We start from the raw sequence: 230,686 nt of genomic DNA on the forward strand, positions 1-230,686 counted from the left end.
TTTTGTCCAAAGTAGTAAGAATTCACCCAGCTTCGGATTCCCGGATTGCACTACTTTAGATTTTGAGGGTGTTTGCTTAGCAGTCTCTAGAAAGGGCCATATTTTTAGCCATCTCAACAGCAGCCAGCATAGAACCGGTATCTAGTAAATTTTTTCCTGCCAACTCTAGAGCCGTGCCATGATCAACGGAAGTTCTTATTATAGGTAATCCTAAGGTGACATTAACTGCTTCATTAAAACCGGCATATTTAAGAACGGGTAAACCTTGATCATGATACATCGCCACAAACGCATCGCAGTCTTTTAAATGTTCTTTAATAAACATTGTATCTGCAGGCATAGGGCCTTGTATATTAATACCTTGTTCTTTTAATTGGGTTAATGCTGGAGTGATTATGTCGATTTCCTCTCGCCCTAAATAACCTGACTCTCCCGCATGGGGATTTAAACCGGCGACTTTAATGCAAGGATTAGTAATCTGGAAATCTCTAATTAAAGAGTGATGCAACTTAGTAATTACATCAATAATTAATTCCACATTAAGTGCATCAGGTACTTCTCGTAACGGTAGATGTGTGGTGGCTAAAGCGACTTTCATCTGAGTACATGCAAGCATCATCACTACCGTATCAACCTGAAAGTATTGGGCAAAAAACTCGGTGTGCCCCGTGAAGGCAAATCCTGCGCTATTAATAATGGCCTTATGTACTGGCGCTGTAACTATTCCAGAAAACAGCCCATGGCCACATAATTCTGCACCACGCCTTAGTAATTCCAGTACATATGCTGCATTTTCGGGATTAAGTTGGCCGCTGACTACAGGAGCAGGGCAAGAAATGGGTAAAATAGTTAGATGCCCAGGTCTTGGCGTAACGATTTGACCAGCTTGGTATTCATTAAAGTGAACCTCACAAGCTAACTCTTTAGCTCGAGAGGCAAGCACTTGGGGATCACCCAAAATGACTAGAGGAAAATCATAACCAGCAAGGGCCAAACATAAATCGGGCCCAACTCCTGCTGGTTCGCCGCTGCTAATTAGCAGTGGCTTCATGCTAGATCCTTTTCAATAATATTGATGTAGGCATCAGAACGAATATGTTGTTGCCAATTGTGTACTGCTTCTGCAAATTTACGTTGGTGTAAAAACTGGCGTACCTGTTGTTTCTTAAAGGCAACCGAATCATCTTGTTGCTTGCGGCCTAAAACTTCAATTATATGCCAGCCAAATTGAGATTTTACTGGCTTACTTATTTGATTTAAAGCTAACTTGTTCATTGCTTTTTCAAACTCAGGTACTGTTTCCCCTGGGCTAATCCATCCTAAATCACCACCTTTTACAGCACTTCCGGTATCTAGAGAATAACGTTTTGCCATAGTCGCAAAATCTTTCCCTGCGATTAATTGTTGGTAAATATTATTGACTTGTTTCTTAGCATCTTCAGGCAACATGCTGGCATCAGTTTTTAACAAAATGTGGCGTGCATGAGTTAAAGTCACAATATGTTGCTGCTTCGCCGCAGCTCCTCCCACACTAACTAACTTAATAAGTTGTAAACCATTACCTGCACGTAATGGCCCCACAACTTGGCCAACTTTCATGTTAATTACTTCTTTCGCAAAAAGCTCTGGGAGTTCTCCAAGATGGCGTTCACCTAAATCACTTCCTTCTAAAGCTAAGCTACTTAAGGAACTGTCAAAAGGAAGACGGCTAAAATCAGCCCCTTTTCTGATGCTTGCTAATAACCGCTCAGCAGTTTTTTGCGCTTTTTGCACTTCAGCTGCTGTGGGCGTATCATTTAATGGAATGACTAAATTTTGTACATGATAAGTAAGGTTGGTGCGATCAACGGGAAGATCGCCTTCAGTTTTTAAAAATTGTTCGACCTGCTCATTTGTAATACGGACATCACGACCGACTGCTTTTTGTTGTAAATTAGACAAAACCATTTCTTTACGAATGCTCTCGCGGTATTCGTTCCATCCCATACCTTGACGGGTTATTTCTGCACGTAATTGTGCTGTTGTTGCATGATTTGCTGTAGCAATTCGCTCAATCGCCTGGTTTAACTCAGTATCATCAACAGTAATGCCATTTTGTTTTGCCATTTGCATTTGCAAATCGACATCAATTAAATGTTGTAATACTTGTTTGCGTAGTACGTTATCTGGAGGAAGTTGCATTCTTTGTGCAAGCAGCTGTTTTTTAGTTAAAGACACTTGCTTATCTAACTCACTGGAAGTGATCACTCCATTATTTACTACAGCAACGACCTTATCTAAGAATTGCTTTGCTTGAGTTGTACTTACTGCTGCAAACAGCATACAAACAAGCGCTATTTTTTTACACATACAAAATCCTTCCTTATTTAACCTTTTTCGAGCAGTTTGTGTGCGTTCCTTGCAGCAGCTCGAAAATATTAAAATTATCGTCACACTAAGTTATTTTTAATCAAAATACAAGCAGTCCTGCTTAATTTTTTACCATTACCGATGAAACGGATCATTATAGCCTGGAATATAAGTATTTATGATCCTACTTGGATCACTTGTAGCTACTGATCCTAAGCCTTTTAATAGTATTTGCAAGTATACATTGTTGTTATACTGCGGTTGGTATGAGGCATTTAAATTTTTAAATGTCCTTCCACCTAAGATACGAACAGCCCAACAACAGTTATCATACTGCATGCCCAATAAAGACATCATGCTGTAATCTTTACTAATATTATGGCTATATGCGCCAATAGTGCTCCACTTTGCATTTAAAGGCAAAGAAAAGGCAACTAAAGCCTGATGCAATGCATTATCGCTTTTCGCATTATTCCGTACCGAAGTCACATCACCATTAACTAAGTAGGTATAACCAAAGTTAAGAATGGCATTGGGAGCAGGTTGATAACGCAGATTTAAATCTCCGTTATTCGTGGCTGAAGTAGCAGGATCCCATACATAATCTCCAGTGATGCTCCAAACTGGATTCAAATGATAGACTGCTCGGGAAGCAATTGGCGAGAAATTTGCAAAAGGAGATAACTGACCTATCTCTAAGGGGTTGCCAAAACATGGACCAGTCAAGCTACGACATAATTGCACTTTTCGGCGAGTAAAATACTTGATTTGTCCAATAGAGAAATTAGCACGCTCAAATCCCGTTTCCTCAGATAACCAGCGCGTAGTTACCGCATAAGTTAATTGATTGGCATCACCTATGCGGTCAAAGCCTGAAAAGCGATTGGTTCTAAACAACTGATCCACATTAAAGATCATATTGGCTGTATCATATATAGGAATGGCGCTTTGATCTTGGTAAGGAACATATAAATAATACAAGCTAGGTTCTAATGTTTGAGTATAGCCGTTGCCAAACCAATTAAAATTACGTTCAAAAAATAAACCACCACGTACATCATAACGAGGTATAAAGCGGTTGTAATCTGTATGTTTAGGTCCCCAATTATTACTTACTTCATAATAGTTTTCTACAAATTCCACAGATGGTGTAATGTATCCCCACGCTTTGCGCTGCGGTAAGATAAGAGCCGGATTAAAATGCAATCGAGGACCGCGAGGTACGCCGATTTGAGCTCCCTCCCACTTGGTTCCGGGCCAGAAAAATTGATCATATTGCCCCAAGATATTTAAATTTGCATGCGCTGGTAGGTCATAATAAAAGCCACGGGCTGCGATTTGCGGTAAACGCTCATATTGGTCAGTGATAGGAGTTTCATTTACTGGATGCAAAGTTTGATAACTTTGTGCCATCCCACGAAAGATCCAATTCTCAGTGGTATAGGTCAAATCGGCTTGGCGTAATAATTGCCTTTGCGTAATGAATGCCAAATTGGTGCTGAAATCTTGGAAATAATAGTCATCAGAAACTTGTTGCACTGTTGCATTAAAACGTAAATTTTGAGCTAACTGGGTTGATTCTAATAAACCCAAAGACCAACGGTTCGTTGAGTTGTGTCTTAATCTAGGAAACTCCCATTCATGGTTGTGCAAAAAGTTACGGAAGGCCGCATCTTGAGGCAAAAAAGTACCACTAATGATGCCGCTACTTTTTTCTGTTAAATAGCGGTAATCCGCTCCTAACATCACCCCTCGCTCACTATATAAGTGTGGCGTCAAGGTCAAATCATAGTTGGGAGCCATGTTCCAATAATAAGGAAGCCCAAAATCAAAACCACCTACGTTAGAATATCCAGCAACGGGTAGGAGAAAGCCCGACTTGCGTTCTTTACTCGTGGGGAAGCTCAAATAAGGAATATAAAAAACGGGCCATTCGCGAATACGTAATTTTACATTACGAGCCACCCCCATTTGCTTCTTGTCATCAATTTTTATGGATTTAGCTTCCAGCATCCATGCTTTATCCTGAGGTGCGCAGGTAGTGTAGGTTGCTTGATGTAATAAATAATCGGAATTAGCAAATCGCTGCATGGAGCTCGCCCGCCCCCAAGCGGGCAATAGCGCATGACCTTTATTGGTATTAAAGCGATAGATAACGTCTTCCGTTTGCCCTGATTTATCTTGGGGATTAATACTTGCTTTACGTGCAATCATTAACTTATCAGGTTCTAAGTAATGCACATTTCCTAAAAATTCAATCCGGGTGATTTGGTTTGTTTTGGCATCCCGATACACATGGGCTGTTTCTGCATTAATAACGCGTTGAGTTTGGCGGATTTCTACATTTCCGGATAAGGTCGAGGGCTTATCCTGGAAAAACGATACTCTATTGGCCATAATGCGTAACTCGTCTGGTGAGGCAAGAGGCATTACGGTAATTGGTTTATACGCGCCTAAACAGACAGGCGAACTGCGATCATTTTGCCAACCTAAGCATTGAGCTAATTTATTTCTTATGACGATGGATAAATCTGCATCACGTGCAACCACACAGGCTTGTACGGGTTCATAGACGGGATCAGCATGAGCCAAAGAGTGATGCATCACCATAAGCGTAGTTAAGGTGATTGTTCCTCCTCCCATCAAGAACCATTTAACTGAAATCTTGTTCACAGGTAATAAAATGCCTTATTATGCACACAAAAACTATATACTGCGTGCTAACACAGTTAAAAATCAAGTAACAATTCGCTCAAAAGAGCATGGCGAATTGGTACATGCCAAAAATAATGTCGGGAAGTATACCATGCATGAAAGAGAAAACGCACTGAAAGAGTGGCTTATGCAAGTGCTTGAACTACAAGATTTTGTTTTAACCCCTTTAGCGGGAGATGCCAGCTTTAGACGCTATTTCCGGGTAGAATATAATGGATTGACCCAGGTAATAATGGACGCACCTCCAGGTAAAGAGGATCTACATCCGTTTATGCATGTTGCTCAGACATTAGAGCAAGCCGGAGTATGTACCCCCCAGATTCTTGCCAGTAATACACAACAAGGCTTTTTATTGTTAAGTGATTTGGGCGATCAACTCCTGTTAAATGTGCTTAATCCAGAAACAGTTCATCATTATTACCAGCAAGCGATACACACTCTTTTTAAAATCCAACGCTGTGCGATCGATGATCCAAGGCTTGCGCCATTTGATTACCAATTCATGATTAAAGAAATGAATCTTTGTCCTGAATGGTTTCTTAAGGCTTATCTTTCTCTAGAACTTAGCCAGACGGAAACAGCGTTATTAGAACGTTCCATCGATTGGATTGCCTCCGAAGTTGCGCAACAACCATTAACATTCATCCATCGCGATTATCATTCCCGCAACTTAATGCTGGTACCTGATACATCAAAGCTCGAATTAGGAGTTATCGATTTCCAGGATGCCATGATTGGCCCCTGTACTTATGATTTAGTGTCATTGCTTAAAGACTGTTATATTTCTTGGCCTCGCACTCAAGTTCTTGAATGGGTAGCGCTTTTTTATCAGCAAAGTAGCTTAAACAACCACTACACTCTTGCTGAGTTTATTCGTGCTTTTGATCTATGCGGCTTACAAAGACACTTAAAAGTATTAGGTGTATTTTCTCGCTTACATCTACGAGATAATAAACCAGGCTATTTAAAAGACCTTCCCCTGACATTAAATTATGTTCTTGAATGTACGGAAATTTATCCAGAGCTTCACCCATTGCTTCACTTTTTACAAACGAGAGTTTACCTACCATGAACACTGCCATGATACTCGCTGCGGGACGTGGAGAACGTCTAAAACCGTTAACCGAATTAAAACCTAAAGCGTTATGTGTTGTTAAAGGTAAACCTTTAATTGAACACCATGTGATTAATCTAGCGAAGGCTGGCTATGAAAAAATAGTAATAAATCATGCCTATCTTGGCGGGCAAATTCGCCAATATTTGGGAAATGGTGAACGCTGGGGAGTGCAAATTATTTATTCAGCCGAGCCTCCTGGTGGATTAGAAACCGGTGGGGGCATTGTTAATGCCTTGCCTCTATTGGGTGACCAACCCTTTATTACTGTCAATGCAGATATTTATACTGATTTCGATTTTAGTATATTGCAACCCCATGCCACCAATGCCATTCATGTCATACTGGTCAATAATAATCCGTCTTTAAATCATCATGGTGATTTTGGCCTGGTTAATCAGCAACAATTAACGAATGCAAACCCTGAATATACTCTGGCGGGTATTTGTTGTTATCATCCACAAGTGTTTGCAGGATGCGCGCAGGGTCGGTATTCGGTTGCTCCATTGATCAGACGTTATGCAGATTTAGCAAAGGCCACAGCCAGTGTTTATCGCGGACGTTGGTTTGATATTGGTTCGTTTGATCGTTTGTGTGCGGCAAATAATGCTTAATGCATTGCTCTTTTTGCCGTTTAAGTAGATCCTGATTGCAGCCAACCAGGATCCCTATTCCATTATACATTAGTGGGCAGAAACTCCGGGACCAGTATCAACTTCTGGGCCTTCCAGGCCTTCATCTTGATTGGCTTTAGCAACAACCTCAACAGCATGTTCCGCATCTTTTTTGATTTCTGCGGCTTTTTCTTCTCCAGGATAGTTACGTTCTCTAGTTTGAATATTTATCCCTTTATCAGCCATGTACTCTTTTAATCCGCCCTCATCCATCAGCTTTTTAACCTCCTCTGGACTAATGCGTGTCTTTTCGCTTTGCACCTGATCATTAGCATTGTAAATGTAACCACCTTTGATTACGTAATCTTTAGAGGCAAGCCATGCGTTAAATACTTTATCAAGATTACTCACCGTCTCAGGGGGGACGGCACCATCACTGGAAGAATAACCACGAACATAATGCCCATCCGCACTAATGGCATAATCGACTCGGACATCAGATACCTTGCCAGCCATTTCTTTCACCGCAGCCTCAGCAAGATTATTCTGCATATTTTTCAAGTCAGAGGTTTCAACTTGCTGGCCAGACCAAGGTTGACCATTTACAGTGAGCTTAAAGCGAACATAATCAACAAACTTATCCACTGCAGCAATAATATTATCTTTTAATTCCGGATTTTTACTGAGAAACTTAGATTTAGTTGCTAATTCCCTCACCCGCGAAGCGAGATATTCCGCACCTTCAATTGTAGCCCCTGCTGTTTCCATTGAAGATTTAATTTCTTCAGTGGTTGGAAATCGCTTGTCAACCATAATTCGAATCTCACAAAAATTTATAACGCATGCCCTAAATTATAGCAAACTAGATGCCAACGAGTTGACATCTAATTTTGCAATTGGTGTTAAGCGTTTGTAAAAAATTAAATGAATGGCGATTTAACATAATCAATTACTGAACTAAATGTAGCTTGCTTCATCGATTCAAAGGTAAACTCATCCACTAAAATAGCATCCCAACGAGCAGCTTCTACGGCCAGCAATTGATCCATCTCTTCTTGAGTAATTTCGTTCTTTTCAAGCTTCTTCGCAAGCTTAGCTTTTAAATGCCCAAATTTAACTCGCTTCACATCGCTTACTTTCTTAGATAGCTCATCGGCATTGATAATTAACTGTAACGCATGCTCCATTCGATCCACTGGCTGTTTTGGATCCCCTGATAAATAAAGGAAGGACTTCAAACGCTCACGGAAATGGTTATTTCCAGTCATTACTAGGGCTAATTTTCTATCTAGTTTATCACTGGGATAACGCATAGTCTGTCCCAAAGGAAATGCCACAAAGCGCATGATGAAACCTAACAGCCGAGATGGGAAATTTTGGCATAAAGCCAGCAATGATTTTTGCGCATGGTAATAGCAATAAGATACTGCCCATTGTGCATGTAATTGCTCATCTTTATCATCGCCGTTTAACTGTACACTACGTAATGCTGCCATCGCCATGTAGAGATAAGAAAGTCCGTCAGCAAGACGTGCAGATAAGCGTTCTTTTCGTTTTAAGTCACCACCTAAGTAAATTAACGATAAATCAGCGAACCAAGCAAAGGCATAACTTAAACGAGTTAAACGTTGATATTCTCGCTTCATGGATGATTTAGGAACACTTATTAATAATCCACCAGTCCATGCAGTACACATCGCTTGAGCAAAATTTTGCATGAAGTATTGAATGTGCTTCCAAATTATCTCTCTAAAGGCAGCTTTATCTTCTTTAGCCACCGCATAAAACTCATCACGGATAAACGGATGACATGCCATAGAACCTTGACCAAAGATCAATAAGTTACGTGACATAACATTCGCACCCTCTACAGTGATGGATATGGGAATTCCCTGATAGAAACCTGTTAAATAATTACGTGGACCAACCACCACACCACGCCCAGCATGTACATCCATCGCATTATTAATCGTGGTGCGGGCGAGCTCTGTATTGAAGTATTTGGTAATTGCAGACGCTACAGAGGGTTTTTTATGTTCATTAACTGCAGCCACCGTAAGTAGGCGCGTAGCACTGGTTAAATAAGTTAAGCCTGCAATTTCAGCAAGTTTTTCTTCAATCCCTTCAAACTGTGCAATTTCCACATTGAACTGGCGGCGAATCCGAGCGAATGCGCCTGAAGTGAGATAACAAATAGCGGAAGAACCAGCTCCCATGGCAGGCAGAGAAATAGAGCGACCAATAGATAAACATTCAACGAGCATTTGCCATCCGCCACCTACGCGTTTTTGGCCGCCAATAACTGCACTAATTGGTACAAAGATATCTTTTCCACGGATAGTACCATTCATAAAAGGCTGTTCTGCAGGCAAATGACGATTACCTACTTCCAGATTGGGCGTGTCCCGCGGAACAAGAACGCAGGTAATTCCTTCCACGCCCTCACCTTGCAATAAACCTTCGGGGTCGCGAACATTAACGGCTAAACCAATCAAGGTGGCAATAGGTGCTAAAGTAATCCAACGTTTGTCTATAGTAATTGACAAGCCAAGTATGGTTTTCCCATCCACTTGTTTTTGCATTACCAGAGCATCCGATTGTATGGAGGTAGCATCACTACCAGCACCTGGTTCTGTGAGTGCAAAACAAGGAATATCGATACCTTTGGCTAACCGTGGCAAGTAATGATTCTTTTGCTCATCGGTTCCATAATAATTAATTAACTCACCTGGGCCTAATGAATTAGGTACCATTACAGTAACTCCGGCAACTCCTGAGCGAGTAGCAATTTTTTGTACTACATCAGAATGTGCGCGAGCGGAAAAACCCTTTCCACCATATTCTTTGGGAATAACCAGGCCAAAAAAGCCATTTTCTTTGAGATATGTCCAAACATTTTCTGGTAAATCATGCTCTTGGCTAATTTGCCATTCGTTAAGCATGCCGCATAACATTTGCGTTTCATTATCAAGAAATGCCTGCTCTTCTGCTGAAAGTTCAGTAACTACCTTAGATAGACGCTCCCAATTAGGAACTCCGCGAAAAATATCTTCTTCAAGCCAAGTATCACCGGCATTTAAGGCTTCTTCTTCAGTTTTTGAAAGTTTAGGAACCGATTTGCCTGCCGTTTTATAGAGATAATCACCAATCCAGGCCCGCAGAGGCTCCATGTATACCACCAGTAAGGCAATAATTATCACGGCCCACAAAACAAAGCCTACAATCCACGGTAAGCCGATGGCAAAGGTCGCGACTAATAAATAAAATACGCTACCTAACTCCCAAACTAAGGGATTCATTGCGCGATAAAGAACGATAAGCGTAAAGACTAAATAAACTAAGAAAAATAGAATAGCCATAAAAATACCTTCCCTTGCTCTTTTTTATTATTGCAGGATAAGCATATAGTATATACTCTTTTTATAACAATAACATATGGCCTGCTGGAGCATGAATCAACGATTGATTTGGAATTTTGAATTTACCTCACAAACGGCAAGCTTGCCCGCGGAGTTCCTTATAAAACAGGAGCCTGAAGAGCTAAAGTGGGAGATAAGATTCTTTTGGCCTAATGATGAAATCATTGTGCTTAATACTCTTGATAATTCATTATTAGACATAGCCAAGTACCAGCAAAAATCCCGAGAAGATTATTATTATCTCCTCACTGACAGCAATTACAACATCAAACGACGCCGTAATGAATTATTGTATAAGCCTCTGTTAAAGCGCACAGATCAGGCCATTGCTTTTGGTTCCAAAATAAATCTTGATGACCTTAAAGACCCGACGGCAGATCCTCAATTGCAAAAAATCGCTCAACACGTTGCGCAACAAGGCGTGGAGGTCTACGTTAAAAAAGTGGCTTTTATCTATAAATTTGCAACCACCCCTACCGTTAAGCTCGAACTGGCACGTTTGGAAGTGCAAAATCAAACGTATCTAAGTGCGTGTATTGAAGGTAAATCATTATTTTTAGTGGAGCGACTCGCTGGACTATTGCTGGGAAAACAAAATTCCTGCGAATATGTAACCTTCTTAAAAAATATTTTGCACCTATGATCAAAACACTATTAGACATTATTTACAGCTTCGGCAAAATTGGGCTCATCTCACTAGGTGGTGGTAATTCCATGTTGAAGCTATTGGAATATGAAGCAGTTAACTATCGCCAATGGATTGGGCAAGAGGAATTCATTAATATGGTTGGCTCAAGCTTTGTTTTCCCGGGTTTAACCGCTGTAAAATTATCCGCCCTAATCGGTTACAAGGCTGCTGGATTAACCGGCTTGTTGCTCGCAGTGCTCTGTCTTAATTTACCCGGATTGATTATGACCGTCATCGGTTATCAATGGCTAACCAGCCATAATACTCCGACCACACGCAAAATTATGATTGGCGTTCAATACGGTGCCTTGGCTTTATTAGCAGCCGCAAGTTATTCCGTTGCTCAGGGTGTTGTGGGCATGTATTTTTCTATTCCTATTACCGTATGCTGCATTTTGTTTTTTTTAGCCTTAACTTTTTGGAATTTATCACCTTTTTACGGTTTTTTAGGCTTTATCATTGTTTGTTTTTTTCTGGTGCGTTGAGTAATAATTAAAGATGCGCCTTATTAAAGTGGAGTTTCCTTTTGGATACAGTATTGGATAACCCTGAGTACTATATTAACCGAGAATTTTCGGCCATTGCCTTCAACCAGCGTGTCCTTGCTTTGGCAAATGATGAGCGCGTACCCTTATTAGAGCGAATGCGCTTTCTTAGTATTTGCAGCAGTAATTTGGATGAGTTTTTTGAAATAAGGGTTGCAGGCCTTAAGGAAAAAATGGCTTTATCAACCGGGAAGCTCACTATTGATGGTTTGCGCCCCGATGAGGCATTTAGTGCGATTAGCCAAAAAACGCATGTGCTAATCGACCAGTTATATGCAACATTTAATAAACAACTGCTTCCCTCTTTACGCAAAGAAAACATCCACTTTTTGGAATTAGAAGAATGGACCGATGATATTCATCTGTGGGCTAAGCATTATTTTAAACATGAAATACAGCCAGTGATGAGTCCTATCGCTTTGGATTTGGCTCACCCTTTACCGCAATTAATCAATAAAAGCTTAAACTTTATTATTTCCTTAAGCGGAAAAGACGCCTTCGATCGTAATATTAATTATGCGGTGGTGCACGCGCCTCGTTCGATCCCTCGCGTCATCCATCTGCCATCGGAACTTTGTGGTGGAGCTGACTATTTCGTTTATTTATCATCAATCATTAATACGCACGTCAATAGCCTATTTCCTGGAATGGAAATTAGCGGCTGTTTTTCGTTTCGTCTCACGCGTAATAGCGATCTTTTTCTGCGAGAAGAAGAAATAGATGACTTAGCTAAAGCGGTACAACGGGAGATTTTTTCGCGCCATTACGGAAATGTGGTGCGTCTGGAAATCGAAAAAAACTGTCCGGAAAAAATTGTTGATTTCTTATTACAAAAATATCACTTACGTCATGAAGATACATTTTATTGTGATGGCCCAGTTAACATTCAACGCTTTTTAACTGCGATTAATAATCTCGATAGACCTGATCTAAATTATCCACCCTATACAGCCCAATACCCTCATTTCCCCAAATCAGAACGTAATTTATTTAATGTTATTGATGAACAGGATATTTTATTGCATCACCCTTACCAAAGCTTTGAAGTAGTCATTGATTTTCTCCGACAAGCAGCAGCTGACCCTCACGTATTGGCAATTAACCAAACACTTTATCGCACCCACTCCGCATCTGTTATGGTCGATGCCTTAGTTGATGCGGCACACTCAGGAAAAGAAGTAACGGCAGTGATTGAGCTTCGTGCCCGTTTTGATGAGGAATCTAACTTAAAATTGGCAAACCGGTTACATGCAGCAGGTGTATTGGTGCTTTATGGCGTGGTTGGCTATAAAACCCATGCGAAGATGACTCTGGTAGTGCGTCGAACTCATGGCAAGTTAAAACGCTATGTACATTTAAGTACAGGGAACTATCATGAGAAAACGGCTCAGCGCTATACGGACTTAGGGCTTTTAACCTGCGAGCCAACTATTACTGCTGATACGCAAATTATTTTCCAGCAATTAACTGGCTTAGGTAAGGTAGTTAAACTAAAAGCATTAAGCCATTCTCCATTTACCTTACAAAAAACTTTGCTGCAATACATTGAACAATGTGCTACTGCGGCACAGTCGGGTGTTGAAACAGAAATTTTAATCAAAGTAAATGGCTTGACCGATAAGGCTATGATTCAAACTTTATATAAGGCCTCTCAAGCCGGGGTGAAAATTAATTTACTTGTTCGCGGCGTTTGTTGTTTAAAGCCAGGATTACCGGGAGTTTCGGAAAATATACGGGTGCTATCCTATATTGGACGTTTTCTCGAACATCATCGTGTTTTTTATTTTCGTATTGATAATGAGGAACATTATTTTTGTGCCAGTGCAGATATGATGGAACGTAACCTATATCATCGCATCGAAATTATGTTTCCTATTCTTGATGAGCAATGTAAAAAGCGTATTAAGCAGGAAATAATCAAAAACTACCTTAAAGATAATAGCAATACTTGGGAAATGCAAAGTGATGGTAGTTATAAGCCGCTGACTCAGGGACATATTTCTGCGCAGGAAAAATTAATTACGCTTTATAAAGATGAGACGAATGATATTTAATCAATTCACTATACTCATAGCTTCCTAATTACGCGATGCAGCATCGAGGCTCCAATAGATTTGGCATGAGGAGCCAGGTTATTAGCGTGAACAGGTTAAGTGAGCCTCTTTACCCAGCTGTAAATGCGCTCGTGTGGCCAAGGGAATAGGAAAGTTTGTAGCGCCGTGTCCAATGCCTGCCATCTGTAGGACAGGGATAGTGCTTTCATTCGCAAAACGCTGTAATACGGGTTGAATTAACGAGGTGCCGTTTGGCTCTTCACCCCCCAGAAAGTCAGCAAAAAGGACTGCGGCGACACCTTGGAAAATATTCGCTTGCCGCAAGTGTTCTAACATACGATCCACACGATAACCACGCTCATTTATTTCTTCTAATAAAATAATCTTACCGCGGCCATCTAATTGCCAATTAGTCCCTATGCTTGCTTGGATCAAGGTTAAATTACCACCAGCTACCGTGGATTCAATAATACGGCATTCTTGGGCAGAGCGATTTAACGGCTTTAAACCATTAAAATCAACTGTTGCATGTTCAGCAAATAGCAAAGACTTCAAGGCAGCGATCGATGGTGCGGAAAATTTATCGGGTGCAGCCCCACCATGGATTGTTGCCCAGCCCCAATGCTGTTGTAAATACAAATGCAACGAAGTGATGTCGCTCATTCCTACAAAAATTTTGGGCTCAACAGGAGGTTGTAGATTTGCTAATTTTGGAATTAAACGCATGGCGCCATAACCGCCTCGCACGCAAATAAGCGCTTTCGCTTTCGAATTAAGCAAAGCATTTTGTAAGTGTTGCAAACGCTGTTCATCACTATTGGCACAGAATAAGTCTGCGGCAAAAATATCTTCTTTAACGAGACAATTGAGCTGCCAGGAGCTCATTAGTTCTTTTAGTTCCTCTAATTGCTGATCAGTGCAACGAGAGGCTGGGGCTATTAATTCAACCAAATCGCCAGATTTAAGTATCGGTAGTGTTTTCATTTTTACCTTGCTAGAAGCTCATCCTACTATATTAAAAGGGTTTTGCTCAACTTGCCAGGCTCCTCACATACCAGACGCGGCAATAAATACCCAGGCACTAATTGTTGTAGCTGTTGGTAGATTGCTTGAGCTTTAGTAAAAGGCAGGTCGAAATGCGCAGCTCCTTTTACTTTATCTAATGTATGTAAATAATAAGGTATCACCGCGTAATCAAATAAAGACTGACTTAACATGGCTAAAACCTGGGCATCATCGTTAATTCCGGCCAGCAGCACCGACTGATTCAATAAATGACATCCTGCCTGTCGCAAGTCATGAAGTGCCTGTCCTACTGCTTCATCCTGTAACTCCTGAGGATGATTACAATGCAATACCATTACTTTTTTAAGACGGCTGGTGGTTAATAATTCTAAAAAGCCTGAATCGATACGCTCAGGAAATACTACGGGGATACGAGTATGAAAACGTATGGTATGTATATGCGGGATTTGTTCTAATTGCTGCAACAGATCAATAATAACAACATCAGCCGCCAACAGCGGATCACCCCCGCTTAAAATTACTTCGCTAATACTGGTATTCTTGGCAATGTACTCACAGATTTCTTTAAAACCCTGGCGTCCAGGATTATTCTCTTGATAGGGAAAGTGTCGCCGAAAACAAAACCGGCAATTAACAGCACATACCCCCGTTAAGGTAAGTAGAACGCGTCCATAATATTTATGAATCAAACCTTTTAGCGGATTGCTCTCTTTCTCATGCAAAGGGTCAACACTATATTCTGCCGGTGAACTCATTTCTTGCGATGTTGCTAAAACTTGCAACAGTAATGGATCCTGAGGATTCCCCTTTTGCATCCGCTGTGCGAATCCCAAAGGAATTCGACTGGCGAATTGCGCTTCAGCTGATAAGCTTCCAGTAGCTAGGGGTAATTCCAGATAGGTGAGTAAATCAGCCACAGAAGAAAAACCTTGTGCTAATTTTTTTTGCCAACTTAAAGAGGTATCTCGCATTAATTACACAGACTTGATAAACTGTGCGAACTTTAACTAAAACCAGAAAAAATCTCAACACTGTGGAGTCCTAATGGCAATTTATAGCACCAATGAATTAAAAAATGGCCTAAAAGTAATGGTCGATGATGCTCCATGCAGCATCCTTGATTGTGAATTCGTAAAACCTGGAAAAGGCCAGGCCTTTACACGCATTAAAATTCGTAATTTGAAAACAGGCCGAGTAGTAGAACGTACTTTAAAATCAAATGAGTCTTTGCCTTCTGCAGATGTTGTTGATATGGAAATGCAATACCTCTATACCGATGGCGAGCACTGGCATTTCATGGTTCCTGATAATTTTGAACAATATGCCCTAACTAAAGAAGTTCTTGCCGATGCAGCCCTTTGGTTAAAAGAGCAAGACATTTGTATTGTCACCCTGTGGAACAACGAGCCGATTCAGGTAATGCCTCCTACATTCGTTATTCTTGCGATTACCGAAACCGATCCTGGATTAAAAGGCGATACTTCTGGTGGTGGTGGAAAGCCTGCTATTCTTGAAACAGGCGCTGTTGTCCGTGTGCCTTTATTCGTACAAACAGGCGAATTAATTAAAGTAGATACACGCAAGGGCGAATACGTTTCTCGCGCTAAAGAATAAGATTTGCAGCAGCCAGGAGTTCGACATGAACCCCGGCTGCTAAACCTCATTCGCAATGATGAGCTGAAGTAGAAATATCCGAGGAACAATAGACCCTAATAAACATTATAAGAGTCATACATACCCCAATACCCCACATCACCTAAGTCATCATAACCGTAGTAATATGCATCATTCCAGTAGGGCCCACCATAATATCCCACGGTATACACAGTGCGCGTAGGATATGCACGCGTATAGTAAACCGTCTCAGTGGTAACACAACCCGTTACTAAGAGCATTGGCGTTACGATAACTAAAGCAATAATTAATTTTTTCATGGTTCCATCCTATTTCTGTGGTGTCTTAACTTTATTAGTACCAATGACCATGGTGTTGATGTTGTTGGTGTTGATGATGATGGTGATGATGATGATGCCATCGATCCCAATGCCTGTGATGCCAATGATGACGATGCCAATCAGCGTAATTAGTTCCAGCTTTATCTAAATTGCTGTAATTAGTAACGGGCATGCTGTTGGAGCGTAATTCAGGGTTATACATAGAGGAACTAGACGCCGCAAATCCTGGGGCAACAAACAGGAGTAGTGAACTAATAACCAAAGGGAAAATAATCTTTTTCATGATAACCTCCAAGTAACACCCCCTTCTGTATTTTTATTATACAACCAGATTCCATGTTTAGCAAAAAGACCTTTACTTCAAATAACATGGATACAGATAGAGAGGAAAAAGAACATTATTCCAAAAGACTTCATGGAATAATACAGGTAACGACTTACCGAATCCTGAGCCGCTACTGAATATACTTTGGAGGTTTATGCTGAGCTTAAGGCGTCCTACTATGGCTCATGTAGGCTGGCACACCACCCATCAAACTACCCTCCCAACCTGTAAATATTAATGGTTCAGTTAGGTTGAGTCATCACCCATATGTTTAATAATAGACCAACAATGCCGTGATTGTAAATATTTTGACCACCTGGATGATAGTATAAAACCCGTACTTTCCTAACCGAATACGGGTGAGTTTTGGTTTACTCTGGATATTTGAATAGATGATTGGCGGATGCTTGCACTGTTGGCATGATAATCATTTGTTCGACGTCTACATGTTGGGGGCGAGTAATGCAATATAAAATTGCATCAGCAATGTCTTCAGCTACCAACGGATGGAAACTACTATAAAACTCTTTGGCTCTTTGTTTATCACGCCAACGCACCTCACTAAATTCGGTTGCTACCGCACCGGGGGCGATTTCCGTAACCCTAATTGGGCTGCCTAATAAATCCAAACGCATCGATTTTGAAATAGCATGGACGGCATGTTTTGTTGCCGCATAAACATTGCCGTTAGGGTAACACTCATGACCGGCAATAGAACCAATATTAACTATATGGCCTCTGTTACGAGCTATCATCACCGGAATAACAGCACGACTCACATAGAGTAATCCTTTAATATTCGTATCAATCATTGTATCCCAATGCGCCTCAATCCCTTGCTGCAAAGGCAAGGTATCTAGCGCTAAGCCGGCATTATTAATCAAAACATCTATAGCTTTCCATTGATTAGGTAAAGAAGATAACTGCTGTGTCACTTGTTCATGATTACTTACATCTAAAGCTAATACATAGTGTTCCTTACCTGATTCTTGAGTTAATTGTTGCGCTAATGCCTCTAAACGTTCGGTGCGCCGAGCAGCTAAAATCACTTGCGCTCCTTGGCCAGCACAATAATGAGCGCAAGCTTGCCCAATACCACTTGAAGCACCGGTAATTAAAATAATTTTATTCTCTAATAAATTCATGGGTTCTGATCCTTAACTGCATATCTGAAATTATGATAAGCGTTTTGTTCTTAATTAGGCACTTAATGCCGACATAAAATGCATGACTTCCTCATCAGAAGTCTGACTAAAATCATCATACCATAACCCAACGGCATAAAAATTAACCGGCTGTAATGGGCAAATAACTTTATTCACTAAGCCTGCCATCTCTACACAAGTAGACCTTGCGGCAACCGGAACTGCTACAATAAGCTCTGCGGGCTTTTTTTGTTTTAATGCGGCGATGGCAGCACGCATGGTATAGCCAGTAGCGATTCCATCATCCACTAAAATCACTGTTTTTCCAGCAAGTTGTACAGGTGGTCGATTACCCCGATAAACTTTTTCACGTCGTGTTAACTCATGCTCTTCATTTTGTAATACTTCATCAATTGCTGCGCTCTTGATGTATAACCCATTAACAACTTCCTCATTAAAAACTACGATACCGCCGGAGGCAATGGCTCCCATAGCATATTCTTCATGTCCTGGAACCCCCAATTTGCGCACAATAAAAATGTCCATCGGCAATCTAAGTTTGATGGCCATTTCATAGGCAACCGGCACCCCTCCTCGGGGTAATGCCAAAATAATAGTATTCTCTTTTACTGCATAGTCATGCAGCAAATCAGCAAGAACCTGTCCGGCTTGCAGCCTATTCGCATAGTTCACATTTAGGCTCCTTGAAATCATCCCTTAACACAAAGTTTAGCCTATCACCGATGTGCTATATTTGAACAATAGATTGCGACAAGGAAGGATCAACTATGAACATCACTGAAAAGATAATTCATGCTCATTTATTAGATGGAAAAATGGAGCCCGGCAAAGAAATTGCCTTAAAAATAGATCAAACCCTATGTCAAGATGCAACAGGAACTCTAGTTATGCTTGAATTAGAAGCCATCGGCCTAGAACGCACCAGGGCAGAAGTTTCAGTGCAGTATGTCGATCATAATTTAATTCAAGAAGATAATAAAAACCCCGATGACCATCTTTTCCTTGAAAGTGCCTCTAGACGCTACGGCCTTTACTTTAGTCGACCAGGAAATGGCATCAGCCATGCAGTACATATGCAAAATTTTGGTAAACCTGGCAAAACATTAACTGGTTCGGATAGCCATACCTGTGCCGCAGGTTCTATGGCGATGTTGGCCATAGGCTCAGGCGGTCTGGAGGTAGCAATGGCGATTGCCGGTTATCCTCTTTATATCAAAATGCCAAAGGTACTTGGTGTTAAGTTAACCGGGAAGCTTCCTGACTGGGTCAGCGCCAAGGACGTCATTCTAGAAATGTTGCGCCGCTATGACGTTAAAGGTGGTGTAGGTTATGTTATTGAATACTATGGCGAAGGCGTAAAACATCTTAGCGCCATGGATAGGCATGTGATTGCCAATATGGGAGCAGAATTAGGAGCTACATCCACTTTATTTCCCTCTGATGAAATAACTAAAGAATTTTTAAAAAGCCAGGGACGTGAACAAGACTGGTCAGAACTAAAAGCAGATGACGATGCAACCTATGATAAAAATGATGAGATAAATCTATCGACTTTAGTCCCTCTCATTGCCAAACCCACCAGTCCAGGTAATGTTGTTCCAGTTTCAGAAATTGCTGGCGAAGAAATTTATCAATCGTATATTGGTTCTTCAGCCAATCCCGGCTATCGTGATTTTGCTATTGCAGCACAAATAGTAAAGGGCAAAACATTAAAGCCTAATATTTCTTTAGATATTAATCCCAGCTCTCGTACGATTTTGGAAGAGTTAGCACAAGAAGGACATTTGGGAAGCTTAATTCATGCCGGCGCTCGCATCCACCAAGCGGGATGTAATGGTTGTATTGGTATGGGACAAGCCCCAGCTACCGATAAAAATAGTTTACGTACGGTTCCCCGTAATTTTCCGGGACGATCTGGTACCATGGAGGACAAAGTCTTTCTCTGTAGTCCTGAAACTGCTGTCGCTTCCGCTTTAATGGGGGTCATTACTGACCCACGCACCTTAGATATGATTTATCCCAAAGTAGACTTACCGCGTAAAAGCGTAGTAAATCGTGCCTGCATAGAAGAACCCTTGCCTGTATCTGAGGCAAAAAAAATCACGTTGCTGAAAGGACCAAATATTGTCTCTTTACCCGAATTAACTCCCTTACCTAAGTCATTAAAAATCCCGGTATTGTTAATTGTAGGAGATAATATTTCTACTGATGAAATTTCACCCGCGGGTGCCAAAGTACTACCTTATCGCAGTAATATTCCTAAAATTAGCGAATTTACTTACACTCATGTCGATTCTGAATACGTCCAACGCACGAAAAAACACAAGGATGGTCATGTGATTATTGGCGGAGAGAATTATGGCCAAGGTTCCAGCCGAGAGCATGCGGCTTTAGCACCACGTTATTTGGGCTTACGAGCCGTAATCGTAAAGAGCTTTGCGCGAATTCATTGGCAAAATTTAATTAATTTTGGCATTTTGCCTTTAGTATTTAAAAATCCCCAAGATTATGATGCGATTAAATTAGATGATGAGGTGGAAATTAACGGCCTGCCTGACATTCTGGATAAAGAAGAATTCAGCATAAAAATTAATGGGAAAGACATCGAAGTGCAGCAAAGTATTTCTGCTCGACAGAAGGAATTATTGGAATTAGGTGGGTTGATTAATTGGGTTAAGCAGGATTTAAAGAAAAAATAGGGACTCCCCGCCTAACAGAGCAGTCTATTTCTGATTTAATTGTCGCTAATGGAAACCTGGTTGCCAACAACTAATGACACAAGGCTGGCGCTGAGCGCAACGAAGCCAGCGCCGAAGCTCAATGCCACATCCATGCTGGGCTTCGCGATGCTTGGCACCAGCCTGCTTGAGCTTAAGTAAGTGCCATTAGTTGCAAACAATTTAGCGATTAAGCAAACGGCAATTTAGGTCCCACGGGGACTATTTGGGTTGGGTTAATGGTTTTGTGGCTGTAATAATAATGTTGCTTAATTTGTAAAAAATTAACCGTTTCGCGAATACCAGGGTAATGATACAAATGCTCCAAATAAGATTGAATAGCCTTGTAATCACTAATGCGTTGTTTATTTGTTTTAAAATGACTGTAATACACTGCATCAAAACGAATTAGAGTGGTAAAAAAGCGCCAATCGGCTTCAGTTAATTGATCACCAATCAGATATTGATGCTTCGCTAAATGCAACTCGAGCTCATCGAGCAAGCTAAATAACTCATAATAAGCAGACTCATAAGCCTCTTGAGTGGTCGCAAAACCACACTTATAAACTCCATTATTAATACCATTATAAATACGATCATTTAATGCATCGATTTCAGCGCGTAGGGGCTTGGGATAAAAGTCTTGAGTATCTCCAGTGAGCTGATTAAATGCTTCATTAAATTGGCGAATAATTTCTGCAGACTCGTTATTTATAATTGTTTGCTCCTTTTTATCCCATAAGACTGGGACAGTAACTCGCCCAGTATAATCAGGATGTGCTTTAAGATAAAGCTCATATAAATAACGTAACCCATAAAGACGGTCCCCTGTGGCATCCATTCCTGTTTTAAACTCCCATCCATGTTCCAGCATGTGTGGATGCACAATAGAAATATCGATGTATTCTTCAAGTTTTTTCAGTTTTCTAAAAATTAAGGTTCGGTGCGCCCAAGGGCAGGCTAAAGAAACATACAAATGATATCGCCCCTTTTCTGCTGGAAAACGAGCATTAGAATCCTGACTAATTGCTGAACGAAACTGTGTGGGCTCACGTTTGAATGCGCCTTTACTTTTATCGGTTTCATACCAAACATCCTGCCATTTTCCATCAACCAAAAGTCCCATGATTAATTCCTTATATGTTCCATAAGATAATGTTTATTAATTATAGTTTGATTTCTTCTCCTGTAGTTAGCCTGCTTGCTCACTTACTAATAGTACTGCTAATATCATTATTTCCACAGATACCATCCCGTAATGGTACGCTTAAAACCGTCCTTCTGGTGCAAAAGCATTGTACAAATAAAAAACCTAACTAAGGATAGATAAATGAATAAGATTTCATACAAAAACACCCTATTAATGGCTCTGGCCTTTACCACAAGCATTGGAGCTTGGGCACAGGAACTAGCTGAATTGTCAATTGATTCGATAAGCATTAATAATGGTGTAGTTGCCAGTCGTCCATGCCCTAAGAAAATACAGGGAAATTGCGCTGCGGGTGTCCCTAGTTCCTGCACCATGGTCTTTACTCCCTCCGTTTTATCTGGAACGCTGACCATCACTAATAACTCAGCCATGACAGCCTTAAATGTCACGACTAATCAGGCATTTATCAGTTCCTATGATATTTTCCAATCACCAGAAACAGGTCTTGCCAGCATCCCTCCCCATTCTTCGGATACCTTAACCTTTTTTGCGAGTGGTTTCCCGATTAACCCACCGGTTCAAATTGAAGTTAAAGGCAGTAATACCTCCTCTGCATGTTTTAGCATTCAAGTGGTATCCTGATTAGGTGCCCGCTTATACTCCAGTTCTTAATGAACTGGAGTTTGGCTATTAAATGTAGAATTAATTCCTGCTGAAGCCATGCAACTGCCTATTGTATCGGTACAGCGCTCGGAACTACAAATGCAGCCTGGTTCTTTTACGCTATAGTGCATGTCTACAGGATTGCCAATAATAGCGCGAATAACCCTCGGACCTACTCCAGGCATTCCTGCATGCATCACTTTGCGATTATCAATCAACATAATATCGCCTTTTTTCCATAAGCATGATGAATAATTAGCTCGCATCAATTTAGCAAGCTCTTTAACTTCTTGCTTATTAAAACAACTTCCTACCTTTATTTCATCAACAGAAGATAAGTCTGTTTTTCTTTGGGCCATAAATTCATAAGCCTTATTTTTTACAAACTGGTAAGAGTTCTTAGGGGATTTGGCCAAAGCAATCGCCCCCATAGCCATAGATTCGATCGCTTGAAAAACCGGGCGAGGTAATTTCCAAAAAAACCGATGCCAGAACCAGGCCTTACCTTGATAATCATGCATAAAACACTTGCGCAATTCATCGTTTAGTGTAGGCAGCTCAAAAAGATTAATTTGCATGGCTTTTTCTTTGGTTAACGGGTGCTCAAAAACACTGGGCTTATACATTAGAACAAAGCGCTCCTCTCCTTCTCCCACCACAGGAAGATCGAAATAAGTGCAAATTTCCTCTACCTTTTCTTCCGTAATGTGATAGCGCTCGGCCACCTCCGATACCAACCATTTAGAGACAAAATAGGCATGATCCTCTAACTTTTTTTTCAGTGCATCTGGCAACTGGCGGTAAATTTTTTCTGTGTTAATAATGCCTGTTTCACCTCCCAAAGTAGAGGGCTCCATACAAAAAAAGCCAATATAGCTAGGAACATCCGCTGAATAATAATTCTCCGTATGAAAACCGCCAAGATATAAGGTACCACCAGTTTTATAAACTGAATTTGTATGCAAAACATATTTCAGATCCTCAACATGGGTGCGTCCATTTTCTGACATAAAGGCTTCACTTATGCCATGAAAATCAGGAATGCTCATTATCGCTTTTTCAAATTGTTGATCTGAGTGAATATCAAAACCACGAAAGAGTACCGCACCATATTTAGCAATATCGGCAACTAACTGGGCGGCGTTAGCCGCTAAAAACTGATGTAAGAAAGCCGCTGTATTTATGTCCTTAGCTTCAATCACCAGGGGCATTTCCTGTTCATTTGATAAAATGAACCGCTCATCAGTACGAAGAAATCGAGTAAGTACACCTGCATATTCATACATTTTCACCCCCTATCCCTAAGCTTATAAAAAAAATATAGCACAAAAATGAAAGGTAACTTTTTGAAAAATAGAAGCTAAAATTTACAGAACCGTATTTCTAACAAATAGGGATTTATATTAATACGCCAGACTAGGGTTGATTTATCAAAATTTTTAGGTGATCCTTGTCCACCAACTTACGTCAATATTATATGGAGAGAACAATGACTCAAGCTATTCCTAATGGATTTCATACCCTTACGCCTTCTTTTACATTTAAAAGTTGCAAAGCAGCTATTGAGTTTTACCAAAAGGCTTTTAATGCGGAAACAATAAGCTTCATGCCCAGTCTCGATGGCAAAGGCACAATGCATGCTCAACTAAAGATTGGTAACTCGATGATCATGATGGGTGATGAAATGCCCGGTAATGAACAATGCGCTAAAAGTGCAGAAACATTGGGCCATACTCCTATCAGTATGTATGTTTATGTAGATAATGTTGACAGTGCATTTAAACAAGCGCTCGATGCCGGTGCTCAAGAAACCATGCCCATAGCCGATATGTTTTGGGGAGATCGTGTAGGCCAAATTAAAGATCCCTTTGGATACAGTTGGATGATAGCAACCCATACGGTTGATCTAAGCAATGAGCAAATTAAACAAAATGCCGAAGAGTTTTTCGCTGCCTGGAAAAACAACAAAGAGTAACGATGAATTACACTGATTATGGTTATAGAATAAATCAAATTACCGCAGACTCAGGTCCCAGCTGGCTCTTTTTGCCAGGCGGGCCTGGTTTGGGTTCGGAATATTTAGTCGAATTTTGTAAAAAATTACAACTGCCTGGAGCTATTTTCGTTCTAGACTTTCCTCAGGATGGAACCAATACAGCTCATGGTAAACTGGAGTTAGAAAGCTGGAAAACAGGGCTTCAGGATCTGCTCAAGTCCTTTACTGATCCCATACTCGTTACTCATAGTTTTTCAGGAATGCTCGTCTTAACGATGCCTGAGCTGGAACAGCATTTATCCGGTTTAGTGTTAATGAACACCACTACTCAAAATACCTTTTTTCCGCACATTAGCGCCATGCAAGAAAGGCATAATTTACCTGATCTGGTGCCTGCGGCAGGCCAATATCATTTAAACCCTTGCAATGAAACTTATAAAGAATTTTGGCATACCTACAAACATTATTGCTTTACCTCAGAGGAGCTTTCCGAAGGCGAAAAAATGATGCCCCTTTTTGCATTTAATAATGCAGCATACTACTATGCAGTGGAGCACTTTTATACCGATTATACATGCAAATGGAGCCCTAAAATCATTCCCGCCATGACTATTGCAAGTGAGCACGATTTTATTTGCCCACCCCAAATTTTTCTGAATGATGAACGTTTTCAAAGCCCCAATATTATGAATAAGCTTATCCCTGATGCAGGCCATTGCCCTTGGGTCATTTGCTTTAAACAGGTTCAGCAGTGCTTTGAGGAGTTTGTGCAGGCACTCGCGCCTTTAAGCGCGTAGGGGCATAGCCTAGTTGCTTGCAACTAGGGTGCCCATCGCGTTCCGATTATGCTGCTGAAAAGTTGTTGCTAATCTAGGCTCCTATTCTACTATTTACTTAACACATAGGGGCGGTACACTGGCTCCCAAACACTTGCTGCGAGCTCTTGCTCAAAATCGGCCTCATTGATGCGAGCCAGTTCCTCGGCAATGGCTTGTTTCCCTACTGCTTTTGCTACCGCAAAACTAATAGCGCGTAATTCGGATAGTGGAGGCAGGAGGTTTGCTGTCTTATCTTTCCGTGCAGGGGAACATTCGGCAAGCGCCAGTGCTGCCGCCTTAATCATGCCATCAGAAACATGTTTTGCCTGTGAAGCCATTATTCCCAAAGCTAGACCAGGAAAAACATAGGAATTATTGGTCTGGTCAATATGGTATTCTTTGCCCTTATAGGTGACCGGTGCAAACGGACTTCCGGTACCAATCAGAGCTCGGCCATCGGTCCAATGCAGCAAGTCCTCTGGAGTTGCTTCACAATGTGATGTTGGATTAGAAAGGGGGAAAATAACCGGGCGCTCCGTATTTTGTGCCATAGCCTTTACAATTTCTTCGGTAAAGGCCCCATACTGCGTAGAAACTCCAATCAGCGCTGTGGGTTTTACATTCCGAATCACATCAAGTAATCCGATTTCCTCAGTATTTGTAAGCTGCCATCCATCAATTTCCGCACGTTTACGCACAAAGGGGGCTTGGGATGGGCTTTGACCTTTTCCTCCTTCAACCAACAAACCATAACGATCCACCGCATAGATCTGCGCACAGGCTTCTTGTTCACTTAATCCTGCTTCAACCATAGCCGCACGAATTAGCTGTGCAATCCCCTGTCCTGTTCCACCAAAGCCGAAGAACACGACGCGTTGTTCACGCAAAGGTATACCAGTAACATTAAGCGCAGACAATAAAGTGCCAGTTGCCATGGCTGCCGTACCTTGAATGTCATCGTTGAAGGTACAAAGCTGATTACGGTATTTAGCTAAAAACTTCGCCGCGTTTACCCCAGCAAAGTCTTCCCATTGCAGAAGAATATGCGGCCAACGTCGTTTTACAGCTGAAACAAAAGTATCAACGAATTCATCATACTCTGCACCGCGAATACGCTTGTTTCGCCAACCAATATATAAGGGATCATTAAGTCGCTCTTCGTTATCGGTGCCCACATCAAGTAAAATAGGCAGACAATATTTTGGATGAATGCCGGCTAGAGCAGTATATAAGGCCATCTTACCAATGGGGATGCCCATTCCTCCGGCCCCTTGATCGCCAAGCCCTAAAATACGTTCCCCGTCGCTAACCACTATGCATTTAATGGAATCGTAACGAGGATGTGCAAAAATTTGCTCAATCTTGTCTCTATTAGGATAACTAATAAAAAGCCCTCGTGGTTTACGAAATACCTCGCTAAACTTTTGACAACCCTCCCCAACTGTCGGGGTGTACACAATGGGCAACATCTCTTCAATATGATGAGCAATTAAAGAATAAAATAAAGTTTCATTAGTGTCTTGCAGATCGCGTAAAAAGCTATATTTTTCCAATTGAGTTGGTAGCTCAGAAAGAACGGCATAACGGCGCCGCTCTTGATCATCCAAAGAGCCTATATGAGGCGGCAGCAAGCCATGTAAGGAAAAAATATCGCGCTCCTCATTACTAAAGGCCGTACCTTTGTTTAATAAAGAGTTATTTAATAAATCATATGCTGTGAGTTTGGTTTCAACGACGCTATCGTTTTTTAAAGAATGTTTTTTTTGCTCTGAAGTGCTCATTTATAAAGTCCTTTTTAGGATAATTTCTTAACAAGAAATGCTTATTCATCCAATAAGCATAGATCAAATTTAGCATCTATTCTAAGCCATATATTTGTTCCAAGATATCATCAATACTCTTTTGAGCGGCAGTAGTTTTTCTGCACTTTACTAAATGATCATTATCTAATGACACTGTATAATCGTTAACTAAAATCCAATACGGACCACCCTTATTTGTTAATTAACCTGACTGAGCAATAGAGTTCTGGAGAATAGCTAGAAAAACAATTTGACGAAAAATTGAACAAACAAAAACCCCTTCTATACTTAAACTAATATGTATGTGCCTGTGAGGTGCCCAAAGTGACTGATGAGAAAACCGAGAAAATTAAACATAAAGGGCAGCGAACAGATAAAAGACAATCAGGAAAGGCGCATAGCAGTTTACACTCAGCAGGTGGGCATTCCTATACATTAATGGGCTCCTTAATGGAAGAAGAGTATAAACATTATGCCCAGCAAGAAAGTATAAAAAAAGAAGGGAAAACCATCAATAAAATTATCTTAGGCCAAGGAAACTTTGGTACTGTGCGCCTGGCTCAAGATGAAAGCTCAGGCTTATTTCTCGTGGTAAAAAAAATAAAACCTTCTAAAGCGCAGGTCAAATTGACTTCCGCAGATTTAGATAAATTAGAGATAGAACAAGAAATACATGAGGCAATTCAACAGCACAATATTAAGGGAACGTTGAGCGCTATAGATATGATTCGTACTGTAAGCAGTACGAATGAAGAAACCATATACCAAATTTTCCCGCTAGCCAGTCGTGGAGATGGTATTAACTATATTGAACACATTGCCTTTAACTCCGGAGAAAAAAATAAAGAGCTGGTGCCGCATCTCCTCTTAATTTTAGCCAAAACCTTTGCTGATCTTCATAAGCATCATATTTATCACCGCGATTTAAAACCTGAAAATATACTCATAACCTCTCAATATGAAGTCACTGTAGCGGATTTTGGTTCTGCAGTAATGTATGGTGCTCAGGGCAAAGTACAAGCATATCCTAATGGCGATGCAAAATATAATCCGCCTGAGTTTATAAAACATTCGCCTAAAGATACCTCCTTCACCCCTATTCCAGAGAGTTATACAGAAGAAGATCGAATTAAATTAGTCGATTCCTGGAAACTTGGCTTTACTATTGCAGCATTTATTCATCCAGAAATTTATGAAATAACTCAAGAATTACTCGATCTTCCGCTGGACGCTTCGCTTTCTCATCACGCACGGTTGCAGGAATATCAAGACTTTCACTGTGAATTGAGTGAAAAAATGGAGGAGCTTGGCTATGAAAATGAAGTTACAGAATCGTTGTTGGGTTTATTAAATCCGGATTATACCAAGCGCCTAACTCCATCTGAGGCCTTAACAATTCTGTGTTCACAAGATCTTTCTCAAGATCTGGATGCCATTATAAGTAATTCCGCAAAACAATTACGTCAATTATTAGCCGAAGCCTTTGCCTCTGTGGAGCTAGTAACTAAAACCCCGACCGCTCCGCCTAGTGGTTACTCGTCTTTATTTACCCCACCAACTCCGGAGTCAAAATTATTTAAAAGCGAAACTGGCCTGGATGGGTATGAGGTTTTTGTAGATGAGGAATCAGCACTTGATAAGCCGAAACCGGGCGATGGTTAATAACCATAACGTTAGCTAGAAGCAAATTCCTAGCCCTACGGGCAAGTCGCAGGGCAAAAAAGAGAAGCTTAGAGAATTTCCATTTCCACTACGACTTCATAAAATGATCATAAATAGCTCGGCTTGCTAAAGCAATTGCCCGGCTTCTAGGATAATCACTGGCAGATTGGGATTTCACATAAACTGCAATTGCAATATGCCCTTTATTATGAGGTAAGGTAATAATTCCCACATCACTAACAAAACGATATAGTTTCTTAGAACCAGGATAGTTTAAATATTTTGGCTCATAAATAGACCAAGTACCTGTTTTGTGCGCTACTTTAACTCCAGGAGGTAAAAGGCCTCTTATGCGGCTTCGACCGGTTCGGCATTGCTCCATAATTTTCATGAGTAATTGAGTGCTGGATTCGGAAAGTGCTTGTTTTTTATATACTTTTACTAAGAGCTTGGCCATATCATTTGGGGTTGTCGTATCGCGGGAGTCGTTTTCAAAACGCTCCCAGGCTTTTTGCTTGTCTTTAAGAGACACTCGATCAAAGGCACGCTCCCAGGCTAATACAGGAAGTTGTTTTTTTAATAAGGCATGATCTACATGATTGGTATCTACGAACATTTCTTTGATGGAACGATTAATCTGAATATCTTTAAATCCCAGAGCAGCCATCCGTTTTTTTACGGCCTCCGGCCCTTTGGCCGCATTTAAGAGTGAATCACTCGCACTGTTATCACTATTAATCAGCGTATATTTAAGTATTTGCTGTAGCGAGATGTTAATTTGTTTTTTTTCAAATATATGATGTAAATATCCAGAGCCTGGAACCGAGTTTTTTGTGCTCAGTTTAATCATACGATTTAATGATTCCTTTTTTTGATCCACCAAATGTAAAAAAGCTAAGGCGATAGGTAATTTAATGGTGCTAGCCATAAAAAAGCGCTGATTGCTGTTATGGGTAATTATTTGGTTTTTTTCGATATGAATAGCCGTGATGCCCATTACTATATGTGATTTTTTTTCAATATCCCTAATTTTTTTAGCCAGAGCTGCCTCTGCATTGACCGCCCAGCAATTCACTGAAAGCAACAATGTGCAGAATCCATACAAGCTATTCTTTAGCTTTAAAATCCCCAATAATTTGATTTTCATACACTAGTTAATCCATTTGTCATTATTTAAATTATTTTTACTCTATTCATGCATATTTAAACGCGCTTCACAAGAGTCCATTTGTATTTCTACGCGCTGTTAGCAGCATTATTATACTTGTATTTTTATTGCAAATTGCGGAGAATAGCGCGCCTTTTTGACTAATGTTTTATACACACATTAAGAACCATTTAGGCTTAAGTTACTTGATTACAGGGTATTTTGGCAATTTATTTATTAGCCCTGCTATTCTTGCCAATAGTTTTAATATGTACTTTTTAATTAAATAGGATGTTGTTATGAAAGAACAAGTAATTCTTGCCCAGCTCAATGAGATTCAGGAAAAATTAGAAGAGATCACCAACCTAAAAAAAGCGCTCGAATCACGTTTTTGGGATAATTCTGCGGTATGCGAAGATGTTAGCGGCACCCCCCTCTCCAAAGAAAATATTCAAAAAGCAGTTGAACGGCTCGCAGAACAATTAATAGAAAAACATCCTGATGCATTTCCTGTCTTAGTTGGCTTAATGGATGGAGCACACCCATTTTTTGCTGCCTTATATACAGAATTGACCAAACGTAATTATCGGTTCCAATACTCAACCATGCAAACGACTAGCTATGAAGGCATGCAGTCTGGCGCATTGCGCTTTACCGAACCTAAGGGTATTTTAACTAATCGCTTAATCATCGTTGTTGATGATGTTTGCGATACGGGCAAAACGGCTGGCTCAATAAAAAGTCATTTTGAAGAAGTAGAATGCGCGAAGCAAGTACAGCTAATGGTTCTCGTTGATAAAAAGCAAAAACGAGGCATAGATCCTGACTTTGGTGGATTTACTGTTTCAGAGGATGCATTTATTATCGGCTACGGCTTAGATTATGATGGTTTAACACGTAATACTGACTGTATTAAGACCATGAATAAAGCCATGTTGCCTACAAAAAAAGAATCTGAACTCTTAAAAGAAGAAAAGCAGCTTTGTGCTCAATTCAAAACATTACATAAGCAATTAAGACAAGTACGCGAAGAGAACAAAGCATCCTCATCAAAAGTAAGTGAATCAGGCTTCTTTGCACTTACGGGTACTCCTGTAGATATTAAGGCTGCTACGCCTACCAATAATCCTCCCATATCACAAAATACTCACTCGATGTAGAAACAATCGATATACGGATTATGACCTCTTAAGCTCTAATCCGTATATCCATGCAACTCCACTTATAACGTAAATACTTTATTGAGCGACAAAGCTATTTCTTGGCTAATAAGGTTTTGCCGGCTATGAAAATGTAAGGAGCCCGAATTAAATCCCTGGTTTATTTCTGGGGCAAAGGGACTCGTTTTGTTTAATAAATAATAACCGGTGAACGCACCAGTATAATTTAACTTGAAGAACCAGGAAGATGCCACATAATAGGCCATACCCACCTGTACTGCCCCACCCCAAAGCCATGTACTTTTGAAAATGCCATCTATAGTGCCAAGATAATAGGCCGATTCAGTGTCCTTAATTTCTGAAACTTTTTGTTGGTTATTAAATAATGCGGGACCGATGCCTACATAAATAAAACTATTTTTATAGGAATGGCCAATAAAAGCTGGCAGCATCAGGGTATCATTCACTTTAGCCTCTATGGCGCCCAAACCTATGGTATCGGTGATGTTTACTCCAGGATTTATTACATCAATCGCAGATATAGAATTCGGTGCTTTGATTTTCAAATTAGTGTATTGGTATAAAAACTCAAGCCCCCACAACCATTCACTTTGGGGGAAATGTTTAAAAAATCCTGCTTGTGCTTCAAGAGAAAAATCTTGTGCCTGATTATGAAAAAAACCTCTACTGCCAGTAAATTCTCCTAGTGGAGGAACGCCACCGGTTACATTAAGCGCTCCCGATAAATTTGCATTCAAACGCATAAAGTTATAACTGCCCCCCAGCCCGATGAAAAGTCCGGTTTGATTATTGGGTTTCGTGGAAATCTTCCCTAAAGTGCCCGCAAAGGTAAATGAACTCATTAAAGCCCATACAAATAAACACAACTTAAGCTGCTTCACAATAATCTCCAGAGAAATTGCCGCCTATTCGGCTATTTCATTTACATGATTTTAGAAATAACAGTTATTGCCATTATTATTCGGGCAATTGCATTTGCCAGAAAAAGTAATTTGTTGAGCGGCATTAATCGATTGGACCGTACTGGTACATGAAGGGTTTCCTCTAATAGTGATTTTTGCTCCAGGAAAGACTAAATACTCAGGCCATGGGGCATCAACCAAAGGACCTTGGTTGCCCGTGCTTGCCATCACTATGTTGGCGCTTTTACCAGTAACAGGGTTAGTTTGCGTAATGAGTAACGTATATGGAGTACCAAAACCGACAATGGTTAATAGGGCACCACCAGAAAATCCTTTGCAGCCATTATCTGTAACCATCACGTTATTTGGAACTAAACCTGCCGCCTTCTGATTGCAGTTACTATCAAAAAGACCATAATTTCCTTCCGCAGAGCTTATGCCTTTCATTGGCTCATCATAGGCTTCAAATGCCAAAACGCCGATTGGATATCCTGAACTGGTCACAAAATTAGCACTGGCTTGCCGATAAAGAGCTTGATAATAGGTCACCGCATTAGCAACCGATGGAGCACAGGGCCCTGGACTATTGCAGGCATAAGTTGAAGTGCTTCCCTGGGTTGCCCAACCGGTTTCAGCAGATAAAAGCGTACGCCCTAACGGCGTATAAAAAGGTTGCGTCGAGGCTGTTGGGTTTGCAGGGGGATTCGTTGAACCAATAACACTCAAGTAATCCCAAGCTAAGGAATTATTTAACTGAGTTGTCGTTAATGGTTTAGTCCAAACGGCAGATGTGGGCGTTACTCCCCATTGAAACGGATAAGGATCAAATGCTAAGGGGGCAGTGGCAGAATAGCTATTAATTAAAGTGGCCATATCTTGTGAAATAGCCAGACTGGGGGTTGTCAGGTTACCACTGATCAACGCTGAGCCAACAGGGGTGGTTAGCCCTGCAGCAGTTAAGGTACTTTGCAGTGCAGTCACAGCCGAGGTAAGATAATTTACATTTGAAGTTGTAGGATTATTACAAGGTGCAGTGGTATTTCCCGCCTGACAATAGTTTTCATGGCCTGCAAAAACCAGAATTACTGTGTTTTTAAACACTTGGGTGCCTACCGTGTTAATTACAGTATTCAGTACTGTCTGCGCACAAGGAATGTAATTTTGCGCAACCGGTGGAGTAGGACATCCCCCTGCGTATGCCGAATCGGCAGGCTGTTGCGGAATGACTGCTTCATAAATGACCTTCATACCTAAGGCATTGGCCTGATTAATGATATCTACCCAAGAATAATCCGTTGTTTGATAAGAGCGCACCGTAGTAAAACCTGCTGCTTTTAATTGTGCCAACTCCGCATAGACGTTGGTAATGGCTTGGCCCGTAGCATTGGTGCCCACATAAAATACATCATGGTAATTAAGTAGATTGCCATTGGAATAATGATTGGGTTGATAATCCACACCAATTAAGCCAGAAAATGATGTGGCTGAGGCATTAGTTACAGCAGAAATGAGCGATACATAAAGTAGCGCCTTTTTACATAAATGCAGCATATTGTTCGTCCCTTATGATACCTGGTTGCCTGCCCCAGGATTCTTCCTTTATCGAAAATCTGGTTGTACGCAACCAGGTTAGCAACTAGTCCTATAATGTGAGCCAGCATTTTACAATAATCGGTAACCGATTGATAATGATGAAGAAAAAATCTCACCATGCAGCAAGCAAGAAAATAGTATACAAGCGTGTTAAAATAAACAAAAATTTCACTATTGTTGCACAAATGTTAGATGAACTTATTTCCGGTTTCCTACGAACGGCTGCTCGATTTTTTGGATGGTTTACCAATTATCTTTTATTTGAGCATATTATTGACTCCATAATATACTTCATAGGGAAATGCACACTACGGGTCATGAGTCTGGGACGATGCAAATTAGATAACCCCTCTGCATTTATAGAGGCGATTATTTATATTACAGGAGGTATAACCCTCATTGGTAGCGCCTGGTTAATATTCCGCTTAGTCTCCTAATTGCCTTAACCTATTAACTCTTGGTAATGTTCTTCATCAAAACCCAAAGCAACTACTTTACCATTTTCTTCCAAAACAGGTCTTTTGATAAGTGAGACATTGGCAATAATAAATGCTACTTTTTCCTCTAAACTTAAAGCTTCATAGGCATCTTTATGTTTCCGGTAGGTAGTTCCTCTTTTATTAACAGGAAGCTCACCTGCGAAATCGCTCCATTGTTTTATTTGCTCTACTGTTGGAGGGATTTTTTTAAAGTCGATAAATTCATAAGCCACTTTATTTTTCTCGAGAAAGGTACGTGCTTTTTTTACCGTATCGCAATTAGGAATACCAAACATTGAAATCATTTATTCGAGTCCTGCCAGATTACATGCCCTAATCTTATAACGTTAAACTCACTTCTTCTAGATAATTTATATTAAAACGTCAAGATTAAGATTGGTCCTTGAGTGCATCACTCATGAGTGATGGCCTATTGTTGATGATGAAGGAACTCAACTAATTACTCAGCGCATACCTTTGATGGCTGAGCAATAGCCTATATAATCTTGGTACCAACTCAAGCTAGGCTAAAGGATACACATGTTTCAATCAGCTCTCATTATTGCGTTAATGACGTTTAGCATTATTGCGCAAGCAGCCCTGCCTGCAGATGCAATTCAGCGTTGTTTGGACGTTAGGCGCTTCGCAGACTTTACCACCAGACAAAAAATGGCGGCCAAGGAGCCTGGGGTATTGCGCTTTAAATTTCACAAAATATCCCCTGCTGAGCTTCCCTTGGATAACCCTGTAGGCAATATGAAGGAAATTATTGATGCGTTAAAGAACCAAATTGCCAACTGCACTAAAAATCGTGGTGAATATCAGACAATCACTATTGCCGGGCATCGATTTACCCGCCAAGAATGGTGCATTAACACCAATAAAAAGCTACTTGCTTTTGCCAAAGCGGCTCGTGGTGATTTTCAACACTATTTAACAAACCTCAAAAATGAATTTGACTGGTATCAGAGTGACGGTTGGCCAGAAAATCATGCGGGATTTAAAAAGGGTGAATTTCAATTTACTGCTTATTACGCACCAGCTGCGGTTGAAGCACGTAGTAAACGTGGCGGTGCGTTTTTATACCCGCTTTATGGTAATCCAGGTATTGTCAATGCAGCCGCCGAAAGCAAAAGGCTTAAATTAAAAGGACCTCTTTGCGGTGTTGACCCACTTACTAAAACACCACGTGGTTTTTGTATGAAAAATGCCAATGGCACATACTCTGTTGTGCCCGACCGCGAAGAAATTGAACATGGTGCCTTAGATCCTAAATACATCATTGGCTATGTTAAAGACCCAAACGACCCAGCCTTTTTAATGCTTGAGGGTTCTGGTTCATTAATACTTGATGGCAAGCTGTATCATATCAATTATGATGGCGCCAATGGCAGACCGCGCACGATGCTTGGCCGTATAGTTCAATGCGCACAAGACCCGACCTGTGGCGGTAACCTGGATAACATTGAACGTTGTGCTAAAGATCCTAAGTGTCATGATGAAGCCAAATTACGTTGTAATGTGTCTAAAGAAATTAGACAAAGTGCGGCATCAGAAAAGCAAATTCGGCAATATCTAGATAATCCGCTAAATCGTGCTAAAGCAGATAACTTGCGAAATCGTGATCAAAGCTATGTATTTTTTGCGAAAGAAGATGGTGGACCTTATGGCTCAGAAAATATTTCGCTGACGGCACATGCTTCATGTGCAACCGATCATAAGGTCATTCCTATTGGCATGAATTTTATTTATAACTGCAAAAAAGCTACTTCATGGTGTGTTGCCCAAGATGCGGGCGGTGCAATCATGGGTGCCCATGTTGATGTCTATAAGGGCGAGGGAGTAAGAGCTGGCGTCGAAGCAAATGAGCTTAATCATACGGGTTCATTGTATGTCGCTTTGCCTAAGCGTAAATAGCTTAGCCTTTCTTGAGCGCGGTTTAGTTCTATGTGTTTGTAGCAGAAACCCTTGACTATGCCGTGCTGCCTCAAAACTATGACTTTAGGTGATAGTAGATAAGATTTTTTTTAAATACTCTTTATTTTTTTTTAATTGATTAAGCTCTTTTTCTATATCCCCATTTTGCTCTGATTTTAATAATTCTTCCTTTTCTTCAAAACCTCTCAAGGCTTTCCATAAGAACTCCTCAATGGCATCGCTCTTATATTTTATTAACCCAGGCTTGCCAAATGCATGCCCTACTCGACAACGATACCTAGGCAGGCTGTCGTCATTAACTCTCCATAAAACACCCGCACATTCAGGACAGGCAAATTGAGAGGGCGTGCTAATTTTTTTAAGAAGGTCTTCACCCAATAAATTCTCTGTATAATTTAATTGCGATTCTATTTCTAAGGCATCCCAGAATTCTGTGTTTATATTTTCAGGAGGTTTTGAATCCATAATTTTTTGAATTACCGGATACATTTTATCCACAGGAAGCCTATAATCTACAACTCCAGTTTTAAGGGCATTACCCGGCATGCTGGGAAAATCTGCCTCTTCGGGCTCTTGAACAATAGTTATTCCCTGACATTTTTTGATAGCCAATAAGCCTGCACTACCATCATCGAGCATACCTGACAAAATGATGCCAATAACTAAAGGGCCATGAGACAGGGCGGCTGAATAAAATAAGGCGTCAATCGCGGGGCGGGTGTTATTAATCTTAGGGCCATGCCTCAGCATGATTTTCCCATCCATTAAACACATATGAACATTGGGAGGGGCAATATAAATATGCCCAGCCGCTATTTCTTCATATTTTTTAGGAGTGCGCACCGAAAGAAAAGTATGGCGTTGCAGAATGACTGGCAAACGCGACTTATACGCGGGTGAAAGATGCAAAACAATAAGAATTATGCCCTTAAAATCAGCCGGGAAAAACGAGACTAGACGAGATAATGCGGGTATTCCTCCAGCAGAAGCCCCTATAACGATTAAACGCTCATCTTGCATAATTCTCCCTAGAAATTTTCTATATCATTAATCTAACCATATCAAAATGGCATTATGAATAGATGCAAAAAAAGGAAACCCCTAGGTTAAAAAAGGAAACTGGCTATTAACACGTTCTTCTACAGAATAATGCCAAGTGCGTTTTTAGCATTTACCTAAACCATTCCTTAATTTCATTAGGAGAAACCTCCAAATTTAAATATGGAAGAAATATTGTGCCTTATACTCAATGCAATTACACATGAAAAGGGAATTATTATGAGTATAAATTTCTCCGATCTTCTATTAAATAAAGGCGTTCCTCTTCATAAGCAACAGTTCACTTGGAAAGAACTGGCAGGCAAACCTATTTCGAAACTAGATGATGATGCCTTTACTCGTGTGCGGATTATTTTAATGAATGGTCTGGAACTGGATGCCTTAAGGTTAAAACATTTTCTAGCGCGATTTAATAAGGAGTTACAGCTTCCCTTAGCAGAGATTAGACGGGTGGAACAGCATCAGGCAACGTTAATTAACTGGTTATTATCTGCCGATCACTCCCCCCTTGAGACCACCATTGCTTATGAGCAAGTGGCAATAGAAGTAACTGCTGCCATCGCGCAAACGGAACCTGATTCGTACCAAGCGCAAACTTATCGCTTTGGCCTATTGGAGGATTTCGATCATCTCTACCGCTACTCAGCTTTGTTAGATAGGCTGGAAGGAAAAGATGCCAATAATATATTACAAGGGTATACCGATATTATTCCTGGGCGCTTAACCAGCGAGCATCACCGTGCCCCTGAGGATGATTTGCGTAACTCTTACAATAAAAATGAGGCGGCACTTATCACCAAAATTCATGCCGCGATGCTAACTGGCGCGGAGTATCAAACGCATGATTATTACATGAATATCGGTCCAACCTTTGCTGATCCAGTAGCAAGACAGCTCTATGCAGAAATTGCGTCTGTCGAGGAGCAGCATGTTACTCAATATGGTTCACTTATGGATCCTAGCGAAAGTTTAATGGAAAAATGGCTTATCCATGAAGCCGCAGAAATTTATAATTATTTAAGCTGCCTGGAGCAAGAAACTAATCCTCGAATTAAGGCAATTTGGGAACGTTTTTTAGATTATGAATTAGGCCATATGCATCTTGCTTGTAAATTATTTAAAAAACATGAACGCCGCGACCCCCAAGAATTATTGCAAGGCTCTATCCCCAAAATGGTGGAGTTTAAAAGCCAGCGCCCATTTATCCGGAAAGTATTAGATAAAGAATTAAACTTACGGGCATCAGAAACAAACTATGTTGATAAAGAAGATGAAAATGCCGCCTCTCTTTCTTATAGGAAACATCTCAATTCCGAGGGGGTTCCTGCTGAAATTATATCCGCCGGATATGATTGGAAGCCAGGAACCGAACTAAATCCTCATTAAGGAGCTATTATGGAACGTATTGATGCTGACGCTAAAAACTGTACTGGTGTGCAATTATCACCTAGCAATAAACGCAAGATGTTATCTGCAGTACAATCGCATCCAGCAGATATTGAAGGCGATCAATTTGATTTAGCTGCAGAGCGAATCAAGATGACGCAGAACTCCGAACTTATAGGCACCCTAACGCTGTCATCTCAGAAAGAAACAGACAGTATGCGCGTTTTTATTGATAAATTAGGCGAGCGATTGGCTTATGAACGCACGGGAGTACGCTTGTATGAGGCTGCATTAGCCAAAGTTAAAGCACATAAACGCAACGACCTCAGCAAAAAATTAATGCATATTAAGGAGCAAGAAGCGAAGCATATGATTTTAGTAATGAACACTTTAAAGAATATAAATGAAGATCCCACAGAAATGACTCCTTGCGCAGATCTTTCTGGGGTTTTAGGACAAGGCTTTGTACAAGTACTTACTGATCCTCGTACGACCATCACCCAAATGTTGAACGCGCTTTTATCCGTTGAGCTAACAGATAATGCAGCCTGGGAATTACTCATTAAACTAGCCTTAAAAAATGAAAAAGAAAAAATTGCCAAGGATTTTCAAATTGCATTAGAGGAAGAGGAGGAGCATTTAAGCATGATTAAATTTTTACTGGAAAAAGAATTGCAATTAAATACCGGCCATCTTGCCTAATAAAAGGAGTATCATAATGAAGGATACGACATGGATTCTCACTGCAGATAGCAATAGGTGTAAATTATACCAAGTAAATAAAAAACCTTATCAGGCTCTGTTAGTCAAAGAAATTCAGCATCCTGCAAGTAAACTGCGAGACGTAGAATTAACCGCAGATAAATCGGGTCATTATCAAACCAGCAACGGGAGTCATGGAGCATTTACCCAGCAATCAGCCCCCAAGGAAATTGAAATAGATAATTTCGCACGTCACATAGCAGAAGAATTAGATAAAGGAAGAACTGCCCAAGACTATAACCACCTTACTGTTATTGCCCCCCCACATATGAATGGGCTTATACTGCAACATATTAACAAGGAGGTCAAAAAATTAATTACGCAAAACATCATTAAGGATGTGATGCACTTAACCGAGCAGGATTTAACTGACTTTTTACATGAACATGTGGAAATAAAAGCAATTTAGCATTGCCTTTCTCCAGAAGATCCTAAAAAAGGTGAATGAAGTATATCGCGAATAAATTGCTCACAGCGTTGCAATTGTTCCAGTGTTACAAATTCATCCGCACGATGCGCCTGTTCGATACTGCCTGGCCCGCAAACAATAGTCGGGATGTGTGCTTGCTGAAATAACCCTGCTTCAGTGGCATAGGCAACTTTTAATAATTCTGGACTGTTACTTGCTGCTTGCGCTGCGCGAACGAGTACTTCTGTAGGAGGTGTATCTAAGCCGGGAGCATTCGCAATGGTATCAAGAACGACCTTTGCTATAGCTTGCTCCTCATGCAGTGCAGGTTCTAGCTGTTCGGCAACATAAGCCAAAATATTCCGGTGCAAGGCATCAGGGTCATCTTGGGCTAAATTTCGAAACTCAAAAATAAACTCACACAAACTTGGAATCGTATTGTACGAGTTCCCGCCTTTAACTAAGTTAGTTGTTAACGTGGTATAAGGCACATCGTAGGCATTATCTTGGATCCCTTGCGTTTTAAAATATTGGGCAATTGAGCGCAGGTAACTAATGAAGCTTGCAGCGTGCTCAATCGCATTGCACCCTTGATTAGTCAATGATGAATGAGCAGCAACTCCGTGGATCTGACAACGATAAGAGCGTTTTCCTTTATGACCAATAACCGGCAACATTAAGGTTGGTTCACCGACAATACACGCCTTAGGTTGGTAATTAAGCGCAAGCATTTTTTCAATTAAATGCGGCGCCCCCAGGCAACCTATTTCCTCATCGTAAGAAAATGCAAAATGAATCGGAAAATCAAAGTTTCTGGCTTTCAATTCAGGAATAAGAGCTAAAACTACCGCAATAAAACCTTTCATATCGCAAGTACCACGCCCGAACACTTTATCGCCAATTACTGTGGCCTTAAAGGGATCGGTTGCCCAATCCTGTCCATCGACAGGGACTACATCCGTGTGCCCCGATAAGATAATACCGCCTTCATGGCAACCATTTTTTCCTGGCAACGTAGCTAATAAATTTGCTTTAGGTTCTTTGCTATCATGAATCAAAATTGATTCGATCTTCCTATCATGAAGGGCATTAGCCACATAATCAATTAGCGGCATGTTGGAATTACGCGAAGTTGTATCAAATGCAACGAGTTTTGTTAACCATTCTAATGTTGTCATAATTGCCCTTTGTTTTTGCAATAGATCAAGCTATATTGAAGACCTCTTGCGATCCCTGGAACCCGCAGAAGCCATCTTAAAATAATAAAGTATAGAAATGCAATTGTGGCGGCAACTTAACCATAACCCGGATTAGCCTAGCATAATACGGGCTATGTTTTTGCTTATTAAGCAGGCCGGACTTCTTCTAAATTACTTCTATTTCTTTTATCTTCGGAGATATGTTTACAACTCTTCAACTATGGTAGAGTGTATGCGCGTATTAGCTAACTAATGGACTGGTATTAATTTATGACTCAATTAAATGATTTGATCAAACCAACGTGGAGTGCAGAAAGAGCCTTAAACAAAGCATGGTCAGTACTAACTGCCGAGGAAAAGGAAATCATCCAGCACCGAATTGATAAGATATTTTATAATGAAATACCATTTCAACTTGAGCATGATAAGCTTATCTACATTCATTTATTTTCCTTATTCGCCCAATTAGAAACCATCGGTTTAAGAGGCCTAATAAAATCGCTTGATAAACTTCGCGGCACCGACTTATATCAACAAATGCGCCAGCAAATTACCGATGAAATATTCCATGCCACCCTGTTTACCAAACTTGCGTTCCAGCTTTCTGCTCCTTATGCATTGCCCCTTGGACATCAAAAAAGCATCAATCATTTTATTTCCTCGCTTGAAAGCGAAGATGATCTCGCAACTTCATTAACTTTAGTGAATCTTGTTGGCGAAGGCTGGGTGGAAGAATTGTGTATTGCCATGAAAGAGAAAAACATTGCCGTTTCTGTTTTTGAAGCCGTTCTGGCGGATGAAAGCCGGCACATGGATGAATATGATTTATACCGCCAGATTGGCTTACCTAATAAAGAATATTTAAAGAAAAAATTAGCCCTTTTCGAAGATGAATTAATTAATACCGTATTTGCTCATGAACAATACGTTACAACCCTTGGCATCCTTTTAGGCAAAGAAGGTTCATTAAAGCTAATGAACAATATTAATCAGAAGCAACATTCCATGTTGAAACAGATAGGTATCATCCCCTCTGTTCATTGGCAGTTGTTTATGGAGAGCATGCCCTTATTGCTGAAAAATCTTTCTCATGATTATGAAAAGGATACGCCTGTTGAACATACTAATGTGCGTAAATTATTGTCCGCATTATGGAATGATCCGGAATTACCTACTGAGTCAGCTATTTTTAGCATTAATGTTAGCCCTGTTTGTTTTTTCGAAAAGAAATTTAAACCGGAAACCATCACGTGTCTAATGCTGCAAGCGCTAAGTAAAGCATGTTTTGATAATCCTCAGGCACGAAATTATATCTTCAATCATAAGTTGTATAATTCGCATGACAGTCATGTGGCCCTTGCAGTAAAGATTCCTGGCAGTGATCAGTTAGGCTCAATTGAGTTTAAAAATTGTCATGAAATGACTATGGCGGAGTTAGCCCAACATATTCAACATGATATGAGCATCATGACTTATTGTTATAAAAAAACCCAAGCCTTACAAAAAGAGCATCCCTATTTAAATGAGGTGGTAAACCGCCTTCTTACACCTCGTCATGAACGTGTTTACCGTGATTTCTTATTTGCAAGACCAGCTATTTCATTGAGTAACATTGGTCATTGGGGCTATCAAGCTGCCATTTCTCCCTTATTTCCCAGTGAAACCTTTAAATTAACCTTAACCGAAATTGAAAAGAAACAGGTTTGGAATAAAAAAACCCAGCAATTTGAAGTTCAAGATATCTTACCTGTAGGCTTAAGTGTTGACCACCGCGTCTTTGATGGCAATATTCCGCTACCCCATTACATGCAAGATGCTTTTGACCAACTATTTACAGATATGGAACAAGCTAAACCCAAATCCTTATCACGACCCTTTTCAAACCTAGATAAATTTATCAAGTACAGCAATACGCTCTTAGAAAATGATTTGGAGTTTGGCTTTCTTTATTTATTTTCCCTAATGCATGTATGGAAAAACTATGTATCCTATGATGAGTTAGCAAAAAGCATTGAAGACAGTTACCGTAGGATAAGAAAGAATCTACCGCAAAGTGAAGAACCTGTTGGTTAACCTTTATGCAGCAGTTTTCTTTTTATTACCAGCACTTAGAACGTGTAAGTAGAAGTTTTAGCTTTTGTATTAGTCAATTAACTTCTCCCGAAAAAGAATGGGTGGCACTGAGTTATTTGTTTTTGCGAATTGTTGATTGCATTGAAGATGCACATTGGCATGATAAGCATGCGCAAAATAACTCATTTGCAACCTTCAAATCATTTTTAATAAAACAGCCCTCTGATGAGCAATTCACTACATGGCTTGCTCGTTTTCCAGCACAAATACCCGTGGAAGAAAAACTATTGCTTCGGGATCTCCCGCTTCTATTAGACGATAAGGATAAACTGCCTGAGCTCATAAAAAACGCCATGTTAAAGACGATTACGCAAATGGCTGATGGAATGCACTATTTTCTTAATCATTATAGGGTTGAAGATAAAATTATATTTTCGTCCTTAACGACCACCAATCAATATTGCTTTTTTGTTGCAGGTATCGTTGGCAAATTATTATCACAAATTTTTACTTATGTACTTGCTGATTTTAAATGGACACCTGAGCTCTTAAATCAATCAATCCATTTTGGCTTTTTTTTACAAAAGGTTAATCTTTTAAAAGATAAAGTTGAGGATGAAACAAATGGGCGTTATCTAATTGCGCCAGGAACAAATCTCCAGGAGAATTTAGCCATTCATGCTCATTATGCCCTAGCTTATATCAAAAGCATTCCTATTCTTGCAGGACGCCCCTACCGTTTATTTTGTGCCTGGTCTTTATTTATTGGTTTAGCCTCCTTGCGCTGGCTTGACCAAAATGGGCAGGGAACAAAACTTAAACCGCGAGAAACCTATTATTTAGTGAACCAAATAAGTTCATTGATTGATGATAATCAGGCATTAGAGAAATTATTTTATAGCTATCTGCCGAGACAAGAAAATCTTAATACCCCCTCCTGCTTTGCCAAGCAAATACCCTCTTGGTTTAAAACAATTTATGATGAAGAGCAGGACCCTATATCCTGGCTGGAACTAGGCGTTATAGCCTAACTACAGCAAGAAAGGCCTGGTTGTAAACAACTAATGGCACTTACTTAAGCTCAAGCATAAAGTGTAGGCTGGTGCTAAGCAGCGCGAAGCCCAGCATGGATGTGGCATTGAGCCTCGGTGCTGGGCTTCGTTGCACTCAGCGCCAGCCTACAAAATCCCTTAAATTGGAAACAACCAGGCTTCCTTATTTTTAGCTTTTTATGCCTCATGGTTGTTTGAACTTGGCACTGCGGCTAAATGCTTGCGGCGCAGAAAAAAGCCTAAAGCAACAATTGCAATAATTAAAATAGGTACAATTATAAGAAATATATGAGTTTCCATCCATGCGACACTTATGGCGAATAAGCCCAGCACAACTCCAATAAAAAGAAAAGTGGACTCAATATAAATCCCGGCTAAAAAAATCGCTTGAGCAAGTAACGTAATTACTCCTAAAGTGCCTAGAAAAGGGCTTATGATGCCTATATCAACATAAATTGACATAATATAAACTGAACCAATCAACCCTAACCAATGCAAAATTTCATGCCAAATCAATGCAGGTGTTGATATAGCCTTCAGATGCTTAAGATAAAAGCTTAAGCCCAAAGCAAGCAGAGCAATAATCACCGTAGTGATTTGCCAAAACCGCCACGCTCCGGCGGCTTTCATATTCGTTAAAATTAATCCGATGAACGTTAGAACAAGTATGGCTATCCCTACAATAAACCGAGCGGTCCACGGATGCAGCACATTATTATTTTCCATTAAAGAACTCCTTTTCTAGTGTTTCTGCAAGCCATTTATAGTATTAATGGATGCACGCTTTACTCCCAGCTAGATTAACATTATAGACACTTAGGTTTCTGCATGTATCTGCTGCTTGTTTATTTTACCGTTTAGAATTACTTTTGCAGCCAAGCTTTTTTGACTGTTTATATAGTTATTTAAAACGAGATACACCCCATTAGTCCAGCCAAATCCTATTTCATTAGTCGCATAACTGTATTTAATTTTATTTTCAGTTAAGGTGCTTACCGTACGTACATCATATTTTTCAAAAATTGCGTGATTTTGCTGAAAACCAAGATTTACAGTTTTTATAAATCTACGAGCAATTTCCCTAGATACCTGTTTATAACCATACCGGTCAAGTCCCAATACAGCGAAATATTGCATCGGGGCCCAGCCAAATGGAGCATCCCATTGTAATCCGGAATAATTAGTGCTCGTTACTATGCCTCCTTCCAATAATAAGTCTGGCACATGCTTCCTCACGGCCTCAGCTTGTTTTATTGAAGCAACCCCCGCCCATAAAGGGTAAAAGGTAGTGGCATAGGGATAGTATTTTTGTTGTTTCTTTTTAAAGTTATAGTCTAAATAATAACCTGTCGCCTCATTCCATAAATAACTATTTATATTATCCGCTCGTGCTTGGGCTCTTTTTTTCCACTTAATTGATTCCTTAACATTGCCCAACAATTCATTTATTTTTTGCGCGTCACACTCCATTTTATATAAAAAAACATTTAAATCGACAGGAGCGTAATCTAAAATCTCTACACCGAAAGGACCATATTTAGCCGAAATATCCAAGCCTGATTCCCGTAAAGTTCGATCAGCGGTATAAAAAAGATCCGTTAGCCGGTTCTTTTTTTTATCATAGTAAAGTCGTATATCGTATTCTTTTCCTGAATAGTTTTTAAAATAATTTAATACTTTTGTATAATAAATTGGTGATTCTTCGGGAGTAGGTCCAGTTCCAGGAGCATAGTAACGTGATAAACCAATTTCAGGTATGGCATGTGGAGCAGAAGTCCAAAAATGATAGAGTTTATTAATGGCAGGTAAGGTATTTTTTAACCATAATTTATCCGGTCTTTTCTCATAATAAGCCAATACCATTTCTGTTAACAAGGGTGGCTGCGCACGCCCTAAATAGTAGGTTCGATTTGCGTTTAAGATGGTGCCATAATTATTTATTTCATAAATAAAATTATCAATCATATTTTTTGCTAAGTTAAATTGGTTATTTTCCAATAGCCCAAGCACAATAAAAAAACTATCCCAGCCATACATTTCATTAAATCGCCCGCCAGGAACAATATAGGGGTGAGGTAAATAAAGTAATCCATGTATCTTAATTTCCCCAGTTTTTTGAGGTAGATAGGCTAATTTAATCTGAGCATGGATTTGTTTTTTTTGGAGTTCAGCAATATTTTCAGTGGGTGGTATATAAATTATAGATTCGGTACTGGAAATTTTAGGATCCATACTCGATTGAAGTAAACTATCCCGTTTTAATAATTCCCAACTGTTATCTATGTATTGAAAAACTTGTAAATCTATATTTGCATTTTTATTTGCATAGGAGTTTTGAGAAAAAATGATGAACAGCAAAATCAATAAATTAGAAACTTTACGCATTTTATTTTTGATAAGCATTTCCGTTATCGCCTAGTTAGTCTTAGAAACCTATTGTCAGAAGCCAAAAGTCCTGAAATTTAAGGTGCCATATGAGCTACAGCAGTTATTATTGTTTTATACTTGCTGAATAAAATGTAAGCCTAAGTATTACCAAACTGTACAGAGTATGATGCTGATTATTTAATCACATTGGAGCCATTAGGCTCTTCCATTAAAGATAAGCTGCTTTGTGCAGTATCTTGTTTATCCTTCCCTAAGAATAATGCTGGAAAATTTCTGGGTGGTTTATTGGTTAAAAAATTAGGAAGATTTGCATGCACACTGGCAGCCCAAAGATACACTTGGCTTTTTAGCTGTTGGTACATGGTTTTGACCGTTTGATTCAAGCCTTCGTTCTTATAATTTTCTTGTGATTCAATCAAGGCATTATTCGCTGCCCAAATACCCATAGAAGTGGCTACGGCAAGAACTCCCCAACCAAGAATTGGGAATGCAGCAAAACTACTAAATAATCCTAACCCTGTTAGTAACCCCGACATTCCGGCACTGCAACCTGCTATCGAACCAAAGGTTCCTGCAAAAGCAAAAAACATCGGGGGACTTGCCTTTGACAAAGGAACTGCAGATAAATTAAGTAACTCTCCCTCAATTAAAGGTAGAATGGACTTTTCTTTAAATAATCGCCGCTCAATCATTATTTTTATAACGGTTAACGACTGATGTAAGGGCTCTTGCGTCTTATCATTAGCGCTATCTAAAAGCTGTTGATTAAGTTGTAAAAGCAAATAAGATTCAAAGGCGATAGTTTTATCAGTTAGCTGATATTTTTTATTCATGACGTGAATGTATTCATTAATGAACTCCATTAATTTTTGTTCATTTTTTTGCAATAAGGCTTGAAATCGTTGTTGCTCTTTTTGGGATTGTTGATAGGATAAATAAAATACTGTAGCACAAGTCGTGAGAAAAAGACTCACCGCAATTCCACCTAGGGTAAATGACAGTAAACCACCTATTGATGCGCCAACAACACTAAAGACAATTCCAAATAGTGGCCATGCCACACCTGCGCCGGTGCCAATCCCATTAATTATTGATTTAAAAAATGCCATTAACATATCCTATTCAATAAATGGTAACTACTCAAGCTCACCATAAATAAAAACAAGCTTTTTTCGGCAGCATAGCACTTATCGATGCCTGATAAATATTCTAAATTAGAATTAGTTTTCCTATTACCCACTCTTTGGAGAAGGAGAAAGGGAAAGAGTTAACCAGCTATTCCAACCCGAGGCTCGAGCCCGTGCATCAAACTCTTTATAGCCTTTGAGATTAAGTAGAACTTGTACCTGTTTAAATACGTTTAAATAACCAATTTGTGGCCCTGCGCTAAATATTCGCGATTTAAAACACCCCACAAAATTGCCACTGCCTCGATCACAAGATAATTGTTGATAGATATAGCCTACCGCTCCTAATTGGGTTTTTTTAGCAAAAAACTTAGACGCACTAAAATCCCAATGCATATCGACACCATTTTGATAATGGGTCCGTTTATTTTCAAAGTTATAAGTCCATCCGACTACGGAAGAAAACTCATATCCTGTTTCAGGATTGAAATAGGTATAACCCAAACCACTATCAAGGCTTGGATGGTTTGTTCCTAAATTGGCAAGTCTTTTGGCATCATAAGCGCCTACCGGCACGCTCTCTGCAATGTAAATCATGAAATTATTTGCTTTATGATTCCAACGCAAACTTGCCAGGGGCGCTAAATCCCCAACAGAAGTTACCGAATCGCTAAGCGATTTTCCCAGGACAAAACCAGACCCAATCCCTAAATTACCGAGAAAAGTTGCACTGACTGCCGCTTGGCTGCGCCCATAGGGAATAGCCATAGCAACCATCGCTTGACCATTTAATATTTTCTTCTTAAAAGTGTAACTAGGAATTGCAAAAAATAAATCCACATCTGCATTGAGATCAACATCAAGCTCTCCGGTAAAGCGTTTGCGAATATTTCCTAGAGTAACTTGACGAGCAAAGGCAACCTCGGCCCCGGCGCTCACCGTAGAATGATAATACACGGAGGCCAAAGACAGCCCTGGTTGTAATGGAGCTGCGGCCAAAGTCCCAAAATAACCCGGAACCCAAAAACTAATTCCGCCTTCATCTGCATATACTGTTGAGCAAGAGAAGCACAACAGGAAATAAAGTAGCAGGCCATATTTCTTATTTTTCATACAAAATCCATTTAAGTTAAGCTGGTCATTTGAACGATATCTATTTATTCTTCTCGCTAATGCTTGTTGCACAACGAAATCCTATATGTTCCATGCTCGTATCTGGAGATGATTTCATGCGTGCGGCGACCCGATATCCTGAGCAATAGGATTCATTACATAAATAAGAACCTCCTCGCAACACTCGTTTAGGCATCGTAGGCTCATCAGGATCATAACTACTTGTCGGCCCCTGAGGGTCAATTACCTCCTTCATGGCAATTGATTGGTAATAATTTACATGATACCAATCAGCAACCCATTCCCAAACATTTCCAGCCATGTCATACAGACCATAGGCATTGGGAGGAAAAGAACCAACAGGTGCAGCATAATAATATTTATCACGTAGCGTATTTTTATAGGGAAACTCCCCCTGCCAGGTATTTGCCTTTACCTCACCTTCGTCAATTGGTTCATTCCCCCAAGGGTAAATTTTATTTTTTAAACCACCGCGCGCAGCCCACTCCCATTCTGTCTCAGTTGGTAAACGCTTACCAGCCCAACGGCAATAGGCATCCGCATCATCCCAGGATACATGGACTACGGGCTGTTGTAACTCCTCTATTTTACTATTTGGCCCATGGGGATGACGCCAATCAGCTCCAGGCGTCCAAGTCCACCATTGGGTAAAATTATCCAGAGGTACTGAATGGTTCGGTGGAGAGAATACTAAAGATGCAGGAACTAATACACTTTCATCCGGTTTCGGTGTATCAGGAGGAAGCTGTTTTTTTAAGAGCTCCCAATCAGGCTTTGTTTCCGCGGTGGTAATATAATGGGTTTTATTAACAAACTCCGTAAATTGCGCATTCGTAACCTCATACTGATCGAGCCAAAAACTACTGACACTTACCTTATGTTTGGGTAATTCATCCGCCCGAGCCTGGCTATTATCGCCTCCCATCATGAAAGTGCCTGCAGGAATTTTTACCATGCCGTTAACCAGCGCATGTTTTGATGCAGCAATGGCCTTAGGTTTATTTGCATTAACCGCAAAGCGATGCGGTGTTTTATTGCATAAACAAGCAGATGTTTGGGATTGAGCTAGAAGCTGCTCAGGAAATAACATACCACTTGGTAACAACAAACAGAAAAAGCTCATTCGTATAAGAGAAAACATAAATAAAGACCTCAATAAATGCAACAAAGCCTGAACAGATGCGCAGGCGTTGCTCTTTAAAGATTACTTAAGCTTATATACTGCGATGTATGTGCGGTTGCGATGCCACACGGACCATCAATTCAGCATATATTAAGCTAGTTTTTTGCTGAGTTCCGCAACATGGCGGCCTTGTGCTCTGGCAATTTTCTTTTCTATTTCTAAAGGCGTTCTGCTGCCATCTGCACCAGCAATGGTACCTGCCCCATAAGGCGAGCTTCCGCGCATTTCACTTAGTTCAAATAAACTTGACTCGCTATAAGGCACACCAGTAATTAACATTCCATGATGGGCAAGCGTATTCCAAAAAGAGGTAATAGTTGTTTCGTTTCCGCCCCCAGTACCAGTAGAGATAAAAACGCTGCCTATTTTCCCAATGAGCTTTCCTTGCACCCATAAGCTGCCTGTTTGATCCAGGAAATTACGCATTTGCGCTGCCATATTACCAAAGCGCGTCGGAGTGCCAAAAATGATGGCATCATAATCTGCTAACTCAGCAGGACTGGCAATCGGTGCTTGCTGATCAAGTTTCACTCCAGCCTTTTTAGCAACCTCTTCTGGCATAGTTTCAGGTACACGTTTAACCACCACCTCCACACCAGGGACCTCTTTAGCTCCCTCTGCAACAGCATAAGCCATGGTTTCAACATGTCCATAGCTTGAATAATATAATACGAGTACTTTACTCATGATAATTCCTTTTACTAGTCTGAAATAGAATCGATGAACATAAATCTATAGCAGAATAACCAATCCTTATATTAATGTCTCCTATGGCCTTATTATTTTTTACAATCGCATTTCCGAGTTAGTACGCCTACTCTATAAGGGCTTGGCAGATAGTTGCGATGGAGGCGTCTTTTCTTCAATTTTATCTGGTACTGGCAAACCAAAAAATCGAGGTGTAGTCATATTTTTTATGGTTCCATAAGAACCGGTACCCGCCATAATGCCACCATCAATATTATATTGAGAGCCCGTGATAAATGCAGAATCATCAGAGGCTAAAAATACAGCTAAATTTGCGACCTCTTTGGCTTGCCCCATACGTTTTAATGGAATTGTATTAGCGTATTCTTGGATCCGCTGCTCCCGTCCTTCATCCAAGCCAAACTCCGAGTCCCACATTTCGGTTAAAATTGCCGCAGGTACAATTACATTGCAGCGAATTGGGTAACCATTTTTAGCACAATGTATGGCTACGGTTCGGGTGAGGTTCAAAATGGCTGCCTTACTTGACGCATAAGCGGCATTAGAAGGAATTCCAACTAAACCCGACCTAGACCCCATATTAATGATGGAGGCATTGGGACTGTTTTTCAAAAGTGGCATCATCGTCTTACACCCTAGAAAGGTCCCATCCACATTAACCGCATGCACCGCACGCCAGTCTTCAAGCGAACAATGCTCTATATCTTGAGGCTTATCTGATTTTGGCGCAGAATCAATGCCGGCATTGTTAACTAACACATCGAGCCGTTGGTATTTGTTTTTAATATACTCTGCTACCTCTTGCCAATTTTGTTCCGAACGAACATCTAAAATTAAATAGTCGCTGGCTCCTATGGATTGAGCAAATTTTTCTCCTTCAGTCTTTGCTAATCTGCCGGTTATAATTACTTGAGCACCTTTTTTGCAGAAGGTCTCGGCAATCGCAAGGCCAATCGATTTAGTGCTTCCGGTAATTAAAATAATCTTATCCTTTAGTTTTCCCATAGTATCAATCCATGATGCTAATTAGATAGTACATCTTAACATAAGATTATCCTTCTACCAGCTCAATCCCTGAACTCAGGTTTTTAATTTTATATCCCCAGAAACCACAATAAAGCTCCTTATATGGCTGTGCTACACTTTTTGGCTTCATAAATAAAAGGAATTAATTATGATTAAAAAAATATTTATCGCATATATGTTAGTTTCCAGCTTATCTTTTATTTCTTCTGCTTTTGCTGATACCGAAGAGGTTCATTGGTGGCATCACCCTGATCAATATCATGCTGATTTTGAAGAATGGTATCCTACACATAAAGAGGTTTGGCATAATTATTATTCAAAACATAAAGATCATTACACTACCTATTGCGAACAACATCGTGGTTGGACCTTTTGCGAATAAAATATGCTTTTTTAACTAAGACTGCATTTTATGCAGTCTTAGTGTCATTCGTACTAAGAAAACGAGGGAAGAAAAATATCCTCCACTTTTAGGGAAAATGCCCCTAATCTTCCTATCTAAAATTTATCCTGTGTTGGTTGTCTGGCTCCTCCAATAGCATTTTTCTATCATCAGGACGAGGTTCAAATAAAAATCTATGCATGGCAGGAAATCTTTGCATGCTTATTTCTGATGTAGGTAGTTCGCTAGGTGGGGATTTGGCCGAGGCTTTTTCTGCACTTAAAAATATTAGTTGGATTTTGGAAAAGAGGGATTGCACGCCAAAATCCTTTAAAATAAGGTCCCAAATACCGGTAAAAAAATGACTAGCTAAAGGGGCTAGCCGCTCGCTCTCGGTAGTAGTACTAACACTGTGGCTATTAAACTCAGCATATTGGAAAATAGAATTTTCCGTTTCACATAATAATAACAGTAAACGAGACCAGGTTCTTTCTCTTTCAGCATTCGGAAGTTGAGCTTTAATTTGCATTAGAAGCTCCTCAGCGCTGTAACTGGTTTGATTAATTAAAATAACGCGCCGTCCGCCCCGGTCATGAGCATAATTAAGCACATTAATTAACTGCTCCATTGAATAGTAATCAATTTTTTTTTCTGAGAAAAAAGAGTTATATTCTCTTAATTCAAGTGCTATTGTTTTATGAATAGTTTTTTCAAACTGAGACGGATTTGCAGTCAGATAAGGGGCCTCATAATGAGAACGACCATTAATAAATTCATACATTCCTCCTGCCTCATGAACATGGAGCCATTGTTGCTGTACAGGACGTAATTTCTTATAAGCAGGACAATCTAAAGAGCCTGTACTACGTAATGATTGACGAATAGGAACTAACTCCTCCTCGTTGTCAAAACCAGGGATTAGCTCTATCGGCCCCAAATTGCTCTCATGCGCCTTCCAGGATAAATCACTCACTATGGCTCCGATTGATTGCCCATCGCGCTTAGAACGAAGGCTTTCCCCTGCCAAATCTGTTTTATATTGCCAATTCATGTACTGTGGCGAGCAATACTCATTAAAAGGTGGATAATAATATTTTCCATCCAACTTATAGCCATAGCACTCATTGAATCGAATAGCTTCATTAGAAGTAATAAGTAATCCTTTTCCAGGATTACTCACATACCAAGAGTATATTTTTTCAAGCAACAAATGGCCGCTAAAACCAGCCAAATTGTCATCATCTAAAAATACAGCATCCGGGTCTTGAGCTAATAGACTAGCGATTTCCTGTGCGCAATTATCCAAATCAGCAATGCTTTTCGCTTGGTTTGCCCATCCTTTGACGAGTACCTCCGAAATCCAAACTACCTTCTTTCCTCTTGCCGTTAACTCTTTTGCAGCACATACAGCTGATGCCGTTTTACCCACCCCAGCTTTTCCAGTTAATATAAGCAGCTTCGATTCGTCAGCCATGATGCTTTGACAAAATTGCTTACTCAATTTCATTAATTCTTTCTGCTGGGCGGAACTCTCCTTAAACCTAAAAAAGTCCATAGAGGAGCTATTTTCAAATGGAATCACCTGCAGTAACTTTGTAGGTATAAGAGAATAATCAATAGGTTGCGGTACGTAAGCAATGGGGTCAGGGTCTCTGGCATTTTCCATGTGTTGTAACCAAATGGAAAACTTATGCATATCAAAGCGAAGCTCCAGCTCGGGGCTTTGTTCCACTAAAGCAAATTCATCTGCTGTTAGCGTAGCAGCATGTAAGGTTTCAGCTGCCTCAATTAATTGACTATAGGTCTGCAGGAATTTAGGATGAAATTGTTCTGGGGTTTTCGCATATAAGGCTAAACGGTCAAGATCATAAGATTTTCTGTCTTCATTAAATGCCTCACGAAGTAATTCCAATACATCCGCCTCAGTAATTCCCTGATTATCTGCTAAATGCGGATCAAAAATATAATAATACTTATCAATGACGATGCAATTTTCCCCGCCATAATTGCCACCTGGATGCTTTAATGGGTATAAGGGAGTATTTGCAAGGTGCTTAACCGTGAGTGAAGGTGTGGTTACGCTCTCTTTTTTTGATAAAAAGGAGTAGAGTGGATTTCCAGAAAAAGGTTTGTTGCTCTCTTCAATCTTATTATAAACACACTGTGTTATAAAAAATGGAGCACGTCCAAAATATTGATTAAAGCGCTCGTTACCAAGCATATATCGAATTCCAAACCATAAACTTAACTGAGTAAACATGCCACAATCAATAACTGTTGGTCCTTTTATTAAAGCGTCTAATGCTTGGGCTGGTTGCTGTCCTTTATAAATAAGCGTGATAAAACCATCCTGTAAAATAGAATCCCATCCCCAGGGGCTAAGTGTTGTTATTTCCGCAGCAGTAATAGTTTGGGTAGGGTGTTCGGTATTCCATAAGCTTACTAAATCATTATTATAATGAAGGCCTGAATAAATACTCTCGTAGAATGCTTTTCTATTACTTTTTCCATCAAAAGGATTAGAGTTCGCTAATGAAATAAATCGCTTTACACCTTCCACAAAACAATCATAAGTAATTAATTTTGGTTCAGCAAAAGCGGATAAAAACTGTTGCAATAGAGGTGTAGGAGGGAGTTTTTGTAACTGCCGAAGGTATTCGATTGCCGGGTTAATCTTTTTTTGTTTTAAAAAAAAATTCATAGGTTACAGCCATTAAATTAATATGGTCATAATTTTAACACATTTTTATCTGTCCACCATCCCTTCTCAAGAGAACAGAGGGCTTATAAGGGAATGACTCTACTCAACTTATTAAATTGCCAATATCCCCTGGGGCCTTCCAATATTTGGAGCGAAAACTTATTTCTAGTTAACTTGACGACTTATTAATACTCATGTCCTTAAGAGGAATTTCTTGATCAGTCGATGTTGATGCTTTAGAGCCATATATCATTGCCGATAAGGGACTCCAAAAGGAAAAAAAGCTTTTTGATGAACCGCTTTGACTCCTATTAACCATGGGCTTTATTTCCTGGCTTTTATTTTTTTCTTTTTGCTGCTCATCCAGGGCAAAAAACTTAAGGGCATATTTTTCGGTCAACCTAATAAATAAATCCTTTTCTGTACTAGGGGAAAGAGCTTGTGGGATGCCTTTATAAAACCTTTCGGCAGCTATAGCGATTAATTCATTGGCGTAATTATTCAGCCTAAGCTCATTGATTTCTAGAGCTTGATCAGGAAAAATTTTGCGAAATATGACTGCATAATAGATAAGTAGCAAGATTTGCTGATACAGTTTTGCAAAATCTTTAATCGTATCACTGTATTGCTCTTCATAGCTTTTGGTAAGCTGCTCAATACTATATTTATATTTTTCCAGACCGTTCACCGGCAGATTTTTATATACATGTGCTGTTTTAATTCCTGGAGGATGATTAGGCAGTTTTTTATATTCTTCAGAGTTTATAATTTCTTCTAAAATAACTACATAGCTATTTTCAATCCCATTTAATTGCATTAGTGTTCTAAAAAAGTGCCTTAACCGGTTCTCTATAGATTCATGCAAGTAATTAAAATCTTCTTCTATTTTTGTAGATTGCAGAACCAAAACATTACTGATACTGGTAAAGCTTAATGAATACAACTTCGTGGCAAAATTTTTAATCGTAGAATTACCAGATTCAGATAATTCTTTGAACGTAGAGATGATATCGATAATCGCCTGTTGCAAATTCTTTTTTTGTTTTTCGCTCCAATCACTAGTTAAGTAATATTGACTGGCATGTCCAATCATTATGCCAAATGTTTCCAATACACTTTTACGCCTGTCAGGATAATTAAGAACCGTTTCTTGTGCAGTGCCAATTTTATTAATGTTTTCTTCTAGCACTAATCTTGTATCATTGAGCATTTCTGCAAGATTTTTTATAGGCGCATTTAGACCAAAAATCTCAAAAAAATGGGTTTGCATTAATAAAGCATGCTCTTCATTAACGTAGCCTGCATAGGGCGTAAAAATCACGTTGAAAAGTCCGTAAACATGTTTTTTATGTAAAATTTTGCGTTGTTCCGTAAGCCCCATATAAGGATAATGAGTGAAGTTATAGGCATTATAGCCTTCTGGGTTTTTGACAATTACTGCATAAAGAGCTCGTAAAATGGTCGGGAAATCAAGAGCTTGTACTGGAATGGTTTTAGCCTCCTCATAATTTCCTATATATTTTCGACCTAAGCCAGCATACTTATGGAATATTTGACTGGCATCATTAAATTCCACATGCTGCCCATTTAAAAAACGAAGTAATTTGAATATCAATAATTTTTGCACATGAGTAGTTTTATGGTTTTTAGAAGAGATTATTGTTCCCCGCTGAGAACCATTATTGCCACTTGAACCAGTTCCATGATGTCCAGGCATAGAGTAATAAACTAAGTTTTGTTCTGTTTTAGAAACAGCTTCTGGATAAATAGGAGTAAAACCCCAGCTAGAACGTTCATTTGCGTAATAAATTAATTCTGCTTTTTTGATAATTGTAGGTAATACAAAATAGCGCTCATCATACCAGGTGATAGGCGGGCAATCTCCGGGGACTGGGTCGATACCAAAAAAGTTTATCGATGCTTCCGGCAGGTAATCTCTTAACCCATTGAGCAATTGCCTTTGTTCTTCTTTGGGAAGATTAAGTAGTGACTTTAGCGGTTCAATAATATCAGGAGTATTATTGCTTGGTGGACCTTTGTGTCTTTTAGTTTGCTGTTTCATTAGTCGTTCTAATATATTCTCAATATTAAGACAGGTTCCAATAAAACTCTGTATTGACTCTAATTCATGAGCTATGAGAATAGCTTCTACAGCCCCTCTACTATGGGCAATAATGTTAACTACATTTTGTCCGCGAGCTATTGCTTTTAATGTTGCTGCCAGTCCGAGAGCAATTTTTTCACCTACATCTCCACCATGTGTAACAGGCCCATTAACTACAGCAATTTCATCTGCTTGATAGGGATAATTATCTTTCCCCTCTTTTACTATCTGGACATTTTTTATTATTTTCGCAGGACTTGCCGTTTTAATTAAAAAGGAAACAATACTTAAGGTTTCCCCCTTGGGATAATCCGCAACTTTGTCTCCTTGCGTATAAGGAGTAGCTTTGGCTGTTTGTTTTAACTCAGGGGTAAATTCCGTGAGGGTTCCTAACATGGTAAGAGTAAATGGCTTTTCAATTTTACTGTCCATAGTAATTGCCTTATATTGCAACATAATGAACCATTATAGATTTCAGGAAATACAAAAATAAATAAGCGGTAATTATTTTTATTTTATTGGTGAAATCGGAAACTGGAAAAGCTGTCTCTAGGTCTAGAGACTTCATTATCTGCTGTAGTTACCCATTGGCACAACAGTAAACTAGGGTCTTTCTAATGGCAGTTACTTAAGGCTTTTTGAAGGAAGCATCCTCCTAACTCCTGAATGCGGCATAATTGATATGTGGCACGATTCAGGAGAGGTATTTTTCACCCCATTTTAAGAAAGGGGCCCTCTCGCCAGGTAAGGCTCATCAAATGATATTCTAGAATTAGTTTTTTGATTGGCTGAAAACAAACGATGAGGGTGATTATTCTCTCCCAAACGCTCTTCGCGCTTTTTGAGCATACTACTCCAAGCTTCTGTAAAAATTTTTACTCGGTTTATTAACGCTTTCTTTATCTCATCACGCTTATTAAAGTCGCTAATTGTCCTATCTATAATTCCCTCATAATCCCCAATGGGGGTTTTAATAATTGTATTTAATGCGTCTTCAAGCTCTATATTTTTAGCGGAAGAACTCAGCAGTTCAAGACTTGCCTTATTTATAAGCAGTTTATGATTAAAACAACTACGAAAAAACTCTACATTTTTTTCTTTTTCTAAAAATTGCCCTAAAACGTCTTTGTTTGCTGTGTTATCAATATTTAATTGATTTAAAAAATTTAATTCAGCCAGCACTTGCTCTAATTGATTATGAAAGGGATGCAAAAAAAAATCTGAAAAACAACACTCCGGATCGATGCGAACTACTAATAATTGTTGGTCTCTCTTAACCACACCAATATTACTTATGTCGTTATCACCTAAAAAATAACTAATTACTAAAGAAAAAATAAAGCGATTTATTGGCTGATGAAACTTAAAAATATCCTCTCCTTCAGCCGCAAAATTAACTGGAGAGCTGAGCCGATAATAAGCTTCGTTATTATCTTGACCAACAAAGTAGTTAGGCTGACTCTCGCCCATTAAAAGCGCATAAAGATTACCGCCACATACCTCCAGCTCTGCTTTAATTTTAGGCTTAATCCCACTCTCATATCCTATCGTGGAAATAAAAAAAACCTCCCCGCGCAAATCTTTTGCTTTATTGTATTCTTTCTGCAATTCATGCGGCTCACTATAAGGACCATTCATTATAATGGTGGTAGATTCATCATCCGTTTCATCATCGCTGTCCGATTCCTCTTCGCTCCCCATATCAATGTCTTCATTATCTATTGCTTCAAACTGGTTTTCTTTCTCTTCAGAGAAATTCCAGGCGAAGATGGAGTGATTTTTGGGCTGCTTCTGAGAAGGGACATCGTCAATTAAGATTCTTTTGCGCTTGTTTTTTGCGAGCATTTATATAAAGAGAATAAATTAATGTGCAAATATTATAACACAAATCCATTTTGACTAAAAACAAGACTCAAGCCCCTTCAATCCTAGCTCCAATATTGCGTCATGCATCGGGCAAAAAATTGGAAGCAAAAAAGAAATTTTATCTTTAGGCTTATGTATTAAAAATCCAAATAATCCCATTGAGATAACTTGCAAAAATGAGCCACAGAAAATAGGGCGTTATAAGCAATGTAGTTGTTTTATCCTTATTTTTCATGGCTATTAAAATAAGGACTGCATTCAAACACACCATGATTACTATCCATAAAAAACTAAATCCCAGCCAGTGCAATTGAAAAAAAAGCGGTGTCCATATCCAATTCATAATGAGTTGAATTAGATAAATATTAAAGGCAATATTAGTTTGGGGCTTATGTCGATTTTGCCACAAGGTGAAACCAACAATGGCAAGAAATGTATATAAGATTGACCACACAACGGAAAATACCCAACCTGGAGGAGTTAGAATTGATTTATGCAGGGCTTCATACCAAGAGTGGATATTCGCTTGGGTCAATAAACCTAAGAGAAATCCAATCATCTCAAAAAATAAAATCCAAACAATCAGTTTAATCAGGTTGTCTTTGTGCAAAATCTTCTCTCCATATTTGGGTTAGCCCCTCACGAAATGAAGGATAGCGTAAAACAATATTAAGTTCTTTTTTTATTTTGAAATTAGACACACGACGATTACTCAAATAGAACTCTTGCTCCCTTGGTGATAATGAAGCTTCTTCAAATAGGATTAAGGGCAATGGCGATTGTTTCAATAACGAAGCCGCATAAGCATCAATCTCATGTGAGGCAGCAGGCTCATCATCAGCCACATTATAGATAGATAAAGGATGTGGTTTTTTTATTCAAGCAAGAAGCACCGATACAATGTCATCGACGTGGATACGCGAAAAGACCTGCCCTTTTTTAAAAACACTATGCTTTTTCCCCGATATAATTCGCTCCAGTGGATTTCTTTGTGGACCATAAATTCCTGCCAGTCTGAAAATATGTAAAGGAAGTTGGTTGCTCTCTGCATAAGAAAACCAGGCTTTTTCTGCTTTCAAGCGTAAAATTCCAGAAGCATTTTCCGGCCTAGAAATACTTCCTTCATCAACCCAATTTCCTTGATAATCACCATAGACGCCCGTAGAAGAAAAATAGCCAAACCAATCAATATGTGCCGCATGCTGCTTAATCAACTCTGAATAATGTGACAACACGAGATCACCAACATGAGCATCAGGTGGGATGCTAATTAGTAAGTGGGTGGTTTGGCTGAGATAGTATTCTATATCCGCAGCCTCAAAATCAATAAGAGTGATTTTCTCCGAATGAGTCATTGCTTTTTTGGCGTGTTGTTCCAATAACGTCAAAACCCAGCTGAATCAGTCTCTGAGCCACCCGATTAGCCGTGTAGCCAAAGCCAAATATAAAAAAAGAGGGGGTCATTTTAGGCTCTTCCTTAACTCATTGTAATAATTTAAAGCCTTCGCTCTGGCCTCATGGTGCCTAATAATCGGCATGGGATAACGTGTATTTAAGTAAAACCTCTCCGAGCCAAGAGATTCCCAAGGCGCATGGATTGACTGGCTGTCTAATTGAGAAAGCTCCGGAACCCATTGACGAATATAACTGCCCTCAGGGTCAAATTTTTGACTTTGTAACACTGGATTAAAAATACGAAAATAAGGTGCTGCATCTGCACCACATCCCGCCACCCATTGCCAGCTTGCACTATTATTTGCCAAATCCGCATCCACCAGAGTATCTAAAAACCACTCGGCACCCAAACGCCAATCAATAAATAAACCCTTAGTCAGGAATGACGCAGCAATCATCCGCACACGATTGTGCATGTATCCTGTTGCCCATAATTCTCTCATTCCCGCATCAATGATTGGATAACCGGTCAACCCTTTTTGCCAGAAAGCCAATAACTCCTCATCGTTGTGCCACGGGAATGCATCAAACTCCCTCCTGAAATTCTCAGACGAAAGTTTGGGGAAATGATAAAGTAAATACATGGAAAACTCCCGCCATCCCAGCTCTGAAAGAAAATGTTCTGCAGAGGATAAATCACAGCTGGCATTGAGTTTTGCAAATTCAATTGCTCTTAAAATAGTCCATGGGCTGATTTCACCAAAATGCAAATGAGGAGATAAACGCGAGGTTGCATTTTTTATAGGGAAATCACGATTTTTTTTATACCCATTAAGTTGATGCTCTATAAACGTATCAAGTTTGGATTGAGCTCCATCCTCTCCTGGAGCCCAATAATCGTGAAATCGTACTGCCCAATTGATCGAGGGTAATAAGTTCCACTCCAAAATCTTATCGCTTTGTACTTCCACTCCTGCTGGTCGATGTGCTAAATGCATAGCCGGTTGCATATGAAGCATTTGTCTGCAGTGTTTCCAGTAGGGAGTAAACACTTTAAAATAATCGCCGGTTTTATTTTTAATCGTCCATGGTTCATGGAGCAAACTTCCATTAAAACTTTGAACTTCAATGCCCTGAGCCAACAAAGTGGCTTTAATCTTTTTATCACGTGAAATGGCAGCTGGCTCATAACAACGATTCCAATAAACTGCGCTTATAGAGGTAGTTTTGAGCAACTCTAAAATAATCTCTAACGGCTCCCCTCTACGAAGAATGAGATTTAAACCAAGTTGCTCTAATGAATGGCTTAAAGAAGTAAGGCTGTGATGAAGCCACCAAGCTTGTGCTCCACCCAGCACACTATTTTTGTCATCATAAATGTAAAGAGGAATAACAAACTGATTTTGAGAACAAGCCCTGATAAATGCAGGGTTATCGTTTAATCTTAAATCCTGCCGAAACCAGACTAATGCAATATTCATAAAGATCTCAAAATAAAGTGAATGTTTTCATTTTTTAAGGTCACTGGAATATAAAAAATTATCTAACATATTTAAATTATGTGCAAAACAATTCTCATGATGAAAATACTGTGAATATAATTATATTTTATGCGGTGCGCTTCTAGAATGCCTGCTCTCGCCTACTTTTTTGGGCTATTAGGACATTAAATTAAGTTTGAGGCTTTGTAGGCAATGATAGAAAACCAAAACCAAACCCAAAATCCCCTCCATCATTGATTTATGATTGTCTTTTGTTGGTCAGGAATAGTTTTGATAATTGGTGGAGGCGGCGGGAATCGAACCCGCGTCCGCAAGCCCTCTGCCTTCAGCTCTACATGCGTAGCCTTGTCTTTTAATTTAACTGTGCATTCTCCGACGGGCAGGATTCTACACAGCGATTCCCTGAGTTTCGCAATCTTAATTCGGGAGAAACTAAGACACTAGCTTATCTTCTATGACCGTTGATTCGATACCGATAAGCGAGCTCGGTCAACGGGATACCGGGTTTATAGGCCAGTACACAGTGGAACTATAACTACGGATTAGGCAGCCATAGCACCAGCAAAGTTTTCATCGTTTGCATTTATATTTAGTTGAGCCTGTTTTACGAGAGATCTCATTCTCGGCATGCACCTCTGGTTTTGCAACCCACGTCGAAGCCAGGTCGCCCCCAATTTGTACACTTTAATTATAACATAAAATATGGCGAGATTAGCAAAATCTTTTAAGAGTATAAAAAAATTTGTTTTTATAGCGCAATAAACCTAAGAGCTTGGTTTTAAATAATGTAATCATTGTACTTCGCCGCATCCAGGCTATTTCGGTTTGCCAGGATGCGTGAATCGATTGTTAGCCTTGAATGCCTTTGTGCCGTAGTAAAGCATCAACGGTTGCAGGACGCCCGCGAAAATCCTGGAAGGCTTCTGCTGCTTTTTTGGAGCCACCTACTTCTAAAATGGCGTGCAGGAAATCATGGCCTGTTTTTGGATTGAGCACCCCCTCCTCTTCAAAGCGCGAGAAGGCATCGCTGGATAGTACTTCTGCCCACATATAACTATAATAACCTGCCGCATAGCCTCCACCAAAAATATGACTGAAACTATGTTGGAAGCGGCTATAGGGAACTACGGGTACGATGCAGGCTTTAGAGCGAACATCTGCTAAAACATCATTAACAAAGGACGCGTTATTGGTTTGGTAGTCCCGGTGGATGCGAAAATCAAATAGACTAAACTCCATTTGCCGTAACGTTGCCATTGCTGACTGGAAGTTCTTAGCGGCAATTAGACGCTCATAAAGAACTTCGGGTAAAGGTTCTTGAGTATCTACATGAGCAGTTAGTCTATCGAGCGCATTCTTTTCCCAGCACCAGTTTTCAAAAAATTGGCTGGGTAGTTCGACAGCATCCCATTCCACTCCATTAATTCCCGAAGCACCAAGATAATCAACTTGAGTTAGCATATGATGTAAGCAGTGGCCAAATTCATGAAATAAGGTTTCTACTTCGTCATGAGATAGCATTGCAGGTTTATTCGCTGATGCTTTTGCGAAATTACAGGTTAAGGTGGCGATGGGTAGTTGAATGCTGCCATCTTCTAATTTTCTACGACTTTGTAAGGAATCCATCCAAGCACCGCTATGTTTGTTGGGTCTGGCAAACAAATCGGTATAGACATAACCGCGTACTTGTCCATGCTCATCAACAACGCAATAGCATTGTACGTCTTTATGCCAGACGTCAACGCCTTTAACCTCCTGAACACTCATCCCATAAAGGATTTTCAGTAAATCAAATAAGCCCTGCATTACTTTAGGCTGAGGAAAATAAGGACGTAAATCTTCTTGAGATAAAGTAAATAAATCCTGTCTTCTTTTCTCAGATAAATAGCTTATATCCCAAGGCTGTACCGATTCAAAATTATATTTGCTTGATGCAAAGTCTTTGAGGGCTGCAAGCTCACCTTCTGCCTGAGGGTGTGCACGCTTGACCAAGTCATTCATAAAATTCATGACTTGGTCAGTGGAGTCAGCCATTTTGGTGGCTAATGATAATTCCGCATAGTTATTAAATCCTAAAAGCTTAGCTTGTTCATGACGCAAAGCCAGTATTTCATTCATGTTGGCGGTATTATCAAAAGTACCTGCATTAGGTCCTTGATCTGATGCTCTAGTTACGTAGGCCTGATATATTTCTTCGCGTAAAGCGCGGTCTTCAGCATGGGTAATAATGGCTTGATAGCTTGGAGCCTCTAAAGTGAATATATAGCCATCAAGGCCTTTTTCTGCCGCTAATTCTTTGGCAGTATTTAATGCATGCTCCGGGATTCCCGCTACACGTTGAGAATCGGTAATATGTATAGTAAAGGCTTGAGAGGCATCCAAAATATTGTGCTCAAATTTGTTAGATAGCTCATCTAAACGCGTTTGGATTTCTTCAAAGCGTTTTTTATCTTGTGGTTCAAGAGCAACCCCTGACAACTCGAAATCAAGCAAGCTGTCTGCGATTAGCTTTTTCTGGGTGGCATTTAAAGCATGCGTGTCAATGGACTTAATTGCCATATATAAATCATGATTCTGCCCCATCGCCGCCTCATAGGCGGAAAGTAAAGGCAAGCATTCATCGTAGCACTCACGGAGAGCTGGGGAATCCATTACTGAATGCAGGTGAGAAAATGGCGACCAAAAACGCTCTAACTCATCATCCATATCTTCCAGGGGGTACATTAGATTATCCCAAGTATAGTAATGATTATTCTTGAGGAGTAAATCAACTTGCTCTAAATGGTTTTTTAACATCCCATCGAGATGAGTCTTAAATCGGTCTGTATCAATGTGGCTAAATTGTGGTAATCCAACTGGCGCTGACATGCTTTACCTTTAAAATTAATGTAAGTAACAAAAGCATAGCATTCAATTGATAAAGGCTCTAGAGTTGAGAAGGGTAAACATTATGAGTGTTCGCTTCTTCAGCTACTGATAAATTAGAGGGTTCCTCTTTCTTAGCGAAAAAACCAAGTTTGGTTATACCACCGGTAGGTACTTCAACGATATCTTTAGGTCTTTGCTGGTTAATAACCGGCACTAAAGCAAAATTGATTAAACAAATCACCACTAAGCCAATTGCCCCAACTAAAGCAATCGCAGGATTCATTGCAAATAAGGGAGCGCCACAACCCATAGCTAAGAAAATAGCTGTAGTGGCCGCTACGTGTGCGCTAAAGCGCAGTAATTCAAAATTTATTTGTCGCTCCAAGGTCTGTAAGTGCTGGTCTATTTCTGCTCGTGCTTCGGGATTTTCAGCATCATCACGCATTTTTTGATATTGGCTACGCATCTCATATACACGATTAAGTTCAATGTATGCGCGTATTGCAGCCAAGACTACATCATAACCAAAAAAGGCAATAGACAAATAAGCCGCGACCGGCGCATAAGCTCCGGTTAAAAGGTATCCATTAACATAGCCCAAACCTACCCAGGCAATATCGTTACCTAACTCAAACCAACGCCGTAATAATTGACCTTGCAGACGAACTTGATAGCCTAAATCTCTTTCAGGCTGTTTCATCCAAGGCCCAGGAAGCAGATGCTTCATCAGCAATCCTAAATTGACGGCTAAACGTGGTGCATAAAAGAGGAAGGCTAAATGAGGTAAGAATGGGTCGGTGCATCGAGCAAAATTGCCCATAATACGACGATACCAATCCGCACTACAATCTAAGGCCGCAATTAAATCTAAAGCGCGTTTAGAGCGGACTAACAGCAATCGGTATAAATTTATGTTAAGGGTGCGATCGCGTACTTGTTGGGAAAAAGACCAGCCTACATCTACTGGAGGTTTCTCTTCACATAAACGTTTAGGTAGGGGACGTCCAAGCTCAGCTAAGAGCTCATGATAAAGCTGTTGTTGGATACGCAAACGGTTTACTTCGCGGGGCACGATTAAATAATGCTCATAGACCTGCTCTAGTAGTTCGGCTAGGAAAATAGCTGCTATGATTTGCTCTGCAAGTTTTTGCTCTGAAAGAAGCTTTTTGTCACAATTAATACGAATCTGCTGTCCAAGCAGGCTGTATTCCATATTTAAAATAAGATGAGAGGGAATAATTTCGCGATAAAAATCGACCCCAAGTTCCTGAATCGACTCAGAGAAGGTCCAATTCTCAGGGTTGGGATCATCAATCCCAAGTGAGTATCTAGCAAACAGTGTATTTTTTAATCGTCTAATAGCAGGAGTCATGATGTCCGAAATAACTTAGTGGATATCAAATAATTGCACAATCATCATGCATAAAAGTACGCTAGCAAGATAAAATGTGTTCCGATTGTATCAAAAATTACACAATAAGTAAAATTAACATGTTTATAAATACACTCCCCTGTCTCTTAAATTGTCATTTGTACTTACATTTAACACTTATAACCTAGATCTTGGTACTACTTCAACTATTCTTTTAAGTAGTACTCACCGCATAACTGTACACAGTCCATAAAAAATGAGTGTGTTTTCTTGCCGATTTATGTCTTCTGAGCGACAATAGCGCACCAAACCCAGCGCATTTAAGAGAGCAAATGAACGTGTCACAAGAATTAGCAAATGCCATCCGCATTTTAAGTATAGACGCAGTTGAGCAAGCCCAGTCAGGCCATCCTGGAATGCCTTTAGGTATGGCTGATATTGCCACGGTATTATGGAAAAAGTTTTTAAGATATAATCCTAAAAACCCGCATTGGTTTAACCGTGACCGTTTTGTCTTATCTAATGGCCATGGCTCGATGTTGCTTTATTCCTTGTTGCATTTAACAGGCTATAATCTATCTATCGAAGAGCTTAAAAACTTTCGTCAATTAGACTCTAAAACCCCGGGTCACCCAGAATGGGGACATACTCCAGGGGTAGAAACCACAACCGGCCCGCTGGGACAAGGTTTAGCTAATGCAGTAGGTATGGCAATCGCGGAAAAAGCGCTAGCCAGTCATTACAATCAAGACGAATATGACCTGGTTGACCATTATACCTATGTTTTCTTAGGTGATGGTTGTTTAATGGAAGGGATTTCCCATGAATCCTGTTCCTTAGCGGGGACTCTAGGACTAGGCAAACTTATTGCGTTTTATGACAACAATGGCATTTCCATCGACGGTAAAGTTGACTCCTGGTTTACCGATGATACCGCAGCGCGCTTTAAAGCCTATAATTGGCAAGTGATTGAAGCCATTGATGGCCATGATATGGCAGCCATTGAACATGCAATTATTCAAGCACGCGCTAATACCACCCAGCCAACTCTGATTATCTGTAACACCGTCATTGGCCTTGGCTCCTCTGTTGCCGGAAGTGAAAAATCACATGGCGCTCCTTTAGGCGCTAAAGATATCGAAAAAACCCGTGAATTCTTTCATTGGCACCATGCCCCCTTCGTTATTCCAGAAACCATCTACCAGCAATGGAACCATGTGGAACAAGGCGAGCGTGATGAACAAGAATGGTTAAGCCTATTACATGACTACCAGCAAAAACACCCGCTGGAGCATCAAGAGTTTTTACGCCGCATTAATGGGGATCTCCCCGATGATTGGCAAAGTCATAGTCAGGCATTTTTAACGCAATGTCTGCAAAATGAAAAAGCGATTGCAACGCGTAAGGCATCACAACAGTGCATTGAGCACTTTGCACGTTTATTACCCGAAATGTTAGGCGGCTCTGCTGATTTAACCGGCTCCAACAATACCGATTGGTCAGGAAGTAAAGCCATCAGCCATGAAGATTTTTCTGGCAATTATTTGTACTATGGCGTACGTGAATTTGCTATGGCTGCCATCATGAATGGCATAGCAGTTCACGGCGGATTTATTCCTTACGCAGGCACCTTCTTAGTTTTTGCTGATTACGCCCGTAATGCCGTACGCTTAAGTGCCCTAATGAAGCAGCGTGTAATTTATGTATTTACGCATGATTCTATTGGTCTTGGCGAAGATGGCCCCACCCATCAGCCTGTGGAACATACAGCAATGCTGCGTATGACTCCGGATATGACGGTTTGGCGCCCTGCTGATTTGATGGAAACAGCGGTAGCATGGCAAGCCGCTTTGGAACATCATAATGGCCCAAGTTCATTACTGCTTTCCAGACAAAACTTACCGGCATTACCGCACCAGGAAAATGCTGTCGAATTAATTAAAAAAGGCGGCTACATCATTGTTGATTGTGAGGGGCGTCCTGATGTTATTTTAATTGCAACCGGTTCAGAGGTGCAGTTAGCGCTTGCCGCGGCAGAACAAGTAAAATCACAAGGATTAAAAATCCGAGTGGTTTCCATGCCTTGTGCGGAGCGTTTCTTAGCGCAGGATGTTGGTTATAAAAACCAGGTATTGCCAAAAGATGTGGAAACACGTATTGCAATTGAAGCGGCGAGCCCCGCCTATTGGTATCAATTTGTCGGGTTAAATGGTGCTGTCATTGGCCTAGATCGTTTCGGTGTTTCTGCTCCAGCAGCACAAGCTTATCATTACCTGGGGATTACCGTAGAACGAATCGTTAAAACATTAGAAACATTAACTGCAAACTCAAACTAATTATAATGTAAACCGCTGCGCTTAAAGGGCAGCAAAGGAGAAGTAGTATGACTATACGTGTCGCGATTAATGGCTATGGCCGCATTGGTCGTTGTATTTTAAGAGCTATTTTTGAGTACAATCGACAAAATGATTTTGAAGTTGTTGCGATCAATGATTTATCAGGGATTGAAGTAACCTCCCATTTAACTCGTTATGATACAACCCATGGTCGTTTTCCTTATGATGTAAAAACCGAAAGTAATCTGCTGATTGTTGATGGCCATGCGATCAAGATTATTGCTGAGCGCGATCCGGCAGCATTGCCCTGGCGCGAGTTAAATATCGATTTAGTTTTTGAATGTACTGGCTTTTTCACTGATCGCGAATCAGCAATGAAGCACATCACTGCCGGGGCTAAAAAAGTGTTAATTTCTGCCCCAGGGAAAGATGTTGATGCCACTATAGTGTATGGCGTTAATGACCACCTGCTTAAAGCAAGCGACCTAGTGGTTTCGAATGCATCCTGCACCACAAACTGCCTAGCTCCAGTAGTTAAGCCCCTAAATGATGCTTTAGGTATTGAGCATGGATTATTAAATACCGTGCATGCTTACACCAATGACCAAGTACTTTTAGATGGTAGTCATAAAGACTTGCACCGGGCTCGTGCTGCGGCGCATAATATCATTCCGACAAAAACAGGTGCTGCGGCAGCTGTGGGATTAGTTTTACCCGAATTAGCAGGCAAACTGGATGGCTTTGCAATGCGTGTGCCAGTTATTAACGTATCAGTAATTGACTTAACATTCACTGCCAATCGGGAAACATCTGTTGATGAAGTAAATGCTATTGTGAGTAAAGCACAGAGTGATGTGTTGAAAATCAATGATGAGCCTTTGGTTTCTTCTGATTTCAATCATAATCCTGCCTCAGCTATTTTTGATACCACGCAAACTAAAGTATTTGGCAAGTTGGTAAAAATAGTGGCTTGGTATGATAACGAATGGGGTTTTTCCAATCGTATGTTAGATACTGCACATAAGATGATGAACTGCTAAACCCCTTGCGGAGATAATAATGAATCTGATCCAAATGAGCGATATAGAACTTTCTGGTAAGAAAGTACTAATTCGTGAAGATTTGAATGTGCCAATCAAAGAAGGGATAATTACCAGCGATCAACGTCTGCAAGCAGCTTTGCCTACATTGAAAGCTGCTTTGGCGGCTGGCGCTGCAGTAATGGTCTTATCGCATCTTGGTCGACCAGAAGAAGGCAAATTTGAGAAACGCTTTTCTTTAGCGCCTGTTGCTGAATACTTAAAGCAAAACTTAAATTACCCTGTTCATTTTGTGACTGATTACCTCAATGGCGTAGATGCTCATCCTGGTGAATTAGTGATTTGTGAAAATGTCCGCTTTAACCCCGGCGAAAAAAGCAATGATGAACAACTGGCTAAAAAATTAGCCAGCCTGTGTGATGTATTCATCATGGATGCCTTTGGTACGGCACATCGAGCTCAGGCATCTACTTATGGAGTAGCTCAATTTGCACCCATTGCGGTAGCAGGACCCTTATTAGTTAAAGAGCTCCATGCTCTGGAAAAAGTGCTTGAAGCTCCGCAAAAGCCGATTGTGGCTATTGTTGGTGGTGCCAAAGTATCTTCTAAATTGACCCTATTGCGGCAATTAGTAGGCATGGTTGATTACCTAATCCCAGGAGGTGGTATTGCCAATACTTTCCTTAAAGCTCAAGGCTTTGAAATTGGCGTATCGCTTTATGAAGAAGATTTACTGGATGAAGCTCGTGCGATTCTTAAGTTAGCGGAAGAAAAAGGTTGCCGAATTCCCTTACCTACCGATGTTGTAGTAGGCAAAACCTTCAGTGAAACCTGCCCAGCCTACAACAAATCACTGCATAACGTTGCCGCTGACGATATGATCCTCGACATTGGACCTGTAACCGTTAGTGACTATGTGGACATAATCAATGAAGCCAAAACCATCATTTGGAATGGACCGGTTGGTGTTTTTGAATTTGCCCAATTTGCTTATGGCACACGTGCCTTAGCAATTGCCATTGCCGAAAGCGATGCATTTTCAATTGCCGGAGGTGGTGATACCTTAGCTGCGATTGACTTGTACGATCTCAATCAACAAATCTCTTATATTTCCACAGGGGGTGGGGCATTTCTGGAGTGTCTGGAAGGCAAAACACTACCCGCCGTTGCTATTTTGCAGGAGCGCGCTCAACATGTTACGTCAGACTAAAATCGTTGCCACTTTAGGGCCAGCAAGTAAGGACCCTGTAACACTTCGTGCCATGTTAACTGCTGGGGTTGATGTGGTACGTATCAATTTCTCTCATGCCGATGCTTCGGCAATTGAGTTAATTGCCTTAGTGCGTCAAATTGCTGAGGAGTTGCAACATCCGCTGGCGGTGATGGCCGACTTACAGGGACCGAAAATACGCATAGGTCGTTTTAAAAATCAATCCATTACTCTTCATGAAGGGCAAGATTTTACTTTGGACTGCCAGGATACCGAGGAATTAGGGGATGAAAGCTGGGTTTCCGTAGCTTATCCTAATTTAGATAAAGAACTGGCCCCAGATGATTTTTTACTGATTAACGATGGTCTAATTGAATTACAAGTAAAGCAAATTTATGGCTCAAAAATCCACTGTAAAGTTATTGAGGGTGGCGTTTTAACTAATCTGAAAGGCTTAAATAGAAAAGGAGGCGGGTTAGCTGCTCGTACCTTAACCGAAAAAGATATAAAAGATCTGCGTACTGCATTAGCAGCGCAAGTAGATTACATTAGCCTGTCCTTTGTAAAAGATGCACAAGACATCCGCAATGCTCGAGCTTTAATGCGGGAGTTTGGCGGGCTTCCCACTCCTATTATTGCCAAAATTGAGCGTAGCGAAGCTTTAGCGCATTTAACTGAAATTATTCAGGAATCCGATGCCATCATGGTTGCGCGTGGTGATTTGGGAGTTGAAGTAGGTGCTGCAGAGGTACCGGCGATTCAAAAGCATATTATTGGTCAAGCACGCCGTTTGGATAAAGTAGTGATTACGGCGACGCAAATGATGGAATCTATGATTAGTAATCCTCAACCTACTCGTGCTGAAGTTTCTGATGTGGCCAACGCCATTTTAGATGGGACCGATGCGGTAATGCTCTCAGCAGAAACAGCCAGCGGCCAGTTTCCCGTAAAAGTATTAGCGATGGTTAATAAAATTTGCTTAAGTGCGGAGAAGCATGCGAGTTTTTATTATGACAGTACTTCTGAGACCTGCCATTATCAACGCGCAGACCAAGCAATTGCTATGGCCACCATGCACGCAGCAAATCATTTTCCAATTAAAGCGATTGTCACCCTTACTGAGTCTGGAGACACCGCCGTTTGGATTTCCAGACAGCAAAGTACTGTGCCCATTATTGCGGTTTCAGCAAATAAACGCACTATAGGCCGTCTGAGTTTGGTGCAGAATGTAGTGCCCGTCTTTATGGACTATCATCGATTTACTACAGACAATTTAAACCAGCAAGTGATTAACGAATTGCTTGCGGCTCAGTATCTTGAAAGAAAGGGCTTTATTTTACTAACGCGTGGTACGGCTATTGGTACTCCAGGAGGTACTAATAGTATGGAAATTATTAAAATATCACCCTAAAGTCTCGTTTAGTAACCTGGTTGCGACAACCAGGTTACCCCTGGATTATTACGCGGCACGAACACGAGCTGCGTTTTTACGCCAAGCGATTTGTAGCATAACCAAGAGTATTCCTATAAACATTCCCGAAACCGAGGACACTATAAGCATTAGTCTCTTTTGTGGCGCAATGGGATCGACTGGTGCCGCTAAAACACCGTCTTCATGAAAGACTGCAACCTTATCCACATCAATCTTAAACGATTGGTAATAGGCGAGTTTTGCTTGCAGATCACGAAGGTTTGGCGTAAACGCATCATCGGAAGCGCGCTTGGATAAATTTTTTATTTCCGCTTGCATTCGTTCCAAAGGAGCTTCATGGGCGTCATTCATTATTGCTTCGTCATCCCAAAAGGTACGTGCGCTCGCCAATTGCACTGTGCGTACTTTCTCTTTTAATTGTGCGATACGATCCTGGCGTTTGGCACGTGCCGTTTTGCGTGCAATGTCTATTTGATGGCGTAAATTATTTACCAATACTTGATTTTGTTGCTGCATATCGTGCAATAAAGCATTTAGAGATTGCGATTTGACTACGCTAATAAATTGCGTGAGCCATATTGCTACCTGCTTAGCATCTGCACCACGAATTGCAACTGTATACTTTATAAACTGGTCATTCGTTTGCTTTGGATTAGGGACGATCGCGAATGCGTAAGAAAAAGTTTTATAAAGCTGGGTAAGGGAGCGCCCGTCTTTTATGCTTGCCGGTAATGCCGGGAGGTAATAATGCTCAAAGAAATAATGTTTTGCTTTCTCCGAGAGTAAGACGTCATTAAACACATTATTAACGTCTTTGACAGTTAGTGGTTTTAATGGCGAATTGTCCCAGGAACGTCCTTGATTAAGCTCAGCAATATCCCCTTCACTTGCCGAAGTAAGCCTAATTTTAGCTTCATAAACTGGGGTACTAAAATAAATAGCAGCGCAACCTAAGACTAATCCCAATAAGGTACATAAACTTATCAATACTTTATTTTGGTAAAAAATACCTAACATATCCATCATACTGATATCATGGTTAACACCACCAATACCTTCTGTTTGCATCGTAAACTACTCCAATTATGGATTAACTTAAAAGATATAGGCTGGATACTAAATAGTAATATCTTCTTTGTCAAAGAATAGGGTTTAGAGGTTGTTGACAGAAAATAAAAATTACGTATTATCATCCCCTAGTGCAGGCAGTATGTAATCGACTTTTCGCAAGCCAGGATCGAAGTGAGCTTTAAAAAAAATCTTATTGCTAATTATGCCAGTCAGATTTATATGACATTGGCAGGCATCCTCATCTTACCTTTGTATCTTAAATACATGGGGGCAGAGGCTTATGGGTTAGTAGGTTTTTTTACCGCCTTACAAAGCTGGTTTAATGTACTTGATTTGGGCTTAAGTCCTAGCATTTCCCGTGAAACTGCAAGAATGCGCGCTGGCGCAATAAGCGCCCAAAATTACCGTGAACTATTACGAGTCCTGCAATTACTGTTTTTCATTATTATGCTCGTTGGTACTGGAGTGCTGTTTTTACTGGCACCATACATTTCTCACTCCTGGTTACAAGCTCAAACCATTCCGGCTCACGAAATCCAAGTAGCCTTACAATTAATGGCGGCCAGTATCGGTTTACGCTGGATGTGTGGTTTATATCGCGCAACGGTAATCGGCGCGGAGCGCTTTGTTTGGCTAAGTTATTATACTTGGGTCTTTACTACATTACGGTACTTAGGCGTCTTACTGGTTTTAATCTATATTGGAACAACACCTTTTTTATTTTTTCTTTACCAAATCATTATTTCTGCTTTTGAGCTAGCCTTTCTTGCCAGCAAAGCCATTCGTGAATTTCCTGTCCTTTCTCAGGAGCAAAAACTGTCCTGGAAACTGATAGATTTGGTGACATGTATTAAACCTATCCTCCCCTTTGCATTGAGCATTGCAGTCACCTCCTCTATTTGGATAGTCATCACCCAAACCGATAAATTGATTCTCTCCAGATTATTATCGCTTACAGAGTATGGTTATTTTACCTTAGGAGTGCTCGCTGCTAGTGGCGTTATGCTCTTTAGTGCCCCATTTAGCATGGTACTACAACCGCGTTTGGCTAAGTTGAAGGCTGAGGGGAAGGATAAGGAGTTGCTTACTTTATATCGGCAGGCAACTCAATTTGTGGCGTCAATTACCATTCCCGCCAGTATTGTTTTGGCATTTTTTCCCGAGCAGGTGCTTTGGTTGTGGACGAATAATCTTAGTGTCGCTAATGCAACAGCGCCAGTCTTGCGCTTGTATGCCCTGGGCAATGCGGCATTGGCATTTACAACGTTCCCTTATTATTTACAATATGCTAATGGCACCATGCGTTTGCATTTAATTGGTAATACTTGCTTTGCTCTACTACTTATTCCATCCATTATCGCCGCAACATTGCATTTTGGAATGATTGGTGCAGCCAAGGTTTGGTTTTTAGCGAATATTAGTTTCTTTCTTATTTGGACCGCCTTTGTGCATCGCCGCTTTATAAAAAATACACATCTGCGTTGGTTGTGTGCTGATTTACTACCCATTGTATTGCTCTCATTGCTAACCGTGGCTTCATTAAACGGTTTGATTGCGACGCCAGATAATAAGTTAACCTGGATTGTGAAAATTGGCATAATTTCTGTGAGTTGTGTAGCGTTAAATTTATTGTTGGTTAAATTTCCTTTGGTGGCTGGAGTGTTGCGGAAGTTTTTTGATTCGAAGATTCGCGTTAAGAAACATTCCTCTTCGACTTTATCTTAAAGTTGGGATGTCTCGTTGGTTGGTGACTCCCTCTGCTTTCGTGATTGTAAGCCGACTTTTACAGCCAGCCTACTTGAATACTTAAGCATTGGATAGACAGCGTGATGAGTTACTGCGCTTCCCACCAGGCTTGAAACATTAGAATATTCCATAGCAATGCGGAAAAATTTCCTTTTCCGTGTAGGTGTTGTTGCCACATTAAACGTATGGCCGCAGAATTGAAAATCCCTTCTTTTTGTAAGCGTTGCTCGTTGAGAAGAACCTCAGCCCAATCTCGTAAAGGACCACGTAACCATTCCGACAGCGGAATGGAAAAACCCATTTTTGGGCGTTCAATTAAGGAGCGAGGAACATAACGGTCTAATAATTGGCGTAATGGCCATTTACTTTGCCCCTCACGCAATTTCATTGACAACGGCAGAGTCCAGGCAAATTCAATTAAACGATGATCTAAAAAAGGTACGCGTGTTTCTAAAGATACCCCCATTGCGGCCCTATCTACTTTGACTAAAATATCATCCGGTAAATAAGAAACAAAATCCATTGCCATCATCCGATTCACATCATCCAACTGGGACAAGTCGGCATGATGCTGATCCATAAACACATTAGGCTCAACACCTTCCGTAACTAGTAATGAGTAAGGCTTGTCATGATGAGAAACCAAGCGACGATAAGCTTCATTCACGGTAGCGCTGGCTAGGACATATGCACCTTTATGCACTTTACTACCTACCTGTGAATAATGCTTTAATATGGGCAAAATGGAAGAAACCCGATCCCAGGTACGTGGTGATATCTGGCGCATAACGGTTGCAGCTCCCCTGCGTACAGGTAGAGGCACCTTATTGATCTTATTCCACAACTTGGAAGTCATTGTATAACGATTGTAACCACAGAATAATTCATCACCCGCATCACCACTTAAGGCTACGGTCACTTGCTGTTTCGCTAACTCCGAAACGAGAAAGGTAGGTATTTGTGATGAATCGGAAAAAGGTTCATCGTATAAAGTCGATAATTTGGGGATTACTGCTAAAGCATCTTCAATAGTAACGTAAAGCTCTGTATGCTGGGTTCCTAAATGGTCTGCAACCGCTTTCGCATACTTCGCTTCATTATAGTTTGTCTCATGAAAGCCAATAGAAAAAGTGCGTACTGGTCGCATCGATTGCGCCTGCATTAATGCCACTACCGTTGATGAATCAATCCCTCCAGAAAGAAATGCCCCCAGTGGCACATCCGCAATCATTTGTTGAGCAATAGCATCTTTTGCCAGACGCTCTAATTCATCAATTGCCTCCTGTGCATCACCTGTGAACGGAGAAGAAAAACCCGTCAATGCAGTCTGAGTTGCAGACCAATAATTTTTCACTACCGGTTGTGGATTGTTTAAAGAGAGCTGTAAAAAAGATCCGGGCGCTAATTTATGAATATTTTTATAAATTGAATGGGGAGCAGGGATATAGTTATGTCGTAAAAATAGAGCTAAAGCATCGGGATTAAGCTCCTTTTTAAAATCAGGATGTACCTTAAGCGCCTTTAACTCCGAGCCAAAAAGAAAGGCATCATTCTGCCATCCGTAGTAGAGCGGTTTTTCCCCAGCCCGATCTCGGGCTAAGGTTAATATCTGTGATTGCTTATCCCATAGGGCAAAAGCAAACATCCCTATGCTGCGCTCAATAGTTTTTTCAATACCCCAAGCCTCAAAACCTGCCAGCAAAGTTTCAGTATCCGAGTGGCCACGCCAATTGTGCAAAGCCAATTCTTCTCTAAGGGTTAAATGGTTATAAATTTCACCATTAAAAACAATCATAAAACGACCACTGGAGGAAACCATCGGCTGATGTCCTGCTGGAGATAAATCGACAATAGCAAGACGTGTATGAGCTAATCCTATGCCTGCTTGTGCATCAAACCAGGTTCCATGATCATCAGGGCCTCGATGTGCAATAGACTGACACATTGCAGACAATAATTGCTCTGCACCAGATGCCCAGTCCGTTCGAGATAAAATTCCTGAAAATCCACACATTAATGAGATAACTCCGCAATATCCCGATATAAAGCATAAAAACGCTCACGGGCTCTGTCTATAGAAAACTGATCGCGTACACGAATAGCTGCCTTTTCACCTAAAAACCGACGCTGCTCTGCAGGCATACATATGACCTTAGTTAATCCAGCCGCCAGTGCCATCGGATCATCTGCGGCGACAATCACCGCAGCATCACCGGCTAACACTTTGGCATCGCCTACGTGAGTAGCAACACAAGGCAATCCCATAGACATGGCCTCTCCTAAGCCATTGGGAAAACCTTCGGTACGTGAGGGCATGCAAAATACATCCATGGCGGCTAAACATTCGGGAATATCATGACGCTCACCCAGTAAAAGAAACGAGGAGGTTAAACCAAAAGAATCCAGTTGTTTTAGCAATTCCTGATTATCGTAATCGCAACCTCGGCCAATTAACAAAAAATGAACCTTTCGATTATGCACTCGCTCTAAAAAAGCAACCGCATTAATAAACACATCCTGCCCTTTATCCAAATGTAATCGGCCCACACAGCCAACAATAAAATCATCCGCCCCTAAACCTAGTTCATGCCGTACTTTGGTTGCATCAATCTGTTGCGCATCAAAACGTGCAAAATCAAAACCATTGTGGATAACCAGCATTTTTTTAGCACTATAACCATAAGATATATGGGCGTTTTTAGCCGCTTCGGCAACACAAATTATTTTTTTAGGTATTGTATAAGAGAGCAGCGCACAAAAGCGCATCAGCACATAAGTCATCCGGCTATTTTGGGGTACAAATGTATTACGAATTCCCCAAATCACATTACGACAACCTGCCATACGAGCAGCTAAACCACCAAAAAAATCAGCATGATACATCCAGGTTTGAATTATTGATGATTTATGAGCTTTTAATAATTTAATCAATGCCCAAAAATTAGCAGGAATCGCCGATAAGCGACTAAAATTTAACGCATGCACCGTAAAACCTTGGGCTTGCAACGTCTTACCAATGGTACCCAAACCGCTAAGTGAAATAACGAATACATTATCTATAGAATGAGGATCAGACAGTAAAAGACGTTTGAGCATCTGTTCTGCCCCACCGACCTCTAAGCCAGTGATAATATGGATGATCTTATTTGGAGTAGTCATTTATATATCCTATATATACCCTATTCGCATTTAACTAGCCAACGCATAAGAATGCGGACGTAGTTGTTTGGGGTTATATCGAACACGCTCGTAGCTAAGAAAAATTAAATACACTACGATAAAAGGGAGCTTATAACGAACGATGGTACCCACATTGCTAACGATTACACCATACATACACATGCCAGAAAGGAAAAAGCACAACCACATCAGTGTCTGTTTGGGAAGCTCTTGATAAGAACGCCAAGTAAACACCGTCAATATCCCAACTACAGCAATATTTTCCAATGATTGTATTAATTGCAGCTTAGAATTTGTTGCCCAAGGCAAAGGATAAAATAAGGCTCTAAACAGGCCTAATACTATCTGCCAGAGGCAATCGCCTAAACTAACAATAGCATGATAATCAGCCAGTTTACCGCCATCTTCTAAATACATGCGTATGCGGTAATATTCAATCTTATCAACAATAAAAGGAAATGCTAGATAAAATAATGTGCCAAAGATGGCAAACAATATTAAAAATTGTTTTCGCGTATAATGCAGGTTGCTGTACTTATCAAAAAGATAGGCACCAGAAAAGAGTACCACTAATAATGCGTTTTGCATTTTTATCTGCACCAGCAAAATAAGGCAGATTACCGTAAATAAGTACCATCCTCGCATCAAAGTCCATAAGGCCATGAGCATCATCGTGCAAATCAACATATCACGCAGCCCTAACGAACTGTATAAAATCAGACTGGGGTAAAATAATAAAAACCATAAAACCCAACCACGTAACCTTAATGCGGCTGAGGCCCAAATGAATACTGAAATCATTAAAAATTTATTAAAAAAGCCTAGGCTATTTACTGTTTCAACAAAGGGCAACGGAAAAAGAGCATACATATAAGCAGCTTCTGTAACCCGCGAATTATAAAAATTAGAATTGTAATTAAAATCTCTTATAGAGCTTAGCATGCGCCAATAAGTGAACTGATCGGGCATATAGTGCGGATCAAATAACACGCCATTTAAGCAATAGGGAGCAAAACTGATAAGGGCCAAACAAATTGCATGCGAACCCTTAATTTTACCTAATAAGTACGCAGCAAAAATAATCATCAAGCATACTAATAAATTGGGTAAATCCCAGATCATGAAGTGCATCCTCGGGTTGATAAATAAAGTTCTTGGTAGATATTAAGATGGGCATCGACGATACGCTCTATAGCAAACTCGCGCTCGGCCAATACTCGCCCAGCATTGCCTAATTGCTGGCGATAATCATGATCCTCAATTAATTGTTTCATTGTTACTGCCAAAGCATCAACATCACGAACCGGCACTAGTAAACCAGTTTGATTTGGCTCAATTGCATCCCGGCAACCGGGAACATCGGTGGTAATTACGGCACGTCCACAGGCAGCTGCTTCAACTAATACTTTAGGCAGCCCTTCTCGATAAGAGGGTAATACGACCAGATTCGCTTGCTCTATTATTTGGGCAATATCATCACGAAACCCAAGGAGCTCAACATCCCCCTCTCTACGCCATTGTGCTAATTGTTCTTTATCAATACACTCAGGATTACCCTCGTCTACATCTCCAACTAACAAAAACTGTGCCCTAGTGCCCTCGGCTTTAAGCGCCTTCGCTGCTGCCATATACTCCAATACACCCTTATCTTTTAATAAGCGTGAAATCATGGCAACCACAACTTTATCCCTACGCTCAGGAGAGGATCTATAAATATTTAGATCCACACCCGAGCCCCGAATTAATACGGTTTGTTCGGCTGTGCAAGTCGCATTTTGCAAAAAGACTTGGCGGTCATCCGGATTTTGAAATATTACTTTCAAATAGGCATGATCTAAGGCTAGTTTGTATAATTGTCGCACCCCCTGACGCAAAAATTTAGCCTTAGCTTGCTGCGAGGTGAATAAATAGCCTAAACCGGAAACAGCCGCCACCACCGCCGGAACTTTTAGCAAGCGAGCAACTAAACCACCATATAAAATTGGCTTAATGGTAACTAGGTGTACCAAATCAGGTTTTACTTCACGCATCAACCGATAAAAAGCAAATAAGCTTTTTAATTCCACAAAGGGGTTTCTGCCACTGCGAGATAAAGGGATCGCATGATACGTCAATCCCATTTCTTTAATTTGAGCACTCGCCTGAGCTTCGGGAGTAGCGACATGTACCTCAAATCCATTTGCCTTAGCCGCAATTGCCAAAGGTAAACGATGAGAGATAAAAAATGCTGCGTCATTAACTATGAACAACAATCGTCGCTCGCTCATCTTGCTCCTATAAACGTAAATCGCTGCGGTCAGCAGGGAATAAATATTTCAAGTCATACAGCACATGTTGCGCTTTACCAAAAGAACGAATGGCAGTGATTCCCATATCTTTAAACTGCTGATGGGCAACGGCTATGACAATTCCATCATATGCTTGTTGCTCTGGTTGTTCAAGCAGGCTTAAACCATATTCATGAGTCACATCTTCCGCAGCAGCCCAAGGATCGCACACATCAACCGCAACATTATATTCTTTAAGCTCATTGATAATATCAATAACGCGTGTGTTACGGATATCGGGGCAATTTTCTTTAAAAGTTAAGCCCATGACTAACACTCTGGCGCCTTGAACATGGATACGCTCTTTAACCATGGATTTAATCAGTTGCGAAACAACATAAGCCCCCATGCTGTCATTTAAGCGGCGTCCGGCCAGAATGATTTCAGGATGATAGCCAATAGCCTGAGCCTTATGCGTTAAATAATAAGGATCGACCCCAATGCAATGTCCTCCCACTAAGCCTGGACGAAAGGGCAAAAAGTTCCATTTTGTTTCCGCAGCTTTAAGTACTGCTTCGGTATCAATACCTAACTTATTAAAAATAATTGCTAGCTCATTAATTAAGGCAATATTTAAATCTCGCTGGGTATTTTCAATAACTTTTGCTGCCTCCGCAATTTTAATACTGTCTACCTTATGGGTTCCTGCTACAATAATTTGCTTATAGAGCCCATCCACTATCTCAGCAACTTCCGGTGTAGAACCAGAGGTCACCTTCATAATTTTAGTGACCCGATGCAGTTTATCTCCAGGATTTACACGCTCGGGGCTATAACCTGCAAAAAAATCGCGGTTAAATTTCAAACCCGACATCCGCTCAAGAACTGGTACGCAGACTTCTTCAACAGCACCGGGATAAACCGTAGATTCATAAACAACGATCGCTCCTGGTTGTATTATTGCGCCTACCAACTCACTGGCTTTAATTAAGGGAGTAAAATCTGGGCGCTTATGCTCATCTATAGGGGTGGGCACCGTAATAATATAGGTATCACAAAAAGCGATTTCCTGAATATTAGCCGTTAAATATAAATGACGTGCTTCAAGTAATTCCGCACGGCTCACCTCTAAAGTGCTATCATGCCCTTGTTTTAGCTCATTTATGCGATTTTCATTAATATCGAAGCCCATAACTGAGCGTACTTTGCCAAATTCAACTGCTAATGGCAAACCTACATAGCCTAAACCGATTAGTGCAAGTTTTCGTTCATCCACCGATGTTAACATCAAAATTTCATCCATTCTTTTTAAGGGTTGCCCCTAATTCATCATACTTCTATGTTGACTTGTTGTTTTATATTTTGACTCTTAGATACTGCATAATAATCAAGATACCACGCGACAAAATGCTTTACACCCACTTCAACTGGAGTTCCTGGCCTATATCCCACATCCTGCATTAACGCATCGACATCGGCATAAGTATCAGGCACATCGCCAGGTTGCATAGGTAATAAATTCATTTTTGCCTTTTTACCTAAACACTCTTCCAAAACTTCAATGTAGCGAAGCAAAGGTACTGGGCTACTGTTGCCAATATTGTAAACTCGCCAAGGGGCAGCACTGGATCCAGGATCAGGAGATTCCCCGGACCACTCAGTATTTGCTTGGGCTACTCGATCATGGACGCGGATTATACCCTCAACAATATCATTTATATAGGTAAAATCACGGCGATGATTACCAAAATTAAAGACATCAATAGGTTCATCGTTAAGAATCTTGCGTGTAAAATTAAAAATTGCCATATCTGGCCGCCCCCAAGGTCCATAAACGGTAAAAAAGCGTAGCCCCGTTGTTGGTAGTTGGTAGAGATGGCTGTAGGTATGCGCCATTAATTCATTAGCTTTTTTAGTTGCTGCATACAAACTTAATGGATGATCCACATTATCATGGACCGAAAACGGTAATGTTTTGTTCGCGCCATAAACTGAGCTTGAAGAGGCATAAGACAAGTGTTCAATATGATGATGTCGGCAACCTTCTAAAATATTTACAAAACTCACCAGATTACTGTCAACATAAGCATGAGGATTTTCTAGCGAGTACCGTACACCAGCTTGCGCTCCTAAGTGAATAACACGTTGGAATTCATGCTCTGCAAATAACTGCGCAATAAGCTCTCTGTCAGCAAGTTCCATGCGAATAAATTTAAACTGCGAATAATCAGCTAGTTTTTGTAAGCGTGCCTTTTTAAGGTTTACGTCATAATAATCATTTAGATTATCAATCCCAATAACCTCATCTCCACGCTGGCATAACTTTTGTACTACATGAAACCCAATAAACCCTGCGGCACCAGTCACCAAAACTTTCATTCAACCATCCTTAACGTACTCGTACTCTCTAGCCTTGTGAGCAAAAGAATGCGCAAAACAGTGTAGCCACATTAAAAATGTGATTATCATAGCATAAGGAGCTCAAGTATTTCATACAGTTCGAGCGTGTAGATAGGTGTTTTATTTACTTTTTTTTCCGGTGGCCTGATTGCCTGCAAAAATGGCGCTTACTTACAGCTTTTGAAGGGTGTCAGTGCCATTTTTGCTTGGGGTCGGACTACTCTTATGAAATTATGGGCAGTAATTGCGGTTTTAGTGCGGCAAATAAATAACTTGAGCCCACTTCGGATAAATGATTGTCATCACTATAGTACGGCTCACCTTGGGCACTTAAAGAATGACACGTTGTTTCATTACAAAATACCGAATAAGGATCGAAGAAATAAGTCTGCGGGTTATGTTGGGCAAAATACCGTAGAACCTTATTAATATGACGCGCCTTAATATTTGCCTGAACAGTAGTATCAATTTTTGCAAGGCAATTGGCTTTAGATATCCGAGGACGTGTTAGGCAGGCAAAAGGATCTTTGATGCCAGCCCCTGGCACATCGCCCAAGATGATTAATTTTCTATCCCCAATTAGTTGCCGTAATTGTCCAAGCTTTACCAGCAATGGTTGGTAGTCTTTTCTCTGACTGCTCATTAAATCAATATGCCATGGCTGTTGTTTGCTTAACTCCTTGGCCATTAAAATTTGAAATAACCAATATTGAGACACAATTAAAATTGAGTCGGGCCTTTTCTGTAATTGCGCCAAACCTTGCTTTAATACATTGGGGCAGATTTTATTCCAATCATCCCCTGGAGTAGTACGTGATAAATCTGGAAGAATCAAACAGCTCGAACCGGCCATATAAACCGATTTATGATAAGGTTTTGCGATTTCATTCGCTAATCCATACTGCAGCATTTGCGCATGACTGTCTCCTAATAAAACGATGTCGGGTGCATCATGTTCTGCTTTATAGGTCCAGCCAAACGGGTAAGCGAAGCCTTGGCCACCAAAATGAGCCTTATGATAATCTAACGCAATTTGCCCAGGGCTAAATTGTGGCCCCTCAAGTTTGGGGATTCGCCATAGCAAACCATGACTTAAATACAAAGCAAATCCACAACTGGCCGTTAACGCAATGCCTGGGATCCATTTTAAAATCAAGGCGCGTTGTGCTTTTAGTCCAGATGTAGGCGTATATCTAAATGGTTTTTCAATAAAATAATAACTGAATAATGCGGCCAGTAATGAGCAAAAAACGAGAAATAACTGAACATCGAATGTGCTAATTTCTGTGGCGCTCACATAAGAATAAAATACAAGTATTGGCCAATGAACTAAATACAATGAATAGCTGATTAATCCTAAGCCCACGGCAATCTTGTTGCTAAAAATTCGCCCCAAGTACGGAGCATTGCCGCCATAAATAACTAAAGCAGCCCCCAAGGTTGGAATTAAGGCATTATAAGAAGGAAACAGCGTATCTTTACTAAAAGTGAGTATGGCGTACAACATCATTCCCAGCCCCAAAAAACAAGCCAGTTCAGCAAAAGCCGATCGCTTAGGCTTGTACTTAATAAGCCAGACCATAAGCGCGCCGATACAAAACTCGAAAAATCGAAACGGCATCAAATAAAACAAGGCCGTAAGATAACTCTTTTGGAAGAGCAAATTTAAGCCAAAACTGATGCAGCCTAAACAAAGAATCGTCAAAGGTAAAAAGCGTTTGTTTAATTTGGCTACTATAAATAAAATAAATGGCCAAATAAAATAAAACTGCTCCTCAACCCCTAAGGACCATGTATGCAATAAAGGTTTATAAATGGCATTGGCATTAAAGTAACCACTTTCAAATAAGAAAAGGCCGTTGGATACGGAAAAGGCCGCAGCGGCTATTGAGCGTCCCAAGGCACGTAAATGGCTAGGTGCCAATAAAATGAGTCCCGCCACCAGGCTGCAAAATAGGGTAAAAAAGAGGGCCGGAAAAATACGTTTTATTCTACGGCAATAAAAATTGGTAAAACTAAATGTGCCTGTTTGCTCTACTTCATTAATAATTAAACGCGTGATTAAGAATCCGCTAATGACAAAGAAAATATCTACTCCCACATAACCGCCGGTGATGTGGGAAACGTTTAGGTGGAATAAAACTACAGCAATAACAGCAAATGCTCTTAGCCCATCAATGTAACTTAAGTAGTTATTTTTATTATTTAACATGATTAATCCATAATAAATAAAGCTTAAGGAAATGTCTTAAGCCAAGGCATAACAAAACGCGCCTGCCATATCAGAACTCAATTTTTGCTCTTGACCCACAACCTACATGCCATTGCAAATTGAGCGTCGTGACCAAACTATTCCTGACTTAAATGCGTCCTGCGCTCATGCATGGTTTCCACACTATTAATTACTGTCTGGCGACAAATTTCTTGCATTACAGGAATGTCTGCTAATGCCGCTCCATCGTGAATAGAATAGGCGATGAGAAAACTATCTCGCCATATCTTCTCATTCATTCGCTCTTTGGATTTCATCCATAATGCAATCCAAAGAAAATGGAACTGCCATCTATCCCGATGATGCTCCATTTCTTCGCTAAATACTTCGGCCATTGCCTTTTCTAAATTACAGACGCGAACACCATCAACAAAGCTGCTGTTGTGATTCACTATTTTATCAACGAGAGGATTCTCTATATACCAAGACTCCGTAAAAGCCTTACTTTTTAACCAGGATTTAGAGCGTTGCAAAGATTCAGCAATAGCTTCTGGCGTAAATGGCGATATTTGCACACTAAGTTGTGCAAATAAATCATCTAAATCCAACTTACGAGGACGTAAGCGCAAACCTAATAGCTCCTGGATTTCTAAAAAATGTACATGTGGAATATCATCATGGGCGATCGTTTCGGCAAGGAAATGCTCAACCATCATCGTGAAATATGCTATATCCACATCACGTAAAGTGACACTTTCATCAAAAGCCTGACCGTAATAGTCTTTTACTTCCTTCGCACTAACGGTTGGGGTCATCCATGCATCTTTAATTCCAACATTGTACTTTAAAAGCAAGCCGCAGAGTCGGTTTTTGCGGTTTTTGCGTGCATGAATAAAAATACCTTGAGCTCCGGTACCATCGACCTCCGTTGCTTTAATGTTCACCGTAGCTTTTTCACCCTCTGGAGTAAACACCACTCCTTTTTTACGTTGAATTTTTATCCAGCTATTAAATAACGGATGATAACGCTCCGGGTACCAATACATTATATTTTGTAATCGGGATAATGAGGCAGAGGAAAAAGTAACCTGGTCAATAATTTGCCCCAAGGTGGTAATCGCAATATCTCTTACCTCAGCTTTTGGATGCAACAGAGTGAACAGAGCAATATCAGCCCCTTCTTCAATACTATATAAATCAATAATTAAATCAGTAAAAAAATCAGCAGGCATTGCATAACTTTGGGCGAAAAAATTTTCCGCGATTTCAAAAACGCTGAGATCAGATAATTCATGAATTAAATCGCGAATGGCATCTAAATGTGACGGCTGTTCTTCGCCATTAAGTAATTCCTCCTCAGCCCGATCTTCCTCCTGATTTGCTAAATCAAAATATGCATTTTTTAATTCATCATTTAATTCAACATGGGCCTCATAGAAAGAATTTAGAATAGGCAGCCAAAAGCTTAAACTGTGCTTTTGTGAATAAATGAGTTCTGCTAAATGGTCCATTAAATTAAATAAGGCCTTTGCACTTAATTTATTATTGGCTTCCGCGGCACTTTGCAATTGCGCTACGCAAATATCTAAAGCAAAAACGCAAGCCGAATAAACAGCAAGCCCCTCTTCCAGATTTTCATCAAGGTTATTAATAATATCAACAAGCTTAAACGAGAGTTCAGGTTGTTGAAAAAACAGCATATATAATTGAGGATCGGGGTCCGCCTTTTGCTCAATTAATGTGGCCATTTCTGTAAGTAAACGTTGCAATTCTACCGAATCATTGGTCATATTTTTTTAGGCACCGGTCTTGATTTTCCGTGTTCATCAATGGCGACAAAAATAAAAACTCCTTCCGTCACCTGATAGGGTTCACTTTGGGTTGCAGGCAAAGCCCATACTTCTACATTCATGGTCATTGAAGTAGTTCCCTGTTTGACTAGAGTAACATAGCAACTAATTAAATCACCTACATGAACAGGTTTTAAGAATGACATCGAATGAATAGAAACCGTAGCTACCCGTCCAACTGCAATTTTTTTAGCCAAAACGCCTGCGGCTAAGTCCATTTGCGATACGATCCAACCACCAAATATATCTCCGTTTGCATTCGTGTTGGCAGGCATTGCTAAAGTTTGGATAGTTAATTCGCCTTTTGGGGAATAGGTCATTAGGTCTACCTCAAGTAGCCCGTATTAGACGCAGTCATAATACGGGTTTGTGGGCACATAGACCCGTATTACGCTAGGCTAATAGAGACTATGTTCTAGTTTTTAATTACGCTTTAACTTCGCTAAAGCATCTGCCATCGCTGTATTAAACACCGTCTTTTTCACTGGCTCGGCCTTTTTAGCCATCTCCGGTTTTTTACGATGTTCTGGTCGAGCTCCTTCAGCTTGCTTTTTCACCTCTGGAGCCTTCGCTTTCTTCTTAACGACGGGCGCGGTAGCTTCTTCTTCCAGACGCATACTTAAACCAATACGTTTACGCTCTTTATCTACTTCCACCACTTTGACGGTAACAATATCACCTGCTTTAACCACAGTGCGAGGGTCGGTAATAAATTTATTGGTCATGGCTGAAATATGAACTAAGCCATCTTGATGAACGCCAATATCCACAAAAGCCCCGAAGTTAGTCACATTACTCACTACACCTTCCAGAATCATTCCTTCGTGTAAATGGGTAATGTCTTCAACACCTTCTTTAAATTGTGCTGTTTTAAATTCGGGTCTGGGATCACGGCCTGGCTTTTCCAATTCACGGAGAACATCGCGAATGGTTGGTAAACCATATTGCTCATCAACGAACTGTGCCGCATTCACACTGTTTAAGACCTCTTTATTGCCGATAAGCTCTAAAATGGCGACTTTTTTATCTGCAATGATTCTTTCTACTAATGGATAAGCTTCAGGATGAACACAGGAGGCATCCAAAGGATTATCGCCATTCATAATGCGTAGAAACCCTGCTGCTTGCTGGAATGCTTTCTCGCCCATACGGCTAACATTCTTCAATTGCATACGGTTACTAAATGCACCATGCTCATCTCGATATTGAACAATATTCTTCGCTAAAGTATCGTTTAAACCAGAAATATGTGATAACAGTGCCGCAGAAGCGGTATTAACATCCACACCAACTGCGTTTACACAATCCTCAACAACCCCTTCGAGGCTGCGCGCTAAGCGGGCTTGGTTTACATCATGTTGATACTGGCCAACGCCAATGGACTTCGCTTCAATTTTTACTAATTCCGCCAAAGGATCTTGTAAACGACGCGCGATAGAAACAGCTCCGCGTAAAGTGACGTCAAGATCAGGAAACTCTTGAGCTGCTATTTCCGAAGCAGAATACACCGAAGCCCCGGCCTCACTAACTACAATTTTGGTTAGTTTTAAATCGGGATACATTTTAATTAAATCAGCGACTAAACGCTCTGTTTCTCGTGAGCCTGTTCCATTACCAATACTAATTAAATTAACTTGATGTTTTGCAGCAAGTTTAGCTAGATCGGTGATTGACTGATGCCATTCATTTTGTGGTGCAAATGGATAAATAACAGAAAAATCAAGAAGTTTTCCAGTGGCATCCACTACCACTACTTTCACCCCAGTTCTGATCCCCGGATCAAGACCGATAGTAACTTGTGGTCCTGCGGGAGCGGCCAGAAGTAAATCACGCAAGTTTCGCGAAAATACTTTGATGGCTTCTTCATCAGCCATTTCACGTAAACGAGTTAATAACTCCAACTCCAATTTGGTGAATAATTTTACTTTCCAGGTCAAACGAACCGTCTCTAATAACCAAGGATCAGCGGCTCGCTGTTGATCAGTAATCTTAAAATGAGCTGCGACTTTCGTTTCACCGTAAGCCAAATCCGTCTCCGGTAGTGTCAGGCTGACTTGCAAGACGCTTTCACGACGGCCACGGAATAAAGCCAGTGCGCGATGAGATGGTATTTTCTTAATGGGCTCTTCATACTCAAAGTAATCTGCAAACTTGTTTACCGTTTCTTTTTTCTTCGAACTACCCACGGACTTCACAATTGCATGCTGCCATAGATATTCGCGTAATTCATTAATGAGATCGGCGTCTTCGGCAAAATGTTCCATTAATATATGGCGAGCCCCTTCAAGAGCAGCTTTGGCGTCTTCGATACCCACCTCAGCATTAATAAATTGTGCCGCATGTGCTTCAGGATCTAGGGTTGGATCATTCCATAATGCATCCGCTAAAGGTTGTAGACCTGCTTCCACTGCGATTTGTGCTTTAGTGCGACGTTTCGGTCGATAAGGCAAATATAAATCTTCAAGGCGAGTTTTAGTGTCTGCGGCAAGAATGCTTTTCTCTAACTCTGGAGTTAGTTTTTCTTGTTCACGAATGGACTGCAAAACCACTTCACGACGCTCATCTAATTCACGCAAATAAAGCAAACGCTCAGCAAGGAAACGCAATTGCGAATCGTCTAATCCTTCAGTAGCTTCTTTACGATAACGTGCAATAAAAGGCACCGTTGCTCCCTCATCCAGCAAACGAATCGCTGTTTCAACCTGCGCAACTTTAACCTTAAGTTCTTGCGCAATAATTGACGCTGACGTCAACATTTCTTGAGTCATTTACATCCCCGAAATCATGATAAAAAATCGCAGCATTATTACTCAACAGTTACCGATTTGGCAAGGTTACGTGGTTGATCCACATCCGTACCTTTGGCAACAGCAACATGATAAGCTAATAACTGCAACGGAATTGTGTACACTATAGGTGCAATCCAAGAACCGCAAGGAGAAACCTTAATTAAACGTGCTCCATTCGCCTTCCAGGTATGTGCCCCATCTACAAAAACAAACAACTGACCGCCACGCGCGCTGACCTCATGTAAATTAGATTTCAACTTATCTAAAAGCTCATCATTGGGTGCAACCGCAATAACGGGCATATCTTCATCGACCAACGCTAAAGGCCCATGCTTTAATTCTCCAGAAGGATAGGCTTCGGCATGAATATATGAAATTTCTTTGAGCTTTAATGCTCCTTCCAAGGCGACAGGATATTGCACCCCGCGTCCTAAAAATAGCGTGTGGGCTTTATTTACAAATAAGGCGGATAAATCTTCAATTTCGTCGTTCATTTGCAATACTTGCTCACAGCATCGTGGCAATTCTTGCAATTGCGCGAGTACTTCTTCTGCACGCTGATCATGGCAAAGAGCTGCAGACAACATCAAAAATGCCGCTAACTGAGTAGTAAATGCTTTGGTCGATGCCACACCAATCTCAATGCCTGCACGCGTTAAAAAGACACAGTCTGCTTCTCGTACTAAGGTACTGGTGGCCACATTACAAATTGCCAGGCTTGCAAGATAATTTAAAGATTTTGCCTTGGTTAAAGCCGCCAGCGTATCTGCGGTTTCTCCTGACTGCGATACAGTAATAAAAAGGGTATCTTTGGGGACCACAACCTCGCGGTAACGATATTCACTAGCAATTTCAACTTGGGTTGGTAAACCGGCCAAAGATTCCAACCAATATTTAGCAACTAACCCTGCATGGTAACTGGTTCCACAAGCAACAATGTGGATTTGTTTCACTAAGGGAAATACATGGGAAGCACGCTCACCAAAGCTTGATCGCAGCACTTCAAGGCTATTTACCCGCCCTTCAACCGTATCGGTTAGCACTTTGGACTGCTCAAAAATTTCTTTAAGCATAAAATGACGGTATGGACCTTTGCTTACAATTTCTGCATCATTGCTTAATAGATGAGTTGGTCGTTCAACCGGAGCCCGAGATGTATTATAAATAGTTACTAGTTTGGGAGTAACGAAGGCACTATCGCCTTCTTCTAAGTACATGACCGATTGAGCAAAGGATTTTAACGCTAAACCATCTGAGGCGATAAAATTCTCACCGATACCCAAGCCAATCACCAGAGGGCTACCTTTCCGCACCGCAACCAATTCAAAGGGACGCTGTTGATGGATAACACCCAGAGCAAAGGCGCCATGCATTTCCATCGCGGCAGTTTGTACCGCTTCTAATAAATTTTCCGATTTAAGATAATAGTAATGAACTAAATGAGCGGCAACTTCGGTATCAGTTTCTGATGTAAACACATAGCCTTTAGCCATTAAATCCTGGCGTAAATGATCATGGTTTTCAATAATGCCATTATGAACAAGCGCAATTTCACCATGCGATAAGTGAGGATGAGCATTTAGCTCTGAAGGCTTACCATGAGTAGCCCAGCGGGTATGTGCAATTCCGGTGTTTCCTGAAATAGCCGTTTCTACCATAGCATCCGCCAAGTTTTGCACTTTTCCTTGAATCCTGACACGCTTTAAATGAGAGTCGCCATCAATTACCGCGATTCCTGCAGAATCATAACCACGGTATTCCAAACGTCGCAAACCTTCCAATAAGACCTTACTGATATCCCTTTCAGAAACAGCACCCATAATTCCGCACATCACCAGCTCCTCGTGTTAATACTTGCTAATGTATAATATTCCCAAAGACTCTTATGCGGTTGTGTTTTAAGTCCAATGTGGCAAACAGTCCCGACCAAGCATTATAAAGTATCTTGGGGATAAGTAGAAAAAAGACCAGAATTATGCCACAAACATCTCCAAAAAGAACTAAGCGGATTTACATCATACGGGTAATTTTAGAACAGAATGAGAATTAATCCATAAAAAAGCCAATTTTTTGGAAGCACTTGCAGCATAATACTCAGGCTAGGACATCGTTTACCCTAACCTAAGTGGCACCCGCTGAATTAATCAAGCGGGTTTTTACAGGTTACACCATAACCGTGATACTTCATTTCTTTACATACTTCAAAGGCAAGATAAGCATGCGCCCGAGTGCTGGGGTGAATCTCATCCCAGAATAAATAACTTTCAGGTTTATCACATACTGTATAGTTCTTATCACCTGCAGCAAAACTGCTATCTCTATATTTTAATACTTGTACGTAGCGTAAAACAAAGTTATTCGCAAAAGGTGAATTATTGAAGGCATGATACATTGGTAATTTCACGTCAATACAGGCATCAGTAGTATTAGTAAATCCATAAGTCTCTGGATCATTTAACGCACGCTGCAAGTATTCACTCATATCGACGAACATGAAATCAGCATCTGGGTACAGTTTTTGCCATTCTTGAATACGAGTACGTAAGCGCTCATTATGTTGATCAACCGCAGCATTTAACACGTCACGATCGGTAGTTTTGACCACACGTGGCGTATCTCCAATATGGGGGACTCCCATGATAACAAAACGACGTGCGCCGGCTTGCATTAATTTATTCACTGAAGAACCTAGACTCGACAGAACATTGTCAACATAGGTGCTCATTACAGTTGTATTGTAATTATCTTCGAAGAATAAAACGTTAATATAATCGTTACTTCCGGCAAAAAGAAAGAATACGGTTTCATCGCTCAGCTTTTGATGTTCCAATAAATAAGCTTGAATGGTCAAACCAAGGCTTGGTGGTACTAACTTCCCTACAATTAAGTTTTTAATTGTACCAATTGGATGGCGAATTAAATTCCAAACAGTTAATTGATAGTCATAAGTTACAGCCCAGCTTCCTGCAAAAGAACGGTTTAAATAAACATCTTCGTCATCTTGATTTATAGAAATCATCTTCGCTAAATATTCATTCCACACTTTACCGTTAGAAAATCTGGAATTCCAATAGGGCTGACCTGGTAAAATAGGTACTAATCTAATTTTACTAACTAAATTAGCAATGTAAGGCGCAAGTTCTTTGTCAAAAAACTCGGTTACTACGGCCATTCCAGATTCTAAAACCATTTGTGGCACATAATATTCATCAGCAAACTCAACCATTTTATTTAAAACAAACGTCTTAAATGGAGCAACTAAGAATGCAGGGTCATCTTCCTGGCGAAGACTTTTAAGTAAATGAGTGGTATTACCAATATCTGACATGCTATCGCCAAAAAGTACTATAGACTTTACCGGCTTGGCGGCAGCAAAACTAACGAGGGGAAGGCACAAAATAAGAGCAAAAAACCACCGGCACACGCGAGTATAATTAACCATATTATCTCCTTATAAAATCTGCACACCATGGATACAGATGTCCCTGATAACTTCTTTTTGGCATTCCAATGCCAGGTCCAATTTGCTTAAGAAGTTATTTGTCTTTGTATATAACAGTATGATCACTGGTTAGTTTTTGTCAACGCATTTGGTCAATTTTTAATGTGGTTAGTTATAAGAGTGAATGTTATCTGTAACGTAGGATCAGTACCTCTTACACGCCATGCTCCAATTATGTTTGCTGTATGTGTTTTATTGATGCCTATTGATTAAATTGTGATTAAATGTTACTTTTCGCCGATTATTTTAGTTACATCTCAGGTAGTCCAATGCAAGAAATAATCATCGCCTCATTTTATAAATTTGTTCCTATGGACGATTATGAATCACTGCGTGAGCCATTATTAGCGCAAATGATTGCCCATCGTATTAAAGGAACGATTATATTAGCCTCTGAAGGGATTAATGGGAGTTTTGGTGGTTCTCGTGAAGATATGGATCGCTTTTATCAATATATTCGTCAGGATGCACGTTTAGCCGATTTACGCTTCAAAGAAACCATCGATAAAGAAAATCCTTTTGAAAAGACCAAAGTAAAGCTGCGTAAAGAAATTGTTACTATGGGCATTTACAATGTTGACCCGTTAAAAACAGTAGGCACCTACCTTTCTCCAGAAGAATGGAATGAGTTAATCCAGGATCCGGAGGTTATCCTTATTGATACTCGTAATGATTATGAGTATGACTTAGGTACCTTCAAAAATGCGATTAATCCTAATACGGAGAATTTCAGAAACTTCCCCGAATACGTAGAACAGCATTTGCTGGATAAAAAAGATAAAAAAATTGCCATGTTCTGCACTGGTGGTATTCGTTGCGAAAAATCAACGGCCTACTTAAAAGATTTAGGCTTCCCTGAGGTGTACCATTTACAAGATGGAATTTTACACTATATTGAATCCATGCCTAAAGAAAAATCGCTTTGGGAAGGCCAATGTTTCGTATTCGATAATCGAGTAGCGGTTGACGAGAATTTGGCTCGCGTTTATCCTCAACTGCCATTAGAATACAAACATGAACATAAAAAAGACAAGGAATAGTACGGGCTCTTAAATTATGACCAGTAAAAAACAATCCGATTCAACAATTGTGATGAATCGCAAAGCAGGGTTTGATTATTTCATTCAAGAACAGTTCGAAGCAGGGCTTGCTCTTGAAGGCTGGGAAGTCAAAAGCTTGCGTGCGGGCAAGATTAATTTGTCAGATTCTCACGTAATCATTAAATATGGAGAAGCCTTTTTATTGGGTGCCCAAATTCAACCTTTGTTAACCGCCTCAACACATTCAATTCCAGATCCAACGCGTACCCGTAAGCTCTTGTTAAATAGGAAAGAATTAAATACCTTGATTGGCAGCGTCGAACGTCAGGGCTATACAATTATCCCCTTATCCATGTACTGGAAAGGCAATAAAATTAAGCTCAAAATTGCTCTGGCCAAGGGTAAAAAAGAGCATGATAAGCGAGATACCATCAAAGACCGCGAATGGAGTCGAGACCGTTCGCGAATTATGAAAAAGACAGGGAGAGAATAATGAATATAGGTGACTCTGTAGCAAACTTTGCCTTTAGCGCAACCTCTGGCCTACAGGCTCATCTGCATGATTATAAAGGACAATATGTTGTCCTTTATTTTTATCCCAAAGACTCCACCCCCGGATGCACAACAGAAGGTCAAGACTTTCGCGATGCTTATCCGCAATTCCAAGCCTTAAATGCGCAAATTTTTGGCATTTCTCGCGATAGCCTGAAATCCCATGAGAACTTTAAAGCCAAACAAAATTTTCCTTTTGAATTAATCAGCGATGCAGAAGAGCAATTATGCCAACTCTTTGATGTAATCAAGATGAAATTCATGTACGGAAAACAAGTACGTGGCATTGAGCGCAGCACTTTTATCATTGACCCAGAAGGCAAATTAGCCCATGAATGGCGCAAGGTTAGTGTGAAAGGACACGTTGATGAAGTATTGCGTGCATTAAATCCATAGCACATCAGAACTTTAAGTTTAGACCAGATTTCCGTTCGCAGGAACCTATTTTAAAAATAAAAATATTGTTCTTGACTCAAGTACTTAGCCTTAGCACAATGAGAGTGAAGGCAAAAGAAAATTTGTTCTTGGGCTGTAGCGTTGTTATAAAAACAGTTGGTTGATAACTGAGGTGAATCATGGATACTAGCGACATACAAAAAAAACTGTTTGTACTTGATACTAACATTTTAATGCACGATCCAACCGCCATTTATCATTTTGAAGAACATGATATTTATTTGCCCATGGTTGTTCTGGAAGAGTTAGACAGCCATAAAACCGGTACCTCTGAGGTCGCACGTAACGTCAGACAAACCAACCGCATGCTCGTTGAGCTGATGAGTAATGCCTCTCATGCGCAGATTGCCTCTGGGTTACCCATTCCCAGCTATATTAATTCAGATAAAAAATCCAGCAGTGGTAAGCTCTACTTCCAAACCGATGAGTTTGACATGGTAGTACCGACAACCCTACCTGGGCATAAAGTAGATAATACCATTTTGGCAACGGCACTAGGATTGCAAAAAAAATATAATGACAGTAAACAAGTCATTATTGTCTCTAAAGATATTAATTTACGTATTAAAGCGGGAATATTGGGCATCCCTGCTGAAGATTATTACAATGACCAAGTACTTCATGATGTTAATTTATTACATCGAGGTCTCCATATTTTAGATAATGATTTCTGGGATACTCATGCAAAAGACATGGGCTCATGGCAAGAAAGCGGCAAAACCTTTTATAAAGTAGCCGGCCCTTTAATTAGCCAATGGAACCCTAATGATTGTCTTAGTACAGAAGATAACCAATTCCAGGCCATAGTGAAAAAACTGGACAAAGACCAAGCGATTATTCAATTAGTCCGCGATTACACCCAAACAAAACATTCAGTATGGGGTATTAATGCAAAAAATAGAGAACAGAACTTTTCTCTAAATTTATTGCTCGACCCTGATATTGATTTTGTGACCCTGCAAGGTCCTGCAGGAACCGGAAAAACCTTATTAACAATTGCAGCAGGGCTTACACAAGTTCTGGATCAAAATCGCTACAGCGAAATATTAATGACGCGAGTTACTATCCCTGTCGGCGAAGACATAGGTTTTTTACCCGGAACCGAAGAAGAAAAAATGACGCCCTGGATGGGCGCATTAATGGACAACCTAGAAGTATTGCATAGTTCACAAGTGGGCGGCAGTTTTGGGCGCGGTGCGACTCAAGATTTATTGCAAAATAAAATTAAAATCCGTTCACTCAATTTTATGCGTGGACGCACGTTTTTAAATCGATACATCATTATTGATGAAGCACAAAATTTAACTTCTAAGCAAATTAAAACCTTGGTGACGCGGGCAGGTCCTGGAACCAAAATCATTTGCCTGGGAGATATTAAGCAAATTGATACCCCTTATTTAAGTGAAACCACCTCAGGCTTAACCTTTGCCGTAGACCGCTTTAAACATTGGGAGCATAGTGCCCATATGAGTTTAACTCGAGGAGAGCGCTCAAGACTTGCATTTTATGCCGCAGAGCATTTATAGTATACGTTTTACGAGGATGTATCATGACCGATCAAGCCATCACCTTTGATGATGTTCTACTTGTTCCTTCTTACAACCACCACGAGTCCAGACGCGTGGTGGACACAACCAGCACCGACCGCCTAGCTAAACTCAGCTTAGAACTTCCAGTAATCAGCTCCAATATGGATACCATTACTGAAAGTAATATGGCTAATTTTATGTCCAGCAAAGGGGGAATGGGTGCCCTACACCGCTTTATGAGCGTGGAAGACAACATCAAAGAATTCCAAAAGTGCAGCGGGAAAGTTTTTGTTTCCATTGGCTGTACTGCGGCTGAATTGGAACGAGCGGAAGCATTACGTGATGCTGGTGCTGATTATTTCTGTGTGGATGTAGCGCATGCGCATGCCAAATATGTAGGTAAGACACTGAAAAGCTTAAGACAAATGCTGCAAGATCGTTGCATTATGGCTGGAAACGTCGCAACGTACGCCGGTGCAGACTACTTAGCATCTTGTGGCGCGGATATTATTAAAGCAGGTATTGGCGGTGGTTCTGTTTGTAGCACCCGTATTAAAACCGGTTTTGGGGTGCCCATGCTAACCTGCATTCAAGATTGCTCACGTTCAGACCGCTCAATTGTTGCTGATGGCGGGATTAAAACCTCTGGGGACATCGTTAAAGCCCTAGCTTTTGGTGCAGATTTTGTCATGATCGGTGGCATGTTAGCAGGTACCTCCCCCACTCCAGGTCAAGTTATTGAAAAAGCAGATGGTACCAAGGTAAAACGTTATCGTGGCATGGCATCCAAAGAAGCCCAAGAAAACTTTTTAGGACAAATGCACGAATGGAAAACCGCAGAGGGTGTTGCGACAGAAGTGCCTTACAAAGAAAATGCCGATGTCATTATTGGCGACATTGTTGGTGGTTTAAGATCCGGTTTAACTTATGCTGGTGCTGATACAATCAGCGAATTACAACGTAAATTAAATTATGTGGTGGTGACACAAGCAGGTCGTATTGAGAGTTTGCCGCATAAGTTATTTGAGGTGTAGTTGTAGTAATTTTTCATTAGACGAACAACCCAGTGCGAAAGTTCCGTCTGGGTTGTTCGGCTCATTACATGGACAGTGCGTTACCAGCCTCTTCAGTAAGATCAGAATCGACTCCTTGGTTTATGCCTTCGCCTGATGAATCCGGCATATCCTTCATTGCGTTCATTAAATCGTTAGTAGGTTCTTCACCAGTTGCTGAATTTTCTGGGACAGACAACTCGGCATCATTAAACATTCTGCCTACCGCTTCTAAAGTCTCATTTTCCTCGACTTCAGCTTCGGCATCGTTAAACATTTTACCTACTGCTTCTAAAGTCTCGTCATCATCGTCGCTGTTATCAAGTTCGTCTTGAGCATCTAACTCATCCATTTCATCGATACCATCATTGGTAAAGGTATCATCTGCTGTGTCCGTTGGCGTTTGCACTTGAGGCGATGGGGAGGTAATACCTTTAACGGCATCCGCAACTGCATTTGCGGCCATATTCATCAATTTGGAAAAAGCACCGTTAACTACATCTTGCATACCTTTAACAAATTCTTTTGCCTGATCAACTTCATCAGAGTTGGCTATCTTATCAACTTGATCACCAACTTTCTGTTTGGCAAACTGGCTTAACTCATCCATAGCGCCATTTAAAGTTTTCATGGGTTGGGTATTATTCAACGCATCCCACGCATCTTTACCTTGGCTTTTAGCAAAGTCAGTGATCTGCGCGTTGACTGATTTAACCCAATCATTCAGCTCCTCTACGAGTTCCATCATTGGGTCTTTATGTTTTTTCTTTTTGTCGTCATCATCACTGGGTTTAGGCTTGGGAGTATTATCTTCCTCGGCGGTATTCTTTTCTTCCTCATCATTATCTTCAGCCGGAGCATTTTTTGCTGCTTCTTCTGCAGCCTCTTTAGCCGCATACTCTTCATCTGCTTGCGCAAACATATTCGCTACTGCTTCAAGATTAGCATCATCTTCTTGTTGTGCTGCCTTTTCCGCGGCCTCTTTTTCTGCTTGTTCAAACATATTGTTCATGGCTTCGAAGGCTTCATTTTCTGCCTCTTCTTCATCAAGCATATCAGCAGAAGTCTCTAATTCTTCATTTTGCTTTTTGATAATTTCATCTTTTCCAGTACCCATTTCATCAACCCTCGATAAACCGCCTTAATATAAAGATAGCACAGACTGAACAACAATGTACCAGCGGGTTGAAAGAAATAACCCCTATCTTTTATTTTCGGCTACTATAATATTAAAGATAATATCAAGATTAACCTTAAGATAAATTCTTCGAACCTATTTTTACATTAATTTTGCAATGAAGGCTCTATGAATAAAAATGATTTTCGCTATTTTAGCCAGGGGAAACAAGTAAATGATTTAAAAGATGAAGATTTTTCTCTTCTTAAGCCCATTTATCATCGTAGCAGCAAACAGGAACGAGCCCTTTTACTCTTACATGGATTTTCATCTACCCCCGCGGTATACCGACTGCTCATTCCGCAATTAAAAAACTATGATGCGATTATGTGCCCAGCTCTTCCTGGTCATGGAATAAGTATTGATGCCTTATCCAAAATAACTTCTGCTGATTGGATTGCCGAAGCAACCAACGCGTGTGAGGAGTTATTTAAAACCTATAAAAAAGTTGATGTAATGGGATTTTCACTCGGTGGTTTACTTGCGTGCAAGCTAAGCGAACGATTTGCATTTAATCATATGTTTCTTTTAGCGCCTGCTTTAAAACTTAAGATGAATGTAAGCTCCAGCTTAAAATTGGCCACATTTTTGCAAGGTTTAGGCTTTAAAGAGTTACGTGGGGCTGCAGGTAACTTACGGAGCAATGCTCATGCAGAAATCTCTTATAGACGTTTGCCCCTTAGCGCGATTGAGCAAATGTTTAATCTCGTTTTACAACATCAATGGACTCCGCCGAATGCTCCTGTTGATCTATTTTTGGGTGCCCATGATGCAGTTGTGCCTTCAGAGGCTGTGGAACGTATGTTTCATGATTTACCCAATGTATCCATACATTGGTTAGCAAATTCAGCCCACGTATTGCCTTTGGATAATGACCTTGGGCAAATTGTTGCTTGCGTTAATGAAAAATAATGATTGCCACTTAGGAAAACCTGGTTGCCTGCAACCAGGTTTTCCTTATTAAGCTCTAGGGGAATTGCTTATTATAACGATCAAAGTCGCGTAGGTTCACCCGATCCCATTCCCGCATATCTAATACAGAGCCATCATAGGCCATAAAATCTGCGCGTGTGTTAGATAAGTTATAATAAAAAATATCGCTGGCATCAGTTGCTAAAGTACTTTGATGATTCACCGAAGAAATTTCCGCAATTGAATGGCCATGAGTTCTTACAAAGCTACGCTGCGCACGTAAATAGCGACCCTTGAAATGTGCCCGGCCCCATAACTCCACATCTAAGCGATTTGCCGTACCTGCTAATTGGATACGTGCTCTATCTTTGGCACGAATAGTTAAGCTATCACTCTTAAGCCAATACATGCTGAACCAAGCATCGCTTTTCATATTTAAATTCGTAATATTGGCCACACCTGACAGTTGAACTTTGGGGGCACCTTGTAAGAATGTGATCTGCACGTTTGAACTATTAACGCCGCTAATTTCGGTAAAACCATTACCGGCAACCACGAGCTGGTGCAACCCTATGGAGCCACCTAATCGCGTAGTTCCCGTATTGGCTATAAAGAGATCTAAAGAACCCGTGTGTAATTGACTGCCATTAATGGTTCCTTCACCTTTAAAGCTAAACCGAGCCAAATACGGCCCTTGAATGTCAGCATGAACAGCCCCATGATGTGGGAACCCTTTTCCTAGAACTACGTGAAGCGTATTTAAGGATACGTATACCTTTACTTGCTCTAAATCACGAGGGTCCCCTCTTAATACGACTTGGGGTTTCCGATAGCCAGTATGCAACGTTACATTGATTTGTCCTTGAGCTTCAACCTGAGAAAAACCTGGTACTGGCCTATATTGAGTTGTGCTTTTATAAATTATAGGCGCAACAGCCACCGGTGTTCTTTTAACGCCATGATGGGCACAAGATGCCAATAGAAAAGCCATTAAAATCAATGAACCATACCGCTTCAACATAATCATCATTTCCTGGATTTATAATTCCTCTACATTAGAGGAAGTTCTCTCAATGTGCAAGGCGGTAAATTCGCTTAAGTCTACAATTTTGTTACTGTTTTTATTACGAAAAATTAATATACCCGCTAACCGTTATCCCGCACGCAGCTGGCATGACGGGACATTCAGCGCTAACCTACATTAATTCTTTTTTCGCCGGTCAAAGAGAGAATAGTGCCTTTGGTGAAATCAGAAATTTTTACATTTGCAGGGCATGAATCATGGTAATGATAATTGGGAGCCTTATCAATTAAGAATTCCAGGGACTCATCTGCAGGAATTAATGCGGGAAGTTCAATATAAATATCGACTAATACCCCTCGTTTACACCCTAAATAGACTTTTCCTGAATTTTTGCTTCCCAATGATTCATCAAGCATTCGGCGTAAGGATACTAAGCTTACCGTTTTCCCTGTATTTTCACTAATATAACTCCCAAACCTGGATTGATCCATTTCTTTGGCCAACCGCATCGCTAAGGAAAAATACTCATCGGCAGTTAATGCTTGGCAACTACCGTGTTTATTCCATTCATGTCGTTCCAAACAGCTCCCATATTTATAACTGGGCATCATTGTTTGTAGGTTTTCAGCCACTACATTCGACAAATCCAGGGGGGCATAATCGCAATGATTATTGCGTTGAGTAACACCACAAAACCCATAACTTTGCCCACAGGCATTCTGGTTAGGCCATAAGCCATGCAAGGTGAGATGGCGTGCCTGGTATGACTCTTTAGATAAATGGGTACATTCAGGTTTACCTGCCTCGTAACCATAAGTTTGACAAAAACCTGGTTGGGAACTAAGAGCTAAAACATTGGAATCAGAAAGCCCGGCGTTCATATCACAACCACCTGAGGCATTCACACTCAATGAAACAAAAAACAAGCAGAAAACGCCAGATTTTATCATTGCCTAACCTCCGAAAGAGCTTGATGCAGCAATTATACATAAGACTATCTTGAAAGCCAGTTTTTATTAAAACTAACTAACCTTATGATTTTAAATGATAAAATTTTAAACTTGGGGCCTGAAATATTGGCATTTATAGTATAGCCTGCCAGCAGCGTAAATTCCTTAGTATGAGCCAGCAATTAAGTTATGACATGTTGCAATGAGGGTAAGGGAGGGTTTTATCCTTAGCCTAGATGCCCATAAATCACCTAGGCTAAGATTTATATTCAAAGAATAGGGCGAATATCTCCATCAAGAAAAACATCATCCTTTGTAGTTAACGATTGAGTCTCGTACTTTAAAGCAGCCCCTTTGCTTTTAAAAAAGGCATGGTATTCCTTAGGAGACTTATCTTCTTGTAAGAGGTCACAAAACTCATTGTATTCTTTTAAATCAAAGGGTTTTACCTCGAGCATTTTCTCATCAGGGGCAAATGAGGCGTTAATTAGCAAATTAGAAGCCATTGCCAAAGCTAATCCACCCGCAAGAGCTCCTAAACCAATACCTAAGGGCATAAACACTAAGCAAGAAAAAATTGCCGCAGGTATAAATGCTTCCAAGGTAATGGAGCGGATTAAATGCGCGATTTGCAAGCTAATTGTTTGTTGTTGATGTTCTGTTTTTGCATCAAGTCGTTTTATCTCTAAAAACAATAACTTTTTTGCATCATCAGGCAATTGTCGTTTTTGCAGAAATACTTGCTGCTTCAATAAGTTTACCTGCGCGATAAAATCATCTTCATTATCTTTTAATCCAGACTTAGTCTTATGAATTTCAATACCACTTTGCACTGCGTTATTGATAACCGTCATGGCAAAACAAACTACAGCACCAACGACGCCCAGTGTAGATGCTAATCCCGCTGCAATCGGAACAAAAGGCATGGTCATGACCACAAAAGCAGCCATTAAACCCGTAGCATAAGCAATATTGGTGTATAAACCTATTTTTTGCAGTGTCCAATTACTGATGCATTGTTTTTTATCGCGTTCCAATGTGTTTTTTTGCATTTCAAGTTGCAATTTTTTAGCTTTACTTTCTTCATCTTCACCAGTTATTTTGCTTATTTCCGTATTTAATTTTTGTATGTCATGCTCATACTGTCGGATTTGTGCCTCATACAAGGCTTGTTGCTCGACAAAATCCCATAGGGCCACACTGGTATCGAATAATAATAACGCGACGGTTAGAGCATCACCGGTAGTCCCCAATATGCCTTTGCCAGTCAACCAAAAGAAGCACAGTAAATTTGCCGTTGCCCAAAGCGAATCATTTAATAAAGTAAATTTGCGCTGCGTCCACTGGGTTTTGAAACGATTACGCCAACCCTCATCCATCTCATCTTGACTCATCCAAGGATGCGCAACGGTATGTTTGAGCAGTAAAAAGAAATTCATTGAGAAGCGGAAATAATATAAGCCCCAACTTAAACAACCAGTATAAGGATCAGGAGTTTTAACGACATTTCCTGCTTGCTCTGCATTATAAAAACCCTCTGGCACCAAGCTCAGCATGGTTTTTAAAAATGAAGAACCCCATACCCAATACAAACGCTTGCCATTTAAAGCACCGACGTAGTCTCTGATGGTTTTGCATTTTCCGGAATCTACTAATTGCTGGGCAAACTCCTCACCCAAAAAAATACCTAAGTATTTAACTGGCTTGCCATCAGTAAAACACGCTTGCTCTGGCGCTTTATCAATGCGCTCCTGCCATGCTGGATTAAGTTTATCCAACATATTTTCACATCGTTTGATCTTCTCGTTATAATCTGCTTTATTTTCTGTTTTTTGATGCAATAGCTCATATTCCTTTTGCGCGAGTAATAATAGATATGCAATTTGCAAATCCTGGGCTCGCTGAGCTTTATCTTTAGGATTCATGTATGAAATCAAAATTTCATCGGTATCCGCTAAAATTCCTGCATAAAAATTTAAGGGCGTAAGAAAACCACCATCAACAGCATAGAGATTCTTTTTAAGTAATTCCTCACGGTGACGTTTCAGCAATTCTTCATGGCGTAGCTTATTTTTCGCATTAAGCGATTCAATAAGATAGGATTGAAGAATTCCGCTGCTTGTTATCATAATGTCACCTCAAAAGTTAGGATAGTACTTGGCGACTCATTCTTTCTTTTAATAATAGTAGTAAAAAAAATAAGTATGCTCTTTTTTATAACATAGCAATCATTTTGGTAACAAGCGAATCCTAAGCCGATTTACACATTTGATACTAAAATTTGCAATATCTTTCATATATTAGGGACAAAACATTCTATCACTTAAGAAAAGCCAACCACTTTTTGGGAACTATGGTAAAATAACCAGCAATTACTGATTAGTTCGAGAATGTATATATTATGAAAAAAGCGGTTGTATTATTATCTGGTGGCTTAGATTCAACAACCTGTCTTGCCTTAGCGAAATCGCAAGGTTTTGAATGCCATGCGATGAGTTTTGCTTATGGGCAAAGGCATACTGCTGAATTGCGTGCTGCAGCGCGGATCGCACAACATTATCAAGTAGCAAGCCATAAAATCGTTAACATAGACACAGAATTATTCCGTAACTCTGCCTTAACCGATTCCTCGCTCGCTGTCCCTGATTTTCAAGAGAGTTCTGAAATTCCAATTACCTATGTTCCTGCGCGCAATACCATTTTCTTAGCGATGGCTTTAGGTTTTGCGGAATCAATGGGCGCCCGAGATATTTATATTGGCGCAAGCTCCATAGACTATTCCCATTACCCAGATTGCCGTCCTGAGTTTATCGCTAGCTTCCAAACTTTAGCTAATCTAGCAACTAAAGCCGGAGCCAACGGAAACCCATTTACCATCCATGCTCCCTTACAACATTTAAACAAAGTTAAAACTATAGAATTAGGGTTAGGATTGGGAGTTGATTACAGTTTGACTGTATCCTGTTATCAAGCAGATGATGCGGGAAAAGCATGCGGTCATTGTGATAGCTGTACCTTCAGGAAGCGTGGTTTTTCCGGGGCTAATGTTAATGATCCAACGTTGTATCAATAGACCCATCACGTCGCTCTTTCGCTGGCGAACAGCGCTGTGACGAATGTGGTATTTACACTTTTGTTACAACAAATTGAACATTTTTGATTCACGCCATTACGAATCATTGTTATGATTTGTGATGATTTATAACTATCATGGAGTGAAGATATGGGACGTTTAAAAGACTTTGCCGTTGGCGTATTAGAAATTCCTGGGACTATGTTATTTGGTTTAAGCAAATTAGTCTTTGGTGCTACTAATAAATATGAAGACGGCAAAGTTAGAAAAGACAAAGAAGGCAGAGCAAGCGTATTTCCTGGCCTTTTAGGTTTAGTTTTAGGCGGTATTGGCGCATTGGGAAGAGGGATCTCTAACTCCGTTGAAAACCACAAAAAAGCAATATCTTTCGCTTTTTGGGCTTCGTTAGGTGTTGGTGGTCTTGTTGGGTTAGCTCTCTACGCATGGCCTGCAGCACTAACTTTCGTAGCTAACTATGCTATTTATGGCTATTCCATCGCGGGCCTTGTTGGTACGGAGCCACTCCTGCAAATGGGCTTTGCCGCAGGCTTAGCTTTTACAGCGACCTCAGCAGCAACCTATGCGATAGCTATAGTGGCTAATTTTATCTCTGCCATTAAAAATGCATGTAATCCGCAGCCTGAGACTCCAGAGGAAACGACTCCATCCCAACAGGAATCTCTAACTACGGACAGCCCTAGAAAATTGATGAAGGGTTTAAATGCTAAGCCATCTACAGCAAAGAACAATACTACTGTAGAGACTACCGTAGAGCCTACACACACCACAAATGTGTATAAAAAACCTACAGATGAACTGGTAGAAGAAGAAACCTTAACTGAAGAAAATGGGAATAGCCTCAAGAAGAGTGCTTAGCCCCAAAATATCTTTCCAAACGCGGCTCAGGCCGCGTTTTTTATCTCCGCTATTGCAGCATTTAATCCCCATTTGCGTTATAATCGGACGCTTTTATACCTAGGACATACTATGGGTGATGAGGAGTCATTGAACATGTCAATAAACCATACAGAACGTAAAATGTTAGTCACTAGTGCCCTTCCCTACGCGAATGGACATTTACATTTAGGGCATTTGGTAGAACATATTCAAACCGATATCTGGGTTCGTACTCATAAAATGCTAGGTATTCAATGCATTAGTGTCTGCGGCGATGATGCACATGGCACCCCCATTATGTTAAAAGCAGAGCAAATGGGTATTACCCCTGAGGCCTTAACCGCAGAAATTAAATTAAGTCATGAGCATGATTTTAAGCGTTTTGCCATTGGTTACGACTGCTACCATACCACTCATTCCCCTGAGAATCAGGCCTTAGCTTCTGCTATTTATGAAAAGCTACAAGCAAGTGGCAGCATTGTTAAAAAAACCATCCGCCAGGCCTTTGATCCATTAAAACAAATGTTCCTGCCTGACCGCTATGTGAAAGGAACCTGTCCTAAGTGTGGTGCGAAAGATCAATATGGTGATAACTGCGAAGTATGTGGCTCCACCTATTCGCCAACCGATCTTATTGATGCGGTATCAGCAATATCTGGTGCTAAGCCTATAGAAAAAGACTCCGAACATTATTTTTTTGATTTACCTCGTTTTGAAAACTTATTAAAAGAATGGACCCGAAATGGTCATCTGCAAACTGAAGTAGCCAATAAGCTTGATGAATGGTTTGCCGCAGGTTTAAAACAATGGGACATTTCTCGAGATGCACCCTACTTTGGCTTCCCAATTCCAGGAACTACTGATAAATATTTTTACGTCTGGCTGGATGCACCTATAGGCTATATGGCTAGTTTCAAAAAATACTGCGATGAGCAGGGCGTTTCCTTTGCCGAATTCTGGGATAAAGACTCTAAAACCGAACTTTATCATTTTGTAGGAAAGGATATCGTTTATTTCCATGCCTTATTCTGGCCTGCGATGCTTGCCGCGAGTGATCATCGGCTGCCTACAGCGGTATATACCCATGGCTTTTTAACCGTTGATGGGCAAAAAATGTCTAAGTCTCGAGGAACCTTCCTTGAAGCACGCACCTATTTGGATCATCTGCATCCAGAGTATTTACGTTATTACTTTGCAGCCAAACTCAATGGTCGTGTTGATGATTTGGATTTAAATTTTGAAGATTTCACCAACCGCATTAATGCTGATCTCGTGGGAAAAGTAGTGAATATTGCCAGTCGCTGCGCGGGCTTTATTAATAAACGTTTTGAAAATCGCTTAAGTAGTACCTTAAGTGAGCCGCAATTATATGCAGAATTATTGGAAATGCGTCCTGCAGTGGTTGATGCCTTTGTCACTCGTGATTATGCCCGTGCTATTCGTCTCATTATGGATTGTGCCGATAAAGTAAACCAATACATTGATACGCATAAGCCTTGGGTGCTGGCTAAAGAAGAAGGCCGCCTGGCAGAAGTACAAGATATTTGCACCATGGGTATTAATTTATTCCGCATCCTAATGACTTACTTAAAACCGGTATTACCGATGATGGCTCAAGCGGCAGAACAGTTTTTAAATTGTGAGCCTTTAACCTGGGCAGCAATTGATACTCCCTTGTTAAACCATCAGCTTAATCTCTTCCAGCCCTTAATAACTCGTGTTGAAAAAGAAAAAATAGACGCCATGCTCGAGCAATCAAAACAGGTGACTAATGCCCACAGTTAAAGAAATCGATGCTCTTTTGCCCCAAACTCAATGTGGCGAGTGCAATTATTCTGGATGCTTGCCTTATGCTGAGGCCTTGGCTCAAGGCAGCACCACGATTAATAAATGCCCTCCAGGTGGCGTTAAAACCGTTAAAGCACTCGCGGCATTACTTAACCTTGATGCAAGCCCCTATCTTGAAGAGGCAAGCGCCAACACTCGCGCACCATCGATAGCCGTTGTACGTGAAGCAGATTGTATTGGCTGTACGAAATGCATTAAGGCCTGCCCTGTTGATGCCATTATTGGCAGTGGCAAATTAATGCATGCCGTTATTAGTCATGAATGCACCGGCTGTGGTTTATGCGTGGCGCCCTGTCCTGTTGATTGTATTGAGATGGTGACGCTCGATGCGCCAGCTTATGATAAAGAGCTGGCCCGTCAGCGCTTTAATAACAAGCAAACTCGTTTATTACGTGATGAGCATCACAAACAACAAGCTTATCGCGAAAAACGGCTGTTAACAAAAAACTCTGCCAATCAATCGCAGGATATCAAAGCCAAACAAGATTATATTCAACAAGCCCTGGCGCGCGTTAAGGCCAAGAAGACGCATGAATAAGCAAAAGATTCGAGAAATTTTTACACGGTTTCGTGAGCAAAATCCTCATCCAACAACTGAGTTGGTTTATCACTCGCCATTTGAGTTATTAATTGCCGTTATTCTTTCAGCGCAAGCAACAGACGTTGGTGTAAATAAAGCTACCGCAAAATTATTTCCGGTAGCCAATACCCCGCAAGGTATTTTAGATTTAGGTTTGGAGCAATTAAAAGACTACATAAAATCGATTGGGCTTTATAATAGTAAAGCACAAAATATCATCAAAACCTGTGCCTTGTTAATTCAACATCATCATGGGGAAGTACCCAGGCAACGCGAAGCGCTCGAAGCCTTACCGGGTGTTGGGCGTAAAACAGCAAATGTGGTATTAAATACTGCTTTTGGTGAGCCGACTATGGCTGTAGATACACATATATTTCGTGTGGCCAACCGTACTGGAATAGCTAAAGGTAAAACACCTTTGGCTGTTGAACAAGGACTACTCAAAAACATACCTGCTGAATTTTTACAGGATGCCCACCACTGGCTAATTTTGCATGGCCGTTATGTATGCACCGCGCGCGCTCCTAAATGTGCAACCTGTCTTATTCAAGATCTTTGCGAATTTACCGATAAAAATCTTCCGCCAATGCCTAAAATTAAACCTTAGCGCCTCTATTTTGTCGTTTCGTTCATGAAATTTCTACACTATGTAAAAATGATTGTTTTAGGGTATAGCATTCCGCAATTTTTGCCCCTAGAATAAAATCTCGATGTTTCAGGGAGAAATATTATGGGATGGTGGAATACAATTGTAGATGGCGCACAGATCGCCAAAGAGGCTGTTACTGATACAGCAAAATGGATTTGGGATTGGACCTATACCCCTGCTGCCAAAATCACTACCTTTGCAGTAAATATGGTGTTTTCGACACTAGAGCAAGTGCAAGCGTTAAAAACATCTGTTCCCGCTCTTCGCTCAGCGCAGTCATATAAAATAGTTCAGGCAGCAACGAATATCACCGTTTATCATATTGTACCATTAATCCTCATCAATATGGCAAATACGACCCTCCAAACAGCGGTTAGAACAGGGCGAGAAAATGAAGAAGAAGCTACCCTTTTATATAATGCGATGGTAATTCCTGCCGCTACAGTCATTGATTGGGCTGTTTGGGGATGGACTACCCAACGCTCATCCCATCTTCTTGCTCAAACCTTAGCCATTGATACCATGGGCGCTGCCGCATTTAATACGACAAAACCCAAATCGAAAGAGCCCTCGCGCTGTGAAATAGAAAAATGTACTTTTAAACGCAAAGTGAAAGGGTCTCTTCGTGAGTTTTTTATATTAATTTTAAATGACTTATTAACTGGAGGGGTAAGCTATTTGCCTTATGCCGGAGAAATATTCGCTTTACTATTAAAAATAGGGTTTGCTGGTGATTTTATTATTCGTGGCGCAAATATAGATGACTGCGAACGCCACCGCACTTCCGTAGAACGCTACAAATTATGGTCTTCCGGTGCAGTCTACGTGATTATGGAAATGCTTATGGATAAAGCACTGCAATCGACTGTTGGCATACCATCTTATCCAGTCCATAGAACTATGCGTCATATGTTAATGCTATTTCTCATTAATAATGCAACCCATATGAAAATGAACTATGTTGCGCCAGGAAAATATCATTTATTAGACCCTGTCGTCGCCTATGGAAAAGCCAGTGGCTTTTTGGCTGACATCGTTATTTCTGGCTCCAAAGCAGAAATTGCCAGACTCTTTCAACCCGAACCTAATAAAAAACCCTTAATTTCGGTGCCCGATATTTTAAAACGTCTCACTCATATTTTAAATAGTGATTTGGAACGATTAGACAGACCTAAACCTGGCCCTTTAAAAATGATAGGCAAAAAAATTACTCCCAGCATTTATTACAGTTCCAAAGCGGCCATTAACGATCCGGTATTTCGTATTTTCTGGCCAGACATGCAGGAGCTGGGCCTCGATATTATCGAAATAGTAAAAGCTGCCGGAATTCCTGTGGCCAATCTCACCCGCTCACATATCCCATTAGTTGCTACAGCCATAAGAAATGCCGTACCCGAATTGCTGCATCAGCGCTACGGTATCTCCCCAAAGATCACTACTTTTCTTATTAATTTATGTTCTGATGAAGATTTTTGGAAATTTGTGCAAGCATTGCAGCAATGGTTACAACGCCATGATTTACGTGCAGCTCTACCTTTAGCTACCGCTAGCGACTCACAATTGTCTTCATTATATGAGTCTCAAGAAACCTCTCCTACGATGCTCGATGAGAAAAAAGAAAAGCAACCGCTACGGGCTCTAACTACCCAAGCCAAAGTAGACTTAAAAATTAACACGGAACCAAAGCAACGGGAATTAAACATCAATGCATTTCATCGAAGACCTAATCCAAGAAGAGATACAAAGCCTGATTCTACTACCGCAGAGACATTGGGTAACGACCAAAACTATTATTTTTAACATATCTACGAAGGCAGGGAATCCATCATTATTTAGCCATTAGGCCCCATTGATGAATAAATTTCCTGCCTTCGTGGGAATAACAATTTAATCCAATATGAATCAGTGTATTTGATAATAAATTCAAATAAGTGCTCAAAAAAGTATTAGAGAATGCATCAGCTCAGAATGACCTCTTTTTCAGGATAAAACCTTTTTTAAAGCCCTCCCTGAAAAGGAAAACACTTAAGGTCTGAGCAACCCTATAAATTCTTACACCTTGCTATTTAAAGTACTCTAGTGCTATATTTGCGCGCGAATTAGTCCATTAAAATACAAATTTTCAATATAATCGGAATATGAATCGAATATTGTCCACCCCAAAAGCACCAGGATTTCTTTGTGTAACTATAGGTATGGTTACCTTTTTGACCTTGCTCATTAATGTTTCATTCAAACTAATTGTTCTTAGGGGATTGGTCTTTTCAATTCATGGCATTATCTGTCCAATAATTGCGGGGTTTTATCTTATCGCCCTGCGGAAATGTACGCTGAAAGAACAACGGCACGTACTGAATATATCGCTCATGTCCTTATATGCCTTTTGTCTGGGCGTTTATGTATTAATCAATTTGCCCAGCGTAGGACACATGCGTGAAAATCCGGTCTATCAAATTGTGTTTAATGATCTTCCTAAAAAATTCTTCGCCGTAACCATTTCATTCGTCCTCAGTTTTTATGTGCCCCATCTCTTATTTGGCACTAAAGCACCAAAGATTTTCTCATCGCCTAAATACTGTATGCTTTTAGCCTTATTCGGCGGCTTAAGCTTTTTTACTTTAAATTTTTTCCTCTTGTTTGTAGATGAACACTTGCATAATTTTAATCAAACGATGATTGATTCATTAATGATCGCCTCATCCTTGCTGCTGCTTATAGGCATCATTTATCTCATTATTTATTTAAAAAACTTACAGATTCCCTTTGCACTACAACGTGATAATGAGTTATTTCCTCTCTGTTATTATTTAAGTAGTATCGCTCTCGTGATTATGTTGATTTGTCTGGCTTGTGAGTATCGTATTGTTACTTTATTTAACCGCCATTGGATTTTAGCCGCCAGCGCCTTGTTCTTTCCAGTTACCTTAGCAATTAGTACCTTAATTGGCGAATTATGGGGCTATAAAGCCAATTTAAAATTGAGTCTTATCATTATCGCAACCCAGGTGATTTTTGATATTTTATTATCAGTAATTGTTATTCTTCCTTCGCCTTGCTTTTGTAACTCAGATTCGTTCTATCAATATATTATGATGCGGAGATTGCCGGCAACTTTCCTAACCTTATCAGCCACTTTTATGAGTAATGCCTTATTACTGCATTATTTGAAGCTTCATGGAATACAACGTCCTTTACGGATCTTGATTGCAAATGTCTGCGCGAATTCATTATTGTGTTTGATTGATTACAGTTTATTGTTTGGTGGAATTTATTCTTATGATCAAATTATTAATTTAGTGGTTAATGTTTGGCAATATAAGTTGTTTATCACGGTATTGTTGCTGCCGTTGATCCTTAGGTTTTGCCATCAAATTGAAAAAAGCGTTACTAAAAACATCGCCCGTATTAGCGCGGCATAATACGGGCTTTAGTATCGCTGTATCCAGCTTGCAATTAATCTTTTTTGATGGGACGCTTCCAGCCATAAATTGTTTTTTGCTTGGATTCCGTCAAGGTCAATTCACCAGGTGGAACATTTTTACGAATGGTACTGCCTGCCCCTACAGTTGCATTAGCACCAACGGTTACTGGAGCCACTAATTGTGTATCCGAACCAATAAACGCACCATCTTCGATAACCGTCTTATGTTTATTCACCCCGTCGTAATTACAGGTAATCGTGCCTGCACCGACATTAACGTGTTTCCCTAGTTGCACATCGCCTAAATAACTTAAATGACTGGCCTTACTGCCTTCATCAAATTGCGCCTTCTTGGTTTCCACAAAGTTACCAATCTTACACTTTGCTGCCAATTGCGTCCCAGTGCGTAAACGCGCGAAAGGTCCTATTGCGCAATCATCACCAATAGAAGAGCCTTCCAATACACTGTTCGCGTAAATTTCACTACCGGCCCCAAGCGTAACATCAGTCAATACGCAGTTAGGTCCCACTATACAACCGTCACCCAAAACTACCTTTCCATTGAAAACACAATTCACATCAATGAAAACATCTTTACCACAAATCAGCTCCCCACGCAGATCAAAGCGCTGAGCATCAGCAATGGCGACTCCTTGCAACATCAATCGCTCCGCCTCACGGCGTTGCCAGATGCGTTCTAATTGCTGTAATTGTAAGCGATTATTCACGCCATTAATTTCCGATACATCCTTCGTCTTCAACGTAGCAATCATTGCCTGATCTGTTACTGCTAAGGCGATAATATCGGTTAGGTAATATTCCCCCTGTGCATTTTTATTGCCCAATCGAGGCAGCCAATGCGCTAAGTCCTCTGCTTTTGCACAACAAATGCCTGTATAAATTTCTTTGATATTCTTTTCTTGCTCATTTGCATCTTTTTCTTCTACAATGGCATAAACTTTGCCTTGAACATCTCGAATAATACGTCCTAAACCAAAGGGGTTTTCAAGGTAGGCAACTAAAAGTGCCAAAACGGATTGATGAATATCCGCTGGTTTGCTACATTCAACTAACGATCGAAGGATGTCGGCTTGAATGAGAGGTACATCAGCAGATAAAACAAGAACTTGTGCTTGTGGTGGAATATGAGGCAGTGCTTGCATTAATGCATGCCCTGTACCTAATTGTTCGGCTTGATGGACCCAATGCACCGGTAAGTCAGGGAGTGAGTTCTTAATTTGTTCACCTCCATGACCATAGATAACATGGATTGCATCAGGGTTTAATTGCTGTGCAGTTTCTACTACCCTTACTAACATGGGCTTTCCGGCTACTTGGTGAAGCACCTTAGGGGTATTGGAATACATTCTTTTACCTTGGCCTGCAGCTAATATTACAACGTGTAGATTCATGAGATTTGTTATCCTAGGTTAAAAAACAATAACAGGTATGCAATGAAGCAGTATTTACGTTATCAGTAGATTAAGTTTTGTTTATGATAAACAAATTGCATTTAAAGGAGTAGAGCAATGACGATATTTGTTAAAGCAGCTAAAGATCTAATTAATAGAGTTTTACTTAAGTCGATTGAAGACTCCATCGCCGAAGATAAAAAAACTGTTTTTAGTTGGTTTAGAGATAAAGAGCTTTCGGACAAACAACGAGAGCTAACTCGATCATTACAAAAAGAAATAGATGCCTTCAACGGTCTAGAGACTGATAGTCAAAGCCTTGCGGCGTTAAAAAAACTGATTACGGACACCGACCTTATTGTAGAAGAGCAGCGCAAACTCAAAAAATGGCCTCGTGGTCATCTCAATGAAACATTAACTGGTATAAGCTCTACGTTAGATCGCTTTTATAATTTAATTTCCAGTAAAACCTTCAAACTTGTTGACGTAGCAGATAATGATGAGCCATTTAATATTCTTTGCTTTTATGCCGCTTATTATTTAGGTGAAAATATTATGTGTCCAGTGGAAGAGGATATTTTTACTAAGGCACTTGACGCGCTTGCGAGCAAAGTTTCCTCCTCCCCCATTGAGATCAGAGCTCAAAAAGAGGATTGTTTAATCAGAAACCTTATCGATTGTAAGAAAAAAATCAATGGCTCAGATACCGAGCATGAGGAGTATGACGATCTTTGCCTAACTTTTGTTACCGACGCGATAAAAGCTATTATGCGAGAAAACGCAGAAATTTGTGAAGAGTCAAAGCCGGTTGCCTCACTTCCCATCGTATCGTTCTCAGGGCTTGGCCTTAATGTTAAAGCTTCACCGATAAAACCAAGCAGAGGACGTTTAAGAGTCGCGATGGAAAATGCGAGTGATGATATAAAAGATTTGTGCGCAGAAAACAAATCCAAAGTGGTTGCAACTCTATAATAGAAAAATCAATGCCTTCTATTACGAGAATATAACGGTGAGGTACCAGAAATGTGCGAACTGGGTGTACGCGTTCACGCTGTATGTATTCTATTAAAAAACTGCTGTCATTAGCAATGCCGGCAATATGATTTTCAGTTGAGTAGCGAACTCTAAATCTTAATTTTATTTCGTCATTGCTGCGAAGAGCGCAGTGACGAAATAGCATAGAAATTCGAAGCACAGAACCCTGATTGCTCATTTTATTAGCAATGACTAAGGATTTGAGAGCTCAATTAAGGAAGCAATTCACCACACAGGTTCATTTCCATCATGATTTTCACCTGTGCAATATCCAGTTTTTTACTTAATAAATAAAGCAACTTACAATGTGCAGCCTCAGGAGTCATATCGTGGCCGCTAATAAGCCCTGCCTGCATTAAGGTATGCCCCGTTGCGTATTGATTCATCTCAACTCGCCCCTCTTGGCATTGAGTGCAATTAATAATAATGACGCCACGCTCACAGGCATCTTTAAGTAAACTTAAAAAACGGGGATCATTATTTTGCGCATTTCCCGCGCCATAAGTTTCTAAAATCAAACCACATAAAGGTTGATTTAAAATATAAGCCAAAACATCAGAGGCAAAACCTGGGAATAGGCGAAAATTAGCAATAAATTGGGGCTCAATCATTTGCAAGCGAAATGGATTCGCGCCGGGTGGCAATAAAAGTTCCTGATGAACTTTGATGTCAATTCCAATTGATGCTAGATGCGGGTAATTGGGCGAGCCAAATGCATTAAATCCTTGGGCGCTAATTTTTTGCGTGCGATTGCCACGTAATAAATGCTGATTAAAATAAATACATACTTCATTAATCGGTTGATGCGCACAAAGCCATAGCGAGGTAACTATGTTATCAATGGCATCATTGCGTACTTCAGATAAGGGAATCTGGGAGCCGGTAATAATTACCGGCTTAGCTAAATTTTCCAGCATAAACGATAAAGCCGAAGCCGTATATGCCATTGTATCCGTGCCGTGAAATACAATAAAACCATCAAAGGCATCATAATGATCGGCAATATCTTTAGCAATGCGATTCCAATCGCTTACGGTCATATTCGATGAATCCAGTAAAGGATGATATTCCTTGATCGTGTACTGAGGTAAGTCCTGATGCTTGAATAGTGGAATTTGCTTTAAAGCAGAAGCAACATATCCCAGTGCAGGTTCATATCCATTTTCAGTTTTGATACAGCTAATCGTGCCACCGGTATTGATAATTAAAATATGTTTATTCATCAGACTTTAAATTTTAGTATTTATCCTAATTATATATCTATCATGGGCAAGGTTAAAGCAAAGTGCTCTCTTTGTTTATTAACCTGCAGAACTCAGCGGCGCATTAATTATGCGGAATTGTTTTCATATTTTAACCGCTACTATATTTTTTTTAATAATAATTACAGATTTAATTGCCAAGTTCTTGCAGTTTATGGAAAAATCAAGGTATTAGCGATTTAGTCTAAACAGTGACATCATGGTGATTGATCGTGCCGGTTATCGGTTGAATGTAGGTATTATCCTAGTCAACGACCAAAACAGAGTATTTTGGGGAAGAAGAAGTGGACATGATGCCTGGCAATTTCCACAAGGTGGACTCGCTGCTGGGGAAACATCAATACAAGCCATGTTCCGAGAGTTGCATGAAGAGGTAGGATTAGATAAAGAAGATGTTGAAATAATTGGCTCTACTAAGCGTTGGCTTAAGTACAGACTTCCCAAACAATATCTGCGTCATGGCAGTGAGCCTTTAGTAATTGGCCAAAAACAAAAATGGTTTTTACTAAAACTTGTTGCTAGTGAGCAAAAAGTTAAACTGGACTTGAGTGATTCACCAGAATTTGATAGCTGGCGTTGGATCGATTTTCATGAGCCAGAAGGGCAGGTTATCTTTTTTAAGCGCCAAGTTTATTCTCAAGCCTTAAAAGAGTTAGAACCTTTATTAAAAAAAAATCGTCGTACTCCCTACGGTATGAAACGGAAAAAGAGGTAATCATTGGAGTAGATGCTTAAGGTACTAAAACGAATAGTTCAAGAAGTCACCGCAGCCCAGCAGCTCTCTGAGGCCCTTGGCATTTTGGTGCAACAAATTAATAAAGCCATTAATGCCGAGGCCGTCTCCGTTTACCTTATAGATACCAAACATGCTGAATACGTCCTTATTGCAACGGAAGGCTTAAACAAACAAGCCGAGTTTCGAGTGCGCGTTGCCCTTGACAGTGGTTTGATTGGGCAAGTAGGACGACGCGAAGAACCGATTAACTTGGAAGATGCCCCTTCTCATCCGGATTTTTATCATCATACATTATTAGGCGAGGAACGCTTTAAAGCCTTCCTTGGGGTACCTATCATTCAGCATCGGAAGCTCTACGGTGTATTAATTATCCAGCAAACCGAACAACGCTGTTTTGATGATACGGAAGAGTCCTTTTTAATTACGCTCGCAGCACAGCTTGGCGGCATTATTGCCCATGCGGAAGCTACTGGTGAATTAGCCGAATTAACTCAACCTAAGCCCCTGGGTGGTGTAGAAAAAATTGAACCCAGCCCCACAGCCTTAGCAGGGATCGGTTCGGTGCCTGGTATCGCTATTGGTACGGCGGTTGTGGTATATCCCCCTGCAGATATTGATGCTGTTCCGCGACATCCAGTAGAAACCTTAGATGAGGAAATCAGCACCTTTTATGAAGCATTAGAAGCAACTCGCGAAGACATGCTGCGCTTAGGGCGACGTATGAAGGCGGTGGTTGCCGAAGAGGAGCATGCTTTATTTGATGTGTATTTACGTATTTTAGACAAAGACAGTTTAGGCGCGGAAGTTGTCCATGTCATTCGTGAAGAAAAAATCAGTGCGCAGGCTGCTTTAGCCACTGTAATCAAAAAACACGTGGCTCAATTTGAAAGCATGGAAGACTCTTATCTACGAGAGCGTGCCAGTGATTTTCGTGATCTGGGCCGACGCGTATTGGCTGCCTTGCAATGGTCACAACATGAAGAGTTAGTTTATCCAAACCGCACTATTTTAATTGGCGATGAAGTCACTGCAGCAGCCCTTGCTGAAGTACCCGAAGGATGTTTAGCAGGTGTTGTTTCCGCCAAAGGCTCCAATAACTCCCATGTCGCTATTTTGGCCCGTGCATTAGGCGTACCTACGGTAATGGGTGTTCGTGGTTTAAAACTAGAGTATGTGAACCGCCGCGCAATTATTGTGGATGGCTATTATGGGCAAGTACATGTCTCGCCCTCGAAAGCCGTACTTACCGAATTTAAACTCTTAGAACAAGAAGAACAGGCGCTAAACCAAAGTCTGGTTAGTCTTCGAGATAAACCAGCAGAAACCACGGACAGTTATAAGATTTCTTTACAGGTAAATACAGGCCTTGCCATGGATGCCGGTTTATCCATGAGTGTAGGGGCTGAGGGTGTTGGTTTATACCGTTCTGAAGTACCATTTATGAGTAGGGATCAATTCCCTTCTGAAGATGAACAAACTATTATTTATCGTCAAACTCTAAAAGCCTTTGCTCCACGCCCGGTAACTATGCGTACCTTAGACATTGGTGGCGATAAAGTCTTACCCTACTTCCCGGTCGAAGAAGATAACCCCTACCTCGGCTGGCGCGGTATACGCGTTACCCTTGATCATCCCGATGTATTCCTCATGCAAGTCCGAGCAATGATGCGTGCTAGCGAAGAATTAAATAACTTACGCATTATGCTGCCGATGGTCACGACACTTAGCGAAGTAGAAGAAGCAACTTATCTGATTGACCAAGCGTATGCGGAATTGTTGGAAGAAGGATGTAATATTGCCAAACCCAAATTAGGGGTAATGATAGAGGTGCCTGCTGCCGCCTATTTGGCGCGTGAGATCGCCAAGCGGGTTGATTTTATTTCCGTTGGCAGTAACGATTTAACCCAATACTTTTTAGCTGTAGATAGAAATAATGCGCGCGTGGCTAGCCTCTATGATGCCATGCACCCTGCCATGTTACGCGTATTACTTAAAGTAGTCGAAGGAGGACATGCAGCAGGAGTTGAAGTAAGTATTTGTGGTGAAATGGCTAGTGATCCGCTCGCCGTAATCTTATTAATCGCGATGGGCTTTGACACCTTAAGTATGAACTCAGCCAGCTTACCCCGTGTAAAATGGGTGATTCGTAATTTTGCCATTGCTAATGCGCGTAAAATTCTTGCTGAAGTATTGGAATTAGAACATCCTGCAGAAATTCGTCTGCATTTAGAAAAAGCATTGGAGGCGGAAGGCTTAGGCGGCTTAATCAGAGCTGGGAAGTCCATATAGTGGCAATTACCATGCTACACGCCATCATTTACTTAGTAATAGGTGCTTTTACTGGAATTATTGCAGGCCTATTTGGAATTGGTGGTGGTTTAGTGGTTATTCCAAGCCTCGTCTTTGTTTTTCAACAAATGGCGGTGATTCCTCAGAATATAATCATGCATGTTACCGTGGGTACCTCTTTAGCGATAATGATTATAACCTCGCTTTCAGCAGTCCACTCACATCATAAAGTAGGCAATATTCTCTGGCCCGTATTGTGGAAATTATGGCCTGGCCTAATTGCCGGGACTATCTCAGGCTCTCTCCTTGCAGCAAAAATACCCAATGCATGGCTAAAGACATTTTTTGCTGTGTTTTTGCTTTTTGTTGCCTTTAAAATGCTATTCGATAAACAGAACGAGCATTCCGCATCATTTCCTAAGCAATGGATAATCATTACCACCTGCTTTTTTATCGGCCTAATTTCAGGACTGCTTGGGGTAGGCGGAGGAATTTTGATTGTTCCTTTCATGGCGTACTGTGGCATTCCCCCACGCAAAATTGCCGGCATATCCAATTCCTGTGCATTTACTATAGCCCTGATTGGTACCTTAATTTTTATTATTAGCGGTTTTCAGGAAACAGGGACAATCCCCCATACCCTAGGCTATGTGTACTGGCCTGCCGTTCTCTTGGTAGGAGCAACAAGCAGTATATTCGCGCCCATAGGAACTAAGTTGCACTACAAATTACCGGTTCACCAATTAAAGTATGGCTTTATCGTCTTGCTTATTTTAACCTCATTAAAAATGCTTCTTTAAAGGAACTTATTGCTTATGCTCCATTATCCCTACATTAATCCTGTTGCGTTTTCACTAGGCCCCATCCAAGTACATTGGTACGGTTTAATGTACCTCATTGGTTTTGTTAGTGCCTGGCTTCTGGCTCATTGGCGCATGAAGCATTATAAATTGGATTGGAATTCCGACCAAATTAGTGATTTGATTTTTTATGCCGCCCTGGGAGTCATCATTGGTGGTCGTGTCGGCTACATGCTTTTTTACGATTTCCCCGTATTAATCCAGAGCCCTTTATCCTTATTTAAAATTTGGGAAGGAGGCATGTCATTCCATGGGGGGTTATTAGGTGTCATTGCGGCTTTATGGCTGTTTGCACGCAAATACAAACGTCCCTTTTGGGAGGTAGGTGATTTTATTGCGCCCTTAGTTCCTATCGGTCTAGGTGCTGGGCGTATTGGTAACTTTATTAATGGCGAACTTTGGGGACGAGTGACTGATGTTCCTTGGGGTATGGTCTATAGCCATGTTGATGAGCAACCCCGCCACCCCTCAGAAATTTATGAATTTGGTTTAGAGGGCATTGGTTTATTTATCTTAGTCTGGTGCTATGCCAGCAAGCCTCGCCCTGTGGGACGCGTATCTGCGGTATTTCTTATTGGCTATGCCGTATGTCGGATTATTGCGGAATTTTTCCGTCAACCGGACCCACAATTAGGTTATCTTGCATTTGGATGGTTGACTATGGGTCAAATTTTATCCGTGCCTATGATATTATTGGGTCTTTGGTTATGGTGGCGAACTGAACGATGAAAACTTACTTGCAATTATTAGAGCATATTTTACAACACGGAACTGAAAAAACAGACCGTACGGGTACTGGAACTTTATCCGTCTTTGGCTATCAAATGCGTTTTGATTTACGCCAAGGTTTTCCTTTAGTCACCACCAAAAAACTACATACGCGTAGCATTGTGCATGAGTTGCTCTGGTTTTTAAAAGGAGATACCAATATTGCCTACCTGAAAGAAAATGGCGTCTCTATTTGGGATGAATGGGCAGATAGTAATGGTGATTTAGGTCCAGTCTATGGCAAGCAATGGCGTAGCTGGCCCACAGCAGATGGTCGTCATATCGACCAACTCAGCGAAGTACTGGAGCAGATCAAAAAGAATCCTGATTCCCGCCGTCTAATTGTCAGTGCTTGGAACGTAGGGGAACTTGAACACATGGCATTAATGCCCTGTCATGCCCTATTCCAATTTTATGTAGCCAACAACACCCTGTCATGCCAATTATACCAGCGTTCCGCGGATGTTTTTTTAGGCGTACCCTTTAATATTGCTTCCTACGCGCTGCTTACACACATGGTGGCAGAACAATGTGGGCTGGAGGTAGGCGAGTTTATTTGGACAGGTGGTGATTGCCATTTGTATTTAAACCATTTGGAGCAAGCACGTACTCAATTAAGCAGGGAGCCATTCCCTTTGGCTCAGTTGCGTATCAAGCGCAAAGCAAGTTCCTTGTTTGATTATGCTTATGAAGATTTTGAGTTTATTGATTACCAATCTCATCCAGCAATTAAAGCGCCTATTGCAGTTTAATCGTTACCTCATTATCGTCGGTTTCATTGCAAGCTCTGCTCAAAGAAAAGCCTGGAGAAGAATGAGTGCTTCTCGCAGGCGATTGATCTGGCGTTTTGATACCTAATGAAAAACCTGGAGAGGAAGGCGTACGACGATGTTGTGCGCGAGAATCTATCGGCGTATTTATCCCCAAAGAAAAGCCTGGAGAAGAATGAGTGCTTCCAGTTCCTACCGATTTTTTAGTTGGCGTCCTGGCAAGAGAATAAGCGTCATCATCTTCTTCTTTCTCTGTTCCCTGCGGCTCAGCAGAGACGGTTGTGTTTATACCCAAAGTTCCTAGCGCACCACTTATGTTGAGATACGCATCTGAGGCAGGAATACTAGGGCTAGAATTTTTCGCAGGCAGGATAGGCTCTGCTTCCGAAGGGATTGTTGAGCTTCCACAACAAAAAATTTTTTTTAAAATTTCGAATATATTCATAAAAATAATCCTCTAAGATAAGACAGATAACGTAGCTCCCAAGAACTAAATTACCTTAAGCGCATGGAAAAATTCTTGATTAATATCATTAACCTTATTTTGGCCTTGAGGCGTATTAAAAAAGCCATGCCCACGAAACAATAAAGAAGCACCTACCGCCAGTAACCCAAGGCCAGTTAACGCAATAATAATATTCGCCAAGATTACTTTTGAATAATGGCGATGGGTAGACATTAATGCATCTTGAGAATGTAGCTTTTTATGAAACTGCGCGGCAAAAACGTCCTTATTTTCTTCAGACGAAAAGGTAAAATAACTTTCTAAATCATTAGCCAATTCTATAGCCAAGTGCATCGCCGCTTTTGCTTTTTCAGGACATGCGGATTTTAACCCTAAGCCATAAGCATGCATGGCCTTAATGCTGATCAGTAAATTTGTTAGTTTTTTAGGCGCCTGCCACGTATCAAAATCATAATTCTCCATTTCTTCTTGGTTAAGCTGTAGACCTGGAGTAGTTTCTAAATGTGTAGAAGCAGAATCTATATTTATAGAGTCTTGCTCAAGCTCTAATTCTTTAGGGGGCAAGGTGATTGTTGGAGTCGATTCTTGCTCATCCTGAGAATCCACCTCCACCAACTCATTGGGCATGGGAACCGCCCAGGCGGTTAAATGGACCTCTGGAAATGCTTTGCAAAATGCTGCAGCTGCGTCTCTAGTAAAAGCTCCCCATTGGGCAAAAGACTTATTATCGGGAGCCACGGGCCAGCCGCTAACATGAAATTCCAATGCATGCCCTTGATAGGAAACCGGTAAGTTAGCAATATTTTTGGCTAAATTACTCATCAAGACATAATAAGCAATAATACGAGCATCAAGTTCTTTCACCTTTTTCGCATCATTCTCATCATATACGATAGTTGGAAAGTCTTCATCTAACTGAGCAAGATATGTAGTAAATGCCTTATTAATTTGCGCAGCAGCCTCTGCTCGATTTATATCCTCTGCAGTGTACTTTTTTACATTTCTGTATACATTATGTATAAATTCCTTGGTGTTAACTATAGGTTCAAAGTTTACCTGTTTTCTTTTTTCTCTTTTTGATAGCATAAATTCAATAAATAGCGTTAATTAAAAACGCGGAGTGTACTTTATATGTTTTCTAATTAAAAGCACAAAGAAAAAAATATGGGCACAAATAATAATTGTAAAATCAATATGGTTATAAATAGCCACACTTGACCTCAATGAGTTCAGCTCTTAGGCTTTTGAGAACATCTCACCGAGCACCATGAGAAGGCTAATAGGTTAAAGCTTCCTGCAACTAGACCCACTTTAAAATTAATGGTGGTTTATGAGCAGTTGCTAAAGTGGGGGTTGCAGGCCAGCCCAGAATAATGGGCGCGACCGCCGTCATATTTTCAGGTACGTTTAACTCCTTTTTCCATTCAGGTAAATTTAATGCAGGAACGGAAAAACCTATAACACAGGAGGCAAGGCCAAAAGTAAGCGCTGAAAGCATTAAATTTTCGGCAGCCAACCAACAATCTGCACTCACAAACTCGCCCTTAAAGGTACTGTAGATAACGATTAAAGCAGGCGCATTGTAAAAAATATTGAATTCCTTTTGTTGCACCACATGCAAAATGTGTTCTTCTTGTAAGTCTTTATGCTCTCTGGAGCTGGTTAGCAACTTAGCACTATCTGAAATACGATCTAATAAGGACTTATCTTGGATTACTGCAAATGCTCGCGATTCCTCATGAAGGGCTGAAGGGGCATGGGCTGCTGCATCCAGGAGTTGATTAATAATCTCTGCATCAACTTTTTGAGGCAAATAATTACGCACTGCTCTACGATTATAGATAGCATCCATCACATCCATTTTGTTGCGCTTTATTGATTCTGCCCTTTCCATGCTCGGCTCCTTTAGCTTTTTCTAAATTATAGCATATCGAAGAAAACGCGATGTTAGAGCCTATATTGAAACCGCATGGTTAAATTATTTTACTACGCGGGGAATAGTGCAAAGATTGCCCTAGCCAAGGTTAACTTTACAAGCAAGGATTGCTCTAATAAGATGGATACGAATATGATTAGCAATGGAGTTGAACATGTCGTTTTCGATGTATGATCTTACCGTCCCAGTGATGCTACGCAATTTGGGTATCCTCTCTGAATATATGGATAAGGCTGCTGCTTATGCGGTTGAAAAAAAAATTGAGCCTTCGGTATTAATTAATGCCCGTCTGGCGCCTGACATGTTCCCCTTAGCGGGGCAAATCCAACGTTTTAGCGATAATTGTAAAGGTGGGGTTGCCAAACTAGCAGACATACCGACTCCACGCTTTCCCGATACGGAAGCAACTTTCGGGGAATTAAAAGAGCGTCTTACGAAAACTGCTAATTTTTTGCAGGATATTAAGCCTGAACTGCTAAATGGGGATGTTAACCGTCTTATAGAAATTAAAGTTCACCAGGAAACCATTTCCCTCAGCGCCCGTACCTACCTACTGTCAATGGTGCTCCCTAATATATTTTTCCATCTCACAACTACCCACAATATTTTGCGTCATTGTGGGATGAACGTGGGAAAAATGGATTATTTAGGCTACGCAAACTAAGGGGCAACTCGTAAACCCAGGTGTCATCCTTAGTATCAGGATAATATTCAGGATGACGTACCAGCAAAATAAGTACGAATACTATCAGGCAAGGGCACGGATTTATTTTTTGTGTAGTCAACCCATACAACCTTGCAACTGCCTTGAGCCATTAATACTTCATTTTGATATAAATCATGATCCATCATCATGCTGGAATTACCCATATTATATATTCTAGAGCGCAAAACCACGGTTGCCGGATACACCACTGGCTTCAAATAGGTACATGCAACCTGTACAACTACCGGCCCCATTTGTTCCGTCATCTTTATATTAAGCTCGCGCAGCCATTCAATACGAGCCTCCTGAAAATAATCGAAATAACGTGCATTATTTACATGCCCTAAAGCATCCATATCACCCCATGCAATAGAAAAAGTTTTTTCGTGTACGGTAATTTTATTTTCAGTCATGATAAATCCATAGGATCAACATCCACATTCCAGCGGATGCCATTGGTTAATTTATTTATTGTTAACCACTCTCGCAATTGTGTCAAAGAACTCTTTAATACTTTTCGTGTTGATGACTTAATCAATAATTGCATGCGGTATTGATTGGCCTTACGCGGTAAAGGCGCCGGTGCAGGACCCATAATGGTCAATGGATAATTGAGCATTTGCTCCTTCGCTGCATGCAAAAATTTTAATACATTATTGGAGACCTTCCCTTGGGCACGAATTACCGCCAGATAATGATAAGGTGGAAGTTGTGCTTGCTGACGGGTTTTGAGTAAGGCATCAGCAAAAGGATCATAGCCTTGCTGAATCAATAAATTCAGTAAAGGATGATCCGGTAAATGCGTCTGGATGAGTACCTGCCCCGCGTGTTCGGCTCGCCCGGCACGTCCAGATACCTGGGTGAGTAATTGGCCTAGTTGTTCTAGAGCACGAAAATCTTGGTTGTATAATCCGGAATCTGCATCCAATACAACCACTAAAGAAAGGCGCGGGAAATGATGCCCTTTGGCCAGCATTTGCGTACCGACAATGAGCTGCGCGTCACCACGCTGGATCATATCCAGATGCTCATCTAAAGCGTTTTTTTTACGCACCGCATCACGGTCGATGCGCACCACCTGCGTTTCTGGAAAATAGGCACTTAAAAATTCATGTACCCGTTGTGTTCCCGCCCCCACCGGAATCAACTCATGGCTTTGGCAACTCCGGCATTGGTCAGGGGTGCGTTGCGTCAATCCACAATGGTGACAAATCATTTGGCCTGCATGCTTATGTAGGGTTAAATGACTATCACAGGCGCGACAATCCACCATCCACCCACATTGATGGCATAATAAAACCGGAGCAAAGCCCCGACGATTAATAAACACTAAAACCTGATTTTGCTGTTGTAGATGTTCTCTAATCACATGCAGTGTCGGCGTGGCTAAACCATGTTGTAAGGTTTGTGCTCGCAGATCAATCAACTGATAATGCAGCGGGGTTGCCGACAGCGCTTTATGGGTCAAACGTAAACGCTGATATTTATTCTGATTGCCATTGTACACACTTTCTAAGCTTGGGGTTGCAGAGCCTAAAATAATGGGGATATTCGCCAAATGCGCGCGCATAAGTGCGGTATCACGTGCGGAATAACGTACACCTTCCATTTGTTTTAATGAGGCATCGTGCTCTTCGTCAATCACGATTAAGCCTAATTTAGGCATGGGGGTAAAAATGGCAGCGCGCGTACCAATAACCATTTGCACTTTATTTTCTTTAGCTAATTGCCAGGCAACTTGCCGCTCCGTCTCATTTAAATTCGAATGAATTACCGTAATGGGCTCATTAAAACGTGCGGTAAATCGAGCGAGTAATTGGGGGGTTAAGCCAATTTCAGGGACTAACACTAACACTTGCCTACCTTGTGCTAAAACCTGCGCAATTATCTGTAAATATACCTCCGTTTTACCGCTGCCAGTAACCCCTTGCAATAAAAAACATTGATAATGATGTAGCTGCTCACTCACGGCAGCAACGGCAACAGCTTGCTCAGGATTTAGCGGCAGCGGCGGCGATGGTGGCGTATTCTTTCGAGCCGGCAAGATATCCTGTTGGGATAAAACCAATACCCCTCCGGCCAATAAATTATGTAGTTGGCTTGAAGTAAACCCCTGCTGCACCAGCAACTGCTTGCTTACCGGCTCCGTTTGCATGGCAAGGAAATCTACTAACTCCAATTGTTTACGCGCACGTGCGGGTACTATTTTTTTTGCCGCTTCAACTTCGAGCGCTAATTGGTAAAAATCCCCTTGAGGTAGGTGACAGGTCTGGCCTAAACGATATTTTTTAGGTAAGGCTAAAGGCAATACTTCCGATAAGGCGGATTGATAATAGGTTCCTATCCAGGTACATAAAGTCAATAAATCGTCTTGGAGCAACGGTTCATTGTCAATCACCTCACTAATGCTTTTTAACGGCGTAGTTATTTCTGTTAGTTCAAGTTTGCCTATCACTATCCCCAAGCGTTTCTGCTGGCGAAAAGGTACCCATACCCGCCCGCCTATGCAGGGACTAAGCCCTTCTTCGGCTTCATAATCAAAAAAATCTCGGCTGGTATGAGGAATACAAACCTGATAAACCGTTTTCATGCCGGCCTATGCCATTCATGGCTTGCAGATTGCCCGGGAGCAGAAAATACCTTCACCACCACTTTATCAATGCGATGACGGTCTAACTCCTCTGTCTCTTTAATTAATTCATTCACAAACCAACGGGATAATTCTTCTACCGTAATATTGGTTACGGGTAATAAGGTCACATCTTCTTTTAAAAAAGGGATTTTCTTATGATTAAATGTAAAATAATAATACTCTTCATCTTCAGCGTATTCTAAAAAAGGCGAAAATTGCGGCATCAAAAAAGTTTGGTTCAAATGGCGGCATAATTTATGAATGCGCTCTTTGTAATAGCGATAGTCAAAGGTCATGCCATTTTCTTCAACCCAGGTTGTTAGCGCAAGATATACACCATACATATGACCATGCAAAGGTTCTCGCTCAGTAGCAGAGAAAATAGTAGTATGTCCTGCTGAAAACTTCATTGATTCTTTCTGTAACTCGACCGTAGTCAGGTATTTTTTTATCTTCATAAACTCACTCGTTTATCTAATAGTTGGAACCCAATTAAATCGATGTCCATATCCTTATTTAAGGCAATTACTTTAAACAACTCTCCCATCTCACTAGGTAAGGTCAACTGTTTTATCGCTTGCTTTGCTTTGACTTGTTCTACTTCATTATCCAATGTATTAATTAAGCCCAGCAACCCGTTTGCCAGCAAAAAAGAAGCTTGGTCCGTATAACCTGCAACATGAAACCCTGCCTGTTGTGCTGCCTCCGCTACATGCGTAAAGTCTACGTGCGCCGTAATATCCTGATCTCCTGGGTGCAGCAAAGGATCAGGATGACTTTGGTGTTGGTAATGACACATTAATGTTCCTTGACGGCGGTCCGCATGATAATACTCATGACGCGGAAAACCATAATCAATTAATAACACAATCCCCTGATTCAAGCTGCGGTAAATATTTAAGATCCAATCATCAATAAACAGATTCACCTCAGAAAGATAAGGCAACGTTTCTATGGTTAATCGTTGCTGGATATAATCGCGTAGCTGTGTATTAGCGCAGGGTTTAAATACTTCTTTTAATTGTTGCTGCTCATCTAGAATAACATAACTTTCGCAAAGGCCTTCGTCGCTAAGCATAAAACGATGCACCGGCATGGCATCCAAAACTTCATTAGCCAAAACAACCCCGTTAAATGGGGTTTCCGGCCATTGTTCTAACCAAATCACTTTATCAGCCAAATGGGGAATTTTTTCTTCGATACGCTCTGCCTGTCGATAACGTAAATTGGCACTCACTTCCAAAATATAATAATGTTCCGGCAAGCAATTAAGTGTTTCCAAATGGGCCAATAAAGCCACGCAAAGCGCCCCACTGCCAGCACCAAACTCAAGAATCTTAGGCGATGCTAAACTCCGTATAACTTGCTGACATTGGTTCGCCAGGGTTTGCCCAAAAAGCGGGGTTAATTCTGGAGCAGTGATAAAATCACCATGTTTACCTAATTTTTGTAAACCAGAACTGTAATAACCCTCTCCCGGCGCATACAAGGCCAATTGCATGAATTCCACAAAAGGAAGCGCCTGACCGTCACGAAGCAGTGCTTGTAATGTTTGTTGTATACTCATAACTTTATAATAATTTCGTTAAATACTGCCAATTATTTTTGACATTTTTCTAGAGTGGGGAACATACATTGAATCCAATAAACAAACAAGCAGCAAAAGTAGCTTTAGTCACTGGAGGAGCCCGGCGTATTGGTGCCGCCATTGTGAAAAAACTACATGGCGCGGGGTACAACGTAGCAATTCACTGCCGTTTTGCCTTGGCCGAAGCGCAACAGCTTGCAGACCAATTAAATGAGCAACGTCCAGATAGTGCCCTGGTTTTACAAAAAGAATTAACCGAAGCTCAGGCAGCTCCAGATCTTATAGCAGCAATTAATGGCTGGGCAGGACAATTACATGTACTGGTGAATAATGCCTCTGCGTTTATACGTACTGATTGTCATCAAAATGAAGAGCAGAATTGGGATCTCCTTTTTAATGCGAATGTGAAAGCACCTTTTTTGTTAAGTCTTGCTGCTCGGCCACTATTAGCCAAACACTCTGGAGTGATTATCAATATTACCGATATTCATGCGGAAAAACCGCTTTCCGGCTACTCAGTTTATTGCCAAACAAAAGCAGCTTTGGAAATGCAGACAAAAAGCCTGGCGCGTGAACTTGCCCCAGAAATCCGAGTTAATGCCGTAGCCCCGGGTTCAATTGCCTGGCCAGAAAACGAAAATAGTTTAAGCCTGGAAATACAGCAGCAAATTATTGCGGAAACACCATTAAAACGACATGGGGCTCCGGAATTTATTGCCCAGGCCGTATTGGCGTTAGTGGAGAATCCGTTTATTACTGGACAGATTGTGCGCGTTGATGGGGGTCGAAGTTTGCATTAATTGTTTTACATAGGTTGCAGATTGGGTCCATGGCTCAACAAAAGCATCGAGCTACACCCGCACTCAATGTTGGGCCATAGGCCCAACCTACAAGTCATAAGAACGGCTTATCAGATATGCTCGATAAACACTTCAATCTTCTTCAAAGAATCCAATTGATAAAAGCGCGTCAACCAATCAGTATCCAAATTTTTCCCAAAATAATACCGCACTAAAGACTTACTCTGTAAAATAGCCTTAAACTCATCTTCTAATGCCGCTAAATCCTGTAAATGCGTCATAAATAAATTAGCCTTTTCCGCACCACTCACATTAATTGCGCGCTGCTCCAATAATTCCTGATACAACCAAGGCCGTCCACTGCCAGCACGAGCAATCATAAATGCATCACAGGCACTAAATTCCACAGCCTGCTGTAAACTAGCAATAGACCCTATATCCCCATTAGCAATTACCGGAATTTTTAACGCCTGCTTAATTTGCGCAATTTGCTGAAAATTAACGGCCACATCATAATCATCTACCCAACGTCGGCCATGCACAATTAGCGCATCAGCTCCGGCTGCTTCAATTTTTTGCGCCAAAATTATATCATCCGGAGAATCTTGGATACGAATTTTAACCGTCAGCGGGATCGTAATGGCGGCGCGTACACTCTTCACGATACGTTCTAAAAGCTCAGGAGTTTCTAATAATGCGCTGCCAGCCCCTTTTTTACGAATCTTCGGCTTAGGGCAGCCACAGTTAATATCTATTAGATCCGCACCATAAGCCTGTAATCGTTCAGCCGCTTGCGCCAAAATGGCTGGTTCTGTTCCTGAGATTTGATAGGCCAAGCGCTGTTCTTGCGGCGCACGATAAATATAACGTGAGTTTGTAGTATGACGATGCACCACATCCATTGCTGAACTCATTTCCGTTACACAGTATGCTGGGGCAGTATATCGATTAAATAAGGTTCTAAATGGCGCACAACTATACCCTGCCAATGGCCCCTGAATTAAACGGTGAGGTAGAGTAAGTGAGCCTATTTGCAAAGGACTATTAATAAAAGCGTGCATCAAATTAATTCAAAGCTATAATGACAATAATTTTAACATTATTCAGCAAAAAATCGAACTAACCAGGAATATGTATTAACTATGGACAAACATTATTTATCCCCCTTGGAATTACTCAATATTGCGACTCAACATGCTTATGCTGCAGATAACCTGTTACAACAACTCGACTATGAGGCCATAGGCTCCCATAGAGCCTTATTTGTGCTTACGCCAATTACCTCCTTAATGTATCATGCCTTTCAATTAACCCTAAAAGCATATTGCCTGCATGAGCAACGCCCTATTAAAGAATATAAAAAACTAATGGAGTTAGTCGAATTAAACAGCCATTTAGGCTTTTCTCGCCAAGAAATTGATCTACTTAAAACGCTATCTAGGCAACAAGCCTTTCACAAAGGCTCAGAATATAATCTCTGGGAAAATCAGCAACAGCAGCATGTCTTTTGTGAAGAAATTATTTCTTTGTATCAACGATTACAATTAATGATGCCTTTAGAATTGCATCCCGATTACCAATAGCGAAGTGAGCTTGATGCATGCCGCATAAGCAAGGGATTTTCAGGGCTGGAAAAAACTTGATTATGGGACACTGCATCAAGCTACTTCTTGTAACCTCTTGGCATCACTTAAATTTCACGTTAGGATTAAGTTTTTTAAACCTCGATAGGTATCGCCATGGAGCAAGTAGAAGACCATACAATTATCAATTCGGTACAACAACAAATAGCGCAGCTACGCCAGCATCTTAATGCGCAAATTTTGGGGCAAGAAGGCTTAATTTCCCGTTTGTTGATTGCCTTACTTGCAGATGGCCATCTATTGGTAGAGGGTGCTCCTGGTTTAGCAAAAACCCGTGCGGTTAAAGAGTTATCTGATGGGGTTGAAGGCGACTTTCATCGCATTCAGTTTACCCCTGATTTATTACCGGGCGATTTGACCGGAACTGATGTTTATCATCCGCAAAATGGCTCCTTTGTATTTCAACCAGGCCCCATATTTCATCACCTCTTGTTGGCTGATGAAATAAACCGTGCGCCTGCCAAAGTACAATCGGCCTTACTGGAGGCGATGGCTGAGCGACAAGTAACTATTGGTGGTAAAACCTACCCTCTACCTGAGTTATTTCTGGTGATGGCAACGCAAAACCCGATTGAGCAAGAGGGAACCTATCCCTTACCTGAAGCGCAATTAGACCGTTTCTTAATGTATGTAAAGATTGGCTATCCAGATGCCAAAGTGGAACAAGATATTTTAGCACTATCACGCCGAGAAGCACTCGGTGCTGCAATGGCTACGCCAAAGGCAGCATTTCCAAAGTTACCCCAAGCTACCTTATTTGAAGCCCGTAAACAAGTGCTTAAAGTGCACACCAGTGACGCATTAGAGAATTACCTGGTGCAACTAGTGGTTGCCACCCGTAACCCTGGCATATACGATGAAGAATTAGGCCGCTGGTTGCGTTTTGGTGCAAGCCCTCGCGCCACTATTGCTCTGGATCGTTGCTCGAAAGCGCATGCCTGGCTAGCGGGTCGTGATTACGTCACGCCTGATGATATTCATGTGATTGCGCATGATGTGTTGCGCCATCGTATTTTATTAAGTTTTGAAGCAGAAGCTGAAGGAATCAGTAGTGATGACTTTATTGATTCTCTATTACGGTTAGTCGCTGTTCCGTAACATGAGGTTTTTATGGCTGATGGAGTTATTGCAGAATTAAATGAATTGATAGACTTGCGCCGTTATGCGCAGTCAATTCACTATCGCCCCGAAGGACGAGCTATTCGTTCGGGTAATCATCTGTCCAAATTACGTGGTCGCGGCATGGACTTTGCCGAGGTACGCAATTATCAAGCTGGTGATGAAATTCGTCACATGGAGTGGCGCGTTACGGCCCGTACAGGCAGGCCTCATGTTAAAATCTATCAGGAAGAACGCGAACGTCCCGTAGTGATCCTTGCTGATTTTAACCCCTCTATGATTTTTGGTACCCGCGTCGCCTTCAAGTCAGTCGTTGCCGCCCGCTTAGCCGCCATGGTGGCCTGGACAGTTATTAAACAAGGCGATCGCGTAGGCGGAGTCTTCTTCTCGGCTACAGAGCACAGCGAATTTATTCCGCGGGGACGCGATTCAGGGGTGCTCCCTATGCTCGCCGCTCTAAGCCAGTACACCGAGCAAACGGAAGCTCAGCGTACAGCCGCCCCCACCTTGCTAAGTGATGCACTCCTACGATTGCGCCGTGTCGTGCGGCCAGGAAGTATCTTGGTGTTGATCAGCGACTTTTATACGATGGATGGGGAATGTGAAAAGCATTTGAACCGTTTACGCAGTCATAATGATATTCTCGCCTACCACATTTGTGACCGCGTGGAATTAGCATCGCCTAAGCCACAACAATATGCCATCACGAATGGACAGCAAGAATTGCTATTTGATACACGCGTACGCTCCGTAAATGAGGCCTATCAACAGTATTGTCAACGAAGAATAAATCAATTGCAGGAGCAATTTAAACGCTTACATATTCAATACGTACAGACCACCGCAGATCTTGATATAACGCAACTGGTACGCCGTACTTTTCCCAGGAGGTCTCGTGGCTAATCAAAACGATCCTTTAGCGCAGCTTAAAGACATCCATTTGCCTGATGCCATTGGCTGGTGGCCCCTTGCACCAGGATGGTATGCGGTTATGCTCTTGAGTGTGCTACTTCTTTTGATATTGGCTTTCTACCTGCGGCGGCGTTGGCGTTATGCCTTAGCTAAAAAGCAAGCCTTAGTCTTATTAGCCGCGTACCAGGAAAGCTATGAGAAAGAACATAATGCGCCCATAAGTAGCGCGCAAATTTCGGAATTGTTGCGCCGAGTCGCCTTAGTCTATTACCCACGAGCTGAAGTTGCGAGCTTATATGGTGATGCTTGGCTGCAGTTTTTAAAGCAAACCAGCAAGGGTATAGATTTTGATAGCGTACGCACACTGCTATTAGATGCGCCTTTTAAAGCAGCCGATACACGCATCGATTTGCGTCCATTGTTTGACCATGCCAAGCAGTGGATTAAACAACGGGGGATACCATGTTCACATTAGCCAATCCCTGGGTATTATTACTCCTTCCCTTACCCTTATTATTTTGGCTAATCATGCCCAAGGCTAAGCTTCATCTGCCTACAGCCTTAAACGTACCCTTCTTTGGAGTAATGGCAGGAATTGCTGGCCAAGAACAACGCTCACTTAGCGCCCAATCCTCTTTAGCAATCCCAGCCCTTATCTGGCTATTACTCGTCTTTGCTTTATCAGGGCCCCGCTGGATAGGCGAGCCCAAACCGATAGAACGGGAAAGTTATAACATTATGCTGGCCCTGGATTTATCAGGTAGCATGGAAATACCAGATATGATATTAAATGGACGTCCAGCCAGCCGCCTTAATGTGGTCAAAAATGCCGCGGAGCAATTTGTTCAAGCACGAACCGGAGACAAAATCGGTCTTATTTTATTTGGCAGTAACGCCTATTTGCAAACCCCTTTAACTTATGACCGGCAAACCGTTTTGTTGCGCCTTATTGATGCAACCGTGGGCTTAGCGGGAAAAACTACCTCCATAGGAGATGCGATTGGTTTAGCAGTCAAACGCTTGGAGCGAGTACCGCAACAAGGGCGAGTCCTTATTCTCTTAACCGATGGCGCGAATAATTCTGGAGTTCTGGAACCACTCAAAGCGGCTGAATTGGCCAAAGATGAGGGAATAAAAATATATACCATTGGCTTAGGCGCTGCGGCCGATCCTCGAGCGCTAACCAATGCCTTTCTGATGCAAAATGCTTCCGCAGATTTAGATGAGGACACCTTAAAAGCAATTTCAGCAATGACAGGCGGACGTTATTTTCGCGCTACGGATATAGAAACCTTACATACAATCTATGAAACCATTAACCAATTAGAAAAAGTAGCTCAGGAGCAAACAACCATCCGACCACAAAAAGACTATTATCCCTGGTTTGTTGGCTTAGCTCTTTTGCTCTGCCTCTATTGGCTGGCAAGTAAAGCCGATTTGCGCATCAAAGCATCTGCAATGGCAGTAGATCAGGAGACTCTTAAAGTATGATTACTGATTTTCACTTTTTAAGACCCTGGTGGTTACTTATGATTCTCCCTTTATTAGGATTTGCCTTTGCTAGTTGGCGGCGACGCCCGAAACTACACGCTTGGGCTGAAATTTGCGACCCTCACCTGCTTAACCATTTATTGCAAAAGAAAGGACAAGGACGACGCATGGGGGCAATTCTTTGCTTATTGCTTAGCCTTCTCTTTATGATTGTAAGTATGGCAGGACCCGCATGGCATAAGTTACCCGTGCCCACCTATAAGCCTATACAGCCACGTGTCTTAGTATTGGATATGTCGGATAATATGATGGAAGAGGATTTAAGTCCTAATCGTCTAAGCCGTGCCAAATTTAAGCTACGCGATTTATTTTCCCGTAAAGACATTGGCCAATTTGGTTTAGTTGCCTTTACTAGCGAACCCTTCGTGGTTTCCCCGCTGACGGATGATGGTCAGACCATTAGCTCATTATTATCTTCATTAACTCCTGACATTATGCCTGTAACTGGCAATAATTTAGAAAGCGCGGTTGCCGAAGCAAGCTTATTAATTAAACAAGCAGGTTATAATCATGGGCAAATTCTCGTGCTTACTGCAGACTCGCCCTCGACAGATGCAATCGCTGAGGTTAAAAAATTAGCGGCAGCCGGAATTTTTACCTCCATTATGCCAATTAGAGCAGATACTAATTTAAATCCATTGTTTCAGCGTTTTGCTGACGCAGGAAATGGTCAATTATTAAAGTATACTGCGGACAGTAGTAATTTGGAGCAGTGGATAGATACTAGCGCGCAAAAACAATTTGCCTTGAGTAAAGAGGATGATATTCCATTATGGCGGGATGAGGGGCGTTGGTTTTTAATCCCCGCTTTATTGCTACTGCTACCAGTATTTCAACGTGGCTGGCTACAAAGGATCGTTGTATGATGCGCTATTTAATCTTCTTATTTACTTCCTGTTTGTCTTTAGCGGCCCAAGCCTGGCAATGGCAAGACCTATGGTCTACTCCAGATCAGCAAGGGCAGGAATTGATGAGTCAGCAGCAATATAAAGAAGCAGGTGCTACCTTTAAACGAAATGACTGGGCAGCCGCAGCAGCTTATCGTGCTGGGGATTACCAGAAAGCCAGCGAGCTCTATCAAAAACAGCAGGACGAGCAAGGCTTTTATAACGAAGGTAATGCCTTAGCTCACATAGGTAAATATAAAGAGGCAATTGCCGCTTATGATAAAGCCTTAGCCAAAAATCCTAAAAATCAGGATGCCATTGATAATCGTAAGTTGCTTGAAAAGCTATTACAGCAGCAGAAGCAAGACCAGCAGAAGCAAGACCAGCAAAAGCAGGACCAGCAGAAGCAAGACCAGCAGAAGCAGGACCAGCAGAAGCAGGATCAGCAGAAGCAGGACCAGCAGAAGCAGGATCAGCAGAAGCAGGACCAGCAGAAGCAGGACCAGCAGAAGCAGGACCAGCAGAAGCAGGACCAGCAGAAGCAGGACCAACAGAAGCAGGATCAGCAGAAGCAGGACCAGCAGAAGCAGGACCAGCAGAAGCAGGACCAGCAGAAGCAGGACCAGCAGAAGCAGGATCAGCAGAAGCAGGATCAGCAGAAGCAGGATCAGCAAAGCCAAACTAAGAAAGATAATAAGGATGATCAAGAAAAAAAACAGGCTAAAGAACAATGGTTACGCTTAATTCCTGATGATCCTGGGGGCTTACTACGAGAAAAGTTTTTACGTGACCACTTAAGAAGAGAACGTGGATGGTATCAATGAAAAAATTAATAATTATTAGCTTTTTTTATTTAGTTAATACCTTGGCGCATGCCGAAATACAAATTCAAATCGATCCTCCCGAGATCAGCCAAGGCGAATCATTTCGCTTATTATTAACCCAACCCAGTTTGCAATCAGCCAATGGCATCCCTGATTTAACGCCCCTACGCAAAGATTTTATTATTTTAGGTACCGAACGTAGCGTTAATTACTCTGTTATCAATGGGCAAACCCAAGCCTCTAGCACCTGGATTATCAATCTAAAGGCGCGAAAAATCGGTCCGGTAACCATCCCCGCTATAAAAATGGGAGGGGAGCAAAGCAGTCCGCTAACAATTAATATTTCACCTCAGGACACATCTGTACAAAATAGCAATGATGATCAACAACAAGATATCTTTTTAACTACCGAAGTTAATGAAAAGAAACCCTACCTCAATCAACAAATTACCTACAAAGTGCGCTTATATAATTCCAAGCAGCTTTTAGATGCCAGCTATCAAGGACCGAAGGTAGACAATGCGCTACTTATTCCTTTGGGTAATGAAAAACGTTATCAGACTCAAAAAAATAACGTTACCTATCTGGTTGAAGAGCAAAGTTATGCTATTTTTCCGCAAAAAAGTGGTCCATTAACAATCACCTCACCTGCGTTTACCGCGCTGATTTATGGCTTTGATCCTCAACGCATTAAAGCAAGTTCGAAAGATATCACCTTGGACGTCCAACCGATTCCCCCTCAATTTAGCGGGCAGAGCTGGCTACCGGCGAAGCAAATCCAGTTGAGTGACAGCTATGAAAATTCTGGCCAAACCATAGACCAAGGCAGCACTTTAGTACGTACCATTACACTAGAGGGAGTTGGCATTCCTGCGCAATTATTACCGAACCTTCATTTCGCAGACTCCGATGCCTTCAAGGTTTATCCTGAAAAAGGAAAAGAAAAAAATCAGGTGAACCAAGGTGAAATCGTTAGCCGCTCAGAAATTAAGGTAACGTATTTATTTAATAAAAGCGGTAAAATAACCATTCCTGAACTAAAACTACCTTGGTTTAATACTGTAACCGGCAAAGAAGAAATTGCCGTTTTAGCACCACGCAGTATTGAGGTTGTGCCATCGAAAACCACCATTTCCAAAACATCTTCACCTAACCAGGATAAGGCTCTTGCACCACAAAGTATCGCGGAAGCTGTAGCAGCCCCATCGGGTTCTGCAACAACTAACAATTGGGGTTGGATTATTGCGGCTCTATTTGCCCTAGCATGGTTGCTTACTTTAAGCTTATGGGCATGGCAACGACGCAGCCATGCTCCAGGAAAAAAAGCTTATAAGCGTGCATTGCAAAACCTCCATGACGCTTGCCACCAAAATAACCCTCACCGTTGTCGTGATGCATTATTGAAATGGGCAAATTTACATTGGCCCGATGCAGTAATACTAAATTTAACCGACTTAATACGTCTCTCAACCGATATGCAGTTTAAAAAGCAAGTGCACGTTTTATCACAAGCCTTATATCAAGAGAATGAAAAGGGGGCATGGCATGGAGACGAATTATGGCGCAGCGTGACCAACTTAAAAGGGACCTATGCTGCTCCTAAAAATAAAGAAAATAAAGCCTCCAGTTTGCCGCCAATGAATCCTGCTTAAAAAGCAGGCTATGATGAGCGAAGAAACGCAAAGATAATTTGCATAAGGAAGAACAGAAGAATAATTGCGGGGATCAAAAAGGTGCTCCCTTTGTTAATTGGCTTTGCCCCCGCATTAACATTCACACTAAAATCTCCAAAAGTTTGGGTGTCATAAAAAGTATCTTTATCAACAACAATAGCCTGGGGCGGTAATTGTTCTGATTCCGTTTTAATACGTGTTGTTTTCTTAACCGCTGTACCAATAGCTAAAAATTCAATTAAGCCATTACCGAGCTGATACACATAAGTTTTAACACCAACAACATCATCCGCCCCAATAGCCCGTGCTTCATCGTTAATAAGTGCCAGAGCATTCTCACGAGCTGCATAAATCATCCGAGTTAATTCATTAATTTCACCTCTGAAGATGGATTTCAAAGCCGAAGTAATACCGCCAACTACCCCAAGCGAATAAACCGAAGTTCCTAATAATAACTTCATTGGCGCATAACCTATACGTGCCATATTCCACATCTCAATATTAGTCATATCACTGGTTATCACCTCATTATTAGCATCCGTAAACAACTGAGGATGATGCGAGGCGGTGCCGATCATTAGCATTTCATTAACTCCCCCGAAAGGAAGTACGGTCGTCTTAATTCCTAATACAGCATTTGCTTGATGTTGCCGGGCATGAGCAATAATACGACTTAAAGCCAAATGCCTGGTTTTATTAAAAATATCAGAATATTCTTTAATTTCTCCGCGGCCTAAGGTTTTTAACCCACCTAAAAGACCACGGCCAATCCCCATGGAATAAGCCACGTTACCAAAAGCAAAACAAATAGGACGATATCCAGCATCAAGCTGTGCATATAGTTCTTGGCCATCGGCGGATGTAGTAAATTTTGCTTTATTCGCATCATTGCATGCATGAATTACCGAGCCTATAGATAAAAACTCAACATTAGCACCATGAAAAATAAGCTGGCTGGTAATACCTGTAATCCCTGTTGCATGGTTAGCTTCTGCTTCTTGGAGCATACGTTGAAAGGCTGTTTCTCGTCCCTCTTCAATAAGCGAGGTAATCTGTTGTAACTCCCCACCTAACATCGCTTTAAAGCCAGAACCAATACTGCCAAGAAAGCCTAATGAATGGACACTATTACCAACAACTATAGAGCCGGGGGCATAATTTTTCAGATGCAGACAAAATATTTCATTTCCTGATAAGCCGGTAGTAATGGCCATAATACCAATTCCTAAATGTTATTATTCATATATAAGTGTAGCTGGATATTAATTTTTGGATTTTAAAATAAAATAATCGCGCACAGGCAAGAGGTCCATTTCTTGCATGGAACACATTTGGCGATAGATTCTGGTTGTGCAAAAAGGGTAAATACCTAACTTAATGACAGCGATGACATGAATTCCCCTTTCATTCTCAACTAATAAGACTACAGGCTACGTTTTGTTGTAAAAAAAGTGTATAATTGCTCATTTTGTTACACAATTAATGACCAGATTATGAATCTTGAAAAATTATATGATGTTATTGTCGTAGGCGGTGGCCATGCCGGCACAGAGGCAGCTCTCGCTGCTGCGCGGATGGGAGCTCAAACCTTATTGCTAACCCATAATATGGATTTATTGGGACAAATGTCTTGTAACCCCGCGATTGGAGGTATTGGCAAAGGGCATTTGGTAAAAGAAATTGATGCCCTTGATGGAGCCATGGCTAAAGCAGCAGACCGAGCCGGTATCCAATTTCGTACCTTAAATGCATCCAAAGGGCCAGCGGTACGCGCGACTCGTGCCCAGGCGGATCGGGTTTTATATCGCCAGGCCATTCGTGAACAATTGCAATCACAACCGAACCTGACTCTATTTCAGCAAGCAGTTGATGATTTGGTTATTGAAGGTGGACAAGTAACTGGAGTAGTAACTCAAATGGGTTACACCTTACGTGCACGTGCCGTTGTATTGACAGTTGGAACCTTCTTAGGTGGCAAAATCCACGTAGGCATGAGTCAATATGCAGGTGGCCGTGCTGGTGATCCTCCAGCAATAGCCTTAGCGCACAGCTTGCGTGATCTGGATTTACCTGTAGGTCGCTTAAAAACGGGAACGCCACCACGTATTGACCGTCGCTCTCTTGATTACAGTCAAATGACTGAGCAACCTGGTGATACGCCATTACCAGTGTTTTCTTATATGGGTAGCTTAAGCGATCATCCACAACAGGTTTCTTGCCATATTACGCATACAACTGAAGCAACCCATGAAATTATTCGCAACAATCTACATCAATCACCGATGTATGCCGGTGTCATTGAAGGTGTGGGACCACGTTATTGCCCGTCCATCGAAGATAAGATTGTCCGTTTTGCAGATAAATTATCACATCAAATTTTCGTAGAACCTGAAGGGTTAACCACTGAAGAAATTTATCCTAATGGCATATCCACCAGCCTTCCTTTTGACGTGCAGGTGCAATTTGTGCGTACCATCAAAGGCTTTGAAAATGCGCATATCACTCGACCAGGTTATGCCATCGAGTATGATTACTTTGACCCACGGGGCTTAACTTCATTCTTGCAAACCAAGCCCATTGCCAACCTATTCTTTGCTGGGCAGATTAATGGAACTACAGGCTATGAAGAAGCCGCAGCGCAAGGCATCATCGCCGGGATGAATGCAGCTTTGCTGGTACAAGAAAAAGAATTATGGTGTCCGCGTCGTGATGAAGCTTACATTGGGGTATTAATTGACGACTTAATTACCTGCGGTACTCAAGAACCCTACCGTATGTTTACCTCACGCGCAGAGTATCGCTTGCTCCTGCGCGAAGATAATGCTGATTTACGTTTAACCGCTAAAGGTCGAGAATTAGGCATGGTCGGCGATGCGCGCTGGCACCATTTTTCTGCCAAACGCGAAGCCATCGAATCAACTCAAGCATTATTACATAATTCCTGGGTACGGGTGGCGCACAACGATCTATTTAAGGATGTGCTGCAAAACCCAATGCAACATGATAATCGGGCGTCTGAATTTATTAAACGACCAGAAATAACTTATCAACATTTATTAATGCTTGAAGAGCTGGGCTTACCCGAGCTACCCGCAGAAGTCAGTGAGCAAATAGAAATCCAAAATAAATATGCAGGGTATATTGAACGACAGCAGCAAGACATTGAAAAAATGCGGAAACATGAAAATACCGTATTACCTGAATCGCTTAATTATACCGAAGTTGTGGGATTGTCAGCAGAAGTAGTACAAAAATTATCGAAGATAAAGCCCACATCTTTAGCTCAGGCCGGCCGTATTTCGGGAGTAACTCCGGCAGCCTTATCCCTACTACTCGTACACTTAAAGAAACAACGGATTGAGGCATGAGCGAAGATTTAACAATTAAACATTTGCTTGAACAAGGGTTGAGGCAATTCGGTCTTGAAGCAATTAGTGCCCCCTTATTAGAGTATTTATTCTTACTTAAAAAGTGGAATTTAGCGTATAATTTGACCGCTGTTCGCGATCTGGAGTCCATGGTTAACAAACATCTCTTAGATAGTCTGGGTATTGTGCCTTGGGTACACGGCGAGCGTATTATTGATGTAGGTACTGGGCCAGGATTGCCAGGAATTCCTCTGGCCATTACGCATCCAGAAAAAAGTTTTGTTTTATTGGACTCCAATGGTAAGAAAACGCGCTTCCTTAACGAGGTAAAGCGACAGCTTGATTTGAAAAACGTGGAAATTGTACAAATTCGAGTCGAAAACTACCACCCGGCTCAAGGTTTTGATACAGTTATAAGCCGAGCGTTTAGCAGCCTTGCGCAAATGATTCACTGGACAGAGCATCTCGTAGCCAAAGATGGAATATGGTTGGCAATGAAAGGACGTTATCCAGATGCCGAACTCCAAGAAGTAGAGCAAAACTGCAAAGTAGAACACTATACTGTTGAAGGTGTTGAGGGTGAACGCTGCTGCGTGCTTATCGAAAACACAAAATCAAGGAACTAATATCATGGCGAAAGTCATAGCCATTGCCAATCAAAAAGGCGGTGTAGGCAAAACTACTACTGCCATTAATTTATCTGCCTCCCTGGCTGCGAATCGTCAACAGGTTTTATTGATCGATTTAGATCCCCAAGGAAATGCCACCATGGGTAGTGGTGTTGACAAAAATCAATTGGTACATACCACCAATGATGTCTTGCTGCATGATTGTCTGGCAGAACAAGCCTGCCTCACCACTGCCTGTGGCTATGATTTAATCCCTGGTAATGATGATTTAACGGTTGCCGAGGTCAGCCTTATGGAGCGAAACCATCGCGAGACCTTTCTTTATAAAGCCTTACAACCGTTACAAAGCAGTTATGATTTTATACTCATTGACTGTCCTCCTGCATTGAATACATTAACCATTAATGCCTTCGTTGCAGCAGATTCCGTACTTATCCCCATGCAATGCGAATATTATGCCTTAGAAGGTTTAGCCGCATTATTATCGACAGTTGAACAAGTTAAAGCCTCGGTAAATCCGCGTTTGCATCTCGAGGGAGTGCTACGAACTATGTATGATGCGCGTAATCGCTTGTGTTCCGACGTGTCCAAACAATTAATAGAACATTTTCCCACTAAGGTTTATCGAACAGTAGTGCCACGCAATGTACGACTGGCAGAAGCACCCAGTCATGGTATGCCTGCGTTACACTACGATAAAACTTCGCCAGGAGCTGCAGCTTATATGGTGCTTGCTTCTGAGTTGATTAATAAACAGACCGTAATGGGGTAAATTGGGGTACTTATGACAGTGAAACGTAGTGGTTTAGGACGTAATCTATCCGCCTTATTAAGCCAGCCCAGCGGCAGTCTTTTAAATGAAAAACCACCAGCTGATGGCCTTAAGCTAGCAGTGGATTGCTTGCAACCAGGAAAATATCAACCTCGGGGCGAGATGGAGGAAGCGGCCCTAACTGAATTGGCTGAGTCCATTAAAAAACAAGGACTCTTACAACCGCTAGTCGTACGCGAACTTAGCGATGGTCGCTATGAAATTATTGCCGGAGAGCGCCGCTGGCGAGCCAGTCAGCTTGCAGGATTGACTGAGGTTCCAGTCGTTTTAAAGCAAGTTGATGATGAAACCGCTATGGCGATTGCCTTAGTTGAAAACTTACAACGGGAAGATTTAAATGCGATGGACCAAGCACGAGCGATGCACCGTCTTACCGATGAATTTTCACTTACCCATCAACAAGTTGCTGATCTCTTGTGTAAATCACGTACCGCAGTAAGCAATTATTTACGTCTATTAGCATTATCAACGGCTGTAAAAAAATTACTGGAGCATGGCGACATTGATATGGGACATGCACGTGCCTTGCTCATGCTTGAGGAAGAACAACAAAATCAAGTAGCACAGTTAATTGTAGCGAAGAATTTATCTGTTCGTGAAACAGAAAAGCTAGTGGAGCGCGTTAAAGCAGGCAAAGTGCCAACAGAAAACATTCCCGGCAATGAGCCTGTGGCTTTTCATTATCAAGAACAGATCAATAATTTAGCGCAACAGTTGCAAACCACGATTAAGTTAAAGCCTGGTAAGTCAGGAAAAGGGTCGTTGGTTATTCATTATGACGATGCTCATGGCTTGCAAAAAATTATGGCGCAGTTATTAGGTTAGTCCTATTAGGCACAATAACTCTGATATTTCTCTAACTTAGGCTCATAAGGCAGTAAAGTTATCAATTACAGCCTTATGAACGCTTATGAGATCCTATAAGAAAGTTTGGATTCGTGGCGATTCAGGCTGGTCTGCGTCTTGTTCTAGAGCATTAGCATTGTTCTCCATACTGGTTACCTCTGTTATTGCTTCTGTCGTAGGGGTATTATTCCTCGGCTGCGGTATTTCCGCAGTGCCTGCCTCATTCGCCGGAATACGCCTCGCCATCCGCGAATAACTGCACGCTATTTTTACCTCCTGAGCTTCTTGGACTGACTCCGTTGGCGCTGGTCCATCATTATCCGTAGAGGAAGAGGTAAAAAAAGCAGCGAACTTACTTATAACATTTTTGATCTTTTGCCAAAGGTTAGCAAAGAAATGAGTGCGGTTAGACTCAGGCTCCTCCACAGTTAATTCTGCAACCTGAACCTGAGCTTCTGATTGTATTCTGTGTGTACGTTCTATCAGGTCATTTACGTTAAGTTTAGTGTTGATATTAGCAAGGATCGCATCAAGGGCCTCTTGTTTCATGCTGCCCAGCTCAGTGTTGCTAGAAATTAAATGCTTATATAAATCGACTAACTCAGGGTGTTTTAATTGGTTAGTTTCAGGATTATTTTGTATAAGAATCAAATCTTCAGTAATACTTTTGCAATGCTCGGGATTAAATAAAATTAATTGTTGAATCTTATCTGTTAAAATACCACTACGTTGCAGCTCCTTAAAGGCATGAATCAGATTGGGGTTATTAAAAACTTGTAAATCCTCGCTTAAAATTGCTTTTTCCGGAGCTTGGTGTAGATTAACCAGTACATTACAAACTCTAACAAGATTGGCTTTATCTGAGTACTGCTCAAGATATGGAAGATAGGCATCTAATAAACCATGATTATGTAATTTGATTAAAGCATTACTCATCGCAAAATGTTTGTTTTGAGTACAATTCCTAATAACTTGCTCGCATTTATCCAGAATATTGTATTCATGTAAATTACCTACTGCCCACATAACGTCACGAGCAGTATTTTTATCTATTAATTCAAAATACTTGTCGAGAAGATTTGCCTTTTCCAGTCGTATCATTCCCTGGGCACAAGCCTCATAGTTCTGAGAGCTGAATAACACCTTTATATATTTATCTTGAAATAATTTCTCAGTCTTATGTAAGGCAATTAATGCGCTACTTAATGCTCTCGGTGTTTCTGAGGAATTTTTTAGATGCTTAGAGGTATTTATCTCGGAAAAAAGTCGCAGATAATCTTCAAACATCCCCCTACGTTTAAACATAGGATGGTTCAGTACGCCATTTTGTTTTAATTCAACTAATGGCAGAGCAATATCAGCAACATTAGGAGTAGAAATACCTCTAAATTGTTGTTCAAAAATGTCTTCCAGATCAAAGCCGTTTTTTACCAGCATGTCTAGAGATTTCCAAACTACAGGACCCCGCTTGGCTAAATAATCACAAAACTTAGCATAGCTTTGCTTATCCGAAAGCAGGGTAGTTAAAGCCTTCAACGCTTTAGGATTTTCAAAGACGCCTTTTACCCATTGGGGATATTCGGCTGAAGAATAAAAATTTTCATTAAAAACATAGGTATCTAGAAAATTGCCCTGCCAATCTAAAAATTTAGGCTTGAAGATGTAATTATTCTCTTCTGGTTTTTGTAGATTTTTAAATTTTTTTTCTGCTTGATGCCGAAAAGGCGCATTACTTAATTCCTTCTTAATACGCTCAACCTCGTTTTGATCTAAAGCTATAAGTCTTTGCTGCCATGAATCATTATATTGCTTCCCATTTAACATGCTTTCAGCAAAAGGAACTATTTCCCCACATTCTGGTGGGGTTTTACTACCACTGCCAACAGTAACGCGCATGATATGAGAATTGGTATTGACAACCTGTTGCCCAAACTCCTTTAACAGCCGTACGGCAACTGGGTTATCTGTATCACGTAAATTTTCCCAACTATCAATAGTGAGATTATCCCCGTCATTAAGCCAGGCTAATCCCTGACCAACGATATTAAATTTTTCATAATTTATGCCCTTATCTGTAAGCGGCGCTTCTTGCTCATTATTTTTTTTGCTTTTCAGTAAAACATAAAATCCGTTGGTATCGTACTGGATTCCTGAGCGAGTAGGAAGCTCCCCTTCTCCTCCTACGTATTGACAACAATTTACAATTTTACCAAGCACATAAGCACGGGGGTCGTCGTAGGATAATTTTACCAAATAATAATTCTCATCATTCCCCGTACCTCTGATTACCACATCAGGAAGCTTATCCGGATTCGGTGTATATTCTAGTGCCCGATGAAACACGTCTTCACCAAGTGCATGCTCAAAACATAATTCAGCAAGTTCCGGATTTTCTTGAAACCGAGCATAATTTACTTGCACCACCGCTTTTTTTATTTCCTCAAAAGTTTTCGGTGTGTGGCCAAGCATATGTTGAATCACCGCAGCATAATCAAATAACTTTGCTGCCTTAGGACCTTTTTTCATGATGTTTACCCGCCAAGCTTGTAAATCAAGATTATCGGGACAAACAGGTAGATTGAAATTCACTATTTCATCTAAGTAATTTTCTTTATCTTTAAAATTGAAGTTTTTAGTATATCGCTTAAGGGAATCCGTCATTGTTTTTAAATCTTTACGTCCGAATAGTACGAGCAATTTATATGCTTGCTCATAAGACTTATCTGTATGTTCCCCATTTTCCTTCTCATAGAAGTTAACCAACTCTATAAATTGCTGTTCAAAATCTGCAGTATGTTTATTGTTTTTTTTGAAATATTGAAATTGCTGGTTTAACTTATGGAATTGTTCTTTTAGGACTTCATCAGATGCTTGCATACCGTAGTTCTCTTAGCTACATAGATAAACTCTAGGCAACCTAATGGTCAACGTAGCTTCCGATTAACCATACAAATATTATACATAGAGAGTCCAAAAATATCAATTGAACTCCTTTTTGTACCTATGGAACGCATCAACACGCAATAACAATTGTCATCAGCAATACATGCTTAGCGTTATTTGAACTAAACTATAAATATAAGTTGTGATCATTTGCTTCGCACAATCATGGAGATTGATGTGTTGATTCAACCGGTAGAGCCCGTTTTTGTTGTGGTAAAATTAGGTCAGGAAGATTATATGTGTCAAATGCTCAGCCTTTCTGATAGTGAATTGGAGCTAAAGAGCAATCATTATTTTGAAAAAGAGACGCATGTATCATTTCATGGTAAATTCTTTCGTGGTCATGCGAGCATCCAAGGAATTACCTTTTCCAAACTTCATTTTATTTATCAAATGAATATTGAAGAAATTCAATTCCAGCCTGGTTTACTCATTAATACACGCTTATAAAGTAAATCCTAGATCTGCATTTCATTAATCCTTTAAAACAAGGTAAAGTTACGCTTATATACATATATAGCGCCGGAAAATTAGTCCAATGAATGTATCAGTAGCAAATCAATCAAATTTAGACTGGCTTAAAAGTTTACTGCCATTGGCACTTGGCGGTTTTAGTATTGGAATGACAGAATATTTAATGATGGGTATTTTGCCTGATGTCGCTAACTCACTGTCTATATCTATCCCTAGTGCAGGATATCTTATCGCGATTTACGCCTTTGGTGTGGTGATTGGTGCTCCCTTGATGATTGCACTTGCCAAAAATTATCCGCCGAAAAAGTTTCTGGCTTTATTGATGTTATTATTTGTTGTATTTAATGTCTTGTTTTCTATGGCGCCAACTTTTTCCTTACTTTTAGTCACCCGATTTATGGCCGGGTTACCTCATGGTGCTTTTTTTGGGGTGGGGGCCGTCGTTGCAACCCAGCTAGCAAAGCCAGGAAAAGGTGCTAGTGCCGTTGCGATTATGTTTACCGGGCTTACCCTTGCTAATATTATTGGCGTGCCTCTAGGCACCTTTATTGGCCACCATTGCAGTTGGCGCATCGCCTACTTTATTGTTGCTTCATTTGGGTTGGGCACCTTATTTTCTATTTTCAAATGGCTACCCAATGTAGTTCTCCACCAATCTTTCGATTTTCGTCAAAGCTTGGCAATTTTTAAGGACCTGGAAATATGGCTTATTATTGGTATTTCAGCAATTGGAACAGGGGGCTTATTCGCTTGGATCAGTTATATTGCGCCCTTAATGACTGATGTGACTTTGTTTCCCGATGATATGGTTACCTTCATCATGATGCTTGCAGGTAGTGGTATGGCCCTTGGTAACCTACTGGGAGGACGCCTTGCTGACCGCTTATCCCCCTTACGAGTTACTGGAATTATGCTCTTCCTCATGATGCTTTGTCTGCTAACAGTTGCAATGGTTGCAGAGCATAAGCTAGCCGCATTGGTGATAACCTTTGTTACCGGCACCGTTGCTTTTGCCGTAGTTCCGGCAATGCAAATGTTAATGATTCAGGCTGCGCGTGGTGCGGAAATGCTCGCATCATCAATGGTGCAGGCTAGTTCGAATATGGGAAATACTTTAGGGGCATATTTGGGGGGATTACCTATTGCCGCAGGATTTGGTTATACCTCTCCTGAGTATGTGGGTATTGGACTGGTTTTCATTGGTTTGGTATTGTGCGTGCTGATTTGGGTGGCTCGATTAGAAGCTGGAGTTGTACCAGGGAAACCCTGATGAGAGTGTAAGCTGGGCTAATTTGCCCAGCCTAGTCTTATTATAACCAATAAACAAAAATAAAGAGGAATAACCATACTACGTCAACGAAGTGCCAATACCAAGCCACACCTTCGAATGCGAAGTGGCGCTCTGGGGTGAAGTGACCGCGTTTACAACGTACGGTGATAACAATTAGCATGATGGTACCTAAAGTCACATGCAAACCGTGGAAACCCGTAAGCATAAAGAATGTCGTGCCATAAATGCCTGAGGATAAAGTTAGGTTCAGATGCGTATACGCTTCATGGTACTCGTACGCTTGGCAAATTAAGAACAGGATACCCAAAGCAATCGTTAAGGACATGCCTACTAAAAGTTGTCTACGCTTGTTTAGTTTTAAAGCCCAATGCGCCCAGGTAATCGTTACTCCCGAAGTTAAAAGAATCAGCGTGTTGATGGCAGCTAAACCCCATGCTCCCATGGCTTCATGAGCACCAGTAAATAATTGATTGTCTGGATTTTGCAGCAATGGCCAGGCCGCAGTAAAATTAGGCCATAAGGTATAATTGGTTATAGGATGAACTTCCCCACCAAGCAAGGGGATAACCCAGATACGCGCATAAAATAACGCTCCGAAAAATGCGCCGAAGAAGCATACTTCTGAAAAGATAAACCAGCACATACCCCAGCGATAGGATTTATCAACCTGCAGGTCATAAACACCTTTGTTATTTTCATAAATAACCTGGCCAAACCAACCAAATAGCATGCCAATGATAATCGCCAAACCTAAGGTAAAGATGTATGGTCCATACCAGTCATGATGAAGCCAGGACGCTGCACCCACCAAAAAAGTGGTTAATCCGCATGATCCAACCAAAGGCCAGTGACTGGGCTTGGGGACATAATAAGTACCGTGTGCTCCCATTCTATCTACGTCTCCTGTATCAATAATTCGTTATAACTGGTGTGCAATAAGTACAGCACTACTTTTGTTCGCCATTGCAAATAGGGTAACGCAATGACGGCCGTTTTTATTTTAAATTTCGCGAATAACTATTCTCTATCCGTCACATCAAATAAAGTATATGACAACGTAACCGTATTTATCTTTTCGGGTAAATCTATATCCAGGTGAAATAATAGGGGCATATTCATTGCCTCATGCCCATTCAATGTTTGCCGTGCAAAACAAAAACATTCAGTCTTTTTCAAATATTTCGCTGCAATCCCAGGAGTTACGCTAGGAATTGCCTGCACGGTCATTGGATGATCCGTTTTATTTTCCGCATAAAAATCCAGTTTAGCAATTTCGCCTGGATGTACTTTTATTTTCCGAGTCTTAGGATAAAAAGCCCAAGGAACGGCACTATTATTCGTTGCGACAAACTCGACTAAAACTTCTCGATCTTTAGAAATTTTTGCCGTAGCCGCATCATAAGCCACTGCTTCTGATTTAATTTTGCCATTAATCCCTAAGGTCTGACATAGGCTGTTGTATATAGGCACTAGTGCAAAACCAAAAGCAAACATGCCTAATACAACTGCGGTCAAAATCATCAGTAACTTACGATGATTACGTTCATTACTCATACAACTTTTACTCTATAAAACTATACATTCAACTGAGGCGGAGTTGTAAATGTATGGTATGGTGGAGGTGAAGGTAAGGTCCACTCTAAGCCTTGTGCTCCTTCCCAAACTTGTGAAGTCGCTAGATCCTTCTTCGTACCTTTCTTTCTTACTGTTGCAATAATGTTGTATAAAAACAGTAATTGTGAGAATCCAAAAATAAAGGCGCCCACAGTTGCCATCATATTAAAGTTGGTAAACTGTAAGGCGTAATCAGGGATTCGGCGAGGCATACCCGCTAAACCTAAGAAATGCATTGGGAAGAATGCCAAGTTAACCGAAATTACTGATAGCCAGAAATGCCATTTACCAAGACACTCGTTATACATGTGCCCAGTCCACTTTGGCAACCAATAATAAGCAGCACCCACCAGCGAAAAGATAGCCCCAGGGACTAGGACGTAATGGAAATGCGCCACCACAAAATAACTGTCCTGATATTGATAATCCGCAGGAACTAGCGCCAACATCAGACCAGTAAATCCGCCGATAGTAAATAAAAACACAAAGGCTAAGGCAAATAACATTGGAGTTTCAAAGGTCATTGCTCCTTTAAACATGGTACTTACCCAGTTAAAGACCTTAATACCTGTCGGTACGGCAATTAACATGGTCGTGTACATGAAAAATAGTTCTGCCCCCAAAGGAATCCCGGAGGTAAACATATGGTGAGCCCAAACAATAAATGACAACACGGCAATACTTACGGTTGCATAAACCATGAAGTGATAACCAAACAATGGCTTACGACTGAAGGTAGGAATAATTTCAGAAATAACGCCAAAAGCAGGTAAAATCAATACATAAACCTCTGGATGCCCGAAGAACCAGAATACGTGCTGGAATAATATTGGATCTCCACCCCCTGCAGCACTAAAGAAGCTGGTACCGAAGTGGCGATCTGCCAACATCATGGTAACCGCACCCGCTAATACCGGCATAATAGCAATCAATAAGAATGCAGTGATCAACCAGGTCCATACGAACATTGGCATCTTCATCAGGGTCATGCCAGGAGCACGTAGGTTTAAGATGGTGGCAATAATATTAATCGAACCCATAATCGATGATAGTCCCATCATATGAATGGAGAAAATCATGAAATCGGTGCTTGGTGGAGCATATTTAGTGGATAACGGTGCATACATAGTCCAACCAAAGTTCGGTCCACCGCCTGCATGAAACATAGTAGAGAATAACAACGCGAAGGCGAATGGTAAAATCCAGAAGCTCCAGTTGTTCAACCGCGGTAAAGCCATATCTGGCGCACCAATCATCATGGGAATTTGCCAGTTTGCCATCCCCGTAAATGCTGGCATCACCACACCAAACAACATCACCAATCCATGCAAGGTAGTCATTTGGTTAAAAAAGTTCGGATCAACAAACCGATGACCAGGTTGAAATAATTCCGCGCGAATAATTAAAGCCATTCCCCCGGCAACGAAAAAGCTGAATAACGCTAACCACAGATAAAGAGTACCAATATCTTTATGGTTTGTGGTAAAAAGCCAGCGCTTTATAAATCCCAATACACCTTTACCCTGCTCAGGGCCATGATCATCGTGATGATCATCGTCATGCGCTATCGTATAACTCATTTTAAACCTCCAGCGTTAACTTTATTCACCATGGTTGGTTGTTTATTCGCATTCTGCCGAACTGCAGCTACTTCTGCAGGTTGGATAACATCGTTTGTATTGTTGCCCCAAGCATTACGCTCGTAGGTTGCAATTGCTGCGATTTCATCATCGCTTAATTGGTCTTTATACGCTTGCATTGCAGAGCCTGGAACACCATTTAAAATAATTTCAATGTGGCGTGAAATAGGATTACCTACAGCTACCGAGCTGCCTTTAAGCGCTGGATACATTGGTGGTAAGCCTTTTCCATCATCACGATGGCAGGCAGCACATAATTGCTCGTACTTATGCTTTCCTAAGGTTAGAAGCTCATCACGCTGCATCACTTTTTGGGAGGCTGGTTGCGCCTCTTCACTTGCGTATTTGTCTTGTTTTAAGGTTTGCGCAGCGACCCACTTATCAAAATCCGCTTGGCTCACCGCTTCGACAACTATTGGCATAAAGGCATGATTGATGCCACAAAGCTCGGCACATTGACCACGATATACACCCGGTTTCTCAATGGTTGCCCATGCCTCATACATAAATCCAGGGATGGCATCACGTTTAATTCCTAAGTCAGGAACCCACCAAGAATGAATTACGTCATTGGAGGTAACTAGAAAACGAATTTTTTTATGCACGGGCACCACAAGTGGCTTATCAACTTCTAAAAGATACCACTCACTTTTATCTTGCTTGTTTTGGATTTGCGCTAAGGGTGTTGACAAAGTACTGAAATAACTAATGCCTTGATCCAAATATTCATACTGCCAACGCCATTGGTAGCCAACAATCTTAACCGTAATTTCCGATTGCTTGGTGTCATCCATACGAATTAAAACTCGCGTCGCAGGTATCGCTAATCCGACAAGAATTAAAAACGGAATGATTGACCAAATAAGCTCAAGTCTTGGATTGTCATGGAATGAAGCAGCTTTATAGCCTTTGGATTTACGGTGATGAACTAATGAATAAATCATCACACCAAATACCACAACCCCGATAACGGCACAAACCGCCATACACACCATATGCAGGTTGTATACATCCCGACTAATAGGGGTCACACCCTGACTCATATTTAACTGCCAATTGTTTGCTGCAGTAGCAAAAACTGGCTGACCAACTATCAATGCCCCAAGCATTGCTATTAATCTACAGATAGGTCTGTTTAACATCCCAATTCCTCATCTTGTCAAGAAGCCAAGCAAGCCTGGCAATTTAATACCTACTCCGGTAATGTACCTACTGCTATTAAGTTAACCCTCTAAACGCCGACCCCTCGCGAGATGCCGGCAGAGATTAAGCAGTAAGCCCTTTCACGAGTTCATTTCTACCACAATGAATAATTACCTTCAGTTTTAGATTTACTGATCATGTACTTAATGGCTTCAATTACTTCGCCGCCAGTACATTGTTTACATCCACCATTTTGAGGATGATTTTTCCCATTCATGGTATTTTCAATCAATACATCCATATTCTTAGCGATTAATGGCTTCCATGCAGCTTTATCACCAATTTTAGGAGCCCCATTTTTGCCTTCGTTATGGCAAGTCGCACAGTTTTCATTGTAAATATCCGCACCGTTAGCTGGATACTTCGTAGTGCCACCAGATTTTAGATCGGCTAATTCTGCACGCGTTAGTGATTCATTAAGGAGGTAATCTACTGCAGAAATGACATCATTATCTGAACAGGTAACGCAAGCACCTTTAACCGGCATGGAGTTATATCCATGAATTGCACGGCGATACAAGCCAGTTAAACCACTCGTCTTCAACCGTGAATACCAGTTTGAGGCATCACCCAAAAGTGGCGCGCCCATTTCACCATTTTGGTGACAAATCACACAAGCAGACAAATAAACCTTCTTGCCTCGTTCGAGAGTTGGCGCTGCGTTAGAAGGTGGTACGCCTAGTGGATCTTTTGTATCTACAGTTTTAAGATAGGTCGCAATCGCCATTCTATCGGCATCAGTCAAGTACATCAGACTGTTATGATTTACTTCAGCCATAGGTCCAGCCACAGGGCCTGCATTATTAATCAGCTGATTCTTTTTAAAGACGTCAGCTACCTCTTCATGCGTTGCTGATTCCAACCCATACTTGGTAATGTTAGGAGCCCAATAACCGTCAATAAACGTACCCGTTAAGTAATATTTATTTTTAGGAGCTCCAAATGGATTTAATGGGGTATGACACATGCTGCAGTGACCTAAGCCATCCACAATATATCTACCGCGGTTCCACTCTGGGGACTGGGTTTTATCATAGACAAATTCATGATTTTCCGGATAGAAGAACAATAAGTTCCATCCGGTTAACGCAAGACGGGAGCCTGGAACATTGAACGGGAATGGTAAGGACTTATTTTTTTGATGCACGGCCGGAATACTCATAAAATAAGCATATAAGGCACGAGCATCTTCCTTAGTAACCAGAGAAAAATAGTAGTAGGGGAACACGGGGAAGAAGTTTTCACCCTTAGGGTTATGCCCATCTTTCAAGGCGCGAATAAAATCTTCTTCTGTCCACTTACCGATACCCGTTTCTTTATCTGGAGTAATGTTAGGGCTATAGAAGGTACCAAAAGGCGTTTCTATAGGTAGGCCACCGGCATAAGCAGGTGTTCCTGCGTGCACATTGGTATGGCAGGAAATACAATCGCCCATCTTAGAAAGGTATTCCCCTTTCTTAACTAATTCTTGTTGAACACCTTCAGCTGGAGCAGTAGGTGGATAAGCAGGGTAATAACCATCAATAACCGATAACTTCTGCGAAGCAGTCACAGTTTCAGCTTGTAATAATTGACCCATCATACCTAACACTGCCGCAGTTGCAGCAACAGTTAGCTTTCTTAGTAACAAAGAGCCCACGCCCCCTCCTATTTGTTCTTATTTTGCACGCTTCTCATAAGGAGATAGAATAACCGACGCATTTTATACTCTACAACGGACAAGTTGCAATGTTATAATCGCGATCTTCCTGTTTATTTAATTCGTTTTACTATGTTTGTATACCTTAATGGCCTACTTTTGGGCTTATCTTTAATTATCGCCTTGGGTCCTCAAAATGTTTTCCTAATCAAACAAGGGGTCCGTAAAAACCATGCGCTGCTTTCGGCGGTAATATGTTTTATCTGCGATTTGATTTTAATTTGCGCCAGTATTACGGGATTGCATGAGTTACTTTCACTACGCCCTATTTTACAGGTGTGGATGATGTTTTTTGGGTGTGCATTCTTATTATTCTACGCATTGAAGGCCTTAAAAAATGCCTTTGTTGAACCGCAAAAAACAACGGAGCATACGCTGCAACCGCATAATAAAACCCAAATCATTTTTTTAGCGCTCGGTTTTAGTCTATTAAATCCGCATGCAATTATCGATTCCCTTGTCATCATCGGTGGAGGCAGCAGTGAATATCCTGACCAACAACTTTATTTCTTAATGGGGGTAATTACTTCCAGCTTCGTCTGGTTTAGTTCATTAACCTTTACGGCGCGATATTTTTCAGACGTTTTAGCCAGAGATACTGTATGGAAAGGCATTGAATTAATTAGTGGTTTCTTGATGATGACCATTGGTATTAAATTAGGTGCTGATGGGATAAAACTGATTTTAGAATTATTAGAACGGCAGTAAAGTAGAAAGGGCCAATCAGTGTGTCGCCAATTGACCCAGTGGAATGACACATAGCAAGTCCAACCTCGCAGGGTGAATATCTCACAAGCACCGATTAGTGTCAACTTATTTGCCAAAAACAATACAATTATTTGCATGAAATGGGACAAATGGCCTGATCACCAGCGATAGCTCTTCTACAAACAATCATTGTTGTTCTGTTTTTATTCCGTTACACTCGGATTTTTCATCACGGTTATAGCATTATGTTTTACGGCGATACCATTCAAGAAACCCGACAAATGTTTTTTAACAGTTGGGAAAAATATCTGCAGAAAAAGCCTTTGACGCCTTTAGAGGATGAAATTGTACAGGTTATTTTGGCACATCCTGAGTATCATAAGACGCTTGAAAATCAGAATAAGTTTCAACAGCAAACTTATTATCCTGAGCTTGGGGAAACTAACCCCTTTTTACATATGGGATTGCACTTGGGAATTCGCGAGCAAATAGCCACTGACCGTCCCGCGGGAATTAATGCTATTTATCAGCTTTTATTAAAAAAATACGCGGATCCTTTAACGGTAGAACATTTAATGATGGAGCAATTAGCTGAATGCTTATGGCGCGCTCAAAAAAATAATTTCCCGCCGGATGAACAAGAGTATCTAGCAACCTTATCTAAGTTATAAATCCACTGCGTTGCATTCAGGCTACTTTGACCTGGTGCATTATTAATTGTTAATGAGGTTGTATTTTTGCCATGCGCCCTAGCCCATCTTCCAGTGCATCAAGGCTTTCGCTACTCACTGATTGGAAAAAATGGTGGCGCCTTCCCGTAATCTGCCTATAGCCTTCATTAAAAAGGCTAACCGCCCCGCCGCCAAAAAAAGTTACTATTGCGGCTGGATAGTTTAAGGCTGCATTCTCGTTTAATCGTGTACGCGTTTCATTTATTGCTTGATAGCTCTCTTTTAAAAACCCAATGATATTGCTGGAATAATTAACCTTATACCCTGCGTATACTTTTTGAAAAAGCGCGTGCATTGCATCGGCCGCATCAATATGCCCCACGGTTCTAAGCTCTTTTTCACATGCTAAAATGTCCTTTAGCTGCTGTGTAAAATGCTCCTGCAACTCCAAGGGCTCGGTAATGGCTTCATGCATGAGGTGTTGCAATTTAACTTGGTATGTCTCTCTTTCCGCATCGTTTCTGGGAAGAGGCTCGCGGTACATCAACATTGCCGCACGTCGATAATAGATATTATCATCCCCAAGAAAGGTGTTGATATAATGAAAGAGGTCATCAGGAATTGGGTTGTATTCTATAACTACATCGTGCTCACAGTTGTTTTTTATCTTGGCCTTAGTAGTAGGGGCATCATGGCTTAAAAACAGGTGCAAAGGATTTATTTCCGGCACCAGCTTTACACTAGATAATTGTTCATCCACTAATTGTAAAGCTTGCTGTGCAAGCTTTGTTGAAACAATTTTATGATGCCATGGCTTAGGCAATTGGTTAATAACTTGTTTTTGTGATTCGTCATCACCCGAAATTACGATGCTATGAACGCCCTCGCATTCTAAAAAAGCATTCTCATTTATTTTAATATCTGTTGCCAAAAATTGGATAATATGGAGAGAAATGCAACGTTTAAACGCATAAGCGCCAATCGCGGTAACTCGAGGAGGAATAGTAATAATCTTTAAAGAATCGCGCCCTAAAAATGCCTTCGACTTAATCCGCGTCACTGATTCGGGGATATCACAAGAACCATCTGGTTTGATGTCTGCTTTAGTAACTTTGACCAGTACCGTTTTATCATCACTTAACAGCATGTTTTTTCTCTCTTATACTCATAACTTAATTGATATTCTCAACAGAGCGCGGTAGGAGAAACCATATTAAGGAAAGCGTGGATTAATCAAATTGCACACATTGTAAACAATTAGACCATGATAAGTCAATTAATTATGCAGTTGCTGATGTTGGCTACAGAATCAAGGGAAAACCTCAAATTTTTAAATGATACCGCTTATGCATAAAGGCTTTTTTTTTATAAATAATCTATGGAGCACAGCGGCATGCGATTAACCACAACGAATTTATTCTTAACAACACTGGGTATCTTGCTGAAGATCAGTTAACATGTAGCCTTTCTTAATAAATCCACCCTATTTATGAGCGATCAAAAGAAAACTACACATTTCGGCTATACCTCGGTAGGCTGGGACGAGAAAGAGAAGAAAGTCGCTGAGGTCTTTCATTCGGTAGCAAAAAACTACGATCGGATGAATGATCTCATGTCCTTAGGCATTCACCACTTATGGAAACGCTATACCATAGAATTAAGCCATGTGCGTCCCGGACAAGTAGTGCTGGATTTAGCGGGCGGCAGTGGTGATCTTACCCGCCTCTTATGCAAAAAAGTCGGCGATACAGGACGAGTCGTTTTGGCAGATATTAATTCAGCCATGCTCAATGTAGGGCGCGACCGCTTGCTGGATGAAGGCCTATACAAGAACATTGATTTTGTTCAGGCCAATGCCCAATGCTTGCCTTTTATAGATAATAATTTCCATTGCATTACTATGGGTTTTGGGCTGCGAAATGTAACCGATAAAGATGAAGCCTTACGCTCTATGTATCGGGTCTGTAAGCCTGGTGGAAAGGTGATGGTTTTGGAGTTTTCTACCCCTACGTTTCCAGGTCTAAAACCAGTATATGATTGGTATTCGTTTAATATCTTACCCAAAATAGGTAAACTCTTTGCGCAAGATGAGGCCAGTTACCAATATCTTGCTGAATCAATTCGCATGCATCCTAATCAACAAACTTTGAAAAAAATGATTGAAGACGCCGGTTTCGAAGATTGTACCTATCATAATCTAAGCGGTGGGATCGTGGCCTTACACGTTGCTTACAAGTATTGAGTTGATTATGTTAAAAAAATATTCATTAAAAGCCTTACAAAAAGCAATAAATACTGCCATCTCCTTAGATGAGCAAATGCCATCCAAACTGCAGGCATTAAATGGCAAAATTCTAGAAATGATTATTGCGCCATTGAATGTCCGGTTCTTTATTCAGTTTAATCAGGGCGCAGTCGAGCTTCTGGATCATTATGAAGGGCAGGCGGATACCATAATTCACAGTAGCCCCCTAGGTTTAATTCGCCTAAGTTTGTTGCCTGCATCCAAAGCACGCTCCTTATTTAACGATAAAATTCGTATGTCTGGTAATATGGAGTTAGGCCAACACGTTAAAAAATTATTTGATGAGATGGATATTGATTGGGAAGGGCATTTAGCTCATTTTACCGGTGATGTAGTTGCCCATCAGCTGGGTTCTTTTGTACGCAAAAGCTTATCCTTTACCAAACGTATTGACGAATCAATGCGGCAGAATATGTCGGAATACTTACAAGAAGAATTACGCATCCTGCCATCGAAAAATGAACTGGAAGACTTCTATAAGGAAGTTGATGAATTATCATTAAGTACTGAGCGCTTACAAGCCCATGTAAACCATTTAATAAGCCGCCATGAAATCGATTAAACAACTCTTTCGCATATTGCACATCAATTATATATTAGCCAAAAATGGCCTCGATAACGTCGTAGTTTCGCTAAGACTTTTTGCTCCTTTTCGTTTCATTGTTTATCTAAATCCGTGGAATTGGTTTCGTAAAGAACATTTAACCCATGGTCAAGCATTGCGTAAATCCTTGGAGGAGCTAGGTCCCATTTTTATTAAATTTGGCCAAGCCTTATCTACTCGTCCAGATATACTGCCTCCGGAAATTGCGTTGGAATTGACCAAATTACAAGATAGCGTTCCTCCCTTTTCCAGTGAAAAAGCCATGCAGATCATTGCGCAAGCCTATGGCCAATCACCCTATGAGGTCTTTGCAGAATTTGATCCTCAAGCCCTAGCTTCGGCATCCATGGCCCAAGTACATGCAGCAACGCTGAAAACCGGTAAAGAAGTCATTGTTAAAGTTCTTCGTCCGAACATGCGACGTCTAATTGAAAATGATTTAAGCATTATGCATACCATTGCTCGATGGGCAGATCGTTATTGGCCGGAAAGTCGGCGCTTAAAGCCACGAGAAATCGTTAAAGAATTTGAGCATACGCTACTTGATGAACTTGATTTATCCCGAGAAGCCGCTAATGCCGCACAACTACGCCGTAATTTTGAAGGTTCTCATATTTTATATATTCCAGAAATTTATTGGGACTATACCCGTACTGATGTCCTGGTTATGGAGCGCATTCGCGGTATCCCGGTTTCTGATCTAAGTACATTAGAAGCCCAAGGCGTTGATGTGAAAAAACTCGCGGAACGCGGCGTAGAAATATTTTTTACCCAAGTTTTTCGTGACTGTTTTTTTCATGCCGATATGCACCCAGGTAATATTTTTGTCTCTTATGAGCATCCTAAAGATCCGCAATACATTTGCATCGATTTTGGCATTATGGGTACCTTAAATGATAATGACAAACGTTATCTTGCCGAAAACTTGCTGGCCTTTTTTAATCGTGATTACCGCCGTGTTGCGCAATTACACGTTGAATCCGGATGGGTAGCTCGTGATACTCGCGTTGATGAGTTCGAAAGCGCTATTCGTACCGTTTGTGAACCTATCTTTGAGCGCTCATTAAAAGATATTTCTTTTGCGCAAGTAGTATTACGCCTGTTCCAAGTAGCCCGACGTTTCCAAATGGAAGTGCAACCTCAACTGGTTTTACTGCAAAAAACCTTACTGGCGATTGAAGGCTTAGGCCGCCAACTTTATCCTGAGCTGGATCTATGGACTACAGCCAAACCCTTTCTAGAACAATGGGTGAAAGATCAGATTGGGCCCAAGGCATTTTTCCAGCAATTAAAACAAAATCTACCTTTCTTTGCTGAGCAGTTGCCGCACATGCCCCGGCTAATTTTTGATGTTCTTGAACTAAAAAAAGAACAACTCCTTGCCGAGAAGAGCGAAGCAAGCAGCAAGCAAGAGAAAGAGCCGGTTTTTCTTAATGGAAGTAATATTGCCGTAGGGGCAAGTCTGGCCTTTTTATTAGTTGGTTTACTGGATTACTTTCATCTGCTTAATCACCAACAGCTTACTGCAATTACCGTGGGTGGTTTTGTCGTGAGCGGATTGTTTGCTCTTTTTAACCGTAACATGAGGAATTGATATGGGACTCAGTGGTATTAGCCCCCTTTCTTTATTATTAATCTTAATCATTATTATTGCTCTATTTGGTACTTCCAAATTAAAAAACATTGGTTCTGATCTAGGCGAAGCCATTAAAAATTTTCGCAAAGCATTAAATGATGATTCCAACGATAACTCCCCAAAGGACAATAAACCATTATGAGCATGGAGCTGCTGGTAATTTTTATTGTTGCCTTAATCGTGTTTGGCCCTAAAAAACTACCTATGCTGGCTACTCATCTGGGCTTGTTAATACGTCAGTTACAGCAATGGAAAACCCAGGCACACACTGTTTGGCAGCAGCAACTCAATGAGTATCAGTTGCAGGAAAACCAGCGCAAAGCAAAAGAGGCTGATAAGCGTTATCAAGAATTATGATGAGGTTTATGAGATAGCTATGCTTTGGACTGAATTTGCGCAAGGGCGTTACAATAGAGTTTTTCATAATGAAGATTATTCGCTTGTTCTTAAGATTCAGAAAGGAAATAGCATCGCAGATGCTCCAGAGCGTTCTGTGCGTCTATGGAATGAGCTTAATCCTCACTTATCCCCACCAGCGCAGACGATGCAGAGTATTCATGGACTAGGTTGGGTTTGTCCTTATGTGCATGGCCGTGCAGCGAGCGATAAGGAAATGATGCTTGGGGTGCTCGATATTTTTAACCGCACGGGCAGAATAGTAGTTGATGCAACATCCACGAAGAATTTTATTGTGACTACGGAGGGGACGCTAGTATGCGTTGATGTTGCTATGGCCCTGCAATTAGAACAAAGAGAAAAGGCTTATTTAACTCACCCCAAAGCAAAAAGACTGAGTCAGGACAGTATTATGACTTGGGATGATAAATATTTAGCCTATGGACCATTTTTTGCCAATCACCGTGAAGATAAGCCTAAAACTATAAGCCTCATTAAAGCGTTGCTCTTTATACGCTTCTATCGACCAGATATTTACGATGCTAGTTTTTTAAAAGATGATCCTAAATTGAGAGGAAATTTAGCCATAGCCTATGAGCTCCATGTGCGCGAAAACAAAAAAATTTTTGGCCCTCAACAAAAAATTACTTCATCGACTCGTATTGCAGAAGCATTGGATAACTTGTTAATTAAAAGAACCATTAACTTGGAAAGTATTAAGAAAAGTTGCATCCGTGAATTACACCGCTATATTAACTCCAGGGGTTCATTAAATGCCAATCAAGAATTTCAACCCTCATGGGTAACTCGTTTATTCAGAAACCCGGTGTTAACCATGCGTAAAACCAATGATGCCTTACGTTTAATTAAGGCCCTGCAGCAAACTGAATCATTGAAGCAATTACAAAGCACGCTCGCTAATATATCGGAAAAAAAAGTTTTGTTTTTCAGCAACTTTTCCAGTGGCTATGAGTCCAGTATTGCTAAATGTCTAGAAATTACGGCTACTGCAGAGAAGTACTATTATTGTGAACTTGATGAAGAGGCTACGAAAATACTTTCTAAAAAGTGAAACACTTCTGCCACGAACCCCTAGGTACTTCTCCATGTTCATAATTCACTTAAAGCTTTTTGCTATGGTTTGGGGTTTTCGCCGCTACCTCCATTTTTCTTAAATTTAAATCAGCCCATAAACATTCTGCTATTGGTCCGTGTGCTGGTTTTTGTAAGCGGATCGCGCCTAAAACCACCAGGCGTTCGTCAAAATGAGTTCCTTGTAAATAGTGTAAACGTCCATCAGCGAGCTCTTGGATTATTAAATGCAGGGGCAATCGTCCCCAGCCAAGACCGGCAACAATAATATCCTTTTTAGCCATCACGTCACGAACGGTCCAGTGGCGACCATGTTCGATGACCCCGAAGGAAAAATCTGATTGCGATGAGTCGCGTAAAATCACTTGCATGCATTCAGAAAGTGTATCTAGATCACCCAATTGTTTTTGGTAGCGCTCAATAAACTCAGGCGCGGCTACAGCGACCAAAGGTTCAGCTCGTAAAGGAATAACTTCTACGGCTTTTTTCATAATTAAATTTTCACTGATAATGATATCTGCCTGATTCCGCAATAAGCGCTCGCAAGCGCCCCCCAAAGATTCAGAGAGAAAATGAAATTGCGTGCCTGGAAACCGATTGATCCAGCTTTGCAAGAGGTTTTTCAAGCTGGGCAAAGGGAAAAATACATCTATCGCAATGGTTATATCACTCTCTCGCTGAGCCTGCAGTTGCACGGCAAATTGACTGACATTATGCCAATGCTCAATAAGCGACTGCGCACGCTGATGTAATTTAATCCCCTCTTCCGTTAACACCGGACGATACTGGTTGCGGTCAAAAAGCAACATGCCAAGCTGCTCTTCCAATTTTTTAACTGCCGCAGTAATTGCGGGTTGGCTTTTAAATAAGGCTTGTGCCGCGGCATTAAAGCCGCCCCGTTCAACCACCGTAATAAAAACACGCAACGCATCAAAATCAATATCCATCAAATTTATTTATTAAGTTTATAAAAACTTAATATTATCAATTTATAGGGATTTTCTCTAATCTGATTATTAACACATATAGGGAGAAAATTATGTCTGCAACGGAAGAAACAACGCAACAGCTACTGAGCTTAATCATGAGTCAACGACGTGTTAGTGAGGCCGCTGAAAAAACATGTCAGGGGATTACATGTAACCAGTGCAGCAAACTTCCACGAGTGAAAATTCAGCAGGCAATTCGCGATGAGCGGATGCTAACTTTAATTCTGCCTGCCTTTCCGGCGAAATCCGCCAACCGGCAAAAAACTCTATCAGCCCGGCCTGATCGCGGCGAGGTTATGGGTTTAACTCAACTTAATCAGTTATGCCATAACATGCAAAAAATTCATCTGCCAGGAGTAAAGCTAATTATATGCTCTGACGGCCGGGTTTTTAATGATCTAGTCTTGGTCAGTGATGCGGATGTGGATTTATATCAGCAGGGTATTCAAAACATTATCTCAGAACATAAACTGCATCACTTAACAATCTTTAATTTAGATGAGGTATACCCCAGCCATAATTATAAAAACATGCGCGAATTACTCCTGCAGGAATTTGGCCAATCTTTAGCAAGCTTAAAGCAACGAATTATCGAAGAACCTCATTGGCGTTATCAATTTAATGGTCTTCATCGTTTTATCAGTGAAGATCAATTAGCACTAAAGCCGCAGCAAAGCAAAAATAAGATACGCCAACAAGCCAAAGAAATAACCTATGAAGTAATGCGACGTTCCAATGCATGGTCTGCACTAATCGCTCAACATTTTTCGCAATCCATCCGCCTATCGATTCATCCACAGCCCTGCGGTTCAGAAAAAATGGGGATTCAATTTATACCATCTAGTAACCGCTGGTGTACCCCTTGGCATAATGTCTTATTAAAAGATGCTCAAGGTTGGCAACTAATCAAACGTGAAGAAGCTGAACGTTTAGGGGCCAGATTAAATGAAGACCATTACGTTTTGGAGGCAAGCTAATGCGCCCATACATCATTCAAACCAGAGAGCCACACTGTCTTACCAAGCTTTCGCTTGAGGCTATTCTCAATCAAGTAACCAAGCATAAAATAGTACTTTTGCGTGGCTTTCATCCCTTAGCACGTGAACCACTAGTAAATTACTGCCAAAGCCAGGCTCGCTTGCTTTCTTGGGACTTTGGTCCAGTCATGGAAATGAAGGTAGATAGCGATGCCAAAAATTATCTTTTCACTGAAGGAGATGTACCCTTGCATTGGGATGGAGCATTTCATCAAGAACCACGCTTCTTGTTTTTTAATTGTCTGTATGCACCTGCAACCGGCAATGGCGGCGAAACCCTATTTATTAATACCGAAGCCGCATGGCAAGCGGCAAGCCCCGCGCAACAGGAGAAATGGCGTTCTTACACATTTAGCTTTCATACGGAAAAACTAGCGCATTATGGTGGCTCGATTACCCGCGACTTAATTAACTATCACCCAGACACTCAACACATTATTCTGCGTTTTGCCGAGCCCGTAGGTGAAGATTATTTAAATCCAGTAACGGTGCGCGTCAATAACAAGAGCGAGGAAGAATCGCAGCATATTCTAAGCACCTTAAGCCAGTACCTGCGTCAGCCGCAATTCATGTATCAGCATCAATGGCAGGCAGGTGATTTTTTGATTGCCGATAATTTTTCGTTGCTGCATGGACGCAATGCCTTTCAGCGCCACAGCCCACGTCATTTACGAAGGATTCAAATATTATGACTACCCCTACACTAATGCAATTAAAACAAAGTTCAACTCCTGAGCAATTCAGTAATCAAATACGGGAGATGGGAGATATTTTTTGGTGGGCTCCTGGTAATTTCTGGGTTATTAGTTCCTATCAATTGGCAAAACAAGCATTAATGAGTGAGGATTTTAGCTGCGATCGCAGTCCATTTTTTATTTCACGCATGCCAGAAATGAACTTGTCCTTGCTCACTGATTTTTTTAAGGTAGTCAGCAAAATGATGGTGATGAGTGATGCGCCAGAACATGTCGATAGAAGACGGATTTGTTACCATGGTTTTAGTTCTAATTTTCTTGAACAGTTACAGCCCTTGATCCAAAACACTATTGACCGCTGCTTAAGTGAATTTAAAAAACTGCAGGATTTTGATTTTGTGAGCCAACTGGCACAGCAAATCCCTTCCATCACCCTAGCCGAGCTTTTTGCCATTCCGGATGCGGAACGTATGGACTTTTATCATTGGTCAAATAACATGACGCAATTTTTTGGCGGATCAACTAGCTATCTGGATGCGGATGGCATAAAGGTAAATCACAGTGCTCAATGCTTATATAATTATTTTGCCCAATTAATTACCCAAAGACGCCGCAAACCAGGTAAAGATTTCTTGAGCATTCTATTAGAATATCAAACACATTTTGCTTTAAATGACGAAGAGATTATTTCACAAGCCATTATGATGTTGGTTGCCGGACAAGTTACCACCACCGATCAGTTATGTAATAATCTTTTTATCTTATTAAGTACTCCCGGCTTATGGGGTGAGATGCGAGAAAATATGCATGCTCTTGATAGCTACATTGAAGAATGTAATCGCCTTGATCCTGCCGTAACCTTTATTTTTCGGGTGGCTAAAAAGGACACCCTGCTGGGTGAGCAATTGATTGAGAAGGGTAAGGTTATTTTTATTTCTACGCATGCGATTAATCGTGATCCGCATTATTTTAATCTGCCTCATGACATTAATCTTGTTAATAAAAAAGTCCCGCATTTCAGTTATGGTTATGGCGGTCATTTTTGTTTAGGAGCCAAACTTGCGCGTATGGAGATGCGTCATATTTTTAAAACCTTACTGGAGCGCTATCCCCATTTAACCTTAGATACGCAAAGACCTGCATTGCGAAAACATCATAGTTTATCGTTTTCAGGCTTTGAGCAGCTTTATCTGCGGGCTTAACATGGCATTAAGAAAACACCAGTTGCCGACACGTACTTAAGGTATTTCGGAACTGTAGCCCCTATTAGCGCAAGCATATACGGGCTACGGCATCGTGCCATGCAAGCACTGAGGCTATGGTTTAATTAAAAGTGTTACGGGTGCTAGTTAAGGACATATCATCCTGTTCATTAACCAGTTCTCGAAGCTCATCGATTAAGGTAATAGTTGTCGTTCGCAGCCGTGTAGCACAACCGATATTACTCATAAATGAATTAAAGTAACGTGTGGTTGCATTTTGCCCTAATGCAAAAATCGCTTTATGATGAATGTACTTATCTTGCTGTAAATCAAAATCACGCAGGATCTTTTTTATTTCTTTTAAATCAGATGCCTTGTGTATATCTGTTACAAAGTCTAATAGCATTTTCCCTTTATTAGTAACCTGCAGGCTGGTGCCAAAAAAAGTATGATTGCGAGGATCCTTTTTTAGGAAATTCGCATAATCCTCTATCCTCTTGAGGACTGGGGTTAATTTCATATTAGTATAAGGTTTTTTTTCTGAGGATGAGGCGCTCATTACCGTACCAATCATTGTGTGTGACGATATTGCTACCTGGTTTAACGCAGGTACTTGGGCTTGTATTAGGGGCAACTTTTCAATTACAAAGGTTAAATGCTCATGGATAAAAGCCAGCCTTTGCTGTTTATTTTTCTTGGCATCTTGGATATATTTTTCAGCGCCCGAAAGAATCTGCAAATAACGATAACAAAATACTGCACATGGCTGCTTATCATATAGATTATGCAACAAAGTGCTCTCAGCCTCTTCCAAACCCGCGGTAATATCAGCCCATGCGTAATAAGTAGGTACCTCGCCATTTAACTTGGAGCCACTGGTCTTATTGTAAGCTTGCACATAATTTTTATATAACTGAGTAGCGGCCTTCGCTTCATAATTAATCGCTTTTTGATTTTCCGCTAAAGGGCGCGGAAGCACAAAATCGCTTAACTCGGCAATATTATTTTTATAAGGAGTGAATTGCTCAATTAGATAATGGGCATGTTTCTGCAACAACTCTCTTCGCTCTGCTGAATGCTTATGAATCGCATTCTTGTCTTTGAGGTTTAAATATTTTTCTGCAAGCAAAAGGGCTAATGCATACTGATAAAAATAGCTAAAAACTTGAATGCTAAATATGCTTTGACGTTGATAGATGTTTTTTGTGTTGGCTTCACTTTGGCCTAATGCCATCAGTATTTTATCCCAAGTAACCTGAGGATTAGGTGTATACTCCTTAGGCTCTAATTTATCACGTTGCATCAATAGCGAAAGTTGGGTTATAAATTCAAGAGCTGCTTGTTTGCGATAATGGGGCATAATTCATCCAGCCAAAATAATGAGCAAAAAATTTACCGGGGAGCAAGATAAAAGTCAATATAAGGCTGGTGCGTGAATTATTCTGGTTGCCGCGCTTAAGAGAAATCTGCTTGGCAGCAACCAGGTTATTGAAGTAAATATTTATTTTGGTCTAATCTGCTGCTCTTCTTCTGCCTCTTCATCAGGACCATCATTCTCATTCACTTCCGCACGGGAAACAGGTAAAGGCATTTTAAAGTCTTTAAAATCACCGCCAGCGATGAAATCCTTTTGCCCGGCTTTAAATTCTGTACCATCACCATTGTATAATTTGCCATCACCATTGGAATAGGCCATTACTTTATTTGTTTCTTTATCCACTATCGTAAAGGATGCTCCAGACTCAGCCTGCTCTTTACTAAAATCTGCGAGATCGTCAAAGGATTTGAAGTGCAGCGTGACACTGCCATCCTCTTCCATTTCCGGTGGATGCTTCTTATACCAATCATCATCTGCAAAGCGCTCTTTATATGCCTTTAATATAGCCTCAATCTGGTCGCTTTGTATGGATACTTGTTTTTTCTTCGCATTTTCCTCGGCGTCCAATTGAGCGCCCATTTGCTTGGCAATATCGGTGCCTTCTGTTTCTTGAGGTGGAGATAAGAAAAGCTCATCTTCCTGCTCAGCTTTTTTAGTGGTAGTTTTCTCAGAGGTTTCTTTAGGTTCTTGCATGGCAGTGCTTCCTTTGATTACTTATCTATGGTTAATTATAATCCAATTTTTCCACTGCCTGAGGGAGGATGATAAATTGCTTTAGGAAAAACGTTCTACCGGTTGGTGACAATAAGGAACCTTATGATGTTTGGCGTAATAATCTTGATGGTAATCTTCTGCTTGCCAAAATGTTTGCACGGGCAATAACCGAGTTGCCACCTGATAACCTCGCTTTTGCAATATTTGAATCAAAAGCTTAGCCTCATCTAATTGTTCTTGATCATAATAAAACACGGCACTTTGATACTGTTGACCAATGTCAGGACCCTGACCTGATTTTTGCGTTGGATCATGAATTTCAAAAAAACGCTTTAACACTTGGTGATAATCTGTTTTCGCCTTATCGTAAACAACACGTACGGCTTCATAATGCCCAGTATTGCCTTGGCAGATTTGCTCATAACTAGGGTCTAAGGTTACACCGCCCGTATAACCAGACTCAACCTTTAATACTCCAGGAATTAGCTTTAAAAAATGCTCAACGCCCCAAAAACAGCCGCCAGCAACAATTGCTTCCTCAGTATCGAGAACTGTATCATCAGCAACAAAATCAATGGACACTGAATTAACGCAATGGCGTATGTTATTTTGGGTAAAGTATTCACCAGTAAACACATGCCCCAAATGCGCATTGCAGCGCTCACAAAGAATCTCCATACGCCTGCCATCGCTATCAGGAACTTGCTTCACCGCCTGCACAATATTTGCATCAAAACTCGGCCAACCGCAACCAGAACTGAATTGACTTGAACCACGAAAGAGTGCCAAACCACAACGTCGACATAAATAAGTACCTTGGGTGGCTATCTGATTATATGCTCCTGTATGCGGATATTCTGTGGCTTTGTCACAGATTACCCGCTTCGCTAAAGGAGTTAGACTGGCAGTTTTATCAAGATAGTCGCTCATAGTATTTTATCGTGGTTGTCCCTGACAAATTTTATCTGCTAGGTAACCTACGGCTCCGGCATAATAGATAGAATTATTATAGTGCAAAATCATCTTATAGTTAGGGAATGCCATAAATGCTGGGCCACCATAAGGTTCCACAATACTGGCGTTGAGGTGCTGATAAGGCAAGGGCTTACCATCTTCGGTTAGCACCCCTAAAGATGCCCATTCAGTCACGGGTTTGACTGTTGTTTTACCTTCTAAAGCACGATCAAAATTCTTAGGCAGCTTAACTTGGACTGCCCAAGGTTCACCAGTTTGCCAACCATTTTGCTTCATATAGTTGGCAATGGAAGCAAAGACATCCGGTTTGCTTTTCCAGATATCACGTCGACCATCACCATCATAATCCACCGCGTATTTCACCCAACTCGAGGGTAAAAATTGTGGCTGCCCGGAAGCGCCGGCCCACTCCCCTTTGAAATCAGCTAAGCTAACGTGGCCTTCGTTGAGAATACGTAATGCGATAAATAATTCTTTACGAAAGAATTCCTTGCGATTTGAATCATACGCTAAGGTAGCCAGGGCTTTAATCACCGGGAAATTTCCCATGTAAGTACCATAACTGGTTTCCATTCCCCAGAAGGAAACGATGAAGCAAGGGTTTACACCGTATTTTTTTGCAACGTCTTCAAGTACAGCCTGGTTCTTTTTGAACTCTTTGCGACCGATGGCAATGCGATAATTATCTACACGGGTATTACGGTATTTCATAAAGGTCAACCGATGTTCAGGCTGTGACTTTAAAAGTCCTTTAATGGTATGACTCGGTTCATGAATTCCAGCAAAAGCCCGATCAAAAACCTCAGGGGGAATGCCTTGAGCTAAGGCCTCAGTACGTACCTCTGCAACCCATTGATTCCAACTTTGCTGTTGTGCAAAGGCCACTTGATGCATCAAAATACTTGCTATTGCGACTAGCCACCACTTTCTCATAGCCCTTCCCCTCGGTTTTCTTTAAAAATGTATTCTATAAGATGACGTGATGTATGTACAACCACGTGGATGCGAATGTAGCCAATGTCCCTTGTGGTAATTTCCTATTGGGTCATAAGCTACATTCTTAAGCTGCAATCGTTACAATGCTTCCATAAACGCAGTTAAATCTGCTTTTTCTTCCTGAGTCAGTTTTAATTGCAGGACCAGGTTAAAGAATTCAACCGTATCAGCCAAAGTTAATAAACGGCCATCATGTAAATATGGCGGAGAATCTTTGATACCTCTTAAAGGGAACGTTTTAATCGGCCCATCCCCTACAGCTTTCATTCCGTTAACCATTTGTGGCTGATAAAATCTTTCAGTTTGCAAATTATGCATGCTGTTGTCGGTATAATACGGTGCTGCATGGCAGGTCGCGCATTTCGCCTTTCCAAAGAATAATTCTTGACCTCGTAATTCAGCAGGCGTTGCTTTGGCAGGATCAAGTTTTCCTTCCCAGTTTAATTTAGGTGCAGGAGGAAAATCGAGAATTTCCTGAAACTCCGACATAAAATGAACTTGGCTGCCGCGTTCTAAAATGTTAACCCCTTTCTTAGTGGCAATAACAGGATCTCCATCAAAATAAGCAGCTCTTTGTTCAAACTCAGTAAAATCTTCTACGGTTTTTAAAGCACGTTGTGAACCAAATAACCGTTGTATGTTCATCCCACGCAGAGTTGGTGTATCCACACGGTGACGGACTTCTTGTGGGCGTGCATCACCGGTCAAATGTGTTGCTTTATTGGTATGGCCATTCGCATGGCAGTCAAAACATGCCACTCCACGGCTTGGTTTTACTGAACGTCGATCTTCGGTTTGGTTAAATTGTTGCTGAGGAAATGGCGTGAGTAAAAGCCGTAAACCTTCTATTTGTTTGGGATTCAAAATTCCATTGAATAACTCATAATAGTTTTCAATGGTTACTAATTTACCCTTCGATACATCTCCAAGCTCTGGATGCGTTGTTAAAAAAATCGGCGCAGGAAATGGCGGTAGAAAATGATCCGGGATATCAAAGTCTAAATCGAAGCGAGTTAAATCGCGATTTTCTTGCTTATTAATTTCATCAATAGCAAATTTAGGAAATACCATTCCACCTTCGGCATGATGCGGGTGTGGTAAAGGGAGGAATCCGGCTGGGAATAAGCCTTGCTTTTTAATGTTCTCTGGACTCATTTGGCTTAATTTTTCCCAAGTCATCCCTGCTGGTAGTTTAACGCGCACGCCTTCTTGCACAGGCTTGCCATTAGACATTTTTGCCGTGGGTGAGGGTTTATTGCTCAAGTCGTAGCGTTGCTTTAATAATTCTTGCTGCTTGGCCTCAATCCCTTGTTTTGCGGCACTCATACGCTGCAAAATACTTTGAAAGGATTCATGAATATCTACGGGCAGGTAGCTTGAGGGAACATTATTGCTGGGAGGGGATTTCGGTGCTTCGGTTGCCGGTGCATCCGCATAGGAGACCGAAAAAATACTGCCTGTGAGCACAACCAATCCTAAAGATTTCTTTAACATATCTAAAGTCCGTTTTTATGATAAAAAGAGTTTTTTTATCATAGAATACTTGGTTTAGAAATTCAACGTGCAAAAAGAACCGCTGTTTGTTACCTGCTTTGCTGGCTGTTTAAAAAAACCTACTTCAGAGAAAATTGCAGCTTGGCGCACCTGCCATAGCCCGTATTGCGCAGCGTAATACGGCTACCCTTCCGATAAAGTAAGCGTTATCCAGCTGGCTCTATTATTCACTGCGCAAGGAGACTACGGGTTCTAATTTGGAGGCACGACGTGCGGGATAGAAACCAAAGAAAATGCCAGTGGCGGCCGAAACCATAAAGCCGGCCAAAGGCGGTAAAATGTAGATGGTAAAATTCCAGGCGCTAAAATAGGCAACAATCCAGGTGAAAATTAAACCGAGCAGCACCCCTAAAATGCCTCCCACTAAAGAAAGCATGACTGATTCGGCTAAAAATAAAGCTTGGATATCGCTATTGCGCGCACCTACCGCTTTGCGAATACCAATTTCTTTTTTGCGCTCACTGACGGAAACCAGCATGACATTCATGACGCCAATTCCCCCAACCAACAAAGAAATTCCACCAATAACGCCAAGTAATAACGTAAAAATATGGCCCTGACTCTCCATGCTCGCAATAATTTGTTTGGCACTGCGTGGAAATACACTAAGTTTGGGGGAAAATGAGTTAATAAGTTGCTTTATATCGCTAATGATTTGATCAATAGGGCTATCGGCTTTTAACTCCAATACTGCATTGTTTATTCTGGCATCTTTGCTCACTAAATTCATACCTGCCAACGGAATAATCACTGCCTGATTCACATCTTCATTAAAAAAACCATTTTCCTTCCAACGTTCAGCAATCCCAATAATGGTATAAAGAGAATGGCCTATGCGTATCTGTTTGCCAATTGGATTATCAAAACTAATTTGTTTAATTTGCTGAGCCAAACCATCACCAATCACACAATAATGCTCAAAGGACTCCACAAAAGAGACAAAATGTCCTTGAGCCAACTTAATTTTAATTATTTTCGCTAAATGCTCATCCGCACCAATCAGCGCTCCCTGCATGGTTTTCCCCTGAAAGCTAAGTGGCTGAAACGCCGTACTGTAGGGGGCAATGTCTTTAATATAAGGGATAAACTCGGAGAGCTGTTGCCATTGATCAATTGATAAGGTATCTGCATGGCTTGGAGATTTACTTGGCTCCTTTTGATAAACAGCAACCGCTAATAAATCGGTTCCCAAGGCTTTAAATTGCGCTAGGGCTTTTTCTGTGGCTAATTGCCCGCAACTGATCAAAGCAACTACGGCGGCAGTGCCCACTAAAATTCCTAAAACCGCTAAAAAGGAACGTAATTTTGCTGCAGTTAAATTAACCACCGCCTGTTGGAATAGACGCTTTAAGTTCATTGCGAATGCTCCGCCACCACTTGCCCGTCAGCTATAGTAATTTGCCGTGCACATAAAGAAGCAATGTGTTCATCATGGGTAATCATAATGATCGTGCGACCTTGGGCATGCAAATTTAAAAATAAATTCATCACTTCCGTACCGGTACGTGAATCCAAAGCCCCGGTAGGCTCATCGGCTAAAATTACCTGCGGCTCCGTCACCAACGCACGTGCAATCGCTACCCGCTGTTGCTGCCCACCTGATAATTGCGACGGGCGGTGGTGGGCATAACGTGCCATTCCCACATGCTCTAAAGCGGCTAAAACCTTATCATTAATTTCCGTGCTGGGAGTGCCCCGATAGATTAAAGGCAGAGCCACATTTTGCATGGCATTAAAACGGGGTAATAAATTAAATTGTTGAAACACAAAACCTATATGCTGATTACGTACATTCGCTAATTCATCATCGCTTAATATCGATACATTACGTTCGTTAAGCAAATAAGTTCCCGCATCCGCCTTATCTAATAAACCAATGATATTCATTAAGGTCGACTTGCCTGAGCCGGAAGCCCCGACAATGGCAAGTAGGTCCCCTTCAGAAACACTAAGGGAAACTTCTTTTAGTACGGTTGAGCTAATTCCTTCAAGGTGATAAGTCTTTACAATATTGCTCAGACTCATTAAAGGCTTTGCCGATGAAGACTGCCTACTCATAAACCACCACGTCCCCTACTTTTAAGCCAGTTTCGACAACAACCGTATCAGCTTGCGCGGCTCCTGTAGTAATTATGCGTTTTTCTAAAGCTCCAGAGGCGCTGTTTTGCACCATTACTATATTTTGGCCTTTTTCTCTTTTGATGGCGGCAATGGGAATAATTAACTGCTTACCACCATCCACATTAAGCTCAATTGACGCACTCATCCCTACTTTAATCAAACGTTGCTGCTCTGGGGTCAGCGACTTTACCTCCACTACGGCAGTAAAGAAGGGCAAGCCGTTGCTAGTATTTGAGGCCTGCGCATTAACAGCAACCAATTCTCCCTGGAGTGGGTGCTTTCCAAAAGCAATGCCGCTAATGTTGGCTTTCATGCCAGTATGGATCTGAGAAATGTCAATTTCGGGGACTTCAATTTCTATACTAATCCCGGATAAATCTCCAATCAAGGCGATTACTTGTCCTGCTTTAACTGAAGCCCCTACAGTAATGCGAGTGGTTTTATCTTCGCCCGTTTTCGGCGGGTACAGTAAAACGCCTTTACTTGGCGCTTTCAAACGAATTAAATTATGCTGTGCTGCTAAAATCGCACGTACCTTGTCAAAATTCGCCAAACTTAAAGCCGACATTTTTTTCGCATTGCGTTCATCTACTTTTTCTAGCATCTCTTTAAGCTTACGCGTCGACTGCATGAGCGTCACGCGCACGGTATCCATATTGGACTTTTCACTAAGATAATTATTTTTAGCCAATAAACCCGCATCCCATAAGTCTTGAGTACCAGAAAATTTGGCCTTAGCAATGGTGTAACTGTCTTTTGCTTTTAAATAATCAGTTAAGGTTTCATTAAATTGCTTTTGCAGCTCCATCGAGTTTAAGGTCAAAATGACCTCGCCTTCGTTAACCATTTGCCCATAATGAAAATCCATTGTTTCTACTACCGCCTCCATGGGGCTAGTAATGGTGCTTTCATGTAAGGGCTGAATGGTGCCCGTAAAATGCAAATTTTTATGCAGCGTTTGCGTTTTGACTTCAAAACGATGAGTGCTGTCTGCTTTTTGCTGTTTCTGATGGCCACAAGCAGACAGAACTAGGCTAATTATGATTAAGATGGCAATTTGCCATAGATTTAAATATTTATTCATCCACCATACCTAAGTTTAATATTCCAGTGTTCCAATGTGGTTCCCAGAGTACGTTGTAATGCTGAAATTTGATTAAGATAAGCAACTTTGGCATTAATTAATCCCACTTGCGCCTGAATTAATTGATTTTGCGTATTATTAACATCCAAAGCAGTAGCAATTCCTGCTTGTTGCTTTTTCTTTTCCAAAGCATAAGATTGTTCCGCTAATTTCACCTGCTTTTGCGCTAACTGGTAGCGTCTGGCTAGACTTCTAATGTTATTAATGGCATTCGTAATATTGGTAATCAAGGCTCTTCGAGCAGCAATTAAATTAAGCCTATCTTTTTCCAGGCGTATTTTCGCATTAATTAATTGGCTACGCCGACTTACATCATTTAAAGGAACGGTCACGGTCAAACGTGCCGCCTCCGTTACATTATGTCCATTGTAAAGGCCGCGAAAGCCCCCTTCTTTTCCAGTAACATCATTTACTGTACCGGTTTGTACATTCGCTCCTAAATCCACTTGCCAAAGCTGTTGGTTTTTTGCAATTTTATAGGCTCGCTCATCCGCGCGCAGGGCCAGCTTTTGTGCTAAATATAACGTATTATGCGCCAACGCCTGTTCGATTGTTTTCTTTAAATCAGGAACCACAATTTCCTCAATGACCACATCACTTGGCACCGACAAATGCGTTTCCGGATCAAGGCCTATCGCCTGTAATAAATCCTGAGTTGCGGTTTGAAAATCATTCTCGCCTTGTTCAACCATTAAGCTCAACGACTCAATTTGATAAGATTGCTGAATGTTAGCCGTAGGTTCCAACTGTCCTGCCTCAATCTTCTTTTCATTAATTTCATGCGACTTTTGGGCTTCTTTTAATTGCAAACGCTGGTTTTGCAGATTGTTGCCACTAAGGATCAAAGAGCGATAGGCCATAATTACCTGGGTAATTTGATCCGATACCGATTGCCGGAGGCTAAGTTTATTTAACCATTCGGTATCAAGTGCATTTAATAATGCCGCTTCATTTACCTCTCGACCAAACCCGCGCAGCAAAGGTTGGGTGAGGGAAAAATTCAAAACAGGGCTAAAGTTGTTATCCCTAGACACATTGTTGTCGATATTCAGACTGGCCTTCGTACCCACTTTATTGCGTAAATTAAATTCAGGACTGGCGATAATACTATGCGTAGTATCTGAACCAATACCACTAAATCGGCTTTTTTGGATTACTCCAGAAGCCCCTAAAGCATATTGGACTTCAAACTCATTATTGGCTAAGCGTAATTGATAGCGCTGTACCACTCGATCCAACTCTGCATTGCGGATATTGGGGTTGTAGCGCAAAGCAAGCAGAATGGCTTCCCGCAGGCTTAACCGGTGAATCGCTTTCTTACGTGCCGCTGGAGAGGTCGGTAGCTCAATCCAATTTTTAAGCATAAACTCAGGTCTGGCAATGGCCTGTTCTAAACGTTCTTCGGCCTGCTTTAGCTGCTGCTTATCCCCTATAGTTGTTACGGCACCAATGGGGAGGCTAAGTAATGTACTTAACAAAAATAACGAGAATCTGCTCATTGGTTTACTCATTTATTCTTGTTCCAAACGGCAAATCGCTGCTTATCCTGCAAACGTAAAGCGGTTAATTGTCCTCCCCAAAGACATCCCGTGTCGATGGCGTGAATGTTAGGATTAGGGCATTGCCCCATAAGAGCAGCCCAATGTCCAAAAACAATTTCGGCATCAAGCTCCTGACGGTTAGGCACAGCATACCAAGGATAAACATCTGCTGGGGCTGCAGCAACTGTCCCTTTATAGCTTAAATTAAGCCCACCCTCTGCATCACAAAAACGCATGCGGGTAAAATAATTGGTAATCACCCGCAAACGTGCCACACCACTTAAGTCATCAGACCAAATAGATGGTTTATTTCCATACATCTGCGACAAAAATTCTTGATAATTATCTCCCGCAAGCACTTCCTCCAGCTCATGGGCCAGTTGCATGGCTTTAGGCAAGTTCCACATTGGAGCAATGCCGGCATGAGTCATGACCAAATTAAGTTCCGCCGAATAATATAAGATCGACTGTTTCCTTAACCAATGTCCTAACTCTTCTCCATCCGGAGCATCTAAAACCTCTTGGATGGTATCATCATGGCCCTTCCAAGGCTTTTCGCCAAATAAAGAGCCTAGTAAATGTAAGTCATGATTGCCTAAAGTTATCCGGGGCGCTAAAGGTAAGGTATTGACAAAACGTAATACCGCCAATGATTGAGGACCACGATTTACCAAATCCCCTACAAACCATAAACGATCTTTTTTTTCATCAAAATCAATAAACTCCAAGAGTCGCTGTAAAGGGTCATAGCATCCTTGGATGTCACCAATGGCATAATCAGGCACCGTTTTTTGCTCCTGGTCGTAAGCCATTTCCCATATTTTCAACCACTTGCCATTGGCCTGCTGCATTTAACTTTTGTAACGCAGGCGCTGTTGCAGCATTTTGTTGCTGGGTCAAATGAGTATGATATTGTGCCTTATTAACTAATTCCATCGCCGACATAGTTTCTACTTTACCAGATAGATGCTGGACCTTTACTGAACCAGGTAATGCAATGGTATATTTAGAAAAGACGATGCCACTTTGCATTTGCTGATTTTGTATTTGTTCAAAGCGATTTAGCACACTACCGTCGGCATTACGACTGTGTAGGCCTAAAGAAAGAAAACCATTTTGTATTGCCTGCCAATTCTTGTACTCAGGATGCTCACGCACAAAGAGCTGGAACATTTCCTGACACATCAACATACCGCCAGGAACCATAAACAAAGGTGCTTTATTAATCATAATACGACCTTCATCTAAGGATTTAATGAACCATTCTAAAAACTCCAGCCCTGCAGCTTGCTCTTTTTCTAAAAGCGTCTCAGGCACACCACCGCTAAAAGTTCCTGCGCGTCCATAACGGCCTGAGGGATTTTGCATGCTAGTGCGTAACATATGCTCGGTAAAATAACGCTGGATAGCAATTGCATCTGCACGAATCAAGATAGCACCCAAAGTTCCCGCTGAACGCTCATCTTCATTTAATAAAGCTAACCAGACAGCAAGTACTTCTCCATTCGAGGCAATCCAGGAAAAACCACTGGTAGGCATGAGCGCTCTCGCAAGCAATAAATTAATGCGGCGACGCAGCTCAACCTCTGATTCCTTTTGAAATTCATAAGAGTAAAATTGCCCCACGCTTCCCATACTATCTAGCAGTGGGTTCCACTCTCGTAACAATTGGCCATTGCTATCAAATAAGTTAACGCGATAATCAATAAAAAGTTTCCCGATCCCTTGTAAAATTGCAGCAGAATACAAAGCATATTGCCAAAGCATTTGCTCTTCAGATACAGTACCCATTGGCTCCTGCACCATAAATTCCTGGAACAAGCTTAGCGCTGCCTCAGTTCGATTTAACGCATGATCAACCAAGCCGCCAGGTTGTGAATAATAGCTGTTTGCCGTTTCCGGTAAGCTTTGGCAATAATAAACTAAATTTTCAAGGAGTCGGGTGCACAAACTCTCATAACGAGACAATTCAAGATGAGTAAGCACACGTATTTTTTTTAATAATACTTGTCGACGTTCCTCAGCTAAAAACTGACCGGCAGTTACAATGCGGGTTAAATCTTTTATAGATTTTCTTTGCAAAGACAAAGAATTTTTACGCTCTCGATGAAACAAAGCCATCTCCATAATGATTAATGACTCCATACTTTAAGTTAAGTAACTATTCAGCTTTAGCGAAGTATTAATTCCCAAATAGTATGGCGAATAATTACAAATCTTTTTTCCTAATTATTAATTTTACACTAATTGGAAATAAATTTCGCTAGTTGGACATATTCAGAGACGGAAATTTGTTCTGGCCTCTTACTTCCATCTATGCCCAAATCATTTAGCTGATCCGCGGATATTATCTCTTTTAAATTATTATTCAATGTCTTACGACGCATAGCAAAGGCACTAGCCACCAAGCGCTCCAATTGTTCCACCGCAACAGGTTCAAATGGCGATACTGGATGTGGTACTAAACGAACCACCGCAGAGTCAACTTTCGGCTGTGGTTCAAATGCTTGTGGGGGTACATCAAATAAATATTCCACTTCACAATGGTACTGCAGCATTACGGATAAACGTCCATAATTTTTGGTTCCGGGAATAGCAGCCATTCGCTGCACCACTTCTTTTTGCAGCATAAAATGCATGTCTTCTATTGAAGAGGCAAAACCTAGCAAATGGATCAATAATGGAGTGGAAATATTATAAGGTAAATTACCGATAACCCGTAATCTTGGTCCAAATTGAGAATAATCAACAGTTAACGCATCAGCAGAAATTAAGTGTAAGCGGCCACCCGCCCCCGAGTAATCCAACCAATGTTGTTGCAAATCCGTATCAATCTCGACAACAGTTAATTGCTTAATGCGTCGTAACAAGGGGATGGTTAGCGCACCCAAACCAGGACCGATTTCCAATAAATTATCTTCAGGCTGTGGATTAATCGAGCCTAGGATATCCTCAATAACATGCAGGCTTTGCAAAAAATTTTGCCCAAAACGTTTGCGTGGAATGTGCTTCACTGTAGGACACCCAAAAAAAATAAAAATGGATTATATCCTGCTTATGGGATAGGAGCAAAATACATGGGCTAAAGTGATAGTCATTTAGTGGATATGAGGACAGGGTCAATATTGAGCGTTACCAACGCTCGGAGGCCTTGTTGATCAGCTCCTAATGCTGTCTTAAAATTTTGACAGGCAACATTATCTTTTTAAAGCTTCCTAGCCAATTTAATTGCCCTAACCCTAGCATAAATCTCCATATGGAGTAAAATTCAGCACACTGAATAAGATTAGGATGAATCATGGCCTATAGAAAAATGTTAAAATCAAAAATACATCGCGCTACAGTAACCGAAGCTGATTTAGATTATGAAGGCAGTATCACGATTTCCCCTGAATTGCTGAAGGCGGCAAATATACTTCCTTATGAGGCGGTAAATGTTTGGAACGTTACTGCAGGTACACGTTTTGAAACTTATGCAATTACCGGTGAGCCAGGCTCCACAAATATTTGTGTGAATGGCGCTGCGGCACATTTGGTAACCCCAGGTGATCTAATCATTATTGCTACCTTCTCACAAGTTTTGGAAGAAGATTGTACCCAGGTAAATCCAACGGTAGTTTTTGTGGATCAATTTAACCGGATTCGCGAAACTCGCCCTGAGCGTGCTGGGGTAAAAGCCAAAGCCTTAGAAGAGGCATAATTCATCCTGTAACCTTGATGCAGCGTTATCAAGGTTTACTGCAAGGTTACACAAATTATGTCAGCAAATATCCTGCCACACTTATTAGAACTTCGCCGTCGCAGCATTTTCATTCTGCTGTGGTTTGCTATTTTTTTTATCGCTTTTTTTTTCCTCGCAAATGAGCTCTTTCAAGTACTGGTAAGCCCTCTACTGCATACGCTTTCGGCAGGAGATGACTTAATTGCCACCCAAATTGCCTCTCCGGTGTTTACCCCGCTAAAGCTTGCCGCGGATGCCGCCTTGCTCTTAACTGCACCTTATGCCTTGTTCCATCTCTGGCGTTTTATTAGTCCAGGATTATATCAAAAAGAGCAGCAAGCCTTGCGCAGTGCCCTAATTTTGAGCCTTCTACTGTTTATCGCCGGAGTGGCCTTTTGTTATTATTTAGTTCTACCATTTATGTTTCAATTTTTTATCCATGCCTTACCTAAAGGGGTACGTTATATGCCCGATATGGCCTATGCATTGGATTTTATCACCCGAATACTTTTGCTCTTTGGCCTCTGTTTCCAAGTACCCTTGATTTGTCTTACGCTAGTGCGTTTGCAACTCATTAATGTGAATACATTAAAAAAAATCCGTCCTTATGTCATTGTAGCGGCTTTTATCATTGGCATGTTACTAACTCCTCCGGATGTTTTTTCGCAAATTATGCTTGCCGTACCCTTGTGCTTGCTTTATGAGGTGGGGATTATCTTGGCAATATATTTTATTTAAAATATCAACCTACTTAATATGGTGGCCTACTCACTTGGTGATTTTAGCCTATAATTTGATCATGAATTGGACAAATTATTGGTGATAAAATGAGTGATGGAAAACTTAATGAGAAAATTTCACGGCTAGAACAACAAGTCCGCAGCGCCGATGATTATTATCAGGGTCTTGCCGAAGAGCATCGATTACTAAAAATCGTCATTGATAAAGCCCCCAGAAAAATCATTGCAATGGACCGCCTCATTAATTTGTATGAACAAAAAATAAATGAAGCACGAAACAATAACAGGGAGCTTGAGGAAGTAATTCTAGAGCAGAATAAGCTCGGTGTACGAAATCAAAGAAAAGACTTAATTCACCACCAAGCTGCATGTGAAAAACTCTTGCCAGAGGTCGGAGCAAAGCTCATTAGCGCCAGAGCCAAACACAGTGCTTTAGTTCAGGAACTAGCAACAGCAAAAAATATTTTGCAGCAAAAGCAGGGAACATCACCTACCTTATTTGCAGACAAGCAGCAACCCTCACGAAACAATCAAGAGCAACCCGAAAGAACTGAGAAAGCAACGCGTCAGTATAACCGCTAAATGTAGCTTGGTTACTTACCAAAAGCTATGCTTTCCTGGAAAAATCAGTCCTGGTTGGAAACAACCAGGATGCACTCAAGTTAAACTCATTTTGACCGATATCTGATGTAAGGCGCTAAAAAAGGGACATCAAATGAATAAAACAGCTCGCTTTAATATTGGGGATTTAGTGATTCACAAACACAGCCGCTATCGGGCGATTATTGTTGATGTAGATCCGTTGTTTCAAGCTTCAGGACGTTATAACCCTCAAGCCCCACAACGGGAATTTACCACCCGTAATCCATGGTATCGTTTATTGGTGGATGATAGTAACCAAATGACCTATGTTGAGGAGTGCATGCTTGTGGAAGATACCAGTGAATTGCCGATTAATAATCCGAATTTGGCGATGTATCTTAAAGAGCGTGGAGGGCAGTATCATCATCCTAATGCGAAACACTAGTATTGAAACTTTAATGCACGTTAGCTAATCAAGGTTTAGATTAGACTAACGTGCATCAAGGCTACGTATGGCGTAGCGTGAATACTAAAACGGCGATGAATCCTATGAGTACCAGCGCTAGCACACCCATAGTAAAAAAACTGTTATTTAAATTTTCTCTACTAAACTGATCTGGATTACCCTTGATTGAGCGGTAGAGAAGGAACAAAATCAACCCAGCCCCAATTAATCCTAGAATCTCATAAAGTGTTTGCATGAAACTTCTCCTTATTTCGTTTCAAAACTAAAGGCATCAGAAAATAAATACTCGGGCGATGCTCCTCGCGCGACTAACGTATCCCGGATGCTATAAACCATATCAAAAGGTCCGCTAATAACAATTTGCCAATCTGCTAAATCCTGTATATGTCTGGACAAAACCAAAGAAACCAGAGGATCCGAATTTTCCTCTGAAAGCGCTGAGAAATAGTTAAAGCGCTCTACATGACTCTGCCAACTATTGATTTTTTCATCCATATACAAATCATTTTGCAGGCGTGCCCCCCAATAAAGCTCAAAGGGACGTATGTCTCCATTAGACAATAAATGTTCTATCATTGCCTTTATCGGAGCAAAGCCTGTTCCTCCGGCAATAAATAATATGGGTCGCTGCTTGTCTAAACGCTCAATACAGCAATCTCCGAATGGTACGTTTATAGTAACGCTACCATGCTCTTTTATATGCGCAAATAAACGTTGATTGTATGGATTTTCTTGACTATGGCGAATGTGTAATTCATAGCGATGCGACCCTAAGGGCGCATTGGCAATGGAGTAACTAAATGCTTCATTTCCAAGAATGATTTGTAGATATTGCCCGGCATAATAATCCACATATTTTTCAGGGACTAACACCAACTGCATAATACTATCAGTTAGAGGCGTAATTTGTTCGACTTGGGCCTTGATGTTATTTTTACTCATTCACCTAACCCCAGTAACGACCAGTACCCATTAACTTTTGCTAATATTTCTTCATCCATCACAATAGGAACGCCCCACTCGCGCTGAGTTTCTCCAGGCCATTTATTGGTAGCATCCATTCCCATTTTTGAACCTAAACCAGAAACTGGCGAAGCAAAATCAAGATAATCAATGGGGGTATTATCAACCATTACCGTATCCCGCGCAGGATCCATGCGGGTAGTCATCGCCCAAACCACGTCCTGCCAATTACGAGCATCCACATCGTCATCACAAACAATAACAAATTTAGTGTACATAAATTGGCGCAAGAAAGACCATACCGCCATCATAATGCGTTTTGCATGCCCCGGATATTGCTTTTTGATGGTAACTACTGCTAAGCGATAGGAACAACCCTCAGGCGGTAAATAAAAATCAACAATTTCTGGGAATTGCTTTTGCAATAAAGGAATGAATACTTCATTAAGTGCAACCCCTAAAATTGCCGGCTCATCTGGTGGTCGGCCGGTGTAGGTACTGTGGTAAATAGGCTGCTCACGATGGGTAATGCGTTCGACCGTAAAAACCGGGAACGACTGTACTTCATTATAATAACCAGTATGATCCCCATAAGGTCCTTCAGGAGCTTCTACTCCGGGCTCTAAATAGCCTTCCAAGACAATTTCGGCACTGGCAGGAACATGTAAATCATTACCAATACAACGAGTCAAACGCGTTCGTTGGCCACGTAATAAGCCCGCAAATGCATATTCTGATAAAGTATCCGGAATGGGGGTCACTGCCGCTAAAATTGTTGCCGGATCTGCACCCAGAGTCACCGCAATCGGAAAACGCTCTCCGGGATACGCTTGCTGCCATGCTTGATAATCCAGGGCACCACCACGATGCGATAACCAGCGCATAATTAATTGCTTTTTATTGAGTAATTGCTGCCGGTAAATGCCCATATTTTCACGACTTTGATGCGGACCCTTAGTGGTAACTAAGCCCCAGGTGATTAGCGGGGCTGCATCGCCTGGCCAACAGGTTTGAATCGGTAAAGTGGTTAAGTCTACTTCATCCTTTTCCCATACATGGGTTTGACATTCAGCCCCACTGACCATTTTGGGAGCCATGTGGAGGGCTTGCTTGAGCAAGGGTAATTTATTAAATGCATCTTTAAATCCTTTCGGGGGTTCCGGTTCTTTTAAGGCTGCCAGTAATTGTCCTACCTCTCTTAGCGCACTGATGCTTTCTTCGCCCATACCTAAGGCAACACGTTCAACAGTGCCAAATAAATTAGTTAAAACAGGCATTTTATGATGGCTGGTATTGGTGAAGAGCAAAGCAGGACCGTCGGCGCGTAAAACACGGTCGCTTACCGTGGTCATTTCCAGATAAGGTGAAACGGGATAATCGATACGTTTTAATAAATTACGTGATTCAAGTTGAGTAATAAAGTCTCTTAGATCAGAGTATTTCATGGAAAATCCCTTGAAGCATTAGGGGGCTTGAGGGGTAGAGTAGACTAAACCCTCTCCCCCGCTCTCTCCCGCATCATTAGCAAACCCTAACTCTAGTTTCTTTCGCAAACGAGGGAACATAAACCGTGGCGCTATCTGCGCGGGAGAGAACGGGGAAGAGGGTTAAATGCAATTTACCCTCGACCAAAACCCAACCTACATAAAATGAATTACTCTTGACGCTTCATTGCATCAAAGAATTCAGCGTTGGTCTTGTGATTCTTCATGCGCTCAAGCAAGAACTCAATTGCATCACATTCATCCATAGACTGGAGAATCTTACGTAGAATCCAAGTACGTTGTAGGTCTTCTGGGCTTAACAAGAGATCTTCACGACGAGTACCCGAGCGGTTAATGTTGATCGCAGGGAATACACGACGCTCAGCAATGTTACGACTCAAGTGGATTTCCATGTTACCGGTACCCTTGAATTCTTCATAAATTACTTCGTCCATCTTAGAACCGGTATCAACCAGAGCCGTAGCAATAATAGTCAAGCTACCACCTTCTTCAATGTTACGCGCAGCACCGTATAGACGCTTAGGTCTTTGTAATGCGTTCGCATCCACCCCACCGGTTAATACTTTTCCTGAAGAAGGAATCACAGTGTTGTAGGCGCGAGCTAAACGAGTAATCGAGTCTAATAAAATAACTACGTCACGCTTATGTTCAACTAGACGCTTGGCCTTTTCAATAACCATTTCCGCAACTTGAACATGGCGGTTGGCTGGCTCATCAAATGTACTGGCAACCACTTCTCCTTTAACAGAGCGTTGCATTTCAGTAACTTCCTCGGGACGCTCATCAATTAATAACACGATGAGGTAGCATTCTGGATAATTTTTTTCTATCGAACGAGCAATGTTTTGCAACATTAATGTTTTACCCGCTTTGGGCGGAGAAACAATCAAGCCACGTTGGCCACGGCCAAAAGGAGCACATAAATCCACCACACGTGCAGTCAGATCTTCCGTACTGCCATTGCCCTGCTCCATAACTAAGCGCTCGGAAGCAAATAAAGGAGTGAGGTTTTCGAAAAGAATTTTTCGCTTAGCGCTATCAGGTGAATCATAGTTAATTTCATCAACTTTCAGTAGAGCAAAATAACGTTCGCTGTCTTTAGGTGGACGAATTTTTCCTGAAATTGTATCACCAGAACGCAGACCAAAACGTCTGATTTGACTGGGCGATACATAGATGTCGTCTGGACCGGCCAAATAAGAACCATCTGCAGAGCGTAAGAAACCAAAACCATCAGTCAGGACTTCTAAAACACCATCGCCATGGATGTCAGCTCCCTTTAAGGCATGAGCCTTAAGAATAGCAAAAATAATTTCTTGTTTGCGCATACGGGAAGGATTTTCGACACCTATCTCTTGTGCGATGTTAAAGAGATCGGCAATAGGCAATTGCTTAAGTTCGCTAAGATTCATACTTCTCACTTGATTTGTTGTTTAAGATTGGTTTATCCGAGAAAATTTATAGTTTAAGAAGGCAGCTAAGGATTCTGCTGCTTATGTAACATGACTATATTCCAGCATGTCACATAAACAAACAGTATCACAGCTTTAAATTAAGATCCAACATTATTTATAAAGAATAATGAATATTTAAACGTGACTTTCAACAAAAGCACTTAATTGAGACTTGGATAAATAGCCCATTTTAACTGCTTCCACTTGGCCATTTTTAAATATAATCAGTGTAGGAATACTCATTACACCGAATTTTGCTGGAGCTTGTGGATTTTCATCAATATTAATTTTTGCAAAAGAAATATCTGCACCATGAGTTGCAGCCACTTCTTCTAATACAGGGGTTAATGCACGGCAAGGACCACACCATTCAGCCCAAAAATCGACTAATACTGGCTTATTTGCATTAATCACGTCTTGATCAAAGCTTGCGTCAGTTACCGTTTTAATATGTTCACTCATGTGTAAACCTCAGTTATTTGGAATTCTTTAGGATCAAAAACAAATCCTAATCCAACCTATTATAGATCACCGCCCACAGCTTGCAACACACTTAATACAGTAATCGCCGCAGTTTCTGTCCGTAATATCCTTGGTCCTAAAGATAAAGGTTGGAATCCTTGGGCGCAGGCCATGCTCATTTCATCGTTGCTTAATCCGCCCTCAGGCCCTATTAACAAGCTAATATTCTCCTTGCCAAAGGTATAATCCCGCCAGGTTTTGCTAGTACCTGGATGCAAAATTAATTTCAATTCGGCCTGCACTTCTTGAATATATTGCGCCAAACTCAATGGTTGATGAACTTGAGGGACCGTATTACGACCAGATTGCTCGCAGGCAGCAATGACTATAGATTGCCACTGATGTAGCTTTTTGGCCATGCGTTCTTTATCTAATTTCACCACACAACGTTCAGTAATGATGGGGGTAATACTGCTGACACCCAACTCCACGGCCTTTTGCATGACAAGCTCCATTCGCTCCCCTTTAGAAATTGCTTGCGCCAGATGAATGGGTAGCGGTGACTCTTTATTCACCTCAGCTATGGCATCAATCATGACCATAACCTGCTTCTTTTTCACCGTATGAATGGTGGCAGCAAATTCGCGATTATCACCGCAAAAAAGGGTCAATGGCTCTCCTGCCTGCATACGCAAAACGATGCCCACGTGCTGACTTGCCTCTGGCGATAACTCTAAAAGCTGACCACTTTGATAATCGCCAGGTTGATAAATACGAACGGTTCTCACTTTAATTAGATTCCTAAAGGCATTAATAATGCGCTTAAGTTAATTTATTTCCGATTTTTTACAAGAGCCACATACGGAATAATTATCCCTGTGTTAAAATTTTTCCTTTTTTAATGCGAGGAATCTGAATACTATGAGCACAATGCGTATCGAATCAGACAGTATGGGGGAAATTGAAGTTCCGGCGGATAAATATTGGGGAGCTCAAACTGAGCGCTCGCTCCATCACTTTAATATTGGCAAAGACATTATGCCACGTGAAGTGACTCATGCTTTTGGTATTTTAAAAAAAGCTGCCGCACTAACCAATTTGGACTTAGGCAAGTTACCTCAAGATAAGGCTGATTTAATCGTTAAAGCTGCGGATGAGGTAAGTAAAGGCTTATTAGATGCGCATTTTCCGTTGCATGTTTGGCAGACAGGAAGTGGCACACAATCAAATATGAATGCTAATGAAGTGATTTCTAACCGGGCAATTGAAATGGCTGGTGGGGTTATGGGAAGCAAAACACCTGTTCACCCTAATGACCATGTGAATATGTCTCAATCATCAAACGATACCTTTCCAACGGCAATGCATATTGCCGCAGCGGTGGCGTTGAATGAAAAATTACTTCCTACCGTTAAAAACTTACGGAATGCATTTGCGGCAAAAATGGAGGCGTTTAAAGACATCGTAAAAATTGGCCGCACTCATTTGCAAGATGCGGTACCCATTACTTTAGGCCAAGAATTTTCCGGCTATGTGGCGCAACTGGATGCCTGCATCAAACGTTTAGAAGAGGTTCTTCCTGAATTATATGAGCTAGCTGCAGGCGGTACCGCAGTGGGCACTGGCTTAAATACCCATCCGCAATTTGCCACTAAGGTAGCGGAGCATATTGCGCAAATCACCAAATTGCCTTTTGTTAGTGCGGAAAATAAATTCGCAGCACTTGCTTCTCATGAACCCTTAGTATTTGCACATGGTGCAATGAAAACCCTAGCTTGCGCGCTAATGAAAATCGCCAATGATATTCGTTGGCTGGCTTCCGGTCCTCGTTGTGGAATTGGCGAACTGACTATTCCTGAAAATGAGCCTGGTTCATCAATTATGCCTGGTAAAGTTAACCCTACGCAATGCGAAGCCATGACTATGGTCTGTGCTCAAGTGTTGGGAAATGATACCGCTATTGGCATTGCAGACAGCCAAGGAAATTTTGAGTTAAATGTGTTTAAGCCTGTCATGATTTTTAACTTCTTACACTCACTTAACTTATTAACTGATACCTGCCATTCATTCCAAGAGTTTTGTGCTGAAGGTATTGAGCCTAATCGCACCATGATTGATTACTACTTGCATCATTCCTTGATGTTAGTTACCGCATTGAATCAGCACATTGGCTATGATAAAGCAGCTAAAATTGCGAAAACAGCACATCAGGACAACTGCTCCTTGCAAGAAGCGGCAGTGAAGCTAGGTTATTTAACTGCTGAGCGTTTTGCAGAATTGGTGCGACCTGAAAAAATGATTGCCCCTGAGTAGCACCTTGAGGTAATGCATAGCCTGGGTTTGTTTGCAACTAATAGCTCTTACTTAAGAAAGTTGTAGCTTGACGCACCACGCCGTAGGCCATATTACGCTTGTGCTAATACGGCCTACAAATTCGATAAATACGCGCCCGTAGCGATTCGTCCTAGAGACAGACCTCTATCTAATTAAAAAATTTCTTGAAATTGAATATCGTTCTATTGCATAGTTGCTCGACTTAGCTACATATTGCTAGGAAAAAGGATACTAATATTAATTTTTATAGGATTTATTATGGGAAAAAGCTTTACACCTGTCGAGAAAAAAGACGATAAGAACGCCAAAACTTCTCACAATGAGTTGCATCGTAATAGTGGCAAAAAAGCAACTCTTTTTGGCAATCGTACATCACGCTCACATGCCAACAACGAATTAATTGAAGATTCTTTGTTACGGGAACCATTGGAAGATAATCGCTCCCTCAAATATCGCTAGCGATTAGAATATAAACGCGTAGCCCGTATTAGCGCAGTCTAATACGGGTTCACCCGGTTTCTTAATTCAATCACCACGCCATAAATTAGTTTTCATTAAATCCAAAACAGTATCCCCTTGGCCATTAATAATGGCTTTGAGCATATATAAGCTAAAGCCTTTAACTTGTGCAGCCTCAATGCTTGGAGGAACAATTAACTCATTACGATGTACTGCCACATCCACAACCACCGGACCATCATAAGCAAAAGCCGTATGTAAATCATTGCTTAAGGTTTCAGCGCTGTTTACACGAATCCCTTTAATCCCCACAGCTTCGGCCAGGGCGGCAAAATTAGGATTTGTTAAGGAGGTCGCATAATCCAACATGCCACCCACATGCATTTCCATTTCCACAAAACCTAAAGCCCCATTATTAAAGATAATCACTTTAATTGGCAGTTTATGCTGAACTAAAGTTAAAATATCGCCCATTAACATAGAAAATCCACCATCACCACACATTGCAATTACTTGGCGGTCAGGGAAACTGGCTTGCGCGCCGATGGCTTGGGAAAGCGCGTTCGCCATAGAGCCATGATTAAACGAGCCTAACAAGCGTCTTTGCCCATTCATAGTTAAATAGCGGGCAGCCCAAACCGTGGGTGTGCCAACATCGGCAGTAAAAATGGTATCTTCATCAGCAATCATACTAATACAATGTGCCAAATACTGCGGATGTAACGGCGTATCGTTCGGTGTAGGAGTAGCCAACGCATCTAAACCTTGACGCGCTTTAAGGTAATGAGCTCGAGCTTTATCTAAATGACTGCTGTCATTTTTGGTATCCAGTAAAGGAGCTAAAGCCTTTAAGGTGCAAGCGACATCGCCAACTGCGCCAACGGCAATATCTACTCGTTTTCCTAATTGCTCACCATGCAAATCAATTTGAATAATCTGGGCTTTAGTCGGATAAAATTGGCGATAAGGAAAGCTAGTCCCTAATAAAAGTAAGGTATCACAGGCTTCCATGGCATGATAACCAGAAGAAAACCCGATAAATCCAGTCATCCCTACATCATAAGGATTATTCGGCTCAATAAATGGTTTACCACGAACAGTATGAATCACCGGCGCCTTGAGCGAATGGCATAATAGCATTAATTCTTCATGGGCATCTGCCGCACCAATACCACAAAAAACAGTAATATTTTTAGCAGCATTAAGCCGGTTAGCAATATCTGTTAATACCGGTTCAGGAGGAATAACTTTAGGATGCACGCAGGCAATGCGTTCTTTACTGGCCTCAAATTGAGCTTGCTGCAACGCCACATCTCCAGAAATGACCAAAACGGCAACTCCAGATTTAGCCTTAGCCGTCTGAATGGCAATATTCAGTAAGCGAGGCATTTGTTCAGGTGAACTAACAACTTCACAAAAGCAACTGCATTCCTTAAATAAAATATTGGGATGTGTTTCCTGAAAATAATCACTACCGACTTCCGCACTAGGGATATGAGCTGCTATTGCTAAGACCGGGACCTTACTGCGATGGCAATCATAAAGTCCGTTAATTAAATGTAAATTACCTGGACCACAACTCCCCGCACAAACTGTTAATTCTCCGGTTAATTGGGCCTCAGCTCCAGCGGCAAAAGCCGCCGCCTCTTCATGGCGAACATGAACCCATTGAATGTCTTTATAGTGTTGCAGAGCATTAGTAATTCCGTTTAACGAATCGCCAACAATGCCATAAATACGTTTTACACCCTCATTATTTAGTGTATCTACTAATACTTCTGCTACATTCGCCATTGCAGACTCCTTGATACAATTTAATTATTAGTTTAGTACAAGGTTGATACATAAGGAATTTTAAATTGGAAGCGTTCCGCAGCCAACCTGCGGAACATTAAAGGTAGGCCTTATTGAATTACTGGAATTTGTGGTGCGGCTTTACGCACTGGTCCAGGTGTTGCTTTTTGCGTAGGATCTTTAGAGGCATAAGATTTTTGTACAGGCTTTGCCTTACGATGCTGTTGTTGTACTACTTTCTTATGCTGTTGTTCCATAGGCACATAACGAGTATCTACGTGATCATGGCGTTGCATATCCCAGCTGCATGCGGTTAAACCAAAAGTTAAAGCAGCCCCCAAGAAACCACATTTAATTAAGTTATAGTTTATCATTATTTGCTCCCTGCTTTTTTATTAACTTATTAAATATAAGTGATAAAAGTCAAAATCACCACCCAAAAATAAGAAGATTTTATTTTTTCTTATAACCACCCTATAATCGAACAGATTTATCACTTACCAAAGGATTACGCTCATGATTTACCCGAATATTCTCCATACCATTGGCAACACCCCTGTTGTAAAAATTAATCGCCTGGGCCACGAATTAGATTGTGAACTGTATGCTAAGTGTGAATTCTTTAATCCCGGGGGGTCGGTTAAAGATCGGATTGGTTATGAAATGGTCGTTAATGCTGAAAAAGATGGTGTAATTAAACCAGGTTATACCTTGATTGAACCTACGTCAGGTAATACCGGCATTGGTATTGCTCTGGCTGGTGCAGTTTTAGGCTATAAAGTAATTATTACTATGCCCGAGAAGATGAGCCAAGAGAAACAATCCGTTTTAGAACGTTTAGGCGCAAAGATCTACCGTACTCCAACTGAAGCTGCTTACAATGATCCAGACAGCCATATTTCTCTAGCTAAAAAATTACAAGCTGAAATCCCCAACTCCTTTATTTTAGATCAATACGCCAACGTCAATAACCCTAATGCTCATTATCGCGGTACCGCTCAAGAGATCATCGATGATTTCGGCATGGACTTACATATGGTTGTTGCCGGAGTAGGTACGGGTGGCACCATTACTGGAATCGCCAAGCGCCTAAAAGAATATAATCCTGCTATTAAAATTATCGGCATTGATCCAGAAGGCTCAATTCTAGGTGGGGGCACGGAAATTAAATCCTATCACGTAGAGGGTATTGGTTATGATTTCTTCCCTGATGTATTAAACAATGAGTTAATTGATCAATACATCAAAACTAATGATATCAATTCTTTCCATACAGCAAGACAACTGATGCGTGATGAAGGTTTATTAGTTGGCGGGTCTTCTGGCGCAGCAATGTGGGGTGCATTACAAGCTGCCAAGACCTTAAAAAAAGGACAAAAATGCTTGGTGATATTGCCTGATTCGATCCGAAACTACATGTCTAAATTTGCCACCGATGAATGGATGAAAGCGCAGGGTTTTCTTTAATTTATATAGCTCATTTAACGCTGGCTCCCATATCCCGTATTACGACTTCGTCTAATACGGGTACCCATTCCTCATAATTAATGAGAACGAACGGCCACTTTGCTCGCAGGGGCATTTTCTATCTGGTCAAATAGCTTATCTTTATCAACTGCGCCGGCGATCACCCAGCTTGCCAAGGCATTGGTTAATAATTGAACCATTCGCTTTTCTGAACTTACCGGTGCCGCGCTAATCACTGGATGTGCATTTTGCTCTAAGCGCGTAATGAAGCGCGCATTATATTCCTGCTCTGGAAGGAAACTAATATATAAATCCCTTAACTGAGTAGCAGAGAGCTCGCCAGCAGCCACCATGCTTAAGAACGCATTACGTTGTTGCTCATAAGCATGTAAAAGTTCACGATTTTCCGCAGAAATTGCGGTCATAATATCATTCATTTTCCCTTCTTGCTCATGAGGCGTTAGCGTAGGTTTCGTGCTAATCGCTAACTGCCCGACAAAGGTAAAATCAGCTTTGCGCTTTACCTCAGGATAATATTTATTTCCTTGTATTTGTAAACTAAGAGCTGGTTGGTCTTTACCAGCCCCGCCCTCACATCGTCTAAGATCATGATCAGGTTCTTTAAATGAGAACGTAATGGCTATGTTTAAACTATCCTCTAAAGCCTTTAAAGCAACTTGGAGGTAGAACTGTTTTCATATCACGTAAATAACTTTTAGCCGTATCTGGAGGCAAATTCGCAAAAACATCGCGATAAATCAGATTTAAGTGATCTTCAAATAACTTATCAACGGTTAATTGGCGTAATACATAAGCCATACATTCAACTAATTCGGACTTACGGGAATTGCTAAGTAATCGGCTCATCCGCTCTTTGGGTGTTGTCAGATAAGCATCATTAGTCACATGTTGAGGAAAATATTGATAAAATCGACTTAATATTTTTTTTATAGCAGCATCATTAATAGGCAGGTTATTTTGCAAATAATCAATTAATGCCACGGCCACAGCATGGAATTGCTCGCCTCCGACATTAATATATTCGTATTCTTTGCCCTGGTTTTGTGCATTTTCCACAGGAGCTTTAAAGAATCCACTAGTACCGCGTACCATAACGTGCCCCTTAATTATCAATTTAAGTCCATTTTAATGAATATAAATTAAGGAAATATTAACTAATGGATTGTTTGTTCATATATTAATCATGATTTCCAAAAGAATATATTCACTATAAAATAAAAAGTCAGCATCATAATTCTAGACCATTTGCCTGGGGTTTACTCAGTTTGATTTGATTTTAATTATATTAACCGAACCTAAGAGGAAAATATGGAACAATATCAGGATGATAATTGGATTCGGGCCCAAGAACTGTTACAGCATTCTCGTGAATTTATTGCCTATTTTGAATTAGCTGAAGCAAAAATGGATGAGTGGCGGCAAGAAATTGAACGCCATGCGCTGCGCCTGCAGCAACAACAAGAATCCATCAGCCTATTAACCGACAAATCTTTAGCGCAAATTACCCAGCATCGCGATCAACTAATACAACATCTTAACAAGCAATTAAGTCCCTATTCTCCAGATCAATTTCAACGTATTGCTCATGAAAGTTGTGAATTGGTGAAGCAAGCTGCTCATGATGCCGTGCATAAAAGCAATAAGCTATTACAAAGCTTTCAGCTACGTTTTAATTTTTTTGCAGTGTTAATCACTATTTTAACGGCTTTTATTGTCGTACTTTATCTTAATGGGGAGCTTCCCTGGGAAATGCATCATGTCGCTAAAAATGAACGACAAGCCGGGCGTATGTTATTACAGATATGGCCCAATTTGAGCCAAGAAGAAAAGACAAAGATGTTAACCTATATGAAACGCTCTTAACTGATTAGGAACATATTATAAGGATCCAGCATTGCTCTTATTCATCGTCTTTTCTTTTTATTTAATCCTAATCTTGGTTTTGAGCGGTCGTTATTTTTTTCGCCGTAGCCAGCAAAAACACATCGAGCACTGGAAAAAATCCTTAGCTATTGAAAAGCACGAGCGAGTTTTTCACCAAGTGTTTCATAATGCAAATGGCTTCTTGTTATCCCAACAGGCACGTCAAAAAGGCGATTCGCTCGATTATGTTTATGGGGAAATTAAATTTTTACCCTTCCTAGCCCTTTTTTCATTGGCACATCCAAACGAACAAACCGTATTTTACGACCTTGGCTGTGGAGTGGGGAAAGCCGTGTTCGCTTGTGCGATGGTTTATCCTATTTACAAAAGTGTAGGAATAGAAATCCTGCCACAATTATATTTTAATGCCTGTAGGCACATTGATGATTTAGCTAAATTGCCAAATTATGTGGAACAATCAAAAAAAATTGAATTTATTTTAGGGGATTTTCTTGAGGTAAATTTGGATGAAGCCACTATTATTTTTATTAATTCGACTTCATTTTTTAGCCCTACCTGGGAAAAAATTTGTGCGCGACTTGAGCAATTACCGCAGCTGCAAACAGTCATTACTACGAGTAAAACCTTAGCTAGTAAGCACTTTAAGGTAATCCTGCAAACGCAAATTGAAATGAGCTGGGGGGTGGTTTTTGCCTATATCCATGCTCGAAAAAAGAATAAATACTAACTGTCTTGAAAACATTGAATAATTTTTTACCCGATCTATACTTATAGAACAAGGGCATTGTCCGCACCTAAATCTGTAATGGTGACAGACTTTGGAATAAGCGACAATCACGAGGTGGGTATGATTAAATCGGAGCTCATAGAACACATTGCTGCTCGAATGACGCATCTTACTGAAAAACAAGTAGCTGATGGGATTAACAAAATATTAGAATTAATGAGTGATGCACTCGTTAAAAATCAACGGATTGAAATTCGTGGCTTTGGTAGCTTTTCGCTACATTACCGTCCGCCACGTAATGCCCATAATCCGAAAACAGGGGAAAAAGTGGTGACTAAGGCTAAATATAGCCCGCACTTTAAACCTGGCAAAGAATTACGTGAGCGGGTAGATATGTCTCGTTCACAATATGAATTGCCAGCGGAAGAAGAATAGGTCACGAAAGAGGCAAAGTGCTATTAATAAGCATATGCCTTGAGTAAACGTTTACATTTCATCATGATGAGAATAAGCGTTCACGGGTAAATTTTGTCATTGCAAGTCATCGTGAAGCAACCCAGAATAATGCTTCGTTAAAATCCTGTACTGGGTTGCTTCACGTTGTTCGCAATGAAACTTCATTATTTAATTTAAAAACCTGCCAACACCGTGACCGCTGGCAAGAAACGTGGTAATAGAGCAACCCAGGGGTTCGGAGCACGGAGGCCTAGGTTGCTTCGCTTGCAATTAACCTTACTTAATTAATCCCAAAATGGCCTGCTAAGCGGTCTTTACTTAATTAAGTACGCGGCAAAGTCACGCCAGTTTGTCCTTGGTATTTACCACCGCGGTCACGATAGGAAACCGCGCAAACTTCGCTTGCTTCCAAGAATAGCATTTGGGCAACACCTTCATGAGCATAAATTTTTGCAGGTAGCGGGGTAGTATTGGAAAACTCCAAGGTAACATGTCCTTCCCACTCAGGCTCTAACGGAGTAACGTTAACAATAATGCCGCAGCGCGCATAAGTGGATTTACCCAAACAAATAGTCAGTACATTACGCGGAATACGGAAATACTCTACTGTACGTGCTAAAGCGAAAGAATTTGGCGGAATAATACATACATCGGACTCCACATCCACAAAACTATTCTCATCGAATGCCTTAGGGTCGACTATAGATGAATTAATGTTGGTAAAAATCTTAAACTCTCTGGAACAACGAACATCATAACCATAGCTGGATACGCCATAAGAAATAATTCGCCCGCCCTCTTTTTCACGTATTTGGTTCGACTCGAATGGAGAAATCATTCCATGTTCAAGCGCCATTTTTTCAATCCATCTATCTGATTTAATCGACACGATGAAACCTCATAATTTTTTCAAAAAAGGAGTTCTATCATAAAAAGCAAATAAACGAAAGGGGAAACGAAAAGCAAAGTGCAGCCAACTTAGATGACGTTTATAAAAAATAATGGAACATCAAAAAGCTGCAAAGCAATTGCTTCGTAGTCTTGTCCTCATTTTTTTGCCATATTCGCTAAAATATCGCCAAGCTCCATAGGCATAGGAAACACGATGGTAGAATTATTAGTTCCCGCAATTGCGGCTAAAGTCTGCAAGTAACGCAACTGCATCGCTTCGGGTTGCTGTGCTAAGACTTGAGAGGCCTGTAATAATTTGGCGGAAGCTTGTAACTCTCCTTCGGCATGAATTACTTTGGCACGTCGTTCCCGCTCAGCTTCGGCTTGTTTGGCTATTGCACGGATCATGCTTTCATCCAAATCAACATGTTTGATTTCGACATTAGACACTTTGATACCCCAATTATCCGTCTGTGCATCAAGTATTTTTTGGACGTCACTATTTAAACGCTCGCGCTCGGAAAGCATTTCATCAAGTTCATGCTGCCCTAAAACGGAACGCAATGTGGTTTGCGCTAACTGGCTAGTGGCTTCATAATAATTTTCTACTTGGATAATGGCATTCTCAGGAGTAACAACCCGAAAATACAAGACTGCATTAACTCGCACGGACACGTTATCTTTGGAGATTACATCCTGACTCGGTACATCCATAACAATAGTACGTAAATCCACCCGCACTACTTGCTGAATCATCGGAATAATTAATACTAATCCTGGGCCTTTAACTCGCCAAAAACGCCCAAGCATAAATACCACCCCGCGCTCGTATTCTCGAAAAACCTTAACAGCAGAGACTAGTAACAGGACAATAGCTACAAATAGTACGCTTAGAAAAGGTGTCATCTCATTCTCCTTGTGTTCCCGTTTCTTCTTCAACATGCAACACTAATCCTGAAGAGCCCACCACAATAACCGGCTTACCAGCAGCAATAAATTGACGAGCCGAAGCGCTCCAGATTTCTCCGTGAATGAGCACTTGTCCCTTCAGATTAATATCGCCCAACGCCTGCCCCTGACTACCTATGAAGACCTCAACCCCATGCCGTAGCCTTTGATGGCGCGCTCTAATTATGCTGCCTAAAATAATTATGAAAATAATAATATTAACCACGGCCATTGCCCCAATTACTGACCAGGCCACATGCAGCGTATGCTCGGGACTATCAATGAGCATGATTGAACCAATAAGAAAGGCAATAGTGCCTCCAACACCCAAAGAGCCAAAGGTAGGCAAAAAAGCTTCCGCAATAATGAAACCAATTCCCACAATAATGAGTAAAAACCCTGCATAGTTCACGGGTAATAACTGCAAGGCATAAAAAGCAATAAGTAGCGCAATAGCCCCAATTACCCCAGGTAGCACAAAACCCGGGTTTACTAATTCGAAAAAAATCCCATAGATGCCTAAGAGAAGAAGTAGGTAGGCCATAGTTGGGTCGGTGATTAGAGATAAAAAATAAGTGCGCCAATCCGGATTTTCTCGCTCTATTTGCGGATTACTGGTATTTAAAGTGATTTTTTGATTATTTTGCGTCACTGTAAGCCCATTGAGCTGAGTTAATAAATCCTGCTCATCTGTGGCAATAAAATTAATCACTTTTTGTTTTAACGCTTCTGTGGCGGTGATTGTTTCTGCATTTAATACGGCTTTTTGCGCAAATACCGGATCGCGCCCACGTAATTGAGCTAAAGAACGTATGGTTGCCACTGCATCGTTCGTCACCTTCTTATCCATAGTATCTGGATGCTCTCCAAGTTGCGGTGTTCCTGCAAATTCCGTACTGAGATTAACGGGACTTGCAGCACCTAACTGAGTACCGGGCGCCATTGCGGCTAAGGTCGCTGCATATAATATATAAGTTCCTGCACTGGCAGCACGTGCCCCAGTAGGACTTACATAAACAACGATGGGTACATGAGAACCTAAAAAAGTTTGTATAATGGTTCGCATCGACTCGTTCAGCCCTCCAGGAGTGTCCAGCAAGACCAGGATTAAGTCAGCATGCTGTGCTTTTTTTATATCGCGGACAATGTAATCGGCGGTGGCTGGCCCTATGGGGCCTTTAATGCTTAGTTCTACTATTTTTGCGGCATAAAGCGACGTGGTGAAAGTAAGCAAACTGAAGAGAATAATGATTATTTTTCTAGCTAAACCCGAATAACGCATAGCTATCCCTTTATGCGAGATCATATGTTTAAAGATAGCACAAAGAGGGTGGCCTGGTTGCCATGGGCAACCTAATATCGATAACCATGGGGCGTTCGTAGAAAGAGGCTATCCCCTGTACTGCGAGGGATGACCTTGCCATTCAAAGCCTGGTTACCAGCAACTAATGGCTCTTACTTAAGGGATATTTAGTAGGCTGGTGCTGAGTGCAACGAAGCCCAGCGCCGAGGCTCAATGCCACATCCATGCTGGGCTTCGCGATGCTCAGCACCAGCCTACACTTTAAGTGCCATTAATTACCAGCAACCGGGCTAAACTATTTAGAAATATACACCTATTTGTGCTGACACCGTATCGGCAGAACGCCCGGTACCCAGGGTCGGCGCGTTAACAACACCGGCTGGAGCCGCACCATTAGCAAAATTGTATTTACCGTAATCCATATCATGGCGGTACTCAAGGCTTTCAACCGTATCTTTCCAAATAGAAATGTTATAGACCCCAATAATACGTTGCTGTGGTAAATTCAGTGCTAAAGCATCCTTAGTCCGTTGATAACCGATACCAATCGATGACGGACGATTAAAGCTCTTAAAGGTTACACCAAATTCGGTTTCCAGTGCTTGTGGTTTGGCTCCACGCGCATTGAAGCTTAAATCTTGCGTTCTAAATGCCTGAGTTACTCCAACCCACTCTGCAGTCAAGTTAAAGCGGTCAAAACTTATGTTACCGTAAACGTCCACCGCTTGTGTTTTGCGTACATACTCACTTCCATGCAATAAGGAGCCAAATCCGCCGAAAGTTCCAGGATTTGCAGCCGTATTTTGCATACCCGATGAATCGGCTATAGAACTAATGTAGCTTGCGCCAACTTCTCCAGTAATTTTATTAACTGCAAAAGAATAACCAAGGTTAGCACCACCCACCCCTGATTTTCCTCGTTGGGTATCGCTGCGATAAATATAAACTGCAGCAAAAGGCCCGCGATCGGTTTGCGATTTATACCCTAAAATAAATGGTCGTGTCTTAGTGCGTGCCAAATTCATAGTAAGTGGGGCACTAACCATCGCACTCGAATAACGCCCGAATGGAGCATATAATTGCCCAGCAGTAAAGTAAAACGGGGTTTTATCTAAGTTACCTATATTCACGAAGCCTAAATTTAAGCTAAATGCCGAATTATTGATGCGAGGACCAATTTCTGGAGGACTCTCATCATAAGCAATCGACATGTAGGCTTCCACATTTTGGTTCAGTGCCGCAGCTACAGCCAGTTCGTTAGATCCCAAAGTTAAATCCGTATTAGTTTCCCCCATGTAAGAAGAGTTAACCATGCCTATGGGTTCAGCTTTACCACTAATTGCAATAATGGGGCGCTCTGGTATGGGATAACCAATTTTTTTGTACGCATCATATAAACGACGGCGCTGCTGCATTAAACGAATGTCACGGTTAATACTTGAAATGTTCACGATATAATCCGAACCATCAAATGCAGGTCGCGAGCCTAGATATGGGGAAGTAACCACTGGAGTACCGGCAATATAGGTAACTACTCGATTATCAGCGACTAATGCCGTAGGATAAAAACCGATAGACTCTGGATGCTTATCCGGAGTATGAATCGTAATTGGCGATGAGTGATATTTAATCAACTTAAGCTTTTTAGAATGTCGTCCTTGTTGTTTCTTCTCAACCTGCGACGTTTCAACTTTTGAAGATTGCGACGTTACCTCAGCTCTTTTATGGCGAGACGCAGGTGCCTGTTTTGTTTTATGGGTTACTAGTTTTTCTTGTAAAGCAATTAATTGTGATTGCAGTTGTTGTGTTTGCTTTTGTAAACGTTCTATTTCACGTTGCAACTGTTGATCATTTTCCGCATAGAGTGGCGATGAAAAACAGACTAAAGCCAATACAAGTTTTTTAATCTTCATGCGGCTACTCCTGTTTATTATTTTTTACTTCCTCACACAAGGTGTGGCCAGAAAGTATATCTTGTGAATTAAATGATGACTAGAGCTAAATTAAAACTTAATTGAAAAAATAATAGACAGGCTAATTTTAAGGGGATGGGGTTTATTTTGACTATTTGACAAAGGCGTAGTAAATGATTTTGAATACCAACTAGAATTCTTGGCACTTATAGCCCGTATTAGACAAGGGGGCGTAATGCGGGAACAAGGTGGCATAGCCCATATTACACTGCGCTAATATGGGGCTATGCGTTTGATGATTTATGCGTTACCTACATACTTCAGACCGAAGTAGGGACCAAAGAGGCCGTAGTTAACTGCATGGACTGGTGCATTAGGTTGTTGGAATTCTTGTGTAGCCAGGGCATTGAAGTAGTTAATCACTTGATAACCTGCATCAATGTTTACAGTACCTTGCCAGAAATCATGCGCATAACTCAAACCAAGTTTGGCTTCTAAGCTTGGAACAATTGATTTTTTACGTGCATAAACTTGAGCGTAAATGGCATTAAGATCATCAACAACAAAACCTTCATGATAACGTGAGGTTCCGACCAAGAGCGAACCAGTACCATTAGCAGTCACACTTAATCCATTGAATAAAGCATAAGAGTAATCAATTCCTGCAACAGGACCAATACCTTTAAAGTCAGTATTATCGAATACAGATACTGTAGAACCAAACAGCACTGGAATCAGGGGATAATTTAAAAAGTTAGTCGCATTAGACTGGATATTTGCATATTGCATACCGCCAAAGAAACGCATTTTCTTTCTAGCGCTTACATCAACATGTTGCCCTAACACAATATTCGCTTGATCAAATTGATCACGGCTAACGTAGTCTGCAGGAACTTCTGCAATAGACCCAGTAGGAATTGCTAAAGGAGCTACCATATTATTGAAGTCCGCTTTAGAATTTAAATGAGTCCAATTTACAGTTACATCATTGCCGGTGTTGAAGTAGAACGATCCCATTACACGGAAACCCCAACTCCACTTGTCACGCACATCAGCAACTTCTGAGCTCACTGTGCCTACGGGCAAACTTGGAACGAACTGTAGGCTTTTTTGAGCACTGTAGATAGGACGCATGTACAATGCTTCAGCCCCTAATTCCCATGCTCTCGCCTCACAAGGAACAGTAACATTTCCCGGTGCACATACAGGCCCCATAGAGCCAGCAGCTGCATAGCCACTTGCTACTAACCCCAATACAGCAATAGTTGTCTTTTTTAGCATAAAAACTCCATTTGAAAAAAAGCCCATCAACTGGCGATGGGCTTCACTAGGCCTATTTACATAGTACCTGCTTGCGATACGCCCAAGAGAATAATAATGTAAACAAACCCTAAGATCTTAATCGATTAAGAAATTAAACATTACCAACATACTTCAGACCAAAATACGGACCTGAAGCACCAAAATCTGATTTTTCAGCAATCAATGCGGGGCTAACCTGTCTGTTTGGGCTAAAATAATTAAACCACATATAACCAGCATCCAGGGTAATATCACCTTGCGCCATTGCGTACGTATAGTTAGCTCCCAATTTAGCTTCTAACTCGGGCACAATTGCCGTTGTAGAAAAACGAAATGGACTAACCGTAACACCGGGAATAATGGCTCCTGATACGGAATGGAAGCCATCATCATTAAACTTAGCAGTACCAACTAAAACAGCTGCTGCCCCCTTGGCATAAACACCAAAGCCATTGCCAAACTCATAGGCCATATCAAGACCTGTGCGTGGACCAAAACCATTATATACAGAAACAACTTGAAAATTTTCGACGTTGAGCGTACCCAAAACATCCAATCTGGAGACATCAACACTTGAGGTTGGCTTAATTCGGGCAAATTGAAAACCACCGTGGAAGCGCATTTTTTTATTGGCACTAAAATCAACAAATTGCCCTAACTCACCATTGACTGCATCCCATCTGACTTTTTCTTTGGAAAAGACGTCTAAAGCCAGATATGGGAGTGGATTAACGAGGAAATCATGATTACCCCCATCTAAATGATACCAGCTTAAAGTGAAATCATTACCCGTGTTAAAGTGATAGGAACCTTCCAGTTGATAACCCCAGCTCCATTGACCAGCTTGATCAAGGTATTCATTAGGATCACTAGCGCTCGGATAATAAGCAAAATCGTGGTTTACCGTTGTTTGTAAATAGAGAGCTTGCCCACCTACATCCCATGCGGTCTTGGCGCAAGGAACTGTAACATTCCCAGGGGTACAAACAGGCCCCATGGTTCCAGCGAATACCACACTGCTACCAAAGGCAAAAGCAGCTATCGCTGTTTGTTTCAAGTTTAACATGCATATCTCCACTTTCTTATAGGCCCTGTTTACAAAGCCGCTTAATTTCCGTTTATAGCTCATTTTAACTAGAAACTAAATTTTTTAGCAAGGGTACATTTCCGCCCGATAAAAGCACTGCACCTCGCCAAATTATCCCGTTCAACTTTAGCAAAGTCAACATAATCACCGAAATATCTTAAGTGATAATCTTAAATATTTGCTACATATTTGAATCCAAAATAAAGACCTGAAATACTTAAATCAGTTGTTCTATTTTCTGTAGTAACTGACTGATTATTTGCTACATTCTCCATTAAATTTTGATTTCTTAAGGGGTTAAAATAATTCACCCACAGATAGCCCAAATCAAAAAGGAAATCTCCGCGTTTAGTAGGATAACGGTAGTTAAGCCCGACACTGGCCTCCAACTGCGGAACAATCGCCGAATAGGAAGCTTGCACGGAAGTTAATGGCTGTGCTAAACCAGTAGTCTTTGCTTTACTTGAACCCACCAGCAATGCGGCAGCAGTCTTAGCATACATGCTAAATCCATTGCCCAGCATATAATCCATATCAACACCTGTACGGGGGCCAAAACCGTTAAACGAGGTGGTATAACGAAGGTTATGTGGGGCAGGCAGGCTGTCGGCATCAAACAAATCTAAAAAATCAGCAGGAACAATAAACGCAAGCCGTGCATTCATGGTATTTTTTAGCCTAGCAAATTGAAAACCACCATGGAAACGATAGCTAACATCACGCGTAAGCGTTGCAAATTGGCCTAATTCGCCATTAACTGCATCCCACTGAGTTTTCAGGGCTAAACGTATATTTAATGGGTCAAATTCCCCCAAAGGGTTAAATTTTAAATTTCCGCTCGCCCCATCCAAGTGATACCAATTAACGGTCACATCATTACCGGTGTTAAATAAGTAGGATCCCCCTAACTGAAAACCCCATCCCCATTGCCCCCCAAGTCCGTTGTAAATGTCATTGTCCCCACGAGGGTAATAGGAAAACGTTTGATTAAGGTCCGTTTGTAAATACAGTGCGTTAGCAGTCACACTCCATCCAGTTTGACTGCATGGTACCGTCACAGTGCTTGGTGCACATACAGGTCCCATGGTTCCTGCAAAAAGCACGTCACTGCTCAAAGTGAGTACAATAAGGATTATTCTTTTTAAAGCAAACATCCATGGTCTCCGTATTTCTAGATATTATGAATATTCCATTTATTGTTCAAACAATAAACGGATGGCTGTGCATAGTCTTTAAGGGCGGACAGTATCTACCAAGGCACAGAAATAAGTCAAGAAAATCAAATCGATAGCCCTTGACGGCCAAGAAAGCTGCCAAGAGGCACAACAAGCCTCTGGCAGTTATTCTACTTAAACCAGACCTACATATTTTAAGCCAAAATAAGGTCCTGAAGCACCGTAATCTGAAGTACCAAGGGCTCTTGATAGATTAAGCACTTTAACGTTGCTAAACGCATTAAAATAATTAAACCACATGTAGCCAGCATCTAAGGTTAAATTTCCTCGTGCCATGGTATAAACATAATGGGCGCCTAATTTGGCTTCAATTTCAGGTACAATTGCCGTCTTAGAGCCGCCTCTGGGTAAGTTGGTAACTCGACTTACCTCTAAATCAAATTGAGAAGAACCCACTAAAAGTGCGGTGCCAGCCTTAGCGTAAACGCCAAGACCACTTCCTAATTCATAATGCATATCAAGACCGGTGCGCGGTCCAAATCCATTGTATTGGGAGCCCAATTCATAAGCTACCCTACTTGAAGCAGCAGTAATGGTTGGCTTGATGTGCGCGAACTGGAAACCTCCATGAAAACGCATGCTTCTATCCATGCCAAAATCAACCACTTGCCCTAATTCGCCATTGACAGCATCCCATCTATTTTGGGTAGTTAAAGCCAGTTGATTAGCAGGAAGATTTGTCTCTTGCACACTAGCCATAAAACGAGCTCTACTTGCATCCAGATGATACCAGCTCACTGTTACATCATTACCCGTATTAAAGTGATAGGCTGCATCTAATTCAAATCCCCAACCCCAACGTCCTGTTAAACTGGGATACTCACCATAGGCGCTGGGAGCGAAATTAAAATCTTTATTGTATAGGGATTGCAAATACAACGCTTGCCCACCAATTTCCCAAGCCATTTGCGAGCAAGGAACGGTTACATTCCCTGGAGTGCATACAGGTCCCATAGCGCCCGCAAATACACTGCTGCTGCTCGTTACCATCAGTGCTATAACACTTTTTTTTAAACCAAACATAATACTTCTTTCCTTATTTTTATCTCATCCTGTTTTATCTACTACTTAAAGTGATAAAGGTTGCTGCAAATAAAATGCGATAAGATCATGCCTGGTTAGCAAAATAAGTCAAGGAAAGGAAGGTGAGTGAAGGAATGCAGGAAGGTAGTATGAGAACCCACCCCATTGATAAAATGGGGTGGGTAATGAAAAAGCTAGTAATTAAACATTACCAACATATTTCAAACCAACGTATGGGCCAGAAGCACCAAAGTCAGCAGAGTAGTTTGCACCATTGAATGCTGAAACATGGTTAAACGCATTGAAGTAGTTGAACCACATGTAACCAGCATCTAAAGTAACATCGCCTTGAGCCATAGAGTAAGTGTAGTTAGCACCTAACTTAGCTTCTAATTCTGGAATGATTGCAGTTTTAGAACCATGGTAAGCAACTAAAGGCTCAGCAGTTTCAAGGAATGCAGATTGGAACTTGTTATTGCCAACTAATACAGCAGCTGCTGCTTTAGCGTAAATACCAAATCCGTTACCGAATACATAGTTCATGTCCAGACCAGTACGTGGACCGAAACCGTTGAACTGAGCACTGTAACCATCAACAGCAGCAAGACCAGTTGGAGTTACAGCAGCCCAACCTGCGTTGTGCTTAGCACGAGCCCATTGGAAACCGCCATGGAAACGCATTTTTTTGTTAGCACTGAAATCAACGAATTGACCTAATTCACCGTTCACAGCATCCCATTTGTACTTAGATCCAGCTGCTACGTTATAAGCAACGTCATCAAATGTGCCAGAGAAGCCGAAGCGATTTGTTTTAGTATCTAAATGATACCAAGTTAAAGTTACATCGTTACCAGTATTGAAGTGGTAAGAACCTTCTAATTGAAAACCCCAGTTCCAACGAGTGTGGTCACGGAAGTTACCAGTTGCATCAGGAACGCCGATGAATTGGTTGCTATTAACGATTTGCAAATCAATAGCTTGGCCGCTGATGTCCCAAGCAGTACGCTCACAAGGAACAGTTACGTTTCCTGGGGTGCATACTGGACCCATTGTACCTGCAAATACTGCACTGCTACCTAAAGCGAGTACCGCTAATGCTGTTTTTTTCAAACTAAACATGCGTAGTCTCCATATAAGTTATTATTAAGTTCCAATTTTGTTAGTAACTTACACAAAGAAGCTATTAACAAAACATGCACGCCCGTTATTTGACGTAAGCATGAAAAGGTGAGCAGTATCTATACGGAGAGAAAATAAGTCAAGACAATTAGGTAAAAAAACTAAGCTTTATAGGGATTTTTTTTCGGTTACTGTGTCTATTCGATACAATATGAGAGTTATTAATTCATTTTGCGCGGATAATAAATTTGTGCTTTTCTAAAAAATCACCCCATCTCTTCTCTGAGAAATGGGGTGAAAAAGTGGGAGATTAAGCAAAATGTAACATGTACAAATTAAACATTACCTACGTACTTCAAACCAACGTAAGGACCAGAAGCTCCGAAATCCATAGTTCTTGCAGTATTAGTAACAGCACTAACATTGCTTAACGCATTGAAGTAGTTGAACCACATGTAACCAGCATCCAGAGTAATATCTCCTTGAGCCATTGAGTACGTATAGTTAGCGCCTAATTTAGCCTCTAATTCAGGAACGATAGAAGTTTTAGAACCATGATAAGCAGTTCCTACGATATCAAAGTTAGAAGCACCTGAATTAAACTTAGAGCTACCCACTAAAATTGCTGCAGCTGCTTTAGCATAAATGCCAAAACCATAGCCAGCAAATACATAGTTCATGTCAAGACCTGTACGTGGACCAAAACCGTTGTATTGAGTATTGCCCCAAGAATCAAAATCAACTGTAGTTTCATTACCGATAGCTACTGCGTGATCAGTCTTAACACGAGCCCATTGGAAACCACCATGGAAACGCATTTTTTTGTTCGCGCTGAAATCAACGAATTGACCTAATTCGCCATTAACAGCATCCCACTTACGACCAACATTCGCGTAACCAGGAACACCTACGACGCCATCAAAATCAGAAACGAAACCAAAGCGGTGTCTGCTAGCATCTAAATGGTACCAAGTTAATGTAACATCGTTACCCGTGTTGAAGTGGTAAGAACCTTCTATTTGGAAGCCCCAGTTCCAACGACTGTGATCGCGGAAATTCCCAGCGGCATCAGCAATAAAGAAATCGTTGTTGTTAACGATTTGTAAATCAATGGCTTGACCACCAATATCCCATGCAGTGCGCTCACATGGTACGGTCACATTTCCTGGAGTGCAGACAGGTCCCATTGTTCCTGCAAAAACTGCACTACTACCTAAAGCGAGTACTGCTGCTGTTGTCTTTTTCAAACTTAACATGCTAAGTCTCCGTATTATATTTTTATTTTTATTAATTCTGAGTTTTTACTTGATAACTTACAATTTAAAAGTTACCAGCAGCATGCTTTCGTCGCTTTGGTTCGAAGCATGCAACACCATGAGTATGGCTTCGAAAATTAATAAATCAAGTAAATTTACAAAAAAAAAATTAATATTTTTCATAAAGATACTTTTTTTGGGCACGGGCATTATTTTTTAATCAGAGTGACAACAACTCTCCTATTTTCGGCACGTCCAGCGTCTGTGTCATTTCTAGCCACTGGTTTTAATGCGCCTAACCATGTGACCGATAACTGCTCTTCAGGAACCCCTAAAGTTATTAAATAATTTTGTACAGCCTGTGCACGATATTGCGAGATCGCATTGTTGTAACCCTTGCGACCACTTTCATCGGCGTAACCAATTATGCGAATCACTTTAATTTGATGATCGGCAGCAGTATAGCGTGCAATGCGACGTAACTGCTCTTTATCCTGATCGGACAGTTCGCGGCTATCAGGGGCAAAATGAAAAACGCTCTCTTTTACCCGATCAAAGCCAAAAGGTAATAAATTACTAATGCAGCGCTGGTAATGAGAATAGGGCGCTTGAAAACCTCGTGGCGTCAACGCCACGCTAACATCAAATCCTATATCCGAGCGATACTTAAATGTAGGTTCATAGCCTTGGGACAAATATGTTAATAATTTCAAGGTTGAATCCCGCTTTAAAAAGATTCCATAGGCACCTGGATTTACCGTTAATGAGCCTACCCTATATGTCACTCCATCAGGTTTCCACATGGGAGCTCTAGCGATAAGCCTCGCCGGTAGAGGACGAGTCACTGCATCCCATTTACGTAAAACGAAATGGGGCGGTTGCGCGGCAAATTGTTCGAAATACCCGATTCCGTAATTAGGTATTGTTAGTGATAGACCACAACGGATTGGATTACCAGTTACCTTCCAACTTTTTTCTCCTCCCATTGGAAAGGCATAATTGATTGGTGCCATTGCGAACGTTGTACTTACAGCGAGTGCGTAGCTAACTGCAACGCGTTTTACAAACGCGTATCTATTATTACTGAATTCCATTATTAATAATCCCCATGATTGAATTCATGTTATCCTTAGATATCGACACTGTTTTAAGAATCTTTAATTATGAAATCACTAATTATCAGCCAACCGGACGACTGGCATGTTCATTTTAGGGATAATGAGGTATTAGAACATACGGTAGCAGCCAGCGCAGAACATTTTGCCCGAGTCTTAGTAATGCCTAATCTCAAGCCTGCCTTAACTACTTTATCTGCAATTAGTGCCTATAGAGAAAGGATTCTTGCGGTCTTGCCTAGCAACCATCATTTCACACCCTATATGACGTTCTACTTAAATGAATCCGTCACCGCCGCTGAATTAGAACAAGCAGCGAATTCACCTTATGTATTAGGCGCCAAACTTTATCCAGCCGGAGCAACTACTAACTCGGAAGCAGGAGCTAAGTCCCTGAAGGCGCTGTATCCTCTACTTGAGGTCATGCAGGAACAAAATCTGGTATTGCAAATTCATGGTGAGGTAACGCATAGCGATATTTTTGAACGCGAAGCCTTATTTATCGATGAATATCTAAAGCCTTTAATTCTTAATTTTCCTAGGCTGCGCATCATCCTGGAACATATTTCTACAAAAACCGCAGTCGACTTTGTCAACGAAGCCCCAGCAACAGTTGCCGCTACCATTACTCCTCACCATTTAATGTATAACCGGAATCAATTATTGGCGGGAGGAATTAGGCCGCATTATTACTGCCTACCTATTTTAAAGCATGAACGCGATCAAAAGGCTCTACAACAAGCAGCATGCAGCGGGAATCCTAAATTTTTTGCCGGTACGGACAGTGCACCGCATAGTATCCACAGCAAAGAAAACGCGTGTGGTTGTGCAGGGATTTATTCCGCACCCTTTGCTCTTGCACTTTACGCCCAAGTATTTGCTGAGTTAGATCAATTAGCCAAACTTAATCATTTTATGAGTCATTATGGAGCTGCGTTTTATCAACTACCCATTAACCAGCAGCAGATTGAATTGATTAAGTCGCCACAAACCCTACCAAAAACAATGCCATTGGGTACAGAGCGAGTCGTACCGATTGCTGCAGGTGAAACAATCCAATGGAGTATTCATGTCCCCTCTTGATAATGTATTGAGTAGTACCATGAAAGGTCGCTTTCGCGGCTTTTTGCCAGTAGTTGTCGATGTTGAAACGGCGGGGGTAAATCCGCAGAAAAATGCTCTGCTGGAAATGTGTGTTGTTTTACTCACCATGGATAAACAAGGTAATTTACAGCGTGGCACCAGCCACTTTGAGCATATTTTACCTTTTGCTGGCGCGGAGCTTGACCAAAAATCACTCGAATTTAATCAAATCGATCCCTTTCAACCCCTTCGCTTTGCTTTAGAGGAAAAAATCGCTCTAGAACAGTTGTTTAAACCTATTTTTAGCGCCATCAAACAGCAGAATTGCCAACGAGCAGTACTGGTGGGTCATAATGCCTGGTTTGATTTATTGTTTATCAAAGAGGCGGTAAAAAGAACGGGGTTAGAATCCCCCTTCCATGCCTTTACCTGCTTTGATACGGCTACTTTAGGTGGTTTGATTTATGGACAAACTGTGCTGGCAAAGGCCGCTCAAGCAGCAGGGATTCCGTTTAACACGCATGAGGCACATTCAGCCATTTATGACGCGGAAAAAACAGCGGATCTTTTTTGTGAAATGACCAATAGTTGGCGAAGATTGCAGCTTAATAATAAAGAAAACCAGGCAAAGGATATATAAATATAGCCTTTATTAATGCAGCATAAGAAATTGTACTTAAAATAAAAAAGCCGTTATTGTGCGGACGAAGTAACTCTGGGCTCCTTCGTCCACCCAACTTGCATTATAATGAGCCTGAGTGCTCTGCAAGATATTCAGCAACACCTTCTGGAGAGGCCGTCATACCCGCTTGCCCCTTTCTCCAACCAGCAGGACATACTTCCCCTTTTTCTTCGAAGAATTGAACGGCATCAATTGTTCTTAAAAGCTCATCAACGTTACGGCCGATTGGTAAATCATTCACAATTTGTGCGCGAACCATACCTTTAGTGTCGATAATAAATGCACCACGAAATGCCACACCAGCAGCAGGATGCTCTACACCGTAAGCTTGGCAAATACTATGAGTCATATCCGCTGCCATAGTGTAACGAACTGGGCCAATTCCGCCTTTTTCTACAGGAGTATTTCTGTATGCGTTATGTGTAAAATGAGAATCGATAGACACAGCAACCACTTCCACATTACGGCTTTTGAATTCATCCATACGATGATCTAAAGCAATCAGCTCAGAAGGGCATACAAAAGTAAAATCTAAAGGATAGAAAAACACTAATCCATATTTGCCTTTGATGTGCTCATGCAAATTAAATTTATCGATAATTTCACCATTGCCCATCACCGCAGCTACGGTAAAATCAGGAGCTTTACGTCCGACTAGTACACTCATTCTATGATCTCCATTGGCGCGCAAGAGAGAGCCTTGCGCAAATTATTATTATCGAGAGCAGCTTATATTCCGCCGGTCTAAGGCCCAAAGCAAGATCGATTACTTGAACCCAGAACGCAAAATATAATAACCTTTATACAGCAATTGCATCACGTAACATGGTTTCTAACTCACCTTGCTGAAATAATTCAGCAATAATATCAGAGCCGCCAATCAATTCGCCTTTAACATATAACTGAGGGAAAGTCGGCCAATCAGAAACCTGTGGTAGCATTTGACGGATATCAGGATTGGCAAGAACATCTACGTAAGCAAAATCAACACCACAAGCCTCGATGCATTGTACTGCACGCGCAGAAAAACCACATTGAGGCATCTTTGGTGAGCCTTTCATGTAGAGCAGAATAGTATTTTCTGCGATTTGCTTTTTAATTTTTTCGATTGTATCCACGCTCGTGTACCTTTAAAATAAATAAAAACGCTAATTATGGCGAAAAGCAAGCACGGCCGCAACTTATTTCATTCCCCTTACCTCGACTCATTAAGGTAAATGGCAGCTACCCACAACGTCCAAATTAATATTTATTGCATTAATAATAGGCAGGGAATCTTAAGGAAATATTAATTGAATATCATATTTGTCCTGCTACACTTAGGGCACTCACAAATAAGGAGAACTTTATGACTTTTACTTTGCCAAAATTACCCTATGAAATGGATGCGTTGGCCCCTCATATTTCTAAAGAAACTTTGGAATATCATTATGGAAAACACCATCAAGCTTACGTGAATAACTTGAATAAATTAATTCCTGGAACAGAATTCGAATCCATGTCGCTTGAAGACATCATCATGAAATCCAAAGGTGGAGTATTTAATAATGCCGCACAAATTTGGAACCATACTTTCTATTGGCATTGTTTGAGCCCTAATGGCGGTGGCGAGCCAAATGGTAAGCTTGCTGAGGCCATTAATAAACACTTCGGTTCTTTTAGCACTTTTAAAGAGCAATTTACTCAAGCAGCAGCCACTACATTTGGTTCAGGCTGGGCTTGGTTGGCGCAAGATAAGGCTGGTGATTTAAAGATTATGAGTACCAGCAATGCAGGTACACCAATGACGGAAGGCTTGACCGCTCTTTTGACCTGTGACGTATGGGAGCATGCTTATTATATTGATTACCGTAATGCGCGTCCTGATTATATCAGTGCATTTTGGTCATTAGTGAATTGGGACTTTGTCTCTGATAATATGAAGTAAGTGATGGGACTGCCGAGTCACTACCATTAAATAAACGCTTAGTCATTGTAGGCTGGGCTGCTAAGCCCAGCCTACAATATTTTTCAGCCGCCAGAAGTTTTTAATGGACATTAAAACGGCAAAGAGATTATAAAAGGAAGATAGATAATGGCTTTAATTACTAGCTACAATCCCATGCCTATAACCTTTACTCATGGTGAAGGCGTCTGGCTTTATGACGACCAGGGAAAAGCATATCTTGATGGCTTAAGCGGGATAGCCGTTTGTGGGTTAGGGCATGCTCATCCCGATGTCACTAAAACGATACAAGACCAAGCAGCAAAACTCTTGCATACCTCCAATACATTTCACATTAAACAGCAAGAGTTACTTGCAGAAAAACTTACCTCAATGACGGGCATGGAACAAGTTTTTTTTGCCAACTCAGGTGCAGAAGCCAATGAAGCGGCGATTAAACTCACCCGCCTTTACGGCCATAAAAAAGGTATTGAAACACCTTCTATTATTGTTATGGAACGCGCATTTCATGGCCGCACCATGGCCACATTAACGGCCTCAGGCAGCCGTAAAGTACAAGCAGGTTTTGAACCTTTAGTACCTGGATTTATCCGCGCCCCCTTTAATGACATTGAGGCCATCCACACCATAGCAGCGAATCGCGAAGATGTGGTTGCAGTAATGCTAGAACCCATTCAAGGTGAGGGCGGAATTTATGCCGCTGAAGAAGGTTATTTACGTGCCGTAGCTAAATTATGTGAACAACATGATTGGATGCTGATTTTGGATGAAATCCAAACAGGAAATGGCCGCACCGGTAAATTATATGCATGCATGCACCATGGTATTCAGCCCGATATTCTTACCACCGCGAAAGGCCTGGGTAATGGTGTGCCCATCGGTGCTTGCCTTATGAGCAAAAAAGCTACGGATTTATTTAAGCCTGGAAATCATGGGTCAACCTTTGGTGGTAATCCCCTTGCCTGTGCTACCGCCTTAACTGTATTGGAAGTCATTGAGCGTGATAAAATTTGCGAACTGGTTACCCGTAACAGTGCGCTCTTGATGGATAAGCTTATCCAAAACTTAGGTGAGCATCCACATGTTAAAGCCATTCGTGGTAAAGGCTATATGATTGGCGTGGAACTGGATAGGCCAGCTACAGATATGCGTAATATTGGTTTAGCCAATGGCATTATTTTTAACGTTACAGCCGATACCGTCGTACGGTTATTACCTCCACTTACCATCAGCGAAGAAGAAATTGATGAATTAGTGAAACGATTAACACTCACTATTAATCAATTTACCCAATAGGATTTATGTTTGGTCCCGATGCGTTATTTACATTAGCCTCCAGATTCCACTGCAATACATCCAAGCCCTTAGATTTGGCTTGGATGCACCTTGCATTTCTGAAGCTGGCGGCTATTAATGGAGATAAAAATATAAAATCCCATACCGATGCATGTTAACAGTAGAAAAAACAAGGACATTAAACTGACTTGTTGAATAGTGAAGGCATGCTGCAAAATAACACTTAGTGAGCTACTGACTAAACACCATAACAAAATAAATAGCATTAAGGAAATAAGCGTATTAATAAGATTTCTAGTACCATAAAAATGCGATAAGGACTCAGAATCCACAATGCTTAAAGAAAAATACTGCGCCAAAGCATAACAAATCGAACTAAAAAAACTGCCTAAGCAAATGAAAAGACAGCTAAAAAGATAATGGCTCCCCCAAAAAGCCACCATACATAAGTTAAATAGCAAACCTAGGGCTGCAAAACGAAAAAGCTTCCGGTAACTAAATAATGCAATTGGGAATAAATTACCTACAAGCATGCCAACGCCTGCAAAGGAAAGAATCACTCCTATTTGTGAAACCGAAAAATAAAAAGAATAAAAGGGAATGATCATAATCGCCACTATATTAAGCCACATAAAATTTAAGCTGTATAAATACAAAATGGATGACCTGCTTACAGTCAGCTCCACTCCCTGCGAACGAAATTGCGACTGCAGTGACGTATTTTTCTGTAAATTCCAATGAATTAACACTAGAAAAATTCGATAAATTAGAATAATTACTATAGATGTAACTAATAAACTTACAAATGATAATTTATTGAAAAAGAAACTGCCAATAAGTGGGCCGGTAATATACCCCAAAGTATTAGCCAGCCTGGTGGTAGTAATGACAAAAGGCAAATCTTTATAAGTACAATAAGTTGCGGTTACTTTATCAAAAAAAATACTTTCCATTGAAGCCAAAAAAGCAACACAGGCTAAGATAATAAGTAAATTATCCAGTGGCGCTTTCTCGGTTAAAACAATGAACCAAAAGCCGAGAAATAAGATTAAAATAAAATCCAGACAACGTTTTAAGGCCGTAAATACGTTAGTATTTTCCAGCAGCTTAGGAACAATAAAAAGCAAAACCGCGGAGGGTAAATAAATTAACGCCCCATAGAGCGGAAATTCTTCCAAGGTAATGTAGTGCTGTAATAGAGTATTCAAAATAAAAAAATTGAATACTTTAAATAAAACAGTTAATAATCCATGGTTTGTCCAAATTTGTAAGAACTGCTTTCTATTCATTCCCAAACATCCTAGGACAATTGCAGTAATGCCTGATGGTTATTCTCCAAAAGCGCGAGCATAGTTAAACCTTCCCGTAACATTGCTTCATTGGCTAAGGAATAGCAGGTCATAACCCAAAAAATCCATTTTGCCGCCGAGATATAAATATCCACATCATTAATCGCTAAAGGTAATGCATAAGCATCCCTGAAGCACTTTGCCGCAGCCATATCTAAATAGTATTGGTTGGTATTTTTTTGCAAAACCCAGCTGGTGACTGTATCGATAAAATCAATTTCAGCCCGCATCAGACAAAAGTTTTCCCAATCAACGAGAAAATGCTGACCGGCTTCATTCCAAATAACATTTTTCGGTTTTATATCCGAATGAGAAATAACTAAAGTGGGTGCTTGCCCTATGCGTAAAATTTCATCGTAAGTGACCCTGGTATACACTCCCCGTAATAAATTTTTTAAGGGATTATTCAGATATCTTATGGCGAGTTTTTCCACTAAGGCCAACCCGTGGCTTGTTACCAAATTTTTCCAGCAACTGGCAAAAAAATATGATTTAAGATTAAAAAAATTCCTATCATAATTAAATGGCTGGGTTTGATGTAAGGTAGCGAGTACGTGTGCAATTTGTATTTTTTGCTCGAGATTTAAATAAAAAGGCTCTTTATTTTCGCCGGGAATAAAATGCATCATATAAAATACAAGATCTTTATATTCCTGCACAAAGGTATTATTAATAGAAATTAGTTTTGGAGATGCTATTTTCTTAGTTAGATCATTCACATAGCTGGTATGCAGAGTAAGAAAATTTATCAACCCTAGAGAATTTAATTGATATAATTCTTCTAGATTACCTTTATTGATTATTTTTATCGTCGTTATTTTGCCATTCTCCTCTCGCGCGAAATAAAGCGCGCCTAACATATTTTCTGATTCTTTTATTAGTATGGGATTTACGAATTGATGTTCTCGTAAAAATTCACCCAGTAGAGATTCAATAGGCTGGTGCATAATTATTTTCCTTTTTTTATTACTAATTAAAGCCATTTATTCCGTTTTTAAATCGCCTATCCATGCAGAACGTTAATTACCCATAAAGAAACCAAATAAATGGCAATTGATTAATTATAGACCAACCTGGCGGTAATTTTTGTTCCTTTACAAATATTGATTTTAAAAATAAATATCCTTTTTCTTTTACTGCAGCGCAACATAAAGTTAAAAATAGACTATAATTGTATAAATTTTGTGCTACCCTTAAAAAGCAAGACCGTTTCAATAACAGAGATGTACAATGAGCCTAGATGTCTTTAGCACCCAAACCATCATCGACCTCTTAAAAGAAAATGCTCGAAATACTCCGAGTAAGGCTGCTTTAACATTTCTCTCTCAAAAAGAGAATATTTCTTTAACTTATAAAGAATTGCTAGAGCAAATGGAGCGTTTTGCCACCCGGATTCTAAAGCTTGCCGAGCCTGGCTCACGAGCTATTATTTTATTAAATCCTGGTATCGATTATCTGGTCTCTTTTTTAGGCTGCTTACTGGCTGGAGTTATTGCTGTTCCCGCATATCCTCCCACCAACAGTCGCCATAACATTAGATTATTATCGATTATTGAAGATGCTTCGGTGCAGGTGATTATTACTTCTTCTGCGGTGGTTCATCGTTTGGACTTCAATGAAGATAACAAAACACAGGTCCTTATTATCGAGGAGGAAGAAAATACCTCGACTACCTTAAGGCAATTGCCTCCTATTTACAGCGAAGACGTAGCCTTTCTCCAGTACACCTCCGGATCTACTGGCAATCCCAAGGGGGTGATGGTTACTCATAAGAATATTATTGCAAATGTTCAATGCATTAATGATAAGTTAGCTCAACGAGTTACTACCCTCTGCTCTTGGCTGCCGCCCTTCCATGATATGGGCATGATTGGCTGTACCCTTTTTCCTTTGGCCTATAATGGCCATGTGGTCAGTATGTCGCCCACCGATTTTCTGAAAAATCCATTTAAATGGTTAAAAGCAATCAGTGATTTTCGTGCTGAATGTACTGCGGCACCGGACTTTGCTTATGATTTATGCACCAGAGTGATTACAGACGATGAAAAAAAGGAACTCGATTTAAGCTCATGGCTTTTTGCCATTAATGGCTCTGAACCGGTCAATGCCGAACATTTAAAACAATTTAGTGATGCCTTCGCAGAATGCGGGTTTAACGCCAAATCCGGCCACCCCGCCTATGGCATGGCTGAAACAACCTTATTGATCTCTACCAAAGAAGTAGGCACGGAAACGTTAGTCATGCGTGTGGAAAAGCATACATTCCAAAAAAATATCATCCAGAAAGCTCAAGATGGTGAAGAGTATGTTAATTTGGTTAGCTGTGGCACTGTCTATAACAATTATAATTTAAAAATTATTGACCCCACGAGTTTGGAGATCTTGCCCACCAATAAAATTGGCGAAATCGTAGTCCAAGGTGATTCGGTTACGAAAGGGTATTGGAATAAACCGAAACTCAATCAAGAAATTTTTCATTTAAATTTAGCCTCTGAAGACAAGCCCTTTCTGCGAACTGGAGATTTAGGCTTTTTAAATCCCCACGGCGAACTTTTTATTACTGGGCGCCTCAAAGATTTAATTATCATTCGCGGACAAAACCTGTATCCCCAAGACATTGAACATTGCGTTGAAAAAAGTCATTCCTTGCTCATCAAGCATGGCGGAGCAGCCTTTGTTGTTGACAAAGAAAATAAGGAACCGGAGTTAATCTTAGTCCAGGAAGTTCATCGCAGCGCGAAACAATTCGATGAAATTTTTTCAGCAATATTAGACTGTTGCTCCCAAGAGTTACCCGTATTGCCCAGCGAGATCGTGCTAATAAAACAGTCCTCATTGCCTCGAACCTCTAGTGGTAAAGTGCAGCGTAGCGGCTGTAAGCAGGCATTTCTCGCCAAAGAATTACACATCTATGCCCAATGGCAACGAAAAGCCCATCAGCCAAAACAATCAATGCCTCAGCAACCCCATTTAGCCAATGCACATGAAAAAAACAGCTTAAGCTTATGGATGAAACAATGGCTTGCCGATAATTTATCGCTCCAATTAGACCTAATTGACGTCCATAAAAATTTTTCTTACTACGGTATGGATTCAGTAAGTGCGGTCCAATTTACTACCGCACTAGGAAATCTCATAAATAAGGAAATTAATCCTAGCTTGTTATGGTCTTTTACTACAATTGAAGCCTTAACAGCGCATTTACTCACTGAAGAAGACCCGCTTGCCTTCGCAAATGAGCATTCAACGCCACAAAAACGCTTTGAACCAGTAGCAATTATCGGGATGAGCTGCCGCTTTCCGGGCAGCAGCAATAGCCCACAAGAATTTTGGGAGCTCTTACAACAGGCTAAAGACGGCGTTGGTAATGTGCCTAAAAATCGCTGGGATTCTCAGCTGTATACAGCACAAGCTGGCACCATGGGCACAATAGCTACCTCTAAAGGTGGTTTTATTGACAATGTTGATCAGTTTGATGCCGCTTTATTTAACATTAGTCGGCGTGAAGCAGAAGCAATGGATCCCTAACATCGTCTTTTACTGGAATTAACCTGGGAAGCGCTGGAGCGAGCTGGCATCGCCCCTTTATCTTTAAATGATACTGATGCGGCAATCTTTATTGGAATTGCTTCCAATGACTATAGCCAATTAGCGCATGATGCAGTACAACACAATGCTAATGCCTACTATGGGATAGGTAATGCTCATAGTGCTGCCGCGGGGCGAATTGCTTACTTTTTAGGCACGCATGGCGAGTCAGTAGCGGTAGATACCGCATGCTCCTCCTCATTGGTTGCCGTATTCAATGCCTGTCAGGATTTACATGAAAAAGGCTATAGCTTAGCCATTGTGGGTGGCGTAAACTGCATTCTGGATCCCTCGTTAAGTGTAAGTTTCTCGCAAGCGGGAATGTTATCACCTCAGGGTAAATGCCAAGTCTTTGACGCTAAGGCAGATGGCTATGTGCGTAGTGAGGGATGCGGTGTGCTCATTTTAAAACGCTTAGCCGATGCACAACGTGATAAAGACCCTATTTTGGCAGTCATTCAAAGTGCTGTAGTGAATAGCGATGGACACAGTAATGGCATCACCGCGCCAAGTCCCAAGGCACAACAGGACTTAATTAGTAAAGCCATTCATGCCGCAGGGCTTTCTCCCGATTTAATTGATTATATTGAGACTCATGGCACAGGTACGCGCCTGGGTGACCCGATTGAGTTTAATGCGTTGAAAGAAGTTTTTGCCACCGGCACACGGCAAAAGGATTTATATATCGGCTCGGTAAAAAGCAACATCGGCCATTTAGAAGCAGCTGCGGGTATGGCAGGCCTTATCAAAACCATTTTAATGTTACAACATCAGCAAATTCCCGCCAATTTACATTTTGAAACCGTTAATCCGCTAATTGACTTAGCCTCAATCCCGGCACAAGTACCTACACACTTGCAAGCCTGGGAAGCTGGAGCGCAAAAACAACTACGTTATGCTGGCATTAGCTCTTTTGGTTTTACGGGCACCAACGCGCACCTAATCCTTAGCGAAGCTCCCCCTAAAAATGCCCTGGATGCCGCGGTGGATACGCCCCAAAGACCGGTGCATGTCTTCACGCTATCAGGACATACTCCAGAAGCTTTAGCGGCACAACAAGCACAATTAGCAGAATTTATACAACGCGATGCGCCTATGGATTTAGCCAATTTATGCCATAACCTTGCTCTTAGTCGCAGTGCTTTAGATTATCGGCTGGCCTTTCCTGTGCAAACCCACGCAGAATTACTGGAAAAATTAACTACCATTACCCCAACCAATAAAGCAGTAGCATTAAATACTGACAAAATAGCCTTTCTATTTACAGGACAAGGCTCACAATATTCAGGGATGGGCTGGGAACTTTATACTACGCACCCTTTATTTAGGCAGGAAGTTGATCAATGCAGTCAGCTACTGGCGGATTGTTTGCCCGTGCCACTGACTAAGGTAATGTTTGATCCTGAACTGGCTTCCTTATTAAACCAAACTCAGTATACTCAACCCGCCTTGTTTGTACTTCAATATGCTTTAGCGCAATTATGGATAAGTTGGGGAATTCTCCCCACAGCGGTTATCGGTCACAGTGTTGGCGAGTATGTCGCAGCAACTGTGGCAGGCGTTATGAGTTTAGCAGATGGCTTAAAACTCATTGCCGCTCGCGCCAAACTCATGCAAGCACAGCAAGAAGGCAGTATGCTTAGCGTGAGTGTTGATGAAACACAAGCTCAAGCCTTACTGCAGGAATTCCAAACTCAGGCACCAGAGGCAATCTTAAATATTGCGGCAGTAAACAGCTTGAATCAAGTGGTATTTGCTGGTGAAAGCACCGCCATTCGTCAGTTAAATCAGCAATGCCAGTTGCAAGGGATTCGCAGCACCGAGCTGCAAGTGTCTCATGCCTTCCATTCCGAACTTTTACGTCCAATGATTGCTGAATTTAAGCAGATTGCTGCAAGCATTCAGTATTTGCCGCCCAAACTCGTGCTAATTTCCAACGTCAGTGGCAAGCAAATCGCTGCCATCAATGCCGATTATTGGGCTGAGCACGTCCTGGCTACGGTGCGATTTAGTAGCGGAATACAGGAATTAATTTTAGGAAATTATCAAACTTTTATAGAAATGGGCCCACAGCCGGTTTTATTAGCTTTTGCTCGACAGGCTAGCCCTTCACAACAGGCTTTATGGTTGGCTTCGCTCAGAAAAAATCGCCCTGACTGGCAAATCCTCTCCGAAGCTATAGCACAACTCTTTGAAAACGGACATACCATAAATTGGCAGGCCTATAATGCACCGTTTAAACTGACAATCGATGCACACAATTTACCTACTTATGCGTTCCAGCATCAATCATATTGGCTCACAGACGAATTTAAAAAGCCGGTAAGTAATTCTATCAGCTCCGATTCAAGTCAGGCCCTTTATCAAATGGAATGGAAGCCATTAGCAAAGACATCGCAGCGAAATAGGCCTCAAGCGGTAACAGGAAAATGGTTGATTTTTGCGAATCAAGATGTAGAAAGTCAGAATATGATAAAACTGTTATCTACTTTTTTACCAGTGATTATGGTGGTGCGTCCTGGAAGAAAAATGACACTGACTCCCGATGAAGCAGTACTTAACCCTTATGAGCCAGAGCATTTTTCCAACTTATTGAGCAAGCACCCCAAAATTGAAGGCATTTTTTATTTATGGGGCCTAGTAGACACGGAGTTTTTTCAAGAACCGCGATTACAAGCCTTAACTTGTGATGACATGAACCAATTAATTAAAAATTCATGCGCAGGCTTACTTCATTTGGTGCAAGCGCTTATAGCTCACAAACAGCAGGTCAAGTTTTGGAACGTAACCCGAGGAGCAACAACCATAGCTCCTCCTCCTTTACCCTTTTTTTCACCACTAGTAGGTATGGGAAAAACCTTGGTTCTGGAATACCCTGAACTAGATTACCATCATTTTGATGTTGATCTGGAAACAACGATGCAAAGCACGGCAACCCAACTGCAACAACTGATTAATCATTATCAAGACGAAGCCCTTCTCGCCTACTACAAGAATTTATTATATGTACCACGCATCACTCCCGCACACATACCTCCAGTTGTCCCTAAAAAAGCATTGGTAAAAAATGCCTCTTATCTAATTACTGGGGGTCTAGGCGGAATAGGCTCTATTCTATGTAAGTGGCTGATTCAGCAAGGGGTAAACTCGATTATTTTATTAGGCAGGCGCCCATTAAATGATGAGCTAAACGCGATGCTTAATTCATTGCGTGTTGATAATGTGGGTATCCACTATATTCAAGCGGATGTGAGTGATAACCAACAACTGCGGTTGGCATTAACCAAGATCCACTGCACACTGCCTGCAATTAAAGGAATTTTTCATGCGGCAGGCACTTTAAGTGATGGCTTATGGTCACAGCTAACCTGGAATGATTTTGAACAAGTTTTCGCGGCTAAAGTTCAAGGGTCCTATAATTTACACCGCTTAAGCATCGAGCTTACCCCTGAGTTAGAGCATTTTGTGATGTTTTCATCGATCAGTTCTTTATTAGGTACCCCAGGACAAGCAAATTATGCCGCAGCAAACACTTTTCTCGATAACTTGGCTCACTACCGAGCTCAAGCAGGGTTACCTGCAGTAAGCATTAATTTTGGCCCTTGGCAGCAAATAGGTATGACTCGTGATTTAGTGCAGTCCTGGTCGGCTTATGGTATTCATAACATTAGTGAGGAGTTAGGTTTAGCTTCATTAAAACGGGCAATGTCAGGCTCTTTCACTCAATTGTGTTTAATGCCTAATGAGATGACAACGCAGTTGGCCCACTTACCACGTTCCTATAAAAAATTATTGACTGAGCTTATTCCTGAGCCGCAAAAGGCTCAACCAGCACATGTCAATGCGGCAATACATCAATCGAGCCAAGATCTACTTGTTCAATTAAGACAGCAACAATCTGCGCAACGAGTCTCTGAGCTAAAAGATATCTTCATAAAAGAGATTCGTACGATTCTTCGTTTAAAAGAAAGCGACAGTCTGCCTATGAGCAGCAATTTATTAGCGCTAGGAATGGATTCTATTCTTGGTATGGAGTTGGTACGTCAACTGCAATGCAAATTGGGCTTGGAAAATTTAAGCATCCAAGCCTTGCTCTTTGAGAACCGCTCACTAGACAATATTGTCGATTTTTTGAATGAGCAAATAGGCACTAGCACGAAGCAAGATGATGGCCCTTGCCTAACTCAAATAAGGCCCCACCAATTAGTACCACTTTCGGTGCAACAAATGCGCCTGTGGAATCATATTCAAGCTCAGCCCATGAATCCTGTGTATGTGATCACTAATCAGTTCGAACTTGATGGCCCGGTGGATGTATTGATTTTGGAAAAAAGCATTCAACAAGTTATTGAGCGCCATTCTATGCTCCGTTGTAGCTTTCATAGTTCGATGGGAACGCCTTTTCAATTTTTTCATGATCAGGTTGATTTTAAATTGAATTATGTTGATCTTCGTGCTTTAGAATCTAAAGATCAAACACAACAAATCAAGCAATTATTGCAAAGAATAAACACTCATATCTTTGATTTGAGTAAAGCGCCTTTATTGGCAAGTTATTTGATTCAACACGCTGAGGAACGCTATATTTGGACCTTCAGTGTGAGTCATTTATTAGTTGATGGGGGTAGCAGCCTACTTTTGTTTGAAGAGATTCTGCATGTTTATGCACTCAATCAAAATCGCACCACGCAAATCTTGCCGACAGCCACACCTTATGAAGAATTTGTGGAGTGGCAATTAACCAATGTAGTCAATGGTACTTATGAAAAATATGTTACTTTTTGGCGAAATACCTTGTTGAACTATCACCCTCCAGTGCTGCCCACGGATAAGCCTCTACCTCAGCATGCATCCGCTTTTGGTGCAAAAGAGCCCATTAGCGTTTCTGCAGAATTACTGAATAAGCTGCACAATTTAGCTAAACAAAATCAAGTTACACTGCCTAATTTATTATTAGCAGCTTATGGACTGGTGTTAGCGCAGTTTAGCAAAACCGAGCAAGCCTTTATTACCTTGCTTTGTGCTGGACGTGAAATGGAAAAATTCCAGGCAACTATGGGTGAGATAGCCAATGAATTGCCCTTGATTATCCATTCTTCGCCTACCATGCGTTTCATTGATATGGCCAAGCAGTTACAAAATGACTTAGTTCTGTTTTTTGAATATCAGTATTTACAACCCGAGCAAATTGCCGCCCTTGATTTACCAATCCCTGATGTATCTTTCGACTTCCAACACTTGGCCCTCAAGCCTGTTGACCCTGGATTTAAACTCAAGCCATTAGCTCAGGAGGACACAAAGATTCCTCTTTGGGGCACTAGTCCGCGCAAACTGTCATTAAAATTTAATTATGACCGCAATGCATTAACTGGGTATCTTAAGTATCGGGTTGACTTATATGAGCGTGAAACTATTTATCTTCTTACTACCCAGTTTCTGAAAATACTTGAGGAGGTTGTCGAGAAACCTGAAAGCACATGTGACAATTTAGCTAATTTGTGGAGCTCACTATGAGTAAGTCGTATCTAATAAAACCCCCTTTATCCATATTCAAAGAATATGACGTTCGCAGTAAAATTGGCGAAGACCTAAATGAAAATACTTACTATACTTTAGGCGTGGCGATTGGCAGTGAACTACAGGAAGTACATGGATTGCATACTGTATTATTGTCGCGTGACAGTCGTGCAAGTAGCGATGCATTTGCCGAATCCTTGATTAAGGGATTATTAGAAAGTGGCACCCAAATTATTGATATTGGCTGCTTACCCACCCCCTTATTGCATTTTGCGATGATGGATTTGCAATGCCATTCCGGATTGATGGTTACCGCGAGCCATAATCCGGCGAATTATAATGGTTTAAAACTTACCTTAGGCGACCAGAATTATTATGGAGGCAGGCTCTATGCCTTATACCAACGGATTATGGAGAATAAATTTATCATTGATCGCGAAGACCGAGGAAAACTGATTCAATATCCTTCGGAACAAGTGATTGATAAATACATTCGCCTGGTTAAAGAGCGTACTGGGACTATTAAAAATCTACGCGTTGTAGTGGATTGCGGGAATGCGGTGGCAGGTCATGTAGCTCCTCAGTTATTAACTGCTTTAGGTTGCGAGGTCATCCCTTTATATTGCGACGTGCAATCAAGCTTTCCTAATCACCACCCAGATCCGTCTGTAGAAGAAAATTTAATGAGTCTGTGCCAGATGGTGGTGGAACAACGCGCCGATCTTGGCGTGGCCTTTGATGGCGATGGCGATCGTTTAGGTATAGTGGATAACAATGGCTGTATTATTCCTTCAGATTACTTGCTGCTGGCCTTTGCTGATACTTTACTCAAGAAAGAACCTAATGCAGCCGTGGTATTTGATATTAAATGCACCCAACATTTAAATGAGTACATTCTCGCCAACCAAGGACGTCCCATTATGACGCGCACTGGTATGGCGCATATTATGTCCAGTATGTCCGAGCATAACGCGGCCATTGGCGGTGAGTTTTGTGGGCACTTCTACTTTAATGATCGCTGGTTAGAATATGATGATGGTATTTATGCGGCCGCACGAGCCCTAGAAATGTTAAGTGGGCAAGCACTTGATAGTCATCAGTTTTTTGACCAATTTCCTAAATCCTTAAGTACTAGCGAATTAAAAATTGACATTGATGAGCAGCACAAAGAAGAATTTATGAAACAGTTAATTCTCCATGCGCCCATGTATCTAGGAGGAGAACTGGTACAAATCGATGGGCTAAGAGTAACACATGACGATGCCTGGGGGTTAGTACGTGCTTCCAACACGGGGCCTTATTTAACCCTGCGCTTTGAAGCAAAGACCCATACCGCCATGCAAAATATTAAAGACTTATTTGCCAAATTAATTACGACCATTAATCCTTCATTGGTCTTACCTTTTTAGTGAGACACTATGGATAAAGAAGTACTTGCACTTTTTGATTTTGACGGGACATTAACGACAGGTCTACCCAGTAGGCTACTTTTTTTAAACTACTTAGCTGGCTTACCGAAAATGCTCAGTAGCCTTATGTCGAGTATCGCCTACTCCTCCCGAAAACAGTCCGGCGGCGAGTGTATAAATTGGCATCATTATCTGGATGCTCTTATTTTAAAAGGCCGAGACCGGCAGGAGCTTAATGAGCAGGCCATGCAGTTCATCGAACAAGTACTCATCAAAAAACTACGTAAAGAAGCCATAGAGCGTCTCAACTTCCATCAACAACAAGGCCATCGCTGTATTTTAATTAGTGGGGCTTGGGATATTTATCTCGAACCCTTAGCCAAACAATATGAATTTCAGCAGGTAATTTGTACGGAGCTAGAGTTTGATGCGACGAGTAATAAAAGTACGGGGCGGATGCGGAATAATTATTGCACCGGCCAACAAAAAGTTGCTGAATTTAAAAAACGGTATGCCGCTCGGGAAAACTATGAGCTTTATGCCTATGGAGATAGTGTTCATGATATGGCTTTACTCAATTATGCCGATCATGCTTTCTATCGCTGTTTTAAATAAAATATAAAATAGATATTGCTTTTTGCACTAAATTTGTACTAAAATTCTGAGCAAATTACAACCAATCCAAACACAGGGAAGACAAAATGCCCAACCTATCCATCAAAAATGCACAGGTAATCAATGAGTTTATTGCGAACTATAAGCAATTAAATGCGCTAGGGAAGAAACTTTTTCCTCAAGCAATCAAAGAGTTACTCGAGCAACATGCGACAGCAACCGATCCAGCAGAAAATGCATTCGAGCTGATTAGCCTACTTATGAGAACAACTAAGTTATTAAAGCTTTCATGTATTACCAAGTTCAAGGAAAGCAGTCTTTATATAAACTGTAAATTATTAAACGCAAACGGATTATTTTCCAAGGAAAATGCCTTGGTGCTGTTAAGTCATCCTGTAGCAAATCGTCTTTTTGCCGCAATCCACAAGCTAAATGAGCACAACCTACTCCATGGAAATGAAGGGCAAGAACATTTTAACGCGGTAGCACACCACTTGACGGCCCCAGATAAAGCTGCTCATGCGCTAATTACTTTACATAAGTCAGCATTATTAAATGCTAAAAATAGAGAGGCGGTAACCCAGCATTTAACTCATCCGGAAGCGGTAGCAGCCCTTTTACAGCGTATCAGCCCATGGGGTTTATTAACCGGTGAGCAGGGGGAAAAGAATTTACAGCAAGTGATTAATCATCCTCATCCCGATACCATACTCTTAGCCGTGGAATTGCTCAATCCCTGCGATGGTGATTTGCAAGATAAATTTGAAGTGATTATGAATTCCAAAGCATCTTATGCGGCAGCACTTTCACTCTTAGAGTTGGAGCAAGAGAATATGCCTATATCCGCGATTAAAACCTCCCTAACAGATGCCGAGAAACCTGGTTTTGTTACTACCTTGCTAATCAATAATAAAAGATCACTGCAAAGTAGCGCCCCCATGCCATCTTCATCAACGAATACAAATGAAAATGCCCATCCTGCTCCAGGTAGAATGTAATTTGCAATAACACGCAAGAGCAACTAAGGCCCTTATTAAAGGGAGTTTGAAAAACACGTCATCCTAAATCGCAAGGGATGACGTGCTTTTAGGATACTGGCTATAAGTAAGCCCCATTAATCGTAGTAACCAGATTACTCTTTTCACATAATTCAAAAATTGTTTAATTTTTACACTATAATTCTAAATATAAGATTTGTTATTAAGAGCGCTATTATGCCTAAGAAAAAAGAGTCTACGAAAAAAGAACAAATTAAAGCCAATCTGAAAACTGACTTATGGGATTTAGAGACGGTTACGGCGGTAGTTGAAGCAGTCAAAAAAGAAAAAAATCAAAAAGGTGTAACCATGAATATGTTTACACTAAAAACGGATGCTGAAAATGGGGATAATGAATTCAAAATATTTATGGATACGCTTGCCGCCAATATTCATTTGATTCCTGATGGCACCAGAATACAGCTTATGGTGCAAAGTCTTGAGCACTGGTATCCCGTTGATCTGCAAATATCTGGGGGTAATGTCAGTGTAATTATTCCCGAAGCAGGGTTTTCTTCCGCTACCGCAAATGCGACAGTAGTCATTATGAATGCGTTTCCTAATGCAGAAGTTTATCGCTTTTATCCGGACATAAAAACAGTGGATGGCAAACAACGAGGCGTCATGATCCAAGCAGATGGAGAAAGTTGCTCTCGCTTTGGCTTACAACAACTATTTGCGCTACAACGTTTACCCTCAATTCATCAGCAATTACAACAAGAGCAAGGCCAGCTCAAAACTGAAGATATAAATCCTGGTGCAAAAAATCCTTACCGGCATTATAAGTTATCATTTAAGGATACCCCGCCGGAAATAGCCAGCATTTTTAGATCAACCCAATCTTTATCTGCATTAGCGGGGCTTGATCAAGAGATGAAAGACGCCGTGGTAAATAAGAAAGGGGAAACCTTAGAACAGTATAACCAACGCTTTACCCGCTTAAATCCTGAGACTAATCGCATGCAGAATATGGCTATAATGGATTTTAAAGAAAAATATGCGGATAAGACGACAGCGTATCTGAGCAAAGCAAAAAGCGAACAGCTAGAAGGCTCTTTAGATTTTGCAACTCGTGGTGGTATTGATTTCCTTACTAAAGGAGCTAAATATCAAGACCGCTATACTGAAAAACAAGAAGCGCGAGCAAGTTCGAGCGTGATAAAGGCTAAAACTGCGCGCAATGATGTATGCCAACAAGTCAATGCATTATGCCATGAAGCAACAGATGCTCTAAATCACTATGTCACCGATCCTGCTGCGAAAGCGCTGATTGATGATCTGCATGCTGCCCGAATTAATTTTATGGCAACTAGACCGGATAAAAGCCAATCCTTAAAATCGGCTTACAAAAACCAGGCAGCAGATTTAAATTTCGTAACCCAACAGGTAATTGATTATTTACGGCAAAAGCCGGACGATGCGCTTGCTTATAGCATCCAAAGACTCGATACCATGTCGCAGGCATTGAATAGCACCATTCGCCCGCCCGAACGTCCTAATATCATTGTTGCTACCGCAATGAGCTTTAAAGAAAAATTGTCTTCGTTAGTAGGCAAGAATAAAGTCGAGGAAGCAGAGGACGATGATTCGGAAAGCATGCATCTTTAGAGGATAATCCATACGAACATCGAAAAATTATTTAATTAATTTTTTAACAACCAAGAGCGCACGGTCTCTCTGGTTTCTTCGATAACGGTCAGCAATTGCTTATACAAGGCCTCTAACAAAAAAGTATGCCCGGCTTTATAATAGCGCTCTAAATGCTGACAGGCTTGCACCAATTTTTCCGCGCCGCAATACACAAAACCACTTTTTATCCGATGTACCAATTTTTGCACCATATGCCAGTCGTTTTGGCTATGCGCATGCCCCAGCTCGCGTAAATCAGCAGGAGTTTCCTTATCGATAATTGAGGTTAATATACTCTTAAGGAGATTAATATCGCCCCCCATATCCTCTAGAGCACGTTGCACATTAAAAAGCTTATATTCCTCTAATTGAAACAAATGCGCCTCATTATCGGGAAGGCTGAGGCCTTGTGCCTCATTCTTTACCGGGGATTTAACAGAATTATTCGCCGGTACCGCTGCTTCAGGAAAATAAGTAGTTTTAATCCCAATCAATACCTCGGTGGTCATCGGTTTAGTAAATACTTCATTCATCCCCGCCTCTAAGCAACTTCTTTTTATTTTGTCTTCAGAATGCGCCGTTAAGCCAATAATAGGCATGGGTTTTTTATACAGCTCGCGTTCAAACTCACGAATTTTCCGCGTCAAATCAATGCCTGATAGCCCGGGTAAGCCAAGATCGGTAATAATTAAATCAAAGTTTTGCGTTTTTGCCAGATGCAGCGCACTTTCACCATCCATAACACTAGTGGATTGATAACCTGCAAGCTTAACCAGGTTTTCTAAGGTAAATAACGCAATTTTATTGTCCTCAACCAATAATAATTTACAGGGTTGCGCCGTTGCGTTAATACCAGATGCTGCTGCTATTTTATCGCTCATTCCATCTGATAAGCGAGAAGGCTTTAAGTTAGGCGCGGGGGCACCAGTTTTTAACGACAGATCAAAATGAAAGGTCGTTCCTTTGCCCAGTTCACTGCTTACCTGAATTTCTCCCCCGAGCAAAGCCACATAAGACTGGGCAATATGTAAGCCTACCCCATGCCCACTATACGTTCCCTTATTAGAAGGGGTACCTCGGTAAAAACGATCAAAGATTTTATCTTGTAATTCTTCAGGTATGCCAATACCTGTATCAGCAATATAAAAGCGAATGAGTGAACATGTTTCATTCTGTTCTAAAAGCTTTAGATTGATCTCCACTCGACCTGCTTGGGTAAACTTAATCGCATTACCCAATAAGTTAAGTAAAATACGGTGAATTTTAGTCGCATCACTAATTAAACACGCAGGAATTTGCTCATCAATATGAGCCACCAAATCCAATCCTTTAATCAAAGTTGATGGGCGTTCTAACTGCTCGATGTTATGTACCAGTTGGCGTAAATCAAAGGGTTCTTCATGTACATCCGCTTCATTCACGTTATCTGCAGAAACTACATCTAAAATGCCATTAAGCATCGAAAGTAATTGCGTACCACTCTCGCCTAGCCAATGGGCATATTGTTTTTGCGTATCATCAGTTAGGTTATCTTCTAACAACTTAGCCATGCCCACTACACCGGTTAAGGGAGTACGGATATCATGGCTCATATTGGCAATAAACTCCGTTTTAACCTGATTGGCCAACTCGGAAGATACCTGGGCTTTGGTTAAGTCCGTTACATCAACCGAGATTCCCGCAAGCCCCATAATCTCACCTGCCTGATTAAAAATAGGCACTTTACTGACTAAAGTATGAATCACGTCTCCAGCATCGTTAATTAACTCTCCTGGCTGATTAATGACCGCTTTTCCTGTCGCAAAGATTTGCTCATCTGTGGCGCGATACTCTTTTGCTAACTCCCAATCATGAAACACATCAAAATCAGTTTTGCCAATAATGTCTTCGGTCGATGACAAATTAATGAAGTTAGCTGCCATTTGATTGCAACCGATATATTGTAAGTCGCGGTTTTTCCAATAAACATAGCAGGGGATTTTATTAATAATTCCATTTAAATAGTTATATACCTCGGTAACATAATAAGGCAGCGCGTATCGTTGTTTAAATTTAAAACCCAAAATCTGTTCACAGGTACTTTCCATTGATTGAAACATCCGCTCTTTCTCGGTAACATCCTTACCCAGCAAGAATAATTTTTTCTCATTATCAACGCGCGCCGCAATACACTTCCAACTAAGAAACACCCCATTTACTTCCATTGGACTTTGATTAATGATTTTGCCCTGCTC

199 protein-coding genes, 1 other RNA gene and 1 pseudogene (1 of these 201 only partly in view) are annotated in these 230,686 nt (G+C 41.1%); 90 read left to right on the top strand and 111 right to left on the bottom strand.

The annotated features are described in order from the left end of the window. Positions 1-76: 76 nt before the first annotated feature. The 3 genes from pdxA to BN3124_RS06505 all read right to left on the bottom strand — a co-directional run bounded on the left by pdxA (position 77) and on the right by BN3124_RS06505 (position 4,992). Positions 77-1,051: a 4-hydroxythreonine-4-phosphate dehydrogenase PdxA gene (pdxA, locus tag BN3124_RS06495; protein WP_058533992.1), complete on the bottom strand. Its 975-nt coding sequence runs from the start codon at positions 1,049-1,051 to the stop codon at positions 77-79. After that, a complete protein-coding gene (locus tag BN3124_RS06500) occupies positions 1,048-2,349 on the bottom strand; it encodes a peptidylprolyl isomerase (protein WP_058533993.1) in 1,302 nt (433 codons plus the stop codon). The genes pdxA and BN3124_RS06500 overlap by 4 nt, the downstream gene beginning before the upstream one ends. A 135-nt stretch (positions 2,350-2,484) precedes the next feature. After that, positions 2,485-4,992, bottom strand: a complete 2,508-nt coding sequence (locus BN3124_RS06505) for an LPS-assembly protein LptD (protein WP_058533994.1) — start codon at positions 4,990-4,992, stop codon at positions 2,485-2,487. Positions 4,993-5,155: 163 nt separating this feature from the next. Between BN3124_RS06505 and BN3124_RS06510 the strand changes: the two genes are divergently transcribed. Together BN3124_RS06510 and murU are read left to right on the top strand one after the other, a co-directional pair. Next, complete coding sequence (locus tag BN3124_RS06510) at positions 5,156-6,136, top strand: aminoglycoside phosphotransferase family protein (RefSeq protein WP_058534480.1); 981 nt, start codon at positions 5,156-5,158, stop codon at positions 6,134-6,136. Continuing rightward, positions 6,133-6,792 carry an N-acetylmuramate alpha-1-phosphate uridylyltransferase MurU gene (murU, locus tag BN3124_RS06515; protein ID WP_058533995.1) on the top strand — a complete coding sequence of 220 codons (660 nt, stop codon included), beginning with the start codon at positions 6,133-6,135 and terminating at the stop codon, positions 6,790-6,792. Before BN3124_RS06510 ends, murU begins: the two co-directional genes overlap by 4 nt. A 69-nt stretch (positions 6,793-6,861) precedes the next feature. Here murU and BN3124_RS06520 read toward each other — a convergent pair whose 3' ends face one another. Continuing rightward, positions 6,862-7,605 carry a hypothetical protein gene (locus BN3124_RS06520; protein ID WP_058533996.1) on the bottom strand — a complete coding sequence of 248 codons (744 nt, stop codon included), beginning with the start codon at positions 7,603-7,605 and terminating at the stop codon, positions 6,862-6,864. A gap of 107 nt (positions 7,606-7,712) precedes the next feature. Beyond that, the gene (locus BN3124_RS06525) at positions 7,713-10,151 is read right to left on the bottom strand and encodes an acyl-CoA dehydrogenase (RefSeq protein ID WP_058533997.1); all 2,439 of its coding nucleotides are present in this window, start codon (positions 10,149-10,151) and stop codon (positions 7,713-7,715) included. A 91-nt stretch (positions 10,152-10,242) separates the two neighbouring features. Between BN3124_RS06525 and BN3124_RS06530 the strand changes: the two genes are divergently transcribed. The 3 genes from BN3124_RS06530 to ppk1 are packed head-to-tail and all read left to right on the top strand — an operon-like array spanning position 10,243 to position 13,498. Further along, a complete protein-coding gene (locus tag BN3124_RS06530) occupies positions 10,243-10,854 on the top strand; it encodes a hypothetical protein (RefSeq protein WP_058533998.1) in 612 nt (203 codons plus the stop codon). Next, on the top strand, positions 10,851-11,384 hold the full coding sequence (locus BN3124_RS06535; protein ID WP_058533999.1) for a chromate transporter: 534 nt from the start codon (positions 10,851-10,853) through the stop codon (positions 11,382-11,384). Before BN3124_RS06530 ends, BN3124_RS06535 begins: the two co-directional genes overlap by 4 nt. Positions 11,385-11,425: 41 nt before the next feature. After that, complete coding sequence (ppk1, locus tag BN3124_RS06540; protein WP_058534000.1) at positions 11,426-13,498, top strand: polyphosphate kinase 1; 2,073 nt, start codon at positions 11,426-11,428, stop codon at positions 13,496-13,498. Between the two features lie 81 nt (positions 13,499-13,579). Here the strand turns inward: ppk1 and BN3124_RS06545 are convergent, their stop codons facing one another. Together BN3124_RS06545 and epmB are read right to left on the bottom strand one after the other, a co-directional pair. After that, positions 13,580-14,482: a S66 peptidase family protein gene (locus tag BN3124_RS06545; protein ID WP_058534001.1), complete on the bottom strand. Its 903-nt coding sequence runs from the start codon at positions 14,480-14,482 to the stop codon at positions 13,580-13,582. A gap of 26 nt (positions 14,483-14,508) precedes the next feature. Next, positions 14,509-15,495: an EF-P beta-lysylation protein EpmB gene (epmB, locus tag BN3124_RS06550; protein ID WP_058534002.1), complete on the bottom strand. Its 987-nt coding sequence runs from the start codon at positions 15,493-15,495 to the stop codon at positions 14,509-14,511. A 73-nt stretch (positions 15,496-15,568) separates the two neighbouring features. On the opposite strand from epmB, the gene efp reads away from it, so the two are divergent. Next, entirely contained in the window at positions 15,569-16,138 is a 570-nt protein-coding gene (gene efp / locus BN3124_RS06555; protein WP_058534003.1) for an elongation factor P, read from the top strand. A 95-nt stretch (positions 16,139-16,233) separates the two neighbouring features. On the opposite strand, the gene BN3124_RS06560 is transcribed toward efp, so the two are convergent. From BN3124_RS06560 to BN3124_RS06575, 4 genes are all read right to left on the bottom strand, one after another. After that, the gene (locus BN3124_RS06560) at positions 16,234-16,458 is read right to left on the bottom strand and encodes a hypothetical protein (protein ID WP_058534004.1); all 225 of its coding nucleotides are present in this window, start codon (positions 16,456-16,458) and stop codon (positions 16,234-16,236) included. A gap of 34 nt (positions 16,459-16,492) precedes the next feature. Then, complete coding sequence (locus BN3124_RS06565) at positions 16,493-16,762, bottom strand: hypothetical protein (RefSeq protein WP_058534005.1); 270 nt, start codon at positions 16,760-16,762, stop codon at positions 16,493-16,495. 413 nt (positions 16,763-17,175) lie between these two features. After that, positions 17,176-17,949: an SDR family NAD(P)-dependent oxidoreductase gene (locus BN3124_RS06570; protein WP_058534006.1), complete on the bottom strand. Its 774-nt coding sequence runs from the start codon at positions 17,947-17,949 to the stop codon at positions 17,176-17,178. Between the two features lie 54 nt (positions 17,950-18,003). Continuing rightward, entirely contained in the window at positions 18,004-18,642 is a 639-nt protein-coding gene (locus BN3124_RS06575; protein ID WP_058534007.1) for a phosphoribosyltransferase, read from the bottom strand. 95 nt (positions 18,643-18,737) lie between these two features. On the opposite strand from BN3124_RS06575, the gene BN3124_RS06580 reads away from it, so the two are divergent. Beyond that, positions 18,738-20,669, top strand: coding sequence for an aconitate hydratase (locus BN3124_RS06580; protein WP_058534008.1), 1,932 nt, complete (start codon positions 18,738-18,740; stop codon positions 20,667-20,669). 208 nt (positions 20,670-20,877) lie between these two features. On the opposite strand, the gene BN3124_RS06585 is transcribed toward BN3124_RS06580, so the two are convergent. Then, positions 20,878-21,813: a glutathione S-transferase family protein gene (locus BN3124_RS06585; protein ID WP_058534009.1), complete on the bottom strand. Its 936-nt coding sequence runs from the start codon at positions 21,811-21,813 to the stop codon at positions 20,878-20,880. A 204-nt stretch (positions 21,814-22,017) separates the two neighbouring features. Here BN3124_RS06585 and BN3124_RS06590 point away from each other — a divergent pair, with 204 nt between their 5' ends. Beyond that, positions 22,018-22,479, top strand: a complete 462-nt coding sequence (locus BN3124_RS06590; protein ID WP_058534010.1) for a hypothetical protein — start codon at positions 22,018-22,020, stop codon at positions 22,477-22,479. A 26-nt stretch (positions 22,480-22,505) separates the two neighbouring features. Here BN3124_RS06590 and BN3124_RS06595 read toward each other — a convergent pair whose 3' ends face one another. After that, positions 22,506-23,786 carry a TauD/TfdA family dioxygenase gene (locus tag BN3124_RS06595; protein ID WP_058534011.1) on the bottom strand — a complete coding sequence of 427 codons (1,281 nt, stop codon included), beginning with the start codon at positions 23,784-23,786 and terminating at the stop codon, positions 22,506-22,508. Positions 23,787-23,989: 203 nt separating this feature from the next. On the opposite strand from BN3124_RS06595, the gene BN3124_RS06600 reads away from it, so the two are divergent. Both BN3124_RS06600 and BN3124_RS06605 read left to right on the top strand, forming a co-directional pair. Then, positions 23,990-24,475 (top strand): VOC family protein, encoded by a 486-nt coding sequence (locus BN3124_RS06600; protein ID WP_058534012.1) that lies wholly within the window; start codon positions 23,990-23,992, stop codon positions 24,473-24,475. Between the two features lie 2 nt (positions 24,476-24,477). Next, positions 24,478-25,293, top strand: a complete 816-nt coding sequence (locus tag BN3124_RS06605) for an alpha/beta fold hydrolase (RefSeq protein ID WP_058534013.1) — start codon at positions 24,478-24,480, stop codon at positions 25,291-25,293. Positions 25,294-25,382: 89 nt separating this feature from the next. On the opposite strand, the gene BN3124_RS06610 is transcribed toward BN3124_RS06605, so the two are convergent. After that, positions 25,383-27,095, bottom strand: a complete 1,713-nt coding sequence (locus tag BN3124_RS06610) for an NAD-dependent malic enzyme (protein WP_058534014.1) — start codon at positions 27,093-27,095, stop codon at positions 25,383-25,385. Between the two features lie 345 nt (positions 27,096-27,440). Between BN3124_RS06610 and BN3124_RS06615 the strand changes: the two genes are divergently transcribed. Further along, positions 27,441-28,778: a protein kinase family protein gene (locus BN3124_RS06615; RefSeq protein ID WP_058534015.1), complete on the top strand. Its 1,338-nt coding sequence runs from the start codon at positions 27,441-27,443 to the stop codon at positions 28,776-28,778. Between the two features lie 88 nt (positions 28,779-28,866). Here BN3124_RS06615 and bla read toward each other — a convergent pair whose 3' ends face one another. Continuing rightward, positions 28,867-29,925, bottom strand: a complete 1,059-nt coding sequence (gene bla, locus BN3124_RS06620; RefSeq protein WP_058534016.1) for a class A beta-lactamase — start codon at positions 29,923-29,925, stop codon at positions 28,867-28,869. Positions 29,926-30,224: 299 nt separating this feature from the next. Here bla and BN3124_RS06625 point away from each other — a divergent pair, with 299 nt between their 5' ends. Continuing rightward, positions 30,225-31,085 (top strand): phosphoribosyltransferase, encoded by an 861-nt coding sequence (locus BN3124_RS06625; RefSeq protein WP_058534017.1) that lies wholly within the window; start codon positions 30,225-30,227, stop codon positions 31,083-31,085. Between the two features lie 62 nt (positions 31,086-31,147). Here the strand turns inward: BN3124_RS06625 and BN3124_RS06630 are convergent, their stop codons facing one another. After that, positions 31,148-31,987, bottom strand: a complete 840-nt coding sequence (locus tag BN3124_RS06630) for a hypothetical protein (RefSeq protein WP_058534018.1) — start codon at positions 31,985-31,987, stop codon at positions 31,148-31,150. 51 nt (positions 31,988-32,038) lie between these two features. Next, a complete protein-coding gene (locus BN3124_RS06635; RefSeq protein ID WP_058534019.1) occupies positions 32,039-33,559 on the bottom strand; it encodes a glycosyl hydrolase family 17 protein in 1,521 nt (506 codons plus the stop codon). A gap of 137 nt (positions 33,560-33,696) precedes the next feature. Here BN3124_RS06635 and BN3124_RS06640 point away from each other — a divergent pair, with 137 nt between their 5' ends. Beyond that, the gene (locus BN3124_RS06640; RefSeq protein WP_149865223.1) at positions 33,697-34,038 is read left to right on the top strand and encodes a hypothetical protein; all 342 of its coding nucleotides are present in this window, start codon (positions 33,697-33,699) and stop codon (positions 34,036-34,038) included. Positions 34,039-34,043: 5 nt separating this feature from the next. Here the strand turns inward: BN3124_RS06640 and BN3124_RS06645 are convergent, their stop codons facing one another. Further along, complete coding sequence (locus tag BN3124_RS06645; RefSeq protein WP_058534021.1) at positions 34,044-34,385, bottom strand: arsenate reductase family protein; 342 nt, start codon at positions 34,383-34,385, stop codon at positions 34,044-34,046. 235 nt (positions 34,386-34,620) lie between these two features. On the opposite strand from BN3124_RS06645, the gene BN3124_RS06650 reads away from it, so the two are divergent. Then, a complete protein-coding gene (locus BN3124_RS06650) occupies positions 34,621-35,997 on the top strand; it encodes an MltA domain-containing protein (protein WP_058534022.1) in 1,377 nt (458 codons plus the stop codon). An 84-nt stretch (positions 35,998-36,081) separates the two neighbouring features. Here BN3124_RS06650 and BN3124_RS06655 read toward each other — a convergent pair whose 3' ends face one another. Continuing rightward, a complete protein-coding gene (locus BN3124_RS06655) occupies positions 36,082-37,038 on the bottom strand; it encodes a chemotaxis protein CheB (protein WP_058534023.1) in 957 nt (318 codons plus the stop codon). A 258-nt stretch (positions 37,039-37,296) separates the two neighbouring features. Here BN3124_RS06655 and BN3124_RS06660 point away from each other — a divergent pair, with 258 nt between their 5' ends. From BN3124_RS06660 to BN3124_RS06670, 3 genes are read left to right on the top strand one after another with little or no spacing between them, the layout of a single operon-like run. Beyond that, complete coding sequence (locus BN3124_RS06660; RefSeq protein WP_058534481.1) at positions 37,297-38,463, top strand: hypothetical protein; 1,167 nt, start codon at positions 37,297-37,299, stop codon at positions 38,461-38,463. A gap of 9 nt (positions 38,464-38,472) precedes the next feature. Further along, positions 38,473-39,165, top strand: coding sequence for a ferritin-like domain-containing protein (locus BN3124_RS06665; protein WP_058534024.1), 693 nt, complete (start codon positions 38,473-38,475; stop codon positions 39,163-39,165). 16 nt (positions 39,166-39,181) lie between these two features. After that, positions 39,182-39,634 carry a host attachment protein gene (locus tag BN3124_RS06670; protein ID WP_058534025.1) on the top strand — a complete coding sequence of 151 codons (453 nt, stop codon included), beginning with the start codon at positions 39,182-39,184 and terminating at the stop codon, positions 39,632-39,634. Here the strand turns inward: BN3124_RS06670 and argE are convergent. Next, positions 39,631-40,812, bottom strand: coding sequence for an acetylornithine deacetylase (argE, locus tag BN3124_RS06675; protein WP_058534026.1), 1,182 nt, complete (start codon positions 40,810-40,812; stop codon positions 39,631-39,633). The two genes, BN3124_RS06670 and argE, sit on opposite strands and share 4 nt — an antisense overlap. Positions 40,813-41,103: 291 nt before the next feature. On the opposite strand from argE, the gene BN3124_RS06680 reads away from it, so the two are divergent. Both BN3124_RS06680 and BN3124_RS06685 read left to right on the top strand, forming a co-directional pair. Next, the gene (locus BN3124_RS06680; RefSeq protein WP_058534027.1) at positions 41,104-42,906 is read left to right on the top strand and encodes a 2-oxo acid dehydrogenase subunit E2; all 1,803 of its coding nucleotides are present in this window, start codon (positions 41,104-41,106) and stop codon (positions 42,904-42,906) included. A 5-nt stretch (positions 42,907-42,911) separates the two neighbouring features. Continuing rightward, entirely contained in the window at positions 42,912-43,937 is a 1,026-nt protein-coding gene (locus BN3124_RS06685) for a squalene/phytoene synthase family protein (protein ID WP_058534028.1), read from the top strand. A gap of 198 nt (positions 43,938-44,135) precedes the next feature. Here BN3124_RS06685 and BN3124_RS06690 read toward each other — a convergent pair whose 3' ends face one another. The 7 genes from BN3124_RS06690 to BN3124_RS06720 all read right to left on the bottom strand — a co-directional run bounded on the left by BN3124_RS06690 (position 44,136) and on the right by BN3124_RS06720 (position 51,503). Continuing rightward, on the bottom strand, positions 44,136-44,684 hold the full coding sequence (locus tag BN3124_RS06690; protein ID WP_058534029.1) for a hypothetical protein: 549 nt from the start codon (positions 44,682-44,684) through the stop codon (positions 44,136-44,138). 90 nt (positions 44,685-44,774) lie between these two features. Continuing rightward, positions 44,775-46,361 carry a trehalase family glycosidase gene (locus tag BN3124_RS06695; RefSeq protein WP_230849112.1) on the bottom strand — a complete coding sequence of 529 codons (1,587 nt, stop codon included), beginning with the start codon at positions 46,359-46,361 and terminating at the stop codon, positions 44,775-44,777. 158 nt (positions 46,362-46,519) lie between these two features. Then, positions 46,520-47,455: a hypothetical protein gene (locus tag BN3124_RS06700; protein ID WP_058534030.1), complete on the bottom strand. Its 936-nt coding sequence runs from the start codon at positions 47,453-47,455 to the stop codon at positions 46,520-46,522. Positions 47,456-47,578: 123 nt separating this feature from the next. Further along, on the bottom strand, positions 47,579-48,586 hold the full coding sequence (locus BN3124_RS06705) for a SphA family protein (RefSeq protein ID WP_078061508.1): 1,008 nt from the start codon (positions 48,584-48,586) through the stop codon (positions 47,579-47,581). A 40-nt stretch (positions 48,587-48,626) separates the two neighbouring features. Next, a complete protein-coding gene (locus BN3124_RS06710) occupies positions 48,627-49,748 on the bottom strand; it encodes a formylglycine-generating enzyme family protein (protein ID WP_058534031.1) in 1,122 nt (373 codons plus the stop codon). A gap of 132 nt (positions 49,749-49,880) precedes the next feature. Further along, positions 49,881-50,477 (bottom strand): NAD(P)H:quinone oxidoreductase, encoded by a 597-nt coding sequence (gene wrbA / locus BN3124_RS06715; protein WP_058534032.1) that lies wholly within the window; start codon positions 50,475-50,477, stop codon positions 49,881-49,883. A 132-nt stretch (positions 50,478-50,609) separates the two neighbouring features. After that, the gene (locus tag BN3124_RS06720; RefSeq protein ID WP_078061509.1) at positions 50,610-51,503 is read right to left on the bottom strand and encodes an SDR family NAD(P)-dependent oxidoreductase; all 894 of its coding nucleotides are present in this window, start codon (positions 51,501-51,503) and stop codon (positions 50,610-50,612) included. Positions 51,504-51,672: 169 nt separating this feature from the next. Here BN3124_RS06720 and BN3124_RS06725 point away from each other — a divergent pair, with 169 nt between their 5' ends. Beyond that, positions 51,673-51,906: a hypothetical protein gene (locus BN3124_RS06725; protein WP_058534033.1), complete on the top strand. Its 234-nt coding sequence runs from the start codon at positions 51,673-51,675 to the stop codon at positions 51,904-51,906. Positions 51,907-52,018: 112 nt separating this feature from the next. Here the strand turns inward: BN3124_RS06725 and BN3124_RS06730 are convergent, their stop codons facing one another. The 10 genes from BN3124_RS06730 to BN3124_RS06765 form a co-directional block, all read right to left on the bottom strand. Further along, positions 52,019-54,607, bottom strand: a complete 2,589-nt coding sequence (locus BN3124_RS06730; protein WP_058534034.1) for an ArsA family ATPase — start codon at positions 54,605-54,607, stop codon at positions 52,019-52,021. A gap of 169 nt (positions 54,608-54,776) precedes the next feature. Continuing rightward, complete coding sequence (locus tag BN3124_RS06735; protein ID WP_058534035.1) at positions 54,777-57,143, bottom strand: hypothetical protein; 2,367 nt, start codon at positions 57,141-57,143, stop codon at positions 54,777-54,779. Between the two features lie 288 nt (positions 57,144-57,431). Continuing rightward, positions 57,432-58,556 carry a hypothetical protein gene (locus BN3124_RS06740; protein WP_058534036.1) on the bottom strand — a complete coding sequence of 375 codons (1,125 nt, stop codon included), beginning with the start codon at positions 58,554-58,556 and terminating at the stop codon, positions 57,432-57,434. A gap of 151 nt (positions 58,557-58,707) precedes the next feature. Next, entirely contained in the window at positions 58,708-59,187 is a 480-nt protein-coding gene (locus tag BN3124_RS06745; protein WP_058534037.1) for a TspO/MBR family protein, read from the bottom strand. Then, on the bottom strand, positions 59,165-59,422 hold the full coding sequence (locus tag BN3124_RS17355) for a hypothetical protein (protein WP_230849113.1): 258 nt from the start codon (positions 59,420-59,422) through the stop codon (positions 59,165-59,167). Before BN3124_RS17355 ends, BN3124_RS06745 begins: the two co-directional genes overlap by 23 nt. 33 nt (positions 59,423-59,455) lie before the next feature. Beyond that, a complete protein-coding gene (locus tag BN3124_RS17360) occupies positions 59,456-59,965 on the bottom strand; it encodes an NAD-dependent epimerase/dehydratase family protein (RefSeq protein ID WP_230849114.1) in 510 nt (169 codons plus the stop codon). Positions 59,966-60,037: 72 nt separating this feature from the next. Beyond that, entirely contained in the window at positions 60,038-61,453 is a 1,416-nt protein-coding gene (locus BN3124_RS06755; RefSeq protein ID WP_058534038.1) for a cryptochrome/photolyase family protein, read from the bottom strand. 299 nt (positions 61,454-61,752) lie between these two features. Beyond that, positions 61,753-62,146, bottom strand: a transfer-messenger RNA (tmRNA) gene (gene ssrA, locus BN3124_RS16835). A gap of 177 nt (positions 62,147-62,323) precedes the next feature. After that, positions 62,324-64,342, bottom strand: a complete 2,019-nt coding sequence (locus tag BN3124_RS06760) for a M3 family metallopeptidase (RefSeq protein WP_058534039.1) — start codon at positions 64,340-64,342, stop codon at positions 62,324-62,326. A gap of 58 nt (positions 64,343-64,400) precedes the next feature. Beyond that, the gene (locus BN3124_RS06765) at positions 64,401-65,714 is read right to left on the bottom strand and encodes a hypothetical protein (protein WP_058534040.1); all 1,314 of its coding nucleotides are present in this window, start codon (positions 65,712-65,714) and stop codon (positions 64,401-64,403) included. A 332-nt stretch (positions 65,715-66,046) separates the two neighbouring features. On the opposite strand from BN3124_RS06765, the gene tkt reads away from it, so the two are divergent. From tkt to pyk, 4 genes are read left to right on the top strand one after another with little or no spacing between them, the layout of a single operon-like run. Further along, positions 66,047-68,050: a transketolase gene (gene tkt / locus BN3124_RS06770; RefSeq protein ID WP_058534041.1), complete on the top strand. Its 2,004-nt coding sequence runs from the start codon at positions 66,047-66,049 to the stop codon at positions 68,048-68,050. A 47-nt stretch (positions 68,051-68,097) separates the two neighbouring features. After that, the gene (gene gap / locus BN3124_RS06775; RefSeq protein WP_058534042.1) at positions 68,098-69,090 is read left to right on the top strand and encodes a type I glyceraldehyde-3-phosphate dehydrogenase; all 993 of its coding nucleotides are present in this window, start codon (positions 68,098-68,100) and stop codon (positions 69,088-69,090) included. A 19-nt stretch (positions 69,091-69,109) separates the two neighbouring features. Continuing rightward, positions 69,110-70,300 carry a phosphoglycerate kinase gene (locus BN3124_RS06780; RefSeq protein WP_058534043.1) on the top strand — a complete coding sequence of 397 codons (1,191 nt, stop codon included), beginning with the start codon at positions 69,110-69,112 and terminating at the stop codon, positions 70,298-70,300. After that, positions 70,284-71,711: a pyruvate kinase gene (pyk, locus tag BN3124_RS06785; RefSeq protein WP_058534044.1), complete on the top strand. Its 1,428-nt coding sequence runs from the start codon at positions 70,284-70,286 to the stop codon at positions 71,709-71,711. Before BN3124_RS06780 ends, pyk begins: the two co-directional genes overlap by 17 nt. 48 nt (positions 71,712-71,759) lie before the next feature. On the opposite strand, the gene BN3124_RS06790 is transcribed toward pyk, so the two are convergent. After that, positions 71,760-72,800 carry a Wzz/FepE/Etk N-terminal domain-containing protein gene (locus BN3124_RS06790; protein WP_058534045.1) on the bottom strand — a complete coding sequence of 347 codons (1,041 nt, stop codon included), beginning with the start codon at positions 72,798-72,800 and terminating at the stop codon, positions 71,760-71,762. Positions 72,801-72,974: 174 nt separating this feature from the next. Here BN3124_RS06790 and BN3124_RS06795 point away from each other — a divergent pair, with 174 nt between their 5' ends. Continuing rightward, positions 72,975-74,528: an oligosaccharide flippase family protein gene (locus BN3124_RS06795; protein ID WP_058534046.1), complete on the top strand. Its 1,554-nt coding sequence runs from the start codon at positions 72,975-72,977 to the stop codon at positions 74,526-74,528. A 109-nt stretch (positions 74,529-74,637) separates the two neighbouring features. On the opposite strand, the gene asnB is transcribed toward BN3124_RS06795, so the two are convergent. From asnB to plaC, 12 genes are all read right to left on the bottom strand, one after another. Further along, on the bottom strand, positions 74,638-76,563 hold the full coding sequence (gene asnB / locus BN3124_RS06800) for an asparagine synthase (glutamine-hydrolyzing) (RefSeq protein ID WP_058534047.1): 1,926 nt from the start codon (positions 76,561-76,563) through the stop codon (positions 74,638-74,640). Continuing rightward, positions 76,563-77,708, bottom strand: coding sequence for a glycosyltransferase family 4 protein (locus BN3124_RS06805; RefSeq protein ID WP_058534048.1), 1,146 nt, complete (start codon positions 77,706-77,708; stop codon positions 76,563-76,565). The genes asnB and BN3124_RS06805 overlap by 1 nt, the downstream gene beginning before the upstream one ends. 30 nt (positions 77,709-77,738) lie before the next feature. Further along, complete coding sequence (locus tag BN3124_RS06810) at positions 77,739-78,851, bottom strand: hypothetical protein (RefSeq protein WP_058534049.1); 1,113 nt, start codon at positions 78,849-78,851, stop codon at positions 77,739-77,741. Further along, complete coding sequence (locus BN3124_RS06815; RefSeq protein WP_058534050.1) at positions 78,848-79,996, bottom strand: glycosyltransferase family 4 protein; 1,149 nt, start codon at positions 79,994-79,996, stop codon at positions 78,848-78,850. The genes BN3124_RS06810 and BN3124_RS06815 overlap by 4 nt, the downstream gene beginning before the upstream one ends. A 7-nt stretch (positions 79,997-80,003) precedes the next feature. Continuing rightward, positions 80,004-81,284 (bottom strand): Vi polysaccharide biosynthesis UDP-N-acetylglucosamine C-6 dehydrogenase TviB, encoded by a 1,281-nt coding sequence (gene tviB / locus BN3124_RS06820; protein WP_058534051.1) that lies wholly within the window; start codon positions 81,282-81,284, stop codon positions 80,004-80,006. Between the two features lie 41 nt (positions 81,285-81,325). Continuing rightward, the gene (locus tag BN3124_RS06825; protein ID WP_058534052.1) at positions 81,326-82,375 is read right to left on the bottom strand and encodes an NAD-dependent epimerase; all 1,050 of its coding nucleotides are present in this window, start codon (positions 82,373-82,375) and stop codon (positions 81,326-81,328) included. Positions 82,376-82,619: 244 nt separating this feature from the next. Beyond that, a complete protein-coding gene (locus BN3124_RS06830) occupies positions 82,620-84,608 on the bottom strand; it encodes an acyltransferase family protein (protein ID WP_058534053.1) in 1,989 nt (662 codons plus the stop codon). A gap of 137 nt (positions 84,609-84,745) precedes the next feature. Further along, a complete protein-coding gene (locus BN3124_RS06835) occupies positions 84,746-86,398 on the bottom strand; it encodes a hypothetical protein (protein ID WP_058534054.1) in 1,653 nt (550 codons plus the stop codon). Continuing rightward, complete coding sequence (locus BN3124_RS06840) at positions 86,395-86,778, bottom strand: acyl-CoA thioesterase (protein WP_058534055.1); 384 nt, start codon at positions 86,776-86,778, stop codon at positions 86,395-86,397. Before BN3124_RS06840 ends, BN3124_RS06835 begins: the two co-directional genes overlap by 4 nt. A 102-nt stretch (positions 86,779-86,880) precedes the next feature. Next, the gene (locus BN3124_RS06845; protein ID WP_058534056.1) at positions 86,881-89,226 is read right to left on the bottom strand and encodes a Tex family protein; all 2,346 of its coding nucleotides are present in this window, start codon (positions 89,224-89,226) and stop codon (positions 86,881-86,883) included. Between the two features lie 38 nt (positions 89,227-89,264). After that, entirely contained in the window at positions 89,265-91,079 is a 1,815-nt protein-coding gene (gene glmS / locus BN3124_RS06850; RefSeq protein WP_058534057.1) for a glutamine--fructose-6-phosphate transaminase (isomerizing), read from the bottom strand. A 308-nt stretch (positions 91,080-91,387) separates the two neighbouring features. Further along, a complete protein-coding gene (gene plaC, locus BN3124_RS06855) occupies positions 91,388-92,689 on the bottom strand; it encodes a lysophospholipase/glycerophospholipid:cholesterol acyltransferase PlaC (RefSeq protein ID WP_058534058.1) in 1,302 nt (433 codons plus the stop codon). A gap of 329 nt (positions 92,690-93,018) precedes the next feature. On the opposite strand from plaC, the gene trhO reads away from it, so the two are divergent. The 5 genes from trhO (at position 93,019) to BN3124_RS06880 (ending at position 97,360) form a co-directional block, all read left to right on the top strand. Then, positions 93,019-93,789, top strand: coding sequence for an oxygen-dependent tRNA uridine(34) hydroxylase TrhO (trhO, locus tag BN3124_RS06860; protein WP_058534483.1), 771 nt, complete (start codon positions 93,019-93,021; stop codon positions 93,787-93,789). 16 nt (positions 93,790-93,805) lie between these two features. Further along, the gene (smpB, locus tag BN3124_RS06865) at positions 93,806-94,282 is read left to right on the top strand and encodes an SsrA-binding protein SmpB (protein ID WP_058534059.1); all 477 of its coding nucleotides are present in this window, start codon (positions 93,806-93,808) and stop codon (positions 94,280-94,282) included. Then, positions 94,282-94,737, top strand: coding sequence for a peroxiredoxin (locus tag BN3124_RS06870; RefSeq protein WP_058534060.1), 456 nt, complete (start codon positions 94,282-94,284; stop codon positions 94,735-94,737). Before smpB ends, BN3124_RS06870 begins: the two co-directional genes overlap by 1 nt. A gap of 179 nt (positions 94,738-94,916) precedes the next feature. After that, positions 94,917-96,323: a PhoH family protein gene (locus BN3124_RS06875; RefSeq protein WP_058534061.1), complete on the top strand. Its 1,407-nt coding sequence runs from the start codon at positions 94,917-94,919 to the stop codon at positions 96,321-96,323. 23 nt (positions 96,324-96,346) lie between these two features. Continuing rightward, the gene (locus tag BN3124_RS06880) at positions 96,347-97,360 is read left to right on the top strand and encodes a guanosine monophosphate reductase (protein WP_058534062.1); all 1,014 of its coding nucleotides are present in this window, start codon (positions 96,347-96,349) and stop codon (positions 97,358-97,360) included. A gap of 64 nt (positions 97,361-97,424) precedes the next feature. On the opposite strand, the gene BN3124_RS06885 is transcribed toward BN3124_RS06880, so the two are convergent. Continuing rightward, a complete protein-coding gene (locus tag BN3124_RS06885; RefSeq protein ID WP_058534063.1) occupies positions 97,425-98,495 on the bottom strand; it encodes a hypothetical protein in 1,071 nt (356 codons plus the stop codon). 189 nt (positions 98,496-98,684) lie between these two features. Between BN3124_RS06885 and BN3124_RS06890 the strand changes: the two genes are divergently transcribed. Next, entirely contained in the window at positions 98,685-99,467 is a 783-nt protein-coding gene (locus BN3124_RS06890; RefSeq protein ID WP_058534064.1) for an alpha/beta hydrolase, read from the top strand. A 55-nt stretch (positions 99,468-99,522) separates the two neighbouring features. On the opposite strand, the gene BN3124_RS06895 is transcribed toward BN3124_RS06890, so the two are convergent. The 3 genes from BN3124_RS06895 to BN3124_RS06905 form a co-directional block, all read right to left on the bottom strand. Continuing rightward, positions 99,523-100,488 carry a GIN domain-containing protein gene (locus tag BN3124_RS06895; protein WP_058534065.1) on the bottom strand — a complete coding sequence of 322 codons (966 nt, stop codon included), beginning with the start codon at positions 100,486-100,488 and terminating at the stop codon, positions 99,523-99,525. A gap of 170 nt (positions 100,489-100,658) precedes the next feature. Then, positions 100,659-101,441: a ribonuclease T2 family protein gene (locus BN3124_RS06900; protein WP_058534066.1), complete on the bottom strand. Its 783-nt coding sequence runs from the start codon at positions 101,439-101,441 to the stop codon at positions 100,659-100,661. 269 nt (positions 101,442-101,710) lie between these two features. Next, positions 101,711-103,570 (bottom strand): hypothetical protein, encoded by a 1,860-nt coding sequence (locus tag BN3124_RS06905; protein ID WP_058534067.1) that lies wholly within the window; start codon positions 103,568-103,570, stop codon positions 101,711-101,713. Positions 103,571-103,842: 272 nt separating this feature from the next. Here BN3124_RS06905 and queC point away from each other — a divergent pair, with 272 nt between their 5' ends. The 7 genes from queC to BN3124_RS06940 all read left to right on the top strand — a co-directional run bounded on the left by queC (position 103,843) and on the right by BN3124_RS06940 (position 111,907). Next, a complete protein-coding gene (gene queC, locus BN3124_RS06910; protein ID WP_058534068.1) occupies positions 103,843-104,514 on the top strand; it encodes a 7-cyano-7-deazaguanine synthase QueC in 672 nt (223 codons plus the stop codon). A gap of 150 nt (positions 104,515-104,664) precedes the next feature. After that, positions 104,665-105,390: a hypothetical protein gene (locus BN3124_RS06915; RefSeq protein WP_058534069.1), complete on the top strand. Its 726-nt coding sequence runs from the start codon at positions 104,665-104,667 to the stop codon at positions 105,388-105,390. A gap of 162 nt (positions 105,391-105,552) precedes the next feature. Beyond that, positions 105,553-107,196 (top strand): methionine--tRNA ligase, encoded by a 1,644-nt coding sequence (metG, locus tag BN3124_RS06920; protein WP_058534484.1) that lies wholly within the window; start codon positions 105,553-105,555, stop codon positions 107,194-107,196. Then, positions 107,183-107,797, top strand: a complete 615-nt coding sequence (locus BN3124_RS06925) for an RnfABCDGE type electron transport complex subunit B (protein WP_058534070.1) — start codon at positions 107,183-107,185, stop codon at positions 107,795-107,797. Before metG ends, BN3124_RS06925 begins: the two co-directional genes overlap by 14 nt. Continuing rightward, positions 107,790-108,446, top strand: a complete 657-nt coding sequence (nth, locus tag BN3124_RS06930; RefSeq protein ID WP_058534071.1) for an endonuclease III — start codon at positions 107,790-107,792, stop codon at positions 108,444-108,446. The genes BN3124_RS06925 and nth overlap by 8 nt, the downstream gene beginning before the upstream one ends. A 123-nt stretch (positions 108,447-108,569) precedes the next feature. Beyond that, entirely contained in the window at positions 108,570-110,288 is a 1,719-nt protein-coding gene (locus BN3124_RS06935; RefSeq protein ID WP_058534072.1) for a hypothetical protein, read from the top strand. A gap of 338 nt (positions 110,289-110,626) precedes the next feature. Next, entirely contained in the window at positions 110,627-111,907 is a 1,281-nt protein-coding gene (locus BN3124_RS06940; RefSeq protein WP_058534073.1) for a VUT family protein, read from the top strand. A 34-nt stretch (positions 111,908-111,941) separates the two neighbouring features. On the opposite strand, the gene glmU is transcribed toward BN3124_RS06940, so the two are convergent. Continuing rightward, entirely contained in the window at positions 111,942-113,321 is a 1,380-nt protein-coding gene (gene glmU, locus BN3124_RS06945; protein ID WP_058534074.1) for a bifunctional UDP-N-acetylglucosamine diphosphorylase/glucosamine-1-phosphate N-acetyltransferase GlmU, read from the bottom strand. A gap of 117 nt (positions 113,322-113,438) precedes the next feature. Here glmU and BN3124_RS06950 point away from each other — a divergent pair, with 117 nt between their 5' ends. Beyond that, the gene (locus BN3124_RS06950; RefSeq protein ID WP_058534075.1) at positions 113,439-114,293 is read left to right on the top strand and encodes a hypothetical protein; all 855 of its coding nucleotides are present in this window, start codon (positions 113,439-113,441) and stop codon (positions 114,291-114,293) included. 275 nt (positions 114,294-114,568) lie between these two features. Here BN3124_RS06950 and ansA read toward each other — a convergent pair whose 3' ends face one another. Continuing rightward, on the bottom strand, positions 114,569-115,579 hold the full coding sequence (gene ansA / locus BN3124_RS06955) for an asparaginase (RefSeq protein WP_058534076.1): 1,011 nt from the start codon (positions 115,577-115,579) through the stop codon (positions 114,569-114,571). 238 nt (positions 115,580-115,817) lie between these two features. Here ansA and BN3124_RS06960 point away from each other — a divergent pair, with 238 nt between their 5' ends. The 5 genes from BN3124_RS06960 to thyA are packed head-to-tail and all read left to right on the top strand — an operon-like array spanning position 115,818 to position 121,023. Continuing rightward, positions 115,818-116,333: an RNA pyrophosphohydrolase gene (locus tag BN3124_RS06960; protein ID WP_058534077.1), complete on the top strand. Its 516-nt coding sequence runs from the start codon at positions 115,818-115,820 to the stop codon at positions 116,331-116,333. Positions 116,334-116,345: 12 nt separating this feature from the next. Beyond that, a complete protein-coding gene (gene ptsP, locus BN3124_RS06965) occupies positions 116,346-118,643 on the top strand; it encodes a phosphoenolpyruvate--protein phosphotransferase (RefSeq protein ID WP_058534078.1) in 2,298 nt (765 codons plus the stop codon). After that, entirely contained in the window at positions 118,643-119,443 is an 801-nt protein-coding gene (locus tag BN3124_RS06970) for a sulfite exporter TauE/SafE family protein (protein WP_230849115.1), read from the top strand. The genes ptsP and BN3124_RS06970 overlap by 1 nt, the downstream gene beginning before the upstream one ends. Before the next feature lie 15 nt (positions 119,444-119,458). Further along, positions 119,459-120,232, top strand: coding sequence for a prolipoprotein diacylglyceryl transferase (gene lgt, locus BN3124_RS06975; protein ID WP_058534079.1), 774 nt, complete (start codon positions 119,459-119,461; stop codon positions 120,230-120,232). Beyond that, entirely contained in the window at positions 120,229-121,023 is a 795-nt protein-coding gene (thyA, locus tag BN3124_RS06980) for a thymidylate synthase (RefSeq protein ID WP_058534080.1), read from the top strand. The genes lgt and thyA overlap by 4 nt, the downstream gene beginning before the upstream one ends. Here thyA and BN3124_RS06985 read toward each other — a convergent pair. From BN3124_RS06985 to BN3124_RS06995, 3 genes are all read right to left on the bottom strand, one after another. Next, positions 121,010-121,486 (bottom strand): hypothetical protein, encoded by a 477-nt coding sequence (locus BN3124_RS06985; protein WP_058534081.1) that lies wholly within the window; start codon positions 121,484-121,486, stop codon positions 121,010-121,012. The genes thyA and BN3124_RS06985 overlap by 14 nt on opposite strands. A 45-nt stretch (positions 121,487-121,531) precedes the next feature. Continuing rightward, on the bottom strand, positions 121,532-122,593 hold the full coding sequence (locus BN3124_RS06990) for a hypothetical protein (protein WP_058534082.1): 1,062 nt from the start codon (positions 122,591-122,593) through the stop codon (positions 121,532-121,534). Between the two features lie 214 nt (positions 122,594-122,807). Next, entirely contained in the window at positions 122,808-123,401 is a 594-nt protein-coding gene (locus BN3124_RS06995; protein ID WP_058534083.1) for a nitroreductase family protein, read from the bottom strand. Between the two features lie 196 nt (positions 123,402-123,597). Here BN3124_RS06995 and BN3124_RS07000 point away from each other — a divergent pair, with 196 nt between their 5' ends. Then, positions 123,598-124,107 (top strand): DUF1993 domain-containing protein, encoded by a 510-nt coding sequence (locus BN3124_RS07000; protein ID WP_058534084.1) that lies wholly within the window; start codon positions 123,598-123,600, stop codon positions 124,105-124,107. Between the two features lie 47 nt (positions 124,108-124,154). On the opposite strand, the gene BN3124_RS07005 is transcribed toward BN3124_RS07000, so the two are convergent. The 4 genes from BN3124_RS07005 to BN3124_RS07020 are packed head-to-tail and all read right to left on the bottom strand — an operon-like array spanning position 124,155 to position 128,348. Then, positions 124,155-124,562 carry an acyl-CoA thioesterase gene (locus tag BN3124_RS07005; RefSeq protein WP_058534085.1) on the bottom strand — a complete coding sequence of 136 codons (408 nt, stop codon included), beginning with the start codon at positions 124,560-124,562 and terminating at the stop codon, positions 124,155-124,157. Next, positions 124,559-126,739 carry a primosomal protein N' gene (locus BN3124_RS07010; RefSeq protein ID WP_058534086.1) on the bottom strand — a complete coding sequence of 727 codons (2,181 nt, stop codon included), beginning with the start codon at positions 126,737-126,739 and terminating at the stop codon, positions 124,559-124,561. The genes BN3124_RS07005 and BN3124_RS07010 overlap by 4 nt, the downstream gene beginning before the upstream one ends. Further along, positions 126,736-127,239, bottom strand: a complete 504-nt coding sequence (locus tag BN3124_RS07015; protein ID WP_058534087.1) for a 6-pyruvoyl trahydropterin synthase family protein — start codon at positions 127,237-127,239, stop codon at positions 126,736-126,738. Before BN3124_RS07015 ends, BN3124_RS07010 begins: the two co-directional genes overlap by 4 nt. Continuing rightward, entirely contained in the window at positions 127,236-128,348 is a 1,113-nt protein-coding gene (locus BN3124_RS07020) for a class I SAM-dependent methyltransferase (protein ID WP_058534088.1), read from the bottom strand. Before BN3124_RS07020 ends, BN3124_RS07015 begins: the two co-directional genes overlap by 4 nt. A gap of 68 nt (positions 128,349-128,416) precedes the next feature. Between BN3124_RS07020 and BN3124_RS07025 the strand changes: the two genes are divergently transcribed. Continuing rightward, positions 128,417-129,169: a pteridine reductase gene (locus tag BN3124_RS07025; protein ID WP_058534089.1), complete on the top strand. Its 753-nt coding sequence runs from the start codon at positions 128,417-128,419 to the stop codon at positions 129,167-129,169. A 110-nt stretch (positions 129,170-129,279) separates the two neighbouring features. Here the strand turns inward: BN3124_RS07025 and BN3124_RS07030 are convergent, their stop codons facing one another. Further along, positions 129,280-130,230 (bottom strand): tRNA dihydrouridine synthase, encoded by a 951-nt coding sequence (locus BN3124_RS07030; RefSeq protein WP_058534090.1) that lies wholly within the window; start codon positions 130,228-130,230, stop codon positions 129,280-129,282. A gap of 81 nt (positions 130,231-130,311) precedes the next feature. Between BN3124_RS07030 and BN3124_RS07035 the strand changes: the two genes are divergently transcribed. From BN3124_RS07035 to BN3124_RS07070, 8 genes are all read left to right on the top strand, one after another. Next, positions 130,312-130,752, top strand: coding sequence for a hypothetical protein (locus BN3124_RS07035; RefSeq protein ID WP_058534091.1), 441 nt, complete (start codon positions 130,312-130,314; stop codon positions 130,750-130,752). A 156-nt stretch (positions 130,753-130,908) separates the two neighbouring features. After that, positions 130,909-131,910, top strand: coding sequence for an AAA family ATPase (locus BN3124_RS07040; RefSeq protein ID WP_058534092.1), 1,002 nt, complete (start codon positions 130,909-130,911; stop codon positions 131,908-131,910). A 12-nt stretch (positions 131,911-131,922) separates the two neighbouring features. Next, positions 131,923-132,834 (top strand): DUF58 domain-containing protein, encoded by a 912-nt coding sequence (locus BN3124_RS07045; protein ID WP_058534093.1) that lies wholly within the window; start codon positions 131,923-131,925, stop codon positions 132,832-132,834. Then, complete coding sequence (locus tag BN3124_RS07050) at positions 132,827-133,318, top strand: DUF4381 domain-containing protein (protein ID WP_058534094.1); 492 nt, start codon at positions 132,827-132,829, stop codon at positions 133,316-133,318. Before BN3124_RS07045 ends, BN3124_RS07050 begins: the two co-directional genes overlap by 8 nt. Further along, a complete protein-coding gene (locus BN3124_RS07055) occupies positions 133,306-134,334 on the top strand; it encodes a VWA domain-containing protein (RefSeq protein WP_058534095.1) in 1,029 nt (342 codons plus the stop codon). The genes BN3124_RS07050 and BN3124_RS07055 overlap by 13 nt, the downstream gene beginning before the upstream one ends. Continuing rightward, positions 134,331-135,260: a VWA domain-containing protein gene (locus BN3124_RS07060; protein ID WP_058534096.1), complete on the top strand. Its 930-nt coding sequence runs from the start codon at positions 134,331-134,333 to the stop codon at positions 135,258-135,260. Before BN3124_RS07055 ends, BN3124_RS07060 begins: the two co-directional genes overlap by 4 nt. After that, on the top strand, positions 135,257-136,105 hold the full coding sequence (locus BN3124_RS07065) for a tetratricopeptide repeat protein (RefSeq protein ID WP_058534097.1): 849 nt from the start codon (positions 135,257-135,259) through the stop codon (positions 136,103-136,105). Before BN3124_RS07060 ends, BN3124_RS07065 begins: the two co-directional genes overlap by 4 nt. Next, positions 136,102-137,757, top strand: a complete 1,656-nt coding sequence (locus BN3124_RS07070; RefSeq protein WP_058534098.1) for a BatD family protein — start codon at positions 136,102-136,104, stop codon at positions 137,755-137,757. The genes BN3124_RS07065 and BN3124_RS07070 overlap by 4 nt, the downstream gene beginning before the upstream one ends. An 8-nt stretch (positions 137,758-137,765) precedes the next feature. Here the strand turns inward: BN3124_RS07070 and BN3124_RS07075 are convergent, their stop codons facing one another. Next, positions 137,766-138,992 carry a heavy metal-binding domain-containing protein gene (locus BN3124_RS07075; protein ID WP_058534099.1) on the bottom strand — a complete coding sequence of 409 codons (1,227 nt, stop codon included), beginning with the start codon at positions 138,990-138,992 and terminating at the stop codon, positions 137,766-137,768. A gap of 279 nt (positions 138,993-139,271) precedes the next feature. Here BN3124_RS07075 and mnmG point away from each other — a divergent pair, with 279 nt between their 5' ends. The 4 genes from mnmG to BN3124_RS07095 are packed head-to-tail and all read left to right on the top strand — an operon-like array spanning position 139,272 to position 143,432. Next, the gene (mnmG, locus tag BN3124_RS07080) at positions 139,272-141,146 is read left to right on the top strand and encodes a tRNA uridine-5-carboxymethylaminomethyl(34) synthesis enzyme MnmG (RefSeq protein WP_058534100.1); all 1,875 of its coding nucleotides are present in this window, start codon (positions 139,272-139,274) and stop codon (positions 141,144-141,146) included. After that, complete coding sequence (rsmG, locus tag BN3124_RS07085) at positions 141,143-141,772, top strand: 16S rRNA (guanine(527)-N(7))-methyltransferase RsmG (RefSeq protein ID WP_058534101.1); 630 nt, start codon at positions 141,143-141,145, stop codon at positions 141,770-141,772. Before mnmG ends, rsmG begins: the two co-directional genes overlap by 4 nt. Before the next feature lie 4 nt (positions 141,773-141,776). Further along, positions 141,777-142,547, top strand: a complete 771-nt coding sequence (locus tag BN3124_RS07090) for a ParA family protein (RefSeq protein ID WP_058534102.1) — start codon at positions 141,777-141,779, stop codon at positions 142,545-142,547. Between the two features lie 12 nt (positions 142,548-142,559). After that, positions 142,560-143,432, top strand: coding sequence for a ParB/RepB/Spo0J family partition protein (locus BN3124_RS07095; protein WP_058534103.1), 873 nt, complete (start codon positions 142,560-142,562; stop codon positions 143,430-143,432). Between the two features lie 93 nt (positions 143,433-143,525). Here the strand turns inward: BN3124_RS07095 and BN3124_RS07100 are convergent, their stop codons facing one another. Next, on the bottom strand, positions 143,526-146,330 hold the full coding sequence (locus BN3124_RS07100; RefSeq protein WP_058534104.1) for a hypothetical protein: 2,805 nt from the start codon (positions 146,328-146,330) through the stop codon (positions 143,526-143,528). Positions 146,331-146,573: 243 nt separating this feature from the next. On the opposite strand from BN3124_RS07100, the gene BN3124_RS07105 reads away from it, so the two are divergent. Next, a complete protein-coding gene (locus BN3124_RS07105) occupies positions 146,574-146,846 on the top strand; it encodes a hypothetical protein (protein WP_058534105.1) in 273 nt (90 codons plus the stop codon). Positions 146,847-146,934: 88 nt separating this feature from the next. Beyond that, positions 146,935-148,140, top strand: a complete 1,206-nt coding sequence (locus BN3124_RS07110; protein WP_058534106.1) for an MFS transporter — start codon at positions 146,935-146,937, stop codon at positions 148,138-148,140. Between the two features lie 40 nt (positions 148,141-148,180). Here BN3124_RS07110 and BN3124_RS07115 read toward each other — a convergent pair whose 3' ends face one another. The 5 genes from BN3124_RS07115 to BN3124_RS07135 all read right to left on the bottom strand — a co-directional run bounded on the left by BN3124_RS07115 (position 148,181) and on the right by BN3124_RS07135 (position 154,257). Then, complete coding sequence (locus BN3124_RS07115; protein ID WP_058534107.1) at positions 148,181-149,050, bottom strand: cytochrome c oxidase subunit 3; 870 nt, start codon at positions 149,048-149,050, stop codon at positions 148,181-148,183. A gap of 128 nt (positions 149,051-149,178) precedes the next feature. Further along, positions 149,179-149,715 carry a cytochrome c oxidase assembly protein gene (locus tag BN3124_RS07120; protein ID WP_058534108.1) on the bottom strand — a complete coding sequence of 179 codons (537 nt, stop codon included), beginning with the start codon at positions 149,713-149,715 and terminating at the stop codon, positions 149,179-149,181. A 20-nt stretch (positions 149,716-149,735) separates the two neighbouring features. Continuing rightward, a complete protein-coding gene (ctaD, locus tag BN3124_RS07125) occupies positions 149,736-151,355 on the bottom strand; it encodes a cytochrome c oxidase subunit I (protein ID WP_058534109.1) in 1,620 nt (539 codons plus the stop codon). Continuing rightward, entirely contained in the window at positions 151,352-152,557 is a 1,206-nt protein-coding gene (gene coxB / locus BN3124_RS07130) for a cytochrome c oxidase subunit II (RefSeq protein WP_058534110.1), read from the bottom strand. Before coxB ends, ctaD begins: the two co-directional genes overlap by 4 nt. A gap of 155 nt (positions 152,558-152,712) precedes the next feature. Beyond that, positions 152,713-154,257, bottom strand: coding sequence for a c-type cytochrome (locus BN3124_RS07135; RefSeq protein ID WP_058534111.1), 1,545 nt, complete (start codon positions 154,255-154,257; stop codon positions 152,713-152,715). 132 nt (positions 154,258-154,389) lie between these two features. Between BN3124_RS07135 and BN3124_RS07140 the strand changes: the two genes are divergently transcribed. Together BN3124_RS07140 and BN3124_RS07145 are read left to right on the top strand one after the other, a co-directional pair. Continuing rightward, on the top strand, positions 154,390-155,025 hold the full coding sequence (locus BN3124_RS07140; protein ID WP_058534486.1) for a LysE/ArgO family amino acid transporter: 636 nt from the start codon (positions 154,390-154,392) through the stop codon (positions 155,023-155,025). Positions 155,026-155,270: 245 nt separating this feature from the next. Beyond that, entirely contained in the window at positions 155,271-155,696 is a 426-nt protein-coding gene (locus BN3124_RS07145) for a DUF1841 family protein (RefSeq protein ID WP_058534112.1), read from the top strand. Positions 155,697-155,745: 49 nt separating this feature from the next. Here BN3124_RS07145 and BN3124_RS07150 read toward each other — a convergent pair whose 3' ends face one another. Then, a complete protein-coding gene (locus tag BN3124_RS07150) occupies positions 155,746-156,843 on the bottom strand; it encodes a leucine-rich repeat domain-containing protein (protein WP_058534113.1) in 1,098 nt (365 codons plus the stop codon). Positions 156,844-157,185: 342 nt separating this feature from the next. Here BN3124_RS07150 and ubiE point away from each other — a divergent pair, with 342 nt between their 5' ends. The 6 genes from ubiE to BN3124_RS07180 are packed head-to-tail and all read left to right on the top strand — an operon-like array spanning position 157,186 to position 161,709. Then, entirely contained in the window at positions 157,186-157,938 is a 753-nt protein-coding gene (gene ubiE / locus BN3124_RS07155) for a bifunctional demethylmenaquinone methyltransferase/2-methoxy-6-polyprenyl-1,4-benzoquinol methylase UbiE (RefSeq protein ID WP_058534114.1), read from the top strand. 7 nt (positions 157,939-157,945) lie between these two features. Further along, positions 157,946-158,563 carry a ubiquinone biosynthesis accessory factor UbiJ gene (locus BN3124_RS07160; RefSeq protein ID WP_058534115.1) on the top strand — a complete coding sequence of 206 codons (618 nt, stop codon included), beginning with the start codon at positions 157,946-157,948 and terminating at the stop codon, positions 158,561-158,563. After that, entirely contained in the window at positions 158,550-160,199 is a 1,650-nt protein-coding gene (ubiB, locus tag BN3124_RS07165) for a ubiquinone biosynthesis regulatory protein kinase UbiB (RefSeq protein WP_058534116.1), read from the top strand. Before BN3124_RS07160 ends, ubiB begins: the two co-directional genes overlap by 14 nt. Before the next feature lies 1 nt (position 160,200). After that, a complete protein-coding gene (tatA, locus tag BN3124_RS07170; RefSeq protein ID WP_058534117.1) occupies positions 160,201-160,383 on the top strand; it encodes a twin-arginine translocase TatA/TatE family subunit in 183 nt (60 codons plus the stop codon). Then, positions 160,380-160,598: a Sec-independent protein translocase subunit TatA/TatB gene (locus BN3124_RS07175; protein ID WP_058534118.1), complete on the top strand. Its 219-nt coding sequence runs from the start codon at positions 160,380-160,382 to the stop codon at positions 160,596-160,598. The genes tatA and BN3124_RS07175 overlap by 4 nt, the downstream gene beginning before the upstream one ends. A 19-nt stretch (positions 160,599-160,617) precedes the next feature. Continuing rightward, a complete protein-coding gene (locus BN3124_RS07180) occupies positions 160,618-161,709 on the top strand; it encodes a hypothetical protein (RefSeq protein WP_058534119.1) in 1,092 nt (363 codons plus the stop codon). A 49-nt stretch (positions 161,710-161,758) separates the two neighbouring features. On the opposite strand, the gene BN3124_RS07185 is transcribed toward BN3124_RS07180, so the two are convergent. Continuing rightward, positions 161,759-162,676: a LysR family transcriptional regulator gene (locus tag BN3124_RS07185; protein ID WP_058534120.1), complete on the bottom strand. Its 918-nt coding sequence runs from the start codon at positions 162,674-162,676 to the stop codon at positions 161,759-161,761. A 92-nt stretch (positions 162,677-162,768) separates the two neighbouring features. On the opposite strand from BN3124_RS07185, the gene BN3124_RS07190 reads away from it, so the two are divergent. Genes BN3124_RS07190 through BN3124_RS07200 form a run of 3 tightly spaced genes read left to right on the top strand, consistent with a single transcriptional unit; the run spans position 162,769 to position 165,652 of the window. After that, on the top strand, positions 162,769-163,695 hold the full coding sequence (locus BN3124_RS07190) for an isocyanide synthase family protein (RefSeq protein WP_058534121.1): 927 nt from the start codon (positions 162,769-162,771) through the stop codon (positions 163,693-163,695). After that, positions 163,695-164,447, top strand: coding sequence for a TauD/TfdA dioxygenase family protein (locus tag BN3124_RS07195; protein WP_058534122.1), 753 nt, complete (start codon positions 163,695-163,697; stop codon positions 164,445-164,447). Before BN3124_RS07190 ends, BN3124_RS07195 begins: the two co-directional genes overlap by 1 nt. Beyond that, positions 164,444-165,652, top strand: a complete 1,209-nt coding sequence (locus BN3124_RS07200) for a cytochrome P450 (RefSeq protein ID WP_058534123.1) — start codon at positions 164,444-164,446, stop codon at positions 165,650-165,652. The genes BN3124_RS07195 and BN3124_RS07200 overlap by 4 nt, the downstream gene beginning before the upstream one ends. Positions 165,653-165,773: 121 nt before the next feature. Here the strand turns inward: BN3124_RS07200 and BN3124_RS07205 are convergent, their stop codons facing one another. From BN3124_RS07205 to rsmA, 12 genes are all read right to left on the bottom strand, one after another. Next, on the bottom strand, positions 165,774-167,012 hold the full coding sequence (locus BN3124_RS07205) for a hypothetical protein (protein ID WP_058534124.1): 1,239 nt from the start codon (positions 167,010-167,012) through the stop codon (positions 165,774-165,776). Between the two features lie 141 nt (positions 167,013-167,153). Beyond that, positions 167,154-167,723: a hypothetical protein gene (locus tag BN3124_RS07210; protein ID WP_058534125.1), complete on the bottom strand. Its 570-nt coding sequence runs from the start codon at positions 167,721-167,723 to the stop codon at positions 167,154-167,156. An 81-nt stretch (positions 167,724-167,804) separates the two neighbouring features. Then, a complete protein-coding gene (locus BN3124_RS07215; RefSeq protein WP_058534126.1) occupies positions 167,805-168,674 on the bottom strand; it encodes a bifunctional methionine sulfoxide reductase B/A protein in 870 nt (289 codons plus the stop codon). 6 nt (positions 168,675-168,680) lie between these two features. Beyond that, positions 168,681-169,652: a lytic murein transglycosylase gene (locus BN3124_RS07220; RefSeq protein WP_058534127.1), complete on the bottom strand. Its 972-nt coding sequence runs from the start codon at positions 169,650-169,652 to the stop codon at positions 168,681-168,683. Between the two features lie 141 nt (positions 169,653-169,793). Beyond that, entirely contained in the window at positions 169,794-171,209 is a 1,416-nt protein-coding gene (locus BN3124_RS07225) for a hypothetical protein (RefSeq protein WP_058534128.1), read from the bottom strand. Positions 171,210-171,432: 223 nt separating this feature from the next. After that, positions 171,433-172,626 carry an ABC transporter permease gene (locus tag BN3124_RS07230; protein WP_058534129.1) on the bottom strand — a complete coding sequence of 398 codons (1,194 nt, stop codon included), beginning with the start codon at positions 172,624-172,626 and terminating at the stop codon, positions 171,433-171,435. After that, positions 172,623-173,327, bottom strand: coding sequence for an ABC transporter ATP-binding protein (locus tag BN3124_RS07235; RefSeq protein WP_230849116.1), 705 nt, complete (start codon positions 173,325-173,327; stop codon positions 172,623-172,625). The genes BN3124_RS07230 and BN3124_RS07235 overlap by 4 nt, the downstream gene beginning before the upstream one ends. Further along, on the bottom strand, positions 173,320-174,474 hold the full coding sequence (locus BN3124_RS07240; RefSeq protein WP_058534130.1) for an efflux RND transporter periplasmic adaptor subunit: 1,155 nt from the start codon (positions 174,472-174,474) through the stop codon (positions 173,320-173,322). The genes BN3124_RS07235 and BN3124_RS07240 overlap by 8 nt, the downstream gene beginning before the upstream one ends. After that, positions 174,471-176,033 (bottom strand): TolC family protein, encoded by a 1,563-nt coding sequence (locus BN3124_RS07245; RefSeq protein ID WP_058534131.1) that lies wholly within the window; start codon positions 176,031-176,033, stop codon positions 174,471-174,473. The genes BN3124_RS07240 and BN3124_RS07245 overlap by 4 nt, the downstream gene beginning before the upstream one ends. Positions 176,034-176,041: 8 nt before the next feature. After that, complete coding sequence (locus BN3124_RS07250; protein ID WP_058534132.1) at positions 176,042-176,860, bottom strand: symmetrical bis(5'-nucleosyl)-tetraphosphatase; 819 nt, start codon at positions 176,858-176,860, stop codon at positions 176,042-176,044. Continuing rightward, positions 176,853-178,202 carry a conjugal transfer nickase/helicase domain-containing protein gene (locus tag BN3124_RS07255; RefSeq protein WP_058534133.1) on the bottom strand — a complete coding sequence of 450 codons (1,350 nt, stop codon included), beginning with the start codon at positions 178,200-178,202 and terminating at the stop codon, positions 176,853-176,855. Before BN3124_RS07255 ends, BN3124_RS07250 begins: the two co-directional genes overlap by 8 nt. A 116-nt stretch (positions 178,203-178,318) precedes the next feature. Further along, positions 178,319-179,089 carry a 16S rRNA (adenine(1518)-N(6)/adenine(1519)-N(6))-dimethyltransferase RsmA gene (rsmA, locus tag BN3124_RS07260; RefSeq protein WP_058534134.1) on the bottom strand — a complete coding sequence of 257 codons (771 nt, stop codon included), beginning with the start codon at positions 179,087-179,089 and terminating at the stop codon, positions 178,319-178,321. Between the two features lie 284 nt (positions 179,090-179,373). On the opposite strand from rsmA, the gene panD reads away from it, so the two are divergent. The 4 genes from panD to hspQ all read left to right on the top strand — a co-directional run bounded on the left by panD (position 179,374) and on the right by hspQ (position 181,563). Continuing rightward, positions 179,374-179,775 (top strand): aspartate 1-decarboxylase, encoded by a 402-nt coding sequence (gene panD, locus BN3124_RS07265; protein WP_058534135.1) that lies wholly within the window; start codon positions 179,374-179,376, stop codon positions 179,773-179,775. Between the two features lie 69 nt (positions 179,776-179,844). Further along, positions 179,845-180,534: a twin-arginine translocase subunit TatC gene (gene tatC / locus BN3124_RS07270; protein ID WP_149865236.1), complete on the top strand. Its 690-nt coding sequence runs from the start codon at positions 179,845-179,847 to the stop codon at positions 180,532-180,534. 89 nt (positions 180,535-180,623) lie between these two features. Further along, the gene (locus BN3124_RS07275; protein WP_058534137.1) at positions 180,624-181,118 is read left to right on the top strand and encodes a hypothetical protein; all 495 of its coding nucleotides are present in this window, start codon (positions 180,624-180,626) and stop codon (positions 181,116-181,118) included. A gap of 133 nt (positions 181,119-181,251) precedes the next feature. Continuing rightward, entirely contained in the window at positions 181,252-181,563 is a 312-nt protein-coding gene (hspQ, locus tag BN3124_RS07280) for a heat shock protein HspQ (protein WP_058534138.1), read from the top strand. Between the two features lie 61 nt (positions 181,564-181,624). On the opposite strand, the gene BN3124_RS07285 is transcribed toward hspQ, so the two are convergent. The 6 genes from BN3124_RS07285 to BN3124_RS07310 form a co-directional block, all read right to left on the bottom strand. Further along, positions 181,625-181,819, bottom strand: a complete 195-nt coding sequence (locus tag BN3124_RS07285) for a hypothetical protein (protein WP_058534139.1) — start codon at positions 181,817-181,819, stop codon at positions 181,625-181,627. A gap of 11 nt (positions 181,820-181,830) precedes the next feature. Continuing rightward, on the bottom strand, positions 181,831-182,526 hold the full coding sequence (locus tag BN3124_RS07290) for an NAD(P)H-flavin reductase (protein WP_058534140.1): 696 nt from the start codon (positions 182,524-182,526) through the stop codon (positions 181,831-181,833). Continuing rightward, on the bottom strand, positions 182,523-183,992 hold the full coding sequence (ubiD, locus tag BN3124_RS07295) for a 4-hydroxy-3-polyprenylbenzoate decarboxylase (RefSeq protein ID WP_058534141.1): 1,470 nt from the start codon (positions 183,990-183,992) through the stop codon (positions 182,523-182,525). The genes BN3124_RS07290 and ubiD overlap by 4 nt, the downstream gene beginning before the upstream one ends. 209 nt (positions 183,993-184,201) lie before the next feature. Then, on the bottom strand, positions 184,202-185,464 hold the full coding sequence (rho, locus tag BN3124_RS07300) for a transcription termination factor Rho (RefSeq protein WP_058534142.1): 1,263 nt from the start codon (positions 185,462-185,464) through the stop codon (positions 184,202-184,204). 177 nt (positions 185,465-185,641) lie between these two features. Further along, complete coding sequence (trxA, locus tag BN3124_RS07305; RefSeq protein WP_058534143.1) at positions 185,642-185,968, bottom strand: thioredoxin; 327 nt, start codon at positions 185,966-185,968, stop codon at positions 185,642-185,644. A gap of 59 nt (positions 185,969-186,027) precedes the next feature. Further along, the gene (locus BN3124_RS07310) at positions 186,028-186,756 is read right to left on the bottom strand and encodes a 16S rRNA (uracil(1498)-N(3))-methyltransferase (protein ID WP_058534144.1); all 729 of its coding nucleotides are present in this window, start codon (positions 186,754-186,756) and stop codon (positions 186,028-186,030) included. 133 nt (positions 186,757-186,889) lie between these two features. Between BN3124_RS07310 and fumC the strand changes: the two genes are divergently transcribed. Continuing rightward, positions 186,890-188,281, top strand: a complete 1,392-nt coding sequence (fumC, locus tag BN3124_RS07315; protein ID WP_058534145.1) for a class II fumarate hydratase — start codon at positions 186,890-186,892, stop codon at positions 188,279-188,281. Positions 188,282-188,560: 279 nt separating this feature from the next. After that, positions 188,561-188,761, top strand: a complete 201-nt coding sequence (locus BN3124_RS07320) for a hypothetical protein (RefSeq protein WP_058534146.1) — start codon at positions 188,561-188,563, stop codon at positions 188,759-188,761. Between the two features lie 66 nt (positions 188,762-188,827). Here the strand turns inward: BN3124_RS07320 and poxB are convergent, their stop codons facing one another. Both poxB and BN3124_RS07330 read right to left on the bottom strand, forming a co-directional pair. Then, on the bottom strand, positions 188,828-190,555 hold the full coding sequence (poxB, locus tag BN3124_RS07325; protein ID WP_058534147.1) for a ubiquinone-dependent pyruvate dehydrogenase: 1,728 nt from the start codon (positions 190,553-190,555) through the stop codon (positions 188,828-188,830). A 110-nt stretch (positions 190,556-190,665) separates the two neighbouring features. After that, entirely contained in the window at positions 190,666-190,929 is a 264-nt protein-coding gene (locus tag BN3124_RS07330; RefSeq protein WP_058534148.1) for a hypothetical protein, read from the bottom strand. Between the two features lie 142 nt (positions 190,930-191,071). Here BN3124_RS07330 and BN3124_RS07335 point away from each other — a divergent pair, with 142 nt between their 5' ends. Then, the gene (locus BN3124_RS07335) at positions 191,072-192,022 is read left to right on the top strand and encodes a pyridoxal-phosphate dependent enzyme (protein ID WP_058534149.1); all 951 of its coding nucleotides are present in this window, start codon (positions 191,072-191,074) and stop codon (positions 192,020-192,022) included. A gap of 77 nt (positions 192,023-192,099) precedes the next feature. On the opposite strand, the gene BN3124_RS17180 is transcribed toward BN3124_RS07335, so the two are convergent. Both BN3124_RS17180 and BN3124_RS07340 read right to left on the bottom strand, forming a co-directional pair. Continuing rightward, positions 192,100-192,459: a hypothetical protein gene (locus BN3124_RS17180; RefSeq protein WP_196398909.1), complete on the bottom strand. Its 360-nt coding sequence runs from the start codon at positions 192,457-192,459 to the stop codon at positions 192,100-192,102. A gap of 214 nt (positions 192,460-192,673) precedes the next feature. After that, positions 192,674-193,135 (bottom strand): transposase, encoded by a 462-nt coding sequence (locus BN3124_RS07340; protein WP_196398910.1) that lies wholly within the window; start codon positions 193,133-193,135, stop codon positions 192,674-192,676. A 216-nt stretch (positions 193,136-193,351) separates the two neighbouring features. Between BN3124_RS07340 and BN3124_RS07345 the strand changes: the two genes are divergently transcribed. The 3 genes from BN3124_RS07345 to BN3124_RS07355 all read left to right on the top strand — a co-directional run bounded on the left by BN3124_RS07345 (position 193,352) and on the right by BN3124_RS07355 (position 195,089). Next, the gene (locus BN3124_RS07345; protein WP_058534150.1) at positions 193,352-193,906 is read left to right on the top strand and encodes a hypothetical protein; all 555 of its coding nucleotides are present in this window, start codon (positions 193,352-193,354) and stop codon (positions 193,904-193,906) included. A gap of 31 nt (positions 193,907-193,937) precedes the next feature. Then, a complete protein-coding gene (locus tag BN3124_RS07350; protein ID WP_058534151.1) occupies positions 193,938-194,654 on the top strand; it encodes a class I SAM-dependent methyltransferase in 717 nt (238 codons plus the stop codon). Positions 194,655-194,774: 120 nt separating this feature from the next. Next, positions 194,775-195,089 (top strand): integration host factor subunit beta, encoded by a 315-nt coding sequence (locus BN3124_RS07355; protein ID WP_058534152.1) that lies wholly within the window; start codon positions 194,775-194,777, stop codon positions 195,087-195,089. 343 nt (positions 195,090-195,432) lie between these two features. Here the strand turns inward: BN3124_RS07355 and dcd are convergent, their stop codons facing one another. From dcd to BN3124_RS07410, 11 genes are all read right to left on the bottom strand, one after another. Continuing rightward, complete coding sequence (gene dcd, locus BN3124_RS07360) at positions 195,433-195,999, bottom strand: dCTP deaminase (protein ID WP_058534153.1); 567 nt, start codon at positions 195,997-195,999, stop codon at positions 195,433-195,435. 158 nt (positions 196,000-196,157) lie between these two features. Next, on the bottom strand, positions 196,158-196,907 hold the full coding sequence (locus BN3124_RS07365) for a slipin family protein (RefSeq protein ID WP_058534154.1): 750 nt from the start codon (positions 196,905-196,907) through the stop codon (positions 196,158-196,160). 1 nt (position 196,908) lies between these two features. Next, entirely contained in the window at positions 196,909-198,231 is a 1,323-nt protein-coding gene (locus tag BN3124_RS07370) for an NfeD family protein (RefSeq protein WP_149865226.1), read from the bottom strand. Between the two features lie 320 nt (positions 198,232-198,551). Continuing rightward, positions 198,552-200,165 carry an LbtU family siderophore porin gene (locus BN3124_RS07375; RefSeq protein WP_058534155.1) on the bottom strand — a complete coding sequence of 538 codons (1,614 nt, stop codon included), beginning with the start codon at positions 200,163-200,165 and terminating at the stop codon, positions 198,552-198,554. Positions 200,166-200,465: 300 nt separating this feature from the next. After that, positions 200,466-201,446 carry an Lpg1974 family pore-forming outer membrane protein gene (locus BN3124_RS07380; protein ID WP_058534156.1) on the bottom strand — a complete coding sequence of 327 codons (981 nt, stop codon included), beginning with the start codon at positions 201,444-201,446 and terminating at the stop codon, positions 200,466-200,468. Positions 201,447-201,579: 133 nt separating this feature from the next. Next, positions 201,580-202,533 carry an Lpg1974 family pore-forming outer membrane protein gene (locus BN3124_RS07385; RefSeq protein ID WP_058534157.1) on the bottom strand — a complete coding sequence of 318 codons (954 nt, stop codon included), beginning with the start codon at positions 202,531-202,533 and terminating at the stop codon, positions 201,580-201,582. A gap of 191 nt (positions 202,534-202,724) precedes the next feature. Further along, a complete protein-coding gene (locus BN3124_RS07390; RefSeq protein WP_058534158.1) occupies positions 202,725-203,708 on the bottom strand; it encodes an Lpg1974 family pore-forming outer membrane protein in 984 nt (327 codons plus the stop codon). A gap of 195 nt (positions 203,709-203,903) precedes the next feature. Then, positions 203,904-204,812: an Lpg1974 family pore-forming outer membrane protein gene (locus BN3124_RS07395; protein ID WP_058534159.1), complete on the bottom strand. Its 909-nt coding sequence runs from the start codon at positions 204,810-204,812 to the stop codon at positions 203,904-203,906. A 201-nt stretch (positions 204,813-205,013) separates the two neighbouring features. Next, positions 205,014-205,931, bottom strand: coding sequence for an Lpg1974 family pore-forming outer membrane protein (locus BN3124_RS07400; protein WP_058534160.1), 918 nt, complete (start codon positions 205,929-205,931; stop codon positions 205,014-205,016). A 335-nt stretch (positions 205,932-206,266) separates the two neighbouring features. Beyond that, on the bottom strand, positions 206,267-207,187 hold the full coding sequence (locus BN3124_RS07405; RefSeq protein WP_058534161.1) for an Lpg1974 family pore-forming outer membrane protein: 921 nt from the start codon (positions 207,185-207,187) through the stop codon (positions 206,267-206,269). Between the two features lie 209 nt (positions 207,188-207,396). Beyond that, positions 207,397-208,281, bottom strand: a complete 885-nt coding sequence (locus BN3124_RS07410) for a flagellar protein MotY (protein WP_058534162.1) — start codon at positions 208,279-208,281, stop codon at positions 207,397-207,399. 69 nt (positions 208,282-208,350) lie between these two features. Here BN3124_RS07410 and pyrC point away from each other — a divergent pair, with 69 nt between their 5' ends. Next, entirely contained in the window at positions 208,351-209,385 is a 1,035-nt protein-coding gene (gene pyrC / locus BN3124_RS07415; protein WP_058534163.1) for a dihydroorotase, read from the top strand. Further along, positions 209,372-210,025, top strand: a complete 654-nt coding sequence (gene rnt, locus BN3124_RS07420) for a ribonuclease T (RefSeq protein WP_058534164.1) — start codon at positions 209,372-209,374, stop codon at positions 210,023-210,025. Before pyrC ends, rnt begins: the two co-directional genes overlap by 14 nt. Before the next feature lie 103 nt (positions 210,026-210,128). Here the strand turns inward: rnt and BN3124_RS07425 are convergent, their stop codons facing one another. Both BN3124_RS07425 and grxD read right to left on the bottom strand, forming a co-directional pair. Further along, entirely contained in the window at positions 210,129-210,734 is a 606-nt protein-coding gene (locus BN3124_RS07425) for a peroxiredoxin (protein ID WP_058534165.1), read from the bottom strand. A 133-nt stretch (positions 210,735-210,867) separates the two neighbouring features. Beyond that, complete coding sequence (grxD, locus tag BN3124_RS07430; protein WP_058534166.1) at positions 210,868-211,185, bottom strand: Grx4 family monothiol glutaredoxin; 318 nt, start codon at positions 211,183-211,185, stop codon at positions 210,868-210,870. Between the two features lie 230 nt (positions 211,186-211,415). Between grxD and sodB the strand changes: the two genes are divergently transcribed. Continuing rightward, positions 211,416-211,994 (top strand): superoxide dismutase [Fe], encoded by a 579-nt coding sequence (gene sodB / locus BN3124_RS07435; protein WP_058534167.1) that lies wholly within the window; start codon positions 211,416-211,418, stop codon positions 211,992-211,994. A gap of 147 nt (positions 211,995-212,141) precedes the next feature. After that, entirely contained in the window at positions 212,142-213,308 is a 1,167-nt protein-coding gene (locus BN3124_RS07440; RefSeq protein WP_058534168.1) for an aspartate aminotransferase family protein, read from the top strand. Between the two features lie 68 nt (positions 213,309-213,376). On the opposite strand, the gene BN3124_RS07445 is transcribed toward BN3124_RS07440, so the two are convergent. Continuing rightward, positions 213,377-214,597 carry an MFS transporter gene (locus BN3124_RS07445; RefSeq protein ID WP_058534169.1) on the bottom strand — a complete coding sequence of 407 codons (1,221 nt, stop codon included), beginning with the start codon at positions 214,595-214,597 and terminating at the stop codon, positions 213,377-213,379. An 11-nt stretch (positions 214,598-214,608) separates the two neighbouring features. Then, positions 214,609-215,604, bottom strand: coding sequence for a phosphotransferase (locus BN3124_RS07450; protein ID WP_058534170.1), 996 nt, complete (start codon positions 215,602-215,604; stop codon positions 214,609-214,611). Between the two features lie 283 nt (positions 215,605-215,887). Here BN3124_RS07450 and BN3124_RS17365 point away from each other — a divergent pair. From BN3124_RS17365 to BN3124_RS07480, 5 genes and pseudogenes are all read left to right on the top strand, one after another. Further along, positions 215,888-223,759, top strand: a pseudogene (locus tag BN3124_RS17365) (SDR family NAD(P)-dependent oxidoreductase). Next, positions 223,756-225,171 carry a phosphomannomutase/phosphoglucomutase gene (locus BN3124_RS07465; protein ID WP_058534173.1) on the top strand — a complete coding sequence of 472 codons (1,416 nt, stop codon included), beginning with the start codon at positions 223,756-223,758 and terminating at the stop codon, positions 225,169-225,171. The pseudogene BN3124_RS17365 and the gene BN3124_RS07465 overlap by 4 nt, the downstream one beginning before the upstream one ends. Before the next feature lie 9 nt (positions 225,172-225,180). Continuing rightward, positions 225,181-225,786, top strand: coding sequence for an HAD family hydrolase (locus BN3124_RS07470; protein ID WP_058534174.1), 606 nt, complete (start codon positions 225,181-225,183; stop codon positions 225,784-225,786). A gap of 86 nt (positions 225,787-225,872) precedes the next feature. Further along, complete coding sequence (locus tag BN3124_RS07475; RefSeq protein ID WP_058534175.1) at positions 225,873-226,784, top strand: hypothetical protein; 912 nt, start codon at positions 225,873-225,875, stop codon at positions 226,782-226,784. A 216-nt stretch (positions 226,785-227,000) separates the two neighbouring features. Further along, positions 227,001-228,431 carry a YopJ family acetyltransferase gene (locus BN3124_RS07480; RefSeq protein ID WP_058534176.1) on the top strand — a complete coding sequence of 477 codons (1,431 nt, stop codon included), beginning with the start codon at positions 227,001-227,003 and terminating at the stop codon, positions 228,429-228,431. Between the two features lie 35 nt (positions 228,432-228,466). Here BN3124_RS07480 and BN3124_RS07485 read toward each other — a convergent pair whose 3' ends face one another. Beyond that, positions 228,467-230,686, bottom strand: partial view of an ATP-binding protein gene (locus BN3124_RS07485; RefSeq protein WP_058534177.1) — the 3' portion only. The gene runs 207 nt beyond the window's last position; the window shows 2,220 of its 2,427 coding nt (coding positions 208-2,427); its start codon lies off the right edge, out of view — the gene reads right to left on this strand; the stop codon is at positions 228,467-228,469.

This window comes from Legionella saoudiensis, from assembly GCF_001465875.1.
In the GTDB taxonomy this organism is placed as follows: Bacteria; Pseudomonadota; Gammaproteobacteria; order Legionellales; family Legionellaceae; genus Legionella; species Legionella saoudiensis.

What these genes read in the sequence shown, in the direction of transcription:
- pdxA (WP_058533992.1), bottom strand. Translation starts at nt 1,051, where the DNA reads ATGAAGCCACTGCTAATTAGCAGCGGCGAACCAGCAGGAGTTGGGCCC.
- BN3124_RS06500 (WP_058533993.1), bottom strand. Translation starts at nt 2,349, where the DNA reads ATGTGTAAAAAAATAGCGCTTGTTTGTATGCTGTTTGCAGCAGTAAGT.
- BN3124_RS06505 (WP_058533994.1), bottom strand. Translation starts at nt 4,992, where the DNA reads ATGGGAGGAGGAACAATCACCTTAACTACGCTTATGGTGATGCATCAC.
- BN3124_RS06510 (WP_058534480.1), top strand. Translation starts at nt 5,156, where the DNA reads ATGCATGAAAGAGAAAACGCACTGAAAGAGTGGCTTATGCAAGTGCTT.
- murU (WP_058533995.1), top strand. Translation starts at nt 6,133, where the DNA reads ATGAACACTGCCATGATACTCGCTGCGGGACGTGGAGAACGTCTAAAA.
- BN3124_RS06520 (WP_058533996.1), bottom strand. Translation starts at nt 7,605, where the DNA reads ATGGTTGACAAGCGATTTCCAACCACTGAAGAAATTAAATCTTCAATG.
- BN3124_RS06525 (WP_058533997.1), bottom strand. Translation starts at nt 10,151, where the DNA reads ATGGCTATTCTATTTTTCTTAGTTTATTTAGTCTTTACGCTTATCGTT.
- BN3124_RS06530 (WP_058533998.1), top strand. Translation starts at nt 10,243, where the DNA reads ATGAATCAACGATTGATTTGGAATTTTGAATTTACCTCACAAACGGCA.
- BN3124_RS06535 (WP_058533999.1), top strand. Translation starts at nt 10,851, where the DNA reads ATGATCAAAACACTATTAGACATTATTTACAGCTTCGGCAAAATTGGG.
- BN3124_RS06545 (WP_058534001.1), bottom strand. Translation starts at nt 14,482, where the DNA reads ATGAAAACACTACCGATACTTAAATCTGGCGATTTGGTTGAATTAATA.
- epmB (WP_058534002.1), bottom strand. Translation starts at nt 15,495, where the DNA reads ATGCGAGATACCTCTTTAAGTTGGCAAAAAAAATTAGCACAAGGTTTT.
- efp (WP_058534003.1), top strand. Translation starts at nt 15,569, where the DNA reads ATGGCAATTTATAGCACCAATGAATTAAAAAATGGCCTAAAAGTAATG.
- BN3124_RS06560 (WP_058534004.1), bottom strand. Translation starts at nt 16,458, where the DNA reads ATGAAAAAATTAATTATTGCTTTAGTTATCGTAACGCCAATGCTCTTA.
- BN3124_RS06565 (WP_058534005.1), bottom strand. Translation starts at nt 16,762, where the DNA reads ATGAAAAAGATTATTTTCCCTTTGGTTATTAGTTCACTACTCCTGTTT.
- BN3124_RS06570 (WP_058534006.1), bottom strand. Translation starts at nt 17,949, where the DNA reads ATGAATTTATTAGAGAATAAAATTATTTTAATTACCGGTGCTTCAAGT.
- BN3124_RS06580 (WP_058534008.1), top strand. Translation starts at nt 18,738, where the DNA reads ATGAACATCACTGAAAAGATAATTCATGCTCATTTATTAGATGGAAAA.
- BN3124_RS06585 (WP_058534009.1), bottom strand. Translation starts at nt 21,813, where the DNA reads ATGGGACTTTTGGTTGATGGAAAATGGCAGGATGTTTGGTATGAAACC.
- BN3124_RS06590 (WP_058534010.1), top strand. Translation starts at nt 22,018, where the DNA reads ATGAATAAGATTTCATACAAAAACACCCTATTAATGGCTCTGGCCTTT.
- BN3124_RS06595 (WP_058534011.1), bottom strand. Translation starts at nt 23,786, where the DNA reads ATGTATGAATATGCAGGTGTACTTACTCGATTTCTTCGTACTGATGAG.
- BN3124_RS06600 (WP_058534012.1), top strand. Translation starts at nt 23,990, where the DNA reads ATGACTCAAGCTATTCCTAATGGATTTCATACCCTTACGCCTTCTTTT.
- BN3124_RS06605 (WP_058534013.1), top strand. Translation starts at nt 24,478, where the DNA reads ATGAATTACACTGATTATGGTTATAGAATAAATCAAATTACCGCAGAC.
- BN3124_RS06610 (WP_058534014.1), bottom strand. Translation starts at nt 27,095, where the DNA reads ATGAGCACTTCAGAGCAAAAAAAACATTCTTTAAAAAACGATAGCGTC.
- bla (WP_058534016.1), bottom strand. Translation starts at nt 29,925, where the DNA reads ATGAAAATCAAATTATTGGGGATTTTAAAGCTAAAGAATAGCTTGTAT.
- BN3124_RS06625 (WP_058534017.1), top strand. Translation starts at nt 30,225, where the DNA reads ATGAAAGAACAAGTAATTCTTGCCCAGCTCAATGAGATTCAGGAAAAA.
- BN3124_RS06635 (WP_058534019.1), bottom strand. Translation starts at nt 33,559, where the DNA reads ATGCTGCATTTATGTAAAAAGGCGCTACTTTATGTATCGCTCATTTCT.
- BN3124_RS06640 (WP_149865223.1), top strand. Translation starts at nt 33,697, where the DNA reads ATGATGAAGAAAAAATCTCACCATGCAGCAAGCAAGAAAATAGTATAC.
- BN3124_RS06645 (WP_058534021.1), bottom strand. Translation starts at nt 34,385, where the DNA reads ATGATTTCAATGTTTGGTATTCCTAATTGCGATACGGTAAAAAAAGCA.
- BN3124_RS06650 (WP_058534022.1), top strand. Translation starts at nt 34,621, where the DNA reads ATGTTTCAATCAGCTCTCATTATTGCGTTAATGACGTTTAGCATTATT.
- BN3124_RS06655 (WP_058534023.1), bottom strand. Translation starts at nt 37,038, where the DNA reads ATGCAAGATGAGCGTTTAATCGTTATAGGGGCTTCTGCTGGAGGAATA.
- BN3124_RS06660 (WP_058534481.1), top strand. Translation starts at nt 37,297, where the DNA reads ATGAGTATAAATTTCTCCGATCTTCTATTAAATAAAGGCGTTCCTCTT.
- BN3124_RS06665 (WP_058534024.1), top strand. Translation starts at nt 38,473, where the DNA reads ATGGAACGTATTGATGCTGACGCTAAAAACTGTACTGGTGTGCAATTA.
- BN3124_RS06670 (WP_058534025.1), top strand. Translation starts at nt 39,182, where the DNA reads ATGAAGGATACGACATGGATTCTCACTGCAGATAGCAATAGGTGTAAA.
- argE (WP_058534026.1), bottom strand. Translation starts at nt 40,812, where the DNA reads ATGACAACATTAGAATGGTTAACAAAACTCGTTGCATTTGATACAACT.
- BN3124_RS06680 (WP_058534027.1), top strand. Translation starts at nt 41,104, where the DNA reads ATGACTCAATTAAATGATTTGATCAAACCAACGTGGAGTGCAGAAAGA.
- BN3124_RS06685 (WP_058534028.1), top strand. Translation starts at nt 42,912, where the DNA reads ATGCAGCAGTTTTCTTTTTATTACCAGCACTTAGAACGTGTAAGTAGA.
- BN3124_RS06690 (WP_058534029.1), bottom strand. Translation starts at nt 44,684, where the DNA reads ATGGAAAATAATAATGTGCTGCATCCGTGGACCGCTCGGTTTATTGTA.
- BN3124_RS06695 (WP_230849112.1), bottom strand. Translation starts at nt 46,361, where the DNA reads ATGCTTATCAAAAATAAAATGCGTAAAGTTTCTAATTTATTGATTTTG.
- BN3124_RS06700 (WP_058534030.1), bottom strand. Translation starts at nt 47,455, where the DNA reads ATGGCATTTTTTAAATCAATAATTAATGGGATTGGCACCGGCGCAGGT.
- BN3124_RS06705 (WP_078061508.1), bottom strand. Translation starts at nt 48,586, where the DNA reads ATGAAAAATAAGAAATATGGCCTGCTACTTTATTTCCTGTTGTGCTTC.
- BN3124_RS06710 (WP_058534031.1), bottom strand. Translation starts at nt 49,748, where the DNA reads ATGTTTTCTCTTATACGAATGAGCTTTTTCTGTTTGTTGTTACCAAGT.
- wrbA (WP_058534032.1), bottom strand. Translation starts at nt 50,477, where the DNA reads ATGAGTAAAGTACTCGTATTATATTATTCAAGCTATGGACATGTTGAA.
- BN3124_RS06720 (WP_078061509.1), bottom strand. Translation starts at nt 51,503, where the DNA reads ATGGGAAAACTAAAGGATAAGATTATTTTAATTACCGGAAGCACTAAA.
- BN3124_RS06725 (WP_058534033.1), top strand. Translation starts at nt 51,673, where the DNA reads ATGATTAAAAAAATATTTATCGCATATATGTTAGTTTCCAGCTTATCT.
- BN3124_RS06730 (WP_058534034.1), bottom strand. Translation starts at nt 54,607, where the DNA reads ATGAATTTTTTTTTAAAACAAAAAAAGATTAACCCGGCAATCGAATAC.
- BN3124_RS06735 (WP_058534035.1), bottom strand. Translation starts at nt 57,143, where the DNA reads ATGGACAGTAAAATTGAAAAGCCATTTACTCTTACCATGTTAGGAACC.
- BN3124_RS06740 (WP_058534036.1), bottom strand. Translation starts at nt 58,556, where the DNA reads ATGCTCGCAAAAAACAAGCGCAAAAGAATCTTAATTGACGATGTCCCT.
- BN3124_RS06755 (WP_058534038.1), bottom strand. Translation starts at nt 61,453, where the DNA reads ATGAATATTGCATTAGTCTGGTTTCGGCAGGATTTAAGATTAAACGAT.
- BN3124_RS06760 (WP_058534039.1), bottom strand. Translation starts at nt 64,342, where the DNA reads ATGTCAGCGCCAGTTGGATTACCACAATTTAGCCACATTGATACAGAC.
- BN3124_RS06765 (WP_058534040.1), bottom strand. Translation starts at nt 65,714, where the DNA reads ATGACTCCTGCTATTAGACGATTAAAAAATACACTGTTTGCTAGATAC.
- tkt (WP_058534041.1), top strand. Translation starts at nt 66,047, where the DNA reads ATGAACGTGTCACAAGAATTAGCAAATGCCATCCGCATTTTAAGTATA.
- gap (WP_058534042.1), top strand. Translation starts at nt 68,098, where the DNA reads ATGACTATACGTGTCGCGATTAATGGCTATGGCCGCATTGGTCGTTGT.
- BN3124_RS06780 (WP_058534043.1), top strand. Translation starts at nt 69,110, where the DNA reads ATGAATCTGATCCAAATGAGCGATATAGAACTTTCTGGTAAGAAAGTA.
- pyk (WP_058534044.1), top strand. Translation starts at nt 70,284, where the DNA reads ATGTTACGTCAGACTAAAATCGTTGCCACTTTAGGGCCAGCAAGTAAG.
- BN3124_RS06790 (WP_058534045.1), bottom strand. Translation starts at nt 72,800, where the DNA reads ATGCAAACAGAAGGTATTGGTGGTGTTAACCATGATATCAGTATGATG.
- asnB (WP_058534047.1), bottom strand. Translation starts at nt 76,563, where the DNA reads ATGTGTGGATTTTCAGGAATTTTATCTCGAACGGACTGGGCATCTGGT.
- BN3124_RS06805 (WP_058534048.1), bottom strand. Translation starts at nt 77,708, where the DNA reads ATGACTACTCCAAATAAGATCATCCATATTATCACTGGCTTAGAGGTC.
- BN3124_RS06810 (WP_058534049.1), bottom strand. Translation starts at nt 78,851, where the DNA reads ATGATCTGGGATTTACCCAATTTATTAGTATGCTTGATGATTATTTTT.
- BN3124_RS06815 (WP_058534050.1), bottom strand. Translation starts at nt 79,996, where the DNA reads ATGAGCGAGCGACGATTGTTGTTCATAGTTAATGACGCAGCATTTTTT.
- tviB (WP_058534051.1), bottom strand. Translation starts at nt 81,284, where the DNA reads ATGTTAACATCGGTGGATGAACGAAAACTTGCACTAATCGGTTTAGGC.
- BN3124_RS06825 (WP_058534052.1), bottom strand. Translation starts at nt 82,375, where the DNA reads ATGAAAGTTTTGGTGACTGGTGCCGCAGGGTTTATTGGGTTTCATGTA.
- BN3124_RS06830 (WP_058534053.1), bottom strand. Translation starts at nt 84,608, where the DNA reads ATGTTAAATAATAAAAATAACTACTTAAGTTACATTGATGGGCTAAGA.
- BN3124_RS06835 (WP_058534054.1), bottom strand. Translation starts at nt 86,398, where the DNA reads ATGACCAATGATTCGGTAGAATTGCAACGTTTACTTACAGAAATGGCC.
- BN3124_RS06840 (WP_058534055.1), bottom strand. Translation starts at nt 86,778, where the DNA reads ATGACCTATTCCCCAAAAGGCGAATTAACTATCCAAACTTTAGCAATG.
- BN3124_RS06845 (WP_058534056.1), bottom strand. Translation starts at nt 89,226, where the DNA reads ATGACTCAAGAAATGTTGACGTCAGCGTCAATTATTGCGCAAGAACTT.
- glmS (WP_058534057.1), bottom strand. Translation starts at nt 91,079, where the DNA reads ATGTGCGGAATTATGGGTGCTGTTTCTGAAAGGGATATCAGTAAGGTC.
- plaC (WP_058534058.1), bottom strand. Translation starts at nt 92,689, where the DNA reads ATGGTTAATTATACTCGCGTGTGCCGGTGGTTTTTTGCTCTTATTTTG.
- trhO (WP_058534483.1), top strand. Translation starts at nt 93,019, where the DNA reads ATGCAAGAAATAATCATCGCCTCATTTTATAAATTTGTTCCTATGGAC.
- smpB (WP_058534059.1), top strand. Translation starts at nt 93,806, where the DNA reads ATGACCAGTAAAAAACAATCCGATTCAACAATTGTGATGAATCGCAAA.
- BN3124_RS06870 (WP_058534060.1), top strand. Translation starts at nt 94,282, where the DNA reads ATGAATATAGGTGACTCTGTAGCAAACTTTGCCTTTAGCGCAACCTCT.
- BN3124_RS06875 (WP_058534061.1), top strand. Translation starts at nt 94,917, where the DNA reads ATGGATACTAGCGACATACAAAAAAAACTGTTTGTACTTGATACTAAC.
- BN3124_RS06880 (WP_058534062.1), top strand. Translation starts at nt 96,347, where the DNA reads ATGACCGATCAAGCCATCACCTTTGATGATGTTCTACTTGTTCCTTCT.
- BN3124_RS06885 (WP_058534063.1), bottom strand. Translation starts at nt 98,495, where the DNA reads ATGGGTACTGGAAAAGATGAAATTATCAAAAAGCAAAATGAAGAATTA.
- BN3124_RS06890 (WP_058534064.1), top strand. Translation starts at nt 98,685, where the DNA reads ATGAATAAAAATGATTTTCGCTATTTTAGCCAGGGGAAACAAGTAAAT.
- BN3124_RS06895 (WP_058534065.1), bottom strand. Translation starts at nt 100,488, where the DNA reads ATGTTGAAGCGGTATGGTTCATTGATTTTAATGGCTTTTCTATTGGCA.
- BN3124_RS06900 (WP_058534066.1), bottom strand. Translation starts at nt 101,441, where the DNA reads ATGATAAAATCTGGCGTTTTCTGCTTGTTTTTTGTTTCATTGAGTGTG.
- BN3124_RS06905 (WP_058534067.1), bottom strand. Translation starts at nt 103,570, where the DNA reads ATGATAACAAGCAGCGGAATTCTTCAATCCTATCTTATTGAATCGCTT.
- queC (WP_058534068.1), top strand. Translation starts at nt 103,843, where the DNA reads ATGAAAAAAGCGGTTGTATTATTATCTGGTGGCTTAGATTCAACAACC.
- BN3124_RS06915 (WP_058534069.1), top strand. Translation starts at nt 104,665, where the DNA reads ATGGGACGTTTAAAAGACTTTGCCGTTGGCGTATTAGAAATTCCTGGG.
- metG (WP_058534484.1), top strand. Translation starts at nt 105,553, where the DNA reads ATGTTAGTCACTAGTGCCCTTCCCTACGCGAATGGACATTTACATTTA.
- BN3124_RS06925 (WP_058534070.1), top strand. Translation starts at nt 107,183, where the DNA reads ATGCCCACAGTTAAAGAAATCGATGCTCTTTTGCCCCAAACTCAATGT.
- nth (WP_058534071.1), top strand. Translation starts at nt 107,790, where the DNA reads ATGAATAAGCAAAAGATTCGAGAAATTTTTACACGGTTTCGTGAGCAA.
- BN3124_RS06935 (WP_058534072.1), top strand. Translation starts at nt 108,570, where the DNA reads ATGGGATGGTGGAATACAATTGTAGATGGCGCACAGATCGCCAAAGAG.
- BN3124_RS06940 (WP_058534073.1), top strand. Translation starts at nt 110,627, where the DNA reads ATGAATCGAATATTGTCCACCCCAAAAGCACCAGGATTTCTTTGTGTA.
- glmU (WP_058534074.1), bottom strand. Translation starts at nt 113,321, where the DNA reads ATGAATCTACACGTTGTAATATTAGCTGCAGGCCAAGGTAAAAGAATG.
- BN3124_RS06950 (WP_058534075.1), top strand. Translation starts at nt 113,439, where the DNA reads ATGACGATATTTGTTAAAGCAGCTAAAGATCTAATTAATAGAGTTTTA.
- ansA (WP_058534076.1), bottom strand. Translation starts at nt 115,579, where the DNA reads ATGAATAAACATATTTTAATTATCAATACCGGTGGCACGATTAGCTGT.
- BN3124_RS06960 (WP_058534077.1), top strand. Translation starts at nt 115,818, where the DNA reads ATGGTGATTGATCGTGCCGGTTATCGGTTGAATGTAGGTATTATCCTA.
- ptsP (WP_058534078.1), top strand. Translation starts at nt 116,346, where the DNA reads ATGCTTAAGGTACTAAAACGAATAGTTCAAGAAGTCACCGCAGCCCAG.
- lgt (WP_058534079.1), top strand. Translation starts at nt 119,459, where the DNA reads ATGCTCCATTATCCCTACATTAATCCTGTTGCGTTTTCACTAGGCCCC.
- thyA (WP_058534080.1), top strand. Translation starts at nt 120,229, where the DNA reads ATGAAAACTTACTTGCAATTATTAGAGCATATTTTACAACACGGAACT.
- BN3124_RS06985 (WP_058534081.1), bottom strand. Translation starts at nt 121,486, where the DNA reads ATGAATATATTCGAAATTTTAAAAAAAATTTTTTGTTGTGGAAGCTCA.
- BN3124_RS06990 (WP_058534082.1), bottom strand. Translation starts at nt 122,593, where the DNA reads ATGCTATCAAAAAGAGAAAAAAGAAAACAGGTAAACTTTGAACCTATA.
- BN3124_RS06995 (WP_058534083.1), bottom strand. Translation starts at nt 123,401, where the DNA reads ATGGAAAGGGCAGAATCAATAAAGCGCAACAAAATGGATGTGATGGAT.
- BN3124_RS07000 (WP_058534084.1), top strand. Translation starts at nt 123,598, where the DNA reads ATGTCGTTTTCGATGTATGATCTTACCGTCCCAGTGATGCTACGCAAT.
- BN3124_RS07005 (WP_058534085.1), bottom strand. Translation starts at nt 124,562, where the DNA reads ATGACTGAAAATAAAATTACCGTACACGAAAAAACTTTTTCTATTGCA.
- BN3124_RS07010 (WP_058534086.1), bottom strand. Translation starts at nt 126,739, where the DNA reads ATGAAAACGGTTTATCAGGTTTGTATTCCTCATACCAGCCGAGATTTT.
- BN3124_RS07015 (WP_058534087.1), bottom strand. Translation starts at nt 127,239, where the DNA reads ATGAAGATAAAAAAATACCTGACTACGGTCGAGTTACAGAAAGAATCA.
- BN3124_RS07020 (WP_058534088.1), bottom strand. Translation starts at nt 128,348, where the DNA reads ATGAGTATACAACAAACATTACAAGCACTGCTTCGTGACGGTCAGGCG.
- BN3124_RS07030 (WP_058534090.1), bottom strand. Translation starts at nt 130,230, where the DNA reads ATGCACGCTTTTATTAATAGTCCTTTGCAAATAGGCTCACTTACTCTA.
- BN3124_RS07035 (WP_058534091.1), top strand. Translation starts at nt 130,312, where the DNA reads ATGGACAAACATTATTTATCCCCCTTGGAATTACTCAATATTGCGACT.
- BN3124_RS07040 (WP_058534092.1), top strand. Translation starts at nt 130,909, where the DNA reads ATGGAGCAAGTAGAAGACCATACAATTATCAATTCGGTACAACAACAA.
- BN3124_RS07045 (WP_058534093.1), top strand. Translation starts at nt 131,923, where the DNA reads ATGGCTGATGGAGTTATTGCAGAATTAAATGAATTGATAGACTTGCGC.
- BN3124_RS07055 (WP_058534095.1), top strand. Translation starts at nt 133,306, where the DNA reads ATGTTCACATTAGCCAATCCCTGGGTATTATTACTCCTTCCCTTACCC.
- BN3124_RS07060 (WP_058534096.1), top strand. Translation starts at nt 134,331, where the DNA reads ATGATTACTGATTTTCACTTTTTAAGACCCTGGTGGTTACTTATGATT.
- BN3124_RS07065 (WP_058534097.1), top strand. Translation starts at nt 135,257, where the DNA reads ATGATGCGCTATTTAATCTTCTTATTTACTTCCTGTTTGTCTTTAGCG.
- BN3124_RS07070 (WP_058534098.1), top strand. Translation starts at nt 136,102, where the DNA reads ATGAAAAAATTAATAATTATTAGCTTTTTTTATTTAGTTAATACCTTG.
- BN3124_RS07075 (WP_058534099.1), bottom strand. Translation starts at nt 138,992, where the DNA reads ATGGCCATTACTACCGGCTTATCAGGAAATGAAATATTTTGTCTGCAT.
- mnmG (WP_058534100.1), top strand. Translation starts at nt 139,272, where the DNA reads ATGAATCTTGAAAAATTATATGATGTTATTGTCGTAGGCGGTGGCCAT.
- rsmG (WP_058534101.1), top strand. Translation starts at nt 141,143, where the DNA reads ATGAGCGAAGATTTAACAATTAAACATTTGCTTGAACAAGGGTTGAGG.
- BN3124_RS07090 (WP_058534102.1), top strand. Translation starts at nt 141,777, where the DNA reads ATGGCGAAAGTCATAGCCATTGCCAATCAAAAAGGCGGTGTAGGCAAA.
- BN3124_RS07095 (WP_058534103.1), top strand. Translation starts at nt 142,560, where the DNA reads ATGACAGTGAAACGTAGTGGTTTAGGACGTAATCTATCCGCCTTATTA.
- BN3124_RS07100 (WP_058534104.1), bottom strand. Translation starts at nt 146,330, where the DNA reads ATGCAAGCATCTGATGAAGTCCTAAAAGAACAATTCCATAAGTTAAAC.
- BN3124_RS07110 (WP_058534106.1), top strand. Translation starts at nt 146,935, where the DNA reads ATGAATGTATCAGTAGCAAATCAATCAAATTTAGACTGGCTTAAAAGT.
- BN3124_RS07115 (WP_058534107.1), bottom strand. Translation starts at nt 149,050, where the DNA reads ATGGGAGCACACGGTACTTATTATGTCCCCAAGCCCAGTCACTGGCCT.
- BN3124_RS07120 (WP_058534108.1), bottom strand. Translation starts at nt 149,715, where the DNA reads ATGAGTAATGAACGTAATCATCGTAAGTTACTGATGATTTTGACCGCA.
- ctaD (WP_058534109.1), bottom strand. Translation starts at nt 151,355, where the DNA reads ATGAGTTATACGATAGCGCATGACGATGATCATCACGATGATCATGGC.
- coxB (WP_058534110.1), bottom strand. Translation starts at nt 152,557, where the DNA reads ATGTTAAACAGACCTATCTGTAGATTAATAGCAATGCTTGGGGCATTG.
- BN3124_RS07140 (WP_058534486.1), top strand. Translation starts at nt 154,390, where the DNA reads ATGTTTGTATACCTTAATGGCCTACTTTTGGGCTTATCTTTAATTATC.
- BN3124_RS07145 (WP_058534112.1), top strand. Translation starts at nt 155,271, where the DNA reads ATGTTTTACGGCGATACCATTCAAGAAACCCGACAAATGTTTTTTAAC.
- BN3124_RS07150 (WP_058534113.1), bottom strand. Translation starts at nt 156,843, where the DNA reads ATGCTGTTAAGTGATGATAAAACGGTACTGGTCAAAGTTACTAAAGCA.
- ubiE (WP_058534114.1), top strand. Translation starts at nt 157,186, where the DNA reads ATGAGCGATCAAAAGAAAACTACACATTTCGGCTATACCTCGGTAGGC.
- BN3124_RS07160 (WP_058534115.1), top strand. Translation starts at nt 157,946, where the DNA reads ATGTTAAAAAAATATTCATTAAAAGCCTTACAAAAAGCAATAAATACT.
- ubiB (WP_058534116.1), top strand. Translation starts at nt 158,550, where the DNA reads ATGAAATCGATTAAACAACTCTTTCGCATATTGCACATCAATTATATA.
- tatA (WP_058534117.1), top strand. Translation starts at nt 160,201, where the DNA reads ATGGGACTCAGTGGTATTAGCCCCCTTTCTTTATTATTAATCTTAATC.
- BN3124_RS07175 (WP_058534118.1), top strand. Translation starts at nt 160,380, where the DNA reads ATGAGCATGGAGCTGCTGGTAATTTTTATTGTTGCCTTAATCGTGTTT.
- BN3124_RS07180 (WP_058534119.1), top strand. Translation starts at nt 160,618, where the DNA reads ATGCTTTGGACTGAATTTGCGCAAGGGCGTTACAATAGAGTTTTTCAT.
- BN3124_RS07185 (WP_058534120.1), bottom strand. Translation starts at nt 162,676, where the DNA reads ATGGATATTGATTTTGATGCGTTGCGTGTTTTTATTACGGTGGTTGAA.
- BN3124_RS07190 (WP_058534121.1), top strand. Translation starts at nt 162,769, where the DNA reads ATGTCTGCAACGGAAGAAACAACGCAACAGCTACTGAGCTTAATCATG.
- BN3124_RS07195 (WP_058534122.1), top strand. Translation starts at nt 163,695, where the DNA reads ATGCGCCCATACATCATTCAAACCAGAGAGCCACACTGTCTTACCAAG.
- BN3124_RS07200 (WP_058534123.1), top strand. Translation starts at nt 164,444, where the DNA reads ATGACTACCCCTACACTAATGCAATTAAAACAAAGTTCAACTCCTGAG.
- BN3124_RS07205 (WP_058534124.1), bottom strand. Translation starts at nt 167,012, where the DNA reads ATGCCCCATTATCGCAAACAAGCAGCTCTTGAATTTATAACCCAACTT.
- BN3124_RS07210 (WP_058534125.1), bottom strand. Translation starts at nt 167,723, where the DNA reads ATGCAAGAACCTAAAGAAACCTCTGAGAAAACTACCACTAAAAAAGCT.
- BN3124_RS07215 (WP_058534126.1), bottom strand. Translation starts at nt 168,674, where the DNA reads ATGAGCGACTATCTTGATAAAACTGCCAGTCTAACTCCTTTAGCGAAG.
- BN3124_RS07220 (WP_058534127.1), bottom strand. Translation starts at nt 169,652, where the DNA reads ATGAGAAAGTGGTGGCTAGTCGCAATAGCAAGTATTTTGATGCATCAA.
- BN3124_RS07225 (WP_058534128.1), bottom strand. Translation starts at nt 171,209, where the DNA reads ATGTTAAAGAAATCTTTAGGATTGGTTGTGCTCACAGGCAGTATTTTT.
- BN3124_RS07230 (WP_058534129.1), bottom strand. Translation starts at nt 172,626, where the DNA reads ATGAACTTAAAGCGTCTATTCCAACAGGCGGTGGTTAATTTAACTGCA.
- BN3124_RS07235 (WP_230849116.1), bottom strand. Translation starts at nt 173,327, where the DNA reads ATGAGTAGGCAGTCTTCATCGGCAAAGCCTTTAATGAGTCTGAGCAAT.
- BN3124_RS07240 (WP_058534130.1), bottom strand. Translation starts at nt 174,474, where the DNA reads ATGAATAAATATTTAAATCTATGGCAAATTGCCATCTTAATCATAATT.
- BN3124_RS07245 (WP_058534131.1), bottom strand. Translation starts at nt 176,033, where the DNA reads ATGAGCAGATTCTCGTTATTTTTGTTAAGTACATTACTTAGCCTCCCC.
- BN3124_RS07255 (WP_058534133.1), bottom strand. Translation starts at nt 178,202, where the DNA reads ATGGAGATGGCTTTGTTTCATCGAGAGCGTAAAAATTCTTTGTCTTTG.
- panD (WP_058534135.1), top strand. Translation starts at nt 179,374, where the DNA reads ATGGCCTATAGAAAAATGTTAAAATCAAAAATACATCGCGCTACAGTA.
- BN3124_RS07275 (WP_058534137.1), top strand. Translation starts at nt 180,624, where the DNA reads ATGAGTGATGGAAAACTTAATGAGAAAATTTCACGGCTAGAACAACAA.
- hspQ (WP_058534138.1), top strand. Translation starts at nt 181,252, where the DNA reads ATGAATAAAACAGCTCGCTTTAATATTGGGGATTTAGTGATTCACAAA.
- BN3124_RS07285 (WP_058534139.1), bottom strand. Translation starts at nt 181,819, where the DNA reads ATGCAAACACTTTATGAGATTCTAGGATTAATTGGGGCTGGGTTGATT.
- BN3124_RS07290 (WP_058534140.1), bottom strand. Translation starts at nt 182,526, where the DNA reads ATGAGTAAAAATAACATCAAGGCCCAAGTCGAACAAATTACGCCTCTA.
- ubiD (WP_058534141.1), bottom strand. Translation starts at nt 183,992, where the DNA reads ATGAAATACTCTGATCTAAGAGACTTTATTACTCAACTTGAATCACGT.
- rho (WP_058534142.1), bottom strand. Translation starts at nt 185,464, where the DNA reads ATGAATCTTAGCGAACTTAAGCAATTGCCTATTGCCGATCTCTTTAAC.
- trxA (WP_058534143.1), bottom strand. Translation starts at nt 185,968, where the DNA reads ATGAGTGAACATATTAAAACGGTAACTGACGCAAGCTTTGATCAAGAC.
- fumC (WP_058534145.1), top strand. Translation starts at nt 186,890, where the DNA reads ATGAGCACAATGCGTATCGAATCAGACAGTATGGGGGAAATTGAAGTT.
- BN3124_RS07320 (WP_058534146.1), top strand. Translation starts at nt 188,561, where the DNA reads ATGGGAAAAAGCTTTACACCTGTCGAGAAAAAAGACGATAAGAACGCC.
- poxB (WP_058534147.1), bottom strand. Translation starts at nt 190,555, where the DNA reads ATGGCGAATGTAGCAGAAGTATTAGTAGATACACTAAATAATGAGGGT.
- BN3124_RS07330 (WP_058534148.1), bottom strand. Translation starts at nt 190,929, where the DNA reads ATGATAAACTATAACTTAATTAAATGTGGTTTCTTGGGGGCTGCTTTA.
- BN3124_RS07335 (WP_058534149.1), top strand. Translation starts at nt 191,072, where the DNA reads ATGATTTACCCGAATATTCTCCATACCATTGGCAACACCCCTGTTGTA.
- BN3124_RS17180 (WP_196398909.1), bottom strand. Translation starts at nt 192,459, where the DNA reads ATGAATGATATTATGACCGCAATTTCTGCGGAAAATCGTGAACTTTTA.
- BN3124_RS07340 (WP_196398910.1), bottom strand. Translation starts at nt 193,135, where the DNA reads ATGGTACGCGGTACTAGTGGATTCTTTAAAGCTCCTGTGGAAAATGCA.
- BN3124_RS07345 (WP_058534150.1), top strand. Translation starts at nt 193,352, where the DNA reads ATGGAACAATATCAGGATGATAATTGGATTCGGGCCCAAGAACTGTTA.
- BN3124_RS07355 (WP_058534152.1), top strand. Translation starts at nt 194,775, where the DNA reads ATGATTAAATCGGAGCTCATAGAACACATTGCTGCTCGAATGACGCAT.
- BN3124_RS07365 (WP_058534154.1), bottom strand. Translation starts at nt 196,907, where the DNA reads ATGACACCTTTTCTAAGCGTACTATTTGTAGCTATTGTCCTGTTACTA.
- BN3124_RS07370 (WP_149865226.1), bottom strand. Translation starts at nt 198,231, where the DNA reads ATGCGTTATTCGGGTTTAGCTAGAAAAATAATCATTATTCTCTTCAGT.
- BN3124_RS07375 (WP_058534155.1), bottom strand. Translation starts at nt 200,165, where the DNA reads ATGAAGATTAAAAAACTTGTATTGGCTTTAGTCTGTTTTTCATCGCCA.
- BN3124_RS07380 (WP_058534156.1), bottom strand. Translation starts at nt 201,446, where the DNA reads ATGCTAAAAAAGACAACTATTGCTGTATTGGGGTTAGTAGCAAGTGGC.
- BN3124_RS07385 (WP_058534157.1), bottom strand. Translation starts at nt 202,533, where the DNA reads ATGTTAAACTTGAAACAAACAGCGATAGCTGCTTTTGCCTTTGGTAGC.
- BN3124_RS07390 (WP_058534158.1), bottom strand. Translation starts at nt 203,708, where the DNA reads ATGTTTGCTTTAAAAAGAATAATCCTTATTGTACTCACTTTGAGCAGT.
- BN3124_RS07395 (WP_058534159.1), bottom strand. Translation starts at nt 204,812, where the DNA reads ATGTTTGGTTTAAAAAAAAGTGTTATAGCACTGATGGTAACGAGCAGC.
- BN3124_RS07400 (WP_058534160.1), bottom strand. Translation starts at nt 205,931, where the DNA reads ATGTTTAGTTTGAAAAAAACAGCATTAGCGGTACTCGCTTTAGGTAGC.
- BN3124_RS07405 (WP_058534161.1), bottom strand. Translation starts at nt 207,187, where the DNA reads ATGTTAAGTTTGAAAAAGACAACAGCAGCAGTACTCGCTTTAGGTAGT.
- BN3124_RS07410 (WP_058534162.1), bottom strand. Translation starts at nt 208,281, where the DNA reads ATGGAATTCAGTAATAATAGATACGCGTTTGTAAAACGCGTTGCAGTT.
- pyrC (WP_058534163.1), top strand. Translation starts at nt 208,351, where the DNA reads ATGAAATCACTAATTATCAGCCAACCGGACGACTGGCATGTTCATTTT.
- rnt (WP_058534164.1), top strand. Translation starts at nt 209,372, where the DNA reads ATGTCCCCTCTTGATAATGTATTGAGTAGTACCATGAAAGGTCGCTTT.
- BN3124_RS07425 (WP_058534165.1), bottom strand. Translation starts at nt 210,734, where the DNA reads ATGAGTGTACTAGTCGGACGTAAAGCTCCTGATTTTACCGTAGCTGCG.
- sodB (WP_058534167.1), top strand. Translation starts at nt 211,416, where the DNA reads ATGACTTTTACTTTGCCAAAATTACCCTATGAAATGGATGCGTTGGCC.
- BN3124_RS07440 (WP_058534168.1), top strand. Translation starts at nt 212,142, where the DNA reads ATGGCTTTAATTACTAGCTACAATCCCATGCCTATAACCTTTACTCAT.
- BN3124_RS07445 (WP_058534169.1), bottom strand. Translation starts at nt 214,597, where the DNA reads ATGAATAGAAAGCAGTTCTTACAAATTTGGACAAACCATGGATTATTA.
- BN3124_RS07450 (WP_058534170.1), bottom strand. Translation starts at nt 215,604, where the DNA reads ATGCACCAGCCTATTGAATCTCTACTGGGTGAATTTTTACGAGAACAT.
- BN3124_RS07465 (WP_058534173.1), top strand. Translation starts at nt 223,756, where the DNA reads ATGAGTAAGTCGTATCTAATAAAACCCCCTTTATCCATATTCAAAGAA.
- BN3124_RS07470 (WP_058534174.1), top strand. Translation starts at nt 225,181, where the DNA reads ATGGATAAAGAAGTACTTGCACTTTTTGATTTTGACGGGACATTAACG.
- BN3124_RS07475 (WP_058534175.1), top strand. Translation starts at nt 225,873, where the DNA reads ATGCCCAACCTATCCATCAAAAATGCACAGGTAATCAATGAGTTTATT.
- BN3124_RS07480 (WP_058534176.1), top strand. Translation starts at nt 227,001, where the DNA reads ATGCCTAAGAAAAAAGAGTCTACGAAAAAAGAACAAATTAAAGCCAAT.